This window comes from Caldimonas brevitalea (genome assembly GCF_001017435.1).
Taxonomy (GTDB): domain Bacteria; phylum Pseudomonadota; class Gammaproteobacteria; order Burkholderiales; family Burkholderiaceae_C; genus Caldimonas; species Caldimonas brevitalea.
Map to the genome: position 1 here is coordinate 226,812 of NZ_CP011371.1, position 223,553 is coordinate 450,364.

At 66.9% G+C, this 223,553-nt stretch carries 212 protein-coding genes, 1 tRNA gene, 4 pseudogenes and 1 riboswitch (2 of these 218 cut by a window edge); of the genes and pseudogenes, 111 read left to right on the top strand and 106 right to left on the bottom strand.

The genetic code is table 11. The annotated features are described in order from the left end of the window. The 9 genes from AAW51_RS00990 to AAW51_RS01030 form a co-directional block, all read left to right on the top strand. Positions 1-427: the 3' portion of an acyl-homoserine-lactone synthase gene (locus AAW51_RS00990; protein ID WP_047193133.1), read on the top strand. The gene continues 251 nt to the left of window position 1, outside the view; only the last 427 of its 678 coding nucleotides appear in the window; its start codon lies off the left edge, out of view; it ends in the stop codon at positions 425-427. Between the two features lie 24 nt (positions 428-451). Continuing rightward, complete coding sequence (locus AAW51_RS00995) at positions 452-1,747, top strand: 3-dehydroquinate synthase II (protein ID WP_238947720.1); 1,296 nt, start codon at positions 452-454, stop codon at positions 1,745-1,747. Positions 1,748-1,813: 66 nt separating this feature from the next. Beyond that, positions 1,814-2,908 (top strand): SDR family oxidoreductase, encoded by a 1,095-nt coding sequence (locus AAW51_RS01000; protein ID WP_169787959.1) that lies wholly within the window; start codon positions 1,814-1,816, stop codon positions 2,906-2,908. Positions 2,909-2,918: 10 nt separating this feature from the next. Then, positions 2,919-4,346: a hypothetical protein gene (locus AAW51_RS01005; RefSeq protein ID WP_047193134.1), complete on the top strand. Its 1,428-nt coding sequence runs from the start codon at positions 2,919-2,921 to the stop codon at positions 4,344-4,346. After that, on the top strand, positions 4,343-6,142 hold the full coding sequence (locus tag AAW51_RS01010) for a class I adenylate-forming enzyme family protein (RefSeq protein WP_047193135.1): 1,800 nt from the start codon (positions 4,343-4,345) through the stop codon (positions 6,140-6,142). The genes AAW51_RS01005 and AAW51_RS01010 overlap by 4 nt, the downstream gene beginning before the upstream one ends. A gap of 185 nt (positions 6,143-6,327) precedes the next feature. Continuing rightward, entirely contained in the window at positions 6,328-7,062 is a 735-nt protein-coding gene (locus AAW51_RS01015) for an ABC transporter ATP-binding protein (RefSeq protein WP_083437983.1), read from the top strand. Next, the gene (locus AAW51_RS01020; RefSeq protein ID WP_047193136.1) at positions 7,062-7,853 is read left to right on the top strand and encodes an FtsX-like permease family protein; all 792 of its coding nucleotides are present in this window, start codon (positions 7,062-7,064) and stop codon (positions 7,851-7,853) included. The genes AAW51_RS01015 and AAW51_RS01020 overlap by 1 nt, the downstream gene beginning before the upstream one ends. 16 nt (positions 7,854-7,869) lie before the next feature. Further along, complete coding sequence (locus AAW51_RS01025) at positions 7,870-8,682, top strand: class I fructose-bisphosphate aldolase (protein ID WP_047193137.1); 813 nt, start codon at positions 7,870-7,872, stop codon at positions 8,680-8,682. A gap of 55 nt (positions 8,683-8,737) precedes the next feature. Beyond that, positions 8,738-10,279, top strand: coding sequence for an AMP-binding protein (locus tag AAW51_RS01030; RefSeq protein ID WP_047193138.1), 1,542 nt, complete (start codon positions 8,738-8,740; stop codon positions 10,277-10,279). A gap of 87 nt (positions 10,280-10,366) precedes the next feature. On the opposite strand, the gene AAW51_RS30580 is transcribed toward AAW51_RS01030, so the two are convergent. Continuing rightward, positions 10,367-11,104, bottom strand: coding sequence for an autoinducer binding domain-containing protein (locus AAW51_RS30580; protein WP_053013227.1), 738 nt, complete (start codon positions 11,102-11,104; stop codon positions 10,367-10,369). Positions 11,105-11,372: 268 nt separating this feature from the next. Here AAW51_RS30580 and AAW51_RS01040 point away from each other — a divergent pair, with 268 nt between their 5' ends. From AAW51_RS01040 to AAW51_RS01050, 3 genes are all read left to right on the top strand, one after another. Then, entirely contained in the window at positions 11,373-12,080 is a 708-nt protein-coding gene (locus tag AAW51_RS01040) for a TenA family transcriptional regulator (RefSeq protein ID WP_047193139.1), read from the top strand. Between the two features lie 276 nt (positions 12,081-12,356). Next, positions 12,357-13,151, top strand: coding sequence for an aldolase (locus AAW51_RS01045; protein WP_047197243.1), 795 nt, complete (start codon positions 12,357-12,359; stop codon positions 13,149-13,151). A 175-nt stretch (positions 13,152-13,326) separates the two neighbouring features. After that, positions 13,327-14,439, top strand: a complete 1,113-nt coding sequence (locus AAW51_RS01050; protein ID WP_053013228.1) for an alpha/beta hydrolase — start codon at positions 13,327-13,329, stop codon at positions 14,437-14,439. Between the two features lie 61 nt (positions 14,440-14,500). On the opposite strand, the gene AAW51_RS01055 is transcribed toward AAW51_RS01050, so the two are convergent. The 7 genes from AAW51_RS01055 to argS form a co-directional block, all read right to left on the bottom strand. Beyond that, complete coding sequence (locus AAW51_RS01055) at positions 14,501-15,736, bottom strand: THUMP domain-containing class I SAM-dependent RNA methyltransferase (protein WP_047193140.1); 1,236 nt, start codon at positions 15,734-15,736, stop codon at positions 14,501-14,503. After that, positions 15,733-17,247 carry an RNA polymerase factor sigma-54 gene (locus tag AAW51_RS01060; protein WP_047193141.1) on the bottom strand — a complete coding sequence of 505 codons (1,515 nt, stop codon included), beginning with the start codon at positions 17,245-17,247 and terminating at the stop codon, positions 15,733-15,735. Before AAW51_RS01060 ends, AAW51_RS01055 begins: the two co-directional genes overlap by 4 nt. Further along, positions 17,247-18,020, bottom strand: coding sequence for an LPS export ABC transporter ATP-binding protein (gene lptB / locus AAW51_RS01065; RefSeq protein ID WP_047193142.1), 774 nt, complete (start codon positions 18,018-18,020; stop codon positions 17,247-17,249). Before lptB ends, AAW51_RS01060 begins: the two co-directional genes overlap by 1 nt. Positions 18,021-18,030: 10 nt before the next feature. Continuing rightward, positions 18,031-18,666, bottom strand: a complete 636-nt coding sequence (lptA, locus tag AAW51_RS01070) for a lipopolysaccharide transport periplasmic protein LptA (protein WP_083438639.1) — start codon at positions 18,664-18,666, stop codon at positions 18,031-18,033. Between the two features lie 155 nt (positions 18,667-18,821). Then, entirely contained in the window at positions 18,822-19,496 is a 675-nt protein-coding gene (locus AAW51_RS01075; RefSeq protein ID WP_053013229.1) for a thiol:disulfide interchange protein DsbA/DsbL, read from the bottom strand. A 77-nt stretch (positions 19,497-19,573) separates the two neighbouring features. Further along, positions 19,574-20,218, bottom strand: coding sequence for an SPOR domain-containing protein (locus AAW51_RS01080; protein ID WP_047193143.1), 645 nt, complete (start codon positions 20,216-20,218; stop codon positions 19,574-19,576). A gap of 79 nt (positions 20,219-20,297) precedes the next feature. Continuing rightward, positions 20,298-21,980 carry an arginine--tRNA ligase gene (gene argS, locus AAW51_RS01085; RefSeq protein WP_047193144.1) on the bottom strand — a complete coding sequence of 561 codons (1,683 nt, stop codon included), beginning with the start codon at positions 21,978-21,980 and terminating at the stop codon, positions 20,298-20,300. Between the two features lie 132 nt (positions 21,981-22,112). On the opposite strand from argS, the gene AAW51_RS01090 reads away from it, so the two are divergent. Continuing rightward, complete coding sequence (locus AAW51_RS01090) at positions 22,113-23,456, top strand: serine/threonine-protein kinase (protein WP_047193145.1); 1,344 nt, start codon at positions 22,113-22,115, stop codon at positions 23,454-23,456. A gap of 127 nt (positions 23,457-23,583) precedes the next feature. Then, the gene (locus tag AAW51_RS01095; RefSeq protein WP_047193146.1) at positions 23,584-25,434 is read left to right on the top strand and encodes a putative bifunctional diguanylate cyclase/phosphodiesterase; all 1,851 of its coding nucleotides are present in this window, start codon (positions 23,584-23,586) and stop codon (positions 25,432-25,434) included. Between the two features lie 21 nt (positions 25,435-25,455). Here the strand turns inward: AAW51_RS01095 and AAW51_RS01100 are convergent, their stop codons facing one another. From AAW51_RS01100 to AAW51_RS01110, 3 genes are read right to left on the bottom strand one after another with little or no spacing between them, the layout of a single operon-like run. Further along, positions 25,456-26,034 carry a DUF3617 domain-containing protein gene (locus AAW51_RS01100; RefSeq protein ID WP_047193147.1) on the bottom strand — a complete coding sequence of 193 codons (579 nt, stop codon included), beginning with the start codon at positions 26,032-26,034 and terminating at the stop codon, positions 25,456-25,458. 31 nt (positions 26,035-26,065) lie between these two features. Next, positions 26,066-26,521, bottom strand: coding sequence for a DUF2214 family protein (locus AAW51_RS01105; protein ID WP_047193148.1), 456 nt, complete (start codon positions 26,519-26,521; stop codon positions 26,066-26,068). Between the two features lie 46 nt (positions 26,522-26,567). After that, complete coding sequence (locus tag AAW51_RS01110) at positions 26,568-27,491, bottom strand: LysR family transcriptional regulator (RefSeq protein ID WP_047193149.1); 924 nt, start codon at positions 27,489-27,491, stop codon at positions 26,568-26,570. Positions 27,492-27,726: 235 nt separating this feature from the next. Between AAW51_RS01110 and AAW51_RS01115 the strand changes: the two genes are divergently transcribed. The 6 genes from AAW51_RS01115 to AAW51_RS01140 all read left to right on the top strand — a co-directional run bounded on the left by AAW51_RS01115 (position 27,727) and on the right by AAW51_RS01140 (position 32,428). Continuing rightward, positions 27,727-28,443 carry a haloacid dehalogenase type II gene (locus AAW51_RS01115; protein WP_047193150.1) on the top strand — a complete coding sequence of 239 codons (717 nt, stop codon included), beginning with the start codon at positions 27,727-27,729 and terminating at the stop codon, positions 28,441-28,443. Beyond that, the gene (locus tag AAW51_RS01120) at positions 28,440-29,195 is read left to right on the top strand and encodes a sulfite exporter TauE/SafE family protein (RefSeq protein ID WP_047193151.1); all 756 of its coding nucleotides are present in this window, start codon (positions 28,440-28,442) and stop codon (positions 29,193-29,195) included. The genes AAW51_RS01115 and AAW51_RS01120 overlap by 4 nt, the downstream gene beginning before the upstream one ends. Before the next feature lie 46 nt (positions 29,196-29,241). Then, positions 29,242-30,822, top strand: a complete 1,581-nt coding sequence (aceB, locus tag AAW51_RS01125; protein WP_047193152.1) for a malate synthase A — start codon at positions 29,242-29,244, stop codon at positions 30,820-30,822. Positions 30,823-30,993: 171 nt separating this feature from the next. Further along, positions 30,994-31,284 (top strand): CopG family ribbon-helix-helix protein, encoded by a 291-nt coding sequence (locus tag AAW51_RS01130; RefSeq protein WP_047193153.1) that lies wholly within the window; start codon positions 30,994-30,996, stop codon positions 31,282-31,284. Next, positions 31,272-31,562, top strand: a complete 291-nt coding sequence (locus AAW51_RS01135) for a type II toxin-antitoxin system RelE/ParE family toxin (protein WP_047193154.1) — start codon at positions 31,272-31,274, stop codon at positions 31,560-31,562. The genes AAW51_RS01130 and AAW51_RS01135 overlap by 13 nt, the downstream gene beginning before the upstream one ends. A gap of 107 nt (positions 31,563-31,669) precedes the next feature. Beyond that, a complete protein-coding gene (locus tag AAW51_RS01140) occupies positions 31,670-32,428 on the top strand; it encodes a class II glutamine amidotransferase (protein ID WP_047193155.1) in 759 nt (252 codons plus the stop codon). 12 nt (positions 32,429-32,440) lie between these two features. Here the strand turns inward: AAW51_RS01140 and AAW51_RS01145 are convergent, their stop codons facing one another. Both AAW51_RS01145 and AAW51_RS01150 read right to left on the bottom strand, forming a co-directional pair. After that, a complete protein-coding gene (locus AAW51_RS01145; protein ID WP_053013230.1) occupies positions 32,441-34,369 on the bottom strand; it encodes a sensor histidine kinase in 1,929 nt (642 codons plus the stop codon). After that, positions 34,335-34,988 carry a response regulator gene (locus AAW51_RS01150; protein WP_047193156.1) on the bottom strand — a complete coding sequence of 218 codons (654 nt, stop codon included), beginning with the start codon at positions 34,986-34,988 and terminating at the stop codon, positions 34,335-34,337. Before AAW51_RS01150 ends, AAW51_RS01145 begins: the two co-directional genes overlap by 35 nt. Before the next feature lie 260 nt (positions 34,989-35,248). Here AAW51_RS01150 and AAW51_RS01155 point away from each other — a divergent pair, with 260 nt between their 5' ends. Beyond that, complete coding sequence (locus tag AAW51_RS01155; protein WP_047193157.1) at positions 35,249-35,749, top strand: (2Fe-2S)-binding protein; 501 nt, start codon at positions 35,249-35,251, stop codon at positions 35,747-35,749. Then, the gene (locus AAW51_RS01160; RefSeq protein WP_047193158.1) at positions 35,749-38,058 is read left to right on the top strand and encodes a xanthine dehydrogenase family protein molybdopterin-binding subunit; all 2,310 of its coding nucleotides are present in this window, start codon (positions 35,749-35,751) and stop codon (positions 38,056-38,058) included. The genes AAW51_RS01155 and AAW51_RS01160 overlap by 1 nt, the downstream gene beginning before the upstream one ends. 7 nt (positions 38,059-38,065) lie before the next feature. On the opposite strand, the gene pyrF is transcribed toward AAW51_RS01160, so the two are convergent. After that, positions 38,066-38,905: an orotidine-5'-phosphate decarboxylase gene (gene pyrF / locus AAW51_RS01165; RefSeq protein ID WP_047197248.1), complete on the bottom strand. Its 840-nt coding sequence runs from the start codon at positions 38,903-38,905 to the stop codon at positions 38,066-38,068. Positions 38,906-38,997: 92 nt separating this feature from the next. On the opposite strand from pyrF, the gene AAW51_RS01170 reads away from it, so the two are divergent. After that, positions 38,998-39,696, top strand: a complete 699-nt coding sequence (locus tag AAW51_RS01170) for a FadR/GntR family transcriptional regulator (RefSeq protein ID WP_047193159.1) — start codon at positions 38,998-39,000, stop codon at positions 39,694-39,696. A 42-nt stretch (positions 39,697-39,738) separates the two neighbouring features. On the opposite strand, the gene purB is transcribed toward AAW51_RS01170, so the two are convergent. After that, positions 39,739-41,112 (bottom strand): adenylosuccinate lyase, encoded by a 1,374-nt coding sequence (gene purB / locus AAW51_RS01175; protein WP_047193160.1) that lies wholly within the window; start codon positions 41,110-41,112, stop codon positions 39,739-39,741. 88 nt (positions 41,113-41,200) lie between these two features. On the opposite strand from purB, the gene AAW51_RS01180 reads away from it, so the two are divergent. Then, positions 41,201-41,965 (top strand): class I SAM-dependent methyltransferase, encoded by a 765-nt coding sequence (locus AAW51_RS01180; RefSeq protein ID WP_047193161.1) that lies wholly within the window; start codon positions 41,201-41,203, stop codon positions 41,963-41,965. Positions 41,966-41,996: 31 nt separating this feature from the next. Here AAW51_RS01180 and AAW51_RS01185 read toward each other — a convergent pair whose 3' ends face one another. Further along, positions 41,997-43,037: a M48 family metallopeptidase gene (locus AAW51_RS01185; protein WP_053013231.1), complete on the bottom strand. Its 1,041-nt coding sequence runs from the start codon at positions 43,035-43,037 to the stop codon at positions 41,997-41,999. A gap of 2 nt (positions 43,038-43,039) precedes the next feature. Next, positions 43,040-44,353 (bottom strand): YjgN family protein, encoded by a 1,314-nt coding sequence (locus AAW51_RS01190; protein ID WP_083437984.1) that lies wholly within the window; start codon positions 44,351-44,353, stop codon positions 43,040-43,042. A gap of 243 nt (positions 44,354-44,596) precedes the next feature. Here AAW51_RS01190 and AAW51_RS01195 point away from each other — a divergent pair, with 243 nt between their 5' ends. Continuing rightward, positions 44,597-45,220 carry a glutathione S-transferase N-terminal domain-containing protein gene (locus AAW51_RS01195; RefSeq protein ID WP_047193163.1) on the top strand — a complete coding sequence of 208 codons (624 nt, stop codon included), beginning with the start codon at positions 44,597-44,599 and terminating at the stop codon, positions 45,218-45,220. Positions 45,221-45,280: 60 nt separating this feature from the next. Here the strand turns inward: AAW51_RS01195 and AAW51_RS01200 are convergent, their stop codons facing one another. The 3 genes from AAW51_RS01200 to AAW51_RS01210 form a co-directional block, all read right to left on the bottom strand. Next, positions 45,281-47,164: a sensor histidine kinase gene (locus tag AAW51_RS01200; RefSeq protein WP_047193164.1), complete on the bottom strand. Its 1,884-nt coding sequence runs from the start codon at positions 47,162-47,164 to the stop codon at positions 45,281-45,283. Further along, complete coding sequence (locus AAW51_RS01205; protein ID WP_047193165.1) at positions 47,164-47,799, bottom strand: response regulator transcription factor; 636 nt, start codon at positions 47,797-47,799, stop codon at positions 47,164-47,166. The genes AAW51_RS01200 and AAW51_RS01205 overlap by 1 nt, the downstream gene beginning before the upstream one ends. A 139-nt stretch (positions 47,800-47,938) precedes the next feature. After that, positions 47,939-49,540: an FMN-binding glutamate synthase family protein gene (locus tag AAW51_RS01210; protein ID WP_169787960.1), complete on the bottom strand. Its 1,602-nt coding sequence runs from the start codon at positions 49,538-49,540 to the stop codon at positions 47,939-47,941. Between the two features lie 117 nt (positions 49,541-49,657). On the opposite strand from AAW51_RS01210, the gene AAW51_RS01215 reads away from it, so the two are divergent. The 3 genes from AAW51_RS01215 (at position 49,658) to metW (ending at position 52,532) form a co-directional block, all read left to right on the top strand. After that, on the top strand, positions 49,658-50,407 hold the full coding sequence (locus tag AAW51_RS01215; protein WP_047193166.1) for a UPF0149 family protein: 750 nt from the start codon (positions 49,658-49,660) through the stop codon (positions 50,405-50,407). Positions 50,408-50,494: 87 nt separating this feature from the next. Next, positions 50,495-50,569: riboswitch (SAM riboswitch) on the top strand. A 42-nt stretch (positions 50,570-50,611) separates the two neighbouring features. Further along, positions 50,612-51,745 carry a homoserine O-succinyltransferase MetX gene (gene metX / locus AAW51_RS01220; protein ID WP_047193167.1) on the top strand — a complete coding sequence of 378 codons (1,134 nt, stop codon included), beginning with the start codon at positions 50,612-50,614 and terminating at the stop codon, positions 51,743-51,745. 202 nt (positions 51,746-51,947) lie between these two features. After that, positions 51,948-52,532: a methionine biosynthesis protein MetW gene (metW, locus tag AAW51_RS01225; RefSeq protein ID WP_047193168.1), complete on the top strand. Its 585-nt coding sequence runs from the start codon at positions 51,948-51,950 to the stop codon at positions 52,530-52,532. A 46-nt stretch (positions 52,533-52,578) separates the two neighbouring features. Here metW and AAW51_RS01230 read toward each other — a convergent pair whose 3' ends face one another. From AAW51_RS01230 to rtcR, 3 genes are all read right to left on the bottom strand, one after another. Beyond that, the gene (locus tag AAW51_RS01230; RefSeq protein WP_157359543.1) at positions 52,579-53,226 is read right to left on the bottom strand and encodes a hypothetical protein; all 648 of its coding nucleotides are present in this window, start codon (positions 53,224-53,226) and stop codon (positions 52,579-52,581) included. A 317-nt stretch (positions 53,227-53,543) separates the two neighbouring features. After that, positions 53,544-54,704, bottom strand: coding sequence for an AAA family ATPase (locus tag AAW51_RS01235; RefSeq protein ID WP_047193170.1), 1,161 nt, complete (start codon positions 54,702-54,704; stop codon positions 53,544-53,546). 102 nt (positions 54,705-54,806) lie between these two features. Continuing rightward, complete coding sequence (gene rtcR, locus AAW51_RS01240) at positions 54,807-56,423, bottom strand: RNA repair transcriptional activator RtcR (protein WP_047193171.1); 1,617 nt, start codon at positions 56,421-56,423, stop codon at positions 54,807-54,809. A gap of 286 nt (positions 56,424-56,709) precedes the next feature. Here rtcR and AAW51_RS01245 point away from each other — a divergent pair, with 286 nt between their 5' ends. The 5 genes from AAW51_RS01245 to AAW51_RS01265 all read left to right on the top strand — a co-directional run bounded on the left by AAW51_RS01245 (position 56,710) and on the right by AAW51_RS01265 (position 62,759). Beyond that, positions 56,710-57,930: an RtcB family protein gene (locus AAW51_RS01245; RefSeq protein ID WP_047193172.1), complete on the top strand. Its 1,221-nt coding sequence runs from the start codon at positions 56,710-56,712 to the stop codon at positions 57,928-57,930. An 82-nt stretch (positions 57,931-58,012) separates the two neighbouring features. Then, the gene (gene rtcA / locus AAW51_RS01250) at positions 58,013-59,071 is read left to right on the top strand and encodes an RNA 3'-terminal phosphate cyclase (RefSeq protein ID WP_047197251.1); all 1,059 of its coding nucleotides are present in this window, start codon (positions 58,013-58,015) and stop codon (positions 59,069-59,071) included. 370 nt (positions 59,072-59,441) lie between these two features. Continuing rightward, positions 59,442-60,251 (top strand): 2-oxo-tetronate isomerase, encoded by an 810-nt coding sequence (gene otnI, locus AAW51_RS01255; protein ID WP_047193173.1) that lies wholly within the window; start codon positions 59,442-59,444, stop codon positions 60,249-60,251. Positions 60,252-60,310: 59 nt separating this feature from the next. Beyond that, the gene (locus tag AAW51_RS01260) at positions 60,311-61,207 is read left to right on the top strand and encodes an alpha/beta hydrolase (RefSeq protein ID WP_047193174.1); all 897 of its coding nucleotides are present in this window, start codon (positions 60,311-60,313) and stop codon (positions 61,205-61,207) included. A gap of 91 nt (positions 61,208-61,298) precedes the next feature. Beyond that, positions 61,299-62,759: a M20 family metallopeptidase gene (locus AAW51_RS01265; protein WP_047193175.1), complete on the top strand. Its 1,461-nt coding sequence runs from the start codon at positions 61,299-61,301 to the stop codon at positions 62,757-62,759. Between the two features lie 67 nt (positions 62,760-62,826). Here AAW51_RS01265 and pdxY read toward each other — a convergent pair whose 3' ends face one another. The 4 genes from pdxY to AAW51_RS01285 form a co-directional block, all read right to left on the bottom strand. Further along, positions 62,827-63,720: a pyridoxal kinase PdxY gene (pdxY, locus tag AAW51_RS01270; RefSeq protein ID WP_047193176.1), complete on the bottom strand. Its 894-nt coding sequence runs from the start codon at positions 63,718-63,720 to the stop codon at positions 62,827-62,829. Positions 63,721-63,833: 113 nt separating this feature from the next. Continuing rightward, the gene (locus tag AAW51_RS01275; protein WP_047193177.1) at positions 63,834-64,487 is read right to left on the bottom strand and encodes an amino acid ABC transporter permease; all 654 of its coding nucleotides are present in this window, start codon (positions 64,485-64,487) and stop codon (positions 63,834-63,836) included. 68 nt (positions 64,488-64,555) lie between these two features. Beyond that, entirely contained in the window at positions 64,556-65,362 is an 807-nt protein-coding gene (locus tag AAW51_RS01280) for a transporter substrate-binding domain-containing protein (protein ID WP_169787961.1), read from the bottom strand. A 57-nt stretch (positions 65,363-65,419) separates the two neighbouring features. Next, entirely contained in the window at positions 65,420-66,172 is a 753-nt protein-coding gene (locus AAW51_RS01285) for a 16S rRNA (uracil(1498)-N(3))-methyltransferase (RefSeq protein WP_047193179.1), read from the bottom strand. 95 nt (positions 66,173-66,267) lie between these two features. Here AAW51_RS01285 and AAW51_RS01290 point away from each other — a divergent pair, with 95 nt between their 5' ends. Then, a complete protein-coding gene (locus tag AAW51_RS01290) occupies positions 66,268-67,416 on the top strand; it encodes a DNA alkylation repair protein (RefSeq protein ID WP_047193180.1) in 1,149 nt (382 codons plus the stop codon). An 80-nt stretch (positions 67,417-67,496) separates the two neighbouring features. On the opposite strand, the gene AAW51_RS01295 is transcribed toward AAW51_RS01290, so the two are convergent. Beyond that, on the bottom strand, positions 67,497-67,814 hold the full coding sequence (locus AAW51_RS01295) for a DUF4148 domain-containing protein (RefSeq protein WP_047193181.1): 318 nt from the start codon (positions 67,812-67,814) through the stop codon (positions 67,497-67,499). A gap of 193 nt (positions 67,815-68,007) precedes the next feature. Between AAW51_RS01295 and AAW51_RS01300 the strand changes: the two genes are divergently transcribed. Next, entirely contained in the window at positions 68,008-69,012 is a 1,005-nt protein-coding gene (locus AAW51_RS01300; protein ID WP_047193182.1) for a LysR family transcriptional regulator, read from the top strand. A gap of 72 nt (positions 69,013-69,084) precedes the next feature. On the opposite strand, the gene AAW51_RS01305 is transcribed toward AAW51_RS01300, so the two are convergent. Next, positions 69,085-70,131, bottom strand: coding sequence for an aminoglycoside phosphotransferase family protein (locus AAW51_RS01305; protein WP_047193183.1), 1,047 nt, complete (start codon positions 70,129-70,131; stop codon positions 69,085-69,087). 241 nt (positions 70,132-70,372) lie between these two features. Between AAW51_RS01305 and AAW51_RS01310 the strand changes: the two genes are divergently transcribed. From AAW51_RS01310 to rsmA, 3 genes are read left to right on the top strand one after another with little or no spacing between them, the layout of a single operon-like run. Further along, positions 70,373-72,637: an LPS-assembly protein LptD gene (locus AAW51_RS01310; protein WP_053013232.1), complete on the top strand. Its 2,265-nt coding sequence runs from the start codon at positions 70,373-70,375 to the stop codon at positions 72,635-72,637. A 28-nt stretch (positions 72,638-72,665) separates the two neighbouring features. Beyond that, positions 72,666-74,000: a peptidylprolyl isomerase gene (locus tag AAW51_RS01315; RefSeq protein ID WP_047193185.1), complete on the top strand. Its 1,335-nt coding sequence runs from the start codon at positions 72,666-72,668 to the stop codon at positions 73,998-74,000. Positions 74,001-74,054: 54 nt separating this feature from the next. Then, a complete protein-coding gene (gene rsmA, locus AAW51_RS01320; protein WP_047193186.1) occupies positions 74,055-74,825 on the top strand; it encodes a 16S rRNA (adenine(1518)-N(6)/adenine(1519)-N(6))-dimethyltransferase RsmA in 771 nt (256 codons plus the stop codon). A gap of 3 nt (positions 74,826-74,828) precedes the next feature. Here the strand turns inward: rsmA and AAW51_RS01325 are convergent, their stop codons facing one another. From AAW51_RS01325 to AAW51_RS01345, 6 genes are all read right to left on the bottom strand, one after another. Beyond that, positions 74,829-75,338 carry a type II toxin-antitoxin system YhaV family toxin gene (locus tag AAW51_RS01325; protein WP_047193187.1) on the bottom strand — a complete coding sequence of 170 codons (510 nt, stop codon included), beginning with the start codon at positions 75,336-75,338 and terminating at the stop codon, positions 74,829-74,831. After that, entirely contained in the window at positions 75,335-75,661 is a 327-nt protein-coding gene (locus tag AAW51_RS01330; RefSeq protein ID WP_047193188.1) for a type II toxin-antitoxin system PrlF family antitoxin, read from the bottom strand. The genes AAW51_RS01325 and AAW51_RS01330 overlap by 4 nt, the downstream gene beginning before the upstream one ends. 206 nt (positions 75,662-75,867) lie before the next feature. Next, positions 75,868-76,005, bottom strand: a complete 138-nt coding sequence (locus AAW51_RS29615; RefSeq protein ID WP_157359544.1) for a hypothetical protein — start codon at positions 76,003-76,005, stop codon at positions 75,868-75,870. 41 nt (positions 76,006-76,046) lie between these two features. Continuing rightward, positions 76,047-76,442 (bottom strand): barstar family protein, encoded by a 396-nt coding sequence (locus AAW51_RS01335; RefSeq protein WP_238947868.1) that lies wholly within the window; start codon positions 76,440-76,442, stop codon positions 76,047-76,049. Between the two features lie 26 nt (positions 76,443-76,468). Then, a complete protein-coding gene (locus tag AAW51_RS01340) occupies positions 76,469-76,795 on the bottom strand; it encodes a guanyl-specific ribonuclease (protein ID WP_238947722.1) in 327 nt (108 codons plus the stop codon). 326 nt (positions 76,796-77,121) lie between these two features. Then, positions 77,122-79,416 carry an NADP-dependent malic enzyme gene (locus tag AAW51_RS01345; RefSeq protein WP_047193190.1) on the bottom strand — a complete coding sequence of 765 codons (2,295 nt, stop codon included), beginning with the start codon at positions 79,414-79,416 and terminating at the stop codon, positions 77,122-77,124. 335 nt (positions 79,417-79,751) lie between these two features. On the opposite strand from AAW51_RS01345, the gene AAW51_RS01350 reads away from it, so the two are divergent. From AAW51_RS01350 to AAW51_RS01360, 3 genes are all read left to right on the top strand, one after another. Then, positions 79,752-81,845: a two-component system sensor histidine kinase NtrB gene (locus tag AAW51_RS01350; RefSeq protein ID WP_047193191.1), complete on the top strand. Its 2,094-nt coding sequence runs from the start codon at positions 79,752-79,754 to the stop codon at positions 81,843-81,845. Between the two features lie 44 nt (positions 81,846-81,889). Next, the gene (locus AAW51_RS01355; protein ID WP_047193192.1) at positions 81,890-82,543 is read left to right on the top strand and encodes a response regulator transcription factor; all 654 of its coding nucleotides are present in this window, start codon (positions 81,890-81,892) and stop codon (positions 82,541-82,543) included. Between the two features lie 132 nt (positions 82,544-82,675). Then, the gene (locus tag AAW51_RS01360; protein WP_047193193.1) at positions 82,676-84,481 is read left to right on the top strand and encodes a methyl-accepting chemotaxis protein; all 1,806 of its coding nucleotides are present in this window, start codon (positions 82,676-82,678) and stop codon (positions 84,479-84,481) included. A 21-nt stretch (positions 84,482-84,502) separates the two neighbouring features. On the opposite strand, the gene AAW51_RS01365 is transcribed toward AAW51_RS01360, so the two are convergent. After that, on the bottom strand, positions 84,503-85,015 hold the full coding sequence (locus AAW51_RS01365) for a 3'-5' exonuclease (RefSeq protein ID WP_047193194.1): 513 nt from the start codon (positions 85,013-85,015) through the stop codon (positions 84,503-84,505). A gap of 76 nt (positions 85,016-85,091) precedes the next feature. Between AAW51_RS01365 and thiL the strand changes: the two genes are divergently transcribed. Genes thiL through AAW51_RS01380 form a run of 3 tightly spaced genes read left to right on the top strand, consistent with a single transcriptional unit; the run spans position 85,092 to position 87,171 of the window. Continuing rightward, a complete protein-coding gene (gene thiL / locus AAW51_RS01370; protein ID WP_047197253.1) occupies positions 85,092-86,048 on the top strand; it encodes a thiamine-phosphate kinase in 957 nt (318 codons plus the stop codon). Between the two features lie 3 nt (positions 86,049-86,051). Next, a complete protein-coding gene (locus AAW51_RS01375; protein WP_047193195.1) occupies positions 86,052-86,615 on the top strand; it encodes a phosphatidylglycerophosphatase A family protein in 564 nt (187 codons plus the stop codon). 31 nt (positions 86,616-86,646) lie between these two features. Then, entirely contained in the window at positions 86,647-87,171 is a 525-nt protein-coding gene (locus AAW51_RS01380; RefSeq protein ID WP_083437985.1) for a CinA family protein, read from the top strand. A 28-nt stretch (positions 87,172-87,199) separates the two neighbouring features. On the opposite strand, the gene holA is transcribed toward AAW51_RS01380, so the two are convergent. The 7 genes from holA to AAW51_RS01415 form a co-directional block, all read right to left on the bottom strand. Next, positions 87,200-88,291, bottom strand: coding sequence for a DNA polymerase III subunit delta (gene holA, locus AAW51_RS01385; RefSeq protein WP_047193196.1), 1,092 nt, complete (start codon positions 88,289-88,291; stop codon positions 87,200-87,202). Between the two features lie 16 nt (positions 88,292-88,307). After that, complete coding sequence (locus AAW51_RS01390) at positions 88,308-88,808, bottom strand: LPS-assembly lipoprotein LptE (protein ID WP_053013233.1); 501 nt, start codon at positions 88,806-88,808, stop codon at positions 88,308-88,310. 3 nt (positions 88,809-88,811) lie between these two features. Next, positions 88,812-91,484, bottom strand: coding sequence for a leucine--tRNA ligase (leuS, locus tag AAW51_RS01395; RefSeq protein WP_047193197.1), 2,673 nt, complete (start codon positions 91,482-91,484; stop codon positions 88,812-88,814). A 95-nt stretch (positions 91,485-91,579) separates the two neighbouring features. Continuing rightward, the gene (locus tag AAW51_RS01400) at positions 91,580-92,008 is read right to left on the bottom strand and encodes an ExbD/TolR family protein (protein WP_047197256.1); all 429 of its coding nucleotides are present in this window, start codon (positions 92,006-92,008) and stop codon (positions 91,580-91,582) included. After that, the gene (locus AAW51_RS01405) at positions 92,008-92,667 is read right to left on the bottom strand and encodes a MotA/TolQ/ExbB proton channel family protein (RefSeq protein WP_047193198.1); all 660 of its coding nucleotides are present in this window, start codon (positions 92,665-92,667) and stop codon (positions 92,008-92,010) included. Before AAW51_RS01405 ends, AAW51_RS01400 begins: the two co-directional genes overlap by 1 nt. 25 nt (positions 92,668-92,692) lie before the next feature. After that, positions 92,693-93,496, bottom strand: a complete 804-nt coding sequence (dapB, locus tag AAW51_RS01410; RefSeq protein WP_047193199.1) for a 4-hydroxy-tetrahydrodipicolinate reductase — start codon at positions 93,494-93,496, stop codon at positions 92,693-92,695. A 56-nt stretch (positions 93,497-93,552) separates the two neighbouring features. Next, on the bottom strand, positions 93,553-94,092 hold the full coding sequence (locus tag AAW51_RS01415) for an outer membrane protein assembly factor BamE (RefSeq protein ID WP_047193200.1): 540 nt from the start codon (positions 94,090-94,092) through the stop codon (positions 93,553-93,555). Positions 94,093-94,201: 109 nt separating this feature from the next. Here AAW51_RS01415 and fur point away from each other — a divergent pair, with 109 nt between their 5' ends. Beyond that, positions 94,202-94,654, top strand: a complete 453-nt coding sequence (gene fur, locus AAW51_RS01420; protein ID WP_047193201.1) for a ferric iron uptake transcriptional regulator — start codon at positions 94,202-94,204, stop codon at positions 94,652-94,654. Positions 94,655-94,684: 30 nt separating this feature from the next. On the opposite strand, the gene hprK is transcribed toward fur, so the two are convergent. From hprK to AAW51_RS01450, 7 genes are all read right to left on the bottom strand, one after another. After that, positions 94,685-95,635 carry an HPr(Ser) kinase/phosphatase gene (gene hprK, locus AAW51_RS01425; protein ID WP_047193202.1) on the bottom strand — a complete coding sequence of 317 codons (951 nt, stop codon included), beginning with the start codon at positions 95,633-95,635 and terminating at the stop codon, positions 94,685-94,687. 34 nt (positions 95,636-95,669) lie between these two features. Beyond that, positions 95,670-96,140, bottom strand: a complete 471-nt coding sequence (locus AAW51_RS01430) for a PTS sugar transporter subunit IIA (RefSeq protein WP_047193203.1) — start codon at positions 96,138-96,140, stop codon at positions 95,670-95,672. 257 nt (positions 96,141-96,397) lie between these two features. Then, complete coding sequence (gene hpf, locus AAW51_RS01435; RefSeq protein WP_047193204.1) at positions 96,398-96,751, bottom strand: ribosome hibernation-promoting factor, HPF/YfiA family; 354 nt, start codon at positions 96,749-96,751, stop codon at positions 96,398-96,400. A gap of 309 nt (positions 96,752-97,060) precedes the next feature. Continuing rightward, complete coding sequence (locus AAW51_RS27715) at positions 97,061-97,687, bottom strand: PqiC family protein (protein WP_053013234.1); 627 nt, start codon at positions 97,685-97,687, stop codon at positions 97,061-97,063. Further along, entirely contained in the window at positions 97,684-98,649 is a 966-nt protein-coding gene (locus AAW51_RS27720; RefSeq protein WP_083437987.1) for an MlaD family protein, read from the bottom strand. Before AAW51_RS27720 ends, AAW51_RS27715 begins: the two co-directional genes overlap by 4 nt. Further along, positions 98,646-99,431 (bottom strand): ABC transporter ATP-binding protein, encoded by a 786-nt coding sequence (locus AAW51_RS01445; RefSeq protein WP_047193205.1) that lies wholly within the window; start codon positions 99,429-99,431, stop codon positions 98,646-98,648. The genes AAW51_RS27720 and AAW51_RS01445 overlap by 4 nt, the downstream gene beginning before the upstream one ends. Before the next feature lies 1 nt (position 99,432). Next, positions 99,433-100,197, bottom strand: a complete 765-nt coding sequence (locus AAW51_RS01450) for an MlaE family ABC transporter permease (protein WP_053013236.1) — start codon at positions 100,195-100,197, stop codon at positions 99,433-99,435. A gap of 212 nt (positions 100,198-100,409) precedes the next feature. Here AAW51_RS01450 and serA point away from each other — a divergent pair, with 212 nt between their 5' ends. From serA to AAW51_RS01485, 7 genes are all read left to right on the top strand, one after another. After that, positions 100,410-101,642: a phosphoglycerate dehydrogenase gene (gene serA, locus AAW51_RS01455; protein WP_047193206.1), complete on the top strand. Its 1,233-nt coding sequence runs from the start codon at positions 100,410-100,412 to the stop codon at positions 101,640-101,642. A 22-nt stretch (positions 101,643-101,664) separates the two neighbouring features. After that, the gene (locus AAW51_RS01460; protein WP_238947723.1) at positions 101,665-102,453 is read left to right on the top strand and encodes a phosphatase PAP2 family protein; all 789 of its coding nucleotides are present in this window, start codon (positions 101,665-101,667) and stop codon (positions 102,451-102,453) included. Between the two features lie 167 nt (positions 102,454-102,620). Further along, a complete protein-coding gene (locus AAW51_RS01465; protein ID WP_047193207.1) occupies positions 102,621-102,839 on the top strand; it encodes a hypothetical protein in 219 nt (72 codons plus the stop codon). A gap of 196 nt (positions 102,840-103,035) precedes the next feature. Continuing rightward, on the top strand, positions 103,036-103,551 hold the full coding sequence (locus AAW51_RS01470; protein WP_238947724.1) for a signal peptide prediction: 516 nt from the start codon (positions 103,036-103,038) through the stop codon (positions 103,549-103,551). A gap of 385 nt (positions 103,552-103,936) precedes the next feature. Then, the gene (locus tag AAW51_RS01475) at positions 103,937-105,916 is read left to right on the top strand and encodes a TonB-dependent receptor plug domain-containing protein (RefSeq protein WP_047193208.1); all 1,980 of its coding nucleotides are present in this window, start codon (positions 103,937-103,939) and stop codon (positions 105,914-105,916) included. 14 nt (positions 105,917-105,930) lie between these two features. Further along, complete coding sequence (locus AAW51_RS01480) at positions 105,931-106,455, top strand: YfiR family protein (RefSeq protein ID WP_047193209.1); 525 nt, start codon at positions 105,931-105,933, stop codon at positions 106,453-106,455. A 12-nt stretch (positions 106,456-106,467) separates the two neighbouring features. Further along, the gene (locus AAW51_RS01485) at positions 106,468-108,288 is read left to right on the top strand and encodes a putative bifunctional diguanylate cyclase/phosphodiesterase (RefSeq protein WP_053013237.1); all 1,821 of its coding nucleotides are present in this window, start codon (positions 106,468-106,470) and stop codon (positions 108,286-108,288) included. Positions 108,289-108,346: 58 nt separating this feature from the next. On the opposite strand, the gene AAW51_RS01490 is transcribed toward AAW51_RS01485, so the two are convergent. The 3 genes from AAW51_RS01490 to AAW51_RS01500 form a co-directional block, all read right to left on the bottom strand. After that, entirely contained in the window at positions 108,347-109,078 is a 732-nt protein-coding gene (locus AAW51_RS01490) for an RNA polymerase sigma factor FliA (RefSeq protein WP_047197261.1), read from the bottom strand. A gap of 95 nt (positions 109,079-109,173) precedes the next feature. Continuing rightward, on the bottom strand, positions 109,174-109,389 hold the full coding sequence (locus AAW51_RS01495; protein WP_047193210.1) for a hypothetical protein: 216 nt from the start codon (positions 109,387-109,389) through the stop codon (positions 109,174-109,176). A gap of 541 nt (positions 109,390-109,930) precedes the next feature. Beyond that, positions 109,931-111,736 carry an aminopeptidase P family protein gene (locus AAW51_RS01500; RefSeq protein WP_047193211.1) on the bottom strand — a complete coding sequence of 602 codons (1,806 nt, stop codon included), beginning with the start codon at positions 111,734-111,736 and terminating at the stop codon, positions 109,931-109,933. 391 nt (positions 111,737-112,127) lie between these two features. Here AAW51_RS01500 and corA point away from each other — a divergent pair, with 391 nt between their 5' ends. Then, on the top strand, positions 112,128-113,090 hold the full coding sequence (corA, locus tag AAW51_RS01505; protein WP_047193212.1) for a magnesium/cobalt transporter CorA: 963 nt from the start codon (positions 112,128-112,130) through the stop codon (positions 113,088-113,090). 87 nt (positions 113,091-113,177) lie between these two features. Here the strand turns inward: corA and AAW51_RS01510 are convergent, their stop codons facing one another. The 5 genes from AAW51_RS01510 to AAW51_RS01530 form a co-directional block, all read right to left on the bottom strand. Continuing rightward, entirely contained in the window at positions 113,178-114,164 is a 987-nt protein-coding gene (locus AAW51_RS01510) for an NAD(P)/FAD-dependent oxidoreductase (protein WP_047193213.1), read from the bottom strand. After that, positions 114,161-114,613: a nuclear transport factor 2 family protein gene (locus tag AAW51_RS01515; protein ID WP_047193214.1), complete on the bottom strand. Its 453-nt coding sequence runs from the start codon at positions 114,611-114,613 to the stop codon at positions 114,161-114,163. Before AAW51_RS01515 ends, AAW51_RS01510 begins: the two co-directional genes overlap by 4 nt. 70 nt (positions 114,614-114,683) lie before the next feature. After that, on the bottom strand, positions 114,684-115,901 hold the full coding sequence (locus AAW51_RS01520) for an SAM-dependent methyltransferase (protein WP_047193215.1): 1,218 nt from the start codon (positions 115,899-115,901) through the stop codon (positions 114,684-114,686). Next, on the bottom strand, positions 115,898-116,665 hold the full coding sequence (locus AAW51_RS01525; protein ID WP_047193216.1) for a DUF1365 domain-containing protein: 768 nt from the start codon (positions 116,663-116,665) through the stop codon (positions 115,898-115,900). Before AAW51_RS01525 ends, AAW51_RS01520 begins: the two co-directional genes overlap by 4 nt. Beyond that, positions 116,665-118,011: an NAD(P)/FAD-dependent oxidoreductase gene (locus AAW51_RS01530; protein ID WP_047197262.1), complete on the bottom strand. Its 1,347-nt coding sequence runs from the start codon at positions 118,009-118,011 to the stop codon at positions 116,665-116,667. The genes AAW51_RS01525 and AAW51_RS01530 overlap by 1 nt, the downstream gene beginning before the upstream one ends. A gap of 894 nt (positions 118,012-118,905) precedes the next feature. Here AAW51_RS01530 and AAW51_RS01535 point away from each other — a divergent pair. Continuing rightward, on the top strand, positions 118,906-119,772 hold the full coding sequence (locus AAW51_RS01535; RefSeq protein ID WP_047193217.1) for a ferritin family protein: 867 nt from the start codon (positions 118,906-118,908) through the stop codon (positions 119,770-119,772). 134 nt (positions 119,773-119,906) lie between these two features. Here the strand turns inward: AAW51_RS01535 and AAW51_RS01540 are convergent, their stop codons facing one another. Next, positions 119,907-120,551, bottom strand: a complete 645-nt coding sequence (locus tag AAW51_RS01540; protein WP_047193218.1) for a glutathione S-transferase family protein — start codon at positions 120,549-120,551, stop codon at positions 119,907-119,909. A gap of 132 nt (positions 120,552-120,683) precedes the next feature. Between AAW51_RS01540 and AAW51_RS01545 the strand changes: the two genes are divergently transcribed. After that, the gene (locus tag AAW51_RS01545; RefSeq protein ID WP_047193219.1) at positions 120,684-121,088 is read left to right on the top strand and encodes a VOC family protein; all 405 of its coding nucleotides are present in this window, start codon (positions 120,684-120,686) and stop codon (positions 121,086-121,088) included. Then, positions 121,088-121,312, top strand: a complete 225-nt coding sequence (locus AAW51_RS01550) for a hypothetical protein (protein ID WP_047193220.1) — start codon at positions 121,088-121,090, stop codon at positions 121,310-121,312. The genes AAW51_RS01545 and AAW51_RS01550 overlap by 1 nt, the downstream gene beginning before the upstream one ends. A 17-nt stretch (positions 121,313-121,329) precedes the next feature. Here AAW51_RS01550 and AAW51_RS01555 read toward each other — a convergent pair whose 3' ends face one another. Together AAW51_RS01555 and glnE are read right to left on the bottom strand one after the other, a co-directional pair. Continuing rightward, complete coding sequence (locus tag AAW51_RS01555; protein ID WP_053013238.1) at positions 121,330-121,950, bottom strand: rhomboid family protein; 621 nt, start codon at positions 121,948-121,950, stop codon at positions 121,330-121,332. A 28-nt stretch (positions 121,951-121,978) separates the two neighbouring features. Then, entirely contained in the window at positions 121,979-124,729 is a 2,751-nt protein-coding gene (gene glnE / locus AAW51_RS01560) for a bifunctional [glutamate--ammonia ligase]-adenylyl-L-tyrosine phosphorylase/[glutamate--ammonia-ligase] adenylyltransferase (protein WP_047193221.1), read from the bottom strand. A gap of 85 nt (positions 124,730-124,814) precedes the next feature. Between glnE and AAW51_RS01565 the strand changes: the two genes are divergently transcribed. Together AAW51_RS01565 and AAW51_RS01570 are read left to right on the top strand one after the other, a co-directional pair. Continuing rightward, the gene (locus AAW51_RS01565) at positions 124,815-129,017 is read left to right on the top strand and encodes a YhdP family protein (RefSeq protein ID WP_047193222.1); all 4,203 of its coding nucleotides are present in this window, start codon (positions 124,815-124,817) and stop codon (positions 129,015-129,017) included. Positions 129,018-129,113: 96 nt separating this feature from the next. Then, positions 129,114-129,941, top strand: a complete 828-nt coding sequence (locus AAW51_RS01570) for a carbon-nitrogen hydrolase family protein (protein ID WP_047193223.1) — start codon at positions 129,114-129,116, stop codon at positions 129,939-129,941. 3 nt (positions 129,942-129,944) lie between these two features. Here AAW51_RS01570 and AAW51_RS01575 read toward each other — a convergent pair whose 3' ends face one another. The 5 genes from AAW51_RS01575 to AAW51_RS01590 form a co-directional block, all read right to left on the bottom strand. Then, the gene (locus tag AAW51_RS01575) at positions 129,945-130,340 is read right to left on the bottom strand and encodes an ElaB/YgaM/YqjD family protein (protein WP_047193224.1); all 396 of its coding nucleotides are present in this window, start codon (positions 130,338-130,340) and stop codon (positions 129,945-129,947) included. A gap of 189 nt (positions 130,341-130,529) precedes the next feature. Further along, entirely contained in the window at positions 130,530-130,976 is a 447-nt protein-coding gene (locus AAW51_RS01580) for a response regulator (RefSeq protein WP_238947725.1), read from the bottom strand. Between the two features lie 160 nt (positions 130,977-131,136). Beyond that, positions 131,137-131,775 (bottom strand): response regulator, encoded by a 639-nt coding sequence (locus AAW51_RS01585; protein WP_047193226.1) that lies wholly within the window; start codon positions 131,773-131,775, stop codon positions 131,137-131,139. A 228-nt stretch (positions 131,776-132,003) separates the two neighbouring features. After that, positions 132,004-132,156 (bottom strand): entericidin A/B family lipoprotein, encoded by a 153-nt coding sequence (locus AAW51_RS27725; protein WP_053013240.1) that lies wholly within the window; start codon positions 132,154-132,156, stop codon positions 132,004-132,006. Positions 132,157-132,328: 172 nt separating this feature from the next. After that, entirely contained in the window at positions 132,329-132,496 is a 168-nt protein-coding gene (locus tag AAW51_RS01590) for a DUF1328 domain-containing protein (protein ID WP_047197264.1), read from the bottom strand. Positions 132,497-132,711: 215 nt separating this feature from the next. Here AAW51_RS01590 and AAW51_RS01595 point away from each other — a divergent pair, with 215 nt between their 5' ends. Continuing rightward, positions 132,712-134,211: a sensor histidine kinase gene (locus AAW51_RS01595; RefSeq protein ID WP_053013242.1), complete on the top strand. Its 1,500-nt coding sequence runs from the start codon at positions 132,712-132,714 to the stop codon at positions 134,209-134,211. Positions 134,212-134,291: 80 nt separating this feature from the next. Here AAW51_RS01595 and AAW51_RS01600 read toward each other — a convergent pair whose 3' ends face one another. Together AAW51_RS01600 and AAW51_RS01605 are read right to left on the bottom strand one after the other, a co-directional pair. After that, positions 134,292-135,470, bottom strand: a complete 1,179-nt coding sequence (locus tag AAW51_RS01600; protein WP_047197266.1) for an FAD-dependent monooxygenase — start codon at positions 135,468-135,470, stop codon at positions 134,292-134,294. 112 nt (positions 135,471-135,582) lie between these two features. Continuing rightward, positions 135,583-136,974 carry an aminopeptidase P N-terminal domain-containing protein gene (locus AAW51_RS01605; RefSeq protein WP_047193227.1) on the bottom strand — a complete coding sequence of 464 codons (1,392 nt, stop codon included), beginning with the start codon at positions 136,972-136,974 and terminating at the stop codon, positions 135,583-135,585. A gap of 130 nt (positions 136,975-137,104) precedes the next feature. On the opposite strand from AAW51_RS01605, the gene AAW51_RS01610 reads away from it, so the two are divergent. Next, positions 137,105-138,076, top strand: coding sequence for a potassium channel beta subunit family protein (locus tag AAW51_RS01610; RefSeq protein ID WP_047193228.1), 972 nt, complete (start codon positions 137,105-137,107; stop codon positions 138,074-138,076). 18 nt (positions 138,077-138,094) lie between these two features. On the opposite strand, the gene AAW51_RS01615 is transcribed toward AAW51_RS01610, so the two are convergent. Both AAW51_RS01615 and AAW51_RS01620 read right to left on the bottom strand, forming a co-directional pair. After that, a complete protein-coding gene (locus tag AAW51_RS01615; RefSeq protein WP_047193229.1) occupies positions 138,095-138,793 on the bottom strand; it encodes a PH domain-containing protein in 699 nt (232 codons plus the stop codon). Further along, a complete protein-coding gene (locus tag AAW51_RS01620; protein WP_047197267.1) occupies positions 138,790-139,479 on the bottom strand; it encodes a nucleotidyltransferase family protein in 690 nt (229 codons plus the stop codon). Before AAW51_RS01620 ends, AAW51_RS01615 begins: the two co-directional genes overlap by 4 nt. A 439-nt stretch (positions 139,480-139,918) precedes the next feature. Here AAW51_RS01620 and tkt point away from each other — a divergent pair, with 439 nt between their 5' ends. The 3 genes from tkt (at position 139,919) to AAW51_RS01635 (ending at position 145,042) form a co-directional block, all read left to right on the top strand. Continuing rightward, positions 139,919-141,931: a transketolase gene (gene tkt / locus AAW51_RS01625; protein WP_047193230.1), complete on the top strand. Its 2,013-nt coding sequence runs from the start codon at positions 139,919-139,921 to the stop codon at positions 141,929-141,931. Between the two features lie 84 nt (positions 141,932-142,015). After that, positions 142,016-143,026 (top strand): type I glyceraldehyde-3-phosphate dehydrogenase, encoded by a 1,011-nt coding sequence (gene gap / locus AAW51_RS01630; protein WP_047193231.1) that lies wholly within the window; start codon positions 142,016-142,018, stop codon positions 143,024-143,026. 348 nt (positions 143,027-143,374) lie between these two features. Further along, entirely contained in the window at positions 143,375-145,042 is a 1,668-nt protein-coding gene (locus AAW51_RS01635) for a S8 family serine peptidase (RefSeq protein WP_053013243.1), read from the top strand. A 251-nt stretch (positions 145,043-145,293) separates the two neighbouring features. Here the strand turns inward: AAW51_RS01635 and AAW51_RS01640 are convergent, their stop codons facing one another. Genes AAW51_RS01640 through AAW51_RS01650 form a run of 3 tightly spaced genes read right to left on the bottom strand, consistent with a single transcriptional unit; the run spans position 145,294 to position 147,405 of the window. Continuing rightward, positions 145,294-146,049, bottom strand: coding sequence for an SPOR domain-containing protein (locus AAW51_RS01640; protein WP_047193232.1), 756 nt, complete (start codon positions 146,047-146,049; stop codon positions 145,294-145,296). Beyond that, positions 146,043-146,828: a biotin--[acetyl-CoA-carboxylase] ligase gene (locus AAW51_RS01645; protein WP_047193233.1), complete on the bottom strand. Its 786-nt coding sequence runs from the start codon at positions 146,826-146,828 to the stop codon at positions 146,043-146,045. The genes AAW51_RS01640 and AAW51_RS01645 overlap by 7 nt, the downstream gene beginning before the upstream one ends. A gap of 58 nt (positions 146,829-146,886) precedes the next feature. Further along, positions 146,887-147,405 carry an SET domain-containing protein gene (locus AAW51_RS01650; protein WP_047193234.1) on the bottom strand — a complete coding sequence of 173 codons (519 nt, stop codon included), beginning with the start codon at positions 147,403-147,405 and terminating at the stop codon, positions 146,887-146,889. 106 nt (positions 147,406-147,511) lie between these two features. Here AAW51_RS01650 and AAW51_RS01655 point away from each other — a divergent pair, with 106 nt between their 5' ends. The 27 genes from AAW51_RS01655 (at position 147,512) to AAW51_RS01765 (ending at position 173,025) form a co-directional block, all read left to right on the top strand. Continuing rightward, positions 147,512-148,069 carry a TlpA disulfide reductase family protein gene (locus AAW51_RS01655; protein WP_169787962.1) on the top strand — a complete coding sequence of 186 codons (558 nt, stop codon included), beginning with the start codon at positions 147,512-147,514 and terminating at the stop codon, positions 148,067-148,069. A 15-nt stretch (positions 148,070-148,084) separates the two neighbouring features. Beyond that, positions 148,085-150,673, top strand: a complete 2,589-nt coding sequence (locus tag AAW51_RS01660; RefSeq protein WP_047193235.1) for a DNA topoisomerase III — start codon at positions 148,085-148,087, stop codon at positions 150,671-150,673. A 64-nt stretch (positions 150,674-150,737) separates the two neighbouring features. Next, positions 150,738-151,580 (top strand): helix-turn-helix transcriptional regulator, encoded by an 843-nt coding sequence (locus AAW51_RS01665; protein ID WP_047193236.1) that lies wholly within the window; start codon positions 150,738-150,740, stop codon positions 151,578-151,580. Between the two features lie 52 nt (positions 151,581-151,632). After that, positions 151,633-152,202: a YbhB/YbcL family Raf kinase inhibitor-like protein gene (locus AAW51_RS01670; RefSeq protein WP_047193237.1), complete on the top strand. Its 570-nt coding sequence runs from the start codon at positions 151,633-151,635 to the stop codon at positions 152,200-152,202. Positions 152,203-152,275: 73 nt separating this feature from the next. Continuing rightward, positions 152,276-153,244 (top strand): AEC family transporter, encoded by a 969-nt coding sequence (locus AAW51_RS01675; protein ID WP_047193238.1) that lies wholly within the window; start codon positions 152,276-152,278, stop codon positions 153,242-153,244. A gap of 54 nt (positions 153,245-153,298) precedes the next feature. Beyond that, on the top strand, positions 153,299-154,579 hold the full coding sequence (locus tag AAW51_RS01680) for a glutamate-5-semialdehyde dehydrogenase (protein WP_047193239.1): 1,281 nt from the start codon (positions 153,299-153,301) through the stop codon (positions 154,577-154,579). 4 nt (positions 154,580-154,583) lie between these two features. Then, complete coding sequence (queC, locus tag AAW51_RS01685; RefSeq protein ID WP_238947726.1) at positions 154,584-155,306, top strand: 7-cyano-7-deazaguanine synthase QueC; 723 nt, start codon at positions 154,584-154,586, stop codon at positions 155,304-155,306. Positions 155,307-155,378: 72 nt separating this feature from the next. Further along, a complete protein-coding gene (locus tag AAW51_RS01690; RefSeq protein WP_047193240.1) occupies positions 155,379-155,972 on the top strand; it encodes a LemA family protein in 594 nt (197 codons plus the stop codon). 11 nt (positions 155,973-155,983) lie between these two features. Then, the gene (locus AAW51_RS28775; protein ID WP_238947727.1) at positions 155,984-157,951 is read left to right on the top strand and encodes a M48 family metallopeptidase; all 1,968 of its coding nucleotides are present in this window, start codon (positions 155,984-155,986) and stop codon (positions 157,949-157,951) included. Between the two features lie 79 nt (positions 157,952-158,030). Continuing rightward, on the top strand, positions 158,031-158,363 hold the full coding sequence (locus tag AAW51_RS01700) for a c-type cytochrome (RefSeq protein ID WP_047193241.1): 333 nt from the start codon (positions 158,031-158,033) through the stop codon (positions 158,361-158,363). 16 nt (positions 158,364-158,379) lie between these two features. Continuing rightward, entirely contained in the window at positions 158,380-159,648 is a 1,269-nt protein-coding gene (locus tag AAW51_RS01705; RefSeq protein WP_047193242.1) for an NAD(P)/FAD-dependent oxidoreductase, read from the top strand. 49 nt (positions 159,649-159,697) lie between these two features. After that, entirely contained in the window at positions 159,698-161,062 is a 1,365-nt protein-coding gene (rsmB, locus tag AAW51_RS01710; protein WP_238947728.1) for a 16S rRNA (cytosine(967)-C(5))-methyltransferase RsmB, read from the top strand. A 51-nt stretch (positions 161,063-161,113) separates the two neighbouring features. Further along, positions 161,114-161,713: a DUF4390 domain-containing protein gene (locus AAW51_RS01715; protein WP_047193243.1), complete on the top strand. Its 600-nt coding sequence runs from the start codon at positions 161,114-161,116 to the stop codon at positions 161,711-161,713. A gap of 37 nt (positions 161,714-161,750) precedes the next feature. Then, entirely contained in the window at positions 161,751-164,039 is a 2,289-nt protein-coding gene (locus tag AAW51_RS01720; protein WP_047193244.1) for a sensor histidine kinase, read from the top strand. 6 nt (positions 164,040-164,045) lie between these two features. Beyond that, a complete protein-coding gene (locus AAW51_RS01725; RefSeq protein ID WP_047193245.1) occupies positions 164,046-164,750 on the top strand; it encodes a response regulator in 705 nt (234 codons plus the stop codon). 40 nt (positions 164,751-164,790) lie between these two features. Next, positions 164,791-164,866: transfer RNA gene (locus tag AAW51_RS01730), tRNA-Phe, on the top strand. 540 nt (positions 164,867-165,406) lie between these two features. Next, complete coding sequence (locus tag AAW51_RS29620; protein ID WP_157359548.1) at positions 165,407-166,015, top strand: hypothetical protein; 609 nt, start codon at positions 165,407-165,409, stop codon at positions 166,013-166,015. Between the two features lie 164 nt (positions 166,016-166,179). Further along, positions 166,180-166,389: a hypothetical protein gene (locus AAW51_RS01740; protein WP_238947729.1), complete on the top strand. Its 210-nt coding sequence runs from the start codon at positions 166,180-166,182 to the stop codon at positions 166,387-166,389. A 170-nt stretch (positions 166,390-166,559) separates the two neighbouring features. Beyond that, positions 166,560-166,841, top strand: coding sequence for a hypothetical protein (locus tag AAW51_RS28780; RefSeq protein ID WP_083437991.1), 282 nt, complete (start codon positions 166,560-166,562; stop codon positions 166,839-166,841). A 242-nt stretch (positions 166,842-167,083) separates the two neighbouring features. Then, positions 167,084-167,494 carry a DUF4304 domain-containing protein gene (locus tag AAW51_RS31260; RefSeq protein WP_083437992.1) on the top strand — a complete coding sequence of 137 codons (411 nt, stop codon included), beginning with the start codon at positions 167,084-167,086 and terminating at the stop codon, positions 167,492-167,494. 348 nt (positions 167,495-167,842) lie between these two features. Beyond that, on the top strand, positions 167,843-168,226 hold the full coding sequence (locus tag AAW51_RS30340) for a T6SS immunity protein Tdi1 domain-containing protein (RefSeq protein WP_169787963.1): 384 nt from the start codon (positions 167,843-167,845) through the stop codon (positions 168,224-168,226). A 187-nt stretch (positions 168,227-168,413) separates the two neighbouring features. After that, positions 168,414-169,217 (top strand): tetratricopeptide repeat protein, encoded by an 804-nt coding sequence (locus tag AAW51_RS01745; RefSeq protein ID WP_053013246.1) that lies wholly within the window; start codon positions 168,414-168,416, stop codon positions 169,215-169,217. A 216-nt stretch (positions 169,218-169,433) separates the two neighbouring features. Further along, positions 169,434-170,921, top strand: coding sequence for a hypothetical protein (locus AAW51_RS01750; protein ID WP_157359550.1), 1,488 nt, complete (start codon positions 169,434-169,436; stop codon positions 170,919-170,921). Positions 170,922-171,027: 106 nt separating this feature from the next. After that, complete coding sequence (locus AAW51_RS01755) at positions 171,028-171,294, top strand: hypothetical protein (RefSeq protein WP_047193248.1); 267 nt, start codon at positions 171,028-171,030, stop codon at positions 171,292-171,294. Positions 171,295-171,481: 187 nt separating this feature from the next. Continuing rightward, complete coding sequence (locus AAW51_RS29625; RefSeq protein WP_157359551.1) at positions 171,482-171,949, top strand: hypothetical protein; 468 nt, start codon at positions 171,482-171,484, stop codon at positions 171,947-171,949. A 126-nt stretch (positions 171,950-172,075) separates the two neighbouring features. Then, positions 172,076-172,537, top strand: a complete 462-nt coding sequence (locus AAW51_RS01760; protein ID WP_047193249.1) for a hypothetical protein — start codon at positions 172,076-172,078, stop codon at positions 172,535-172,537. A 203-nt stretch (positions 172,538-172,740) separates the two neighbouring features. Then, positions 172,741-173,025 carry a hypothetical protein gene (locus AAW51_RS01765; protein ID WP_047193250.1) on the top strand — a complete coding sequence of 95 codons (285 nt, stop codon included), beginning with the start codon at positions 172,741-172,743 and terminating at the stop codon, positions 173,023-173,025. Positions 173,026-173,104: 79 nt separating this feature from the next. On the opposite strand, the gene AAW51_RS01770 is transcribed toward AAW51_RS01765, so the two are convergent. Next, positions 173,105-174,231, bottom strand: a protein-coding gene (locus AAW51_RS01770; RefSeq protein ID WP_238947730.1) for an IS3 family transposase whose coding sequence is annotated in 2 segments (ribosomal slippage) — positions 173,105-173,970 and positions 173,970-174,231 — 1,128 coding nt in all. Because the reading frame shifts where the segments join, the coding sequence is not laid out codon by codon here. 141 nt (positions 174,232-174,372) lie between these two features. Between AAW51_RS01770 and tnpA (AAW51_RS01780) the strand changes: the two genes are divergently transcribed. Together tnpA (AAW51_RS01780) and tnpB (AAW51_RS01785) are read left to right on the top strand one after the other, a co-directional pair. Then, positions 174,373-174,711 (top strand): IS66-like element accessory protein TnpA, encoded by a 339-nt coding sequence (gene tnpA, locus AAW51_RS01780; RefSeq protein WP_047193252.1) that lies wholly within the window; start codon positions 174,373-174,375, stop codon positions 174,709-174,711. Positions 174,712-174,716: 5 nt separating this feature from the next. After that, entirely contained in the window at positions 174,717-175,085 is a 369-nt protein-coding gene (gene tnpB, locus AAW51_RS01785; RefSeq protein WP_238947869.1) for an IS66 family insertion sequence element accessory protein TnpB, read from the top strand. Here tnpB (AAW51_RS01785) and AAW51_RS01790 read toward each other — a convergent pair. After that, a protein-coding gene (locus tag AAW51_RS01790) for an IS3 family transposase (RefSeq protein ID WP_417903583.1) occupies positions 175,082-176,217 on the bottom strand; the annotation gives its coding sequence in 2 pieces (ribosomal slippage) (positions 175,082-175,968 and positions 175,968-176,217; 1,137 coding nt in all). The genes tnpB (AAW51_RS01785) and AAW51_RS01790 overlap by 4 nt on opposite strands. 136 nt (positions 176,218-176,353) lie before the next feature. Here AAW51_RS01790 and tnpC (AAW51_RS01800) point away from each other — a divergent pair. After that, on the top strand, positions 176,354-177,913 hold the full coding sequence (gene tnpC, locus AAW51_RS01800) for an IS66 family transposase (RefSeq protein WP_047197276.1): 1,560 nt from the start codon (positions 176,354-176,356) through the stop codon (positions 177,911-177,913). On the opposite strand, the gene AAW51_RS29630 is transcribed toward tnpC (AAW51_RS01800), so the two are convergent. Beyond that, a complete protein-coding gene (locus AAW51_RS29630; RefSeq protein WP_157359553.1) occupies positions 177,885-178,346 on the bottom strand; it encodes a hypothetical protein in 462 nt (153 codons plus the stop codon). The two genes, tnpC (AAW51_RS01800) and AAW51_RS29630, sit on opposite strands and share 29 nt — an antisense overlap. Before the next feature lie 116 nt (positions 178,347-178,462). Here AAW51_RS29630 and AAW51_RS29635 point away from each other — a divergent pair, with 116 nt between their 5' ends. Both AAW51_RS29635 and AAW51_RS01805 read left to right on the top strand, forming a co-directional pair. Then, positions 178,463-178,633 carry a hypothetical protein gene (locus AAW51_RS29635; RefSeq protein WP_157359554.1) on the top strand — a complete coding sequence of 57 codons (171 nt, stop codon included), beginning with the start codon at positions 178,463-178,465 and terminating at the stop codon, positions 178,631-178,633. Positions 178,634-178,934: 301 nt separating this feature from the next. Then, positions 178,935-179,279, top strand: a complete 345-nt coding sequence (locus tag AAW51_RS01805; protein WP_053013247.1) for a hypothetical protein — start codon at positions 178,935-178,937, stop codon at positions 179,277-179,279. 1,118 nt (positions 179,280-180,397) lie between these two features. Here the strand turns inward: AAW51_RS01805 and AAW51_RS01815 are convergent. Both AAW51_RS01815 and AAW51_RS01820 read right to left on the bottom strand, forming a co-directional pair. Beyond that, positions 180,398-182,158, bottom strand: a complete 1,761-nt coding sequence (locus AAW51_RS01815) for an SH3 domain-containing protein (protein WP_157359555.1) — start codon at positions 182,156-182,158, stop codon at positions 180,398-180,400. Between the two features lie 588 nt (positions 182,159-182,746). Next, the gene (locus AAW51_RS01820) at positions 182,747-184,057 is read right to left on the bottom strand and encodes a M20/M25/M40 family metallo-hydrolase (RefSeq protein WP_047193259.1); all 1,311 of its coding nucleotides are present in this window, start codon (positions 184,055-184,057) and stop codon (positions 182,747-182,749) included. 185 nt (positions 184,058-184,242) lie between these two features. On the opposite strand from AAW51_RS01820, the gene AAW51_RS27735 reads away from it, so the two are divergent. Continuing rightward, the gene (locus tag AAW51_RS27735) at positions 184,243-184,905 is read left to right on the top strand and encodes an H-NS histone family protein (protein WP_053013248.1); all 663 of its coding nucleotides are present in this window, start codon (positions 184,243-184,245) and stop codon (positions 184,903-184,905) included. Between the two features lie 20 nt (positions 184,906-184,925). On the opposite strand, the gene AAW51_RS31265 is transcribed toward AAW51_RS27735, so the two are convergent. The 4 genes from AAW51_RS31265 to AAW51_RS31270 all read right to left on the bottom strand — a co-directional run bounded on the left by AAW51_RS31265 (position 184,926) and on the right by AAW51_RS31270 (position 187,094). After that, positions 184,926-185,096 (bottom strand): SymE family type I addiction module toxin, encoded by a 171-nt coding sequence (locus tag AAW51_RS31265; RefSeq protein ID WP_417903607.1) that lies wholly within the window; start codon positions 185,094-185,096, stop codon positions 184,926-184,928. Between the two features lie 352 nt (positions 185,097-185,448). Then, on the bottom strand, positions 185,449-186,729 hold the full coding sequence (locus AAW51_RS01830; RefSeq protein ID WP_047193260.1) for a serine hydroxymethyltransferase: 1,281 nt from the start codon (positions 186,727-186,729) through the stop codon (positions 185,449-185,451). Between the two features lie 68 nt (positions 186,730-186,797). Next, positions 186,798-186,923 (bottom strand): hypothetical protein, encoded by a 126-nt coding sequence (locus tag AAW51_RS31075; protein WP_256365052.1) that lies wholly within the window; start codon positions 186,921-186,923, stop codon positions 186,798-186,800. A 3-nt stretch (positions 186,924-186,926) separates the two neighbouring features. Next, the gene (locus AAW51_RS31270) at positions 186,927-187,094 is read right to left on the bottom strand and encodes a class II aldolase/adducin family protein (protein ID WP_083437995.1); all 168 of its coding nucleotides are present in this window, start codon (positions 187,092-187,094) and stop codon (positions 186,927-186,929) included. 250 nt (positions 187,095-187,344) lie between these two features. On the opposite strand from AAW51_RS31270, the gene AAW51_RS31275 reads away from it, so the two are divergent. Beyond that, positions 187,345-187,476 carry an H-NS family nucleoid-associated regulatory protein gene (locus tag AAW51_RS31275; protein ID WP_417903608.1) on the top strand — a complete coding sequence of 44 codons (132 nt, stop codon included), beginning with the start codon at positions 187,345-187,347 and terminating at the stop codon, positions 187,474-187,476. Positions 187,477-187,701: 225 nt separating this feature from the next. Here AAW51_RS31275 and AAW51_RS01840 read toward each other — a convergent pair whose 3' ends face one another. The 10 genes from AAW51_RS01840 to AAW51_RS01880 form a co-directional block, all read right to left on the bottom strand. Next, a complete protein-coding gene (locus AAW51_RS01840) occupies positions 187,702-188,721 on the bottom strand; it encodes a hypothetical protein (protein ID WP_157359557.1) in 1,020 nt (339 codons plus the stop codon). A gap of 5 nt (positions 188,722-188,726) precedes the next feature. Further along, positions 188,727-190,169: a hypothetical protein gene (locus tag AAW51_RS29640; protein ID WP_157359558.1), complete on the bottom strand. Its 1,443-nt coding sequence runs from the start codon at positions 190,167-190,169 to the stop codon at positions 188,727-188,729. A gap of 11 nt (positions 190,170-190,180) precedes the next feature. Beyond that, positions 190,181-190,708 (bottom strand): hypothetical protein, encoded by a 528-nt coding sequence (locus tag AAW51_RS01850; RefSeq protein WP_157359559.1) that lies wholly within the window; start codon positions 190,706-190,708, stop codon positions 190,181-190,183. Between the two features lie 243 nt (positions 190,709-190,951). Then, entirely contained in the window at positions 190,952-191,332 is a 381-nt protein-coding gene (locus AAW51_RS31280) for a CoA-transferase (RefSeq protein ID WP_417903609.1), read from the bottom strand. A 104-nt stretch (positions 191,333-191,436) separates the two neighbouring features. Then, positions 191,437-191,607, bottom strand: coding sequence for a SymE family type I addiction module toxin (locus AAW51_RS31285; protein ID WP_417903610.1), 171 nt, complete (start codon positions 191,605-191,607; stop codon positions 191,437-191,439). A 279-nt stretch (positions 191,608-191,886) separates the two neighbouring features. Further along, positions 191,887-192,486, bottom strand: a complete 600-nt coding sequence (locus tag AAW51_RS27740) for a HutD/Ves family protein (RefSeq protein ID WP_169787964.1) — start codon at positions 192,484-192,486, stop codon at positions 191,887-191,889. A 208-nt stretch (positions 192,487-192,694) separates the two neighbouring features. After that, entirely contained in the window at positions 192,695-194,755 is a 2,061-nt protein-coding gene (locus AAW51_RS01865; protein ID WP_047193264.1) for a sensor histidine kinase, read from the bottom strand. Positions 194,756-194,759: 4 nt separating this feature from the next. Then, positions 194,760-195,860, bottom strand: a complete 1,101-nt coding sequence (locus AAW51_RS01870; protein WP_047193265.1) for a TRAP transporter substrate-binding protein — start codon at positions 195,858-195,860, stop codon at positions 194,760-194,762. Positions 195,861-195,924: 64 nt separating this feature from the next. Then, positions 195,925-197,289 carry a sensor histidine kinase gene (locus tag AAW51_RS01875; RefSeq protein ID WP_169787965.1) on the bottom strand — a complete coding sequence of 455 codons (1,365 nt, stop codon included), beginning with the start codon at positions 197,287-197,289 and terminating at the stop codon, positions 195,925-195,927. A 72-nt stretch (positions 197,290-197,361) separates the two neighbouring features. Further along, positions 197,362-198,027, bottom strand: coding sequence for a response regulator (locus AAW51_RS01880; protein ID WP_047197279.1), 666 nt, complete (start codon positions 198,025-198,027; stop codon positions 197,362-197,364). Positions 198,028-198,557: 530 nt separating this feature from the next. Between AAW51_RS01880 and AAW51_RS01885 the strand changes: the two genes are divergently transcribed. The 6 genes from AAW51_RS01885 (at position 198,558) to AAW51_RS01900 (ending at position 204,017) form a co-directional block, all read left to right on the top strand. Further along, a complete protein-coding gene (locus AAW51_RS01885) occupies positions 198,558-198,965 on the top strand; it encodes a hypothetical protein (protein WP_047193267.1) in 408 nt (135 codons plus the stop codon). 184 nt (positions 198,966-199,149) lie between these two features. Beyond that, positions 199,150-200,259 (top strand): M14 family metallopeptidase, encoded by a 1,110-nt coding sequence (locus AAW51_RS01890; RefSeq protein ID WP_047193268.1) that lies wholly within the window; start codon positions 199,150-199,152, stop codon positions 200,257-200,259. Positions 200,260-200,632: 373 nt separating this feature from the next. After that, the gene (locus AAW51_RS28825; RefSeq protein ID WP_083437999.1) at positions 200,633-201,091 is read left to right on the top strand and encodes a response regulator transcription factor; all 459 of its coding nucleotides are present in this window, start codon (positions 200,633-200,635) and stop codon (positions 201,089-201,091) included. 146 nt (positions 201,092-201,237) lie between these two features. Beyond that, complete coding sequence (locus AAW51_RS30345; RefSeq protein ID WP_169787966.1) at positions 201,238-201,735, top strand: hypothetical protein; 498 nt, start codon at positions 201,238-201,240, stop codon at positions 201,733-201,735. 44 nt (positions 201,736-201,779) lie between these two features. Then, positions 201,780-202,001: a peptidyl-tRNA hydrolase gene (locus AAW51_RS01895; RefSeq protein ID WP_053013251.1), complete on the top strand. Its 222-nt coding sequence runs from the start codon at positions 201,780-201,782 to the stop codon at positions 201,999-202,001. A gap of 1,293 nt (positions 202,002-203,294) precedes the next feature. Then, positions 203,295-204,017, top strand: a complete 723-nt coding sequence (locus AAW51_RS01900; RefSeq protein ID WP_157359560.1) for an NADPH-dependent F420 reductase — start codon at positions 203,295-203,297, stop codon at positions 204,015-204,017. A gap of 21 nt (positions 204,018-204,038) precedes the next feature. On the opposite strand, the pseudogene AAW51_RS01905 reads toward AAW51_RS01900, so the two are convergent. From AAW51_RS01905 to tnpA (AAW51_RS01920), 4 genes and pseudogenes are all read right to left on the bottom strand, one after another. Next, a pseudogene (locus AAW51_RS01905) lies at positions 204,039-204,242 on the bottom strand (transposase domain-containing protein); the annotation flags it as partial. 74 nt (positions 204,243-204,316) lie between these two features. Next, positions 204,317-205,828, bottom strand: a complete 1,512-nt coding sequence (gene tnpC, locus AAW51_RS01910) for an IS66 family transposase (protein WP_047193269.1) — start codon at positions 205,826-205,828, stop codon at positions 204,317-204,319. A gap of 61 nt (positions 205,829-205,889) precedes the next feature. Then, positions 205,890-206,219, bottom strand: coding sequence for an IS66 family insertion sequence element accessory protein TnpB (tnpB, locus tag AAW51_RS01915; RefSeq protein ID WP_047193270.1), 330 nt, complete (start codon positions 206,217-206,219; stop codon positions 205,890-205,892). Continuing rightward, the gene (gene tnpA, locus AAW51_RS01920; RefSeq protein WP_053013252.1) at positions 206,216-206,596 is read right to left on the bottom strand and encodes an IS66-like element accessory protein TnpA; all 381 of its coding nucleotides are present in this window, start codon (positions 206,594-206,596) and stop codon (positions 206,216-206,218) included. The genes tnpB (AAW51_RS01915) and tnpA (AAW51_RS01920) overlap by 4 nt, the downstream gene beginning before the upstream one ends. 64 nt (positions 206,597-206,660) lie before the next feature. Here tnpA (AAW51_RS01920) and AAW51_RS31290 point away from each other — a divergent pair, with 64 nt between their 5' ends. Then, the gene (locus tag AAW51_RS31290; RefSeq protein ID WP_417903611.1) at positions 206,661-207,038 is read left to right on the top strand and encodes a DUF3592 domain-containing protein; all 378 of its coding nucleotides are present in this window, start codon (positions 206,661-206,663) and stop codon (positions 207,036-207,038) included. A 221-nt stretch (positions 207,039-207,259) separates the two neighbouring features. Here AAW51_RS31290 and AAW51_RS01925 read toward each other — a convergent pair whose 3' ends face one another. The 5 genes from AAW51_RS01925 to AAW51_RS01945 form a co-directional block, all read right to left on the bottom strand. Continuing rightward, positions 207,260-207,769 (bottom strand): hypothetical protein, encoded by a 510-nt coding sequence (locus AAW51_RS01925; RefSeq protein ID WP_157359561.1) that lies wholly within the window; start codon positions 207,767-207,769, stop codon positions 207,260-207,262. 428 nt (positions 207,770-208,197) lie between these two features. After that, positions 208,198-209,742 (bottom strand): IS66 family transposase, encoded by a 1,545-nt coding sequence (gene tnpC, locus AAW51_RS01930; RefSeq protein ID WP_053013982.1) that lies wholly within the window; start codon positions 209,740-209,742, stop codon positions 208,198-208,200. A 56-nt stretch (positions 209,743-209,798) separates the two neighbouring features. Then, positions 209,799-210,146: an IS66 family insertion sequence element accessory protein TnpB gene (gene tnpB, locus AAW51_RS01935; RefSeq protein WP_047193272.1), complete on the bottom strand. Its 348-nt coding sequence runs from the start codon at positions 210,144-210,146 to the stop codon at positions 209,799-209,801. Further along, a complete protein-coding gene (locus AAW51_RS27745) occupies positions 210,146-210,439 on the bottom strand; it encodes a hypothetical protein (RefSeq protein WP_053013253.1) in 294 nt (97 codons plus the stop codon). Before AAW51_RS27745 ends, tnpB (AAW51_RS01935) begins: the two co-directional genes overlap by 1 nt. A 363-nt stretch (positions 210,440-210,802) precedes the next feature. Then, the gene (locus tag AAW51_RS01945) at positions 210,803-211,954 is read right to left on the bottom strand and encodes a serine/threonine-protein kinase (RefSeq protein ID WP_053013254.1); all 1,152 of its coding nucleotides are present in this window, start codon (positions 211,952-211,954) and stop codon (positions 210,803-210,805) included. A gap of 226 nt (positions 211,955-212,180) precedes the next feature. On the opposite strand from AAW51_RS01945, the gene AAW51_RS01950 reads away from it, so the two are divergent. The 3 genes from AAW51_RS01950 (at position 212,181) to AAW51_RS01960 (ending at position 214,548) form a co-directional block, all read left to right on the top strand. Further along, positions 212,181-213,158, top strand: coding sequence for a GlxA family transcriptional regulator (locus AAW51_RS01950; protein WP_047197287.1), 978 nt, complete (start codon positions 212,181-212,183; stop codon positions 213,156-213,158). Between the two features lie 731 nt (positions 213,159-213,889). After that, positions 213,890-214,189: a hypothetical protein gene (locus tag AAW51_RS30585; RefSeq protein WP_157359563.1), complete on the top strand. Its 300-nt coding sequence runs from the start codon at positions 213,890-213,892 to the stop codon at positions 214,187-214,189. Positions 214,190-214,332: 143 nt separating this feature from the next. Next, positions 214,333-214,548, top strand: a complete 216-nt coding sequence (locus AAW51_RS01960; RefSeq protein WP_047193273.1) for a hypothetical protein — start codon at positions 214,333-214,335, stop codon at positions 214,546-214,548. On the opposite strand, the gene istB is transcribed toward AAW51_RS01960, so the two are convergent. Together istB and istA are read right to left on the bottom strand one after the other, a co-directional pair. Then, positions 214,545-215,327 carry an IS21-like element helper ATPase IstB gene (gene istB / locus AAW51_RS01965; RefSeq protein WP_417903612.1) on the bottom strand — a complete coding sequence of 261 codons (783 nt, stop codon included), beginning with the start codon at positions 215,325-215,327 and terminating at the stop codon, positions 214,545-214,547. The two genes, AAW51_RS01960 and istB, sit on opposite strands and share 4 nt — an antisense overlap. Before the next feature lie 74 nt (positions 215,328-215,401). Then, positions 215,402-216,751 carry an IS21 family transposase gene (istA, locus tag AAW51_RS01970; protein WP_157359564.1) on the bottom strand — a complete coding sequence of 450 codons (1,350 nt, stop codon included), beginning with the start codon at positions 216,749-216,751 and terminating at the stop codon, positions 215,402-215,404. Positions 216,752-216,826: 75 nt separating this feature from the next. On the opposite strand from istA, the pseudogene tnpC (AAW51_RS01975) reads away from it, so the two are divergent. After that, a pseudogene (gene tnpC, locus AAW51_RS01975) lies at positions 216,827-217,965 on the top strand (IS66 family transposase); the annotation flags it as partial. A 631-nt stretch (positions 217,966-218,596) separates the two neighbouring features. Here tnpC (AAW51_RS01975) and AAW51_RS01980 read toward each other — a convergent pair. Both AAW51_RS01980 and AAW51_RS31295 read right to left on the bottom strand, forming a co-directional pair. Then, a pseudogene (locus AAW51_RS01980) lies at positions 218,597-218,822 on the bottom strand (transposase); the annotation flags it as partial. Positions 218,823-218,828: 6 nt separating this feature from the next. Further along, entirely contained in the window at positions 218,829-219,128 is a 300-nt protein-coding gene (locus tag AAW51_RS31295; RefSeq protein WP_417903593.1) for a hypothetical protein, read from the bottom strand. Positions 219,129-219,522: 394 nt separating this feature from the next. Between AAW51_RS31295 and AAW51_RS28835 the strand changes: the two genes are divergently transcribed. Genes AAW51_RS28835 through AAW51_RS28840 form a run of 3 tightly spaced genes read left to right on the top strand, consistent with a single transcriptional unit; the run spans position 219,523 to position 222,488 of the window. After that, positions 219,523-220,494: a C-terminal binding protein gene (locus AAW51_RS28835; protein ID WP_083438005.1), complete on the top strand. Its 972-nt coding sequence runs from the start codon at positions 219,523-219,525 to the stop codon at positions 220,492-220,494. Between the two features lie 17 nt (positions 220,495-220,511). Continuing rightward, on the top strand, positions 220,512-221,483 hold the full coding sequence (locus tag AAW51_RS01985) for a KamA family radical SAM protein (protein ID WP_047193275.1): 972 nt from the start codon (positions 220,512-220,514) through the stop codon (positions 221,481-221,483). A gap of 21 nt (positions 221,484-221,504) precedes the next feature. Continuing rightward, positions 221,505-222,488 (top strand): DMT family transporter, encoded by a 984-nt coding sequence (locus tag AAW51_RS28840; protein WP_083438006.1) that lies wholly within the window; start codon positions 221,505-221,507, stop codon positions 222,486-222,488. Between the two features lie 361 nt (positions 222,489-222,849). On the opposite strand, the pseudogene AAW51_RS01990 reads toward AAW51_RS28840, so the two are convergent. Next, positions 222,850-223,553 (bottom strand): annotated as a pseudogene (locus AAW51_RS01990) (PDDEXK nuclease domain-containing protein) (its annotated part continues 62 nt past the right edge of the window); the annotation flags it as partial.

Consider the following 223,553-nt stretch of genomic DNA (forward strand, 5'->3'; position numbering starts at 1 on the left):
CGACGTGTTCCCGACGCTGCTGGGCGGTCGTCCTGCCCCAGCCGATCCCTTCACCTGGGAAATTTCGCGTTTTGCGACGGAGTTCCCGGCGCCGTCCGCCGACGCGGCGTGCAAGCAACGGCAACAAACGCTGCGTTACGAGGCCATCCGTGCCGCCATGCGCCGGCTGATCGACTTCGCCGACGCGCATGGCATCGAACGTTACGTGATGGTCACCACGCCGGTCGTCCAGCGCATGCTCGACCAGCTGCAGGTGCCCGCGACCTGCTATGCCGCGCCGGTGCGCTTCGGGGTCGACGAGGCGGTCGCGCTGTCGGTGCAGGTGGGCGAGGCCACCCGCCGTGTGCTGGGCTGGTCGCCCTATCACAACGTGCCGGCGCTTGGCTCCGCCTGCGCAGCAGCCACGGACGTGGTTCCCTGCCTCTGACCCAGCCGGCCCTCCGCAAACGCCATGGAACAGCTCCTCACCCCACACGTGGCCGCCCCTGACGATGGGGGCGTCGTGGGCCAGGCCGGGGTCGTGATGGGCGACACGGCCGCGGCTCGGGGCGCAGCGCGGTCTCCCTTCACCACGGCGGTGCCGGGCACCCGCGCCGCGGTCATCTGGTATGACTCGCGGGCACTGACCCACGTCTGTGACGAGACGCGCCGCGCGATCGTGCAGCGCCTCGGGCAGGGCGGCTACAACGGCATCGTGTTGTATCCCGAAGGCCTGAGGGAGCTGGGTGAGGCAGTGTCCCCACGCCTGCAACGCGTGATCCAGGTCGACTCGCTGGCGCTGTGGGCGCAGCTGTCGGAGCAGATCGCGCCGCACGCGACCCAGGGCCGTATCGAGGCGGGTGTCGTCTCGAGCGGCGACCCGCGCGTGCTGGTGGCCGCAAAGGCGGCCGGCTTTCGCACCTGCTGGCGCGCGCATGTCGACAACGCACCGAGCCTGAAGGCGTCGTGCCGTGACGGCTTGCACTACGACCACCTGTTGGTGTCGTTCAAGGACGCCACCAACATTCCGCTCGAACACGTCATCGCCGAGTTGCACGGGACCCGCACGGTGCTGCTCAAAGAGGTACACGAAAACGTCGACGATGCGGTGATCGCATTGGGCGTGCTCGAACTCGGCAGCGACGGTGTGGCCGTCGGCTTCACGACGATGGCGCAGTTCGATGCGTTCGCTCGAAAGCTCGAGCGCCTGGCCTCACCGCGGACCGAGTTGCAGGTCGGCGTGACCGATCGCATCACGCACCTGGGCCTGGGCTATCGGGCCTGCATCGACACCACCCACTTGTTCAACGCCGACGAGGGCATCCTGGTGGGCTCCACCTCGAGCGGCGGCATCCTGTGCTGTCCCGAGGTGTTCCACCTGCCCTACATGGAGCTGCGGCCCTTCCGCATCAACGCGGCCTCGGTGCACAGCTACGTGTTCCAGTCTCACAACCGCACCAGCTACATCAGCGAGCTGCGTGCGGGCAGCCAGCTGACGACGGTCAACGCTCGCGGTGAGACGCGACAGGTCTACGTCGGCCGCGTCAAGACCGAAATCCGGCCCTTGCTGCTGATCGAGGCGACCTTCCCGCAACAGCGCAAGGTCAACATCATCATGCAGGACGACTGGCACGTCCGCGTGTTCTCGGACGAGGCCAAACCCCGCAACGTGACCGAGCTGAAGCCGGGCGACCCGGTGCTGGGCTTCGGCACCGAACCCGGTCGCCACGTCGGCGTGAAGGTCGACGAACACATCATCGAAGTCTGACCCCGTGGGCCGCTGCGGGGGAGGACCGGCCTCTGCAGCGAACTGCATTTATTGAGGAGTGAAAAAGTGCATCAAGTTTTGATCAGCGGCGTCACCGGCTTCGTGGGCAGTGCCCTGGCAGCCAGTTTCCTCGCCCGTGGCATGCGGGTCGCGGCGCTGTCGCGCAACGACCCCGACGGCATGCGGACCGTCAACGCGGTCATCGCGGCGGCGCAGGGACAAGGCCTCGACATCAGCGGCGCCCTCGAAAGCCATCTGCAAGTGCTCAACGTCGACTTTACCCAGCTCGACAGCACGCTAGAGCCGAGTGCGTTGGCCGACGTCACCGAGGTGTGGCACGTCGCGGCCGAGATGAGCTATTCGCCGCACAAGCTGGGCCGTTCGTTCGACACCAACGTCGGCAACACCACACGGTTGTACGAGCTGGTGAAGCAACACGCGCCTGCCTGCCGCCGCTTCTACTACGTCTCGACCGCCTACGTGGCGGGCATGGCGGGCGGCCCGGTGCGTGAGGAGCTGCACGCACGCCCGAGCATGGTCAACACCTACCAGGTGACGAAGTGGAGTGCCGAACAGGCGCTGCACCTTGCCTACCTGCGTGAAGGGCTGCCCGTCACGGTGTTCCGGCCCACCGTGGTGGTGGGGCATCGCCACACCGGCTGGGCTCATCGCAATGGCTTCGGCTTCTACATGTTCCTCGACGCGATGACCGCCATCGCCAAGGCCGGTCACACCGAACTGGCCGTCGACCTGCTGCCGCAAACCCGGGTCGACCTCGTGTCGATCGACCAGCTGGTCGCCGATGCCGGCACCCTGACGCTGCGACAAGACGCGGGCCGCGAGCTGGAGGTGTTCCACTGCGGCGGCGGCTTGCGGGTGCCGATGGGCGAGCTGGTGCCGCTGTGGGGTGATGTGGCGGGCCTGCGGGCATCGATCGGCAAACCGACCACGGCGCTGGAACAGCAGTTCGACCGCGCCGTGGCGCCGAACCAGCCGTTCGCGCGGACCGAGTGGCATTTCGAGCGGGCCAAGCTCGACGCGGCCACGCAGCGCTCGGTGCCGGTCACACCGCTGACGGCAGACGAGTTGCGCAGCATGTGTCGCTGGTATGCCGACGCCGCAGCGGTGGTCGAGCAGGACACCGTGGCCGCGGCCGGCTGAGGGGCCAGGCGTGGCGTCCCTGACCTCCGCCGGGGTCGCGCGTGCCGCCCCGCCACAGCGCCAGCCGCTCGACGCGCTGGCGGAGGTTTTCGTGCACCTGGGCCGCCTCGCCAACGTCAACACGAACCAGATCCTGATCGTGTCGGGCCGGCTCGACCCGGCGCTGCTCGAGCAGGCGGTGCGACGGGCCGTGGGGCAGATCCCGCTGCTGCGCTCGCTGCCGCTGGCGCGCCGGCCCGAGCTGCAAGAGCCCGTTGTGGGCCTGGCGCAGCGTTTCGTCACGTGGCGCCAGCACGCCGGCGACTGCCATCTCGCCGACCCTTACCTGCGCCGCCTGTTGATGGACTTCAGCGACGAGCACCGACTCGACTGGCGCGCCCGCACGCCGCTGCAGCTGCTGCTGGTGACCGGCCGGGATGGCCGCAGTTCCTGCGTCTACCTGAACACCCACCATGGGGTCGCCGACGCGCGCAGCGACTTCCTGCTGCTGCGCCTCATCATCGACCACTATGCGCAGCTCTCGGGGGTGCCCGGCGCCGTTGCGTCGCGGCAGGTGCTGTCGTTCACGCCGCTGGCCCAGTTTCGCCCGCAGTGGGGCCGGCTCACGACCAAGGTGGGCCGCTGGTGGCGTGCCGGGCTCAGCATCGCGGCCGACCTGGTGCAGCGCGACATCGGCTTGCAACGGCCCTTGCGCGGGCCGCGTTGGGAGGGCCGCTCGGCCGACCCGGCGATCGGGCGGCTCGATTTCTACCACGGCATGGTGCCGCCGCTGACCGCCACGCGCCTGGCGGCAGCGGCCCGGGCGGTCGGCGTGACCGTGAACACCTTGTGGTGCGCGGCGCTCGCCCGTGCCCTCGAACGCTCGGCGGCGGGCCGGCGCGGGATGCTGCGCATCACATGCGCCGTGAGCCTGCGGCGCCTGCTCGACGCGCGTTACGACCGCAGCTTTCGCAACTACCTCGTGCCGAGCAACGTGCGCATCCCGACCGGGCAGTCCAGCGGCGAGTTGCTGCGGTGCGTACACCAGGCCGTCGAGGCGGCGCGTACCGACACGCGCGTCAGCACCGAGATCGGCCGGCTCGAAGCCCTGCAGCTGGTGCTGCGGCGTCCCGCCCTGAACGGGCTCGCCCGCACCCTGCTCAACCTGTGCCAGGGCACCAACGCCTGCTACTCCAACCCGGGCCGCATCGAGGAAGACTTCTCGAACTTCGGATCCACAGCGCATCGTACGCTGCAGTACATCGGCTTCGGCTGCCTGGTGCCGCCCTACGACTTCATCCTCTACACGCCGACCGTCAACGGGCGCATGCAGATCGACGTCGTGTATCGCTGCGCCGCCTTCCCGGACATCCGGCAAGACCTGGTGACACCGCTGCTGGCCGCCCTCGACCGGCTGCTCGACGACATTGAGTCTGTTGACCAAGGGGTGACCCCATGACTGCTTTGCTGTTGGTGCCTGTCGCTGTCGTGCTGGCCTACCTCGTGTTTGCCGTCGTGCGCCTGGGCCTGCCGCGACGGCTCGCACTGCTCGCCTTCTGGAACGGCCGGGTCGAGCACACGCTCGAGGAAGCCGAGCGACGCCACGGACAACGCACCTTGTTCCAACTGGCCCAGCCGCTTGCCTGGGTCGGCGACCTCACCTGGAGTGCCCGTCGTACCCGTGAAGTCGTCGAGCGCCTGTCTGCCAGCTGGCACCACCTGGGGGTGCGCAAAGGCGACCGGGTGGCGGTCTACAAGCGCAACGACTTCGACCACTTCCTGTTTTCGCTTGCCGCCGTTCGGATCGGCGCCATTGCGGTGCCGATGAACGTCAACGTGGCGGGCGAGACCGCCGCGCGTTTCATGGAACGCATGGGCGTGCGCCTGCTGATCACCGACACCCAAGGCTACCTGCGGGTGCATGCCGATGGTGTCTCGCCGCCACACACCGTGCGGTGGGTGGTGCTGAGCGACGCGCGGGCGCTCGACGGCAACCCGGCCGGCCCGCTGCGCGTGCACCGCCTGGCCGACCTGCTGAAAAGAGACCTGCCGGCCATGCCGGTATGCCCGCGCGGCGCCGGTGACCCCCTCTACATCGTGCACACCTCGGGCACGACCGACCTGCCCAAGGGGGTGATCGTGACGTCCGAGGGCATGGCGCAGTCGCTGCGCTCCTTCGTGCTGTTCAACCCGGTGTCACGCGCCGACCTGGCGTGCCTGGCCCTGCCGCTCAACCACCAGGTGTCGCACCTCTATCTGCACGGCATCCTGTTGATGGGCCTGCGTTGTATCGTCAACAGCGAGCTGGCGGCGCCGCGTCTGATCCGGCAGATCGAGGAGCAGCGCCCGACCCTGTTCTTCGCCTTTCCCATCACCTACACCCGGCTGATCGCAGCCGGAGCGCTCGAGCGGGGGCTCGACAGCGTGCGCATCTGGGGCACCACGGCCGATGCCAGCCACGAGGTGCAGCAGCGGGCCTTCGTGACCCGCGGGTCCTTCTTCAGACGCCTGGGCATTCCTGTCGCCGGAGCGTTGTTCCTCGACGGACTCGGCTCGAGCGAGGTCGGCATTGCAGCGCTGCTGCGCATCACGACACCGTGGACCCGCCGCTTCGGCCGACGCATCGGCCGCCGGGCGCCACTCGGTCCCCGCATCCGCGTTGCCGATGTCGAAGGGCGGCCGGTGCCGCGTGGAGAAGTCGGCCGCTTGATGATCAAGGGCAAGAGCCTGTTCGGCGGTTACTGGAACGCCCACGACGCGCTCTATGCCACCACCCGCGACGGCTGGTGGTTCACCGGCGACCTGGTGCTCGAAGGTGACGACGGCGAGCTGGTGCATCTCGACCACGAGGTCGACGTGATGCACACCGCCACCGGCCCGGTCTATACGTTGCCGATCGAAGAAGTGGTGCTGAAGCACCCGGGGGTGCTGGACACCTGCGTGTTCGGCGTGCGCCAGGACCCCGAGGGACCTGAGCTGCCCGCGGCGGTGGTCGCGCTGCGCACCGACGCTGCCCCGGTCGCAGCGTCGGTGCTGCGGCGCACCCTCAACGCGACGCTGGGTGCCGACCAGCAGCTGCGGCATGTGTGGGTGATCGACTGGGAGGAGTTTCCCATCGGCGCCACGGGCAAGACCCTCAAGCGCAAGCTGCGTGAGCGCTACAACGCACAACTACAAGGCTGGGTTGCCACCTTGGCCGATACGCCATGCGAACCCTTACTGTCCCAGGTCGGCGGCAGCCTGCAGCCGGCCTGACGCGCCGGCCGCCGGCACGGCACGCGGCAGGTGTAGCGCGGCGAGGGCGCTGCGGCCGCACCCGTGCGAACGCCTGTTCGAGCCGCTTCAACGCGGCGCGACAGACACACGAAGGGCCGGCGAGCCCGAGCGCGAGGGTCCAGCCACGCAATGCCAGAAGTGAACCGAAAAGAAGGGGGACCACCATGAACCTGATTGAATTCGTCTCGGTCCGTAAGTCGTATTGGCTCGGCGAGACCGAAGTGACGGCGCTCGACGGTGTCGACTTCACCGTGCAGCGCGGCGACTTCGTGGCCATCACCGGGCCGAGCGGCAGCGGCAAGACGACCATGCTCAACCTCCTCGGATGCCTCGACACACCGAGTGCCGGCGAGGTGCGGGTGCTGGGTCAGGCGGTCAGTTCGCTGGACGAGCGAGAACTCGACCAGCTGCGCAGCCGCAGCGTGGGGCTGGTCCTGCAGCCCTTCGACCTGGTGCCGGTGCTCACCGCCTTCGAGAACGTCGCCTTGCCGCTGCACCTGCACCGTCTGTCGCGCACGCAGATGCAGCAGCGCACCCAGGAAGCCTTGCGCTCGGTCGGCCTGGAACGGCATGCGGGCTTTCGGCCCGACCAGCTGTCGGGCGGCCAACGCCAGCGGGTCGCGTTTGCGCGGGCGCTGGTAACCCGGCCCGATCTGATCCTCGCCGACGAGCCGACGGCCAGGTTGGACAGCACCAACGCGCTGGCGCTGGTCGAACTGATGAAGCAGCTCAACGCCCAAAGCGGCGTGACCTTCGTGTTCTCGACCCACGACGACCGCCTGCTGCGACACGTGACGCGCATCGTGGACCTGCGCGACGGCAAGCTGTCGGTGACGCGCGGCGCGCGGCCCGACGACGGCGTTGCCTCGGGGCGGTACCGCCTGCTGGAGGTGGTGTGATGTGGCCGGTCGCTCTCCGCAACCTCTGTCGCGACCGGCGCCGCACGCTGGCCACCACGATGGCCTTGGCCGTGTGGCTGCTCGCGATGCTGCTGCTCCTGGGCTACATGCGCTTCTTCGAGGGTGCGCTGGCGGACGCGGTGACCGACCGAGACGCCCATGCGCATTGCATAAAGTTGTTCCAGGCCGGGTTTGCCTTCACCGGCGTGCTGGTGTTCGTGATCGCCTCGACCATCGTCCGGCACGCGGTGGCGATGAATGTCTTCGACCGGGTGCGCGAGATCGGCATGTTGCGCGCCATGGGCTTCAGTCGCCACGCCATTGCCGGCCTGTTCGTCAAAGAGAGCCTGCTGACGACGTTGATGGCCGCACTCCTCGCCATGGCATCGGGCTACCTCGTGACCTGCGCAATCGGCTATGCCGGCCTGCGCATCCAGCTGCCATGGCGTGCCGAGCCGGTGACGGTGGCTCTCGATCTGCCGCTGCCGTGGGCGCTGGGCAGCGTCACGCTGGTGATGCTGGGCATCGCCGCGGTCGCGTGTGCCACGGCGCGGCGCCGTGTCGGGGCCGCGGTGCGCGCCGCGCGCGGCGCTGCGCCGTTGACGCGCTTGCTGTCGGCGGTCGCGTGGATGCTGATGGGCACCGCGGTGACGGCGGTGCAGGCCGACGAGACCAGCGTCGCGCACCACAACGCCACGCTGCATGCTGCGCAAGGCGAATGCCTCGCGGCGCACCCCCTGCGTGCCACCGGCAGCCCCTCCGAGCGCTCGTGCTCGGTTCTGTTGATCTGAAACCGGGGACCGACACATGACCGAAATGGCACGCAAGAGGCGCTGGGAGCGCTTCGTGGACCGCGCGTCGGGCAAGGCGCTGATCGTTCCGATGGACCATGGCCTCACGTTCGGGCCCATTCCCGGGCTCAACCGCACCGACGACGTGTTGCGCTGGCTGACGCCCGAGGTGGTGACCGGCGTGGTGCTGCACAAGGGTTACGCCGAGCGCCTCGGTGGTGTGCCGGGCTGCGGCCTGATGATCCACCTCAACGGCGCGCTGGGCTGGGGCGATACGCCGGATGTGAAGCACCGGGTCACCAGCGTCGAGGCGGCGTTACGCCTGGGCGCCGACGCCGTCTCGGTGCAAACCGATTTCTTGCCGGCGACCGCTTCGCACAACCTGCGCCTGGTCGGCGAGGTGGTCGACGAAGCGCACGCCTATGGTGTGCCGGTGCTGGCCATGGTCTACGACAAGTCGCCGGTCGTCGAAGGGGCTTTGGGCCGGCTGCGCCATGTCATGCGGGCGATGGTCGAGCTGGGCATCGATGTGCTCAAGGTGACCGCGCCAGCCGACCTGTCGAACATTCCCGAGCTGATCGACGGCATCCAGCCGCACACTCCAGTGCTGTTCGCCGGCGGTGCGCTGGTCGAAGAGCAAGCGCTGATGGAGTTGGGCAGTGCGGTGGTGCGCTACGGCGCCGGCGGCATGTGCGTCGGGCGCAACGTATTCCAGCGCGCCAACCCGCGCGCCACGATGGAACGTTTGCTGCAACTGTTGCGCGCCGGCATGCCCGCGCTCGACTTCAAGCGGCTCGCGTCGATCGGCCCGGCGGAAATGGTCCGCTGAGCGGGCACCTGGCCGCGCCGTCTGCCGTGAACGAAAACAAGAGAGGCTAACCGTGATGCATCTCGACCCGAGTCCCGGCTGTGTCGACCTGCTGGTCGACCGCCATGTGCGTGCCGGCCTGGCCGGCCGGGTGGCGCTGATCGAGGGCGGTGCCAGCGGCCGGCGCACCGTGCGCTACGGCGAACTGCAGCGGCTGAGCGTGGCGGCCGCGCGGGAACTCGACATCCGCCTGGCCGGCAGCCGCCGCCAGCAGCGTGTGGCCCTGGTGGGGTCGGCCACACTGGAAACGGTGGTGTACTGGTTGGGCGCCATGCGGGCGGGCCATCTGCCCTTCTTGGTTCATCCCGATCTCCCGGCGTCGCAATACGACATGTTGTGGCGCGATTTCGACCCGCGGCTGGTGCTTGCCGACCGCACCTCTCGGGTCGCGGCCGCCGAGCCGATGACCCCGGTGGAGCAGTTGGCGGACGGCGCGCAACCGACCTCCCCCCACTTGCCGGTGAGCGACCTCGCGGCCAGCTTCGACCTGCGCCCGGCTTTGGTGTTGGCAACGTCGGGCTCGACCGGGCGGCTCAAGCTGTGTGTCCATGCCCACCGCTCGTTCTGGGAGTTCGAGCGCACGGTGACACGCCGGATGTGGGGCATCACCCGAGAAGATCGGGTGCTGGCGAGCATCGGCCCGTTTTTCTCGTTCGGCCTGCAAGGTCTGCATGCGCCGCTCAGTGTTGGCGCCACCGCGGTGATGGTGCCCCAGTGGCAGCAGCACACCGAATTTCTCGACGCCATCGAAGCCGAGGCCGTCAGCGTGTTCCTGGCGGTGCCGACGCTTTATCACCTGCTCACGGTACGCGCGCGGCGCCCCTATCGTTTCGACGCGCTGCGGCTCGCCATGTCGGCCGGCGAACGTTTGCCGCCGGTGGTGCGTCAGCGCTGGGAAGGCTGGTCGGGTACCCGCATGCTCGACTCGATCGGCGCCACCGAAACCTTCGCGCCCTATTTGTCCGAGACCGTTTTCGGGCCGCCCGGCCTGCAGCCAGTGGACGGCTTCCGCTACACCGAGATGCCGCATGCGGCAAGTGAAGACGTACCTTCCGGCACCTTTGCGCTCGGACTGCGCGAAGGATGCTTGATGCTGGGCTACCTCGACGCCGACGTGCCGGGCTCGATCGCGTCGCCGCCCACGCTGTTCGAGACGGGGGACCTGTTCGTGCGCGACGCGGCCGGCCTACGCTTCGTTTCGCGCGACAGCGAGCGCATCAAGGTGGCCGGCCATTGGGTCAGCCCGCAGGAGCTCGAAGCCTTCCTGTTGACCGACAAGCGTGTGCTGAAAGCGGCCGCGGTGCCCATCACCACGCCCGAAGGTCTGACACGGCTGCGAGCCTATCTGGTCACGGCGGGGGGCTGCGAGGACACGACGGTGGCTCACGACCTGATGAAGCGCATGCAACAGGAGCTGCACCCCAAGGCCTTGCGCCCCGATCGGATCGAATTCGTGGCCGACATCGCGACCACGCCGAGCGGCAAGCTCAAGCGGCAGGAACTGGTGCACCTGATGCGGCAGGCCCCGTCCTCATCCGGCGTGCTGCTGGCGGGCTAGGGCCCGGCCAGGCACCGACGCGAGCCCTCCCACCGTAAGAACAGGCCCTGAACCATGGCAAGAACCAACGGACCGCCGACAGTCTGGTCAGACATGGATCAGGCCCAGCGACAACGCGCGGGCCACGGCCTGGCGTCGGTTGGAGGCGCTCAACTTCTGGATCACGTTGCGCAGATGGAAGTTCACGGTGGCTTCCGAGCAGCTGAGGATCTGCGAGGTCTCCCAGGAGGTCTTGCCTGCCGCCGCCCAGCGCAGGCATTCGCGCTCGCGCTCGGTCAGGTTCACCACCGGCGCCTCGCTGCCCCCCGACTCTTGCGTGCGGCACAAGGCCTCGTAGGCATAAGCGGCCAGCAGGTGCACCGAGGGGGTCACAGCGGACAACCAAGCTTCGGTCTTGGAGTCGACATGCGCATCGCAGGCGACCGACATCATCATCTTCTGGCCGCTGTTGATGCCACGCAGTGCGGAGGCCACGCCGGTGGCGACGCCGTAGGCGGACGACTCCTCGAACAGGTGCCGCGTCTGGGTTTCCTGAAAACGCTCCCGGTGCCATACCAGTGGCACCGGGGAGCTGGCGCAGTGCCGTATGACAGGGTCGTGGTGCCACCACTGCGCGCGGTGGTATCGCTCGATCCAGGCCTCGGGGTAGGTGGTGGTGATGAGGTGCTCGGGGTCGGAACCGACCGCTGGTGCGTGCACCAGGATCAAGAACGAATCGAATCCCATCGCGCCGATGTAGCGTTGGCAAAGCTCCTTCACCTGGTCGGTGCTGCCCGCGGTCAACAGGTCGGGCAGTACCCGGAGGACCTGTTCCTGAGATTGCATTGCAAGCCTCCTGTGAGTGCAGATGCGCTCGTGTCTGTCGCTGGAGTCATGAGGAGACCGACAGGTCCCTGTCAATTGATGAAGATATCCGACCCTACTCCCGGCTTGCTACTGTCGGTCTTACGGGGATATGCGTCAAACGGCGGTAAAGGTTGCATGAAACGGCGTGGCACTGCAACACGCCGTAAAGGGGGGGTCTACCAGGCACGACGTTTTCATTTCTGCCGCCCGCAAGGGCCCGATCTTTGATCCTCACCCGGAGTCATCCATGAACCTGCAAATCGAAACCCTCGAAGCGACCAAGCTCGCATTGATCGAGCGGACACGCAAACATTCCTTTCTTGCACGCTGCCGAGCCGGCACCGTGACGCTGGACGAACTGAAGCTGATGCTGGTCCAGCAGGGCCTCTACAGCACCTACTTCACGCGCTACCTCTGCGCGATGATGGCCAATCTGCCCAGCAACCAGGAGGTGCTGGCGCTGGCGGAAAACCTGTTCGAGGAGCTCGGGCTGGCGCCTGACAGCCCGCGTCCGCACTATTTGATCTATCGCGACATGCTCGAGCACTTCGGCCTCACGCTCGAGAGAGCGCGTCCCTTGCCGGGCACACGCCAGCTGATCGACGCGATGTTCGCCAACTGCCGCGACCCCAACCCGGCCCGCGGCCTGGGGGCCCTGTGCCTTGGCGCCGAGGCCCTGGTGCCAGCGGTTTATTCGGACATCCTTGCGGGCTTCTCGGCGTGCGGTGCCCAACCGGAAGAACTGGAGTTCTTCCGCATCCATGTCGAGTGCGACGACGGCCATGCCGAGACCATCCGCGACATCATGGTGCAGCTCGCCGCCGGCGACAATGACCAGATCGACCAGATGCTCGAAGCTGGACGTCATCTGGTCGACGCCCGGCTCGCCTTCTTCAGCTCGATCGAGACCGCCCACCACCTGGCTTGGGTGGCGGCAGAGCCTGAGGCGGCATGAAGGTGAGTCAATGAGCGTCGCACGGCCGCCCGAAGACGCTCGCACCGGAGTGCGCAGCACGGAGGTTGGTCAATCAGCGTCGCACGGCCGCCCGAAGACGCTCGCACCGGAGTGCGCAGCACGGAGGTTGGTCAATCAGCGTCGCACGGCCGCCCGAAGACGCTCGCACCGGAGTGCGCAGCACGGAGGTTGGTCCATGACTGTGCAGCAATCACCAAGGGCGGCTTGCCCGCCTTGCAACCGGACCGCCCTGATGGCGGGCCCGAGGGAATGCCGATGGCAGACACACTGACGATGCAAAAAGACGAACTGATCGAACGGGCCAAAGCGCAGATGCAGCAGCATCTGACAGCGCCGACGTGGTCGCTGCGGGAGAAAGTGGCGCTCACCTGTCGCATCCTGTTCGCGCAAGGCCACGACTCCGGGTTGGCCGGGCAGATCACCGCCCGCGCCGAGGTGCCCGGTCACTACTACACACAGCGACTCGGGCTGGGCTTCGACGAGATCACCGCGTCCAATCTGCTGCTGGTCGACGAAGACCTGCAGGTGCTCGAAGGCGACGGCATGGCCAACCCGGCCAACCGCTTCCACAGCTGGATCTACCGTGCACGGCCGGACGTGCGGTGTATCGTCCACACCCACCCGCTGCACATCAGTGCGTTGTCGATGCTCGAGAGGCCCCTGCAGGTGTCGCACATGGACACCTGCGTGCTGTTCGACGACATCGCCTTCCTCGCGCGTTGGCCGGGGGTGCCGGTGGGCAACAGCGAAGGCGAGATCATCTCGGGCGTGCTGGGCGACAAACGTGCGGCCTTGCTGGCCCACCATGGCCTGGTGGTGGCCTGCACCTCGGTCGAAGAAGCCTGTTTGCTCGCAATTCAATGTGAACGTGCTGCTCGCCTGCAGTTGCTGGCCGAGGCCGCCGGCACGGTGCAGCCCCTCGACCCGGAGCTGGCGCGCGAGGCGCACGACTGGGTGCTCCAGGAGAAACGCTCGCAGGCCGGCTTTGCCTACCATGCACGCCGCATCCTGCGCGAAACACCGGGTGGTGTCGAACATCCGCTGTCCTAGGATATGCGCCGGTGACGCAGCGGCACACGTGTGTGCGCGATGACATCGCGCACACACGTCTCGCCCGGGTACCAGCCTTGCTCAAGGTTGCAAGCGCGCCTTGCATGGGTCACGTCGGGCACGATCGAGACAAGTGGGTGCGCAACGTGAACCCCTTGATCGAGGAGAGACAGGCATGCGGGTGCACCGCGTTGTAGAGAGGCTCGAGGCGCTGGTGGCGCACACGGCCATGCGCTTGCCGGCGTCGCTGCTGTCGCGCCTGGCCGGCGAACCGGTGGTGGTGGACGGGCAGGCGCTCAACCCCCAGGTGCAGCTGATGTTGAAGCTGCGCACGCTGGGGGGCAAGAAGCCGTGGAGCGAGTTGTCGGTGGACAAGGCCCGGCGGCAATTCGAAGGCGAGGGCAACATGCTGGCACCGCGGCCTTCGCAGCCGGTGTCGTCATCCGATCTGCAGCTCGACACGGCGACCGGGCCGATGCGGGTGCGGCGGTACCGCCCGGCGACCTTGTCCGGGTCGGCACCCGCCCCGACGCTGGTGTACTACCACGGCGGCGGTTTTGTGCTGGGCTCGCTCGACTCTTATGACGGTGTGTGCCGATGCCTGGCCGCGGCAGCGCCGGTGCAGGTGCTCTCGGTGGACTACCGGCTGGCGCCTGAACATCGTTTTCCGGCGGCCGTCGACGATTCGGTGGCCGCGCTGCGCGCCATTGCCGAGCAGGCGGCGGCACTGGGCGTCGATCCGCAGCGCCTGGCCGTCGGCGGCGACAGTGCCGGGGCCAACCTTGCCACGGTGGTGGCGCTTGACACGCGGGGCGATGCGGTGCGGCCGAGCTTCCAGCTGCTGTGCTACCCCGTGGTGGACAACCAGATGCATTCGCCGTCGATCCTGCGCTACGCCCAGGGGTTCTTCCTGGAGCGACCGTCGATGGACTGGTGCATCGACCACTACGCGCCGCGCGCCCAGCGCGGGGACAACCGCATGTCCCCGCTGCACGACGACTTGCGCGGCTCACCGCCGGCGTTCATCCAGATCGCTGGCTTCGATCCTTTGCGCGACGAGGGCGAGGCCTATGCCGCCAAGCTGCAGCAATCCGGGACGCCGGCGACGCTGCGCTGCTACCCGGGGCTGATCCATGGTTTTCTGAACCTCGCCGGTGGGGTGGACGAGGCGCGTGAGGCTTTCGAGGAGGCGGTGGAGGCGCTGCGGGTGGGGCTGAGCGCCGCGGCGTTCGCGGCCTCCACACCTGCGCCGTCGGATGTAAGGGCGGTTGCCTCGTCTCGCCGCTGAGGCATGCGCCTTGCGCTTCGTGCGTTGGGGGCGACGGGGCCCTCCCCGCATGGCGGCAAGTTCAGGCCTGCGTGGCCGGGCTGCCCTCGCGCATGCTCCCGCTGACCAGGTCGAAGCGGAACAAACGGCATTCGATCGGCCCGTTCCACATCGGCACCCGCCGGCTTTCCTTCAGGCGCATCTTCGACGGCAGCTTCATGTCGGGGCTCAACACCCAGGCGGTCCAGCCACCGAAGTGGCGTTTCCAGTGCGACGCGAGGCGGGGGAAAAAATCGTCCGGCGCGCCGGTCTGTTCGCGTCCGCGGTCGACGCTGCCGCGTGCCTCGATGCGCTCGCCATAGGGCGGGTTGACCATCATCGTGCGTGCCAGCCCGTCCGGCAGCCGCGGCGCCGGGCGCTCGAGCGCATCGCCGCCGTGGAATTCGATCGCATGCGCGACCCCGGCGCGCTCGGCATTGCGGCGCGCGAAATCGACCATGCGGAAGGCCACGTCGCTTGCGTGGACCGGTACCGTCGGGGCGTGGACCCGGGCCTGCGCCTGCTGCTTGAGCGACTGCCACTGGGCGCGTGCGTCGGGCCCGGCGAACGGCGCGAGCGACTCGAATGCGAAGCGGCGCTTCAGGCCGGGGGCGATGCCACAGGCGATCTGCGCGGCTTCGATGGCGATCGTGCCCGAGCCGCAGCAGGGGTCGAGCAGCGCGCCGCCGGCGTCGGGGCCGCCTTGCCAGCCGGCGGCCGCCAGCATCGCGGCTCCCAGCGTCTCCTTCAGGGGCGCCTCGCCCTTGTCCTCGCGCCAGCCGCGCTTGAAGAGCGGCTCGCCGGAGGTGTCGGCATACAGGGTGGCATGGGTCTCGGTCAGGTGCAGCATGACGCGCAGCTGCGGCCGCTGCGTGTCGACATTGGGTCGGTCGCCGCTTTCCTCGCGCAGCACGTCGCACAGCGCGTCCTTGATGCGCAGCGCCGCGAAGTTCAGGCTGCGCAATGGCGAGCGCTGCGCGGTGACGTCGATCTTGAAGGTCTGGCGCGGCGTGATCCAGGCCTGCCACGGCACTTGCCGCGCCAGCGCGTAGAGGTCGTCCTCGAGGCGGTAGGGGCCGTGGGCCACCCGCACCAGCACGCGCTGCGCGAGGCGGCTTTCGAGGTTGAGGCGCATCACCGCGGCGGCGTCGCCTTGCATCGCGATGCCGCCGCGCTCCAGCGTGCCCGAGGTCTCGGGCCCGAGCACCGCCATCACCTCATCGGCCAGCAGGGCCTCGACACCGCCGGCACACGGCAGGAACAACTCGAAGGGTTTCACAGGCTCTTGCGCAGATTGGCGGGCGCGATCTTCAGCGCTTCGCGGTATTTGGCGACGGTGCGCCGTGCCACCTGGATGCCCTGCTCTTCGAGCATCAGGCTGAGCTGGCTGTCCGACAGCGGCTTCTTGGGATCTTCGGCCGCCACCAGCTGCTTGATCAGCGCCCGCACCGCGGTGCTGGACGCATTGCCGCCGGCTTCGGTGTTCAGCGAGGAGCCGAAGAAATACTTCAACTCGAAGGTGCCGAAGGGCGTGGACATGTACTTGGCGGTGGTCACGCGCGAGATGGTCGATTCGTGCAGGCCCAGCTCGTCGGCGATTTCACGCAGCACCAGCGGCTTCATCGCGATCTCGCCGTGGGTGAAGAAATTCTTCTGCCGCTCGACGATGGCCTGCGAGACGCGCTGGATGGTCTCGAAGCGCTGCTGGATGTTTTTCATGAACCAGCGCGCTTCCTGCAGCCGCGCACTCAAGGCCTGACCGCTGTCGCCGGAGCGCTGCTGCTTGATCGCCTGCGCGTAGAGGTCGTTGATGCGCAGCTTGGGCATCACGTCGGGGTTCAGCACCACCTTCCAGTTGCGGCCCGACTTCTGCACGATGACATCGGGCACGACGATGTTGGCTTCGGCCCGAACGAAAGGCCGGCCGGGCTTGGGCTCGAGCGAGACGATCAGGGTCTGCGCCTGCTTGATCAGCTCTTCGTCGGCCCCGGTCGCGGCCATCAGCTTCTTGATGTCGCGCTTGGCCAGCGCATCGAGGCAGCTCTTGCAGATCATCAGCGCGATGATCTGGGCCTCGCTGCGCGGCAAGGCGCGCAGCTGCAGCGACAGGCATTCGCACAGGTTGCGCGCGCCGACGCCGGTCGGCTCCATGTTGTGCAGCCAGCGCAACGCGCACTGCAGCCGTTCGAGCAGTTCCTCGCGCTCTTCCTCGTCCTCGGCGAGGCGCTCGGCGATCTCCTCGAGCGGGTCGGCGAGGTAGCCGTCTTCGTCGAGCGACTCGATCAGCACCATCACCGCGGCCATGTCCGACGGCTCCAGGCGCATGCCGCGCAGCTGCTGGCGCAAATGGTCCTGCAGGCTGATACCGGGCGCGGCCCGGTCGATCGGGTCGAGGTCGTCGTCGTCGATCGCGCCGTTGCGGTTGCTGGGCGTTTCGCGGATGCCGTCGAAGTCGTCGCGTTCGGTGCCGTTCTCCCAGTCTTCGCGCTCGGTGGCGCCGAACTCGACGCTGTCGACGCTGGCCGCGGCGTCGGGCGCCTCGGCGCTGTCGTTGTGTTCAGCGTCGGCGGTCTGGGTCTGCTCGCGCGTCACGGGGCGCTCGGCCGCGGCCGCTGCAGCCGCCTCGGCCGAGTAGTCGTCATCGGGCTCGAGAAACGGGTTCTGCTCCAGCATCTGCTCGACCTCCTGGTGGAGTTCGAGCGTCGACAGCTGCAGCAAGCGGATCGATTGCTGCAGCTGGGGCGTCAGCGCCAGGTGCTGGGACAGGCGGACTTGCAGCGAGGGCTTCATCACATCCGGAAGTGTTCGCCGAGGTAAACCTTGCGCACGTCGGCGTTTTCGACGATCTCGCTCGGCGTGCCCTGGGCGAGCACTTCTCCCTCACTGATGATGTAGGCGTGGTCGCATATGCCCAGCGTCTCACGCACGTTGTGGTCGGTGATCAACACGCCGATGCCACGTGCTTTCAGGAAATTGATGATGCGCTGGATCTCGATGACCGCGATCGGGTCGACGCCGGCAAACGGTTCGTCGAGCAGGATGAAGCGGGGCCGGGTGGCCAGCGCACGCGCGATTTCGACGCGTCGGCGCTCGCCGCCCGACAGGGCGGGCGCCGGTGTGTGGCGCAACTTCTCGATGCTGAGGTCGTGCAGCAGCGAGCCCAGGTACTGGTCGATCTGCTGCGAGGTGAGCGGCTTGCCTTTTTTGTCGTGCTGCAGCTCCAGCACGGCCCGGATGTTCTCTTCGACCGTGAGCTTGCGGAAGATCGAGGCTTCCTGCGGCAGGTAGCTCAGGCCGAGGCGGGAGCGTTCGTGGATGGGCCGACGTTCGACGTTGCGGTCGTCCAGCTTGATCTCGCCGCCGTCGGCGCGTACCAGCCCGACGATCATGTAGAAGCTGGTGGTCTTGCCGGCGCCGTTAGGCCCCAGCAGGCCCACGACCTCGCCGCTTTCGACGGCCAGGTGGACGTTCTTGACCACCTGGCGGGCGCCGTAGGACTTTTGCAGCCCGCTTGCCTCGAGGCGGCTGCGGCGGGCTTCTCGTACCGGTGTGCCGCTGGTCATGGATGCACCCTCATGGGCCGTCCCTCGATGCCCCTGGGGCGGGTGCGGGAGCGGTCGCCGGTTGTGGTTTCGGCGACAAGACACCGCGTACCCGGCCGCCCGGCGTGCCCGTCGCGGTGCCGTCGACCGTGAACACCTCGGCGGCGTTGTTGTAGGTGATGACCTGGCCGGCCACTTCGTCGGCCACCGTGTCGCCGCGGTAGCGGCGGATCACGGCGCCGCCGGTCAGGCGCAGCAGATCGCTCTTGCCGTCGTATTCGATCCGCTCGGCTTCACCTTCGATGAATTCGTCGAGTGCGTCGCGCTTTTGGCGGAAATACGCGGGTTTGCCGCTGCCCAGGCCCAGCGCCGACTGGTAGCCGTCGGGCGTCTGGCGCACCTCGACGCGGGCGGCGCGCATCACCATGCTGCCTTTGGTGATTTGCACATTGCCGGTCAGCACGTTGGTCTGCTTGACGTCGTCATAACGCAGGTTGTCGGCGCTGAAGTTGAGCGGCTTGTTGCGATCGGCCTTTTCCGCCTGCGCGCCCGTGACACCGGCGGCCAGCGCGGCACACAGCAGCCACAGCGCGGGCCGTCGCGGCGCGCGCGCTACCGGTGCGAGGGAGGGAAACAGCGCCTTGCGGCGCGCAGAAATGGGGCTCATGAAGGCATGAAACTTGCAGTACCGGCTCATTCTAGCCCGTGTTTGCCGATTTCCCGGCTGGCGATGAGGAGGTTTTGCACACTGGGGCCGATTGCCGGCCCCCAGCCTGGCTGAGCGGGGTGTCCGGTTGCGGCCGGACACCCGCGGCGGCAAATTTATTTGCCGGTGCGCGACACCTGGATCAGGTGGTCGGCGATGTCGAGCGAACGCTCGAGAGAGCGCGCCAGGGCGCCCGAGGTCCAGTAGCGGCCGTTGATGCCCAGCGCCGGAACGCCGTCGATGCGGTAACCCTCGGCCAGTTGCTTGGCCTGGCGGGTCTTGGTCTGCACGCCGAAGGAATTGTAGGCGTCGAGGAACGCAGCCCGGTCCACGCCGTTACGGGCCATGAAGTCGGCGATCGCTTCGGTCTGGTCGAGCGGGTTCTTGTCGGCATGCACGGCCTGGAATACGCGCTTGTGCAGCGCGTCGACCTTGCCCAGCGCTTCCAGCGCGTAGTAGATCTTCTGGTGGACGACAAACTCGTCCCGGAACGCGACCGGCACGCGCCGGAAGCTGACGTCGGCCGGCAGCTTCTTGACCCAGGCTTCGAGCAGGGGCTCGAAGCGGTAGCAATGCGGGCAGCCGTACCAGAAGAACTCGACCACCTCGATGCCCTTGGTCGCCGCCGTCGGCTGCGCCTGCTTCAGCACCACGTAGTCGGTGCCGGGCTTGGGCGTCTGGGCCTGCGCCGCTGCGGTGCCGAGGGTTGCGGCGGTGCCCGCCAGCAGGGGGGCCACGCTGGACCCGCCGACCCATGCGGCCAGGCCGCCCGTGAACTCACGACGCTTCATCCAGTTTCCTTTCTTGTGTTCGGATGGGTGTCCCATGGAGTCGGGACACCGGACAAAGTTCTTTCCGACCGCCGGTTTTATCGCTGCACCCGCACCAGGGCCGATTCAATGCCGTTGCCGGCCAGCTTTTCCTTGGCTGCGTCGGCCTCGGGCTGGGCCTCGTAAGGGCCCAGCCGCACGCGGTAGACGGTGCGGCCGGTCTGCTCGCGCTCGGTGATCCGGGCCGTGTAGCCCAGCATCGCCAACCGCGCGCGCTGCTGCTCGGCTTCTTCGACCCGAGCATAGGCACCCGCCTGCACGAAGTACACCGCACTTGCATCGCTGGCCTGGCCCGGCAGCTTGCCGGACAGGATGGCGGCCGGGTCACGCGTCGAGGCGGCCGGCGCCGAGGCCCCGGGGCGTGCGGGGTCGGCGGCGCGGGAGTTCTGCCGCAACCCCGGCGGCAGCGCGGCCGACGCGGAGGGCAGCGCGGGCTCGGCCGAGGCCGGGGGCGTGGTGGGCTGCGGCCGAGCAGGCGTTTTGCCCTGCAACGGCGTGTTGGGGTCCCAGTTGCGGTTGCGTTCGGCCTCGGCCGCGTCTTGTTCGGCCGTGCGCGAGGGCACCTTGTTGACGAAGGGCACCGGCACCTTGGTGACGTAGAGCGCCACGCCCAGGGCGAGCGCCAGCCCGACCAGCAGACCGACGATCAGGCCGAGGAAGAAGCCGCCACGTTGCTGTTTCATGAGTTCTGGCTTTCTTTTCTTACTTACTTTCGAGGGGTGCTGCGCGAGGCGCTCGCGGTGTTGTCGCCCGCGATTGTGCTCACATCTTTTCCGGCGCGCTGACGCCCAGCACCGTCAGGCCGTTGCGCAACACCTGCATCGTGGCGGTCAGCAGGGCGAGTCGCGCGCGCGTCAGTTCGGGGTCGTCGACGAGGAAGCGTTGCGCACTGTAGTAGGTGTGAAAGGCCGAGGCGACGTCGCGCAGGTAGAAGGCCACGTCGTGCGGCGCCAGGTCGTGCGCCGCCCGGGCCAGCATCTCCGGGTATTCGGCCAGCTTCAGCATCAGCGCGGTTTCGCTGGGGGCGACCAGGTGCGCGAGGTCGGCGCTGCGCAGCGAGGCCAGGTCGCCGCCACGCTCGACGAACTGCTGGCGTACCGAGCAGATGCGGGCGTGCGCGTATTGCACGTAATAGACCGGGTTCTCGTCGTTCTGCTTCAGGGCCAGGTCGACGTCGAACACGAACTCGGTGTCGGCCTTGCGGCTGATCAGGAAGAAGCGCACCGCGTCGCGGCTGGTCCAGTCGATCAAATCGCGCAGCGTGACGTAGGAGCCGGCGCGCTTGGAGATCTTGACCTCCTCGCCGCCCTTCATCACGGTGACCATCTTGTGCAGCACGTAATCGGGGTAGCCCACCGGAATGCCGACGCCGGCCGCCTGCAGCCCGGCGCGCACCCGCGCGATGGTGCCATGGTGGTCGCTGCCCTGGACGTTGATCACCTGCGTGTAGCCGCGCTCCCACTTCGAGATGTGGTAGGCCACGTCGGGCACGAAATAGGTGTAGGTGCCGTCGGACTTGCGCATCACGCGGTCCTTGTCGTCACCGTAGTCGGTGGTGCGCAGCCACAACGCGCCGTCCTGTTCGAAGGTCTTGCCGGCGTCGATCAGCTTTTGCACGGTCTGTTCGACGCGGCCGCTGGTGTAGAGGCTGGACTCGAGGAAGTAATGGTCGAACTTGACGCCAAAAGCCTGCAGGTCGAGGTCTTGTTCGTGGCGCAGGTAGGCGACCGCGAACTGGCGGATGCCGTCGAGGTCTTCCGGGTCGCCCGACGCGGTGAACTCGCGGTCGTCGGCCTTGACGGTCTTGCCGGCGGCGAAGTCGGCCGCGATGTCGGCGATGTATTCGCCGTTGTAGGCCGCTTCGGGCCACTGCGGATCGCCCGGCTTCAAGCCCTTCAGGCGCAGCTGCGTGGAATTCGCCAGCGTGCCGATCTGCACGCCGGCATCGTTGTAATAGAACTCGCGCGTGACCTCATAGCCCTGCGTCTCGAACAAATGGCACAAGGCGTCGCCGAGGGCCGCCTGGCGGCCGTGCCCGACGTGCAAGGGCCCGGTCGGATTGGCCGAGACGAACTCCACCATCACGCGGCGGCCCTTCGGCGCGGCGCGGCCGAAGCGGTCGCCGGCCTGCAGCACCTCAGCCACGACCTGCTGCTTGGCGGCGGCCTTCAGGCGCAGGTTGATGAAGCCCGGGCCGGCGATCTCCATCGCCTCGACCCAGCGCCGGAACGCGTCGTGCCGTTGTAGCGCCGCGACCAGGGTTTGCGCCAATTCCCGCGGGTTCTTCTTCAGCGGTTTGGCGAGCTGCATCGCCGAGGTGCAGGCCAGGTCGCCGTGGGCTGCCTGCTTGGGCAGCTCGAAAGCGGCGACTGGCGTTTGTTCGGGCGCCAGGGCGGCCAGTTCGGCGGCCAGGGCCTCGAGAAGTTCGTGTTTGGCGCGGATCATCCCGCGATTCTACTTTTCGGCTCCATGGCGCCGCCTGCCAACCACGGCCCGGCACTGTCACCGGGGGCAGCCCGCTTGCGGCGGGGGCGCGGCAATGAAATGATGGTTGCCGGAACCCCGTCTCGCGTTTGCATGCCCGAAGTCTCTGCCGCCTCTCCTGAGTCCCTGCCGACCCGCATCGGCGAATACCGTGTCTTGCGCAAGCTCGGCGAGGGAGCAACCAGCGAGGTCTTTTTGTGCCGCGATGAGTTCCACGACCGTGACGTCGCGGTCAAACGGGTGCGCGAGAGCGCGGTGCGCGACCCGGTGGACGGACGCTACTACTCACGCTTCTTCGCCGCCGAGGCGGCCTTGGTGGGGCGGCTGCAACACCCGCACGTGGTGCAGATCTTCGACGCCGTGGACGGGCCTGCGGAGCAGTACCTGGTCATGGAGCATGTGCCCGGCTCCACCTTGCGCCGCTATTGCCGCGCCGACCAGCTGCTGCCGCTCGAGTTGATCGTCGAAATCGGCTTCAAGTGTGCGATGGCGCTCGGCTATGTGTTCCGCCAGGGCCTGATCCACCGCGACATCAAGCCGGCCAACCTGCTGGCGGTCGAGTCGGGCGGGCACTTGACCGATGTGAAGGTGAGCGACTTCGGCAGCGCGCTCAACCTGGGCGCCGACATCACGCAGGTGCACCGCGTGGGCTCGCTGACCTACATGTCGCCCGAACAACTCGACGGCGCCGCGCTCAATGCGCAATCGGACATGTACGCCCTCGGCGCCGTGCTCTACCACCTTGTCACCGGGCACCCGCCGGTCGAGGGCGAGTCGCAGGCGGCGATGATCCAGGGCATCCTGTACGGCAGCGTGGTGCCGCCCAGCCAGCGGCGCCAGGGCGTCGAGCCGGCGGTCGACGAGGTCATCCTGCGCACCTTGCAGAAGCAGCCGGCCGACCGCTACGACAGCTGGGACAGCTTCGCCAATGCGCTGGCGGCGCTGATCACCAACCGCCAGGTGCCGCGCGGCAACCTGCAGGCGGTGCTCGACTCCGAGCGCTTCAACCTGCTGCGCGGGCTCGATTTCTTCAGCCGTTTCGACGACGTCGAGCTGTGGGAGGTGGTGCACCAGGCGCGCTGGCAGCGGTTTCCCATCGGGCACAAACTGATGCGCCGCGGCGAGAAGGGCCGCGACTTCCACATCATTGCGCAGGGCGAGGTGGCCGTGCGGCGCGACGGGCAGACGTTCGAGACGCTCGACGCCGGCGCGCTGGTGGGCGAAATGGCGTACCTGGCCCCCAGCCGCGAACTGCGCACCCGCACCGCCGATGTCGAGGCCACCGATCCGCTGACCACCGTCTCGTTCACACCCGAGACCCTGGGCCAACTGAGCCTGGCCTGCCGCCAGCGTTTCAGCGAGGCCTTTATTTCGGTGCTGGTGCGCCGGCTGCACGCGGCGCACGAGGCCTTGTCCCATCCCCAACGTATCCTGTGATGCCTGCCTTGCGCGCTGAACTGGCCGGTTGGGATTCATTCTTGCTTGCTAAAGGTGCTCGACACCGCCCGGCCGCGCCGCCGCCGCCGCTGTTCAGCCGACGACAACACCTTTGCTTACGCAATTGATGAGCCAGCCCCTGTTCCCCACCCTGCCCACCGCGCCCTCCGCCGCCGAGCCGGGTGCACTGGCGCGCGGCGCCGGGCAGGAGTTTTTCTGGTCGGTGTTCGATGCAGCCCCGGTGGCGATGGCGACCACCCGCGAGCGGCGCTTGCTGCAGGCCAACCGGCGTTTCCTCGAGATGTTCGGTTGGAGCCGCGACGAGTTGATCGCCTTGCCCGAATGGCCGATGGTCGGCCGCCCCAAGGACGACGACGAGACCTGCACAGTGGGCCAGAGCCTGGCCGAGCGGCGCCCGGTCGAGCTCGAACGGGAACTGCGCCGCCGCGACGGCTCGGCCTTCTGGGCGCGGGTGCGTGCGGTGCCGGTCGAAGGCGCCGGCTCGCAGCGGGGCGTGGTGGTCTGGGTGGTGGAAGACCTGAGCGAGCAGTGGCGCGGCCTGCAGCGGCTGCAGCAGCGCCAGCGCGAACTCGAAGCCCGCGTGCAGGAGCGCAGCGAAGCGCTCGGGCTCGCGAATGCGCAACTGCGCCAGGAGATCGAAGACCGCCAGGTGGCCGAGGAGCAGTTGCGGCATCTGGCCGAACACGATCGGCTGACGGGCCTGCCGAACCGGCGCGTGTTCGAGGTGCGGCTGCAGCAGGCGCTGCGCGATGCCGAAGCGCAAGACGGCACGGTCGCACTGCTGTACATGGACCTCGACCGCTTCAAGACCATCAACGACTCGCTCGGCCATGTGATCGGCGACCGTCTGCTGCGCCGCATCGCCGAGCGGGCCCGGCGCAGCCTGCGCAGCGGCGACACGATGACCCGCCTGGGAGGCGATGAATTCGTGATGCTGCTGCCGTCACTGAGGGGTGCCGGAGACGCAGCCCTGGTGGCCTCGCAGCTGATCGAGGAGGTGTCGCGCCCCTATCTGCTCGAAGGGCTGGAGTTGCGTGTCACCCCGGCGGTGGGCATCAGCCTGTTCCCCGACCACGGCCGCGACGGGGAAGCGTTGATCGCCCAGGCCAGCGCGGCGATGTACCAGGCCAAGTCCAAGGGGCTGCGCAACTACCTGTTCTATGCCGGCGAGAGCGACGCACCGTCGTCGCAGCGATTGCTGCTCGAGAACGACCTGCACCGCGCCATCGAGCGGGGCGAGTTCGTGCTCGATTACCAGCCGCGCTATGAGCTGGGCAGCGGCCGCCTGTGTGCCTGCGAAGCCTTGCTACGCTGGCAGCATCCTGCGCGCGGGCGTGTCAGTCCGGCCGAATTCATCCCGCTGGCAGAAGAAACCGGGCTGGTGGTGGCGATCGGGGAGTGGGTGCTGCGCGAGTGCTGCCGCCAGATCGCACGGTGGGCCGCCCGGGGCCTGCGGCTGTGCCCGGTGTCGGTGAACTTGTCGGCCCGCCAGTTCCACCGCGTCGAGCTGCTGGGCACCCTCAGAAGCGCCCTCGACGAAACCGGCATCGACCCCCGCTTGCTCGAGGTCGAGATCACCGAGACGACGCTGATGCACAACACCGACGAGACGCTGGCCATCCTGGAGCAGCTCCACCGCCTCGGCATCAAGGTGTCGGTCGACGATTTCGGCACCGGTTATTCGAGCCTGGCGTATCTGAAGCGGTTTCCGGTCGACCTGCTGAAGATCGACCGTTCGTTCGTGAACGACGTTGTCCATGATGCCGACGACGCTGTCATCGTCAGCGCCATCATCGGCCTGGCCCGCAGCCTGCAGTTGCGCGTGGTGGCCGAAGGCGTCGAGACCTCCGAGCAGGTCGAGTTTCTCAAGCGCCGAGGCTGCGACGAAGTGCAGGGCTTTTGGTTCAGCCGGCCCCTGCCGCCGGCGGAGCTGGAGCCCCTGTTCGGCGCGCCATGACAGGCCCGTGCGGGTGGGCGGTCAGGGGCTGAGCGGCTTGAGGCCTTTGCAGTCGCTGCCCAGCCAGCGCCCGCTTTGCTCCATCTTCATCGACACCGGCTCGCCGTTGATCGTGCCCTGCATCGCCATCGACGTCTTGTAGCCTTCGGCGGTCAAGTCCCAGCCGCGGCCGTCGCCCTTGATGGCGCCTTGGTCGCCGGTGCAGGTGAAACTGAAGCGGGCCTCGGTGCCCGACACCGGGTCGACCTTGTGGTCGCACTTCATGCTCGGGTCGGGCGGCTGCGACAGCGGGTCGCGCTCGGCCATCTGCGGCGACAGGCAGTAGCGCATCGTGCCGGGCTTCTGGCTCAAGCCGAGCCCGCGTTCGCGCATGGTCTGCTCGACCTGTTTGCGCTGCGCCGGTGTCATCGTCGCCAGTGCCGCTTCCATTTCCTTGTTCGACGGCATCTGCTGGCCACTGACCTGCCCGCTCTGGTGGGTCTGGCGTACTTCCCACAGCCCGGGCTTGCGCTTGACCAGCGTGCTCTGCGCCTGGGCCGAGGGCAGCGCCAGGGCGGCGACGAGGGCACACAACAAGGCGGTCGGGGTCGCGTGTTTCATGGCGTCTCCTGTGTCGGTCGTGCAGTACAAATCATCGCGTCCAGACGCCGCGGGCCAGCATCGTCGCCGCGAGCGGGACCAGGATCAGCAGATGCGCTTCGATCATCACCCAGCGCCGGGCGCTCCGCACTTCGGCTTCCGGCGGCAGCGCGCCGGTGGCGGCGAGCGTCTTGCGCCAGCGCGCGAACATCAGGGTGGGCCGGATCGACAGCACCCCGATCACGACAAACAGCGTCAGCTTCAGGTGCAGCAGCGGCTGGCTCCAGTACCAGCCGATGCCCTTGTAGCCCCATACCGTGCGCGCCACGCCGGTGAGCAACACCGCCATCGCGGCCACCAGGTACAGCAGGTCGACCCGCACCAGCCGGCGCACCACCGCGGCGTTCATCCATTCACTGCGGCACAACGCCGCTTCGCTGGTCAGGAACACCACCAGTCCGAGGATGGCCGTGAAGTGCGCGTAGGCCAGCAAGGATTCAAGCACCATGTTGTTGTCGCCTTTCGTGTTGTGGGTTGTGGGGCAGCTCTGCAGTTCACCCCGGCAGCGTGGCGACGCTGCGCCAATAGTCGGCGTCTCCGTAGGTGTGCTTCAGGAAATCGATCCACAGCCGCACCCGCAACGGCAGATGCTTGCGCTGCGGGAACACGGCATAGATGCCGTTGGGCGGCGCGGCGTAGTCGTCCAGCACCGTGACCAATCGCCCGGCGGCAAGTTCCGCCTCGACCTCCCAGGTGGAGCGCCAGGCAATGCCCAGGCCCGCCAGACACCAGTCGTGCAGCACCTGGCCGTCCGAGCAATCGAGCTTCCCGGGCGGGCGCTGATGCGCCAGCTGGCCATCGATCGAAAACGCCCAGCCGCGGGTCTGGCTGGCGTCGGAGCTGAGCGTCAGGCATTCATGCTGGGCCAGGTCGGTGGGGTGTTGCGGCACACCGCGGCGCTTCAGATAAGCAGGCGCGGCAACACACAGCCGCCGGTTGTCGGCCAACCGCAGGCTGACCAGGCTGGAATCGCTCAGGTCGCCCACCCGCACGGCACAGTCGAAACCTTCGTTGACGATGTCGACCACCCGGTCGCTCAGGTTGAGCGACAGCGACACATCGGGGTGAAGCGACAAGAAGCGTGGCACCAGCGGCGCCACATGGCGGCGGCCGAAACCGGCAGGCGCGGTCACGCGCAAGTGACCGCTCGCTTTGACGCCGCCCGCCGAAACGCTGGCCTCGGCATTCGCCAGGTCGGTCAGCAGACGCTGGCAGTCTTCGAGAAAGGCGCTGCCTTCGTGGGTCAGCGTGATGCGGCGGGTGGTGCGCACCAGCAGCTTGACGCCCAGCCGCTCCTCCAGGGCATCGATGCGCCGGCCGATCACCGCGGGCGCGACGCCTTCGGCGTTCGCGGCGGCCGTCAGGCTGCCTTTGGTGGCGACGGCGACAAAGGATTCGATTTGCTTGAGTCGGTCCATGCACGTTCAGCTTGCCCAGCACGCCGCGAGACTACGCGTCAAAAAGTAAAAAATCAACACCGATCTTGCGGTTTGAGGGCGAACGGGAGTGGCAATCGGGCCAAAAGAGACGGTCGACGAGGGGTTGGGAGGGGGTCACAGGCGGCCGGCTTGTGAGATTCCGCGCGTTTTGGTCAAAGAAAAAGCGCGCCGGTCGTCGGCAATCTGCGCTCAAGTTCGCAATAAAGTGGCGGCCATGAAAGCGCCCCCGCTCCAGGCCGTGTTGTTCGACGCTTATGGCACGCTGTTCGACGTGTACAGCGTCGGCCTGCTGGCGGAGCAGTTGTTTTCCGGCCGCGGCGAAGCGCTGGCGACGCTGTGGCGCGACAAGCAGATCGAGTACACCCGGCTGGTGTCGCTGGGCGACCGCGACGGGCGTCTCTACCGGCCGTTCTGGGACCTGACCCGCGACGCGTTGCGCTATGCCTGCAAGCGCCTGGCGCTGGCGCTGCCGCCCGAGCAGGAAGAGCGGCTGATGAACCAGTACCGCCATCTGAGCGCCTACCCCGAGAACCGCGAGGTGCTGCAGGCCCTGCGCGCCCTGCGGGTGCCGACCGGCATCCTCAGCAACGGCGATCCGTCGATGCTCGAGGTGGCGGTGCGCAGCGCCGGGCTGCAGGAACTGCTGGATCACGTGATCAGCGTCGAGCCCCTGCGGTGTTTCAAGCCCGACCCGCGCGTCTACATGCTCGGCTTGCGCACCCTGCAGCAACAGCGGCCCGACCTGACGGCGCGGCAGGTGTTGTTCGTGTCGAGCAACGGCTGGGATGCGGTCGGCGCGACCTGGTTTGGTTTCACCACCTTCTGGCTCAACCGTGCCGGCCACCCGGCCGAAGAGCTCGGGGTGCGTCCGCACCACGAGGGCCGCAAGCTGCAGGACGTGCGGGCCCTGCTGGAAGGGGCCCGCGCATGACGCCGGGCGACGCGCTGCTGATCGGCGCCGGCGCCTTCGCGGCGGGCGCGGTCAATTCGGTGGCCGGCGGCGGCACCTTCTTCTCGTTCCCGGCCTTGCTGGCGGTGGGCGTGCCGCCGGTGGCCGCCAACGCCAGCAATTCGGTCTCGTTGTGGCCCGGCAGCCTGTCCGGCGCGTGGGCCTACAAGCGCGAACTGGCGCCGCTCAAGCGCTACCTGTGGCCGATGGCACTGGCCTCGCTGGCGGGCGGCGTGGTCGGCGGCTTGTTGCTGTTGCGCACACAGGACGGGCAGTTCGCCCGCATGATCCCGTGGCTGCTGGCCTTCGCGACGGTGCTGTTCGCCTTCAGCCCGCAGCTGTCGGCCTGGCTGGCGCGCCGGCGCACGCACGCTGCGCCCGCGCGCAGCGGCTGGCTGTCGCAATTGCTGGTGTCGGTGTACGGCGGGTTTTTCGGCGCCGGCATGGGCATCTTGATGATGGCCAGCCTGGCGATCGCCGGCCATGACGACGTGCAGGAGATCAACGCGATCAAGAACCTGCTGTCGGCGGTGATCTACAGCGTCACGGTGGTGACCTTCATCGTCGCCGGTGCCGTCAGCTGGCCGCACACGCTGCTGATGATCGCCACCGCCACGGTCGGCGGCTACTGGGGCGCGACGATGGCGCGCAAGGTGCCGGCCGTCTGGCTGCGCCGTGTCGTGATCGGCGTCGCGACCGCGCTGACCCTGCATTACTTCTTCAAGTTCTATTGAACTTCGCATACGTTTTCTTTCCGAGTTGACGACCTAGGAGATCGACATGACCCTTCCCCTGCCCCAAGGCCTGCAGATCACCGGCACCATCGAGCCGGGTTTCGAACGCATCCTGACGCTGCCCGCCCTCGAACTGGTCGCCAAGCTCCACCGCCGCTTCGAGGCGCGCCGTCAGGAACTGCTGAAGGCACGGGTGGAACGCGCCAAGCGCCTCGACGCCGGCGAGCGCCCCGATTTCCTGCCCGAGACCAAGGCCATCCGTGAAGGCGACTGGACCATCGCCCCGATCCCGCCCGCACTGCACTGCCGCCGGGTGGAGATCACCGGCCCGGTCGAACGCAAGATGATCATCAATGCGTTCAACTCGGGTGCCGACAGCTACATGACCGACTTCGAGGACTCGAACACCCCGAACTGGTCCAACCAGATCCACGGCCAGATCAACCTCTACGAGGCGATCCGCCGCACCATCAAGCTCGAGCAGGGCGGCAAGACCTACCAGCTCAACGACAAGATCGCCACGCTGCAGGTGCGCCCGCGCGGCTGGCACCTGGACGAGAAGCATGTGACGGTGGACGGCCAGCGCGTCTCCGGCGGCATCTTCGACTTCGCGCTGTTCCTGTTCCACAACGCGAAGGAGCAGATTGCCCGCGGCGCCGGCCCCTTCTTCTATCTGCCCAAGATGGAGAGCCACCTCGAAGCGCGTTTGTGGAACGACATCTTCGTCGCGGCACAAGAAGAGGTCGGCCTGCCCCGCGGCACCATCAAGGCCACGGTGCTGATCGAGACCATCCTCGCCGCGTTCGAGATGGACGAGATCCTGTATGAGCTGCGCGAGCACAGCGCCGGCCTGAATGCCGGCCGCTGGGACTACATCTTCAGCTGCATCAAGAAGTTCAAGGTCGACAAGAACTTCTGCCTGGCCGACCGCGCCAAGGTCACGATGACCAGCCCCTTCATGCGCGCCTATGCGCTGTTGCTGCTGAAGACCTGCCACAAGCGCAATGCACCCGCCATGGGCGGCATGAGCGCGCTGATCCCGATCAAGAACGACCCCGAGAAGAACGCGATCGCGATGCAGGGCATCATCAACGACAAGAAGCGCGACGCCACCGACGGCTACGACGGCGGCTGGGTGGCCCACCCGGGCCTGGTCGAGCCGGCGATGAAGGAATTCCTGGCGGTGCTGGGCGACAAGCCCAACCAGATCGACAAGCAGCGCCCCGACGTCAACGTGACCGCCGCCGACCTGCTGAACTTCCAGCCCGAGACGCCGATCACCGAAGCCGGCCTGCGCATGAACATCAACGTCGGCATCCACTACCTGGGTGCCTGGCTGGCGGGCAACGGCTGCGTGCCGATCCACAACCTGATGGAAGATGCCGCCACCGCCGAGATCAGCCGCTCGCAGGTGTGGCAGTGGATCCGCTCGCCCAAGGGTGTGCTGGAGGACGGCCGCAAGGTGACCGCCGAGATGGTCAAGTCGTTCGTGACCGAGGAACTGGCCAAGGTCAAGGCCAGCGGCGCCGCCGGCAAGTTCGACCGGGCGGCCGAGATTTTCACGGTGATGAGCACGCAGGAAGCGTTCGCGGAGTTCCTGACGCTGCCGCTCTACGAGGAAGTCTGAGCCCTCGCAGGGCTTCCCGGCGGTGCTGCGTCGCCGCCGGGTCGTTGAAACGGCGCCCTTGCGGCGCCGTTTTGCTTGCGGGCCCAGCGCGATCTCGCGATACAACACCTTCCGGTCCGGCCAGCACCGCTACAATTCGGTAATACCTCGTGATACCAACCGGAGCAGTCTATGACCACGGCCGGCGTTCGCCCAGTTGCCGTCAAGATCGATGACGACCTCAAGGAGCGCATCCAACGCCTCGCTCAGGCACGTGCGCGCACGCCCCACTGGATCATGAAGGAGGCGATTTCCCAGTACGTCGAACGCGAGGAGAAACACGAGGCGTTCCGGCAAGCCGGGCTCAAGGCGTGGGAGGAGTATCGGGCAACCGGCCAATACGCGCGCCCCGAGGAAGTCGAGGCATGGCTCGAAAGCTGGGGCACCGAGGATGAACAGCCGGCACCGGAATGCCGGAAATAAGATACGCACCCGCCGCCTTGCGTGACCTGGAGCGGCTGCGCACCTTCCTTCAATCGAAAGCGCCCGACGCTGCGCAACGAGCCGGTCGCGCCGTTGCCCAGGCCCTGAAGGTCCTCGGCCAGCAGCCCCACATTGGACGGCCGGTCGAGGAGATGCCGATCGAGTACCGCGAATGGCTCATTGACTTCGGCGACAGCGGATATGTCGCGCTGTACCGCATCGACGGTGACCTGGTCACCATCCTGGCCGTCCGCCACCAGCGCGAAGTCGGCTACTGACAACCGATCGGGCTTTCCTGCGCGCGCCGCCAGTTCCCGGGTTTCCTTGCCGGCACACCGCCGCTTCGTCGTACGATCGGCATCTCCCGCACTCCCGCCGCCCCATCATGTGCCAGCTCCTCGGCATGAACTGCAATACGCCGACCGACATCGTGTTCAGCTTCACCGGCTTCGCGACACGATCGCAGGAGCATGCGGACGGCTTTGGCATCGCCTTTTTCGAGGGTGCCGGCGTGCGGCTGTTTGTCGACCACCAGCGCGCCCTCGGCTCGCCGGTGGCCGATCTGATCCGGCGCTACCCGATCCAGAGCACCAACGTCATCGCGCACATCCGCAAGGCGACCCAGGGCCACATCGCGCTGGAAAACTGCCACCCCTTTGTGCGCGAGCTGTGGGGGCGCTACTGGGTGTTCGCCCACAACGGCGACCTGAAAGGTTTCCAGCCGCGCTTGCACGCCGCGTTCCGGCCGGTGGGCACCACCGACAGCGAACAGGCCTTCTGCTGGCTGCTGCAGGAGATGGCGAAAAACCATGCGATGGTGCCGACACCCGAGCAGCTGACCGAGACGCTGCAGGAACTGGTGCCGACGGTCGCGGCGCACGGCACCTTCAACTTCATGCTCAGCAACGGCCATGCGTTGTGGGCCCACTGCTCGACGCGGCTGCATTACCTGGTGCGCCGGCACCCCTTTCCGGTGGCGCGCCTGCAGGACGAGGACATGACCGTCAATTTCGCCGACGTCACCACCCCCCAGGACCGGGTGGCCGTCATCGTCACCGAGCCGCTGACTGAGAACGAGGCCTGGACCGCCTTCGCACCCGGCGAGCTGAAGGTGTTCGTCGACGGTGAGCCGCTGGCGGGCTGACCGGCGCGACGTTCACTTGCCCGTTACGGGCTCGGCCTCGCGTTCGATCGGCAGCACCAGCGTCACCTGGGTGTGCCCGGCCTGCGAGGTGAACAGCACGTCGCCGCCCAGCCCCTGTGCCCGCTTGCGCAGGTTGCGCAGGCCGCGGCCGCCTTCGCTGTTGGCCGTCATCGCCGCGACGTCGAAACCGAGGCCGTCGTCAGTGATGTCGACCTCGACCTGCTGGCCCGCCTTGCGCAGTGCGATGCGCACCTTGCGCGCACGCGCATGCTTGAGGATGTTGGTCAGCGCCTCCTGGACGATGCGCAGCACCTGCAACGCGGCAGTCGGGTCGAGCCAGGGCAGCGGCGGCAGGTCGTCCACCTGCCATTCCAGCTGCAGCCCGGCCGCCTCCAGACGCTTGCCGAGCCGGTAGCGCAGCGTCGCCAGCAGGGTCACCAGATCGTGGCCGATCGGCTCCAGCGAGTCGATCACCAGGCGCAGGTCGTCGACACACTCGCGCAGCACCTGCGCCACCGACGGCAGGTCGAGCTTGCCCTGCTCGACCAGCACCAGCGACGACATCAGTGCCGAGCCCATGCCGTCGTGCATGTCGCGCATCAAGCGCTGACGCTCCAGCAGCAAGGCCTGTTCGCGTTCGACGGCGCGCAGCCGACGGTGGTTGTCCTCGAGTTCTGAGGTGCGCTGGGCCAGCCGGTGTTCCAGCGAGGCGTTGATCTGCTCCACCTCCTCGATCGCGCCGCTGTAGCGCCGCAGCACGGCATACAGGAAGGCGCCGAACACCAGCAGCGTCGCGTAGGGCATCAGGTAGGCGCTCTCCGGTGTGATGCGCAGGCTCACCAGCAGCAGGTCGTGGATGCCCAGCGCGATGCCCACCCACAGCGTCGCGGTCAGCAAGCGCAGCTCGCGGCTTTGGTGGCGCACGGCAATCCACGTGATGAAGGCCGTCACGAAGATCGACACCAGCGCGTTGAGTGCCTGTTGCAGCACCAGCGGGTCCCCCGGCAGCGGCGGGATGGTCAGCAGCGTCGACAGCAGGGTGAAGCCGACCAGCAACCATTCGACCTTGCGGTAGCGGCGGTTGTGGAAGCGCAGCGCGAACAGATAGGTCAGCACCATCACCCACGACATCGACGCGTTGGTGAGCCACCAGAACCAGTCGTGCACCGGGCCCGAACGCGGCAGGTCGACGTGGTAGTGCAGGTTGCGCACCCACCAGGCGGTCGACGCGAGCGCGAACAGCAGATAGGCCGACTCGCGCCGCCGGCGCCACCAGACGCCGAACGAGAACAGCCCGAGCACGAGGATGGTGAGGCTGGTCACCTGTGGCCCGGTCACGTGCGCCAGGGTGCGGCGGTCGGCCATCGCCCGCACCTCGTCGGCCGGGCCCACCCACAGCGTGGCGAGCGAATGATTCATCTTGTCGCGCAGCGGCACGCCGACGACGACGTCGATCACCACGTCGACCCCCGGGCTGGTGAACACCACGTCGGCCGGGATCTGCACGTACAGCGGCCGGTTCCATTGCGAGCCCCAGTGGTAGCGGTTGGCTAGCAGCAAACGGTCGTTGACGTGCACCTCGACCGGGCCGCCCTGCACCCGTGCCGCATAGACGGCCAGGGCCGGCGAGGCACCGCGGGGCGGTAGCACGTAGCGTACGTGATACCAGTGCATGTGCCACTGCCGCGGCCCCTGGTACATCGAGACCAGCTGGCGCGGCGTGACGACCGGCAGCGCCACCGGCGTCCAGCCCGGCTCGGACAGGTCCGGGCGCACCACGCCGGGCTCGGGCAGCTGGGGGCCGAGCGGCACCACATGGTGCACCGCGGCTTCGAAATGCTGGATCTGGACGCCGCTCGGGGAAGTGCCCTGCGCCAGGACGACGGCGGTCAGGCCGATGAGCAGGCTAATCGCGCAGCAGGCCCAGCTTGCGAGCTTCATACACCGCTTCGGACTTCGAATTCACCTGCAGCTTGCGGTAGCTGCGCTTCACATACGTCATCACCGTGTGTTTGGAGACGCTCATCATCTGCGCGATCTCGTCATAGGTGAAACCCTTGGTCGCCAGCGTCAGCACCGCGAGTTCGCGCTCCGACAGCACCGGCGCGTCCTGCGCCGGTGCCGCCTGGACTCCCGGCGGGGCAAGGCGGTTCAGCAGCTGGCGTGCGATGACGGGGCTGATCGGGCTGCCGCCGGCGTGCAGCGCCCGGATCTGCTCGGCGATGTCCTCCGGCAGCGTGTCCTTCAGCAGGTAGCCGGTGGCGCCCGCCTCGAGCGAGCTGACCACATGGTGTTCGTCGCCGAACACGGTGACCACCATCACGTCACATTCGGGCAGGTGGGCGGCGCAATAGCGGATCAGCTCGATGCCGCCGATGTCGGGCAGGCCCAGGTCGACCAGCAGCACGTCGGGGCGGACGCTTTTCAGCAAGGCGAGGCCGGTCGTGCCGTCGGCCGCGGCCCCGGCCAGTTTCAGGTCGGGGGCGGACTCGATGGCGTGCACGAACGCTTGCCGGAATTTGGCGTCATCTTCGACGACCGCCACACTGAGTTGCCACATGTTCGGCAGTGTAGGCGCAGCTGGAGCCCGCGCCGGGTGGCCCCGGTCCCTTGTTGAAGGGACAGCCCCCGGGGCCGGCGGGTCACAACTGCAAGCAAGTGTGGACGCCGGGATGTGGCATCGTGCACGCTCTCGAGAAGGGCGGCCGGGCGCGCGCCGCCGCGGGTGTGGCGAATTGTGCCGCCCGGGCAGCGCGGTGGCCGCGAACGGCGCACGGCCCCGCCCGCTCGGTGACAATCGCCGCTGCAGGAGAAACGCGGATGGAACTCGACATCAACGGACAGCGACAGGCCTTGCCGGACGAGCAGCTCGATCGGTCGATGCCGCTGTTGTGGGTGTTGCGCGACATGCTGCACCTCACCGGGACCAAGTTCGGGTGCGGTGTGGCCGCTTGTGGCGCCTGCACCGTGCGGGTGGACGGCGAGGCGGTGCGCGCGTGCGTGACGCCGGTCGCCTTTGCAGAAGGCAAGCGGCTGCAGACCATCGAGGGCCTGGCCTCGGGCGGCAAGCCGCATCCGCTGCAACGAGCCTGGATCGAACAGCAGGTGCCGCAATGCGGCTATTGCCAATCGGGCATGTTGATGGCGGCGGCCGCCCTGCTCGAGCGCAACCCCGACCCGAGCGACGCCGAGATCGACGCCGCCATCACCAATTTGTGCCGCTGCGGCACCTACCCGCGGGTGCGGCAGGCCATCAAGGTCGCTGCCCAGGAGCTGCGCTCGACCTCGCGTGGCTGGGGCGACGCGGCGAGGCAGAGCTGATGCGGCGCCGGACCTTCGTGCTGAGCGCGGCTGCCGGCGCCGGCGCCCTGCTGGTCGGCTGGGGTCTGCTGCCGCCGCGCAGCCGCCAAGGCGACCGCCACAGCCTGCCGGTGCGTGACGGCCAGGTGGGCCTGAACGGCTGGATCAAGATCGCCCCCGACGGCCACGTCATCCTCGCGATGCACCGCAGCGAAATGGGCCAGGGCGTGCACACCGCCTTGCCGATGCTGGTGGCCGAGGAGCTGGACATCCCGCTCGCCAAGGTGCGGCTGGAGCAGGCCGGGCCGCAGTCGCTCTACGGCAACGTGGCCATGTTCGTCGCCAGCCTGCCCATCCATCCGGCCGACGACGAGCCCGGGCGGCGCGGCGGGCTGGTCGTTTCGGCCCAATGGCTGATGTCGAAGTTCGTTCGCGAGCTGGGCGTCAGCGCGACCGGCGGGTCCACCACCGTGGCCGATGCCTGGGACGTGCTGCGGCTCGCGGCCGCCACCGCACGCGCCCAGCTGCTGGGCGCCGCGTCGCTGTTGTGGCGGTTGCCGGTCGACGAGTTGCGCATCGTCGACGGCATCGTCAGCCATGCCTCGGGCTCGAGCGGGCACTTCGGCGAGCTGGCCAAACCGGCGGCGGCCTTGTCGGTGTCGGAGGTGCGCTTGAAGCCGCCGCAGACCTGGAAGCTGATCGGCCGCAAGGCGCCGCGCACCGACTTGCCGGCCAAGGTGGACGGTAGCGCCGTGTTCGGCATCGACGTGCGCTTGCCCGAGATGCGCTATGCGGTGATGCAGATGAACCCGATGTTGGGCGGCGGCTACGGCCGCGCCGACATCGACGCGGCGTTGCGCATGCCGGGGGTCGAGCGGGTGGTGCGACTCGGCACGCTGGCGGGCTCGACGCCGGGGCTGGCCGTGGTGGGCCGCACCTATTGGCACGCGCAACAGGCGGCGCGCGCGATGGCCGTCGATTGGCGCCCGCCGCCGCACGACCCGGTGCGCGGCCTGCTCGACAGCGCCCGCATCGAGCGCGAGCTCGAAACCCGCGCGCGTGAGGGCTTGCGAGACGCAGCCGGCTTCACCTTCCATGCACGCGGCGACCTGGCCTCGGCGGCGGCCACTGCGGCCCGCCAGGTCGAACGTGTGTACCGCGCCCCTTACCTGGCACACGCGACGATGGAGCCCCTCAATTGCACCGCGCAAGTGGCCAACGGCCAGGTGCAGCTGTGGGTGTCCACCCAGGTGCCCACGATGGCGCGCTCGGTGGCCGCACGGGTGGCGGGTGTGCCGGACGACAAGGTGACGGTGCACGTGCGGCTGCTGGGCGGCGGGTTCGGACGCCGGCTCGACGTCGATTTCGTCGCGCAGGCGGTGCGTGTCGCGATGGAGATGGGCGGCCGCCCGGTGCAGCTGATCTGGCCGCGCGAAGAAGACATCACCCACGACTTCTACCGCCCCGCGGCGGCGGCCGCCCTGCGGGCCGGGCTCGACGCGCGGGGCCGGTTGCTGAGCTTCCACTTCGTCAGCGCCGGGGACGCCATCACGCCGCGCTGGGTCGAGCGGGGCCTGCCCGCCCTGACCGGCCCGGTCGACCTGCCGGACAAGACCACCAGCGAAGGCTTGTTCGACCTGCCGTACGACGTGCCGCACCAGCGTATGGCGCACATCGCCACGCACAGCGGCGTGCCGGTGGGCTATTGGCGTTCGGTCGGCCATTCGCACAACGCCTTCTTCAGCGAGAGCTTCATCGACGAGCTGGCGCACGAGGCGCGCCAGGACCCGGTCGCATTTCGCCTTGCGTTGCTCGACGACAAGCCGCGCCATCAGGCGGTGCTCAAGCTGGCCGCCGACAAGGCCGACTGGGGCAGCCCGCTGCCGCCCGGGCGTGCGCGCGGGGTGGCCTTGCACGAAAGCTTCGGCTCCATCGTCGCGCAGGTGCTCGAGGTCTCGATCGAGCAGGGCCGGCCCCGCGTGCACCGCGCCGTGTGCGCGATGGACTGTGGCACGGTGGTGAACCCCAACATCGTCGCGCAGCAGATGGAAGGCTCGGTCGTGTTCGGTCTCAGCGCCGCCTTGTACGGTCGCATCGACATCGAGCGCGGCGCGGTGCGCCAGCGCAACTTCCCCGACTACCGCTTGTTGACGCTGGCCGAAACACCGCTGATCGAAACGCATCTGGTGCGCAGCACGCGAGACCCGGGCGGGGTGGGCGAGCCCGGGGTGCCACCGGTTGCCCCGGCGCTGGCGGGCGCCTTGTTCGTGCTGACCGGTCAGCGCCTGCGCAGCCTGCCGCTCCGGCTGGCGCCGGCGGCGCAGGCCTGAGGGCGGCTCAGGCGCGGGCCGCGTTCAACTCGTCGCGCGCGGTCTGCGCGGCGCGGCGGGCGGCCTGGGCGAAATCATCGCCGTCGCTCGCATACAGGATGGCGCGCGACGAGTTGACCACCACCAGCCCCGTGATGCGACCGCCTTGTGCGCGGTAGCCTGCCTTGACCGTCGCCTTCGCATCGCCGCCCTGCGCGCCCACGCCGGGGATCAGCAGCGGCACCGTCGGGGCCAGATCACGCACGCGGGCGATTTCGTCGGGGAAGGTGGCGCCGACCACCAGCCCCAGCTGGCCGTTGGTGTTCCAGTGCGTCTGGGCCAGCCGCGCCAGGTGTTCGTACACCCGCGGCTGCCCGTCGACGTCGGCCAGGCGCTGGTTCTGCAGGTCCGAGCCGCCGGCGTTGGAGGTGCGGCACAGCAGGATGGCGCCCTTGTCGGGGTAGCGCAGATACGGCTCGACCGAGTCGAACCCCATGAACGGCGACAGCGTGACGGCATCGGCGCCGTAACGCACGAAGGCTTCTTTCGCATACTGCTCGGCGGTGGAGCCGATGTCGCCGCGCTTGGCATCGAGGATCACCGGCACCTCGGGCGCGACGGCACGGATGTACGCCATCAGTCGCTCCAGCTGCGGCTCGGCGCTGTGGGCAGCGAAATAGGCGATCTGCGGCTTGTAGGCAATGACCAGGTCGCGTGTCGCATCGACGATGGCCGCGCAGAAATCGTAGATGCGGGAGGGGTCCCCTTTCCACTCCCCGGGGAAGCGGGAGGGCTCCGGGTCGAGCCCGACGCACAGCAGGGAGTGGTGGGCGCGTTCGGCACGCAGCAGCTGGTCGACGAAGTTCATGGCCGGCATTCTATTGACGCTGCTTCTCCCTCGCGGCGTGCGCCCCATGCGCAGTCATCCTATGATTGCCTGGCTTTCATGCTCCCGCTGCCATGCCGACCTCTACGCCTGCCGCCCGCCGCTCTCTCGTCGACCGAGCCGTCGAGCAGATGCGCCATTGCCTGGAGCGCGGCGAATGGCGCGTCGGCGAGCGCATCCCGATCGAGCCGGAGCTGGCCGAGCAATTCGGCGTTAGCCGCAACACCGTGCGCGAGGCGGTGCGGGTGCTGGCCTACAACGGCGTGCTCGAGGTGCGCCAGGGCGACGGCACCTATGTCCGCTCCGCCGTCGATGCCGGTGACATGCCACAGGACCTCAGCCGCGCCACCTTGCGCGAGCACCTGGAGGTGCGGGCGATGCTGGAGGTCGAGTCAGCACGGCTGGCCGCCGAGCGCCGCACGCCGGAAGACTTGGAGGTGATGCGGGCGGCCTTGTCGCTGCGGGGCGAGCATCCGCACAAGCGGCGCCGCAGTGTGTTCGTCGAGCACGACCTGGCCTTTCACCGGGCCGTCGTCGAAGCCGCCCACAACCCTGCGCTGGCCAAGCTGTACGCCTTCTTCGAGCGAGCCGTGCGCTCGACGGTGCGGGCGACGCTGGAGGTGCAGGGCCTGCCCGAGCCCGATTACGCAGCCCATGTGAGGGTGTTCGAGGCGATTGCCGAGCGTGACGCCGAGGCGGCGGTGCAAGCGGCTCGGGCGCTGTTGCAGCCCATCCTCGACGCGCTCGACCCGGCGGCGCCCCGGCTGCCTTGAGCGCGGAGCGGCCCTGGATGACCAGAGGTCGGCGCCCGGCCGTCAGCGACCGATGCGCCGCGCCAGTTCCGCCGCCAGCCCGGTATAGCTGCCCGGCGTCATCGCGCGCAGCCGCTGCTTGTCTTCTTCGGGCACCTCCAGCGTTTCGATGAACTGCTGGATCGCTTCGCGCGTGATGGCCTTGCCGCGGGTCAGCTCTTTCAGTCGCTCATACGGGTTGGGCAGCCCGTGGCGGCGCATCACCGTCTGGATCGGCTCGGCCAGCACTTCCCAGGCCGCGTCGAGGTCGGCGGCCAACGCGTCGCGGTTGACTTCGAGCTTGTCGAGGCCGCGCAACAGCGAGTCATAGCCCAGCAGGGCGTAGCCGAGGCCGACGCCCATGTTGCGCAGCACGGTCGAGTCGGTCAGGTCGCGCTGCCAGCGCGAGATCGGCAGCTTCTGGCTGAGGTGGGTCAGCACCGCGCTGGCGAGCCCGAAATTGCCTTCCGCGTTCTCGAAGTCGATCGGGTTGACCTTGTGCGGCATCGTCGACGACCCGATCTCGCCGGCCTTGGTGCGCTGCTTGAAATAGCCCAGGCTGATGTAGCCCCAGACGTCGCGCGACCAGTCCACCAGGATGGTGTTCACGCGGGTCACCGCGTCGAACAACTCGGCCATGTAGTCGTGCGGTTCGATCTGGATCGTGTAGGGGTTGAAGGTCAGGCCCAGCTGTTGTTCGACCACCCGGCGCGAGAACGCCTCCCAGTCGAAGGCCGGATAAGCCGCCAGGTGGGCGTTGTAGTTGCCCACCGCACCGTTCATCTTGGCGAGCAGCCGGACGCTGTGAATGCGCTCGCGGCCGGCCGCGAGCCGCGCCACCACGTTGGCGATCTCCTTGCCGACCGTCGTCGGGCTGGCGGTCTGCCCGTGGGTGCGGCTCAGCATCGGCAGCTCGGCCAGCGTGTGGGCCATCTCGGACAGCTTGGAGATGATCTTGTCGAGGCTGGGCAACAGCACCGTTTCGCGCGCGCTCTTGAGCATCAGCGCGTGGGAGGTGTTGTTGATGTCTTCGCTGGTGCAGGCGAAGTGCACGAACTCGCCGGCCTGCTGCAGCTCGGGTTGGCCTTCGAAAGTCGATTTGATCCAGTATTCGACCGCCTTCACGTCGTGATTGGTGGTCTTCTCGATGTCCTTGATCGCCTGCGCATCGGTCGCGCTGAAGTTTTGCACCAGGCCGCGCAGATGGGCGCGGGCGGCGTCGCCGAGCGGCTTGAACTCGGCAAACCCGGCGTCCGACAGCGCGATGAACCACTCGACTTCCACTTGCACACGGCGGTGCATCAGGCCGAACTCGCTGAGCAAGGGGCGCAGCGCGGCAACCTTGGCGGCGTAACGCCCGTCGAGGGGGGACAGGGCGGTCAGGGGGGAGAAGTCCATGGTGGTGTCTCGAAGAGCGCGACGCTCGTGCGCGGGCAGGGGCGGAAGAGGCATGATTTTAAGGTCTCCACTGCCGAAGGCGCCGACCATGGACCCCACCGCACCCAATGCACGCACCTTCGACGTCGGGTCGCAGGACTATGCCCGCTACCGGCCGCGCTACCCGTCGGCCCTGTTCGCGCACCTGGCCTCACTGGCACCGTCGCGGGCGCTCGCCTGGGATTGCGGCACCGGCAATGGCCAGGCCGCGGTGGCCCTGGCCGCGCATTTCGACGCGGTGGTCGCCACCGACGTCAGCGCCGAACAGCTGCAGGCCGCCGAGTCGCACCCGCGCGTGCGCTACCAGCAGGTGCCGGCGGAACAGGCGCAGTTCACGCGGCACAGCGTCGACTTGCTGACCGTGGCGCAGGCGGTGCACTGGTTCGACCTGCCGCGCTTCTACGCGGCCGCGCGGCAGGCGCTGGCGCCGCGGGGGGTGATCGCGGTGTTCGGCTACGGCTTCTTCGAAGGGGATGCGGCGATCGCCCCGGTGCTGCGGGCCACCCTGCTCGACCCGATCGCGCCGTATTGGTCGGCCGGCAACCTGGTGCTGCAACGGGGGTATCGCGACCTGCCGTTTCCCTTCGAGCCGCTGGTGTCGCCGTCGTTCGAGATCGTCGCGCACTGGACGCTCGACGACATGCTGGGCTATGTGGGCACCTGGTCGGCGTTGAAGCGCCACCACGAGGCGGGACACCCTGACCCGCGCGAGGCCGCACGGGCCCGGCTGGCTCCCCTGTGGGGTGAGGGCGCGCGGGAGGTGAGGATGCCCCTCGCGCTGCGGGTCGGACGGGTCGGGCCGGACGCGGGCTGAGGGGCTGATCGCGGGCCGGCGCCCGCCGGGTTCAGGGTCGCGCTTCGGCCTGGGCCGCTTCGCGGAAGGCCGCCACCCGTTCCTCGTCGGGTGGGTGGCTGGCGAAGGCGATGCCGATCACCGAGCTTTCGCGGTCGCCCGCGCGGGGGGCGATCTTGTCGAAAAACCGCACCATCGCGAGCGGCGAAATGCCCGCGGCCTGCAAGATGCGGATCGAGATCCGGTCGGCTTCGCGCTCGGCGTCGCGCGAATAACCGGCTTGCCCGAGCAGCACCGGCGCGGTCGCGAGCCAGCCGCTGAAATCGCCGAAGGCCAGGCTCGACAAGGTGCTCAACAGCGTCACCTGCACCAGCGAGCGCATGCCGTGGCGGCGCTCGACATGGCCCAGCTCGTGCGCGAGCACGCCCACGACGGCCTCGACGTCGCCGTCGACCAACTCCACCAGCTCGTCGGTCAGCACCACCACGCCGCCCGGCAGCGCAAAGGCATTGGGGCCGATCTCGCTTTTGTGGAACATCAGCCGATAGTGCGGCGCGTTGCCGTCTGGATACGCCTGCGCCACGGCCTTGCCGAAGGCCTGTTGCAGCCGTTGCCGCTGGGCGGCGGGCAACCGGCTGGGTTTGAGCAGCTGGTCACCGAACGAGGCATAGGCGGCGTCGCCCATCGCCTGGTCGACCGAGTCGGGCAGCAGCGCGACCACACCCTGCGATGCCCACGGCAAGCCCCATTGGTAGATCGCGACCACGAGCACCACCAGCAGCGCCAGACAAGCGGCCACCCAGCGCCAGCTGTGCTGCGCGCGCGACATCAGGGTCTCGCGCAGGCCGCTTGCCCGTGCCCAGGTGTCCCAGGCCGACGCGTCGCTGCAGTGCAAGGTGCCGCCATCGGGCAGGTGGGCGATGCGGGTGGCGCCGCGGGAACGCTCGGGCCAGCGCACCTGCGATGCAGCCACCGAACGCACCAGCCCGTCGCCGCGCAGGTAGAGGGTGTCGTGGCTGAGGTGCGCGGCGACACGCCGGGGCCGGGCCGAGCGGCCGTCGTAATAGTCGAGCTGGAGCGCGGGGGCCGACATGCTCACAACCCCAGATCGAAGCCGAACACGTCGTCGGCCATCTCGGCCGCGGCATCACCGCCGCGGGGCTTCAGGGCCAGATAGAGTTCGTCGAGGTCGATGCGGGACACCAGCGTCACGGCGGCCACGCGCATGCGGCGGTTGGCCACGGCGGCCCACGGCCAGTAGAGGCCCGCGGTGCACAGGATCAGCAAGTAGTTCTTGAGTTGCAGCAGGATGTAGGCACGTGCGCTCAAGTCACTGCGAAAACGCAGGTAGCGGTTGCCGGTCTTGGTCCACACCAGGTTTTGCTGCCGCGCCTGGAAATACGGCAGCACCACGATGTAGAGGTACAAGCCGCCGAAGGCGAAGATCATGCCGGCGAAGGCCCACAACGTCACGCTCCACTTTGCGCTGCCCGCTGCGCCCGCCGCCCCGCCCAGCCACACCAGGGCGGCGAAGGTCAGCGGCAACACCGCCAGCAGGCCGGCCGCGCGCAGGTAGACGCCATAGACCGGCCCCACGCCGACGCGCAACTCGGATTGCAGCTGCGCCAGGCGATAGTGGTCATGCTGGTACTTCTTCAGCCGCCAGAAGAAGTAAGGCAGCGACACGCCCAGCACGAGGTAGGCGAGCACCATGGCGATCGACGCCACGTCGGAGGTGGGCTGCGCCGGTTGCCCCGGGGCGCTCAGGTACACCCCCAGGCCCAGCGGCACCAGCCCCAGCAGCAGCGGCGGTGTGAGGGCGGTGTAGGCGGAACGCGGCGAGCCTGCAAAGGCGAAACGCAGCCCGCGCCAGCTCGTGTTGGCGAGTCGGAATTGCAAGGCGCCGCGCAGCAGCAAGGGCGTCAGTGCAGCCACCAGCAGCGCGGCCACCAGCGCGGCGATGCCGGAGACCTCGAGTGCGTGCGAGTAGGCCGCGAACAGCACGCCGGTCAGCAGCATCCCGCGCAGCATCTTCTTCGGCTCGCCGTGGAAGTCCAGGCCCTGGCCCGCCACTTCGGTGTGGCCATAGAAGTAGCGCAGCCGGCGCACCTTCGCCCAGGGGTGGTAGACGCCCAGCGTCACCAGCGTGAGCAGCAGGTTGACCACCCAGATGCGAAAGTATTCGCTGCCGGAGCCGGTGAATTCGAGCGGGATGTGATGGGCCTGGTGGGGTGGCAGCAGCCGCGAGAACACGCTGTTGCTGGGCGGCACCGGGCCGATCGAGCTGACCATGCCCGACAGCCCGTCGCTGTCGACGACACCACCACTCCATCCGGGTGGTTCGTGATGCGGGGTGCGGCGCCCGGGACCCGCCGGGTTCGACGCGTGAGCCGATGATGTGCTGTTCATTGTGCTGCGGCCATGTTGATCGTTCCCTCGGAAGGCCTGCTTTTTGCAGGCACTCTATCACTCCGATGGCGGCCGGCGGCGGCGCTGTCGCGCCTTTGCCACCCCCCATCACGGGGGACTGACAAACCCGCCGCCCCGGCGTCCCGACCCGCGCCAGCGCACGCCGTCTCGCGCGTCCCTCGCCTCCCATTCGAGGGTGACAGGCCACTAGAATCAGCGGCGCAACACCACGGCAGTCACACCATGAAACTGATCGGATCGCTGACCAGCCCCTACGTGCGCAAGGTGCGCATCGTGATGGCGGAAAAGAAGCTCGACTACAGACTCGAACTGGAGGATGTGTGGTCGCCCGATTCCGCCATTGCAGACGCCAATCCGCTCGGCAAGGTGCCGTGCCTGGTGATGGAAGGCGGCGAAGCGGTGTTCGATTCACGCGTCATCGTCGAATATGTCGACACGCTGTCGCCGGTCGGCAAGCTGATCCCGGCGACGGGCCGCGAACGGGTCGAGGTGCGCACCTGGGAAGCGCTCGCCGACGGCCTGCTCGACGCCAGCATCCTGGCCCGCCTCGAGCAGACCTGGGCCGGCCGGACCGATGCGCAGCGTTGCACGGCCTGGGTCGACCGCCAGATGGACAAGGTGCAAACCAGCTTGCGGGCCATGAGCCAGGGCCTCGGCGACCGCAACTGGTGTGCCGGCCTCCACTTCACGCTGGCCGACATCGCCGTCGGCTGCGCGCTCGGCTACCTCGAGTTCCGCTTTCCGCAGATCGAGTGGCGGCGCGACTACCCCAACCTGGGCAAGCTGTACGACAAGCTGTCGCTGCGGGCCAGCTTCAGCGACACCGCACCGCCGGCCGCTGTCTGAACCGGCGGCGGTGGCACCGGCAGGGCGCCACCCTCGACCGACCCCTGCCCGCGCTCCCGGTCACGCGAGCGGCAACCGGACCTGCACCCCCCATCCCTCGGCCGTCGGCCCGATCTCGATCTCGGCGCCGAGGCTCGCAGCACGCGTGCGCATGTTGCTGAGCCCGCGCTTGCCGCTGGGCAGTGGCGCCGGTCTCGGGATGTTGCGGTCGGGACGCTGCTCGCGGCCGTTGTCGAGCACCGATAGCTCCAGCCAGTCGGTCTCGCGCCGCAGCGTCAGCCGCACCACACTCGCCTCGGCGTGCTTGATGATGTTGGTGAAGGCCTCGCGCACGATGCGCAGCACCTGCAGTGTCGCGCCGGCCGCCAGCTCAGCACTCATCGCGCTGTCGTCGACGCTCCAGACCAGGCGGATGCCCGCCGCACGCAACGACGGCTCGACACGAAAGCGCAGCTCGGCCAAAGCCTCTCCGAGCGTGCGTTGGTCGGCTTCGAGCGAGTCGAGCGACAAGCGCAGCTCGGTCAGGCAGTCGCCGAGCGCAAGCTGCAGCTCCTGCAGGGTGTTTCCCTCGGTCGGCGGCTGCTGGCCCAGCTGTTGAGCCAAGGCGATGGCGCCCACCAGGCGACCGCCGAGGCCGTCGTGCATTTCGCGCAGGATGCGGTCGCGCTCGGCGGTGGTGGCCTGCTGGCGCTCGATCTCGCGCCGGGTTTCGAACAGTTGTTCCAGTTCGTGCTGCTTGTGGTCGACCGCGTCCTGCAGGTTGCGGTTCATCTCGCGCAGTCGCACCAGGGTGCGGGCGTAGTCTTCCACCAGGCGCCAGCCCATCACGAACAGCAGCAGCACGATGGCGTAGCGGGCGCCCGTGTAGGCCTCGTAGTCGTGGTGCAGGCGAAACGCGATCCAGTCGCGCGCACCGAAGGCGACGCCGGTGAGCGCGCCCAGGCACAGCAGCGCGCCGGTGCGGGAGCGTTCCTTGAAGCTGTAGTGCGCCAGGTAGATCGCCATCGCGGTGGTCACCAGCAAGGTCAGCAGCAAATGCAGCGTGCGCAGCACCGGCAGGTTCAGCACCGCATTGGCGAGCGACAACACCAGCGTGATGCCGATGTAGGCCGCCAGCCCCTGCCGCCCGATGGTGTGATCCCGCCCCACCATCGCCAGCAAGAACATCGCGATGGCACCCACAAACACGGCGTACGACATCTCGAACGCCCATTGCAGCGCCTGTATCCAGATGCCGGCGTCATGGCTGGACAGGGCGGCGATGCGCCAGGCCCATACCAGATTGGCCACGGCGAACCAGCCGTACATGGATTGCTGGGTGCGCCATGCCAGCAGCATGCCCAGCGCGCCCATCGTGGCGCAGGCACTCGCCAGCAGCCAGGCGCCGCGCACCTGGACGTCCATCGCGCGTTCGTACTCCGGCTCGAGTTCGGCTATCGCACCCACCCACACGGTCGACAGGCCGGCCTCGCGGCGCGGTGCGCCGATCACCTCGATCTCGACCCGGTTGCCGCTGGGCTGCACCAGCGCCTGCGGCAGGCGCACCAGCTGCGGTTGCTGGTTGTAGTTGGGCAAGGGGCGGGTGTACGCGCCCACCTCGGCCACCGACTGCCCGTTCAGGTGCACCCGGAAGATGTTGCCGACGCGCCGCAGGTAGAGGGCGGGTCGCTCGACCTGCAAGGCCGCGTCGGGCAGGTCGAGCCGATAGCGCACGGCGCCGTCGCGGCGCGGCGCGGTGTGCTCCCAGGCGTCGGGCAGTCTCACCTCGCGCTCGCGGGCGCCGGAGGGACCGGCCTCGGTGATCCACGCGCGGCGCACCTGCACCGGCTCGGCCTGCACGCCGGCCGACTGCAGCATCAGCATCAGCATCAGCATCAGTCCGAGCGCCCAGGCCCAGACCCCGGCCCGGTGCTGGCACGCAGGCGTGCGGCGCAACCCGGTCATCAGCCGACCCGTTGCGCCGACGACCCGCGGCGCGCCTGCTGCAGCTTGGCGTAGACCGCCCTCACGTGCGTCGCCACCACATGCGGGCTCAACATCAGGCGCTCGCCGACCTCTTCGGTCACGTAGCCCTGCGCCACCAGCTTCAGCACCGCCTGTTCCACGGTGGACAACAAGTCGCCGCTGCTGCTACTGCTGCCGGAGGCATCGGACGGGGCCGCAAAACGCTTGAGCAGATGGCGCGCGATGGCGGGCGACACCGGCGATTCGCCGCGCGCCGCACCCTGGACGGCGCGCACCAGTTCGAGGTCGTCGCAGCCCTTCAGGAAATAGCCGTCGGCCCCCGCCTCGATGGCCTGGATCACGCGGCTTTCGTCGCCGAACACCGAGAACACGAGGATGTGCGGATGCCAGGACGACGACCGCTCGTCGAGCTCGAGGATCAGCTCGGTCGCATCACCGTCGGGCAGGCCCAGGTCGGACAGCAGCACTTGGGGGCGACACACGGGCAGCTGCGCGCGTGCGACCGCCAGGCGGTCGGCATGGCCGACACATTCGATGCCTTCGGCGCGGCCCAACGCATCGAGTACATGGCGGGCAAGCAGGGGATCGTCCTCGACGAGGTAGACGGTGAGCACGAGAAGGGGCGCGACTGCAGTTGTTCTTGATCTGAACGGCATCCTACCCGGGGGTTCCCTGCCCGGGCATCCCACGCTTGGGGGCGCTCGACTCCGGGGTGCGAGGCGCGCACACGAGGTCGTGTCGGCCCGTGTTGCGTTAGAAGCGGTCGGGTCGTGCCGCCGTCCAATCCTGCTGATAGGAAGGATCGGGAGCCGTGCCGGTCAGCGCCGCGCCGGGGGAGCAGGCGTGCAGCAGCTCGGACAGGGGCTGCACCGAGTGGGCGGTGGTGCGGCGTAGCAGGTGCCGCGGCTCGAGCTGGTCGGCGCGGGCCAGGCCGGCGGCCTGCAGCAAGTCGGCCAGTGCCGAGAGTGTCTGCTCGTGGTAGTGGCGCACGCGCTCGGCCTTGTCCGACACCACCAGACCCCGCTGCCGCCACGGGTCTTGCGTGGCGATGCCGGTCGGACAGCGGTTGGTGTGGCAGCGGGCGGCCTGGACACAGCCCAGCGCCAACATGAAGCTGCGCGCCGCCAGACAGAAATCGGCTCCGAGTGCCAGTGCGCGGGCGATGTCGAAAGCGTCGACCACGCGGCCCGAATAGCCCAGCTTGAGACGCTCGCGCAGCCCGAGTCCGTTGAGCGTGTTGTGCACCAGGCGCAAGCCGTCCTGGCCCGGCAGGCCCATGCGTCCCAGCGTCTCGTAGGGCGCAGCACCGCTGCCGCCCTCGGCGGCCTCGATGACGATGAAATCGGGCACCAGCGAGGTCTGGGCCATCGCCTTGGCGATCGCGAACCACTCGCGCGGGCGGCCGACGCACAGCTTGAGACCGACCGGCTTGCCACCGGACAAGGCCCGCAGATCGTCGACGAAGTGCAGCAGTTCGAGTGGGGTCGAGAAGGCGCTGTGGGCGGCCGGTGAGCGCGCCTCCCGGCGCGGCGGCACACCGCGCAAGGCGGCGACCTCGGGCGTCACCTTGCCGGCGGGCAGCACGCCGCCGGCCCCGGCGCTGGCGGCATGGTTGAGCTGCACCTCGATCATCTTCACCTGCGCTTCGCGAGCGACGCGCGCATAACACTCGGCATCGAAGCCGCCGTCGGGCGAGCGGCAGCCGAAGTAGCCGGGCCCGATTTCCCAGATCAGGTCGCCACCATTCTCGCGGTGGTAGCGCGTCAGGCCGCCTTCGCCACTCACCTGGGCGAACCCGCCCCGGCGGGCGCCGGCGTTGAGCGCCAGCACGGCGGCAGCGCTGAGCGAGCCGAAGTCCATGCCCGAGATGTTGAAGAGGCTGGCCGAGTAGGGCTGCCGGCAGCTGGCGCCGATCGTCACGCGCAGGTCGTGCGGTGACAACAACGGGGAGGGCGTGAGCGTGTGCAGCAGCCACTCGGCGCCGGGCCGGTCCACGGCATGGGGGCTGGCGAACGACACGGTCTCGGCTTCGCCGCGCGCGCGCCGCTCGACCAGGGCCTGCTGTGCACGCGAGTACGGCTCGGCGGCCCCACCGTCGCCGAGTCGGGACCGGACCCAGCGGGCGAGCGGGTGTAGATGGCCGATGACGGGATAGTTGCGCCACAACGGATGGGCCCGCTGGCGGTGATCGTAGACGCCCAATGCGACCCCGAGGCCGAACACGACCGCCGCCCCACCGCCAACGCCGAAGCCGATCCAGACGAAGGCCGTCAGCAAGAAGCCGATGCTGCACCCGACCCAGGCCAGGTAGCGCAGCGGGAAGTGGCGGTCCATGGCGACCAGCAAGGGCGGCATCGAGGTCCTGAAGGTGTGCTGCAACCGGCGGCGGGCGATGCCCCCTCGCCGGTCGACGGCAAGCGTTTCACGTCTGCTGCGCTGCGACAATCGGGACTTGCCCGCTGGATCCCTCATATGACAACAGACGCCTCTGCTCTCACCGACCAAGACCTTGACCGCCTGGACAGCCTCCTGACCGAGCTGAGCGAGCGCAGCGAAACCGTGCCCGACCTCGAGCAACTCGACGGTTTCCTCGCCGCCCTCGCCTGCGGCCCGCGGCAGTTGCCGCTCGACGAGGCGCTGCCGGCCCTGACCGGCGGCAGCCTGCCCTTCCAGCATCCGGAACAGGCCCAGGACCTGATGAGCCTGATCGAGCGCCGGTGGCGCGACGTGCTGGGTGCGGTGGACGCACCGGTGCAGCGGCTCGACGACGACCGAGCGCTGCAGCCCCTGCTGACCGACTGGGAGGCCGTCATCGAGCACACCCCCGAAGCCGAGCGTGCCGCCTTGGGGGAAGTGCCGACGCTGGGCGCTGTCTGGGCCAGCGGCTTCCTGCAGGCGGTCGATGCCTACGAAGACGATTGGCTGCTGCCGGTCGACGATCCCGGCAACGAGTTCGTCGATGGCTGTTTGCAAACCTTCGAGGTGTTGGCGAGCGACGAGGCCGAGCTGGCCCCCGAGCAGCGCGAGATGAGCCGCGATGAACGCCTGGCCGATGCGATGTGGGCGGTGTATGACCTGCGCGATTTCTGGCGCGAGCGGGCCTCGCGCAAACCGGTGCAGCAAGTCCGCAAGCAGGCCGAACCCGGCCGCAACGACCTGTGCCCCTGCGGCAGCGGCAAGAAGTTCAAGAAGTGCCACGGCGACCCGGCCAGGGCCATCTGAGCCGGCGCCGCGCTGCCTGAAAGGCCGGGCCCTGCGCGCAGGACGCCCCGCGACGTGCCGCCACACGCGGGGCAAGCAGGCGATATACTGCCTGCCAGCGCCGATTTGTTCCGGCTTGCGGGCGCTCTACAAATACAGCTAAAGGGGGGCGGTCGAAACCCGGTCTCACCTGCAGCGTGACGCCGGGTTTTTTGTTGTCGGGCTATGGCTACCCTCGGTCACGTCACCCCATCGTCGAAGTTCTTCGACACGCCGCTGCCGCTGCGCAGCGGCGCCCAGCTGCGCGACTACACGCTGGTCTACGAAACCTATGGCGAACTGGCCGCCGACAAGCGCAACGCGGTGCTGGTGTGCCACGCGCTCAATGCCTCGCACCATGTGGCCGGCACTTATGAGGGCCAGCCCAAGAGCGAAGGCTGGTGGGACAACCTGGTGGGCCCGGGCAAGCCCCTGGACACCGACCGCTTTTTCGTGATCGGCGTGAACAATCCGGGCTCTTGCTTCGGCTCCACCGGCCCCACGCATGTCAACCCTGCCACCGGCAAGCCGTATGGCGCGGACTTCCCGGTGGTGACGGTCGAAGACTGGGTGCAGGCCCAGGCCCGTTTGCTCGACGCCCTGGGGATCGAGCAACTCGCCGCCGTCCTCGGCGGCAGCTTGGGCGGCATGCAGGCGCTCAGCTGGACCCTGCAGTTTCCCGACCGGCTGCGCCATTGCGTCGCGATCGCCACCGCACCCAATCTGTCGGCGCAGAACATCGCCTTCAACGAGGTCGCACGTCGCGCGATCGTGACCGACCCCGATTTCCACGGCGGCCACTATGCCGCCCACGGCGTGCTGCCCAAGCGCGGCTTGCGGGTCGCCCGCATGATCGGCCACATCACCTACCTGAGCGACGACGTGATGGAGCAAAAGTTCGGCCGCGAGCTGCGGGCCGCCGAACTCGGCTACAGCACGCAGGAGATCGAGTTTCAGATCGAAAGCTATTTGCGCTACCAAGGCGACAAGTTCAGCGAGTACTTCGACGCCAACACCTATTTGCTGATCACGCGCGCGCTCGATTACTTCGACCCTGCCCGGGAACATGGTGGCGACCTGGCGCGCGCCCTAGCCCGGGCCACCGCGAAGTTCCTGGTGGTCAGCTTCACGACCGACTGGCGCTTCTCGCCCGCCCGCTCACGCGAGATCGTCAAGGCGCTGCTCGACAACCGCCGCGACGTCAGCTACGCCGAGATCGAAGCACCGCACGGGCACGACGCTTTCCTGCTCGACGACCCGCGGTACCACGGTGTGTTGCGCGCTTACTTCGACCGCATCGCCAAGGAGGTGGGCCGATGAGGCGGGTGATGTCTGTTGCCGGTTTTTCAGGGGCCGCCGCGCCGGGCCGCCCCAAGCAAGGCCAAACCCTCTCGGAGGGTCGCTGGGCGTACTCGGCCAGCGGGGAGCGGTCATCCCCCCGGGCCGCCGCGCCGGGCCGCCCCAAGCAAGGCCCGACCCTCGCGGAGGGTCGCGGGGCGTACTCGACCAGCGGGGAGCCGTCATGAGTGAGCGCCGCGACATGGAACTCATTGCGAGCCTGGTGCCGCCCGGGTCGCGCGTGCTCGACCTCGGCTGCGGGCGCGGCGAGTTGCTGGCGCATCTGCGCGAGCACCGCCAGTGCACCGGCTACGGCATCGAAATCGACGACGCCAATGTGCTCGCCTGCGTGCAACGGGGTGTCAACGTGATCCAGCTCAACCTCGAAGAGGGCCTGGCGATCTTCGAGGACCAGAGTTTCGACGTCGTGCTGCAACTCGACACGCTGCAACACCTGCGCAACACCGAATCGATGTTGCGCGAGACCGCGCGGGTCGGGCGCATCGGCATCGTCAGCTTTCCCAACTTCGCCCACTGGCCCAACCGCATGCGGGTGCTGTCGGGCCGCATGCCGGTCACCAAAGCCTTGCCCTACGAGTGGTACAACACGCCCAACATCCGCGTCGGGACCTATGCCGATTTCGAGGTGCTGGCACGCAAGAACGGGCTGCAGGTGCTCGATTCCTTCGGCATCCGGCAAGGCCGGCCGGTCCGCTTCCGGCCGAATCTGCTGGCCAGCGTCGCCGTGTTCAAGTTCTCGCGCGGCTGACGACAGCGGCAGCAGCACACACAGGTCATCGACGGCCGGCCCCCGCTCAGAATCGCGCGCGCCAATAAGCGCCGACGCTGCTGCGCTTCAGGCGCAGCGACAAGCTCGTGTTGGCGTCGAATTTCAAGCGCAGGCCCCCGCGCGAGATGCCGAAGCGCGACGCCGGCGACGGCGACCATTCCAGACCCAGGTCCGGTGACTGCGGGGGCCCATATCCCAAGCCCCCCGGCGCGCCGGCGAGGTCTTGTCGGGAAGCGATTGCGGCCATCGCGCGAAAGCCGGCATGCACATCGCCTTCGGGCGGCGGTCTTAACTGCGGCGTCGGCGTGTCCAGCGTCAGGTGAAAGCGGTGCAGCCGACGTTGCATCCAAGCGGTCTGCAAGGCATTGCGCAGGCGGCCGTCGCTCGGCGTGGCTTGCGGGGTGGGGGGTGGAGCGGACGAGGCGGGGTCTAAGCCGTCGGGTGGGGCGGCCTGCACCGCTGCGGTGGCCTCCGCCTCGGACGCAGCGGCCGGCACCGACAGTTCGGCGGCCGCCAGGGTCACTTCGGTTGCGGCATCCGCTTCGGCGGCGACGTCTGGCAGCGTTGCTTGCGGGACCTCGAGGCTCGAGGGCGGCGCCGGTTCGGCCGCGGCTGGGCCGGCGCACGCCAGCAGACCCAGCGTGACGGCCAGACCCAGGCAGCAGGCGCTCACCGCCGCCAACCCAGGGCGAACAGCGGCGACGGACGCCGGGCGGCGATGGCGCCCGCGACCATCGCGAGCGCGAGCATGAGCACACGGCGGGCGAGACATGACAGACCTCCGCGCAAGAAGACAACCGGGCCGCTCCAACGTCCACATGATGGGGCTGCGGCGCTGTAAGCGTGCAGTGGCGAGCGCCGCCGGTCTGTCGGATAGGTGGCGACGACGTGTAGGAATCGACGAAGTCGGGGCTTTGCTGAGGGCCGTCGAGTGCGCGGGACGCGTGCGGGTCGGTATGGCCGGAGTGTTACCGACGTGAAGGACTCACTTCACAATTTGCCTTCGATCGACTGCTTCTCTCGCCAGATCTCTTGAACGAAGGGATCGGTGATCCCGTAGAGGCCGTGTCCTTTGCGCATGACGAGGTTGGCCGCCAGCAGATCGTTGACCACCGGCTGGATCTCTTCGATGCGCACCTCGCGGCCCACCGCCTTGGCGTACGCCGCCGCGGCTTCGGCGGAGAACAGGCCGCGCGCGTCCCCCTCGGTGCTCGCGATCCGCTCGAAGACGGCCGTCGCCAGCCCGCCCAGCTGCTCGACCTTGGCCAATTCGACGTCGGCTGCGGTCGATCTCAGCGTGGCGGCGATGACGGGCAGGTGGGCGTCAGGATCACTGCCGGGCGGCAGATGGCGCGCCAGCTGTCGAAGCGCCTTCAGCATCTCTTCGGGGCGGTGCCCCAGTGTCCGGAAGGCGTCGATCGCGACCGGTTTGGACGGCAGGTTCATCTCGCCGGCTTCGCCGAGCCGCTTGAGCAGGTGCTCGACGTAGTCGCTGTCGAGCACCGGATAAGCGACCGAAGTGGCCCCCGCGAAAGCCTGGTGGCGCCGCGCCGTGAGTTCGTTGACGAGGGCACGGTGCGATCCGGTGCCGATGAACAGGAAGTGGCCCGGCGTGTCGGGGCGCGGGTTGATGGCGTCGCGGGCGGCCTTGAGTGCGAGCAGCATCTGGTTGCCGTCGTCCGACGTGATGGCGTGCTGCACTTCGTCGACGATCAGCACGACGTCGCATTTCGCCTGATCCACCGCCTCCAGCAGTGCCTGCGCGAGTGTGGGACCGCCCTGAGCGCCGATGCTCTCCAACTTGAAGCCGAACTTGAAGCCCAAGGCACCGAAGTCGGCACCGCGCACCCGCTTGAGCTTCTCGACCAGGGCAGAGGCCGGCGTTTGCAGCTCGGTGTAGGCCTTGCGGATCGCGCGCTGCACCAGAACGGCCGGGCTGGTTTGGGTGTCGCTCCATAAATCGACATAAATCACCAGCGCGCCGTGCCCCTCCAGCGCCGGGATCAGGTCGTTGAGCAGGAAGGTCGTCTTGCCGGTGCGGCGCACACCCGAGAGAAACAGCCCCGAGCGCAGGCCCTCATCCAGCACGCCAGGGCGAAGCAGCTGCTGAGCCATTTGCTGTGCGAGCTGCGGCCGGCGGTAAACGGACATGGCTTAGCCTCTTTTATTGAAACTGCCTAATTATACTTCTCGAATAATTCATCTTAAGAACCTTGGTCAGCCCGGGCTGACAGCCGTCCGTCGCGCCGCGCGTCAGCCTGGCGGCGCGGCTGCCACCTGGTCCCAGGACAAGCCGAAGCGCGCCAGGTATTTGCGCAGCCGGTCGGCGTCGTTGACCACTTGCCGGCGTTGGCGCGAGGCCGCGAACAGGCGGCGGCCGGCGTCTGAAAGGCTGTGCGCCTGGCGGCACACCTGCACCACGGCGGCCAGTTGCAGCCGGTCGAACAGGTCCAGTGTGTCCAGGGTCTCGGTGTCGAGCAAGGTGTGAAGCTCGGCCTGCGGGTCCGGCGCTGCCGGTGCTTCGCTACGGTCCCAGAGCCAGCGCAACCGCGCCACTTCCGCGTCCACCTGTGCGACACCGATGCGCCCGCCCTCGGACAGTGTGGCCAGGCGGGTCACAGAAGCCGCCAGATCGCGGAAGTTGCCGCGCCAAGGCGCCTCCTGCGACTGGGCGAAACGCAGATAGCGGGCTTTGGCCTCGGCGTTGAAGCGCACCTGCCGCCCGAGTTCGCGTGCCGCCTCGCCCAGCAGGAATTCGAGGTTGGGCTCGATGTCCTCGGGACGCTCGGCCAGTCCGGGCAACTCGTAGCTCCACAGGTTGATGCGGGCGTAGAGGTCGTCGCGAAAACGCCCGGCGGCGACGGCGCTGCGCAAGTCGCGGTTGGTGCCAGCGATCAACTGGAAGTCGCTGGCGACCTCGCGGTCCGCCCCGAGTGGATAAAAGCGCTTTTCTTCGACGGCTTTCAGCAGCATCGCCTGCTCGTCGAGCCCCAACTCGCCGATTTCGTCGAGAAACAGCACGCCGCCATCGGCGCTGCGCAGCAGGCCGGCGCGGTCGCCCAATGCGCCGGTGAAGGCGCCGCGCTTGTGCCCGAACAGCGTGGAGGCCGCCGCATCCCCCTGCAACGTGGCGCAGTTCACCTCGACGAAGGGCCCCTGCACTTGATGGCGTGCCTTCTTCAGCTCGTACATCCGACGCGCCAGCAGCGACTTGCCGGCACCGGTGGGGCCGGTGAACAAAATCGGCGCGCGCGAGCGCACGGCCACCCGTTCGACTTCGGCGATCAGCGCATTGAAGCGGGGGTTGCGGGTCGGGATGCCCGACTTGAGGAAACTCAGCGCGTCTTGCTGCTCGCGTGCGAAGCGTTGCGCAATCGCGTCGTAGCGCGACAGATCGAGGTCGATCAGCGTGTAGCTGCCCGGGTCGCCCTCGACCTGCCGCTTCGGCGGCGCGGTCTGCAGCAGCACGCCGGGGATGAAACGCGCCTCGACCATCAGGAACAAGCAGATCTGCGCGACGTGTGTGCCGGTCGTGATGTGGGCCCAGTAGTCCTCGCGCTCGGGGTCGAAGGGATAGGCCCGCGACCAGTCGTAGAGCGCGCTGTACACCTCGCCGAAGTCCCATGGGTCGGCCAGGTCCAGCGCATGTGCGCGCACCTGCGTTTCGGGCGAGACCACCAGCAGGTCGGCCATCAGGCGCTGCACCAGTTCCTCGTGGCGCGGTGTGTAGAGCAGTTCGAGCCGGTCGATCACCAGGTCTTCGTGCTGCACGAGCGACACCGTCGGGCGCCATTTCTCCCACCGCCCCGAGCCCATGCCGCCGTCGAGCTGCGTGCCCAGGAAACCCACCACGACCTTTTTTCGCACGATCTTGAAAGATAAAGAAGTAGCTGAAATTCTAGTTGGAGCGGTCGAGGCACTACCGGCAGCGTACCCCCGGGGCCCGCTGCAATGAAAAATTAGCTCGGGAAATCAACGAGTTGCGAAGCTCGTCAGCGCAGGCGGCAGTGCTGGCACACCTCGTGCAATTTCTACACTCGCTGGATCCGACACCCGGCGGGCGGGTTCAAATCCTGCCGGCTCTCAGAGGCAGGGGCGATGCAGAAGACTGAACGGCGGGCGCCACGCGTACCGCCGCTGACCAGGAGCAAGACAGATGAAAGAACAGAACTACAACGTCGAAGAAGTGCCGGGCGGTGTGCCGGTGAAGATGTGGACCCAGGGGGTGCCCGTCGAGGACGAAGCCAAGCGTCAGCTCGCCAATGCGGCGCGTTTGCCGGTGGTGTTCAAGCACATCGCGGCCATGCCCGACGTCCACCTCGGCATCGGCGCGACGGTCGGCTCGGTGATCCCGACCATCAAGGCGATCATCCCGGCCGCCGTCGGCGTCGACATCGGCTGCGGCATGATCGCCGCGAAGACCACCTTGTCGGCGGCCGACCTGCCCGACAACCTCGAGCCGTTGCGCTCGGCGATCGAGCGGGCGGTGCCGCACGGACGTGCCCCGGGGTCGCGCGACCCGGGCGCCTGGCACAAGGTGCCGGGCGCGGTCGACACCGCGTGGGCCCAGCTGGAGCCCGAGTTCACCGAGCTGTGCCGCGACTACCCCAAGCTGGAGAAGACCAACCACCGGAACCACCTCGGTACGCTGGGCACCGGCAACCACTTCATCGAGGTCTGCTTGGACGAGCAAGGTTTCGTCTGGTTCATGCTGCACTCCGGCTCGCGGGGCGTGGGCAATGCGATCGGCACCATGTTCATCGAGCTGGCCAAGCAGGACGCGATGCGCCAGCAGGCCAACCTGCCCGACCGCGACCTGGCCTATTTCGAAGAAGGCTCGCGCTATTTCGGCGACTACGTGCGCGCCGTCAGCTGGGCGCAGAAGTTCGCGCAGCTGAACCGCGAGGTGATGATGCGCCGGGTCATCGAGGCGGCCAAAACCGTGATCCGCAAGAACTTCCAAAGCCATGTCGAAGCGGTGAACTGCCACCACAACTACGTGCAGCAGGAGCGCCACTTCGGCGAAGACGTCTATGTCACCCGCAAGGGTGCGGTGAGCGCCAAGAAGGGCGAGCTGGGCATCATCCCGGGCAGCATGGGCGCACGCAGCTACATCGTGCGCGGCAAGGGCAACCCGGAGAGCTTCGAAAGCTGTTCGCACGGGGCCGGCCGCACGATGAGCCGGGCCGAGGCCAAGCGCCGCTTCACGCTGGCCGACCATCGCGCGGCGACCGAGGGTGTGGAGTGCCGCAAGGACCGCGATGTGATCGACGAGATCCCGATGGCCTACAAGGACATCGACGCGGTGATGGAGGCGCAGCGCGACCTGGTCGACGTGGTGCACACCCTGAAGCAGGTGGTCTGCGTGAAAGGCTGAAACAGCGCCAGTGGAGGGGTCGGCCCGCAACGCGGGTCGACGACACAAAAACGAAAGAACAACAATGCAAGCGCATCACACGATGAACACTCGGGCCCCGTTGGCCCTGGACGGCTCGCAGGGCGAGGGCGGCGGGCAAATCCTGCGGACCTCGCTCGCGCTGTCGATGCTGACGGGCCGTCCCTTCGAAATCCACAGCATCCGCGCCAAGCGCAGCAAGCCGGGGCTGATGCGGCAGCACCTCGTTTGTGTGCAGGCCGCGGCGCAGATCAGCGGCGCGCAGGTCGAAGGCGCCGAGCTGGGGTCGCAAGACCTCAAGTTCACGCCGGGTCGCGTGCGCGCCGGCGACTACCGCTTTGCGATCTCCAGTGCCGGCAGTTGCACGCTGGTGCTGCAAACGGTGTTGCCGCCCTTGCTGTTCGCGCAGCAACCCAGCCGCATCGAGCTGTGCGGCGGCACGCACAACCCGATGGCGCCGCCCTACCATTTCCTCGAGCGGTCGTACCTGCCCTTGCTGCGCCGCCTGGGCGCGGACGTGACACTGGAGTTGCGACGTCACGGCTTTTATCCGGCTGGCGGCGGTGAGGTGTACGCGACGGTCCACCCGGTGGTGGGTGCGTTGCGGCCCTACCGGCTGGCCGAGCGCGGCGAGTTGCGTGGGGCCTACGCCGAAAGCCTGGTGGCCGGAGTGCCGCGGGCCGTGGCGCAACGCCAGCTGGAAGTATTGGGCCGCTCGCTCGGATGGAGCGGACCGCAGTTGCGCACCCCCGGCATGCGGCAGAACGAAGGGCCGGGCAATGTGCTGATGGCCACGCTCGAGTACGAACACGTGACCGAAGTGTTCACGCAGTTCGGCGAACGGGGGGTGCCGGCCGAGCAGGTGGCTCAACGGTTGGTGACCGAGGTGCGGGCCTTCCAGGCCAGCGCAGCGGCGGTCGGTCCCCACCTCGCCGACCAGCTGGCGCTGTTGATTGCGCTGGCCGGCGGCGGGGCCTTCACGACCAGCGAAATCACCCAGCACACCCGTACAAATTTACTCGTGGTGCAGCAGTTCTTGCCGGTGCGGTTCGAGACGAAAGCGCTGGAAGGCGGGTGGTGGGTCGAGGTGAACGGTCGTGCGGCGACGGTCGAATCCGAATGAGCCGGGCGCGGGCCGATGCCCGTCACCGACCGCGGAATGCCATCTTTACCGGCATGCCATGGCATGTTTGCCGTGAAATCAAGGGAAACCGGCCTGTGAAGTCTCGTAGGCTGTAACTTCTGCCGAGAATGAGGTAAAAAAATGCCCCCGGACTGCAGAACAGCCGGGGGCCGATAGACAAAAAGCGCCCCGAACCCGGACCGCCCAAGCTAGGTGAGGGAGGGTCGGAGAGGGAGGAGCGAGCCGGTGTACGTCCGGGGCGCTATAAAACACTGAAAAGGTAGAGGCAAGGCCCGTGCCAGCTCTTGGAAGCCGGCAGCCCCGGCTCGGTTAGGCTGTCGGGCGACGCGTTTCCCCACCCGGTGTCGACATGCCACGCTTTGCCGCCAACCTTTCGTTCTTGTACGCCGAACACGCCTTTCTGGACCGCTTCGCCGCAGCCGCGCGCGACGGCTTCCGCGGTGTCGAATTTCTCTTTCCCTACGACTGGCCGACCCTCGATGTGACAAGACGTGTGGAAAGCGAGGGACTCAGTGTGGTGTTGTTCAACGCGCCTTGCGGCGACTGGGCCGGTGGCGAGCGCGGCCTCGCCTGTCTGCCCGGGCGCGAGGCGGAGTTCCGGGACGGCGTCGAGCGCGCACTCGCTTACGCCACCGCCCTGCGCTGCCCGCGCGTCCACGTGATGGCCGGGCTGGCGCCGGCCGGCGTCGAACGCCAGCGGCTGCAGGCCGTGTACGTCGAGAACCTGCAATGGGCGGCGGCCCGGGCCGCGGCGGCCGGCCTCGCACTGACGGTCGAGCCGATCAACCCGCGTGACATGCCCGGCTATTTCCTGAACCGGCAAGACGACGCGCACGAGGTGGTGGCGCTGGTCGGCGCGCCCAACCTCGGCGTGCAGATGGACCTCTACCACTGCCAGATCGTGGAGGGCGACGTGTCGACCCGGCTGCAACGCCACCTCCCCACCGGCCGCGTGACCCATCTGCAGATCGCCGGCGTGCCCGAGCGGCACGAGCCCGACAGCGGCGAGCTGCACTATCCGCACCTGTTCGAGCTGGTCGATCGCCTCGACTACGCCGGGTGGATCGGCTGCGAGTACCGCCCGCGGCGGGGGGCCGTGCCGAACGGCACCACCCAGGGTTTGGGCTGGCTGCGCCGCTTGCAAGGCCAGGGCACCTGAGGGCAAGCCCGCCTGTACGCACGGGCAGGCCTCTGCGTACACTGCCCCGCACCATGAGCATGACCTTTTCCGCCCCCCCGACGGCCAGCGGCAGCGCCGATACGGCTGCCGCGCCGGAGGTGTCCCTCTCCGAGTTGGCCGCCGCCGACGGCACCCGGCTGGTGTTGCGCACCTGGCCCGCTCCGGCGGGCCGCCAGCGCGGCACCGTGGTCATCGTGCACGGACTGGGCGAACACAGCGGCCGCTACGAGCATGTGGCGCAGCGCCTGCGCAGCTGGGGCTTCGCGGTGGTGGCCTACGACCATCGCGGCCATGGCCGTTCCCCGGGGCCACGCGGCGCGCTGCAGACGGCCGACGACCTGCTGCACGACCTGGCCGCCGTCATCGACGCAGCACGCGCGCGGCACGCCGGCCCGCTGGTCCTGCTGGGGCACAGCATGGGCGGGCTGATCGCGGCGCGTTTCGTCGCCGGTGCGGTGCGGCCGGTCGACCTGCTGGTGCTGTCGTCGCCGGCGTTGAACGTCGGCTTGTCGGCGTTCAACCGCGGCCTGCTCCGTGTCTCGTTGGCCCTCACCCCCAACCTGGCGGTCAGCAATGGGCTGGACGCCCGCTATGTTTCGCGCGACCCGGCCGTCGTGTCCCGCTATCTGGCCGACCCGCTGAACCACGGCAAGGTGACCGCCCGGCTGGTGCGCTTCATCGTCGACGGCGGGCAGTATGTGCGCGAGCGGGCGCGGCAGTGGCAGGTGCCGACGCTGCTGATGTGGGCCGGGCAGGATCGGCTGGTGCTGCCGGCGGGCAGTGCCGACTTCGCCGAATTGGCGCCGCGTGACCTGGTGCAGTGCCAGTGTTTCCCGCAGATGTACCACGAGCTGTTCAACGAGCCCGACCAGGACGAGGTGTTCAACGTCTTGCACCAGTGGCTGGATCAACGGCTGCCGGCCGCTGCGGACTAGGGCCGCGGTCTCGCGGCCGCGATTCCCTGCCACGGGTGCAGCCGGGGCTGTCGTCCTACACTGCCGAGACCGGACCGACGAGAGGAATTCCATGAACGCCCCCGACCGCTTCAGCTTCCCCGCACCGCACGACGTCGCCTCCTTGCGGGCCTTCGTCGACGAGACCTGGGACCGGGAGATCGTCCCGGCCTTGACCGACTACATCCGCATTCCCGCCAAGTCGCCCGCGTTCGACCCCGACTGGGAGCGCCACGGCCACATCGACACCGTCGTGCGCAACGCCGCCGCCTGGGCCGAGAGCCGCCAGGTCGCGGGGTTGAAGCTGGAGGTGGTGCGCTTGCCCGGGCGCACCCCGGTGATCTTCTTCGAGGTGCCCGCCACGCGCGCGGGCAGCACCAGCACCACGCTGATGTACGGCCACCTCGACAAACAGCCCGAGTTCAGCGGTTGGCGCAGCGACCTTGGGCCGTGGACGCCGAAATACGAAGACGGCAAGCTCTACGGCCGCGGCGGCGCCGACGACGGCTATGCCCTGTATGCGGCGATCACCGCGGTGCTCGCGCTCGACCGCCACCGGATCGAACGCACGCGTGTGGTGGGGCTGATCGAGACCTGCGAGGAAAGCGGCTCCTACGATCTGCCAGCCTATCTCGACGCGCTGCGCGACCGCCTCGGCGAGGTCTCGCTGGTGGTGTGCCTCGATTCCGGCGCCGGCAATTACGACCAGCTCTGGCTGACCACTTCGTTGCGCGGCATGGTCAGCGGCGTGCTGAAGGTGGAGGTGTTGACCGAGGGTGTGCACTCGGGCGACGCGAGCGGCCTGGTGCCGTCGAGCTTCCGGGTGCTGCGCCAGGTGCTCGACCGCCTCGAAGACAGCAAGACCGGCCGTTTGCTGCCGGCCAGCCTGCATTGCGAGATTCCGGCCGACCGCGTCGAGCAGGCGCGCGCCGCGGCGAAGATCCTGGGCGACGAGGTGTGGAAGCGCTACCCGTGGGCCTGCGGTGCCGACGGCCAGTTCGTGCTGCCGACCACCACCGACCCGGCCGAAGGCCTGCTGCGCCGGACTTGGCACCCGACCCTGAGCGTGACCGGCGCCGAAGGGTTCCCGGGGCTGCAGGACGCCGGCAACGTGCTGCGGCCTTACACCGCCTTCAAGCTGTCGCTGCGGCTGCCGCCGCTGGTCGACGCGGCCCATGCCGCGCAGGAACTGAAGCGCTTGCTGCAGCTCGACGCGCCCTACCAGGCCAAGGTGACCTTCGAAGGCGAGCACGGCGCGACCGGCTGGAACGCCCCGGCGCTGGCACCGTGGCTACAACGCTCGCTCGAAGCCGCTTCGCAGGCCTTTTACGGCGCGCCGCTGGCGTACATCGGGCAGGGCGGCACCATCCCGTTGATCAACATGCTGCAAGAGGGTTTTCCGTCGGCGCAGATGCTGGTGTGCGGCGTGTTGGGCCCGAAGAGCAACGCCCACGGCCCCAACGAGTTCCTGCATGTGCCGTACGGCAAGCGGCTGACCGCGGCGGTGGCAGCGGTGATGGCCGGCCAGCCCTGAGACCTCCCTGGCCGCGGGGTTCGTCCCCGGGTTCGATCGGAGAAGAACGGCCGCTACAGACCGGCCACTACAGCAGCGACCCGGGGCCGCCCCACGGTGTCGTCACATCCAGCGGCTGCGCCTCGAAGCGCTGTGTCGGCTCGACCAGCTGGCACTGCTGGGCGATCAACGGCAGGTCGCGCGAGCCGGGCACCGTGTGCAAGACCAGCGTGTACAGCGCCGACACCGCATGCGACAGGGCGTCGGGCAGTTCGTCGCCGTTCAGCAAGCGGCCCAGCAGCAGCGCGGAAAACACGTCGCCCATGCCGTTGGGCAGGGGTGTCAGCGGCACGAAGGGCGTGCTGACCGACCAGGCCCCGTCGTGCGTGACGGCCAGCGTTTCGAGACGGTCGGGCGGCACGTCGGGCGTGCGCAGCGAGGTGATCACGACCGCCTTGGGCGCCATCGACCGCGCCGCGGTGACCGCGTCTTCGCGTGACACCACCGGGCGACCCAATAGCTGCTCGAACTCGAACTGGTTGGGCGTGATCAGGTCGGCCTGCGCGACGGCGCGCAGGCGGTGGAACTCGGGGATGCCCGGCCGCACGAACAAGCCGCGGCCGGTGTCGCCCATCACGGGGTCGCAGCAATAGAGCATTTCGCCCCGCGCAGCCCGGATCTCGGCCACCGCCTGCAAGATCGCTTCCCCGATGGCGGCGTCGCCCAGGTAGCCCGACAGCACCGCCTCGCACTGCTGCAGCACCTCGCGGGCGCGCAGGCCGTCGAGCACGTCCAGCACGTGGTCGGCGCTGAACACCTGGCCCTTGAACTCACCGTAGCCGGTGTGGTTGGAGAACTGCACCGTGTGGATCACCACCGGGTCGAGCCCGAGCCGCTGCAACGGGAACACGGCGGCGGCATTGCCCACATGGCCGTAGGCCACGTGCGACTGGATGGTCAGGACGTGTCGGGGGGCGGACATTCAGTACCTCCGTGCTACGCGCTGCGATGCGATGCGGGCCCCTTCGGGCGGCCGCGCCATGCGCAGCGCCCCATTGTGGGGCCTCGTGCGGCGGCCCGACCTTCGCGGCGGCGTCAGTGGGGGAACGCCAAACGCTTCTCGAGCAGCCGTTGCACCCGTTCGAAGGCCAGGCTGAGCACCCAGTACACCGCGGCGGCCGCGAGGTAGAGCGGGAACGGCTGGAAGGTGGTCGAGATCAGCTCCTTGGTCGCGAGCATCAGCTCGGTCACCGCGATCACCGACACCAGCGAGGTGTCCTTGATCAGGCTGATCAGGCTGTTGCCGAGGCTGGGCACCGCGATGCGCAAGGCCTGCGGTGCGACGATGTGCCGCAGCGTCTGCAGATGGGTGAGACCCAGGCTGGTGCCCGCCTGCCACTGATCGCGGCTGACGCCGAGCACCGCGCCGCGCAGGCTTTCCGACAGGTAGGCCGCGACGTTGAGCGTGAGGGCGAGTACGCCCGCGGTGAGCGGCGAGAACTCGATGCCGATGCTGGGCAGCCCGTAGTAGACGATGAACACCTGCACCAGCAAGGGCGTGCCCCGCATCGCACTCACATACACCGCGGCCACGCGCTGCAGCAGCGGCACTTCGAGCACGCGCACGCCGGCCACCACGGCGGCCAGCGCCAGGCCCAGCACCATCGCGGACACCGCGAACAGCAGGGTGTAGCCGGTGGCCCGCAGCATCACCGGGGCGGCCAACTCGAACAGCGAAACCAGATCCATCCGGCGCCTCCTTCAGCCCCCGGCGCCGCCGGACCTGCCGGCCACGGCCGCCTGCCGCACGCCGGCGTTCACGGTGCCACGGGCGGCTTGCTGACGTCGCGGCCGAACCACTTGGCCGAGATCTTGGCGAAGCTGCCGTCGGCCTTCAGGTCGGCCAGCGCCTTGTCGATCGCCTGCTTGAAGGCGGGGTTGCCTTTGCGGAACGGGATCGCGTTGCTCTCGACCGTGCCCAGCGGCGCGCCGGCCTTGACCGGCAGCCGGGTCTTCTGCGCCAGGTAGGGGATCAGGAGGCTGTCGTTGAGGGCCACGTCGATACGTCCGCTGGCCAGGTCTTGCAGGTACTCGGGCGCGCTCGGGTAGACCTTCACTTCCGCCCCTTCGATGCCGCGCGCCAGCTCGGCGTAGTTGCTGCCCTGGCCGACGCCGATCTTCTTGCCTTTCAGGTCGGCGGCGCTGCGCAGCGGGCGCGTTTCATTGGCCCGCACGATCAGCTGCGGGCTCGAGACCACATACGGCTCGCTGAAGTCGAACGTCTTGCGGCGCGCCTCGGTGGCGGCGACCTGGTTCACGATCACGTCGTACTTGCCCGCCTGCAGCCCGGCCAGGATGCCGCTCCATTCGGTGGTGGTGAACTCCGGCTTCACCCCCAGCTTGCCGGCCAGGGCTTCGGCGATCTCCACGTCGAAGCCGGTCAGCTTGCCTTGCTCGTCGCGGAAGTTGAAGGGCGGGTAGGTGCCTTCCAACGCAATGCGCAGGCTGCCCCGCTGCTTCACGTCGTCCAACAGGTCGGCCGCGCCGGCCGATGCCGTGGCCAGCAGGCCCAACACACCCAGTCCAGCCGCCGCCAGATACGCCTTGAGTCTTTTCATATGCATCCTGAGAATAAGTGCGGAGATTGATATAAGGAATTATGCATACAAAGGCGGCGGCTGTCAGCGCACCGGCGCCGTCGCGACGGCCCCCACCTGTACCAACGCCGCCAACGGCGCGGTTTCAGCGCGCAGCACACGCGGACCGAGGCTCACCGGCGAGAAACCGGCATCGCGTGCCGCCTGCTCCTCCGCTGGCGCCAGGCCCCCTTCCGGGCCGCTGAGGAACACCAGGGCGGGTGGCGTGCCCGCCTTCAGCGCGCCGCCGAGCGGGATCGCGTCCTGGAGGCTCAGCACGACCTTGGAGGCCGGTGTCGCGGCGACCTCGGCGATCCACTCGCGCAGCGTTCGCACCGGCGCGACCGCCGGCACCCGGGTGCGGCCGCTTTGCTCGCTGGCCGCTATCGCGACGCCTTGCCAATGCGCCACCTTCTTGTCGGCACGCTCGCCGGCCAACCGCAGCACCGAACGCTCGCAGACCAACGGCTGCACCGCGGCGACACCCAGTTCGGTGGCCTTCTCGACCAGCCAGTCCATGCGCTCGTTGGCCGGCATGCCGACGGCCAGCGTCACCGCCAGCGGCAGCTCTCGGTCGACCTCGACGTGCGCGCCGAGCTGCACCTCCACGTCGCTGCGGCCCATGCGGGTCACGGTGGCGCTCCATTCGCCGCCCTCGCCGTTGAACAGCGTCAGCGCGTCGCCGGGCTGCAAGCGCAACACCTGGGCATGGCGGGCGGGGCCGGGGGGCAGCGCCAGGGCGGCGCCGGGGGACAGGGGGAGCGGGGCGTAGAGGCGGGGAGCGGTACGGCTGGACATGTGGCAAGTGTGCCGCAGCTGTTGCTGCTGACAGCTTTCGGCGCTGTGTTGCGCTAGGGTGGCGGTCTTGCCCGTTCCAGCCCCCAGCACCGTCGATGCCGCCCTCCCGCCCCAACGAAATCGAGCCCGCGCCCTTGTTGAAGGACGGATTCAACGCCGCCACCGTGGCGGGCATCGCGCGCGACGTCGCGGCCGTCCATCCTGGCTTCGACACGTCGACCTTCGTGCAGACCTGCCTCGAGGGCTTCGAGGCCTGCAGCCTGATGCAGCGGGTGGGCCGGGTCGCTGCGGGGCTGCAGCGCTGCCTGCCGGCCGACTATCGGCGCGCGCTGCCCCTGGTGCTCGGCGCGATGGAGGTGGGGGCCGGGTCGACACTGCCGGCGCGCGACGGCGGCATGGCGGCATTCCGGTTCGCGCCCCATCTGCAGTACGTGGCCGAGGCGGGGCTGGAGCATCCCGAGCTGTCGCTCGACGCACTGGCGCAGATGACGCGGCATTTCACCGGCGAGTTCGCCATCCGGGCCTTTCTCGACCGCTGGCCGACGTTGACGCTCGAACGGTTGCGCCGCTGGTGCGACGATGCCGATCCGCGGGTGCGTCGTCTCGTGAGCGAAGGCACGCGCCCGTTGTTGCCGTGGGCGCGCCGGGTGGCCCTGCTGTCGGCCGACCCCGGCCTGGCCCTGCCGCTGCTCGACCGCCTGGTGGATGACGCCGACGAGGTGGTGCGCCGCTCGGTGGCCAACCATCTGAACGATGTCAGCCGGCTGCGGCCCGATCTGGCCCTGCAGGCGGCGCAACGCTGGCGCACCGCAGCGCCCCGCGACATCGAGCGCACCTTGCGACGCGCGCTGCGCACCCTCGTCAAGCAAGGTGATGCCGGCGCGCTGCGCCTGCTCGGTTTCGCCGCAGACCACGCCGTCGCGCTGCAGGGCCTGCAGCTACACCCCACCGCGCTGCAGATCGGCCAGACGCTCGACATCGCGTTTTCGCTCGAGAGCCTGCAGCCCCTGCCCGGTAGCGCTTGTGTCGACTATGCGGTGCACTACGTCGGCGCCAATGGCAAGCCCAGGCGCAAGGTTTTCAAAGGGGCCGAGTGTGTGCTGCAACCCGGGTTCGTTGCGGCCTTCGTGCTCAGGCGCGACTTCTCGCCGCGCTCGACCCGCCGTCTCTACCCGGGCACCCACCGCGTCGACATCCTGGTCAACGGTCGCGTGCTCGGCAGCGCGTCCTTCGAGCTGCGCTGAAACGCCCTGCCCCTGCGGGCGCGGATCGACGGGCATGAAAAAACCCGCCGTGGCGGGTTGATTTTTGATGCTGCGGGCGTTCAGCCGCCGATGTTGATCGGGGCGGAGAAGCGGTTCTGGCGCAGCGCGCTGATGGTTTCGCGCTTGACGTCTTCGCGGCTCCGCGCGGTGGCCGTGGCGGGCTGGTTCGGGAACGTCGAGGCTTCACCGCTGAACACCGCCAGCTGTTGGCCTTCGGCCCGGGCTTGCTGCAGCTCGGCCTTGACCTGCTCGCGCGTCTTGACCGACGGCACTTCAGCGTAGAACCGCTCTTCAGCAGGGGTGGCTTCCTGAGCAAAGGCGCCGGCGGCGACAAAGGCGGTCATCACGGCGACGATCAGGTTCTTCTTGGCGTTCATGGTGCTTCTCCGTTCACAAGGGTTGGACAGGTCCGGGTCTGGCGGTCATACCGTCTGGCCCCTCGCTGAGCTGCGAACCGTGTGGGTTTGTGCTCACCGATGACGCGACTTTAGGAGTTAACCCTTGTTGTATAAACGGTCTTTGGCTCAATAAATAATTTCGGTATCAGCAACAAAACGGGGAGGAAGACGGATGGACCGCTTGCATTCCATGCGCGTGTTCGCGAAGGTCATCGACGAAGGCAGCTTCGCGTCGGCGGCCCGCTCGCTCGATTTGTCGGCCGCGGTCGTCACGCGGCTGGTGGCCGATCTGGAAGCGCACCTGGGCGCGCGCCTGATCCAGCGCACCACTCGGCGCTTGGCGTTGACCGACATCGGCGAGACCTACCTCGAGCGGGTGCGCCAGATCCTGTCGGAGGTGGAAGAGGCCGAGGCGTTGGCGAGCGCGGCGGTGGCCGACCCCAAAGGGCATTTGCGGGTGCTGGTGCCGGGCGCTTTCGCGGTGCACCAGCTGGCCAAGCACCTGCCCAAGTTTCGCCAGCAATGCCCGAAGGTGACGGTCGACCTGACCGCCGGCAGCGCGATCGAAGCGGCCGACGAGGCCTATGACGTGTCCATCCTCATCGTCGGGCCGCGACCGCTGTCGGGCGATTTCGTCGCCCGCAAGCTCGCCCGTACCGAGGTGGTGGCGTGCGCGGCGCCCTCGTATCTCGACCAGTACGGCCGGCCGCTGCGTCCCGAGGACCTGGGCGGCCATGAATGCCTGGTGGCGAATCTGCCCAACGCGCCGCGCACCTGGCGCTTCGAAGGCTGCCCGCTGGGCCGGCCGTCGGCCGACGGCATCGAGGTGGAGCCGCGCGCCGCCTTGACCACCCATCACATCGACACCCTCTATGCGGCCGCGCTGGCCGGGCTGGGCATCGTCGGCCTGCCGTCTTTCATGGTCGAGGACGCGCTGCTCGAGAGCGCGCTGGAGCGCGTGCTGCCGGAATGGCGGATCATGAGCTACACGATCTATGCGGCGATGCCCAGCCGCAAGTACGTGCCGGCCCGCACCCGAGCCTTCATGGACTTTCTGGTCGGCACCTTCGGCGCCGAAGATCGCGACCCGTGGCTGGCCGCGGCCGGCTGCGAAACGCCCTACCTGCACGGCGACAACACGGCGGCGGAAGCGGCCGGTGAGCGGGCGCTGGCCTGAGCGTGTGAACCAAGGCCGGCCCGGCTGCGCGGCGAGCGGTCACCCGTCCCGCCCGCGGCTGGAGCAGGGCGCTCAGAAGGTGTAGCCGGCCTGCCGCTGTTCGCCGGCCAACTTCTCGAGCAGCTGAGCCAACGGCGTCAGGCCGTTGTAGCGTGCGGCCACACGGTGGGCGTAGCGCCACACCATCGGCAGGTCCTTGAGGTAGCCGTCTTTGCCGTCGCGGTGGTAGAGGCGGCAGAAGATGCCGAGCACCTTCAGGTGGCGCTGCAGCCCCATCCACTCGAAATCACGCCAGAACTCGCCGAAATCGGCGTTCACCGGCAGGCCGGCCTGGCGGGCTTTCTGCCAGTAGCGCACGGCCCAGTCGATCTGCTGCTCTTCTTCCCACTCGATGTAGGCGTCACGCAGCAAGGACGCGAGGTCGTAGGTGATCGGGCCCCACACCGCATCCTGGAAGTCGATCACGCCGGGGTTCTCGGGCGAGCCCGGCGTGCCGCAGACCATCAGGTTGCGCGAGTGGTAGTCGCGGTGCACCAGCACCGCGGGTTGCGCCAGGTTGTTGCGCAGAATCAGCTCGAAGCTGCGCTGCAGCACGTGTTGCTCGTCGTCACTGAGGGTCACGCCGCAGTGACGGCCGATGTACCAGTCTGGAAACAGCTGCAACTCACGCGTCAACAAGGCCTGGTCGTAGGGCGGCACCTGAGCCGCCGCGTCGATGGCCTGCATGCGCACCAATGCCGTCGTGGCGTCCTCGTACAGCGCGGGTGCGGTGTCGGCGTCGAGGCGGGCGAGATAGGTGGTCGAGCCGAGGTCGGACAGCAGCATGAAGCCGTCGGCCTCGTTCCAGTCGAGGATCTCGGGCGCGTTGAGGCCGCCGTCGCGCAGCAGGCGCGCCACTTTCACGAACGGCCGGCAGTCCTCGTAGCTGGGCGGTGCGTCCATCACGATGCGCGAGCCCTCGGCACTGTCGACGCGGAAGTAGCGGCGGAAGCTTGCGTCGGCACTCGCGCTGCGAACTGAGGCCGGGTCGATGCCGCGGTGCCCCAGGCTGGCAAGCCAGCGTTCGAAGGCGAGTCGGCGCTGCTCGTCGGTCCAGGAGATCGGGTGAGTAGAGGTCATGTCGATGAAGCAAACGGGTCGGTCGCGTCAGGCGTACTGCCAGGGGCGCCAAGCGGTCGGCGATCTCGAATCGCTTGCTGCAAAGGCGTGCCGCGTCGGGCTGTTTGGAAGGCTCATGGAATAATCGATTCTACAAACCGCCCGCGCGGGGCTGCGTGCAGGAATCCCGCATAGTGCCAACTGGCGCTAACGGGCTCCGTCCCACCCCGACTCGTCCTGTCGCTACTGTCGCCTGCCCGTTTTGGTCCGCCTGCTGCCCGTCACGCCTGTCCTTCGCCTGCTGCCCGTCGCCGCCGCATGCCTGCTCGCCGCCTGGGCCCTTCGGGTCTCGGCCCAACAACCCCCCGTAGCGCCCGTCGACGAAGAGCAGCTGCCGGTCACCGTCGAAGCTCGCGAACTGAAGGGCCGGCCCGACCAGGAGATGGTCGCCGAGGGAGACGTCGAACTCAAGCGCGGGGCGACCAGCATCCGCGCCGACCGTATCGTCTACGACACGCCCAAGGGCCTGGCCAAGGCCTACGGCAATGTGCGGATCAGCCGCGACGGCAATGTCTTCAGCGGCCCCGAGCTGCAGTTGCAACTCGAGCGTTACGAAGGTTTCTTCACCAATCCGACCTACTTCTTCGCCGTGACGCAAGCGGGCGGGCAGGCGGAGCGCCTCGACTTCCTGGGCCAGCGGCGCGTGGCGGCGATCCGCGCCACCTATTCCAGCTGTACGCCGGACGACGAGGGCGACTACGCCTGGCTGCTCAAGGGGCGGCATGTCACCCTCGACTTCGAGAACGACGTCGGGACGGCCGAAGGCGGCGTACTCACCTTCTATGGCGTGCCCATCTTGGCCTCGCCCTACCTGTCGTTTCCGCTGTCGAGCAAACGCAAGTCGGGCTGGCTGCCGCCGACGCCCGCCTTCGACAGCAAAAGCGGCTTCGAACTGGGCGTGCCCTACTACTGGAACATCGCGCCCAACCTCGACGCGACGCTGACGCCGTCCATCATCACCAAGCGCGGCGGCGCCTTGGGCACGCAGTTCCGCTACCTGCAGCCCGACTACCAGGGCGAGCTGAACCTGCACCTGTTGCCGAACGACCGCGTCTGGGGCGGCTCGCGCCACTCCGTCTATCTGCGCCACGACGGCCGGCTGCCCATGGAGGGCACCTATGCGGTCGGCATCAACCGCGTGTCGGACGACGACTACTGGAAAGACCTGGAGCGCAACATCCCCGGCCTGACGCCGCGGCTGCTGCCCGGCGAGGCGCGCGCGAACTGGTGGTTGGGTGATTGGCAGGTGTACTCCCGCGTGCAACGCTGGCAGGTGCTCCAGGACCCCACGGCCCCGATCATCTCGCCTTACAACCGTGAACCGCAGGTGGGGCTGCGCAGGGCACACGACCTGGGCTTTGGCCTGCGAGCGTCGCTCGAGACCGAGATCAACCGCTTCACCCTGCACCAAAGCGCCGACGAAAATATCGGCCGTCCCGACGCGACCCGGGTGCATGCCCTGGGCAGCCTGAGCTGGTCGGTGGTCGACCGGCCGGGCTGGTTCCTGACGCCCAAGCTCTCGATCAATGCCGCCAGCTACGACATCGACGCCAGCAGCAGCGGACCGAGGCGGCGGGTGTCGCGCACCATCCCGACGGTGAGCATCGACAACGGCTGGGTGTTCGAGCGCAACAGCACTTGGTTCGGTCGCGCATATGTGCAGACGCTGGAGCCCCGCTTGCTGTACGTGCGCACGCCCTATCGCAACCAGGACGACGTGCCGGTGTTCGATTCGGCCGCCAAGGACTTCAACCTCACCACGCTGTTCACGCCCAACCCGTTTTCCGGCGTGGACCGGGTGTCGGACGGTCACCACCTGACCTTTGGCGGCTACTCGCGCTTCCTCGACGCCGCCACCGGCGCCGAGGCACTGCGGCTGGGCATCGCCCAGCGCAACCTGTTCGACCGCCAGCGCATCACGCCTGAAGGTGTGCCCTTCAACGAGCGTTTCAGCGACGTGCTGCTGCTGGCGTCGACGGACAGCCTGATCCCCAACTGGTCGCTGAGCGCCACCACGCAGTACAACCCCGACACCCGCCGTACGGTGCGATCGACGTTGGGGGTGCGCTATACCCCCGGGAACTTCCGCACCGTCGGCGCGAGTTACAGTCACACCCGCCGCGCGAGCGAGCAAGTCGATGTCGGCTGGCAGTGGCCGGTCTATCGGGGCCGTCCGTCCGACACTGGCGGGCCGGCCTGCGTGGGCTCGCTCTACACCATCGGCCGGGCCAATTACAGCGTGATGGAGCGGCGGCTCACCGAGTCGTTGTTCGGCTTCGAATACGACGCGGGTTGCTGGATCGGGCGTTTTGCCGTCGAACGGCGTTCGATCAGCCGCGACGACGCGACGACGCGGCTGATGTTCCAGATCGAGTTCGTCGGGCTGTCGCGGCTGGGCTTCGGTGCCAACCCGATGCAGGCCTCGAAAGACACTATCCCTGGCTACCAACCGCTGCGCCCCGAATGAGGCGCGCGGCCCTGATTCCCTACACCGTATGACCCCATTCACCTTCTTCCGGCGTCGCGCGCAGCGATGGACGGCGCTCGCGCTCAGCCTGGCGCTGTGGCTGCCCGCCGCTGGCGCGGCGCAAAGCGCAGCGGCCGTGCGCGGCGGCGACTACATCGTGGCGGTCGTCAACCAGGAACTCGTCACCAACAACGACGTGCAGCAGCGGCTGGCCCGTATCGAGCAGGACGCGGCACGCAACGGCACCCGTTTGCCGCCGCGCGAGCAGCTGCGCCAACAGGTGGTCGAGGCGTTGATCGACGACCGCGCCCAGCTGTCGCATGCACGGCTGATCGGCGTCCGCGTGGACGAGGCCGAGATCGACCGGGCGGTGGCCAACGTCGCGGCCCAGAACCAGCTGACGCTGCCCCAGCTGCGTGAACGCCTGCGCGAGCAGGGCATCGATTTCGCGCGCTTCCGCAACAACGTGCGCGACGAGCTGATGCTGACGCGGCTGCGCGAACGCGAAGTGCAGGGCCGCATCCGTATCAGCGATGCCGACATCCAGAAATTCCTGAACGAGCTGCGCGGCGAGGCGGCGGGCGCCACCGAGTTGAACCTGGCGCAGGTGCTGGTGGCCGTGCCCGAGGGCGCGACGCCCCAGCAAGAGGCCGAGCGACGCGCGCGGGCCGAGGACGTGCTCGCGCGTGCCAAGGCCGGCGTTCCGTTTGCCGACCTGGTGCGCGAGGCGTCCGACGGCCCCAACAAGGACCAGGGTGGCCAACTCGGGCTGCGTGCCGCCGATCGGCTGCCCGACCTGTTCGTGCAGGCCGTGGGCGACCTGAAGGCTGGCCAGGTGGTGCCGCAGCTGGTGCGCTCGGGTGCCGGTTTCCATGTGCTCAAGGTGGTCGAACGCAAGGACAAGCAAGGCCTGACCATCACCCAGACCCGCTCGCGTCACATCTTGCTGCGCGTGTCGCCCCAGCTGACCCAGCAGACCGCGCTGCGGCGGCTGGCCGACTACAAGCAGCGTGTCGAAGGCGGGCAGGCCGGCTTCGCGCAGCTGGCGCGCGAGTTCTCCGAAGACGGCAGCGCCAGCCAGGGCGGCGACCTGGGCTGGGCCAATCCGGGCCAGTTCGTCCCCGAGTTCGAGCAGGTGCTCAACAACCTGGCCGTGGGCAAGCTGTCGGAGCCCTTCCTGTCGCGCTTCGGCGCCCACCTGGTGCAGGTGACCGACCGCCGCGAGGCACAGCTCGACCCACGCCAACAGCGCGAACTGGCCACCAACGCGCTGCGCGAGCAGCGCTTCGAGACGGCTTACACCGAATGGGCGCGCGAAATCCGCAACCAAGCGTATGTGGAAATGAGGGAGCCGCCGCAGTGAGCGGCGCTCGGGCGGCGGCCGCCCCGACACGCCATCGCGTGTGCGGGTGACACGATGAAGCACATCCCCCGCAAGCGTTTCGGCCAGCATTTCCTGACCGACACGAGCGTGCTCGACGACATCGTCCGCGCCATCGCCCCGCAGCCCGGCGAGGCCCTGGTCGAGATCGGCCCCGGCCTCGGCGCCTTGACCTTCCCGCTGCTCGAGCGCTGCGAGCGGCTGACCGTGATCGAACTCGACCGCGACCTGGCCGCACGGCTGCGCAAGCGGGCCGAACTGACGGTGGTGGAGGCCGACGTCCTGCAAGTCGACTTCACCGCGCTGGCGGCGCAGACCGGCCGGCCGCTGCGCGTGGTGGGCAACCTGCCCTACAACATCTCGTCGCCGATCGCGTTCCACCTGCTGGCGCAGGTCGACGCGATCGAAGATCAGCACTTCATGCTGCAGAAGGAAGTGGTCGACCGGATGGCGGCGGCGCCCGGCCACAAGGACTACGGCCGGCTGAGCGTGATGCTGCAGTGGCGCTACGAGATCGAATCTTTGTTCGAAGTGCCGCCCGAAGCCTTCGACCCGCCGCCGCGGGTCGACTCGGCTGTGGTGCGCATGACGCCGTTGCGCCAGCCACCCCAACTCGACGCTGCGCGTCTCGAAGCCCTGGTGGCGGTGGCCTTCTCACAGCGCCGCAAGCTGCTGCGCCATACCCTCGGGCGCTGGCTCACGGAGCAGGGCTACGAGGGCAGCTTCGACCTGCAGCGCCGCGCCGAAGAGGTGCCGGTGGGGGAATTCGTGGCACTGGCGCAGGCCTTGCCGGCGGCGCAGCGATAGTCCTCAGCTGCCCTTCTTGACCGCAGTTGTCAGCTGCTGAAAGCGCGCGGCCTCGTCGCGCGCTTTCAGCAGCTGGCCCCAGTCGTCCGGAGGGTGCCCGCTGTCCAGCATCTTTCGGAAGATCTTGTACGCGTCGTCGTTGCTCTCGTACGCGCGTTTCGTGTCTTCGTCGTTCACCCACCCGAAAACGATCAGCTTGCTGGGCCCGTGGTACCGGAAGAACAAGCGGTACTGCTGGAAGAACTTGGCCCGGAACCAGTGCTTGTAGTCGTCTCCGAGCGTGTTCCCTTGTCGATATTCCAAGCGGGTCGGATCCTGCGGTATGACATCGAAGGCCAGCTTGGCGATGGCGGCCAACCGCTTGGTTGCGTTCTTCTTCTGGTAGCCCTCGGGGTCCTTCTGCTTGAGCGCTTCGACTTGCAACTGCAGCGCTTCTACCTGCGCGAGAAACAGGGGGTGCGCGAAGAGGGTCCAGCCGTGAATGACCGAGGGGGCGGCTGCGCCCTCGGTCATTCGTCGTCCTCCGATAGCGGGGCGTCAAGATCGACCTGGACCTCGCCCACGAGCGACCGAAGCCGCTCCACGAAAGCGGCATCGACGGCGGTCAGGCGCTCCGGGTGCTCCTCCATGTCGCAGGCGAGGAAGCCAAGAAAACGAGCTAGCACCGGGTCGGTTTCAACGTCCTCAGCCCGCCCCAGGACCACCTCACCGTTGGGCCGGATCGTGTAGCGGATCCTGTCCCGCTTGCCCACGCGAAGGGCCCGGCGCACCGCCTCGGGAATCGTCGTCTGGTAGCGGTCGGTCAACGTCGATTCGGCTTCATTGGCGTTCGGCATGAGGTTCTCCAAGGGCTCTGCAATGGTAATGCAATTGCATTACCGGGTGAATGGAGAGGAATGTGGTCGCGAGAAGGTCAGAGCGTGCGTGGTCGACCAACAGGCGGTGGGCCCCGGAACCACCTTCGGTACCGCGCCACAGCAACACCGTGCAGGCAACAAAAAAGCGGCCCGTAGGCCGCTTTTCAAGGACGCCAGTCGCCGTCTCAGGCGGCGGCCAGCCAGCAGGCCGTGTCGAAGGCGCTGCTCATCATCGGCATGTTCATGCCGAAAGAAGGATTGCTGCCGTTCTTGGCAGGCTTGCTGGTCGCCGGCTTGGCGGCGATGTCGCTGTTTTGGGCCACTTCGTTGGCCCGCTCCCATGACCCGATTTCCTGGGAGCGGGCTACAGAAAAGAATAAAAACACCTGAATGGTATTTTTCGGTCTGCCCAGTAGTCGGCCGCATCGCGGAACACGTCGAGCAGTTGCTCGCGGGCCTCACGGTCGAAGCGGGGGTTGTCGGGGATTTGCTCGAGCACGACGATGAAGCCGGGTTGTGGGCCGGCCTTGTGCACCAAGTCCGTCATGCAGTCGTACAAGGCGTCGAAGTTCTTGCCGAAATGCGCCGGGAACAAGAAGGCTTGCGCGATACCCTCCAGCACCTCCTGCTTCGACTGGGCATTGCCCAGGTTGGCATAGAGGAAGTGCTGACCGGTCTCTTGGGCGGTCAGCATCAGGTCTTCCACGCGGAATGCGCGGATAGACTGCACGATGTTCGGACGGACGGTCTGCAAGAGCATGGTCACGATCCCCTCTTCAGTACGAATCATTCGACGATCCGGCGAAAGCTCGCGTAGTGGTCGTCGGTGTAGTAGCAGGCTTCAGGGGCCGTCGGTGGCTGCCCGCCGCACACGATGCGCCGTGCGCCACGGTGGGACACGCGAGGTGTCTTGACCGTGTACTCACGGTAAAAACCTCTCGGCTTCCGAGGCAACGACTGCTCGCGGTTGAAGAACACGGTTCCGTCTTTCTCGTAGGGGAAGGGGCCCCCCTCACGGATCAGACGGTGCGTGTCTTGGGCTTGCCGGGGCAGTTCGGCCAGCGCCACGATCGCGGCATCGGCCTGCTTTCCCGCACCGTGGCCTCGCGACAAAACGAGGCTGGGAGTCAGGGCCAGCGCTATGACTGCAGAGGTGGTGACTCCTAACTTTCGGAGCGACTGCCCCCGTAGTTGCCACCGAAGTGACCGAGCAGCGGGTCCCACGGGTTTTCCCTGAAAACTGAAGCCGCCATGGTAGCGGTTTGGCGGAAAAACCACAAGGAGGTGCCTCAAATTTCAGCACCATTGCAGGGCTTTGTCTCCATGGATGTGGGTGCTGACTCTCGTAACGAAGCTCGCGGTGTAGGGCATCCGCGGACGTGGGCATGGTTCCCCCACAACAGGGGATCCCCCTACACACCCGGCAATGTCAGCAGTTGTCAGCGCGCCGCGTTTGCGTCGGCCACTGTCATTGCTGTCATGTTGACCAGACGCCTCACCGTGGCCGATGGCGTCAAGATGTGCACCGGCTTGGCGGCCCCGAGCAAGACCGGGCCGATCGCAATGCCACCGCCGGCCGTCTGCTTGAGCAGGTTGTAGCTGATGTTGGCCGCATCGATGTTGGGCAGCACCAGCAGATTGGCTTCGCCCTGCAGCGTGCTGTTGGGCATCAATTCGCGGCGGTCTTCGGCGTCGATCGCGATGTCGCCGTGCATCTCGCCGTCGACTTCCAGCCAGGGTGCCTGCACCCGCAGCAGCTCCAGCGCTTGCCGCATCTTCACCGCCGACGGCTGGTTGCTCGAGCCGAAGTTCGAGTGCGACAGCAGCGCGGCCTTGGGGTGCAGGCCGAAGCGCATCATCTCTTCAGCCGCGAGGATGGTGATCTCGGCGAGCTGCTCGGCGCTGGGGTCGTAGTTGACGTGCGTGTCGACCAGCATCAGCTGCCGGTTGGGCAGCATCAGCATGTTCATGCAGGCGTAGACGTTGACCCCGGGGCGCCGCCCGATGACCTGGTCGATGTAGTGCAAGTGCATCGCCGTCGTGCCCCAGGTGCCGCAGATCATGCCGTCCACCTCGCCCTTGTGCAGCAGCATCGCGCCGATCAGGGTCAGGCGCCGGCGCATTTCGATCTTGGCCAGCTGCGCGTTGACACCTTTGCGCTCGGTCATCCGGTGGTAGGTCTGCCAGTAGTCGCGGTACCGGTGGTCGAACTCGGTGTTGACCACGTCGTAGTCGCGCCCTTCCTGCAGCCGCAGGCCGAAGCGTTCGATGCGCTGGCGGATCACCTCGGGCCGGCCGATCAGCGTCGGCCGCGCCAGGTTCTCGTCGACCACCACCTGCACCGCCCGCAGCACCCGTTCCTCCTCGCCCTCGCAATAGACGACCCGCTTGTGGGCCGCCTTCTTGGCGACGGTGAAGATCGGCTTCATCGTCGTGCCCGACGCGTAGACGAAGCTCTGCAGCTTCTCGCGGTAGGCGTCCAGGTCGGCGATCGGCCGCAACGCGACACCACCGTCGGCGGCCGCCTTGGCCACGGCCGGGGCGATGCGCATCATCAGCCGCGGATCGAAGGGCTTGGGAATCAGGTACTCGGGCCCGAAGCTGAGCGTGGCGCCCGCGTAGGCGGCGGCCACCACTTCGCTCTGCTCGGCCTGGGCCAGGTCGGCGATCGCGTGCACCGCCGCGATTTCCATCTCATCGGTGATCGTGGTAGCCCCCGAATCGAGCGCACCGCGGAAGATGTAGGGGAAACACAGGACGTTGTTGACCTGGTTGGGATAGTCGGTGCGGCCGGTCGCCATGATGGCGTCGTCGCGCACCGCCTTCACCTCTTCCGGCAGGATTTCCGGCGTCGGGTTGGCGAGCGCGAAGATCAGCGGCTTGACCGCCATGCGCTGCACCATCGGCGCCTTCAGCACGCCGCCGGCCGACAGGCCCAGAAAGATGTCGGCGCCTTCGATCACCTCGGCCAGGCTGCGCTTGTCGGTCTTCTGGGCGAACTGCGCCTTGTCGGGGTCCATCAGTTCGGTGCGGCCCTCATAGACCACGCCGGCCAGGTCGGTGACCCAGATGTTCTCGCGCGGCAGCCCCAGCTTGACCAGCAGGTTGAGGCAGGCGAGCGCGGCCGCGCCGGCGCCCGACGCCACCAGCTTGACCTGGCGGATGTCCTTGCCCACCACCTTCAGGCCGTTGAGGGTGGCCGCGCCGACCACGATCGCCGTCCCGTGCTGGTCGTCGTGGAAGACCGGGATCTTCATGCGCTCGCGCAGCTTGCGCTCGACATAGAAGCAGTCGGGCGCCTTGATGTCTTCGAGGTTGATGCCGCCGAAGGTGGGTTCGAGCGCCGCAATGCAGTCGACCAGCTTGTCGAGGTCGCGTTCGTTGAGCTCGATGTCGAACACATCGATGCCGGCGAACTTCTTGAACAGCACCCCCTTGCCTTCCATCACCGGCTTGGCCGCCAGCGGGCCGATGTCGCCCAGCCCCAGCACCGCGGTGCCGTTGGTCACCACCGCCACCAGGTTGCCGCGCGAGGTGTAGCGGAAGGCGTTGGTCGGATCGCTGACGATCTCCTCACACGCCGCGGCCACGCCCGGGGAGTAGGCCAAGGCCAGGTCGCGCTGGTTGATCAACTGCTTGGTGGCGGCGATGGCCACCTTGCCCGGGGTCGGGAACTCGTGGTACTCGAGTGCGGCGCGGCGCAGCTCGGCACGTTTTTCTTCAGGAGTGGGCATCAGCGTCCTTCGTCATTTGATGCAAGGTGTGCCGGCCGGGCCGGCGGCACCGTCCGTCTGCAACCTTCTCGGTCCGCGCCGCGGTGTGCGCGACGGCGCGGGGTGAGCGATGACAGCCGATCGACAGCGAACGGTGTCCGGTACGCGGGCGCACGGGCCAACGATTGTAGGAGCGCCGCAGCCGCGTGCCGCAGGTCATGCGCGAACGGCATGCTGCCCGAGTGTGGCAAAGCGCGACACGGCCAACATGCGCAATAGTGCGTATCGAAAGCATCTTCCTGCTTCGGGATCATCGGGGCCTGCTGCTCCGCCGTCGTGGCGGGGGGGACAATGCCATGATGCCTGCCGAACCCGCCCTGCCTCGCACCTCGCAGCGTTTGCGCCGGGTGCTGCCGTGGGTGCTGCTGGTGGGTTTGCTGGCGGTGGCGCAGACGGCGCTGGTGCGGCTCACGCTCGACTACGAGTCGGCCCGCGAGCAGGAGCTGGTCGAACAGACCGCCACCGTCGCCGCGTCCGACATCAAGCAAAGCCTGGGGCGCGACCTGCAGAGCCTGCAGGCGCTGCTGTGGAACGAACCGCCGCGAGAGCAGTGGCTGCGCGACGCCGCCGAACTGCTGCGCGCGCGACGCGAGATGGTCCGCATCGAGCGCCGCGACCTCGAGATGGCGATCGAGAGTGACGTCGACACGCCCTATCGCCCCCCCTTGTTCACGCAGCTGCGGCGCGAGGCGATCGACATCGACGCCGAGGTCGCCTGCGCCACGGCCACACGTTTGTCGGGGCCGGCGTATTCGCGCAGCTACTTCCTGCCCCTGCCCGGCGGGCTGGGCGTCGAGTTGCTCGACGTCTGCCTGCCCGTGCTGGAGCGCGGGCGGCTGGCGGGCTACATGGTCGCGTCCTACGCCCTACAGGGCCTGCTGACGGAGGCCGTCAACCAGGAGATCGGGCAGCGGCACGAGCTGGCCTTCGTCGAAGGCGACGGCACCCGGCTGGCGCGCGCCGGCAGCATCGCGCGCGGCCGCGGCGTGTTCGTCTCGCAACGGCTGATCGACCTGCCCGGCATGGCGTTGCAGCTGCGCCTGGACAGCGGGGCCGGCGAGCCCGACCTGATCCCCAACCTGGCCACTGCGCTGGTGCTGGGCCTGTCGCTGGCGCTCAGCGCGGTGGTGCTGCTGCTGGTGCGCGACGTGCGCAAGCGCGCGGCGGCGGAGCACGGGCTGGCCGAGGCGCTCGCATTTCGCAAGGCGATGGAAGACTCGCTGGTCACGGGTTTGCGCGCACGCGACCTCGAAGGCCGCATCACCTACGTCAACCCGGCGTTTTGCGAGATGGTCGGCTTTGCCGCCGCCGAGCTGATCGGCAAGATGACGGTGCACAACCCGCCGCCCTATTGGCCGCCCGAGCTGGTCGACGAATACAGCCGACGCCAGCAGGTGCGCCTGGCCGGCAGCCTGCCGCCGCGCGAGGGCTACGAGACGGTGTTCATGCGGCGCAACGGCGAGCGCTTCCCGGTGATGGTGTACGAGGCGCCGCTGGTGGACGGCCAGGGCCGCCACACCGGCTGGATGAGCGCGGTGCTAGACCTCAGCGCCCAGCGCCGGGCCGAGGAGCTGTCGCGCCAGCAGCACGAGAAGCTGCAGGCGACCGCCCGACTGGCCACCGTCGGCGAGATGGCGTCCTTGCTGAGCCACGAGCTGAACCAGCCGCTGGCGGCCATCTCCAGCTATGCCACCGGCTCGATCAACCTGATGCACGCCGGCGAGGTCGACGCGGCCACCCAGCGGGCCATCCGTGGCGCCATCGAACGTATCGCCGAGCAGGCGGAGCGGGCCGGCCGGGTGATCAAGAGCGTGCACGACTTCGTGCGGCGCCGCGAGCATTTGCGCGAGGCAATCCGGGTCGACCAGCTGATCGACGCGGTGATGCCGCTGGTCAAGCTGCAGGCGCGCAAGAGCGCGACCCGCATCGAAATCGACCTCCCGATGCCACCGCTGCCGATGCCGCGGGTGGTCTGCGACCGCACCATGGTCGAGCAGGTGCTGCTCAACCTCACCCGCAACGGCATCCAGGCGATGGAGGCGGTGGCGCCGGAACACCGCGTGCTGCGGCTGCAGGTGCGCCAGACGCAAACGCGGTGGGTCGAGTTCGCGGTGGTCGACCAGGGGCCTGGCATCGCCGACGAGGTGGCCGAACGGCTGTTCACGCCGTTCTTCACGACCAAAAGCGAGGGCATGGGCCTGGGGCTCAGCCTGTGCCGCACGGTGGTCGAGCAACACGGCGGGCTGCTGGTGTTCAGCAACCGCACGCCCGAGCATGGCGGCGGCACTGAATTTCGGTTTACGCTTGCGTCAGAGCCGGGCAGTGCCGCCAGCCGGCGCGCCGTGCCGGGGCCGCCGGCACGCCAGGCACAGGATGCCGACCTGCATTGATGCGGCGCCGGCCCCCTCAGCCCCCTCTCCAGCACCCCTCCACGATGTCCCAGCCCATTCCCACCGTCTACCTTGTCGATGATGAAGACGTGCTGCGCGACGCCCTCGCCTGGCTGCTGCGTTCGCGCCGATTGTTGTCCGAGGGATACGCCTCGGCGGAGGCGTTCGAGGCCATGCTCGAGCAGCGCAGCCTGCACGGCACCTATTTGCCGCGCGACCCCTGCTGTTTGCTGCTGGACGTGCGCATGCCCGGCATGAGCGGGCTGGCCTTGTTCGACCGGCTGATCGAGCGCGGGCTGATCGAGGTGATGCCGGTGATCTTCCTGACCGGGCATGCCGACGTGCCCACCGCGGTGGCCGCCGTCAAGCGAGGCGCCTTCGATTTCGTCGAGAAACCGTTTTCCGACAACGCGCTGGTCGACCGCGTCGAACAGGCGCTCGCCCGCAGCGCCGAGGTGCTGGCGCGCTGCCAGGTGGCGCAGGCCGTGCAGCGCAAGCTGGGCGAGCTGACCGAGCGGGAACGCGACGTGATGCGGCTGGTGATCGAAGGGCGTCCGAACAAGCTGATCGCCGACGACCTCGACATCAGCGTGCGCACCGTCGAGGTGCACCGGGCGCGGGTGTTCGAGAAGATGGACGTGAAATCCGCGGTCGAACTCGCCAACCTGCTGCGCGGCGCGGGCCTGGCCGACCGCTGAGCGTCACACCGCTTCAGCAGCCGGCATTTCGCCAAGGATTGCACATCGCTCGGGGCTTGCCCGGGCTCAAGGTTGAGCTTCGACGGCCGAAGCTAAGGGCACTCGCCCTACCGCAACGTCCCGCGAAACCCCATGCTCACCTCCTTGCGTGCCCGCATCCTCGCCATCGCCGTCGCCATCGTGGTGCTGGCGCTGGCCCTGAACGGGGCCACCACCTACGTGCTGACCCACTCTCACAACGAAGAATCCAAGGCCCAGCTGCTGCACTCCACGTCGCAAGGGCAGGTGCTGGCCATTCGCGAGTGGGTGGCGCTGAAGTCGAAAGCTTTGGTGGCGACCGCCCCTGCGCTGTCGGCCGCAGATCCGATGCCGTTTCTGATGCAGCTGCAGCAATCGGCCGGTTTCGACGTCGCCTACGTCGGGTTTGCCGACAAACGGGCGGTGTTCACCGACGGCAGCGGCCTGCCTGCCGACTACGACCCGACCGCCCGGCCCTGGTATCAGCAGGCCGTCAAGGCCGGCAAGGTGGTGGTCACCGAGCCGTATCTCGACGCCGGCACCGGCAAGCTGGTGGTGACCTTCGCCGCGCCGGTGATGGCCGGGCAGCAGGTGCAGGCCGTCATCGCGGGCGATGTCGCGCTCGACAGTGTGATCGCCAACGTCACGGCCGTGCATCCGACGCCGGCCAGCTATGCCTTTTTGCTCAACTCGGCCGGGCAGCTCATCGCCCATCCGGACGCGAAGCGCACGCTGGGCCAGGTCAGCGAGATCGCGCCGGCGTTGACGCCCGAAACCTTGCAGGCACTGGCCGAGGCCCGGCAGCCGCTGCACACCGTGGTGCAGGGGGTGCACAAGCTGCTCTACGCCGAACCGGTGGCCGGCACCGACTGGCGCCTGGTGGTGGCGCTCGACGAGCACGAGGCGAACGCCGGGCTGCGCAGCGTGATGGCCATCACCGCGTTTGCCCTGGTGAGCGTCGGTTGCGGGGCCGCGGCGGTGATGTGGATCGTCACCGGCAGCGCCTTCGCGCGGCTGCGGCAGGTGCGCAACGCGATGCGGGACATCGGCTCGGGCAGCGGCGACCTGACCAAGCGCCTGCCAGCCGACGGCCGCGACGAGGTGGCGCAGATCGCCGCGTCGTTCAACGTGTTCGCCGACAAGATGAATGAGGTGCTGCTGCGCATCCGGGCCAGCAGCGAGTCGGTGCGCCTGGCCAGCGGCGAGATCGCCTCCGGCAACCAGGACCTGTCGTCGCGCACCGAGCAGGCCGCCGCGAGCCTGCAGCAAACCGCGTCGTCGGTGCAGCAGCTGAATTCGGCGGTGCACGGCTCGGCGCAGGCCGCCCGGCAGGCCAACGAGCTGGCGGTGTCGGCTGCGGGCGTGGCGTCCGAGGGCGGCACGCTGGTGTCGCAGGTGGTGGCGACGATGGAGGACATCAAGCAGTCGTCCAGCCGCATTGCCGACATCATCGGCGTGATCGACGGCATCGCGTTCCAGACCAACATCCTGGCGCTCAATGCCGCGGTCGAAGCCGCCCGCGCAGGCGAGCAGGGGCGCGGCTTCGCGGTGGTGGCCAGTGAGGTGCGCAGCCTGGCGCAGCGCGCCGCCCAGGCGGCCAAGGAGATCAAGACGCTGATCGTCACCTCGGTCGAGCGGGTCGAATCGGGCGCCGGCCTGGTCGGCAACGCCGGCACCACGATGACGCAGATCGTCGACAGCGTGCACCGGGTGGCCCAGATCATCGGCGAGATCTCGGCGGCCAGCCAGGAGCAAAGCGGTGGCATCGGCCAGGTCGACACGGCGGTGGCCCGCCTCGACCACATGACGCAGCAGAACGCCGCGCTGGTCGAGCAGTCGAGCGCGGCGGCCGCCAGCCTGCGCGAGCAGGCGAACCAGCTGGCCGAGGTGGTCGGCATGTTCCGGCTGACCACGACCTGAGCCGCGTCCGCGGCCGGCTGATCAGATCGTCGGCGTCCGCTGCAGCTCCTGGATCGTCAGCTGCAGCAAACGTGCGTCGGCGCTGGCGCGGTGGCGCTGCATCGCGGTGCGCCGGGCGACTTCGGCCTTGACGCTGGGCCAGCGGCTCACCGCCTCCTCGCTCAGCAGCGAGCGGATGTTCTCCAGCCTGAAGCGGGGCTGCCGCCCCACCGCGTCGTACAGCACGTGCAGCCAGGTGTAGTCGTGTCCCCAGCCGTCGCTGTAAACGCGACTGTTCGCCAGGTGCTGGTCGAGCATCTCGGTCACCACCTCGGGGCTGCGCCCATAGCGTTCGACGGTGGCGCGGCTGATGCCGTGCACGGCTTCGGCGCTGGCATCCCAGCGTGTCCAGTGGGGCAGCGGCCGGATCAGCGAGCAGAACGCCCGCCCGTCCGGCAGCACGAAGCCGACCTCGATCGGATAGCTGCCGGCGCCAAAGCCGCTGGCCTCGAAGTCGAGCACGGCGGGCAGTGACGGGGGCTTGGGCTCGGGCATACGCACTTTCCAGCAAGTTCTCTACCAAGCCCCTGGCGGGCCGCGGCCGGCGGTCGGCGACAATGCCCGCATGAGCCTGGGCGAATTCGAACTCATCGAGCGATATTTCTCGCGGCCGGTGTCGCGCGCCGCACTCGGGGTCGGCGACGATTGTGCGCTGCTGGCGCCGCGCCCGGGCATGCAACTGGCCGTCTCCAGCGACCTGCTGGTGGAAGGCCGGCACTTTCTGTCGACCGTCGCACCCGATCGCCTCGGCCACAAGGCGCTGGCGGTGAACCTGTCCGACCTGGCCGCCTGCGGCGCCGAGCCCCTGGCCTTCACGCTCAGCCTGTCGCTGCCGCGCGCCGATCCCGAATGGCTGGAAGGTTTTGCCGCCGGACTGTTCGCGCTGGCCGACGCCCACGGCTGCGAACTGGTCGGCGGCGACACGACGCGCGGCCCACTGGTCCTCAACCTGACGGTCTTCGGCGAGGTGCCGGCCGGCCAGGCCTTGCTGCGCAGCGGCGCCCGCGCCGGCGACGACCTCTATGTGAGCGGCACCCTCGGTGATGCCCGCTTGGCGCTCGAAGTGTTCCGCGGCACCCTGACCGTGCCGAGCGGCGATTTCGAGCGGGTGCGCACCGCGATGGAGCGGCCGACGCCACGGGTGGCGCTGGGCCAGGCGCTGCGCGGCATCGCGACGGGCGCGGTGGACTTGTCCGACGGCCTGGTCGGCGACCTCGGTCACGTGCTGCGCCGCTCGGGTGTCGGCGCCACGCTGTGGGCAGACGCCTTGCCGCGCAGCGCCGCGCTGCGCGCCTTGCCGCTGCGCTGGCAGCACCTGTGCACGCTGGCCGGCGGCGACGACTACGAATTGCTGTTCTCGGCGCCCGCCGCCCAGCGCGCCGCGGTACAGGACGCCGCCGCCCGCTGCGGTGTCGGCGTGACCCGCATCGGCCAGATCGACGCTGAGCCGGGCCTGCGCTGTGTCGATGCCGAGGGCCAGGCGCTGGATTTGCAGGTCCGGGCTTTCGATCACTTCCACAGCAGCTGAACCATGACCTTGTTACGCCCATCGTCGTTCGGGCCCGAGGTGGGCGGCGCTTCCGCCGCCCCCACGGTGCGTTTTCTCTGGTCGCATCCGGCCCACGCGATCGCGCTGGGCTTCGGCAGCGGGCTCAGCCCGGTGGCCCCGGGCACGGTCGGCACGCTGTGGGCCTGGCTCAGCTTCGTGGTGCTCGACCTGTGGCTGAGCGAGGCGCAATGGGCGGTGGTGCTGCCGGTCGCCCTGCTCGTCGGGTGGTGGGCGTGCAAGGTGACGGCGCAGCATTTGCGGGCCGCCGACCCCGGCCACATCGTCTGGGACGAGGTGGTGGCTTTCTGGCTGGTGCTGTGGCTGGTGACGCCGGGCGCCGCCAGCACCGAGGTCCGCACGGTCTGGGTCCAGCTGGCCGCCTTTTTGTGCTTCCGCTTTTTCGACGCCGCCAAGCCCGGCCCGGTGCGCTGGGCCGACCGCCGTTTCAAGGGCGAGGGCTGGAGCGGCAGCTTCGGCATTTTGTTCGACGATCTGGTCGCGGCCTTCTGCACCCTGCTCGTGTTTGCCCTGTGGCGGGCTTTGTGAGCTGGCGGGCCTCGACACGGGAGAGACCTTGATGATGGGCCCTTCGGCATCTGATGCGGCGGCGGCGTCCGTCGACACCGACACGCTCGCGACCCAACTCGGCCTGGTCCTGGCCGCCCGCGGCCTGCGGCTGGTCACGGCCGAGTCGTGCACCGGCGGCCTGATCGCCGGCGCCTGCACGTCGGTGGCCGGCTCCAGCGACTGGTTCGAGCGGGGCTACGTCACCTATTCCAACGAGGCCAAGACCGAGCTGCTGGGCGTGCCGGCCGAGATGATTGCGCGCCACGGCGCGGTCAGCCGCGAGGTGGCGATGGGCATGGCGATGGGCGCCTTGCAGCATGCGCGCGCGCAGGTGGCGGTGTCGGTGACCGGCATCGCCGGCCCGGGCGGTGGCAGCGAGGCCAAGCCGGTCGGCACGGTGTGGTTCGGCTTCGGCCGCGGGGATGCGCCGGTTAGCGCCGAATGTGTGCGTTTCAAGGGCGATCGGCGTGAGGTGCGCAGCGGTGCGGTGCGCCACGCCTTGGCGCGTTTGTTGGCCATCGTCAGCAGCGACTGAGCGCGGGCGGATCGGCCCGGCCCGGCGGTCAGGCGCGCAGGGCCAGCCAGCGCCCTTCGGCCTCGCGCGGGCTTTGTGGGGTGCCGACCGCTTCGACCGTCATCAACGCCAAGCGGCGCAAGGCGGCCCAGGGGTCGGACGGCCACTGCGGATGGCGCAGGCCTTTGACGAGGCCGTCGCAGATCTGGGCGGCATCGAGCAAAGCGTCGACACTCGTGTCCGACAGACGCGGCAGCACCCGCTCGAACAGCTTCTCCTTGACGCCCCAGATGCGCTGTTCGCGCAGCGCCATCGGCAGCGGACGCCCGGCGAGCATCGCGTCTTTCACGCGCTTGAGCGCCCGAATGTCTTCGGCCAGGGTCCAGTGCACCAGCACCGCAGCCTCGCCCTCGGCTTCCAGGCCGTCGAGCATGCGCAACACACGGCTCACCTGGCCGGCCAGCACCGCCTCTGACAACTTGAACACGTCGTAGCGTGCGACGTTCAGCACCGCCACCTCGACCTGTTCGAAGCTCAGCTCGCCCGCCGGGTAGAGCAGGCCCAGCTTCTGGATCTCCTGGTGGGCGGCGAGCAGGTTGCCTTCCACCCGGTCTGCGAAGAAGGCCAGCGTGCGCTGCCCCGCTTCGCCGCCCTGCACGCGCTGCCCTTGCGCCGCCAGGCGCTGGGCGATCCAGGCCGGCAGCTGCTTGCGCTCGATCGGGTCGATGCGCACGGTGACGCCGGCGCCGTCGAGCGCGGCGAACCAGCCGCTCGACTGGGTGGCCTTGTCCAGGCGCGGCAGCATCACGATGGTGACCAGGTCCTCGCCCAGATGTTGGCAGTAGCGCTGCAGCGCGTCGGATCCCTCTTTGCCGGGCTTGCCGCCCGGGATGCGGATCTCGATCAGACGCTTGTCGGCGAACAGACTCAGGGCCTGCGCTGCCCCCAGCAACTCGCCCCAATCGAAATGAGCGCCCACCACGTGGTGGACGGTGCGCTCATGGTGCCCGGCGGTGCGCGCGGCCGCACGGATGGCATCGCAGGCTTCCTGCACCAGCAGCGGCTCGTCGCCGTAAAGCGTGTAGAGCGGGCGCAGCTCACGTTGAAGGTGGGCGGCGAGCTGATCCAGGCGCAACTGCATCACAACACCTTCCGGGTCACAACTTCGCTGCCGCCAGCCGCCGCATCAGCTGCTGGGTGATGTCCTGGCGCATTTCGCGCAGCACTTCGGCCTCTTCGCTCTCTTTGGCCAGCGCCGCGCTCTCGTTGTAGCTCAGCACCAGGTTCGGCTGGATCAGCGTCTCGGGGATCAGCTCGCGCCCGTCCGGGGTCCGCAGCCTGAAGCGCAGTCGTGCACGCACGGCGATCTCGCGCACCTGGCCGGTCGAGGTCTTGCCCGTCACGTAGCGATCGCTGCTGTCTTCGAATACCTCGAGTACCACCTCGGCATCCTTGGACGCCTCCACCACACGCATGTCGGGCGCGGCGACCAGTTGGCGGCGCACTTCGATGCCGAGTTCGGAGCGCGGCGAGAAGCCGAGCTGGATGCTGCGGAAGGCGAAGCTCGGTGCGCCGCGCAGCTGGAAGCCGCAGGCCGACAGCAACAGCGGGGCCGCCACGGCACTCAGCCACAGGCGGCGCGACAGTCGGGCCGCCACGCGTCAGACCACCACGTTGACGAGACGGCCCGGCACGATCACGACCTTCTTGACCGGCTTGCCCTCGGCGAACTTGACGAAATCGGGCGACGCGAGGGCCGCCGCCTCGATGGCCGCCTTGTCGGCCGACGCCGGCACCGTGACGGCGCCACGCAGCTTGCCGTTGACCTGCAGCATCAACTCGATCTCGTCTTGCACCAGCGCGGCCTCGTCCACATGCGGCCAGGGGGCGTCGAGCAAATCGCCGTACTGCGCCGTGTAGCCGAGTTGCTGCCACAGGGCATGCGTCAGGTGCGGGCAGGCCGGGTAGAGCACGCGCAACAAGATGCCCACGGCCTCGTGCACCGCCCAGCTGGCGTAATGCCGGTCGGGATGCTGCTGCGCGTCGAAACCTTCCAGCGTGTTCAGCAGCTTCATGCAGGCCGACACGACGGTGTTGTACTGCATGCGCTCGTAGTCGTAGCTGGCCTGCTGCAGCAGCTTGTGCACCTCGCGGCGCAGCTTCTTGACGTCGGCCGGCGCAGCGGCATAGATCAGCTCGGCGGCCAGGCCTTCCGGCAGCACCTCGCCGATCTGCTCGCGGTGGGTCTGCGCGTAGTTCCAGACGCGGCGCAGGAAGCGGTGCGCGCCTTCGACGCCGGCGTCGTTCCACTCCAGCGTCTGCTCCGGCGGCGAAGCGAACATCACGAACAATCGGGCGGTGTCCGCGCCGTAGGTGTCGATGAGGTCCTGCGGGTCGACGCCGTTGTTCTTGGACTTGCTCATGGTGCCGACGCCGCCGTAGTCGATGGGCGAGCCGTCCTGCTTGAGCTTGGCGCCGACGATCTTGCCGTGTTCGTCGTACTGGTTCTCGACTTCCTGCGGCCAGAAATATTCGACGCCACCCTTGTCGGTGCGGCGCGAATAGATGTGGTTCAAGACCATGCCCTGCGTCAGCAACTTGGTGAACGGCTCGTCGACCGTGACCAGGCCGAGGTCGCGCATGACCTTGGTCCAGAAGCGCGCGTACAGCAGGTGCAGGATGGCGTGTTCGATGCCGCCGATGTACTGGTCGACCGGCATCCAGTACTGCGCGCCGCCGGCCACCATCTGCTGCTCGTTGGTCGGGTCGCAATAGCGCATGAAGTACCACGACGAATCGACGAAGGTGTCCATCGTGTCGGTTTCACGCTGCGCCGGCTTGCCGCACTTGGGGCAGGCCACGTTGAGGAAGTCGGCGCGCTTGTTGAGCGGGTTGCCGCTGCCGTCGGGCACGCAGTCCAGCGGCAGCACCACCGGCAGGTCCTGCTCGGGTACCGGCACCGGGCCGCATTCGTGGCAGTGGATGATGGGGATGGGCGTGCCCCAGTAGCGCTGGCGGCTGATGCCCCAGTCGCGCAAACGCCAGGTGGTCTTCTTCTCGCCCAGGCCAAGTGCCGCGAGGGCGGCGGCGATCGCGTCGACCGCTTCCTTGTAGCGCAGGCCGTCATAGCGGCCGGAGTTGATCGTGATGCCGCGCTGCTTGTCGGCGTACCACTCGGCCCAGGCGTCGGTCGAGTAGTTTTCGCCTTCGACCGCCACCACCTGGCGTATCGGCAGGCCGTATTTCTTCGCGAAGGCGAAGTCGCGCTCGTCGTGCGCGGGCACGCCCATCACCGCGCCGTCACCGTAGCTCATCAGCACGTAGTTGCCGACCCACACCTCAACCTGGTCCCCGGTCAGCGGATGGGTGACGAACAGGCCGGTCGGCTGGCCTTCCTTTTCCTTCAGCGCCAGCTCGGCTTCGGTGGTGCCGCCCTTCTTGCAGTCTTCGATGAAGGCGGCCAGCGCCGCGTTGCCGGCCGCGGCGTGCTGGGCCAGCGGGTGCTCGGGCGCGACCGCGCAGAAGGTCACGCCCATGATGGTGTCGGCACGGGTCGTGAAGACGTAGAGCTTGCCGTCCTGGATCAGCTGGCCGCCGGCGTCACGGATGTCGTGCCGGAAGGCGAAGCGCACGCCTTCGCTCTTGCCGATCCAGTTCTCCTGCATCAGCCGCACGCGCTCGGGCCAGCCCGGCAGGTGGTGCTGCACCTGGTCGAGCAACTCGTCCGCGTAGTCGGTGATCTTGAGGTAGTAGCCGGGGATCTCGCGCTTTTCGACCGGTGCCCCGGTGCGCCAGCCGCGGCCGTCGATCACCTGCTCGTTGGCCAGCACGGTCTGGTCGACCGGGTCCCAGTTGACCACCTGGGTCTTGCGGTAGGCGATGCCCTTCTCGAGCATCTTCAGGAACAGCCACTGGTTCCACTTGTAGTAGCTCGGGTCGCAGGTGGCGACCTCGCGCGACCAGTCGATCGCCAAGCCCATCGCCTGCATCTGCTTCTTCATGTAGGCGATGTTGTCGTAGGTCCATTGCGCCGGCGGCACGCGGTTCTTCAGCGCGGCGTTCTCGGCCGGCAGGCCGAAGGCGTCCCACCCCATCGGCATCAGCACGTTGTAGCCGTTCATCCGCAAATGGCGCGCCAACATGTCGTTGATGGTGTAGTTGCGCACGTGGCCCATGTGCAGCTTGCCCGAGGGATAGGGCAGCATCGAGCAGGCGTAGAACTTCTTCTTGCTGCGGTCCTCGACGACACGGTAGGCGTCGCGCGCGCGCCAATCGGCTTGTGCGGCCGGCTCGACCTCGCGGGGGTTGTAGGCGTTGGGATGTTCGGTGTTCATCGGGTGGTGGCCCCGGCGGGGCCGGTCCTGCTCGGATCGAAAAAGTGGTCGTCGATTATAGGAAGCGAGGCGGCCGAGGTCGCCCTCGGCCCTGCTCAGCGGCTGGCGGCCGGCTCGGGCTCGGCGACGAAGGCGATGCGCACCAGCCCGGCTTTTTGCAGCGTGCCGATCAGCTCGACCACCTGCCCGTAGGGCACGCGGCGGTCGGCCTGCAGCTGCACCTCGGTGGCGGGGTCGCGCCGGGCGGCTTCGGCGGCGCGGCTGGCCAGCGCTTCGGGCGCCAGCGGCGCGCCGTCGAGATAGAGCTTGCCGGCCGCGTCCAGCGCGACGGCGAGCGAACGCGGGGCGTCGCCTGGCGCGGCGGCGTCGCTCTTGGGCAGTTCGAGCTTGAGGCTGCCGGTCATCAACGGTGCGGCGATCATGAAGATCACCAGCAACACCAGCATCACGTCGATCAGCGGTGTCATGTTGATGTCGCTGATCGGCGCCGGGCCGCTGCTGCGCTCGAGGCGGCCGAAGGCCATCAGCCGGCCTCCCCCGCGCCGGGGCACATCATTTCGCGCAGGTCGTGGGCAAAACCTTCCAGCTCGGCTTCGCAGGCGCCCACCAGCTTGCCGAACACGTTGTAGGCCAGCACGGCGGGGATCGCCACCGCCAGCCCTGCGGCGGTCATCACCAGCGCCTCGCCGACCGGGCCCGACACCTTGTCGATCGCGATCTGGCCTTCGCCGGCGATGCCGATCAGCGCGTGGTAGATGCCCCAGACCGTGCCGAACAGGCCGATGAAGGGCGCGGTGCTGCCGATCGAGGCCAGCAACACCTGGCCGAACTGCAGCTGGTGGAGCACTGCGTGCAAGGCGTCGCGCAGACGCCGGGTCAGCTGCGAATCGAGCCGGCCGCCGGCTTCGAGCGTGCCGGGCGGGGGCGCGTGCAGCGCGGCGGCCAGCAGCGGGCGCAGCACCGCTTCGCGGTCGAGGGCGGCCAGGCGGCGCTCGGCCTCGCCGACGTCGGGCGAGGCCCAGAACGCCGGCACGCCGCGGGCGATGTCGCGGCGCACCCGGCGCAGCAGCCAGGTTTTCCAGAAGATCAACACCCAGCCGGCGATCGACATCGCCAGCAGCAGCAGCGCGACGCCGCGGGCCACCGCGTCGCCGGTCAGCCAGAAGTTGTCGAAGGAGTCCATCGTCCGGCGGCGTGTCGACGCGGCGTCAGGCCATGCCGAGCACGTGTTCCATCCCGAACAGGCCTTTTGCCTGGCCGGCCAGGAAGCGCACGGCGCGCAGGCTGCCCTGGGCGTAGGTGGCGCGGCTCGACGACTTGTGCGTGACCTCGATGCGCTCGCCGATGCCGGCAAACAGCACCGTGTGGTCGCCGATGATGTCGCCGCCGCGCACGGTGGCGAAGCCGATCGTCGAGGGGTCGCGTTCGCCGGTCACGCCTTCGCGGCCGTAGACGGCGCACTGCTTCAGGTCGCGTCCCAGCGCCTCGGCCACCACCTCGCCCATCTTCAGGGCCGTGCCGCTCGGCGCGTCGACCTTGTGGCGGTGGTGTGCCTCGATGATTTCGATGTCGTAGCCCTGGCTCAGCGCGCGGGCCGCCACGTCGAGCAGCTTGAGCACCACGTTCACGCCGACGCTCATGTTGGGCGCCATCACGATCGCCACGTCGCGCGCGATCTCGGCGATTTCGGCCTTTTGCGCGTCGCTGAAGCCGGTAGTGCCGACCACCGCCTTGACGCCCAGCTCCCGGCACAACCGCAGGTGGGCCAGCGTGCCTTCCGGCCGGGTGAAGTCGATCAGGTAGTTGGCGTCGCGCAGACCAGTGCGCAGGTCGCTGGCGATCGCCACGCCGCTGTTGCGCCCGAGGAAGGCGCCGGCGTCCTGACCGACGGCCGGGCTGGTGGGCTGGTCGAGGGCGCCGGCGAGTTCGCAGTCTTCGGCGCCGAGCACGGTTTCGATCAGCAATCGACCCATGCGGCCGGAACAGCCGGCGATGGCAATGCGGTGGTTCATGAGCAGGCGCTCCAGTGGAAAGACGGTCGGGGTGCGGCGGCGGCGGCGCCGCCGCGTCAGGGTTCGAGCGGCGGGTAGGTGCGGGCCGGCGGCGGTGCCGGTTCGGCCTCGCCGGGCTGCGGCTTCGGCGTCGGCGTCGGCAAGGCCTGCAGCTGCTGTTCGGTCAACTCGAGCTGCGGCGTCTTGCCGCGCTTCTTGAAGGTGTCGATCGACGCGACGAACTGGGCCTCGGTGGGCAGCGCGTCGTCGGCTTCGAGCCGGCTCAGTTGCTCACCCTGGAAATGGGCCGTCACGACACGCCGCTGCGGTTCTGCACCACTGCGGCGGATGGTGAAGATGTAGTCCCAACGGTCGGTGTGGAAGGCGTCGGTGAGCAGCGGCGACCCGAGGATGTCGCGCACCTGCGCACGGCTCATTCCGGGCTTGACGGCCGCGGCCATCTCGCGGGTCACGACGTTGCCTTGCACGACCTCGATGCGATAGGGCGTGACGAAGCCCAGAACGTTGTCGCTCGACTGCAGCGACCCACAGCCGCAAAGCGCGGCCGCTGCGGCCAGCGGGCCGACCAAGCGGCCCCAACGAATGATGGAATACATAGGGATATGGGTGCCGGCGCACGCTGAGCGCACGCAACCTCGATATGATTGACCGATTCTACCGGCAGGGCTTGCGCCGCCAGTCTTGCCCCGGCGCCAGGAGCCGCCCATGACCAATGTCGATGAACTGAAAAGCAGCGGCCTGAAGGCCACCTTGCCCCGCCTGAAGATCCTGGAAGTGTTCCAGGCCGGCAAACAGCGGCACATGACCGCCGAAGATGTGTACAAAGCGCTGCTGGCGGAGGGTTCGGACATCGGCCTCGCAACGGTCTACCGCGTATTGATGCAGTTCGAGCAGGCCGGTTTGCTGTCGCGCAACCACTTCGAGGCCGGCAAGGCGGTGTTCGAGCTCAACGAGGGCAAGCACCACGATCACTTGATCTGTGTGGTGTGCGGCCGCGTCGAAGAGTTCTACGACGCCGAGATCGAAAAACGCCAGCAGCAGATCGCCAAGGAGCGCGGCTACGAGCTGCAGGACCACTCGCTGTCGCTTTACGTGGTGTGCGGCCGCGAAGGCTGCCGGAGCCAGGGCCAGACCCACCCCCACCCGATCGACCGCTGAGCGGCGCGTCGCACGCCAGATGGCGCGGCGCTACTCGCCGCGCAGCATCGCCTGTTGGTGGCGTTCGATGAATTCCTTGTAGGTGTCGATGCCGCGCAGCTGCAGGATGCTGTTGCGCACCGCGGCCTCGACCAGCACGGCCAGGTTGCGGCCGGCGTCGACGGCGATCACGACCTTGCGCACCGGCACACCGAGGATGTCTTCGTACAGTGGCTCGTAGGGCAGGCGCTCGAAGTCGCGTTCCATCGTCTCCTTGCGCACCAGGTGGACGATCAGCTTCAGCCGCATCTTGCGACGCACCGCGGTCTCGCCGAAGATCGCCTTGATGTCCAGCAGGCCGATGCCGCGCACCTCGAGCAGGTTCAACAGCAGCTCGGGACAGCGCCCCTCGATCGCACTCTGCGACACCCGGTAGAGGTCGACCGCATCGTCGGCCACCAGGCCGTTGCCGCGCGAGATCAGCTCGAGACCGAGTTCGCTCTTGCCCAGACCCGACTCGCCGGTGAGCAGCACGCCCAGGCCCAGGATGTCCATGAACACGCCGTGGCGCGTGGTGCGCTCGGCAAAGTGCAGCGACAAATAGCTGCGCAGCACGTCGATCACGAAGCCGGCCGATTCCTCGGTCACGAACAGCGGAATTTCCGCCCGCTCGCACATCGCCACGAGTTGGTCGGGCGGGGTCTGCCCGTCGGCCACCACCAGCACGGGCGGCTCCAGCGTCACGATCCGCGAGATGCGCCGCGCCTGATCCTCCGGGCTCGCGATCGACAGGTATTCGACCTCGCGGCGCCCGACGATCTGGACCCGATAGGGATGGATGTAGTTGAGGTAGCCGACGAGGTCAGCGGCCGACTGCGCGTCGCGCACCGCCACTTCGTCGAAGCGCCGCTCTGGGTGGGCGTGGCCGGCGATCCAGTGCCATTTGAGGTCCGCGCGCTGGCCTTCGAACAAGGCCTCCGCGCTGATAACAGTGGGTTTCAAGCGTCGCCGAGAGGTGAGAACGAGGATCGACCGCTTACGCGACCGACTTCAGGGGCTCCCAGTTCGAGATCAACTCGTGCACCTTGGCCGCGTCGGCTTCCGACTTCAGCCGCTCGCGCAGCTCACGGTCGGACAGCAGTTCAGCGATTTCGGAGAGGATCTCGAGGTGGCGCTGGGTCGCGGCTTCGGGCACCAGCAGGAAGATCAGCAGCAGCACCGGCTGGTCGTCCGGGGCGTCGAAAGGAATCGGCTGCTGCACGCGCAGCACCGCGGCTTGCGGGTTCTTCAGGCCTTTGATGCGGCCGTGCGGGATGGCCACGCCGTGTCCCAGCCCGGTGGAGCCCAGCCGTTCCCGGGCGAACAGGTTGTCCGTCACCGTGGCGCGCGCGATGGCGTGCTGGTTTTCAAACAACAAACCGGCCTGTTCGAAGGCCCGCTTCTTGCTAGTGGCGTCCACGTTCACCAGCACATTGCTGGCGGGGAGGATGGCGGCGAGACGGTTCATCTGGGTCACGGCGCAAGGGGTGAAGCACCGGCAAGAGGGGCCGCCGGGGCTCGGGCCTGCGCGAAGGCAGTGACAAAACGTTGCATAAAACGTTGCATTATAGGGAGCGAGGATACCCTGCCGGGCCTCGGCCTCCTGGCGATGAGTTTGTCGATTGTGCTCCCCTTGTTGCGACGCAGCAAGCGGTGTGCGAAGTAGGAGTTACAAATCGAAAGCGGCCCGGAGGCCGCCCCTGAAACAGGGTATTGGAATTTGGCTTACTGCGGGCTTTCACCCGCTGAGCCGTCCATCCGCTTGATGGACTCGTGGTGGTGATCTTGCACGCGCCCCTTGTGCTTGACGACTTGGCGATCGAGGATGTCCATCAGCTGGTCGATCGCCGCGTACAGATCTTCGTGAGAGGTTTCACAGAAGATGTCCTTGCCCTTGACGTGAAGGTTGACCTCGGCCTTCTGGCGACGTTCCTTCTCCTTCAGCTTTTCAACGCTCAGTAACACGTTGATATCCACCACCTGATCGAAGTGCCGTGTGACCCGGTCCAGCTTCGTGAGCACGTACTCTCTCAAGGCCGGGGTGACTTCCAGGTGGTGGCCGCTGATCGTCAGATTCATAAGTCCTCCTTTCCGAGGGGGTTGCGGGGATGCTCTTATGAGGGGAACACAGAGAGGGGAAGCAAGAAAGAGGGGGAGAGAAGAGGGGGCATCAGACGAGGCTTGTTGAACCCAGTGTGCCGCCGTCCTGCCCATGTGACAAGCGTGTGGCGGGAATACCCGAAATGCCCTTGTCGGGCGTCAACAGACGCATCGTTTTGGGCCATCATGCACAGTTGCAGCAATAGCTGCACAGCGGACGCATCTCGATCGAGACACATGCCCGGCACCGCACCGGGCCGGTGCTGTCCGCTGCTGCCCGGCGTGCCCTCAGCGGCGGTTCGGGTTCAGCTTGCGCAGCCCGGTGGCGGTGTCGACCGCCAAGGTCTGCAGCACTTCGATCAGCGCTTGCGCCTGTCCCTGGGGCGTATCGGTCTGGCTGTGCACCTCGAGGCGACGTTCGACCAGGGGCTGCGTGCGGGGCTGCAGCGAGGGGGATGCGAGCGTGATGCGCGCATCGGCGGTCAGCAAACGCTGGGCGCGCTGATAGTCGAGCGGCGCCAGGTCGACGTTCAGGCTGAGGTCGGCCACCCGGTCGGTGCAACTGCCTTCACAGATCGTCCAACCGGGCAGCGCCTGGCGCAGCGCGGCGATGAACTCGCGCGTCACCCCCACTTCGAAACGCTCGGCCCAATAGGTCTGCGGCCACTCGGCCAGCGTGCTGCTGTCGGCGCGGTAGCGCACCCGCCGCGTCAGCAAATATTCCGGGACGGCGACGCGCCGCACGGCGAGCGCCAGGGCTTGTCCCGGGGCGGTGGCCGGGGGCGTCCGCAGCGTGGCGGGCGGCAGGGTCAGCAGCGTCGAGGGGGGCTTGTCGTTGGCGCAGCCGCCGGCCAGGGCGGCGAGCAGCAGCAGGCCGACGAGCGGACGGCAGGCGGGGCGGCGTACAGGTGTCATGGGCGGTCGGCGCCGAAGATGACGGCGTTGGGTTTTTCTTCGAGCAATTCGCTCCATTCGCGCAAACCGCGGGCGGCCTGCGACAGGTCGCGCACCGCGGAGTCCAGGTCGGCGCGCAGGGGGGCGCCGGGCGCCGTCAGCTCGGCGACGCGGTCCATCGCCAGCCGGGCCGACTCTGCTGCTTCGCGGGCGCCGCTCAACGTCGTCTGCAGCTCGGGCCGCGCCGCGAGCACGGTCTCGCGGGTCGCGTCCGACAGCTTGGCGACCGATGCGAGCGTGGCGGTGGCTTGCCCTTGCACCTGTTGCAGCGCGGTCGAGGCGACGTTCAGCGTCTTGCGTGCTTCTCCCGCGGTGCTGGCGATTTCCTTGCTGGACAGCTCCAGCGTGCTGCGCGTGCTGTCGAGCGTTGTCTGCAGCGATACCAGTGTGCGCCGCAAGTCCTGGACCGTTTCGCGCAGCGGCAGCTCGGCCACTTGATCCACCAGCGCGCCGAAGCGGTCGGCGACCGCCGGGATCTCCGGTTCGCGGTTCGACCCCATCTGGGTCGCCGGCGTGCCGGGCAGGAAATCGAGGTCGATCAATTTCTGGCCGGTCACGAAACTCTGGGCGACCATGCGCGCGCGCAGGCCACGGCGCACGAGGTCGGGCAGGTTGATGGCGGTGTCGGTGTCGGCATGGCCGAAACGGACGGCGTCTTCGCGCAGTGTGACCCGCACGGGGATGCGAGCATCGAGCGAGTTGTCGTCGACCTCGATCCCGATCGACTCCACCTGGCCCACGGGCACGCCGCGGAAGGTGACCGGCGCCCCGACATACAACCCTTTGACGCTGCCTTCGAAATAGATCACCGCACGCAACTGCTGCTGAAACAGGCTGCTGCCGCTGAGCCAGACGATGGTGAGGACGATCAGCACCAAGGCGCCGATGACGAAGCTGCCGACGAGCAATGCGTGACGTTTCATGTGGAAGCGGGGGCTGGAAGAGGCGCACCGGCGGGCGCCGCAGGTTCTTCTCGGCGCAGGAAAGCCCGCACCGTGGGATGCTGCGCATCATCGCGCAATTGCCGCGGGCTGCCGTGTGCGATGGGCTGCTTGCTGTCGGCATCGAGAAAGATGCCGTCATCGGCGATGGCCAGCAGGCTGGGCAGTTCGTGGCTGACGATGACGACCGCCGCGCCGGTGCGTTCGCGCACGTCGAGGATCAAGTCGTCGAGCCGCTTGGAACTGATCGGGTCGAGGCCGGCCGACGGCTCGTCGAGAAACAGCAGCGGCACCTCCACCGCGATCGCCCGCGCCAGGCCGGCGCGTTTTTTCATGCCGCCACTGATGTCGGACGGGTAGTAGCTTTCGAATTGGCGCAGCCCCACCCATTCCAGCACCTCCCGGGCGCGCGCTTCGCGTTGCTCGCGGTTCAGGCGTGTGTGTTGTTCCAGCGGCAGGCAGACATTCTCGAGCAGGGTCATCGACGACCACAGCGCGGCGCTCTGGAACAGCATGCCGAAGCCGGCCCTGAGTTTCATCCGCTGTGCCTCGTCGCTGGCCCAGTAGTCGACGCCCTCGTAGTCGATATGGCCGGCGGCGGGCGCCAGCAAGCCGATCAGGTGCCGCAGCAGCGTGCTCTTGCCGCAGCCGCTGCCGCCCATGATGGCGAACACGGTGCCGCGTTCGATGCTGAACGAGATGTTGCGCTGGATCAGCCGGTCGCCGAAGCGCATTTCGAGGTCTCGCACGGTGAGCAGCGTCATCTCAAATCCCCAGCGCGTTGGCGCAGACGGCAAACACCGCGTCGAGCGCGATCACGCCAACGATGCTGAACACGACCGCTTGCGTGGTGGCGTTGCCGACACCGGCCGCATTGCGTTGCGCATAGAGGCCGAAGTAGCAGCCGGTTACGGCGACCAGCCCGCCGAACACGAAGGATTTGGCGAAGCCCAGGCCGAGGTGTTCCCAGCTGAGGGCTTCGAAGGTGCGCTCGAAATAGGCCGCCGGCGCCAGGTCGAGCATGCCCGCGCCCACCAGCAAGCCGCCCACCAGGCCCGTCAAGCACGCGTACACATACAGCAGCGGCATCGCCATCAGCAGCGCCACCACGCGCGGCAGCACCAGGTAGTCCACGGCATGCAGCCCGAGCACCTCGAGGGCGTCCACCTCTTCGTTGGTCTGCATGGTTGCCAGCTCGGCAGCAAATGCCGCGCCTGTGCGACCGGCCATCACGACGGCCGTGATCACCGCGGCCATCTCGCGTGCCACGGCAATGCCGACCAGGTCCGCGACGAAGATGCCGGCACCGAACTTCATCAGCTGCACCGCGCCGACGAAGGCGAGGATGGAGCCGACCAGGAGATTGACGACCGTCACGATGGGCAGGGCGCGTGCGCTGCTGTCGGCCGCCGCCCGGGTCAAGTCGCGGGTGCGGAAACGCCAGCGGCCGCGCAGCAACGACGCGGCGGACAGCATCACGTGGCCGAGGAAGGCGACGGCGCGTAAGGGCAGTAGCGTAGCCAGGCGCATGGTGCGCCATTGTGAGGGGTTTCGTTGACGGCTGCCCTCAGCGCGCCGGCGAGGCCGCTGCACAATCCCAAGGCACGCGCGCGGCAGGGCTTCCTGTGCGTGGGCTGGCAGGCCGGTGGGAGGGTCGGCACACTGCCGGGAAGCGCCGCCCCGGAACGGGAGGGCCGCCGCCGCTGAACCCTCACATGAACCATTAAATAGGAACACACGCGATGTCTGCACGCCTGTCGGTCCAAAAGGACAAACTGAAGTTCGTGTTGCTGGAAGGGATCCATCCGTCCGCCGTCGAAGCGCTGGCACGCGATGGCTACACGCAGGTCCACGCCCATGCGAAGGCGCTGGTCGGCGACGCCCTCGCGGAGGCGATCGGCGACGCGCACTTCGTCGGCATCCGCTCCCGCACCCAGCTCACCGCCGAGGTGCTCGACCGGGCCCCGAAGCTCACGGCCATCGGCGCCTTCTGCATCGGCACCAACCAGATCGACCTGCCGGCCGCCGCCAAGCGCGGCATTCCGGTGTTCAACGCGCCCTTTTCCAACACCCGCAGCGTGGCCGAACTGGTGTTGGCCGAGATGATCATGCTGATGCGCGGCATCCCCGAGAAGAACGCCATCCTGCACCGCGGCGGCTGGGTCAAGAGCGCGGCCAACTCCTACGAGGCGCGCGGCAAGACGCTGGGCATCGTCGGCTACGGCCACATCGGCACGCAGATCGGGGTGCTGGCCGAACACCTGGGCATGCGGGTGGTGTTCTTCGACGTCGAAGCCAAGCTGCCCTTGGGCAACGCCCGCCAGGTCGCTTCGCTGCAGGAACTGCTGTCGACGGCGGACGTCGTGAGCCTGCACGTGCCCGAAACGCCCGCCACCCAGAACATGATCGGCGCGGCGCAGCTGGCGCAGATGAAGCCGGGCAGCTACCTCATCAACGCGTCGCGCGGCACGGTGGTCGACATCGATGCGCTGGTCGCCGCGCTCGATGCCAAACACCTGCTCGGGGCGGCGATCGATGTGTTCCCGGTCGAACCCCAGGGCAACGATGCCGGCTTCGATTCGCCGCTGACGCGCTTCGAGAACGTCATCCTGACGCCCCATATCGGCGGCTCGACCCTGGAAGCCCAGGAAAGCATCGGGCGCGAGGTGGCGGCCAAGCTGATCCGCTACAGCAACAACGGCTCGACGGTCTCTGCCGTCAATTTCCCGGAGGTGTCGTTGCCGGAGCACACCGGCAAGTGCCGGTTGCTGCACATCCACCACAACGTGCCCGGCGTGCTGGCGCGCATCAACGAGCGATTCTCGGAGGTGGGCATCAACATCGCCGCGCAGTACCTGCAGACCAACGAGCATGTCGGCTACGTCGTGGTCGACGTCGACGCCTCGGCCAGCGAGATCGCGCTGGGCAACCTGTGCTCGATCGAAGGCACGATCCGTTGCCGCATTCTCTATTGACCCGACGCGCGGAACCGACGCCGTGAAGCCGCCGGTCCGGCCCCGGCGCCCGCACCGCCCGCAGGGCTGGCGCGCGACCGCGTCCGAATGGCGCCGGCAGGTCGGACTGGGCCTGCGCCAGCGCCGGCGGCTGGCGCTCGGCCTGGCCCTTGCGGCGGTGGCCGCGGTGGCGGCGTCTGTCTTCCTGGTGCTCGCGGAGGCCGTGGTCGAGGGTGAGCCGCTGGCGATCGACCGCGCCTTGCTGCTGGCCTTGCGCAATCCGGCCGACCCCACCGACCCGCTGGGGCCGTGGTGGGTTGAATTGATGATGCGCGACATCACCGCGCTCGGCAGCACGGCAGTGCTGGCCTTGCTGGCGCTGTCGACGCTCGGCTACTTGCTGCTGCTCCGCAAATGGGGCACGGCGCTGATCGTGCTGTGTTCGGTGGCCGGGGGCGCCGGCGCCAGTCATGTTCTGAAACTGCTGGTGCAGCGGCCCCGCCCCGACCTGGTGCCGCACGGCGTGCCGGTGCTCACTTTGAGCTTTCCTAGCGGCCATGCCACGTCGTCCGCCGTGGTGTTCCTGACCCTCGGCGCCTTGCTGGCAAGCCTGCAGAGCAGCCGCAAGGCAGCTGTCTACATCCTTGCATCGGCGGCCAGCATCACAGCGCTGGTGGGGCTCAGCCGGGTCTACCTCGGGGTGCACTGGCCCAGCGACGTGCTGGCCGGCTGGGCGCTCGGGGCGGGTTGGGCGGCGGCCTGTTTGATGGTGTCGCTGTGGCTGCGCGAGCGCAGCGGGCAGGCCTTGCCGGCGCAGACCGATCCCGCGTGAGGTGCTGGCACGGGGGGTGCTGGGCGTTCGATGGGGCCGTCGCCGGCGGCGCCGCGGAGAGCACAATCGGCCGGGTTTAGGGGCCCCTGGTGGCGCAAAGTCGGCGGGCACTGGAAAATCACGGTTTGATCCCCAATTACCCAGGTCACCTTGGAGGCACCCCATCCATGACCAAGACCGTCACCACCCGCATCAACGACGACGGCCTGCGCTACCGTTCGAAAACCGTCGGTTCTCCGTTCGCAAGCAAGGCCAACACCCGTTCGTGCTTCAAATGCGGCAAACACCGCACCCCGGATCAACTGCAGTCGAAGAAGTTGCTCGGCAAGACCGAGATGGTCTGCAAGCCCTCCTGCAAGGAGCTGGCTGAAGCGCTCGGAGAGTGAGCGCGGGCCGCGCGAGCACCCGCCCGGCCGCCCGAAGGGGGCTCACACGCAGTGCGGAGCACGGAGGTACCCATGACTCCCGCCCGGCCGCCCGAAGGGGGCTCACACGCAGTGCGCAGCACGGAGGTACCCATGGACTCCCGCCCGGCCGCCCGAAGGAGGCTCGCACCGCAGTGCGCAGCACAAAGGTAATCCAATGACACCGAGCCGCATGCTGCTCACCTGCTGGCGCTACGTGTGGGCAGCGCCGGCGAGCGCCGTGGGCCTGTTGCTGGCCCTGCCCTGCTGGGCTTGCGGCGGCGGGGCCGCCCTCGTCGACGGGGTGCTCGAAGTCGGCGGCGGTCGACTCTCGCGCTGGCAGCGCTGGCTGCCGCAACCGCTGCGTTTCTCGGCCATCACCTTCGGCCACGTCATTCTCGGCGTCGACCGCCTGGCCCTGAGCGCCTGCCGCCGCCACGAGCATGTGCATGTGCGCCAGTATGAACAGCTGGGCCTGCTGTTCTTCCCCCTCTATTTGGGCTCCAGCCTCTGGCAGCTGGTGCGCGGAGGCCACCCCTATTTCGACAACCGCTTCGAGCGGGAAGCGTACGGAACGCTGACCACGCCGCGCTCCGCCGCCGCATACGGGGTGGGCGCGGGCCACGGAGCAGCGGGCGCTGTGCGATCCCGCAGCCCGGGCGACGCGCCAGACGCGGATCGCGGCGCCGCGTAGGCGCGCAAGCGCCGCCGCGCGACCGCTGGGGTCGCTCTCTGGCGAAGCGTCTGGGTCGCGTCGGCCAGGCCTTCCGCGCGGGTGATCACTCACTCCTATTGCGCTGTCAGCACTGCCTGCCGGCGGCATGCCCCGCCCGGGCCCCGCCGGGCGACCTCCTCCAGGCGCTGCGTTGCGGCGCCGACGCCGCCCACCTTCAGCGCCATGCCGCGGCCGTGCACGATTCCTCGGAAAGCCGTTCCAGCTGCCGCGGGTGCGGCCTGGGAGGCCGCGGCGGGCGGTCGCCTGGCTAAAGTCCCTGCGCCCTATGCCGATAGCGCATCAGGGGGTGCGGACCCCCAGCCAACTTCCCTGCCCCATGTCCTCACGATCCACGTCGTACCCCGTGCGGACTCGTTTTCGCACCGGGCCGAATCCGGCGCCGCTGGCCCATGCGGCGCTGCTTGCCTGCGCGCTCGCGGCCGCGGCGCCGGGCGCCGCGGCCAGCGACGACCTGTCGCTGCTGGAGCAGCTCGTCACGCTCGAAGTGCAGTCGGTCTCAAAGTATCCACAGAGCACGCTGGACGCGCCGGCTCGCGTGACGGTGATCCGCCGCGAGGAGATCGCGGCCAAGGGCTACACCACCCTCGCGGACGTGCTGCAGGCCGTGCCCGGCGTCTATACCACCAGCGACCGTGGCGCCACTGCCATCGGCGTGCGCGGGCTGAACCGGCCGGGCGACTACAACGTGCGCACGTTGATGCTCATCGACGGCTATCGCGCCAACGACGTGGTGTTCGACCAAGTGATGGTGGAATACGACCAGCCCGTGCTGGCGCAGTGGATCAAACGGCTCGAATTCATCGCCGGTCCGTCGTCGTCGATCTACGGCGGCAACGCCCTGTTTGGCACCGCCAACCTCGTGATGCTGGACGGCGCCGATGCACCGGGGCTGAAAGTCGAGGCCACCTCGGCCTCGTTCGGCACGCGCCGCATCGTGGGTCAGTACGGCACGGTGCTGTCGGGTGGCCAGGACGTGTTCGTCGGCATCGCCGCCTACGGCAGCGACGGCGAGACCCTCTACCTGCCCAGTTATGGCAGCCCCGACAACCCGTCGGGCCGGGTGGCCGGGCTGGAAGACGCGCGCTACGCGGCGCTCTACAGCAAGTACAAGGACGGACCCTGGCGGGTCACGCTCGCAGGCAGCCGGCGCACCAAGGGGCAGGCGACTGCCCCCTATGAGACGGAGTTCGGGGTCGACGGAACCGAATACATCGACACCACCGTGTTCGTCGACGGCCTCTGGGACCCGGGTGCGTCCGGCAGCTGGCATCCCCAGGCCCGGGTGTCCTTGAGCCACTACCGCTACGACGGCCACTACGCCTATGCAGAGGCGGTAAAGAACGTCGACCGGCTCGAGGGTGACTGGCTCAACGCCGAATACCGCGCGACCTGGCGCGGTCGGCCCAACCACACGGTGGTGCTGGGCGTGGAGGGCCGCAAGGTGCTGCATGCGCGGCTGCGCAACTACGACGTCGACCCGCCTGCCAGCTATCTGGACCACACCAGCCGGGGCGGCAGTGCCGGCGTGTTCGTGCAGGATCAATACCGCCTGGCCGAGCGCTGGACGCTGACCAGCGGGCTGCGCCTCGACACCGTCAACGGCGGTGGCGCCGAGTGGTCGCCGCGCGCCGCGCTGGTCTACCGGCCCGCCGAGGGCCAGGCGCTCAAGCTGATGGGTGGCCGCGCCTTCCGCAGCGGCAATCTGAACGAACGCTACTACGAAGACGGCGGCGTCACGCAGATTCCCAACCCGGGCCTCGACCGCGAGCATGTCAACACCGTCGAGCTGTCCTGGGAGCAGGCCCTCGACGACCGTACCCGCCTGGCGGCCAGCCTCTACCGCTACCAGGTCGACGGGATGATCGAGATGGAGCAGCTGCCCGAGGGCGTGTCCCAGTACCGCAACCAGCGCTCGGCGCACGCCGAAGGGCTGGAAGTGGAGCTGGAACACGCACGCGCGGGTGGCCTGCAGGTGCGCGGCAGCGCCGGCCTCCACGATGCGAGATCGCACGGGGCGCGCCTCAGCAACTCACCTCGCTGGCTGGTGAAGGGCAGCCTGGTGGCGCCGCTGGGCCCCCATTTCGAAGGCGCACTGGAAATGCGCGCGATGGGGTTGCGGCTCACGCGCGAAGGCAAGGTGCCCGGCTATGTCGTGGGCAATGCCACGCTGCGCTACAAGCTCTCGACGCGCCACCACGCACTGCTGCGCGTGACCAACCTGGGCGACGTCCGCTACGACGACCCCTCGACCCCGGCCCTGCTGGACGACCGCGTGCGCCAGCCGCGCCGGCAGATCGAGCTGACCTGGCAGTCGCGCTTCTGAGCGGAGCCCCTGGCATGACCGGTCCGCGCCTCCTCCTTTGCCTGTACCTGCTGCTGCTCGGCCCGAGCAGCGGCGGTGCGGTCATGGCGCAAGCGATCAGCGAGCCGGAACTGAAGGCGCAAATCGTCTACCGGGTGCTGTTGTTCGTGCAATGGCCCAGCGAGCGACTGACGCAGGGCCAGGCACTGGAGCTGTGCGTGTTCGAGGACGACGTGTTCGCCCAGGCCCTGACGCGGCTCGCGGGCCAGCACGTCAATGGCCGTGCCTTGCACGCCAGGCGAGCCGGGCCGGAGCAGGCGGCGAGCTGTCACATCGCCTATCTCGGGTCGCGCTCGCCATCGGCCGTGCCACCAGCCGGACGACCGGGGCTGCTGCTCGTCGGCGACCGGCTCGGGCTGATCGAGCAGGGGGCGATGCTCAACCTGCAGTCCGACAGCGGCCGGGTCGCCTTCGACGTCGGCCTGGGCGCGGCGCGTCGCGCCGGCATCGAGTTCAGTGCCAAGCTGTTGCGCTTGGCACGTTTCGTCAAAGACGACTGATACAGATTCCCCATGCGCACAGAGTCTTCCCGGCTGGTCAAGCACCGCGACGTGCTGATTGCCTGCATTGCGATGTTGGTGTCGGTGCTCCTGCTCACCGTGGTGCAATATCTCGAGCTGGACGCGCGCTTCCGGGCCGAGATGTCGACGCAGGCGAAGATCGTGGGCCAGAACAGCGGCGCCGCGCTGGTGTTCGACACCGTACCCGATGCGCAGGAGGTCTTGCTGACGCTGGATGCGGCGCCCGACGTGGTGTCGGCCGAACTGCTGCGGCAAAACGGCAGCGTGCTGTCGTCTTACCGGCGCAAGTCGGCCGAGCCGGGATGGCTGGGCCGCCTTGCGGGGCGAGCCACCGTCGCGCACGACGTCACGGTCAGCGGCGCCAGGGTCGGGCGGCTGGTGGTCGAGGGCGACCGCACCTCCATCCTGCACGACCTGATCAAGTTCGGCGCCGCTGCGGCGTGCACCATCGGCATTGCGCTGTTGCTGTCTTCCTTCGTCTCGCGCGGCTTGCGCCAGCGGGTGCAGGCCGCGCAGGAACGCACCCGTTACCTTGCCCTGCACGACGCCTTGACCGGCCTGCCCAACCGCGCGTCTTTCCAGGAGCGCCTGGACGAGGCGGCTCAGCGGGCCGTCGCCGGCGCGGCGCAGCAGGCGGTGATGTTCATCGACGTCGACAACTTCAAGCAGATCAACGACCTCAACGGCCACGGCGGCGGCGATCGAGTGTTGCGCGAGGTGGCCGAGCGGCTGCAAAAGCTGGTGCGCCCGGGGGACGTCGTCGCGCGCATCGGGGGTGACGAATTCGCCGTGTTGCTGGAGGCGCCGGTGCAGCCGGCAGAAGCCGCGGCCCGCGTCGCGACCGACATCGTCGAGCGGGTGCCGCGACCGATCGACTTCGACGGCGAGAACCTGCGTGTCAGCGTGTCGGTCGGCATCGCCCTGCTGCCGCGCGACGCACGCAACGCGGACGATGCAATGCAGTGCGCCGACGCCGCGATGTACCAGGCCAAGCGCGAGGGCAAGGACGCGTTCCGGTTCTTCTCTTCCGCGCTCGGCGAGGAGATCCGCCGCCGCTCTTCACTCGAGGCCGACCTGCGGGTGGCGATCGGCGAAGGGCAGCTGGTGCTGCACTACCAGCCGATCTTCGATGCCACCGGCCGCGCCGTCGGCATGGAAGGTCTGATGCGCTGGCGCCATCCGCAACGTGGCTGGGTGATGCCCGGCGACTTCATTCCGCTGGCCGAGAGCACCGGCCTGATCGTCGAGCTCGGGCTGGCCGGGCTGCGGCGGGTGCGGGCCGACCTCGACGAATGGCGGCGTCAGGGATGGGCACCGCCGCGCATCGCCTTGAACCTGGCGTCGACCCAGTTCAAACGCGAAACACACCGGCAGCGGTTTCTGGCCATGCTGAAGGAGCTGGGCCTGACGCCCGAAGAGATCGAGTTCGAGCTGACCGAAAGCACGGTGTTCGAGGACATCACCAGCCCTGACTCGGTGCTCGAATCTTTGCGCAGCCGGGGCTTCCGGCTGGCCATTGACGACTTCGGCACCGGCTACAGCTCGCTGAGCTATCTGCGTCGCCTGAAGTGCGGCAAGCTGAAGATCGACAAGGCCTTCGTGCGCGACATCTGCACCTCGCAGGAAGCGGCCCTGCTGATCCGCTCCATCATCGACGTCGCGCATGCGCTCGAGATGCAGGTGGTGGCCGAAGGTGTCGAGACCGAGGACGAGCGGGCCAAGCTGTTGTCGCTGGATTGCGACCTGCTGCAAGGCTATCTGATGGCCAAGCCGATGGCGCCGGAGGGCGTCAGGCAGTTGCTGCTGGGCTGACACCCGAGGGAGGGCGGCGCGCACGACGACGTGCCCCCGCGCCGTCGCCGGCGCCGGCTCACCAGTCGCGCAGCTTCACGCGCAGGCGCTGGAAGGCCTGGGCATGCAAGTGGCAGACGCGGGAGTCCGTCACGCCCAGCACGGCGCCGATGTCCTTCAGGCTCATGTCGTGTTCGTAGTACAGGCTCAGGGCCTGACGCTCGCGCTCGGGCAGCGTGTCGATGGCACGCACCAGCGCGGCATGCTTGCGGTAGTCGCTGACATGGCGCAGCGGGTCGGCCTCCGGGTCGGCGAACTGCTTCTCGAGCGGGCTGTTCTCGCCCTCGTCGTCGAACGAGGAGATTTCGTCGAGCGAGACGAACTGGGAGGTGCGCGCCTGCGCCATGATGTCCTGGTAGTCGTCCAGTCCGATGCCCATCTCGCGCGCCACTTCCGACGACAGCGGGGTGCGCCCGAGCTGCTGTTCCAGCTTGTGCGCCACGACACCGGCGGCGCGGTGCTGCCGCCGGGCGTCGCGGCTGATCCAGTCCCCTGCGCGCAACTCGTCCAGCATCGCACCGCGAATGCGCTGGGTGGCGAAGGCCTCGAACTGCGGCCCTTCGGGGTTCTCGCTGCGCGACAGCGCTTCGGTCAAGCCGATCATGCCGGCCTGGATCAGGTCGTCCAGCTCGACGTTGGCCGGCAGGCGCGAGATCAGTCGTTGGGCGATGCGCCGCACCATGGGGGCGTGCTGTCGGATGCTCGCGTCCAGGGCGGCACGGTCTTGGATTTTTTGGGCGGTGGCGGGCATCGGTGCGTTTTCCATGGCAAAGCCTGGGCTCTGCGCTGCTGGCGCAGTCCTCATTCGTCTCGTGGGTGGCAGGCCTGCAGCGTGCAGGCGCCGGATCAAGCGGCCGTTTCGGGCAGCGCGCTCGCTGCGGTTTCGCGGACCGGAGCCTCCGGCGAGGCGGCCTGTCGGCCCCCTTCCTGGGACTGATCCAGCGGCCGGTACACACGGCTTTGCAGACGTGCCAGACGGTCGGAAAGCTGCACCGCTGCCAACACAGCCTGCGGGTCGGTCATGAGCGCGAAGGGGTTGGTCGCGTGATCGAGAGGCTGCATGGTGGGTACTCCTGAATCCGTCTGCGGCATGTCGTGAACTTTAGTCATGGAAGCGTGGAAGCCACAGAGGCCGGGGGCTAATCGCAATGTCGGTAATTGTCTGACACGCTGACGGGCAAGGCATTGCTTGCGTCACGTTTTGCCCGACAAGGGCGGGCAAGGCGACGGCTTGCGAACGTTGCGAAGCGCCTGGACTCGGGTTGTCCCGTAGTTGTTCTTCAGATCAAAGGTAAATGCTTGCGGGGGCTAGCTTTTTGTTCCGATGCGAACGATCGGGTCGCGACCTTGCCCCATGCCGCGCTGCAGCCGCAGCGCGACAAAGTTCACGACTGACGGTGCGTCCGCGCAGCCCATCCCCTTGTAGGACAGCCGGTGCTGCTGCCGACACACGCCGACCGCGGCCCGTCTGCCACGAGGCCGCGGATGCTACACGATGCGGAGCAAGCGGGGACCCCGGCCTACGGTTGGCGGGCGTGTGTGAAGGGGCGGCGGCGCGTCGGCGACACGGGCCGCGGCACGGCGGCTCGATTGGCCGCGGGGCTCAGAGCGGCTGCGTCCGCGCGGTCAGCCAGGCGAGCGCGCGCCCTTGCAGGTGAGGCGCGACGCGTTGCCTCACCTCCGAGTGGTAGGCGTTGAGCCAGTCGGTCTCGCGGCGGTCCAGCAGGCCGGGCTCGATGCAACGTGTGTCGATGGGGCACAAGGTCAGCGTTTCGAAGCGCAGGTAGTCCCCGAACTCGGTCGAGCCCGCCGGCTGGTTGAGGGCCAGGTTCTCGATCCGGATGCCCCAGCGCCCGGGTCGGTAGAGGCCCGGCTCGATGGACGTCACCATGCCGGGCTCCATCGCCGTGTGCGGCTCCGGGGCGGCATGATAGGAGAGCACCTGCGGGCCTTCGTGGACGTTGAGGAAGTAGCCGACACCGTGGCCCGTGCCATGGCCGTAGTCCAGGCCTTCGGCCCACAAGGGCGCGCGTGCGATGGCGTCGAGCAGCGGCGAGCGGATGCCGCGCGGAAAGCGTGCCTGCGACATCGCGATCATGGCCTTGAGCACCAGCGTGAAGTCACGCCGTTGCTCGGCCGACACGGTGCCGACCGGCACCACCCGCGTGATGTCGGTGGTCCCGCCCAGATACTGCCCGCCAGAGTCGATCAGCAGCAGCCCGTCGCCTTCGATCACCGCATGCGACCGCGGAGTGGCGCGGTAGTGCGGCATCGCGCCGTTGGCGTTGAAGCCTGCAATCGTCGCGAAGCTCGGGCTGACGAAACCCGGGCGGCGCGCGCGCGCCGCCGTGATCCGGGTGTCAATGTCCAGCTCGGTGAGGCGCTCGCGGCCCAAGGTGTCTTCGAACCAGGCAAAAAACTCGGCCAGGGCGGCCCCGTCGTGCGCCATCGTCTCGCGCAGGCAGGCGCTTTCCGCCTCGGTCTTGCGTGACTTGGCGTAGGTGGTCGGGTTGACCGCTTCGACCCGCCGCACCGACTCGGGCACTGCCTGCAGCAGCCCGAGGGTGACGCGGCGCGGGTCGATCAACAAGCTGCCGTCGAGTTGCGCGAGCCGGGCAGGGGCTTCCGCATAGGGAGCGGTGTGCACCCCATCGCGCGCCAGCGTGTCGCGCAAGGGCGCATCGACCTTGGCTTCGTCGAGGAACAAGACGGCCTGCTCGTGGCCGATCAGCGCGTGGGCGACGAACACCGGGTTGTAGGGCACGTCGGCGCCTCGCAGGTTGAAGAGGTAGGCGATGTCGTCCAGCGTCGAGATGAAGTGCCAATCCGCGCCCTGCCGGCGCATCGCCTCGCGCAGGGCCGCCAGTTTCTCCACGCGGGACAGCGGCGCGTGCGGCGGCACATGCGCATAGACCGGCGGCGTCGGCAGGCCCGGGCGCTCGCGCCAGACCTGATCGACCAGGTCGAGGTCGGTGCGCAAGGAGACCTGCCTAGCGTTCAGGGCGGTGCGCAGTGCGCGGGCCGCGGCCAAGCCGAGCACCTGGGCGTCGACCGCCACCGTGTGCCCGGCCGGTATGTGCTCGGCGAGCCAGTCGACGTGGAGCTGGCTGCTGCCGGTCGGGATCTTCATCAGCTCGATGCCGGTGCCCGCCAGTTCCGCTTCCGCCTGGACCCAGTAGCGGCTGTCCACCCACAGCCCGGCAACCTCGGCCGTGACGATCAGCGTGGCCACCGACCCGGTGAAGCCGGACAACCACTCGCGCGCCTTCCAGCGCTCCGGCAAGTACTCGGACAGATGCGGATCGGCTGTCGGCACCACACAGGCGGCCACGCCTGCCTGCGCCATGGCCTCGCGCAGCAGCGCGAGACGCTGCCGGATCACGGAAGTCGTTGCAACGGCGGTATCCATCGTGGGTCCTCGAGTGTGAGCGGGTCGATCCATTCTAGGTTTGGCCGTCAGTACCCGTAGTACCCGCCGCAGTACCCGCGCATCGCGAGAAAGATGCACGCGGCAGGCGTTTTCGATGCGGCCGGCGCGGCGCGGCGGTTTGCGAGGGCGCAACGGCGGAGTGCATAATCTTGAGTCGCTTCGTGCAACGGAGCGCTACGGAGAATCGCCTTGGACAGTCACCCTCGGTGACCGTCTGCTCCCGCCAGGGGCGCCCGACCTTCGATGGGTCGCGGTGCTTGCCTACGCGTCGTGGGGTGAGACGGTCTTGTGTTTCCTGCTTCCCCCCTCACGCCCACCACACCGCGTCGGCCGATGCCCGGCTGCGGTTCCTGCCCTGGTTGGAGATGGCATGCTCAATGTGTTCACGCTGGTCAACGGCCGGCTCTATCAGGAAGAGATCGACCGCCCCGAAACGCTGACGCGGCTGCAGCCCGTCTGGGTCGACCTCGAAGCGCCCACGCCCGAGGAAAAGGGCTGGATCGCCGGATGTTTCGGTGTACAAATTCCCGACAACATCACCGGCGACGATCTCGAAGAGTCGGCGCGCTTTTATGAAGAAGACAACGGTGAGCTGCACATCCGCAGCGATTTCCTGATCGAGGACGACGACACCTCGCGCAACGTGCGCGCGGCGTTCATCCTGCACAACAACGTGCTGTTCTCGATCCACGACGAGGACCTGCCGGTGTTCCGGCTGCTGCGCCTGCGCGGGCGCCGCATGCCGGGCCTCATCGAAGGTGCCAAGGACGTGCTGCTCAAGCTGTACGACATGGACGCCGAGTATTCGGCCGACTCGCTCGAAGGCATCTACGACGCACTCGAAGCCGTCAGTGCCCAGGTGCTGAAGGCCGACGTGAGCGACACCGAGGCCGGCGAGGCGCTGGCCGCGATCGCCCGTTCGGAGGACTTGAACGGCCGCATCCGCCGCAACGTGATGGACACGCGCCGCGCCGTCAGTTTCCTGATGCGCAGCCGGCTGCTGAACGCCGAGCAGTTCGAGGAAGCGCGCCAGATCATGCGCGACATCGATTCGCTCGATTCGCACACCGCTTTCCTGTTCGACAAGATCAACTTCCTGATGGACGCCACGGTCGGCTTCATCAACATCAACCAGAACAAGATCATCCGCATCTTCTCGGTGGCCAGCGTCGCGCTGCTGCCGCCGACGCTGATCGCCAGCATCTACGGGATGAACTTCCAGCGCATGCCGGAGCTGAACTGGCAGTTCGGCTATCCGTTCTCGCTGGCGTTGATGGTCGGCTCGGTGGTCGCGCCGTTCTGGTACTTCCGGCACAAGGGGTGGCTGAAGTAGCGGGCGGCGCCCGGCGTCCGGTTCGCTGAGCGCCCTGCCCGGTGGCGCGGACGGGACGGGCGAACGTGTGCCGGGCCGCGGAAGGCGTCAGCCTTGCGCCAACACCGCCTCGGCCAGTGCGCTGCCGCTGAGCCAGGCGCGTTCCACACCTTCGGCGCCGTCCAGTGCATGCCACGCGTCGCCGCACACGCCCAGGTGCAGCTCGTCGTTCCACCCATACGGCTCGGCTCGTGGCGCACCGGTCCAGGCGTGGCGCCACAAATGCGTGGCCGAGTAGACCGGCCGCGCCAGCTTGGCGCTGAGCGCCGTGGCAAAGGCGTCGAGCAGGCGACGCGCAACATCGGCTGGGCGCGCATCCAGGTTGTTGGCGCTCCAGTAGGGCGAGGCTTGCAACACCCAGCGCGCGCCGACGCCGCTGACGGGCGCCCGTGCCGGCCGGTCGTCGTCGCGCCAGGCTGCACTGAGCACACCGCCGGCCGCGGCGAGTGCGGCAGGGTCGAGCCGCGCGGTCCGCAGCGGCAAGGGGCCCGGCCAGGCCACCATGGCCGTCCAGCACGGCTCGCTCTTCACTTCTCGTGCGGCCGCGGCCAGCGCCGGGTCGGCCGCCAGCAGCGTGACGGCGCGCTCGGCGGGCAGGGTCACCACCACGGCGTCGAAACACGGGTCGAGGCCCAGCGGCAGCGGGTTGTGCGTGCGCAAACGCCAATGCGCCTGCTCGCGCTCGACGGCAGCGACATCGACCGGCAGGGCGAGCGTGCAGCCTTGGGCCAGGCGCTCCGGCAGCGACTGCATCGGGCCGGTCGTGACCCAGCGTTCAGGCGTTTGCGGGTCCGCCCCCACCCAGCCTTGCTCTGCCCAGGCGCGTACCTGAGCACAGAAGGTTGCGCCGACGGCCCCGAAGCCGTTGGCGCCATGGTCGAACACGCCGGCCGGGCTCGCGTGGCTGGCGCAGCGGCCGCCGGGCACGGGCTGCTGTTCGAACACGGTGACCGCCTGTCCGGCGTCTTGCAAGCGGCGCGCGCACGCGAGGCCGGCGAGGCCGGCGCCGATCACGGCAATACGTTGGCGTGTCATGTCATCACCCGCTTCTTGAGCCAGCGCATCAAGCCGCCCACCAGGGGCAGCTTTTCGTACAACTCTTCGGCTGTGTCCCAGTAGTCGCGGTGCATGCAGATGCGCCCCTCGTCGTCGAACTGCAGGTGCGAGGCGCCGTGGACGGTTTGTGGCGTGGCCGGGTCGCGCTTGAAGCGGAACAGGAAGTCCCATGTCATGAAGCAGTTGCGGCCCTCGCAGACCACCTGTGCCAGCTTGAAGCGCGGCTCCAGCAGCACCTCGTACATGCGCCGGTAGACCTGCGCGATGCGCTCCAGCCCTTGCACCTCGTGGAAGGGGTCCTTGAAGCGGCAGTCGGCGGTGTAGACCTGGGCCAGCCCTTGCAGCTGCCCGGGATTCAAGGTTTCGAAGAAGTGAATCAGCCGGGCGACGTGCTGCGCCTGCCCGGGGTCGTGTGCGGAAGTGTGCATGCCGGAAGCTTACCGCCGGCGCCACGGCCTGCGGCGCCAAAGCCGTGCCGCGGCCAGGCGGCAGGCCGCCTCAGCTGGCTCGCTGCAGCGTGAACTGCATGACGCTGGTGTTGCGGTGGACGAAGGCGGCTTCGCAGTAGGCGAGGTAGAAGTTCCAGATGCGCATGAAACGGGTGTCGAACCCCAACCTCCGCACCTCCGGCTCCGCCGCGTGGAAGCGGTCGCGCCAGCATTGCAGCGTGCGCGCATAGTCGAGGCCGAAGTCGAGTTCGTTGACGACGACAAAACCGGCCTTGCGAGCTTCGCGTCGGAACGCCTGGGGACAGGGCAGCAGGCCACCCGGGAAGATGTACTGCTGAATGAAGTCGGTGGAACGGCGATACCGGTCGAACAAATCGTCGCGGATGGTGATGGTCTGCAAGCAGGCCCGTCCACCGGGTTTCAGCAGTCGCCGCAGCGTGGCGAAGAATTCGCCCCAGTACTCGAGACCGACCGCTTCGAACATCTCGACCGAGCAGATCGCGTCGAAGGGCCCGTCGTCGATCTCGCGCCAGTCCTGCAAGCGCAGCTGGGCAGGGGCATCGGCGCCGAGGCGCTCGCGGGCATAGCGCAGCTGCTCGGCCGACAGCGTCACGCCCACCACCTGTGCGCCGAACTCGCGGCCGGCCAGCTCGGCCAGGGCGCCCCAGCCACAGCCGATGTCGAGCAGGCGCTGGCCGGGCGTCAGCCGGCACTCGCGCAAGGCGCGTCGCATCTTGGCCCACTGCGCCTGTTGGAGCGGTTGATCGGCGCCCGCCTCGAACCAGGCACCCGAATACGACATGGTGTCGTCGAGCCACAGGCGGTAGAACGCGTTGCCCAGGTCATAGTGGGCCTGCACGTTCTTGCGCGCACGCGACTTGGAATTGCGGTTGAGCAGGTGGCGCAAACGGTAGGCGGCCCGCCCCCACCGGCTGCCGTAAATGGCCGTCTCCACGGCATTGCGGTTGGCCACCAGCAACTGCATCAGGCCGCTCAGGTCGGCGGTGCTCCATTCGCCGTCCAGGTAACTCTCGGCGAAGCCGATATCGCCCGACTTGAGCGTGCGGCCGCAGGCGCGCCATGCGTGCACCGTGATGCTGGCGCGCGGCCCGCTGCCATTGCCGAAGCGCGCGGTGGCGCCGTCCGGCAGGTGCAACTCCAGGGTGCCGGTGGCCAGACGGTCGAGCACCCGGAACACGGCGCGGGCCGACGCGGGCGGCCGCGGGCGGGGCTGGCCGGACAGGACCGACAGTGTGCTTCGGGTCATCTCGACGGAGAGGCTTGCGGAGGTGGTGGCTTGGCGAAGAAGGGCACGCGCCGCGCCCACAGTCGCAGCGCCTGCCAATGGATGTGCACGATGACACCGAGGGTCATCAACGGCGTGCCGAAGAACGCGCGGCGCACACTCGCGGGCGTCAATGGCACCAACGTGCCGCTCCAGCTGGTCAGCAGCAAGGGGCCGTCGGCGTCGTGATGGTCGACCCGCATCACGACACGGCCCGCGTCGCCCTCACCCGGTGACGTGCGCAGGAATCGAAAGCGGTAACGACCTTCGACGCGGCAGAAGGGCGACACATGGAACACCTTGTCGGCCTGCAGCGTCTGCCCCGGCCGCAGCTCAGGGCCGGTCAACACATAACAATGGCGCTCGCCAAAGGTGTTGTTCACTTCGGCGACCAGGGCGGCCAGCGAGCCGTCGCAGCGCTCCGCATACCAGAAGCTGACCGGCTTGAAGGCGTAGCCGAGCACCCGTGGATAGGTCTGCAGCCACACTTCGCCGTCGGCGTCGTGCACGCCGGCCTCGGCCAGCAAGGTGTCGAGCCAGCGCAACGCGTCGTCGCCGCCGTCGCCATGGTCACAGTCGTGGAAGGACAGGCAGGCAAAGCGATGGCGCGATGGCAGCGCGGCAGGCTGCCGTCGCATGGTGCGCATCGGCAGCATCAGGAAATAGCTCGAATAGGCGAAGGCGTGGTGCACCGGGCGCAAGCGGGTGTGGCGCACCTGGCCGAAGCCGATCAGGGGGCTGTGCATCACGCCGCCTGAAGCGCCCGGTCCGCTGGCGCCGGGTGTTGCCCCTCGTCCAGCAGTCGCTGCGCGACTTCGAGGCCCGAGCGCAGGCCGTCTTCGTGAAACCCGTAGCCGGTCCAGGCGCCGCAATACCAGGTGTGGCGCTGGCCTTGCAGGCGGGGCAGGTCTTGCTGGGCGTCGAAGGCCGCCAGGTCGAACACCGGGTGGGCGTAGTCGAACTCGGCCAGCACCCGCTCGAGCCGGGGTTCGCGCGCCGGGTTGAGGCTGACGATGACGGGGGTACGCACCGGCAAAGGCTGCAGGCGGTTCAGCAAATAGTGCAGACACACGGCCGCGCTTTCCTGCGAGCTGTCGGGCGCACGCTCGTAATTCCAAGCCGCCCACGCGCGGGGCCGCTGCGGCAGCACGCCCTCATCGGTGTGCAGGACGGCGCGGTTGGCCTGGTAGCGGATGGCGCCGAGCACGCGGCGCTCGTCGTCACTCGCGTCGGCGAGCAGGCCGAGCGCTTGGTCCGCATGGCAGGCGAACACCACCTCGTCGAAATGCTCGAGGCCGCGGTCGGTGAGCACCTCGACACGGCCTTGCAGGCTGGGCCGGCGGACCTGCAGCACCGGCGCCTGCAAACGTGCATCCGCCAGCGGCTCGACCAGTTTGCGCACGTAGTGCCGGGCGCCGCCGACCACGCTGTACCACTGCGGTCGGTCGACGAGCTGGATCAAGCCGTGGTTGTGACAGAACCGAACCATCGTCGCGACCGGAAAGCGCAGCATCTGGTCGGTCGGACACGACCAGATGCTGCCGAGCATCGGCAACAGGTACCAATCGCGGAACTCGGCGCTGTACCGCTCGTCGCGCAGGAAGTCGCTGAGCGGCTGCCGCAACTCGTGGTCGGCGCCGTGCCGGGCGAGCGCCGTGGCCCGGCGGTTGAAGCGGGCAATCTGCATCAGCATGCGGCAGAAGCCGGGACGCAGCAGGTTGCGCGGCTGTGCGAACACGCTGGCCAGGTCACGCCCGCCCCACTCGACGCCCGCGCCGGGCACCTGGACCGAAAACGACATTTCGGCCGGTGCCGTCTCGACCTGCAGTTGATCGAACAACCTGACCAGCCGCGGGTAGGTGCGGCGGTTGAAGACCAGGAAACCGGTGTCCACGCCGAAACAGACCGGGCCTTCGGGCGCGTCCAGCTGCACGTCCACCGTGTGGGCATGGCCGCCGAAATAGTCGTTCGCTTCGAACAGCGTGACAGCCAGGTGCGGCGCAAGGCGGTGCGCGGCGATCAAGCCGGAAATGCCTGAGCCGATGACGGCCACACGCGGCCTGGTCAAGGCGGTAGGGGGAGATACGTCCATGCCGGACAGCGCAGCGCGCGCCCCTTCGGGCCGCCGTGCGGCGATCACTGAGAAACCTCCGTGCTGCGCACTGCGGTATGAGCCCCTTCGGGCGGCCGTGCGGGGCTCATGCCCACCCGCTCCGGGACCCGGCGGCGTCCAGTTCTGCCGTCCTGCCCGGCACACCGGGCAGCGTCCCCGGGGCCGAGAAAGAAAGGCGCCGCGAAGCGTCCCAGGGCGAAGGAGGGAGGGAGGGAGGAGGAGGAAACGCGCCCTGAGCTTTCATCCGGCCGTGCCGGAAGGCTCCGCAGCGGAAATGCGACATGCTCCAGCACCAGGGGCAGCCGGCTCGGGCGCCCGGGGCGGAACATGTACGGATGCATCCGCAGCAGCCGTGGCCGTTGGAAACGCGTCCTGGACCGAAGTTCCATGCCCGTTGCGCCGACATACAAACGGTTGCGCTTTTCCTGCGTCGGCCTCGAGGTGAGGCTGTGGCAGGAGTGGAGGCGGTCATCGGTCTTGTCCCTTGGTGTTTTTGCAAAGTTTACACGGGCTGGTTTGGCCGCCTTTTCCAAGCCCAGGCAGGAGATCGGCATCGGTCGGGCGTGTCGATGCACCAAGGTGGTGCTGAATTGCCACGCATCCTCCAACAGCTTGTACGTTTCGTGCTGGCGACAAACCCCGCTTGTGAACAGGGAAATCCAGTGGCGGCGCAGCCTTTTACTGCGCAATTCCCTGACTTCCGCGACAATCGGCGTTCGCCGCAGCCGGAACGGGCACGATTTCCGCTGAGGTGCCAGGGATAGACCAGAGGCCGACCGGCGCCCCGCGCGGTGATCCTCCATCCGCCCACTGCCGCTCACGGTCGTCCGTGACCCCGTCCACCTCACTTGCCGCTGCACAACAGGAATGCCCATGCTGTATCCCGAGCTCTTCAAGCAACTGGAAGCCGTCCGCTGGAACATGGACCGGGACATTCCATGGGACCGTTTCGATGCCTCCATGCTCAGCGAGGAGCAGGCACAAACCATCAAGATGAACGCCATCACGGAGTGGGCGGCCTTGCCCGCGACCGAGATGTTCCTGCGCGACAACCGTGAAGACAGCGACTTCTCTGCGTTCATGAGCGTCTGGTTCTTCGAGGAGCAGAAACACTCGCTGGTGCTGATGGAATACCTGCGTCGCTTCCGCCCCGACCTCGTGCCGAGCGAGCAGGAACTGCACGAGGTGCGCTTCGAGTTCGACCCGGCTCCGGCGCTCGAGACCCTGATGCTGCATTTCTGCGGCGAGATCAGGCTCAACCACTGGTACCGGCGCGCCGCCGAATGGCACACGGAGCCGGTGATCAAGGCCATTTACGAAACCCTCGCGCGCGACGAAGCGCGGCATGGCGGAGCCTACTTGCGCTACATGAAGCGCGCCATCGCCCGTTTTGGTGATGAAGCCAAGGCGGCGTTCGCCAAGGTCGGCGTGCTGATGGCCAGTGCGCGACGCACGGCGCAGGCCTTGCATCCCACCAACCTGCACGTCAACGAAAAGCTGTTCCCCCGCGACACCATCCAGAGCCGTTTGCCCAATCCCGAGTGGCTGGAACACTGGCTGGACAAGCAGATCCAGTTCGATTCCGTCTGGGAAAACAAGGTGGTCGAGCGCATCCTGCACAACATGAGCTTGCTGATGGAGCACAGCTTCAAGAGCGTTCAGGAATTGAACCGCTACCGCAAGCAGGTGACGGCCCAACTGGGCGCTGCCGGTCTGGGCGGCAAGCCGCAATCGGCTTGAGGCGAGCGCGGTGCGTGGTTCGCACCGCGGCGAGCAATGCTGATGAGAAAAGCGCCGCATGCGGCGCTTTTTTTCTGTCCGGCGCGGGCGTCTGAAGGACACCCGGGGCCGGCGGAGTGCGGCCCGCGCTTTATTTACTTCGCCGCGCTGCGGGCCTGGTCGGCCTTGCGATCGGCCGTCACCTTCTGTGCGCTGGGCCGTTCGCCGACCAGCTTGACGTAGCCCTTCCAGTCGATGCCGTGCTCGACCAGCAGGTCGACACCGTAGACCGCCTTGGTGGCCATCGACAACAAGGGCAGGTGCACAAATGCGCTGCAATCGGCCTGGGTGAAGGTGTCGCCTGCCACGTAAGGGGCGAACTTGGCCAGTTGCTTGAAGCCGACCAGGTGCTTGTCGAGCAGCTTGCGCACGCGGGCCTGCTGGCCTTCGCTGACGCTGCCGCCGAAGAAGGCTTGCGGGTACAGGTCGCGGACGACCAGTTCGAGGTGCAGGTCGAGGAAGGTGGTCAGCTCCCGTACCTTGGCGGCGGCCCACGGGTCGGACGGCAGCAGCGCCGGGGTCGGCCAACGCGCCTCGATGTAGTCGAGGATGGCCTGGCTTTCGCAAAGTGGCCCGTGCTCGGTGCGGATGAACGGCACCTTGCCCAGTGGCGAGTCGCCCAGGATCTCGGGCAGCCCGGTCGCCACCCGGTATTCTTCGAAGGGCACGCCCTTTTCGAGCAGTGCGAGTTTGACCTTGTTGTAGTAGTTCGAGAGCGTGAATCCGCACAGTGTCAACATGCTGGTCTCCTGTCGTGGTCGAGTCGATCTCGGGCGAGTCTACGTGGCGCGCCCATCTCCTGCCTGTTGCCCCCGCGACAACAAGAGCGCCTCGCATAATGCCGTTCGCATCCACTCCTTGCCGGCGTCGACATGAAACCCAAGCTCAGCCTCGTCACCCTCGGCGTGCGGGACCTCGCCCGTGCGCGCGCCTTCTATGAAACCGGGCTGGGCTGGCCGGCCCTGTCGCACAGCAACGAGCAGGTCGCCTTCTTCGAGGTGGGCGAGCGGCTGTGCCTGTCGCTGTTCGGCTGGGACGCCTTGGCCGAGGACGCCGGCGTGCCGGCCACCGGCGAGGGGTTCCGGGGCTTCAGCCTGGCCCACAACGTCGCCTCGCCGGCAGAAGTCGATGCGGTGCTGGCGCAGGCGGTCGTCGCCGGCGCGCGGCTGGTCAAGGCGGGACAGCCGGTTTTCTGGGGCGGCTACAGCGGCTACTTCCGTGACCCCGAGGGGGTGCTGTGGGAAGTTGCGCACAACCCCTATATGGATCTCACCTGATGGTCCTCGAGATCCTGTTCATCGGCGGGTTGTTGGGTCTCGGCCTGGTGGCGCTCCTGACCGGGCATCCGGTGGGCGCGCTGGTCTGTGGTGGGCTGGCGCTGTTGATGATCTGGTGGACTCGCCGTCGCCGCCCGCATCGTCGTCGCCACCGCGACGATGGTGAGGCGGGTGGCGGTGATTGGGAACTGCCGAGCTTGAGCGGTCTGGACGCTGACGACTGACGGCCGCCCGCTCGCCCTCAGCCCGACGTCGCCGGGAACCGTCGCAGCCGCCGCCACCCGAGCGCGACCAGTGCCGCTCCGCTGCCCGCCACCGCACCGGTGGCATGAGAGATCACGGCGACCGGGAAGCCCCAGCCGGGGTGCTCCTGGAGCGGAGCCACCCAGAAGTTCTCGCTGTGCAACTTGAAGGTCAGGCCTGCCGCCAGCGCTGCGCCGAGCAAACGCTGCCGGCGCACCGGCATCGCCAGCATGAACACCGCGGCCACGGCGGCGCCGGCATGCAGCACGCCCGACAGGCCGCCGTAGCGCATCAAGCCTGGCGCGAGCACCAGGCTGAGATGGGTCAGGGGCCATGCCGACAGCCAGGCCACCGCGGCCGCAGGCGGCAAGGCCACCGCACGGCCGAGCAGGGCCAGCAGCAGCAGGCCGGCCGCATTCGCCAGCAGGTGCAGGACCGACAGGTGCACGGCCACCGGCGTGAACCAGCGGGCCGGTTGCCCGGCCGTCTCGCGTGTCCACGCCAGGGTGTCGGGGGGGAGCGCCAGGCCGACCAGTGCCAGCACCGCGAGCAACGACGCCACCGCCTGCCAGGCTCGGCCCTGAGGCTGCGGCACAGCGGCACGCGGCGGCGGGGTCACGGTCCGGCCTCGCATGCCGGCGAGGTCGTCAGCCCCCGAACACCGCGCGCCACAGCGTCTGCACCGCGGTGCGTTGCGCCGTCCAGGACTCGGGCGGGAACTGCGTGGCCTGCTCGTCCAGCCGCGCGCCGTGTTGGGCACGGCGCAGGTCGCGGTAGGCATCGGCGGCCGCCGTCCCGACGCCGGCGGGCAGCAGCCCCGCCGCTTCGGCACGTTGCAGCAGGGCGATGTTGCCGACGTTGTCGTGCAGCTCGGGATGCGTGGCGCCATGGGCCAGCACCAGGTACTGCACGCTGAACTCGACGTCGACCATCGCACCCGGGCTGTACTTGACATCGAAACGATCGCCCTTGACCGGGTGCGCGTCGCGCACCTTCTCGCGCATCGATGTGATCTCGGCTTTCAGGGCCTGATGGTCGCGGGGCGCCGCAATGACGCTGCGCCGCACGGCCTCGAAACGAGAGGCGATGCGCGCATCGCCGGCACAGAACCGGGCGCGGGTGATCGCCTGGTGTTCCCAGGTCCAGGCCGTGTTGCTGCCGCGCCCGCTCTGGTAGGCCTCGAAGGCCTTCAGCGACGTGACCAGCAGCCCCGAGTTGCCGTTCGGCCGCAAGGCGGTGTCGATCTCGAACAGCTCGCCGGCCGAAGTGCGCAGCGTCAGCCAGGTGATCAGCTTGCGGGCGAAGGCGGCATAGGCCTCGGGCGCGCGTTCGTCGTCGTCATCGAACAGGAACACGACGTCGAGGTCGCTGCCGTAGCCCAGCTCCTTGCCGCCCAGCTTGCCATAGGCGATGACGGCGAAGCAGGGCCGCTCGGTGTGGCGCTGTTTCAAGTGCGCCCAGGCCCAGCGCATCGTGCAGTCGACCGTCGCGTCGGCCAGCAGCGACAGGTCGTCGGCCACCTGTTCGACGCTGATGTGCCCTTCGACGTCGCGCACCAGCGTGCGGAACACCTCCGCGTGATGCGCGCGGCGCAGCGTGTCGAGCAACGCCTCCTCGTCGGCCTGCCCTGAGCGGGCCCAGGCGTCGTGGCGTTGTTCAAGGTCGCGCACGAAACCGTCGGGCTCGAAGCGGGTGTAGATCAAACGGGGATCGGCGAGTTCGTCGATCACCCCGGGGTGCCGCATCAGGTAGCGCATCGGCCAGCGTGCCAGCCCGAGCAGGCGCAGCAGCCGGTGGTGCACTTCCTGGCGTTCGAGCAGCAAGGCGACATAACTCTCGCGCCTCAGCAGTGGCTCGACCCAATCGACGAAACGCACCGCCGCATCGATCGAGCACACCTTCTGGTCGACGGCCTGGGCCGACCTCAGGATCAGCTTGCCCAAACGCGATTTCGTCTCGTCGCGCAGCGCCCTGACGCGCGGCTGGTCCAGCCAGGGGCGCACCCGCTCGGCCAGCGCGGCCGGCAACTTCTCGAGCAAGGCCTCGCTGTCGAGCGCCGGCGTGGGCTGCCCGCAGGCGCGGCAGCCGCCCGGCTTGGGCGCTTGCCCGTCATGCAACAAGGCGTCGAACTCGAGCGCGACGAATTCGCGCGTTTCGCCCAGGCGTTCGAACAGTTCGCACGTGTCTTCGGTGCACCGCAGCCCCAGGCTGCGGGCGATCCAGCCCAGGTCCCCGTCGACAGTCGGCAGCAAATGGGTCTGCTGGTCGTCGAGGTACTGGATGCGGTGTTCGAGGCGGCGCAAGAAGGTGTAGGCCTCGGCCAGCTTGGCGGCCGTCTCGGGCTTCATCACGCCGACTGCGCTCAGCCGCTCAAGTGCCTTCAAGGTGGAGCGGGTGCGGATTTCGGGGTACTGGCCCCCGCGCACGACCTGCAGCAACTGCACGATGAACTCGATCTCGCGGATGCCGCCGCGCGACAGCTTGACGTCGTTGGCCCGCTCGGGCCGGCCCGCGGCGCGCCGCTGCGCTTCGTCGCGCACCCTGCGGTGCAGCACGCGCAGCCCTTCGAACACGCCGTAGTCCAGGTAGCGTCGGAACACGAAGGGAATGACGACGTCGCGCAGCTGCAGCGCGCGGCCCGACGTGACGGAGGCGCGCGGCGCCACGATCCGGCTTTTCAGCCAGGCAAACCGCTCCCATTCACGCCCCTGCACCAGGAAGTACTCTTCCAGCATCGCCAGGCTCACCACCGGCGGGCCGGAGTTGCCGTTGGGGCGCAAGGCCAGGTCGACCCGGAACACGAAGCCGTCCTCGGTGGTTTCGCCGATCAGGCCGTAGAGCGAGCGCGCGACCTGCGAGAAGTACTCGTGCGCACTGATGCGCCCGGTGCCGTCGGCGCGCCCCGCGGTCGAGCCGTCGTCTTCATAGACATAGATGAGGTCGATGTCGGATGACACGTTCAGCTCGCGCCCGCCGAGCTTGCCCATGCCCACCACCCAGAAGTCGATACGCTCACCCGCCTCGTTGAGAGGCGCGCCGTGGCGCTCGTCCTGTTCGGCGAAGGCGGCGACCAGGGCCCGGTCCAGCGTCACTTCGGCCAGCTCGGTCATCGCGCGTGCCACGTCGGTCATCGGCGCATCGGCCTCGATGTCGAGCGTGGCCAGCCGCTCCAGCGTCAGCTGCCGCGCGATCCGTAAGGCAGCGGGCAGCGGCCTGCCTTGGGCCGACAAGGTATCGATCAGCGCGCCGATACGTTCGCGGTCCGGCATGCCGGGCGGCAGCAGGCCCAGTTGCTCGGCGTAGCGACGTCGAACGCGTTGTACGAAGCGTGAATGCTCGGCCGGCGCTTGAGGCGCTTGGCCGGCATCGACGGGGGCGACATCTTCAGGGAAACCCATAGCTTTGCTCCGGGTCTATGCTAGATTGGCCGCGCCTTTTTGTAGGGGCTGGCTCGAGTACCACCCCTGTCCTCGCGAAGTCTTCATGCCGTTTCTTCCCTCCCCGGCCTTGCTGGCGCCTACGTGGCGCCATCTGCGCACCCTCGTACGCGTGACCGCAAGCCTGGTGTTGTTGGCGTGGAGCCTGCTTCTTGTCGGCTGGCTCGTTTTGCACTGGGCGATTCTGCCGCGAATCGCGGAGTGGCGCCCGACGATAGAACGCATCGCCACTCGATCGCTGGGGGTCGCGGTTCAAATCGGTGACATCCGTGTCGAATCTCACGGCTGGGTGCCCACCGTGAGACTGCGCGACGTGGTGGTGCGGGGGCCGGATGGGCGCGAGGCCTTGCGCCTGGCACGCGTCGACGCGTCGTTGTCGCCGACCTCGCTGCTGCCGTGGCGGCCCCAGTTTGAGCAGCTGCTGCTCGAGGCGCCGAGCCTGGAGGTGCGGCGTGATGCCGCGGGGCGTGTGTTCGTGGCCGGGCTCGAGATGCGCGGCGGCGGTGCGGAAGACGGCAACACCGCCGCGGCCGACTGGTTCTTCAGTCAGCAGGAGTTTGCGATCCGTCACGGCCGGGTGCGCTGGGTCGATGAACAACGCCAGGCCCCGCCGCTGCAACTCGACGACGTGGACCTGGTGATCCGCAACGGTTCACGCCTGGGCTCGCGCCGGCACCATTGGCGCCTCGACGCGACGCCGCCGCCGGACTGGGGCCGCCGCTTCACGTTGCGCGGGCGCTTCACGCACGGCCTGCTGGCGCGCGCCGGCGACGTCGGGCGATGGAGCGGCAGTGCCTACGCCGAGTTGCCGCAGGCCGACGTGCAGCGGCTGCGTCGCCATGCCGACCTGCCGATCGACCTGCAGCAGGGGGCCGGGGCGGTGCGCGTGTGGGCCGATCTGCAGCGCGGCGAGTTGACGGCACTCACCGCTGACCTGGCGCTGCGGTCGGTCGACGTGCGCCTGGGCCCCGATCTGCAGCCCCTGGTGCTGGAACAGCTCACCGGGCGCGTGTCGGGCCAGCGACAGGATCATGGCTGGGCCTTCGCGGCGCAGCGGCTGGCCTTTCGCACCGGGGACCAACAAGTGTGGCCGGCGTCGAACGGCACCATGCGCTGGCAGCGCCCTTCGCGCGGTCGCGCCGGCGACGGCGAACTGCGGGCCGACCGGCTCGACCTGGCCATCCTGGCGCAACTGGCCGGCAGCCTGCCCGTCGGTGCGCCGCTGCGGGCCCGGCTCGCCGAGTTGCGCCCGCAAGGGCAGGTGACGGGCTTGCATCTGCGCTGGCAAGGCGACGCCCAGTCGCCGTCGGCGTACCAGGCGCAAGGCCGCGTCGCCCGGCTGCACCTGGCCGCCGAACCGCTCGGGCCCACAGCCGCGACCGGCGGTCACCCGGGCCGTCCGGGCGTGGCAGGGGCCGAGGTCGAGTTCAAGCTGAGCGACCGGGGCGGCCAGGCCCAACTGAGCTTGAACCAGGGGCAGCTCAGCTTTCCCGGTGTGTTCGAAGACCCTGTGATCGGCTTCGACCAGCTGTCGGCTTCGCTCGAATGGCGCATCGAGCGGCGGCAGGCGGCGGCAGGCGCTGCTGCTGCTGCTGCGGCACCACCACCGCCGCAACTCGAGCTGCGCCTGCGCGAGGCACAGTTTGCCAATGCCGACGCCGCGGGCCGACTGAAGGCGACCTGGCGCACCGGTGAGGGTGGGGGCGGCCAGCGTGCGCGCCGGCTGCCGGGGGTGCTCGACCTGCAAGGCAACCTGACCCGCGCCGATGCGACGCGCGTCTGGCGCTACCTGCCGCTAGGCCTCGGCGCTCCCGTGCGGGACTACGTGCGGCATGCGGTGGTGGCCGGCGGCGCGAGCGGCGTCGACTTCCTCGTCAAGGGCGACCTGGGCCGCTTTCCGTTCCACGATGCGCGGGAGGGCCAGTTCCGCATCGCGGCGCAGATCGACGACGCCACCTTTGCCTATGTCCCGCCCGAGGCGGGGCAGCCGGCGGCCTGGCCCGCCTTCACGCAGCTCAGCGGCCGTTTGATCTTCGATCGCACCGCAATGGAAATCCGCGAGGCGCGTGCGCGGGTGTTCGGCGTCGAGTTGACCCAAGTGCGCGGCGGTATTGCCAACCTGTATGCCGGCTCGGTGCTCGCACTCGACGGACAGGCGCGCGGCCCACTGCCCGATGCGCTGCGATTCATCAACGAAACGCCCATCGGCGACTGGACCGGCAAGGCGTTGGCAAGGGCCAGCGGCAGCGGCGAGCTGCAGCTGAAGCTGGGCCTGCAGATGCCGCTGCACGATCTCGACAAGACCGCGGTCAAGGGGACCGTGACGCTGCCGGGCAACGAGTTGCAGATCCACCCCGACACGCCGCCGCTGACCCAGGCGCGTGCGACGCTTCAGTTCACCGAGCAGGGCTTCACCATCCCGGCCGCCACCGCACGCTTGTTCGGCGGTGACGCCAGTTTCCACGGCGGCACCCAAAAGGACGGCACCTTGCGCTTTGCCGGTCAGGGCACGGCCACTGCCGAAGGCTTGCGCCGGGCGCAAGAGCCCAGCTGGTTGCCCTATCTGGGCGAGCACCTGAGCGGCCAGGCGGCCTATCAGCTCGGGCTCTCGGTGGTGCGCGGGCATCCCCAGCTCGAGATCACCAGCTCGCTGTCCGGCATGGGCATCGCGCTGCCAGCGCCGCTGCAGAAGCCGGCAGCGGCCAGCTGGCCGCTGCGCGTGCAGACCACCGCGCTCGCCCCCGCAGCACCTGCCGCCGCCGAAGGCCCGATGCGCGACCGGCTCACGGTCGACGTCGGCGACGTGCTGCATCTGCGCTACGACCGCGAAACCGCCGCCGACGGCGCTTCGACACGTGTCGTCGCCGGCGGCATTGGCGTCAACCACGCCGCACCTGAGCCCGACAGCGGTGTGGTCGCGCTGATCCAGCACCCGAACCTCGACCTCGACGCCTGGCGCGCTGCCGCTGCCGGGCTCACCGGTGCGGGCGCCGCGCCGGCGGGCGGCGGTGGGGCGGCCGGGTCGGGCGACGCGGCGGCGGGGTACGCGCCGACCTTGGTGTCCTTGCGCGCGCAAGAGCTCAACGTCGACCAGCGCCGCCTGACCCATGTGGTGGCCGGCCTGTCGCAGCAGGCCGATGGTGGCTGGCGGGCCAATGTGCATGCCGACCAGCTCGACGGTTATCTCGAATACCGGCTGCCGCGGGGGTCGCGTGGCGAGGCGGGCGGGCGGGTGGTGGCGCGGCTGTCGCGCCTGTCGCTGCCCGAGAGCGCGGCGCGCGACGTCGAGGACCTGCTGGAACAGCAGCCCGGCGACCTGCCCGCGCTCGACATCGTCGTCAACGATTTCGACTTGCACGGCATCCGTCTCGGCCGCGTGGAAGTGGAAGCCAGCAACCGGCTCACCGGCGAGATACGCGAATGGCGGCTGGAGCGCCTGGCGCTGGTGAACCCCGACGGCCGGCTCGACGCGACCGGCCATTGGCAGGGCGTGGCGGGCAGCACGGCACGCCGGCGAGCCGTGATCGACTTCCAGCTCGACATGGCCGACAGCGGCCGGCTCCTCGAACGCTTCGGGCTCGGGCAGGTGGTGCGCGGCGGCAAAGGTCGGCTCGACGGCGAGATCAGCTGGCTGGGTTCGCCGCTGGCACTCGACTATCCCAGCCTGAACGGACAGTTCAACGTCGAAGTCAACAAGGGCCAGTTCCTCAAGGCCGAACCGGGCATCGCCAAGCTGGCCGGCATCTTGAGCCTGCAGTCGCTGCCACGGCGATTGACACTCGACTTTCGCGATGTCTTCCAGGAAGGGTTCGCCTTCGATGCCTTCACCGGTGACGTCAAGATCGAGCAGGGCGTCGCCTCGAGCAACAACCTGCGGCTGCGCGGGGTCACCGCGGCCGTGTTGATGGAAGGGCGCGCGGATATCGCACGTGAAACGCAAGACCTGCGCGTGGTGGTGGTGCCCGAAATCAACGCAGGCACCGCGTCGCTGGCCTATGCCGCGATCAACCCGGCGGTCGGGCTCGGCACCTTTCTGGCTCAGTGGTTCCTCCGCAAACCGCTGATGCAGGCGGGCACGCGGGAATTCCGGGTCACCGGTCCGTGGGCCGAGCCCAAGGTCGAGCCGGTGCAACGGCGGCCGCTGCAGCCCTTGCCCGCGGGGGCGGCCGGCGCCGTCTCGTGGCAGCAGCCCGCCGCGGTCGTCGAAGCGGCGCGTGCCGATGCGCCTGCCCTGGCGGCTGGGCCTTGACAGAGCGGGCCGCTTGGCTCGGCAGTCGAGCGCGCCGCCGGCGACGCGGCCTTGCTGCTACGCTGCCGTTCAGCCCACCCCTTCCAGGACAACGCCATGAAGATCGCTGCCTTGCAAATGGTCTCCTCGTGTTCGCTACCGGACAACCTGGCGCGTGCGCGCGCCTTGATCGCGGCTGCGGCCGAGGCCGGCGCACGCCTGGTGGCCTTGCCCGAGAACTTCGCCTTCATGGGCCGCGACGACCGCGACAAGCTCGGCCTCGCCGAGCCGTTCGGTGACGGTCCGGCGCAGGCCATGCTGAGCGAGGCGGCCCGGCAGCATGGGTTGTGGGTGGTGGGTGGCTCCATCGCGGTCGCGACCGATGACCCCGAGCGGGTCGGCAACACGACGCTGGTCTATGACCCGCAAGGCGAGTGTGTGGCCCGCTACGACAAGATCCACCTGTTTTGTTTCGACGACGTCACCGCACAAGGTGCGCGCCGCTACGACGAGGCGCTGGTGTTGCGCGCCGGCGAGACGCCGACGGCCTTCGAGATGAGCGTGGACGGGCAGGCGTGGCGGGTGGGCTTGAGCATCTGCTACGACCTGCGCTTTCCGGAGCTGTACCGTCGGTTGATGACACCGCCTTGCGACCTGATCCTGGTGCCGTCTGCCTTCACCTACACCACCGGCCGTGTGCACTGGGAGTTGTTGCTGCGCGCTCGTGCGGTCGAAAACCAGTGCTACGTGATGGCGCCCGCGCAGGGCGGCGTGCATGAAAACGGCCGGCGCACCTGGGGCCACAGTCTGATCGCCGACGCATGGGGCGAGGTGATCGCCTCGCACGACGAGGGCGAGGCGGTGGTGGTGGCCGACCTCGACCGCGACCACCTGGCACAGGTGCGCCAGCGCTTGCCGGCCTTGTCACACCGCCGGCTGGTCTGAAACTCAGCGGCGCCGGGAGGCGAGGAAGCCGATCAAGGCACCCGCGATCAGGGCCACGGTGGCCACTTTCCACGGCTCTTCGTGCACATAGTCGTTGGTCGCGCTGGCGGTGTGCCGCACCCGCTGGCCGATGCCATGGCTGGCGTCGGCGACGGCCTCGCTGACCCGGTACAACGAGCTTTGCAGCCGTTCCTTCAACGCTTTGACATCGGGGGCGTCGCCCATTCTCGGATTCGACACCAGCTCCTCTACGTCGGCCTGCAGGCCGGCCCACTCGCGCTGCAGTGCGGAGGCACGCCGCTTCGTCGGCCACGCACTCGCACCCGGGTCCGCCATGCCACGCACACCGTCATGGTTGAGTTCGTCCGAAGATGGGTCTCCATAGGTATAGCTGGGCATGTCGGTCTCCTGTGCTGCTGCGATCGTCACGGCGAGGGTTCAGGCAGCGCGCGGCCGCGCCGCCGGCCCTCGCGGCTGTACAACAAAAGATGTTAGGCAGGTGGTGACAACCGGATGGTCGGACGAGCGCTGCTCGCCGTGTCAGTCGTGTCCGACACGCTGCACCATCGCGACGGTGCCGGGCGACCATCAGGCGCTTGGCGTGGGCGAGCGCAGCGCCTCCAGGGCCTGCGCCACCCGGTCGAACTCGTTCGACTTGTCGAAGAAGTGGTGTGCTCCGAGCGCCAGGCAGCGCTCGCGGATCGGGCGGGTGCTGGTGTTGGTGAGCACCAGCGTGAGCGGCCGCGGTTCCCGGCTCGACAGGGCCCGCAACACCGCGAAGCCGTTGCCTTCGCGCAGCTGGAGATCGACCACCACCGCGTCGAAGCGGTGCTGCTGCAGGGCGGCCAAGGCTTCCGCTTCGGTCTCGGCTTCGGCGCTGACTTCGAAACCTTCGCAGCTGGCGATCAGGTCGAGCAGACGTTCGCGGATCAGCCGCGAGTCTTCGATGACCATCACTTGCAGGCGGCGCCCGCCTTGCTGATCAGGCGCAAGGGCGGACGACGCTGTATCACGGGTGGAGACCGACGCACTCATCACGCAACGACTCGCTCTCTCTCTCTGCTCTGGAACCACTCCTAGCTTGGGTTGGAGAGTAGCGGCCGCCCCGGCCGATGTCTGTAGGCCGTTACCCGACGGTGCACCAAAGCGTTGCAGCCGCGCGACCCGCGCGGCGCATCGGCTGGCTTCGATCTCGCTATTGAATCAAGCCGTTCTTGACAGCGTAGTAGGTCAGTTCGGCGTTGCTGCCCAGTTGCAGCTTCTCGAGCAGGCGGCTGCGGTAGGTGCTCACCGTCTTCACACTGATGAACAATTCATCGGCGATCTGTGTGACCGACATGCCGCTTGCGAGCTTGCACAACACCTGGAATTCGCGCTCCGACAAGTCTTGGTGGGCCGGGCCGGCGCCTGGCTGGTCGAGCCGGCTGGCCACCAGGTCGGCGGCGGTGGGGCTGAGGTAGCGGCGGCCCTGCAGCACGACCCGGATCGCACGCAGGATCTCGTCGACGTCGGCGTCCTTCTTCAGGTACCCGTTGGCGCCGGCGCGCAGCAAGTTGATGGCGTACTGTTCTTCGGGGAACGCGCTGACGATCAGCACCGGGATGTCGCCGAGGTGGGTGCGGATGAGCCGGAGCGTGTCGACACCGGTGCGGTCGGGCAGCGAAATGTCGAGCAGCACGAGATCCCAGTTGCCCTCACGCAGCAATGCCAGCGCCTCGGCGCTCGTGGCCGCTTCGCCCGCGACATGAAGGTCGGGCTCGGCGTCGATCAACTGCTTGAGGCCGGCCCGGACGATCTGGTGATCGTCTGCCAGCAGGATGCGTTTGCGCTCCATTTGAACCGCGAAGAGTGACTGCGAGAAGTCTGGCACAGCGCGGCCAAGGGCGTCAAAGGCCGGCTCCCGGCGCGCTGCTTGTACAGAGTGCGGGGAGGGGACGTAAAAAAGGAAGGCGGTGCAGGGCACTCGCCTTCCAGAACCGCTAAGACGTCAGCGTCGGCAGGTAAAGAAGGAGACCTGAGCGGTGAGCGTCTCACGCACCCGGGGCGCGTGAGACGCAAGTCTTTACATTTTTTTCTTGGTGTCCTCGGCTGAGTCCTGCAGTTTTTCGCCACCGCGTTCGACGTCCTTGCCGACGCCCTCGACGGTATTGCAGGCGCTCATGGTGAAGGTTGCGGCCAGCACCGCGGACAGCAAAGTCAAAAGTCGGGTCTTCATCACGTCCTCCTGAGTTGTGAATCTCGGTACCACATAAGTCTGGAATCGCGGTCCTCTTGGGTCTTCCCTGGGTGGGAGAGCTGTTGCACGGCACCGCGCACACCGGCGACAGCTTGCAGGTAACGCGGCGATCGGCATGAACGAGTGCCTCGACGCTTCGCCGCAGCGGGCACTACCCGCCGCGTTTGAACAGGCCGATCAGGAACGAGATCACCGTCAGCGCGACAAACACGAAGAACAGGATCTTGGCGATACCGGCGGCGCCTGCGGCGATGCCGCCGAAACCGAACAAGGCCGCGACCAGTGCGATCACGAAGAACACGGCTGCGTAATAGAGCATGGACACCTCCTCTTGTGTCTCGGGCTCGATGCCCTGATGGAAGGACACACCTCGATGTGATGGCTTCATGGTAGAAAGGCCTGGGGTCTGCCTCTGTAGGCTCGTCCCACGCGACGATGTCGGAAGCGTCTTACGTTTGAAGTACTGCCGTGAATTCGGTCCCTACCCCCCCTCCCCCTAACCCACGACCTCCACGACCCTCGCGCTGGCACACGGTGCTCGCGCGTTTGCAGGCCGCCCGCGAAGAGGTCGAAGCCGCAGCCGCACGCTCGGGACAGGTGCCGGCCACGCTGTTGCGGCGACTCGCGGTGTTGAAGCTAGCGGTGCCGATCACGTTGATCCTCGGCAGCGCGATGTTGTGGGTGACCGAGCAAGGCTACCAACGGCTCGAGCGCATGTACGCCGACCTGAAGACCTCGCGGACCTTCACGCGCGAACTCAACAACCTGTCCTTCCTCGCGGCACGTGTCGACGCCACGCGCGCCGAATACCTGCTCGCCCGCGGCACCGACAACCTGGCCCGCCACCAAGGGGCGCTGCGCGAGATCGTCGTCACGCGTGAGCGGCTGGTCGGCAGCGCCGAGAGCAGCCTCGCGGTGGCCGAGATGGAGACGGTGTTGCGCTACATCGAAGCCGAGCGAGCCGAGTTGCAGCGCCTCGAAGCCTTGCAGCCCGGTGCGCCGCCTCAGCAGGTGGATGCCCAGCTGCGACCCAACCCGGTCGCCGATGGCACTTTGCGCGAAGCGCTGGGACGGCTGGTCGCGCATGAGCGTCAGCGACTCGACGTCGCCGAGGAGGCGGCCGCCACCGAGGTGCGCCGCCAGCGCTGGTGGTCGCTGCTGTCGATAGCCTTCGGCGTGTTGTTGCTGATCCTGCTGTTCCAGACCTACCGGACCGAACTCGACGAAGAGCAGCGCATGGCGCAGCGTCTGCACGAAGAGCGCGACCGGCTGGAACGCGCGGTGCGCGAGCGCACCCGTGAACTGTCCGAGCTGGCGACCCACTTGCAGCATCTGGCCGAACAGGAGAAGGCCCGCCTGGCGCGCGAACTGCACGACGAACTGGGTGCCATCCTCACCGCCAGCAAGATGGACGTCGGCATGCTGTTGCGCCGCCAGCTCGAGCCGAAAGAAGCCGCGGTGGAAAGCCTGCGGCGCCTGCAAGACACGCTGGAGCGCGGTGTCCAACTCAAGCGCCGCGTGATCGAAGGGCTGGTGCCCACCACCTTGCGCAATCTCGGGCTGACCGCCGCCCTCGAGGTGCTCGCCGAGGAGGTCGAGGCCATGTCCGGCCTGCGCATCGAACGCCAGCTGCCCGAAGACCTGGAGTGCGATGGCGACCGCAGCATCGCCGTCTACCGCATCGTCCAGGAAGCGCTGACCAACGTGCAGAAGCATGCGCGGGCGAGCCGCGTACAGCTGGCCATCGAGGTGCGCGAGGAGACGCTGCACCTGCAGCTCGCCGACGACGGCGTGGGCATCACGCCGGCCGGCATGCGCAAGCTGAAGAGCCACGGGTTGCGCGGCATCAAGCACCGGGTCGATGCCTTCCACGGTCGGTTCCACATCGGCGCCGGCCCGCAGGGGGGTACCGTGCTGCACGTCGAGCTGCCGCTCAAGGACGTGCCGGAAGACGAGATCGACACCAGCGGCGACGATGGCCGCGGTCGCCCTGCGATGACCGCCGGGGTCGGCACGGCCTCCCGAGCGGCCTGACGTCACCGGCCCGGGGCACGCGGGGTCGACGCAAAGCCGTGGCCCTCGCCGACACGACGGCCTGAGGGTCGCGGCGCGGCTCAGCGCCGCCCGAACATCATCTGCCGCGCCAACATCGACTTGGCGGGCCCGAGCCGCTGCAAGGCGGCCAGGCCCAGACCACGCGCGGTGCCGAGGCCCGGCCAGCGCCAGGTGAAACTGCGTGCGAGGAAGTCGGTCGTCGCGATGGTGCCCCAGCGGTCCGGCGCACGCTTCAGCTCGAGGCGGCGCAAGGCGCCGTCGACCGACTCGCTGCGACCGAGCTGCCGGACCAGTTCGAACGCATCGCGCAGCCCCAGGTTGAGGCCCTGGCCCGCCACCGGATGCAGCGTCTGTGCCGCATTGCCGATGCGCACCACCCGGCCCTGCACGAGGGTACGCTCGGCGTTGAGGCCGAGCCCGAAACGTTTGAGCGGCGTGATGCCGGTGACCCGCCCGGCCGCCGGATGGAACAGGTGATTGAGCACCGCGACGCGCTGTGTGTCGTCGAGCGAGGCCACCGGGTCCTCCTCGCTCGGCACGCACCAGATCAGCGCCGCGCGACCGGGGCCGAGCGGCAGCAAGGCGGCGGGCCCGTCCGGGGTGAAGCGTTCGAAGGCCATGCCGCCGGGCATGCCCTCGAGCGTGACCTGGCCCACCCACGCGGTCTGCCCATAGTCGTGCGCCAGCGCCTTGCGGGATTGCTCGGCGAACACGCCGCCTTCGGCGACGATGGCGAGGTCGAAGCGCTCGGCGATGTCGGCGTCGACTTCGACCGCACGGTCGAGCGGCTTCAACGACGCCACCTTGGTGCCGAAACGGCTCACGAGCCGCCCCGGTGCTGCGGCGCACGCCTCCAGCCAGGCCTGCTGCAGCGGCGCCACCAGCGCCCCGTAGCTCAGCACGGCGCCGAGCATCGGCACCCGTTCGGCGGCGGCGTCGATGCGCACCGTCGGCTCGCTCCAGCGCCCCGCCAGCGCGCCCGGCTGCTGCTGCGACACATGCACCGAGACGATCGGGTGCGCCACCTGCGACGGCCAGCGGCCCAGGCGCTGCAGCAGCTGCACGCTGCCGAGCGACAAGGCCAGCGTGCGCGGGTCGGCCGAGACGTCCTGCTCGACGCTGCGCGTGTCGAACACCGTCAGGCGGGCGCTCGGCAGCTCGCGCTGCGCCAGCAGCGCCAGGGCCAGCCCGGCCGGGCCGGCGCCGACGACGGCGATGTTCAGATCAGCAGCGGACATGCGTTCCTCCGGGTCCTCGTCTTGGCGGTCGTGCATTATCGAAGCGGGCCGGCGCGGCGCGTCGCGCCCTGGCGCTGGTGGTGCGAGCGCCGCAACGCGCTCTCATCGGGGCTCATGCGTCTCGCATCAAGGCCTCGATCTCGTCGGCGGCCACCGGCACGTCGCGCGTCAGCAGCTCGCGGCCCTGCGGCGTCACCACCACGTCGTCTTCGATGCGGATGCCCAGGTGCCAATAGCGCTCGGGCACCCCTTCGGCCGGCCGCACGTAGAGACCCGGCTCGACCGTGACCACCATGCCCGGCTGCAGGATGCGCGACGGCTTCTTGACCACCCGGCCGCCCATGCCGTCCGGCTGTTCGACCGGCGCTTCGTCGTCCTGCAGGTAGTTGCCGACGTCGTGCACGTCCATGCCGATCCAGTGCCCGGTGCCGTGCATGTAGAACTGCCGGTAGCTCGCCTTGTCGATCACGTCATCGACGCTGCCGTGCTGGTCGGCGTTCAGCAGGCCCACCTCGAGCAGGCCCTGCGAGAGCACCCGCAATGCTGATTGGTGCGCATCGCGCTGGCGCGCGCCCGGCCGGGTGGCGTCGATCGCGGCCGCCTGGGCCGCCAGCACGATGTCGTACAGCTCGCGTTGCGCCGGGCTGAAGCGCCCGTCGACCGGGAAGGTGCGGGTGATGTCGCTGGCGTAGCCGTCCAGTTCGCAGCCGGCGTCGATCAAACACAGCTCGCCGGGTTTGAGCGGCGTGTCGCCGGCGGCATAGTGCAGCACGCAGGCGTTGGCGCCGGCCGCCACGATGCTCGGATAGGCCGGCGCCTGCGAGCCGTGGCGGCGAAACTCGTGCAGCAACTCGGCTTCGAGATGGTATTCGCGCCAGATCTTGCCGCCGCCCTCGCGCATCCAGCGCGCGCTTTGCTGCATGGCGCGCGCATGCGCGCGCGCCGAGATGGTGCCGGCGCGGCGCATCGTGGCCAGCTCGCCGCTGTCCTTGATCAACCGCATCTCGTCGAGCAGACGCGTCAGGTCGTGCAAGGCGGTGGGCGCCGCGACCCCCCGGCGCTCCCAGGCCCGCACCTGGGCCAGCCAGGTTTCCACCCGGTGCTCCAACCCGCTGTGCACCCCGAACGGGAACCACACCGACGCCTGATTGCCCAGCAGCCGCGGCAGTTGTTCGTCGAGCGCCTCCACCGGCCACGCGGCGTCGACCCCCAACGCGCCTGGCGCCGCCTCCGGACCCAGACGGTAGCCGTCCCAGATCTCGCGTTCGGCGTCCTTCGGGCGGCAGAACAGCGTGCTGTGGCCGGACGCGTCGATCACCAGCCAGCTGTCCGGCTCGGCGAAGCCGGTCAGGTAATAGAAGTAGCTGTCGTGCCGAAAGGGGTAGGTGGTGTCGCGGTTGCGCAGGCGCTCGGGGGCGGTGGGCAGCAGTGCGGCGCCGCCGCCGGCGTCGCGTAGGGCCGCGCTGACGCGCTCGCGGCGTTGGGCATAAGTTGAGCGATCCATAAGGGATGCAATCAGCCAGTAGTCTGCGCAGTCTATCGCCGCGGCAGCGCGGCGGTTGCGCTTTCGAAGGCCGCCGTGCGGGGGCCTCTTTTCCTTCCTGCTTCCTTCCTTCCAAGAAAGAGACGATGCGATGCAATACCGCCGCCTTGGCCGCGCAGGCCTGCAAGTCAGCGAGTTGTCCTACGGTTCCTGGGTCACCTACGGCAACCAGATCGACGTCAAGGCTGCACGCGAGTGCATGGCGGCCGCCTTCGATGCCGGCGTGAACTTCTTCGACAACGCGGAGGTGTATGCCGGCGGGCAAAGCGAGGTGGTGATGGGCGAGGCGCTCAAGGCCCTGGGCTGGCCGCGCATGAGCTACGTCGTGTCGACCAAGTTCTACTGGGGTTTGTCGGAAGGGCCGAACCAGAAGAACACGCTGAACCGCAAGTACTTGATGCAGGCGGTCGACGGCTCGCTGAAGCGATTGCAGCTGGACCACGTCGACCTCGTGTATTGCCACCGCCCCGACCCGGCCACGCCGCTCGAGGAAACGGTTTGGGCCATGAGCGACATGATCCGGCAGGGCAAGGCGCTCTATTGGGGCACCAGCGAGTGGAGCGCCGACGAGATCCGCGCGGCCTGGGAGATCGCGGAGCGCCACCACCTGCACAAGCCGGTGGTCGAACAGCCGCAATACCATCTGTTCCACCGCCGCCGCGTCGAGCAGGAATACGCGCGCCTTTACGACGACATCGGCCTGGGCCTGACCACCTGGAGCCCGCTCGCCTCGGGGCTGTTGACCGGCAAGTACCGCAACGGCATTCCGTCCGACAGCCGGGGCGCGATGGACGGTATGGGCTTCTTGCGCGACCAGCTGACCGATGCGGCTCGCAACGAGGCGGTGGTCCGGCTGCAAGCTCTGGCCGAGGAACTGGGCGCGAGCGTGGCGCAGCTGGCGATTGCATGGTGCGCCAAGAACCCGCGTGTCAGCAGCGTGATCACCGGCGCGTCGCGCCTGCGCCAGCTGCAGGACAACCTGAAGGCCGTCGACCTGCTGCCGAAACTCACGCCCGAGGTGCTGGCGCGCATCGACGATGCGAGCCGCGGTCTGGCGCGCTGAGTCGACGCGCCACCAGGTTCAATGGTGCGCGGCGGTGGCCTGTGGACGGGTGCGCCGCAGCGCCTTGAGACGCTCGCGCAACTCGCGCTCGGCGGCGTCCGGGCGCGGGCCGACCTGGCGGCGCTGCTCGTTGGCACGGCGCCGGCGCAGCTCCTCCACTTGTTGCATTTGCAAGCGGATGAAGTTCGCGACGTCTTCCACACGGTCGAGGCCGCCCAGGCTGCAGGTGCGCGGCAGCTTGACGACCTTGCCGTCGTCGAGCGTCAGGCGCAGGGAGCAGACGCTCAGAGGGCCGAGCACCGGCTTCTCGTGCACGTCGACACTGGCCAGCCGCGACACCGGCACGCGCCGCGCCGACTGGCGCCAGCCGCGCCGCCAGCTGACGAACTTGACGCTGGCGGCGGCACGTTCCCAGCGCCAGAGGTCCCAGCCGAGCGCGGCCAGCCAGGCCGGCACCGCGAGCAGCGCGGTGCGGATGTCGAACAGCATCGAGGCCCACAGTGCGCCGCCGGCGGTGCCCAGGGCCAGCCACAGCACGATGTTGTCGCGCTCGCCGGGGGTCCAGGCGCTGCGCTCGTAATAGACCGAATCGACGTGATCGCCCGACAGCGGTGCCGCCGACAGCTGGACCGCCCGGATGCCGCGGACCGTGAGCTGTTCGAGCAGGGCCGCGCCCGCCAGGCAGGCGGGCAACGCCAGCACCCACCCGAGGCTCATGACGGCTGCCCGGCGCCGGGGCGGGCGTCGGGCTCCGATGCGTTGAGGGCCGCGAGCTGGGCCGGCGTGCCGACGTTCTCCCAGCGCCCGGCATAGCGGGTCACGCCGATGCGGCGCGAGCGCATCGCGTCGTACAGCAGCGGGCCGAGCGGCGCCTTGGTGCCGGCCGGCACGTGGCGGACCAGGTCGGCATGCAACAGCGCCAGGTTGCTGTAGGTCCAGCGCTGGCCGTCGGGCCCCACGCCGTCGGCCAGACCCATGCCGTCGGCGTCGATGCCGAAGTCGCCCTTGGGATGGAAGCTCGGGTTGGGCACCAGCCACAGCTGCCCGAGCCGGTCGCTGGCGGCGAAGCCGCGTGCGAGGTCGGCGTCGAAGCGGAAGTCGGGGGCGTGGATGTCGCCCGACACGACCCAGAAGCGCTCGCCCAGCCAGGGCAGCGCCTTGGCGATGCCACCGGCCGTCTCGAGGGCGCCGCCGTGGTCGCGGCCCTCCATCGAGTAGTGCAGCCGCAGGCCCCAGCGCGAGCCGTCGCCCAGCGCCGCCGGAATCTGCTCTTCCAGCCAGGCGGTGTTGATCACGACCTCGCGCACGCCGTCGCGGGCCAGGGCTTCGAGATGCCACACGATCAATGGCTTGCCGTGCACCGGGAGCAGAGGCTTGGGGGTCTGGTCGGTGAGCGGGCGCATGCGTTCGCCGCGTCCCGCCGCCAGCACGATGGCCTTCAGGTTGCCGCTCACTGGGTCACCTCCGTGCTGCGCACTGTGGTGCGAGCCCCTTCGGGCGGCCGGGCGGGGGCCGATTGGACAACCTCCGTGCTGCGCACTGCGGTGCGAGCCCCTACGGACGGCCGGGCGGGGCTCATGGCGCGATGCCCCGCAGGGACGACCAGCAGCGCGAGCGCTCGCTCACGGAGGGCGGCGGCGCCCGGTGCACGAGGCGCGGCCGGGGGCATGACTTCGAAGGACGGCAGGTCATGATCAACAACAAGATTTCAATCCGATGCTCGGTTGGATGCCGATTATCGGCGCGCCTTTACAATCCCGGCTTCCTCTCAACCCCTACGAGCCCCCGTTTTTCCGTGTGGATGCAACGCGTTGCGGGGGCCGGATCTTGAACAGGTTCCGCATGGCCGACACGACCCTGATGGCCAACGCAATCCGTGCGTTGGCGATGGATGCAGTTCAAATTGCGAATTCCGGTCATCCGGGAGCGCCGATGGGCATGGCCGAGATCGCCGTTGCCTTGTGGGGCCGCCATCTGCGCCACAACCCCGCCAATCCGCAGTGGCACGACCGCGACCGTTTCGTGCTGTCGAACGGCCACGGCTCGATGCTGATCTATGCGCTGCTGCACCTCACCGGCTACGACCTGCCGACCGAGGAACTGAAAGGCTTCCGCACCCTGCACAGCAAGACGCCGGGCCACCCCGAGGTCGGCATCACCCCCGGCGTCGAAACCACCACCGGCCCGCTCGGCCAGGGCATCACCAACGCGGTGGGGTTCGCGCTCGCCGAGAAGCTGCTGGCGCAGGAGTTCAACCGGCCCGGGTACGACATCGTCAACCACCACACCTATGTGTTCCTGGGAGACGGCTGCCTGATGGAAGGCATCAGCCACGAAGCCTGCGCGCTGGCCGGCGCCTGGAAACTCAACAAGCTGATCGCGCTGTACGACGACAACGGCATCTCGATCGACGGCGAGGTGGCCCCCTGGTTCATCGACGACACGCCCAAGCGCTTCCAGGCCTACGGCTGGCACGTCATCGGCCCGATCGACGGGCATGACGTGGACGCTGTCGATGCGGCGATTGCCGAGGCCAAGCAGAGCAACGACAAACCCACCCTGATCGTCTGCAAGACCATCATCGGCAAGGGCGCGCCCACCCGCGCCGGCACGGCCAAGGCGCACGGCGAGGCGCTCGGCGCCGAAGAGATCCGCGGCACGCGCGAGGCGCTGGGCTGGTCGCACGAGCCCTTCGTGGTGCCGCCCGAGGTCTACCACGCCTGGGACGGCAAGACCCGTGGCGGCGCCAACGAACAGGCCTGGAACGCGACCTTCGACGGCTACCGCGCCGAGCACCCGGAGCTGGCCGCCGAATTCGAGCGCCGCATGAAGGGCGAGCTGCCGGCGCAGTTCGCGCAGATCGCCGTCGACGTCGCAGTCGGCGCCCACACGCGCGGCGAGACCGTGGCTAGCCGCAAGGCCAGCCAGCTCGCGCTCGAAGCCTTCACCGCCGCGCTGCCCGAACTGCTGGGCGGCTCGGCCGACCTGACCGGCTCCAACCTCACCAACACCAAGTCGACCCCGGCGCTGCGCTTCGACGAGCATGGCAAGGGCAACGGCGGGCGCCATATCAATTACGGCGTGCGCGAATTCGGCATGGCCGCGATCATGAACGGCATCGCGCTGCATGGCGGCTACATCCCCTACGGCGGCACCTTCCTGACCTTCAGCGACTACTCGCGCAACGCGATCCGCATGGCGGCGCTGATGAAGCGCCGGGTGATCCACGTGTTCACGCACGATTCGATCGGCCTCGGCGAAGACGGCCCGACGCACCAGTCGGTCGAGCATGCCGCCGCGCTGCGTTTGATTCCCAACCTCGATGTCTGGCGCCCCGGCGACACCGCCGAGACGGCGGTGGCCTGGGCCTGCGCGCTGCAGAACCGCACCCGTCCGAGCGCACTGCTGCTGTCGCGCCAGAACCTGGCCTACGCGCCCAAAGCCGGGCTCGAGGACATCTCGCGCGGTGCCTATGTGCTGGCCGAGCCGAGCGAGGTGGGCCTGAAGAAGGCGCAGGCGGTGCTGATCGCCACCGGCTCGGAGGTGCAGCTGGCGCTGCATGCTCAGGCCGAGCTGGCCAAGAGCGGCATCGGCGTGCGCGTGGTGTCGATGCCGTCGACCACCGTGTTCGACCGGCAAGACGAAGCGTACAAGCGTGAGGTGCTGCCCGAAGGCCTGCCGCGTGTCGCCGTCGAGGCCGGCGTGACCGACTTCTGGTGGAAGTACCGCGTCGACGCCGTGGTCGGCATCGACACCTATGGCGAATCGGCGCCGGCCGGCGTGCTGTTCAAGCACTTCGGCTTCACCGCGGAGAACGTGGCCAACACCGTGCGTGTTGTGCTGAACAAGGCTTGAGCGCCGGGGCGCGTCGTGCTGCGGCCGGCGGGCCGCGGCACGACGGGCCCGGTCGAGGTTTCCCATCATCAAAGGAGAATAGACATGACCATCAAGGTTGCCATCAACGGCTACGGCCGTATCGGCCGCAACGTTCTGCGCGCGCACTATGAAGGCGGCAAGAAGCACGACATCGAGATCGTCGCAATCAACGACCTGGGCGATCCCAAGACCAATGCGCACCTGACCAAGTACGACACCGCGCACGGCCCCTTCCCCGGCGACGTCAGCGTCGAGGGCGATTACATGATCGTCAACGGCGACAAGATCCGCGTGCTGGCCAACCGCAACCCGGCCGAGCTGCCCTGGGGCGAGCTGGGTGTCGACGTCGTGATGGAGTGCACCGGCTTCTTCACCACCAAGGAAAAGGCGGGCGCCCACCTGAAGGGCGGCGCCAAGAAGGTCATCATCTCCGCGCCCGGCGGCAAGGATGTCGACGCGACCATCGTGTTCGGCGTCAACCACAAGGTGCTGAAGGCCAGCGACACGGTCATCTCCAACGCCAGCTGCACCACCAACTGCCTGGCCCCGTTGGTCAAGCCGCTGCACGAAAAGATCGGCCTGGAAACCGGCCTGATGACCACGGTGCACGCCTACACCAACGACCAGGTGCTGACCGACGTCTACCACGAAGACCTGCGCCGCGCCCGTAGCGCCACGCAGAGCATGATCCCGACCAAGACCGGCGCGGCTGCCGCGGTCGGCCTGGTGCTGCCCGAGCTGAATGGCAAGCTCGACGGCTTCGCGATCCGCGTGCCGACCATCAACGTGTCGATCGTCGACCTGAGCTTCGTCGCCAAGCGCGACACCACCGTCGAAGAAGTGAACCAGATTGTGAAGGCCGCTTCCGAAGGTGAGCTGAAGGGCATCCTCGGCTACAACACCGCACCGCTGGTCAGCGTCGACTTCAACCACAACCCGGCTTCGAGCACCTTCGACGCGACGCTGACCAAGGTCAGCGGCCGGCTCGTGAAGGTGTCGAGCTGGTACGACAACGAGTGGGGCTTCAGCAACCGCATGCTGGACACCACGGTCGCCCTGATGGCGGCCAAGTAAAGCCGGTCGGGACGCCGGGCGCCGCGACCGGCGCAGCGTCCCTTCCGGCCGCGGGCGGCGGGGCCCCTGCCGTGGTGCGGCGAGCGGCCCGGCCCGCGCTGTCTGTCGCTTGGACACCACGTGTGTCACAGCGTGCATCCGCCTCTGCGCCGCCCCCGGTGCGCCGGACGCCAGGTGGGCGCGTACTCACCGCCTTTGCCGGCAAGCCGGCGCGCGGGCAGCCTTGCTGCAGCTGTGCAGCATCTCCTGAGACTGTTCACAGTGACCGCTGCGCCGCCGCTGCCGCATCACCACGGCACTTGGGGTAGGGCTTCTCTGACCCGCCCCGATCGCACAGATAATGGGGGCATGCGCTTCCTCAGTCCATTCCTGTCCGTGGCGGCCTTGTGCGCCCTGTCGCTGTCGCCCGCTTCCGCCGCGCCTGCGGCGCCCGACGCCGGCCTCGCCTACGGTGTGTTGGTCAAACTCAAATCTTCCGACGCCACCACGCTGGTGGGCCGCGAAGCGCCGCTGGCGCAACGGGAACGGCTCGCTGCCGCCTTTCGCGGCAAGTCTTTTTCGCTGGGTGAAGTGAGCCCCCTCGACGCCGAGGCGCACGTGGTGCGCTGGGCCCGGCCGTTGAGCCGCGTCGAGGCCGACCGGCTGGTACAGGAGCTGCGCCAGGACCCGAACGTCGAATGGGCGGCACCCAACGTGCGCGAACGCCGCCTGCAGGCGGCCCCCAACGACCCCTATTTCAACAGTCGCCAATGGTGGCTGAGCACCGCGCCTGACATCGGGTCGCGCGGCGTGCCCAACATCGCGCGCTCCTGGGGCGTGCCCGCCCCCGGCGCGGCGACCGTCGCAGTGCTCGACACCGGCCTCGTCCGCAACCACGAGGACCTGCTCGGCACCCGCTTCGACACCGGCTACGACCTGGTCAGCAACGGCGACGGCCTGGCCGGCGACGGCGACGGCCGCGACGCCGACTTCAACGATCCGGGGGATGGTGTTGTGGCCGACCAGTGCGCCGATGGCAGCGCCCCGGAAGACAGCTCCTGGCACGGCACCAAGATCGCCGGCATCATCGGCGCCAACAGCGACAACGGCGTTGGCGTGGCCGGTGCGAACTGGGGCGCCCGGGTGGTGTCGGTTCGCATCGCGGGCAAGTGCGGAGCGCTGGTCAGCGACATCATCGCCGGCATGCGCTGGGCCGCCGGCCTCAAGGTCGACAACCTGCCGCTCAACCCGCACCCGGCCCGCATCATCAACCTCAGCTTCGGCGGGTCCGAGACCGACTGCGAGCCTTACCGTCTGACCATCGACGATTTGCACCGGGCAGGCGCGGTGATCATTGCCGCCGGCGGCAATGAAGACGGCCGGGTGTCGCGTCCCGCGCGTTGTGCCGGCGTGCTGGCTGTCGGTGCGGTGAACCGCGACGGTTTCAAAGCGACCTACGCAAACCTCGGCCCGCAGATCGACATCACCACGGTGGGGGGTGACTCGAAGAACAGCGGGCGCCTTGGCCCCACCGTGGGCGACGACGGTCTGTACACCGCCTCGAAGGACGAACCCAGCGAGACCGATGGCGGCGACCCGAAATACGGCTTTGTCTTCGGCACCAGCTTCTCGACCCCGGTGGTGGCCGGCGTCGCGTCTCGCATGCTGGCGGTGAACCCGCAGTTGACCATCGACCAGCTGGTGCACGGCTTGCAAAGCACCAGCCGCCCGCACGTGACGTCAGGTGTGGCCGAACTGCAGCAATGCAGCGTCGACGCGCCGCAAGGCCGCTGCTATTGCACCACGGCGACCTGCGGTGCCGGCCTGCTCGATGCCGAGGCGGCGATGGCCTATGCAAAGGCGCCTGCTGCGTCCCCGCCCACCTTCTATACGCCCGGCTCGGGAGACGGTGACGGCGGCGGCGGTGGTGATGACGATGGCGGCGGCGGTGGTGCTCTCGACGCACGCTGGCTGTTGGGCCTGGCGGCCATCGCGTGGCTGGCGCGGTTCGGCCGCGGCCTGCGCCGGCGCACCTGAACGCTGTTCTTCCGTACCGGGTGAGCCGCCTGCCGCCCCGGCGGTGAAGGGGGCACAGGCGTTCATGGCGCTGTCCTTGGCGCGCCAAGCGGGCCAGTCCCCGTCGCAGCCCAGCAGCGGTGAGCAGCCCCAGCGGCGCCGCCCTCACCGGGCCCTGCGCTGTCGCTCACCCACCGCCCCATGCATGCCGGGGGGCGTCCACTCGTTTCGTCAGGTCCGGCCGGTGGGTCAACACCCGTCCGCCGGTGGCTTCACGCCGGCGGCGCTGCGTCGGCGCGGCACTCGGTGAAGGCGCGCGCAGGGGCAGTCCCTTTCAGCCGGTTGCGCAGCCGCGCCTGCAACGCGTCGCCCCCGTCTCGCAAGCGCACGAAATAGCTGGCAATCGACGGCGTGATGGTCACGACGCGTGCTGTCCGCAGGCCTTTGGCGGCCACCTCGCCCAGCCTGGCATCGGCTTCGCGCTTGTCGGTGTAGCGGCCCAGCGACAACCCGGGTTCGAAGCCGGGCGAGCTGCGCAACTCCTCCGACGCCAGGCCCAGCGCGCGCAGCTCCGACTGCCGTTGCTGCAGCGCTTCGCGCGACGGGAAGCGGCCGATGTAGACCAGGAACACCCCCGGCTTTTCGCGCCGTTGCGGACTCCATTCGCCCGCCGGCAATTCGGCGTCGAGCACAGTCTTGACGCGCGCCATCTCGGTTTCGGTGTACGGGCCGGCTTCGACACAGCGGCCGGCGGCGGGTAATGGGCCCGTGGGCGCGGCCGTGCCTGACACCTCGGGTGGGTGCGCTGCGACAGTCTGGAGGGACGCGTCGGCGGGCGCCGCCACCGCCCCTCGTCGCTCGGGCTTGGCAGCGGGCAGGCGGATCGCCTCGGGTCGCACCTGCTCGCGCAGCCGTTCGGGTTCCCGCTCGTCCGCCGGGGCACCTGCCACCGCGGCGAGATGGCCGCCGCGCCAGGCGTAGAAGCCGAGGTTGGCGATCAACAGCAGCAACACCAGCAGTCTCAGCATGGCCTGACGCTCACTTCGCCGCTTTCCAGGGTTTTGGTCTCGCCGGCGGGTGTTCGCACCCGCAAAGCGCCATGGCCGTCGACCCCGATCGCCGTGCCGACGGGCACGTCCGCATGGGTGGTGGTGATGGCGACGCCGTCGAGCAGGTCGCGTTGCGCGAACCCGGCCGCAAAGGCGGTGTAGCCTTCGCGCTCGAAACGCAGCAGCGCCGTCAGCAAGGGCAGCGCGACACGGGCCAGGGTGTCGGGCGCGGCGGCGTCCGGTTGGAGTTCGGCCAGCGCCGCCACCGGGTTGCGCGGGTCGGGCACCTCGACCGGCCGCACGTTCAGCCCGACGCCGATGACCGCATAGCGGCCCGGCCCGGGCCCCGAACTGGAGGTCTCGATCAGGATGCCGCCCAGCTTGCGCCCCGCGCCCGGGCCGTCCCGCAGCCACAAGTCGTTGGGCCACTTCAGCGCCAACTGCGGATGCAGCGCGTCGGCCAGCGCAACGCCGACCGCCAGCGACAGGCCCGACCAGCTCTGCGGCGTGAGCGACAGCCCCAGCGAGAACGTCAGCGACGCGCCCGGCGCCGACGCCCAGCGGCGTCCCTGCCGCCCGCGCCCGGCGGTCTGGTGCTCGGCGACCAGCAGACAGGCGGCGGTGTCGCCGGCGCGGGCGCGTTCGAGCAAATGGGTGTTGGTCGAGCCGATCTCGGCGACCGCCTCGATGCTGATGTCGGGGCGCAGCGGCGACAGCTGTTCCCAGATCGTCTCGCAAGGCCAATGCAGCGTGGTCATGATGCGGGGGCCAAGGCGGTGTGGCGGCAGGTCGGTGCAGGCCCTCGCATGCGGCGGCTCAGCGTTTGGGCGCCAGCATCGTGCCGCGGCACTTCTTGCTGCCGCAGTAGCAGGCGTATTCCTGCTTCAGCTTGGGCGTGTAGCGCGCGTCGATCACCAGGCCGTAATCGAAGAACAGTTCCTCGCCGGTGGCGATGTCGCGCAGCGCCTTGATGAACACGCGGCCGTCGACCTCCTCGGCTTCGCAGTTCGGCTCACAGGCGTGATTGATCCAGCGCGAGGAATTGCCGTTGTACTTCCCGTCGATCACATGTTTGTCGTCGATGTGGAAGTAGAACGTGTGGTTGGGATTGTCGGGGTCGTGTGGATGGCGCCGCAGTGCTTCGGGCCAGGTGATCACGTCGCCCTTGTACTCGATGATGGTCTCGCCCTCGGCGATCGGCGCGACGGCATAGACCCCCTTGCCATGGACGCCGGAGCGCCGCACCTGGATGCGGCGGCCGGCGGCGGGCGATGCGGGTGCGGCCGCGGCAGCATTGCGGCGGGCCGGGGCTCGGGGCGACCGGGCTTGCGTCATGGAGGACTTTGGGTACATTGAAACTGAGCGCGCGTATGCGTGCGCGTACGCGCGAAGAGCGGGCATTGTAGGCGCGACCTTCGGGCCGTCGTCAAATTCGTTGGAGATGAACATTCCGGCCAGACGCTTGATCACATCGTCGACGCCTTCATGGCGCGGCGCAGCACCGGCACGCCGGCGCTGGCTCGCTGCGTTGTCGGCGGCGTGGCTCGGCACGGCGGCGTGGCGCCCTGCCACCGCGCAGCCCGGCCCGGTGGTGGGGGCGCCGCTGGTGCTGCCGCAGCTGCCGCTGCTGGGCGGCGGCCGCTACGGCGAGGCGCAGGCCTCGGGGCGAGTGCTGGTGTTGTATTGGTGGGCCACCTGGTGTCCTTTCTGCGCGCTGCAAACGCCACGCATCGATGCGCTGTGGCGCGAGCATCGCGAGCGCGGCCTCGAGTTGCTGACCATCGCGGTCGACAAGCGCGAGTCCACCGTGCGTGAATACCTGGCGGCCAAAGGTTATCGATTTCCGGTCGTCCTCGACCATCCCGCGCTGGCATCTGCCTTGCCAAGGCCGAAGGGCTTGCCAGTCACGCTGTTGCGTGGGCGGGATGGGCGAATCGCTGTCGCCGAAGCTGGCGAGATGTTTCCCGAAGACATCGCCGGCTTCGCCAAGTTTCTCTGAGCAGTAGTGAGTACGATGAGCAAAGCATTGGTGATCGCCGAGAAGCCCTCCGTCGCGCAGGACATCGTCCGTGCGCTGACGCCGGTGGTCGGCAAGTTCGACAAGCACGATGAATATTTCGAGAACGACAGCTATGTCGTCACCTCGGCGGTCGGCCACCTGGTCGAGATCAAGGCACCTGAAGAATTCGACGTCAAGCGCGGCAAGTGGAGCTTTTCCAACCTGCCGGTGATCCCCCCGCACTTCGAGTTGAACCCGATCGACAAGAGCAAGGGGCGGCTCAATGCGATCGTCAAGCTGATCAAGCGCAAGGACGTCACCGAGATCATCAATGCCTGTGACGCGGGGCGCGAGGGCGAGCTGATCTTCCGGCTGATCGTGCAGTACGCGACGCCGGCCAAGGGTGGCTTGAGCAAGGGCATCCGGCGGCTGTGGCTGCAGTCGATGACACCGCAAGCCATCCGCGACGGCTTCGACAAGCTGCGCAGCGACGAACAGATGCAGCCGCTGGCGAGTGCGGCACGCTGCCGCTCCGAGGCCGACTGGCTGGTGGGCATCAACGGCACCCGCGCGATGACGGCCTTCAATTCACGCGACGGCGGGTTTTTCCTGACCACCGTGGGCCGGGTGCAGACGCCGACGCTGTCGATCGTGGTCGAGCGCGAAGAGAAGATCCGCAAGTTCGTCTCGCGCGACTACTGGGAGGTGCGCGCCACCTTCGCGGCGCAGGCCGGCCTCTACGACGCCAAGTGGTTCAACCCCAAGTGGAAGAAGAGCGAGGACGACCCCGAGCTGCGCGCCGACCGGCTGTGGACCGCGCGCGAAGCCGAGGCGATTGCCGACGCGGTGCGGCACCAGACCGGCAAGGTCACCGAAGAGTCCAAGCCCAGCTCGCAGTCGAGCCCGCTGCTCTACGACCTCACCTCGCTGCAGCGCGAGGCCAACTCGCGCTTCGGCTTCTCGGCCAAGACCACGCTGTCGCTGGCGCAGGCGCTGTATGAGAAGCACAAGGTGCTGACCTACCCGCGGACCGACTCGCGCGCGCTGCCCGAAGACTATGTCGCGGTGGCCAAGCAGACCATGGAGATGCTGGTCGACGACGAGGCCACCCGGCTCTACGCGCCGCACGCCAAGAAGGCGCTGACGGAGGGCTACGTGAAGCCCAACAAGCGAGTGTTCGACAACACCAAGGTGTCGGACCACTTTGCCATCATCCCGACGCTGCAGCCGCCCAAGAGCCTGACCGAAGCCGAGCAGAAGCTCTACGACATGGTGGTCAAGCGATTCCTGGCGGTGTTCTTCCCGGCGGCCGAGTACATGATCACCACCCGCATCACGGTCGTGCAGCACCAGGGTCAGGAGCACAGCTTCCAGACCAACGGCAAGGTGTTGGTGAAGCCGGGCTGGCTGGCCGTGTACGGCAAGGAGGCACAGGAGGACGATGCCACGCTGGTGCCGGTGCAGGCCGGCGAGACGGTGCGCAACGAAGAGGTCAACGCCAACGCCCTCAAGACCCGCCCGCCGGCGCGCTACAGCGAAGCGACGCTGCTGAGCGCGATGGAGGGGGCCGGCAAGCTGATCGACGACGACGAGCTGCGCGAGGCGATGCAGGAAAAAGGCCTCGGCACCCCGGCGACGCGCGCGGCCATCATCGAAGGCCTGATCCTCGAGAAGTACCTGGTGCGCGAAGGCCGCGAGCTGATCCCGACCGCCAAGGCGTTTCAGCTGATGACGCTGCTGCGGGGCCTGGGCGTCGAGGACCTGACCAAGCCCGAGCTGACCGGCAACTGGGAATACCAGCTGTCGCAGATGGAGCGGGGCCGGCTCAGCCGCGAAGCCTTCATGAACGAGATCGCCGCGATGACCGAGCGCATCGTGCAGAAGGCGAAGGAATACGACCGCGACACGATCCCCGGCGACTATGCGACGCTCAAGACGCCCTGCCCCAAGTGCAGCGGCGTCGTGAAAGAGAACTACCGCCGCTTCAGCTGCGCGGGCCCGAAGGGCGACGACGGCGGCTGCGGCTTCTCGATCAGCAAGATCCCCGGCGCGCGCAGCTTCGAGCTGCACGAGGTCGAGCAGTTCCTGCGCGACAAGCGCATCGGCCCGCTGGAAGGTTTCCGGTCCAAGGCCGGCTGGCCGTTCACCGCGGAACTCAAGCTGGTCTACGACGAGGAACTGGGCAACTACAAGCTCGAATTCGACTTCGGCGAAGATGCCCGCAAGGAGGCCGAAGCCGGCGAGGCGGTCGACTTCAGCGGCCAGGAGTCGCTCGGCGCCTGCCCGAAATGCCATGCCTCGGTGTTCGAGCATGGCACCAGCTATGTCTGCGAGAAGAGCGTCGGCCCGCATGCGACCTGCGACTTCAAGAGCGGCAAGATCATCCTGCAGCAGCCCGTCACGCGCGAGCAGATGGGCAAGCTGCTCAAGGAGGGCCGCACCGATTTGCTCGACAACTTCGTCTCGGCCCGCACCCGGCGCAAGTTCAAGGCCTTCCTGAAGTGGGACGCCAAGGAAGGCAAGGTGGTGTTCGAGTTCGAGCCCCGCGCGCCCAGGGCGCCGGCGAAGAAGGTGGCTGCCAAGAAGGCGGCCGCCAAACCTTGAGCGTGCGCGCGGGGGCGCCCTCGGCCCTCCCGCGCCACCTCGGCCACCCACCCCCTTGCACCCGATGAACGTCGAGCTCTCTTTGCCACCCGGCGCTACGGCCCTGGTGGCGAGCCGCGTGCACCACCGGGTCGCCACGGTGGCGATCCGCGAGCACATGCTGGGGTGGGTGCAAGCGGGCAGCAAGACGCTGCTGGGGCCGACCGGCGAACACCGCTACGTCGCCGGTGAGGTGTTCCTGGTCGCACAGGGCACACAGTGGGACGTGATCAACGACCCCGCGCCGCAGGGGCGTTACGTGGCGCAGATCCTGTTGTTCGGGCCGGCCCTGGTGCAGGCCTTCCACGCCCGCCACCCGGCTTTGCAGACCACACCGCAGGTGCGCGGCCGGGCGGCGCTGCCGGCCGACGGGGAGCTGTGCGGGGCGATCCAACGCAGCGTCGAGTCCTTGCAGTCGCCCACCACTTCCAGCGCCTTGCAGGAGCACCGGCTGATCGAAGTGCTGTTGCTGCTGGCCGAACGCGGCTTCAGTTTCGCGCCGGAGACGGTGTCCTGGCAGGACAAGGTGCGCCGGCTGATCGCCTACCGGCCGCATGCGGACTGGACGCTCGAGGCGGTGGCGCAGGAGTTCCACCTGAGCGTCAGCACCTTGAGCCGGCGTTTGGCGCAGCACGGCACCACCCTCGGCAGCCTGGTGCGCGAGGTGCGGCTCGAGACCGCGCTGGTGTTGCTGCAGACCACCGAGCTGCCGGTGGGCGAGATCGCACAGCGCTGCGGCTACGAGTCGCATAGCCGGTTCAGTGCCGTGTTCCGCCGCCGCTTCGGCTTCGCGCCGTCGCATCTGCGGCCGGCCGAGGGCGCGCAAGGGTTGACGCGACGCGAACAGGAAACGCCCGTTCCGGGCTAACGCGGCGGCGCGGCCCTCGGCAGCATCGAAGCCTCGATTTCAGGAGGCTCACATGTCCCACTTTTCCGCTTCAGTTCTTCGTCTCGCCGCCTTCGGCGCGCTGTGCACCACCGCGCTCACGGCGTGCGCCGGCAACTTCAAGCTGACCGGCCCTGAACTGGGCCCGGGCGATCGATTGCCGCCGGCGCAGGTCTACAGCGGATTCGGCTGCGAGGGCGGCAACCGTTCACCCGCCCTGCAGTGGAGCGGCGCGCCGAGCGGCACGCGCAGCTTTGCCGTCACGGTCTACGACCCCGACGCGCCGACCGGCTCGGGCTGGTGGCACTGGGTCGTCTACAACCTGCCGGCCGACACCCGCGGCCTGCCGGAAGGCGTCGAGGTCGCGGCGGGAGCGGCGCTGCCGCCGGGTGCCGTGCAAGGCCGCAACGACTACGGCAGTGTGGGTTTCGGCGGCGCCTGCCCGCCCCGTGGCGACCGGCCGCATCGCTACGTTTTCACGGTGCACGCGCTGAAGACCGAACGCCTCGACCTGCCGGCCGACGCCTCGCCGGCGATGGTGGGGTTCATGCTGCACACTCACCGGCTGGCACACGCCAGCTTCACCGCGCGCTACGGCCGCTAGCGCCGCCGCCGCGGGCTCGCCGCTACGCACTTTCCACGCCGGCGAGCGCGCCGGCGCTCGCGATACTCAACGCATGTCCAGCGTCGTGTTCTTCAAGCTCTTTGCCATCTTCTCGGTCGTCGCGCTCGGCTGGGGCGCCGGGCGGATGCGCTTTTTCGGCGGCGGCGAGGCGGCGCGGGCATTGTCCAACGTCGCGTTTTTCCTGTTCGCGCCGGCGCTGTTGTTCCGCACCACCGCCCGTATCGACGTCGCCACCCTGCCGTGGTCGACGCTGGCCGCCTTTTTCGTGCCGGCCACTGCCTGGATGGTGGCCGTGTACGCGTGGCAGCGGTATCGCGGCGGCCCGCTCGCACCGGCCGGCCCCGGCGTGCGCGCGATCACTGCGACCTTCGGCAACACCGCGCAACTCGGCATCCCGATGGCCGCTGCGCTGTTCGGCGAGCGCGGGCTGTCGATTCACCTGGCCATCGTCAGCGTGCATGCCCTGACGCTGCTGTCGGTCGTGACCGTGCTGGTCGAGCTGGACGTGGCCAAGGCGGCCGCGCGCGAACAGGGCAGCCGCGCGGACCTCCGCCGCATGCTGGGGCTGACGGTGCGCAACACCGTGATCCACCCGGTGGTGCTGCCGGTGCTGGCCGGCCTGGCCTGGAACCTGACCGGCTGGCCGATCGCCGAACCGGTCGACGGCGTGCTGCAGATGCTGGGCGAGGCGGTGGTGCCGGTGTGTCTGGTCGGCATCGGCATGTCGCTCGCGCATTACGGTCTTCAGGGCGCTGCGACCAGCGCCGCGACCTTGGCCGCCGCCAAGCTGCTCGCCCTGCCGCTGCTGGTGCTGCTGGTCGGGCGCTACGCCGCCGGGCTCGACGGCCTGCCGTTGACGGTGATCGTGATGGCGGCGGCCCTGCCCACCGGCAGCAATGCGCTGATGTTTGCGCAGCGCTACCGCACGCAGGAGGGCGAGACCACCGCCGCCATCGTCGTCTCGACGCTGGGCTTCGTGCTGGGCGCGCCGCTGTGGCTGACGCTGGCGGCGGCCTTGTAGGCGCCGCCGACCGCCCCGCTGCGCCCGGCCGCCGGGTTTGCGACAATCTCGCCCATGACCTCCACCGACATCCAGGCCTACATGGCCCATGTGGGCGCCGCCGCCCGGGCCGCCGCCACGCAGATGGCGGCCGCGTCGACGGCTGCGAAGAATGGCGCGCTGCTGCGGCTGGCCGCACTGATCGGCGAGCAGCGCGAGACGCTGCAGGCCGAGAACGCCAAAGACATCGCCGCTGCCGAGCGCAACGGGCTGGCGGCACCGATGGTCGACCGGCTGCGCTTGAACGACAAGGTCATCTCGCAGATGGCCGAGAACTGCGTGCAGGTCGCGGCGCTGCCCGACCCGGTGGGCGAGATCACCAATTTGCGGCGCCGGCCCACCGGCATCAGCGTCGGCCAGATGCGGGTGCCGATCGGCGTGTTCGGCATGATCTACGAGAGCCGCCCCAACGTCACCATCGAAGCGTCGTCGCTGGGCATCAAGAGCGGCAACGCCTGCGTGCTGCGCGGCGGCTCCGAGGCCATCCACTCCAACCTGGCGCTGTGGCGTTTGGTGCAGCAGGCGCTGCGTGAGGCCGGCCTGCCGGCCGAGGGCGTGCAGCTGATCGAGACCACCGACCGTGCCGCGGTCGGCCGGCTGATCTCGATGCCCGAGCATGTCGATTTGATCATCCCGCGCGGCGGCAAATCGCTGATCGAGCGCATCAGCCGCGAGGCCACGGTGCCGGTGATCAAACACCTCGACGGCAATTGCCACGTGTATGTCGATGCGAGCGCCGACCTCGACCTGGCGGTCAAGGTGACCGACAACGCCAAGACGCAGAAATACAGCCCCTGCAACGCCGCGGAATCGCTGCTGGTGCATGCGGCCATCGCGCCGGCGTTCTTGCCGCGCATCGGCGCCGTGTTCGCCGCCAAGGGCGTCGAGATGCGCTGCGATGCGGCGGCGCGGGCGCTGTTGCAGCCGCTGCCGGGTGCGACGGTGGCCGACGCGAGCGAGCAGGACTGGGCCGAGGAATACCTGGCGCCCGTCATCAGCGTCAAGGTGGTGGAGAGCCTGGATGAGGCGATCGCGCACATCAACCGCTACGGCTCGCACCACACCGACGCCATCCTGACCGAGCACCATCCCAACGCGATGCGCTTCTTGCGCGAGGTCGACTCGGCCAGCGTGATGGTGAATGCATCGACCCGCTTTGCCGATGGCTTCGAATACGGCCTGGGTGCCGAGATCGGCATTTCGACCGACAAGTTCCACGCGCGCGGCCCGGTCGGGCTGGAGGGGCTGACGTCGATGAAGTACGTCGTGCTCGGCCAGGGTGAAGTGCGGAGCTGACAACGTGCAAACAGCACTGGACGGTCGTACGGCACTGGTGCTGTTTTCCGGCGGGCAAGACTCGACCGCGTGTCTTGCGTGGGCGCTGCAGCGTTATGCACAGGTCGAGACGGTGGGGTTCGACTATGGCCAGCGGCACCGCATCGAGCTGGACTGCCGGCCACGGGTGCTAAACGAATTGCGGGCCCGGTTTCCCAAGTGGGCGGCACGTTTGGGCCCCGACCACCTGCTCGACCTGTCGCTGCTGGGCCAGATCAGCGACACCGCGCTGACCTCGCAACGCGCCATCGAAATGGCCGACAGCGGCCTCCCCAACACCTTCGTGCCCGGGCGCAACCTGCTGTTCCTGAGCTTCGCGGCGACGCTCGCCTACCGGCGCGGCGCCGCGGTGCTGGTCGGCGGCATGTGCGAGACCGACTACTCGGGCTACCCCGATTGCCGCGACAACACGCTCAAGGCCTTGCAGGTGGCGCTGAGCCTGGGCATGGACCGGCCGCTGGTGATCGAGACGCCGCTGATGTGGCTCGACAAGGCGCAGACCTGGGCCTTGTCGCACACGCTGGGGGGTGATGCCCTCAACGAGTTGATCGTCGAGCACACCCACACCTGCTACCTGGGGGAGCGAGGGCAGCGCCACCCATGGGGCCACGGTTGCGGCAGCTGCCCGGCCTGCGAACTGCGCCGGCGCGGCTACGAAGGTTATCTGGCGCGCGACGCCAACCCGTAGCCGGGCGCCGCTTGGAGCCGTGCTGCGGCTGTCGTAGAGTCGCGGGACTTTCCGCTGATGGATGAACAAGCGATGAGCACAACGCAGATTGTGGGATGGGTCGCGGTCGCAGTACTGCTGTTCTGGATGGTGGGCGCTTACAACCGCCTGGTGCGCTTGCGCAACGCCATTGCCAATGCCTTTGCCCAGATCGACGTGCAGCTGAAACGCCGCTACGACCTGATCCCCAACCTGGTCGAGACGGCCAAGCGCTACATCGCGCATGAACGCGAAACACTGGAAGCCGTCATCGCGGCGCGCAACCAGGCGCATGCGGCGGCCGACCATGTGCGCGCCCGCCCGGCCGACGCGGGCGCCGTCGGGGCGCTGGCGTTGGCCGAGCACACGCTGGGCGGCTCCTTGGGGCGCTTGATGGCGGTGGTCGAGAACTACCCCGAGTTGAAGGGCGACCAGACCCTGCGTGAACTGTCCGAAGAACTGACCAGCACCGAGAACCGCGTGGCCTTTGCCCGCCAGGCGTTCAACGATGCGGCGCTCGACTACAACAACGCGGCCGGCCAGTTCCCCACCACGCTCGTCTCGGCCTTGTTCGGCTTCAAGCCGGCCGGCATGCTGCAGTCCACCACCAGCGAGGCCGAACGGATGGCGCCGCGCGTGCAGTTCTGAGCCGGCCTGCGATGGCGATGCGGTTCCGCGAGCACCAGGCCCAGGCGCGCGCGGCGACACGGCGGTTGCTGCTGCTGTTCGTCGCGGTGCTGGCGCTGCTGCTGTTGGCCGTCAACGGCGTGCTCGCGCTGATCTACCGGCTCAGCTTCCCATGGACGAGCGACTTCCCCGCGTTGTTCTTCGAGACCAACAGCGGCTTGGTGCTGTTGTTCGTGCTGGGGGGATGCTGGTTCGAGATGCTGCGCTTGCGCGAAGGCGGGCCACACCTCGCGAAACTGGCCGGCGGCCGCTGCATCAGCCCGCCGGAAGGCCAGCCGCACGACCTGTACGAGAAGCGGCTGCGCAACGTGGTCGACGAAGTGGCCATCGCCTGCGGCGTGCGCCGTACACCGTCGGTGTATGTGCTGGCCCGCGAAGAGGCGATCAACGCCTTTGCGGCCGGCTGGGGCTTCGATGACGCGGTGATTGCCATCACCCGCGGCGCATTGGAGCGTTTGACCCGCGACGAGTTGCAAGGGGTGGTGGCGCACGAGTTCAGCCACCTGGTGCACGGCGATACCCGGCTCAACATGCGGCTGGTGGGGCTGGTGTGGGGCCTGCAGATGCTCTACAACTTCGGCCACTCGCTGGTCGAGCCCGACGAACGCGACCGGCGCGGCGCGGCGGTGTTGTTCGGGCTCGGGCTGATGGCGGTCGGCTCGCTCGGCTGGCTGGCCGGGCGTCTGCTGAAGGCGGCGGTGGCACGGCAGCGCGAGTACCTCGCCGACGCGTCGGCGGTGCAGTTCACCCGCAGCCCGGACGGCATCGGCAACGCCTTGCGCAAGATCGCCGACCAGTCGTGGCGGCGCCAGGACGGGCTGCGCAGCGTGCACGCGGAAAGCCTGTCGCACCTGTTTTTCGTCTCGCGCCTGCGCTGGGAGGCGTTTGCCACCCACCCGCCCCTCCACGAGCGCATCCGCCGCCTCTATGGCCACACGGTCGGGCCGCTGCCGGCCCGCCAGTTGGCACCCGAAGACGACGACGAACCCGACACGCTGCCGATGCGCGGCGAGCCGCTGGTGCCGCCGCGCGCGCCGATGCGGGCGGCCAGCCCCACGCCCCGGCCCCGGCCCCGGCCCGACACCGCGGCGGCAGCGCCGCCGGGCCCCACCGAGGCCCAGCAGCACGACCCGGTCCAGCGCGCCGCCGGCGGCACGCGGGAGGACGGCGAACGCGAGGCCCTGGCGCGCATCCGCCGCTGGCATGGCCCGGGCGAACGCAAGGCCGGTGTGCTCGCCTTGCTGCTGACACCCGGCAACGCCGCCGAAGCGCAAGCCTTCGAGCAGGAAACCGGGGGCGGCGCGCTGCCGGTGTCGGTGCGTGCCGACATCGAACGGCTCGGCGAAGCCGCCCGATTGCCGGTGTTCGAGCTGCTGCTGCGCCGCAGCGCGGCCACCCCGGTCGGTGAGCGGCGAGCCCTGCTGAAGTCCTCCCGCCGGGTGATGGGGGCCGACGGGCGGACGACACCCCTCGACCGATTGCGCTGGCTGGCAATGCGCCAGCTGCTGGCCGGCGGGCCGCCGTCGCGGCCTTGCGCAGATCAGCCGTTGGCGCAACTGTCGAAAGAACTGGCGGTGGTGCACGCCTTTCTCGCGAGAATCGTCGTCGCCGACAGCGCAGGGGCAGGCGCGCAGCCCGGGGCGGAAGGATCACCCTGGTACCGCGCGGTGTGGCGCGCCCTGCTCGGCGATCAACCGGTGCCGGCCTGGCGCTCCCCCGATGGCGACCGCTTCGTGACGGCGCTCGAGCAGCTTGCGCGACTGCCGGCGGTGCGCCGGCCGCTGCTGCTGCGCACGTGGGTCGAGGTGGCCCAGCAGCTCGTGCCGCAAGGTCGCCTCGACGCGGCCAGTGCGGATGCGCTGCGTGTGGTGGCCCTGCTGATCGACACGCCGTGCCCGAAGCCGTTGTCCGACCTGTTCGTCGAGGTTGGCGAACCCTGAGGTCGGCCTGCTTGCATGATGGGAGGTCGGCGGGGGCCGCGTTGATGAAGTCCAAGCACCAGCAAGAGGAGTCACCACGATGAGGAAGCAAGTGTTTACCACCGCGATCGGCGCTCTCGCGCTGCTCGCCGCCGGCGCGGCCAGCGCGCAGGGCAGCGGCGATCCGCAGGCGCAGCTGCAGGTGCGCAGCCTGGCCGCCACCTGCGCCAACTGCCATGGCACCGACGGCCGCACCGTGCCGGGCTCTTCGGTGCCGCCGCTGGCCGGCATGCCGGCCGACTACCTGAGCGAGCAGATGCGCGCCTTCAAGAGCGGCCAGCGGCCCGCCACCGTGATGCACCAGCTGGCCAAGGGCTACAACGACCAGCAGATCGCGCAGATCGCGGCCTATTTCGCCGCGCAGAAAAAGTGAAGCACCAGGAGCGCAGATGAAAAGACGAAGCTTTTTGCAGGGCTCGGGCGCCGTCGGCGTGCTGGGGCTCGTGGGTTGCGCCCAGACGGCGTCCGCGCCGGCCAAGGCGCGTGTGCTGGTGGTGGGTGGTGGCTATGGCGGCGCGGCGGCGGCCAAGTATTTGCGGCTGCTGTCGGACCACCGCCTCGACGTGGTGCTGGTGGAGCCGCAAGCGGCCTTCGTGTCGTGCCCGGTCTCCAACCTGGTGTTGGGCGGCAGCAAGACGCTGGCCGACATCACGGTGCCCTACGACAGCTTGCGGTCCCGCCACGGTGTCACCGTGGTCAAGGACATGGTCGCCAGCGTCGACGTCGACAAGAAGGTGGCCGTGCTCGCATCGGGCAGCCAGATCCGCTACGACAAGCTGGTGCTGTCGCCCGGCGTCGAGCTGATGTTCGACCAGGTGCAAGGCCTGAAGGCGGCGCAGGCCGAGGGCCGCGTGCTGCAGGCGTGGAAGGCGGGCCAGGAAACGGTGGCGCTGCGACGCCAGCTCGAGGCCATGCCCGACGGCGGTGTCTACGCCTTGACCATCCCCGAGGCGCCCTATCGCTGCCCGCCCGGGCCGTACGAGCGGGCCTGCCAGGTGGCGAGCTATTTCAAGGCGGCCAAGCCGAAGTCCAAGGTGCTGGTGCTCGACGCCAACCAGGACGTCACGTCCAAGGGCCCTTTGTTCAAGAAGATCTGGGCCGAGCAGTACGCGGGCATCATCGAATACCGGCCCCAGCACAAGGCGGTCGCAGTCGACGGCAACACCATCAAGTTCGACTTCAACGAGGACGTGCGGGCCGACGTGTTGAACGTGCTGCCACCGATGCGCGCCGGCCAGATCGCCGTGCAGACCGGGCTGGCCAACGCCAATGGGCGCTGGTGCCAGGTGAACTACCTGACCTTCGAGTCCACCGCTGCGCGCGACGTCCATGTGCTGGGCGACTCGATCCAGATCGCCCCCGGCATGCCGAAGTCGGCCCACATGGCCAACTCGCATGCCAAGGTGGCCGCGGCGGCCATCGTCGCCCAACTGAACGGCTGGGACGTGAACCCCGCGCCGATGCTGACCAACACCTGCTACAGCTTCATCGATGCACGCAACGTGATCCACGTGGCCAGCGTGCACGAATACGTGGCGGCCGAGAAAACCTTCAAGCCGGTGGCGGGGTCGGGCGGCGTCTCGAGCGGGCCGACCGAGCTGGAAGGTGTGTACGGCTGGAACTGGGCGCAGAACATCTGGTCCGACACACTGGGGTGAGGCCGGCGCCGGGGGCCGTGACGCTGGGGGCGGCGTAGACTGCCGCCCTGTGAATGCTTCCTCGACTTCTTCGCTGCCGCTGTCGCGCCTGCTGGGCCACACCGCCGACGCCGTGCGTGCGGTGCGCAGCGGCGCCTCGCTCAACGAGGCACTGGCCGCCTGCCCGGCCGATGCCCGCCCCGGGACCCAGGCCCTCAGCTTCCAGGTGATGCGCGGGCTGGGGCGCGCCACCGCCTTGCGTGCCCAACTCGCCAAGCGCGCGCCCCCGGCCTGGGTCGACGCGCTGCTGCTGTCGGCCCTGGCGCTGCTGTGCGAGCCCGACGCGGCCGGCTATGCCGAACACACGCTGGTCGACCAGGCGGTCGACGCCGTCAAGCAGCGCGAACGCGCCAGCGCCTCCTTCGTGAACGCCGTGCTGCGGCGCTTTCTGCGCGAGCGCGCGACGTTGCTGGCCGCGACCTCGCGCGATCCGGTGGCGCAGTGGAACCATCCGCGCTGGTGGCTCGAGCGGCTCAAGCGCGACTGGCCGCAGCACTGGCAAGCCCTGCTGGCCACCAACAACGAACGCCCACCGATGACCTTGCGCGTGAATGCGCGTCGGCAGTCGGCGGAAGCCTATCGGGAGCGGCTGCACGAGGCCGGGTTGGCCGCACGGGTGGTCGGCCCGCAGGCCGTGAAACTCGACGAGCCCTGCCCCGTGTCGCGCCTGCCGGGTTTCGCCGACGGCGACGTGTCGGTGCAAGATCTGGCGGCGCAATGGGCGGCGCCGCTGCTGTTGCTGCTGTTGCAGCCGCCGCAGGGCACGGCGGCCACCGATGCCGGGGCCACGGTCGCGGCCGGTGCCCGCGTGCTCGACGCCTGCGCCGCCCCGGGTGGCAAGACCGCGCACCTGCTGGAACTGGCCGACCTCGACCTGCTGGCCATCGACAGCGACGCCGGGCGGCTGGCGCGTGTCGACGAAACGCTCGCACGCCTTAAGCTGCGGGCCGAGCTGAAGGTGGCCGACGCGCGGCAACCCGAGACCTTCTGGGACGGCCGCCCCTTCGACGCGATCCTGATGGACGCGCCGTGCAGCGCGTCCGGCATCGTCCGCCGGCACCCCGACGTGCGGTGGCTGCGGCGCGACGCCGACATCGCCCAGCTGGCCCAGATCCAGCGCGACATGCTCGAGGCGCTGTGGCCCTTGCTGAAACCCGGCGGGCGGCTGCTGTACTGCACGTGCTCGGTGTTCCGGGACGAAGGACAGCGACAGATCGACGCTTTTTTGCAACGTAATACGCAGACGCGGGTGCTGCCCGCCCCGGGCCACGCATTACCCTTGCCCGACAATGGATGCGAGACCGCTGATCCGGGGCCGGCGGTCGCCTTGCACGACGGATTTTTCTACGCCTTGCTCGAAAAGGGCCCCGCCTGAGACGAGAGCTGCTGTCACGTGCGTCGCGATCAACGGGTTGCTGGCTGTCTTGTGTCCCCGGTCGCGGCCGCCACCGGCGGCACTGCCCTGGGCCGTCGCTGGTGGCTGGTCGGGCTGCTGGTGCTGCTGCTGTGGGCGTGCAGCTGGTGCTTGCCCGCGCAGGCGGCCGGCATCGAGCTGCGCGAAATCGAGATCGGGCGCAGCGAAGAGGCGGTGGTGCTCAGCTTCACCGCCCGTTTCGAGTTGCCCAAGACGGTCGAGGACGCGGTGCTCAAGGGCGTGCCGCTACATTTCGTGGCCGAGGCCAACACCTTTCGGTCGCGCTGGTATTGGCGCGACCAGCGCGTTTCGCGCGCCAGCCGCACCTGGCGGCTGGCCTACCAACCCTTGACGCGGCGTTATCGTGTCACCTTCGGCAGCCTGCATCAAAGCTACGAATCGCTCAGCGACGCCTTGACCGCCGTGCAACGCAGCTCGCGCTGGAAAATCGCCGAGGTGTCGCAGTTCGAGCCGGGCGAGCGGCATTACATCGAACTCGTCTACCGGCTCGACACCGGGCAGCTGCCGCGGCCCTTTCAAATCGGCATCGGCGGCCAGGCCGAGTGGGACCTGTCGGCCGAGAGCACGATGGTGATCGAAGACCCCACCTGACCGACATTCGGACCTTGTTGTTGCTGGACACCGCCACGTGAGCAAAGCCACCCGTTGGGCCTGGATCCTGTCCCTGGTCGCCATTTCCGGCGCGGGGCTGGTGCTGGTGTTCTTGCTCGCGCTGTCGACCAACAACCGCCGGCTGTACGAGCAGCACTTCGAGTGGCTGCTGTGGCTCAACGGCGCGATTGCCGCCGTGCTGGCGCTGGTCATCTCGATCGCCGGCGTGCGCTTGGCGGTGCGTTTGCGCCGGCGCAAGTTCGGCAGCCGGCTGCTGTTCAAGCTGGCCGGCATCTTCGCGATGGTGGGGGTGGTGCCGGGGCTGGTCATCTACACCGTGTCGTATCAGTTCGTCTCGCGCAGTATCGAGAGCTGGTTCGACGTCGAAGTGGAAACTGCACTCGATGCCGGCCTGAACCTGGGCCGCGTCACGCTCGACACGCTGGTCAACGACCTCAGCAACAAGACCCGATTGGCCGCCGACCGACTCGGGTCCGAAGGCCGCGACGCCGCCTGGGCGCTCGCGCTGGAACGCGTGCGCGACCAGTTGTCGGCGGAAGAGGCGGCGCTGTTGTCGGGCAACGGCCAGGCGCTGGCGAGTGTGGGCGTCGAACGCGAAGCCCTGGCACCGGACCGACCGTCGCAGGCGCTGTTGCGCCAGGCGCGCACGCAGCGCGTGGTGAGCCAGCTCGAAGGGCTGGAGGAAGACACCGGGGTGCCACGCATCCGCGTGCTCGCGTACGTACCGTCGACCAGTCTGGAATTGACCAGCGAGGAGCGTTACCTCCTCGTCACACAACTCGTGCCGGCCACGCTGGCCGCCAATGCGATGGCGGTGCAGACCGCGTATCGCGAATACCAGCAACGTTCGCTCGCGCGCGATGGCTTGCGCCGGATGTACATCGGCACGCTGACCCTGTCGTTGTTCCTGGCGGTGTTCGGCGCGGTGCTGTTGGCCGCCACGCTCGGCAACCAGCTGGCGCGGCCGCTGCTGCTGCTGGCCGAGGGCGTGCGCCAGGTGGCAGCCGGCGATCTGACGCCCAAGCAGGTGTTTGCCACGCGCGACGAACTGGGCGGCCTGACGCGCTCGTTTGCCGACATGACGCAGCAGCTGTCCGACGCCCGCTCGCTCGCGCAACGCAGCCTCGACGAACTGGAGGCGGCCAAAGGCAACCTCCAGACCATCCTCGACAACCTGACCGCCGGCGTCGTGGTGCTCGATGAACAGGGGCGCATCCAGTCGGTGAACCCCGGGGCCACGCGCATCTTGCGGCTGCCCGTCGGCGCGTATGTGGGCCGCCTGCTGGCCGAGGTGCCGACGATGCAAGACTTTGCCGCCGAGGTGGCGCGATTGTTCGACGTGCACACGGCCGGCAACGAGGCGGGTGAGCGCGATCACTGGCAACAGTCGTTCGACCTGCAGCCACCGGCCGATGCGTTGCCCGAGCGCGGCCAGATCACCTTGCTCGTGCGTGGCGCCTGGCTGCCGCAGCAGGCGCGCTTGCTGGTCATCGACGACATCACCGAGGTGGTGTCGGCGCAGCGCTCGATTGCCTGGGGCGAAGTGGCACGGCGCCTGGCGCACGAGATCAAGAACCCGTTGACGCCGATCCAGCTGTCGGCCGAGCGTCTGCAGTTGAAGCTCGAGAGCAAGCTGGGCCCGACCGAGCAGCAGATGTTGACCAAGTCGGTGACGACCATCGTGAACCAGGTCAGCGCGATGAAGCAGCTGGTCAACGAGTTCCGCGACTATGCGCGGCTGCCGAGCGCGACGCTGAAGGCGCTTGACCTCAACGCGCTGGTGTCGGAGGTGGTCGGCCTCTACGGCTCTGCCAGCGAGGCCGGCCAGCTGCACACCGAGTTGGGCGCCGACCTGCCGCTGATCTTGGGCGACGAGAGCCAGCTGCGTCAGGTGGTGCACAACCTGCTTCAGAATGCGCTGGACGCCATCGCCGACCGGCCGGACGGCCACGTGCGCGTGGTGACCGAGGCCGCGCGGGCCGACGACGGCGGCTTGCGAGCCGTGCGGCTGCTGGTCAGCGACAACGGCCACGGCTTTTCGGAGAAGGTGCTGAAGCGGGCCTTTGAGCCTTATGTGACGACCAAGACCAAGGGCACCGGACTGGGCTTGGCGGTCGTCAAGAAGATCGCCGACGAGCACGGCGCGAGGGTGCGCTTGAAGAACCTCGAAGGCACCGAGAATGGCGCCCAAGAGGAGGGCGGACCGAGGGGGGCGCAAGTTTCGATATCATTTTCAATGATCGCCCCACCCCACCCCGCGCCAAACGACACCGGGACACACTCTGTTGCCGAAGCGGGGAGCTGAGACTGCATGGCCACCATTCTTGTTGTTGACGACGAACTCGGCATCCGCGCGCTGCTCTCGGAGATCCTCTCCGACGAAGGGCACAGCGTTGAGCTGGCTGAGAACGCGGCGCAGGCACGCGCCTTCCGCGAGCACACGCGCCCCGATCTCGTGCTGCTCGACATCTGGATGCCAGATGTCGACGGCATCACGCTGCTCAAAGAGTGGGGGGCCACCGGGCAGCTGACGATGCCGGTGATCATGATGTCGGGGCACGGCACGATCGACACCGCGGTGGAGGCGACCAAGTTCGGGGCGATGGCTTTCCTCGAAAAGCCGATCACGCTGCAGAAGCTGCTGCGCTCGGTGGAGCAGGGCCTGGCGCGCCAGAGCCCGCGCCCGGCGCTGCCGGCGACGCAGCAGGTGATGCTGTCGAGCGGTGGCGCGCGTGAGTTGACGGTGGAGCACACGCTCGCCTCGCCGCAGACGGCCAACCACAACGCACCACTCGCCCTCGGCCCTCAGTCTGAGCAGGTGTTCGTGCTCGACCGCCCGCTGCGCGAGGCGCGCGACGCGTTCGAGAAGGCGTACTTCGAGTTCCACCTGGCCAAGGAGAACGGCAGCATGACACGTGTGGCCGAGAAGACCGGGCTGGAGCGCACCCACCTGTACCGCAAGCTGAAGCAGTTGGGCGTGGACTTGTCGCGCAACAAGCGCTCGGGCGGCAATTGATCGCCACGCAGAAGTTGCGCTATACTCGCAGTCTTTCTAAGGCCTGGTAGCTCAGTTGGTAGAGCAGAGGATTGAAAATCCTTGTGTCGGTGGTTCGATTCCGCCCTAGGCCACCAGAATACGACGCCCAACCGCTCTCGGTTGGGCGTTTTGCTTTGGGTGTTTCCCGCGCCAATGCGGGCTTCCGGGCCGTTCTGCCTGTGCCACGGGTCCGTGCCATTGGGCCCGTTTTGGCCTTAGTTGGATTCCTTCTCGCTCTCTCTTCTCTGAAAAAGAGACTACTTTTTCTAGCCGGCACAAGGAGAAGTCCTTTGGTGACAAGGACTTATGCGTGTGTCGAATAGAGCGGTTGCAAACGATCTTGGTGGAGCAGGGATGGTGAGAAAACTGGGGTGAGCTGCTGCTCACTGCCTCTGCCATGCTGCGACAGCGGTGCAGCGAATGCACGCCGCCGATCTCATGGCCTTAAGGGCAATGCCGCTTGCGCAAACTAGATCACATGTGAAAAGTATCGACTGGTCAGCTGGGTCGAGTAGTTGATGAGATGGACGTCTCAACAGTTACTTCCGCTTGTGGCACTTCGATCCCAGTTGCCGCTGCGGAGGTGGTCCGGCACCGGGAGGCCCCCTTTCGTTCGTTAACCCTCAAGCAACTGCATGCTCGTTCTTTCCCCGGTTGTTGAGGCACCCGCAGCGGCCGAACAGTTCTGGTGCCCTCTGCCTCCGCAGCCTTGGCCGGCGCGGATCGATCTGTCCGGTTCGTCCTCGGACGGTGAGGTGGCTCTTGTTCTCCTCCAACTCGCCCAATACAACAGGGTCGGGGAGAAGCACGTTTTGTCAGCTGCCGAGATATCGCGCGCTGAATCACTTGTATTGCCTGGCGGTTTAGCGGTTCGTGCCGGCAACAAGGAGGTGTTGCCGTCGTGTTGCTGCGGACTTGAAGGTTGGATCGAGTGGGACCTTCTGCTCGAAAATTCAGTTTCTCCTTGGATGGGGCACGACCCCTCTCCCTGGATCGAGAGGGTGGGGGAGTCATACGTTCTCTGGCCGGATGAAGGAATCTCTCAGTCACAGCGCGAAGAAGCATGCATCTTCTTTGGCCGAGATGTCCTCACGGACCAGTTGTCGAAGGTGCTCGCTTGTCTTCAGGCCTTCTCAGGGAGGATCGTCGAGGTTGCCGGCAAGCACGTGCCTGGTTTCGCGTCTGATCTAGAAATGGCCTTCCGTAACGCGTTCGCGTCTCCGGCAACACCCATCGAGGCCTAGCTCCCTATAGATACTTCCTGCTAACTCAATTCGTTGACAATCGTGGACGTCCCGCCAGGCACTTCCCAGCGTGGCACTTCGACGTCGTCTACCGCTGCCTGGCTCCTTATGGGTGGGAAAGCCGCATACATTCTTAGGCGCATATGTCCTGGAAGTACCGAGTTGTGCGAAACGCAGATGGCCTGCGGATCTTCGATGTCTACTACAGCGAAGCAGGAGAGCCGATAGCTACCCATGTAGCGCCGACCTACGTTTATGGCGAAACGGTTTCAGACTTGTACGAGCAGATGCTTCTGATGATGGAGGCGCTGGAACAGCCCGTGTTGGATGAGGCAGAAATCGGACGTATGAAGGACTTGAATGAGCATGAGTAACGATTGGTGTTGTGGTGGTCGTCGGCGGGCGACCCGATTGGACTCGTTGCGTATTTACGAGCACGAACGTCCCACCCGGCACTTCCCACTTGTGCCACGTCGACGTTCTTTGCCGCAGCACGAAGGTCGGGGATGCAGAGGTCTGAACCTTTGAGGGTGTCGAGTCAATAATGAAGCCGATGCTGCATGTGGACTTCAACGAAATGGTGGAGTCCGACCTTGTGTTGCTATCCGCTGGCGACGTCAAGCTCGACTCGCGTGGCGAAGCGATTTTGCTACGTCAGGGGTTGGAAGTGATGGTGTACGAGGATGACAGCGACGAAAGGGGGCGTCCTGACAGGTTGGTAGCAACCGGAGTTGTGGAGAGAAACCGGTCGACTGGTTGGGGCGCTCACGTTAGGTGGTGTTGTCGCATTGATGGCGGCGGTATACGTCATGAGTCAGAACTTTGATTCTGCTGCCTCCTTGTAAAGGGATAAGCCATGACTGCACAGCACTTCGCTGCGTTCTTTCGTCTAGAGGACGTGCCTACGGCACTTGGTTCATATTGAACTGCAGATGCTTCCCCTTCGCGCCTCGTTGACGAACATGAACGCATCAGTAACTTCCCATCGTGGCACTGCGATGCCGACCGTCAAAAATAATTGAGGCTGGTTCAGCACGGTGAAGCCGGTTCAATCAAGCGGTCGCCAAAATGTCATCCGTCGAATTACGAGCTCCGATCCTGGCGGCTGTGCAGTCGTTGTTGCGTCCGCTAGGATACCGGAAATCCGCAAGTCTCTTCGCGCGTCAATCGGAAGATGTTGTGCACCTTGTCGAAGTACAGGGGTCTCGACACAGCACGTCAACTGACGCAAAGTTCACGGTAAACGTCGCTGTGTTTGCTTCGGCGCTTGTCTATCCGGACGTGCGTGACGTAACGAAGCCGTCTATTGCGGGCGCACACTGGCGAAAACGGCTTGGTCGCTTGTCACGCGAGAATGAGGACGTATGGTGGAGGGTATCCACTATCGAACAGGCGGAAGCTGTGGCCCACGACATCGCGGTCCGTCTTGAGCAGTACGCGATCCTGCGCTCTTGGCCTTGCCTAACCTCGCCGCGTTAGCGACTCTTTGGAATTCTGGTTGTAATCCTGGCCTTACAGAGCATCAGCGCAACGGCTTTCTCGCTCGGCTCAACAAGCTTGAGCGTCAGTCGCAAAATGGCGGTTAGCACTCTTTCCAGTGCCTTCCCCCAAAATCAACTCGTTGATGAACATGACAGACACGCCAGGCACTTCCCGTCGTGGCACTTCGATGTCTTTCACGGCAGTGCGGCAGGTTCGAGACGGGGAAGCTCCACACTATCTATTCGGTACTGCATGCTAGCCACCTGGAAGCAACTCACAATAGTCCCTTCGGCGGAGGCGCTCGCCGCTCTTCGTGATCGATGGGGATGGCTGGTCCCCGAGACAATGGAAGCATTCATGTGCTCCGCCGCAGGGGACGTGTTCTTCGAGGCGCCGGATCGGTCGATTCATTGGCTAGACACCGGACAAGGTCAACTTGCTCAGGTGTCAGATACTCGGGATCTCTTTCTAGCCGCTCTTCGAGACGATGCGGGTGCTGAATGGTTTCTTGCACCGGTCGTCGATCAATTGTTGGCTGAAGGTAAGTTGCTGGCAGAAGGCCAGTGCTTCGCATTCAAAGTGCTGCCAATACTGGGTGGTACCTATGCAGCAGAAAACATGGTTCCTATGTCAGCCGCAGAGTGGTATGGGTTCTCCGGGCATGTGCATCACCAAATCAAAGATCTTCCTGAAGGAACTTCGATGTCCTTCAAGATAAGTGATGCCTGACACGTTCATCTAGTGGACGTGCCGGCGGCAGGTCGCTCGTGTCGAACTCCTTGCTCGTTGATGAACATGAACGTCCCGCCAGGCACTTCCCATCGTGGCACTTTGGTGCCGGTTGTCTCAACGTGGCCAGATTGGGACGGGGAAGTCCATTTCATTCGTTAGCCATTTGCTCACCTGAACCTCAGCCATGCTCAGAAACTTCGCCACGATTTGCGCGCTCATCCTCTCGGCACTTGGAATCTCCTCCGCGCAAGCGAATGACACGCCCAACGCGAAGGAGAAGCTCGCGGTGAAGCCGGGCGACCTCATTGTTCAACAAGACAGGAACGGCTGGAGCGCTATCAAGATTCTTGCCGTCGATCCCTGGCCTGACGGAACGGCAGCTGCTCATTGTTTGACATACAAAGCGGTTCCAAGCAAGCCAACCGTCGAGTCTCTCACTCGCGCAGCGGTTCTGGTTTGGCACGCTCCAATTGATGCAGCCAGCTTCAGCCACGGGTGGGAACGGATTGGAAATCAAGCGCCCTCCAAGGAGGAGTTGATTGGCTTTGTCGAGTACCTCAAGCTGACTGACTTTCCGCGCTATATCAGCTTCACTGGCCAAGACTCCAAGGAGATTGTTCGAAAAGCCAATGAGCACTACAAGCTTGCATACACACTCGGTGACCAAGGCAAGAGAACGGAGGCTATTGCCGAGTACAGCCAACCCATTGAGCTATTCCCGCTTTTCTACGAAGCCATCGACAACCGCGCATTTATTTACATGGAGCTCGGAAAGATCCGGGAAGCCCTCCGTGATTTTGAGCAATCTCTGCGCGTGAACCCAAATGGAATGGCAGCCTTCTTCTCAAAGGGAGAGTGTCTTATGAAGCTTGGTGACCTCAAAGCCGCCAAAGATATATTCCAGGAAGGTCAAACTCGCTTTCCCGAGCAACGAGCCACGTTCACAAAGTTTCTCGAACAAGTTCGTGCATTGCAGAAAAATGGCTAACCGCTTCGAGCGGACGTCATCCGGCAAGCGAGACCTGTAGCTTGAGCCGAACTAGAAATGCTTTTCTCTCGAATCAACTCATTGGCTAACATGACCATCCCGCCAGGCACTTCCCGTCGTGGCGCTTCGATGTTGTCTGTCCCGGTGCTGCTTTGAGCATGAACCGGTTCGCTATGCAGCTTGATTCAAGTTCATTCGTGCCGAATCAGTAGTGCCATGGCAACCACAATGCAGTCAAAGGCTGCCATGCTGACTCGGCACCTCTGCAATCCAATCCTGGCGGCAGTCGCCCTTGCGGTTGTTGCGCTCCCGGGGGCAGCATTGACGCCGGTCGCCGCGATCGACGAAGCGTTCAGACAGAAGAACTGGGCAGAGATCGAACGCCGCAGTCTGCGCTGGGCTCAGGAAATCAATCCGGACGTCTTGGAAGTGCAGGCGATGGCGGCAGCCGGAATGACGGACGAGGCCATCGCCGCCGCCCGCAAGTCGCAGCCCTGGCAACATCCCCGCCTGCTGTTGGCGGCCGCCGACGGAAGCGACCTGCCTACGCCGCGGAAGCTCGAGATCGTCAAGGCGGCCTTCGCGGCAGCGCAGGCCGACGCCATTCCTTCTCGATCCCGGGTAGAAGGTCTGGCCCAAGTGGCCATTGTCTTTGCGCGCCTCAGCGCAGATGACAGTGCTCATCAGGCGTTCGAAGCAGCCATGGCGAACGCGAAGCTGAATTCGAGGGACGGCGCTTACGGCATCCTTGCAGACGGTCTCGTGCCGGTCACGGGGACAACGGACGCGCCGATGTGGATGCTGGATGGGGTCGCGAGCCAGGTTGGCGACCTCCCCGCCAGTGACGAAGTAAGGGTTCATCGGGCGTTGGCCCTCGGATACTTTCGAGTCCACCAGACAAAGAAGGCAAATGCCCAGCTGGCCATCGCACTCTCTGGCGCGCAGAAATTGAGCGAACGGCGGGAGAAGCGTGTAGCCGTCCAATCGCTTGCGAGACTTGCTCTCGACAATGACGAGCTCGACTTCGCCCGCCGGCACGGCGATCTCGACGAACTCGGCGTCGAACTTGCCGTCTACTACGCGCGCAGGAACGAGCAAGTGAAGGCCTTGGCGGAAATCGCAAAGCTGGGGTCGGGTAACCTGTACGTGTCGCCTAAGCAGGCAGCGGCGCTGACGATCATCAACGATGCGATCGAACGACGCGCTACGCATACAGCAATGACCTACTGCGCCATGCTGTGCCAATCCCTCGGGACCTACGAAATCAAAGTCAGGACACGCATCGGCCAACTCCAGGCACAAGAAGGACAACGCGACAGCGCGAAAGCGAACTTCTTGCGTGCCAAGGAATTGTTGCCTCTAGATCCTCAGATCGCAGCAAGGGACGTACTGGCAACGCTCGACCTGGCACTCGCGGCCGAGGCATCGGGCTTGCATGCCCTCGCGAAGGAAGCCGTCGAGGCCGCGGTGGAGCAGACCATGTATGTCTCACTCGCCCGGCGGAAGGCCGAGCGGCCTCTGTCCGAAGCACGTTCTTCGTATGCGCTTGCCGAGTTGGGCGACCGAGCCAAGGCAACTGAGATGCTGCTACGTGCATGGTCCGGAACCAGAGACCTCGCAGACGACTATCTTGGCGGGAAGCGGGAGAAGGCGGAGACACTTCTGGCAATCGCGCGGGCTGCGCGCGTCTTAGCAGCTCGTTGACGACCATGAACCTCCCGCCAGGCACTTCCCATCGTGGCACTTCGATGCCGAGCGCCGCAATACTGTTTGGTCGGAGCGGCGAGGTCCCATTCATTCGTGAGGAGCGATGGACGAATTGATTGCCGCCCTTGGTTGGTTAATCGTAGACGTGCTCCTGGTTGGCACTGGTCGACTAGTTGTTAGGCTCTTCAGCGTTGGCAAGTGGCGCGGCGAGCGACTCGATGAGGCCGAAGGCCGTACACATTCCGCGGCCGGCTCTCTTACCTTTGTCTTGAACGGTAAACGCGTGGTGACGCACACGGGGCTCTTGTTTGTCGGCGTCTCCTTCTACATCATCCTGGCTGTGGTTCTCATGGCTGCGCTTGGTGGCTAGCGTGCAATGTTGGTCGACTGTGTTCAAAATGGGATTACCGAACGGAACCCGCTGAGGGAGTTCGTTGATTGACAAGAACGTCCCGCCAGGCACTTCCCGTCGTGGCGCGTCGGTGCCGTACTCCGCTGCACCGCGGGCACCTCGGGACTGGAGAGCCCATTTCATTAGGTAGACTGGAGAGCCGCGTATGAACGCCGACGACCCGCGCATTCGTTACGAGTTCGTTCATGGCCAGGCGGTCTACTTTCCGTCTACGAACGCCTGGGCCGAGATACTGAGCGAAAGGGCTCTTGCTGGCCTTCCTGTCTCACTTCCCGACGCCATCGCCGGGTGGCTACAACAGTATGGTCAGTTTGAGGTTGCGGCTCTTGGCTTGGTCCGAGCTCGCTGGTCCGCGCAGTGGCATTCGCTCTCGCTGCTTCGCCTTAATGGTCACTACTATCGGGTTCACTTCGAAAACGTCGTGTGTCACAACTGCAATCAGAGGTGTGGCCCGTCAGCGACACCGGACACGGTAGCGTACGCAGGAACGAATATCGATTCCAAAGACATCTGGGCCGAGTTTGACCGTTTGCCACTCCAAAGCTGCCCGCATTGCCATGAAGTTCTACGTCATCGCCAAACCGTTTGGCTTGCCTCGCCCGATGCAGCCTAACCCTTCACATTTTTGACCATCGTGAACGCCCCGCCAGGTACTTCCCGTCGTGGCACTTCGATGCAGGTCGCCGCTGTAGGCTAGCTCAGGGTCGAGAAGCGCACTTCATTTGTTTAACCGTCACTCATGGATGAACTGCTTGTTGCATTCTGTGCCCTAGTTCTGTGGCGAATCTTCGTTGCTTGGCTTGCGGCTCTCTTCGTTGCGGTACTCCTCGCCCAAGCTTTGCCATGGTTCGGTCCTGGCTGGATCTTTGCAACGGCGTTTCTCGGCTTCGCAGCCGGCATCGTCTGGCAGACGGTTAGCTCGTCCCCAGTCGAGGTACCAGACTCGCAGCCGCCGATGTCGCTCGTCGTGGCTTTCCTGGGTATCGGCGCTATCGGCACATTCTGGGGAAGCGTGCTCGAGTTCGCCACTGGTTCGGCCGGGGTCGCCGCCAGCGTTCTTCTCGTCTCGCCGTTTATCTTCGGACCGGTTGCGGCAGCCGTCACAAAGCGCGCAATCTCGGTACGTCGCTTGTTGTTTGCTTCATCCGCCTTGCTAGTTGGCTTTGGGGTTCCTTATGCAGTCAGAGTGCTCCCCACTTAAGCAGGTTGCTCGGTACTTCCCATCGTGGCACTTGGATGCTGATAGCCGCGAAGCGGCCAGTTCGGGACAGGGAAGTCACTTTCATTCGTTGGAGCTCAACATGCGCGCTTGCCGCCTGTACCGGCCGCCGCTTTGCAGTGGAAGCAGAGATTTGTGTCGACAAGGTCCGGGCGCCCCAGATGCCAATCAGGTAGGCTGGTGCCATGACAGATGAACCAATCCGCAAGACGCTAACAGAGTTTGTCGGCGCTTTTGAGGTCGTGTTTCGATACGACTGGGACTACACCAAGCTCATGCTCGGGGACGAGGCGGACGGCGCCACGTTCGTCGAGCCAGGTCTGGAAGACGAGACAGAGGATTGGGGGGCACGGGGCGCACTTCTGGAGAAGTACAGGGCGCTGGTCACGGCGATGAAAGCTGCCGGCCTGGAACCTGCGTTTCCATTCCCTCTGGAGAACCTACCCGGCTTCAAGGTCCGGGTTTGGTAGCCGGGGCGCCTTTCCACGATAGTAGGACTGGGGCAGGAACGTAAGCGTCCGGCCGTAAGCTTCCCCGTAAGCTCCCCTATCAAGCAGACAGTTGATTCCTGAAGTCCGCGGCGGTTGTGGTCGTCAAACGTGGCATGAACTGGCGTGGCGGAATGCCACCCAGCGAGTCATGCGGTCGGTACTCGTTGTACTGGGTCAGCCACTCCTCGGTGATCGCCTTCACGTGCTCAATCGAGCTGAACAGGTAGGCGTCGAGCACCTCGGTGCGGTAGGTCTTGTTGAACCGTTCGATGTACGCGTTCTGGTTCGGCTCGCCGGGCTCGATGTAGTTCAGCGCGATCCCCTTGCGCTGCGCCCATTGCACGAACTCGTGGCTGGTCATCTCCGGGCCGTTGTCCATGCGGATCGCCTTCGGCGCTCCATACCACTCGATCAGCCGATCCAGTGTCCTGATCAGCAATGTCGACGGAATGGACTGCGACACCTCGACGGCCAACGCCTCGCGGTTGGCCTCGTCGATCACGTTGAGCGTGCGGAATCGACGCCCGTCGTACAGCACGTCGTGCATGAAGTCCAGCGCCCAGCCCTCGTTGATAAAGGCGCCAGCGGCCAGCGGAATCCGTTCTCGCTTGGGAATGCGCTTCTTCGTGCGCCGCGGCAGGTTCAGCCCCAGCTCACAGTACACGCGCCAAACCCGCTTATGGTTCCAGGGCCGACCATCCAGGCGCAGCCGGTCAAAGCACTTCCAGAACCCCCAGCGCCCGTTCCTCTGCACCATGCCGTTGAGCGCATCGATCACCTCGGCATCCTTCTCCTGCGGCAAGACCGGCGTCTTGTAGTACGCCGCCCGCGACAAGCCTGCGGCCGTGCAGGCTCGCGCGATCGACAAGCGGTGCTCGGTCACCATGACCTGCACCACCTGTCGCTTCGCGGACGGCGTCAGAATTTTTTTGACAGCACGTCCTTGATGGCTGCGTTCTCCAGCGCCAGATCCGCGTACATGCGCTTCAGTCGCGCGTTCTCCGCTTCGAGCTCGCGCATGCGCGTGAGGTCCGACACCGTCGCGCCGGCGTACTTGCTCTTCCACGCGTAGTACGTCGCCGCGCTGATGCCGTGCTTGCGACACACCTCGGCAACCAGCATCCCGGCTTCCCCTTCCTTCAGGATCGCCACGATCTGGCTCTCGCTGAACTTGCTCTTTCTCATCGTCCTCGTCTTCCTATTCGAGGCCACATTCTCCAGATTCAAGTGTCTACGTCGAGGGGAAGCTTACGCGGCCAACCCGTCTTGAATGCACAGTTTCAAGCGGCAAGGATGGTGTCCACCAAGAATTTTTAGGTGGACACCATGGAAGAAGCCAAGCCGAAGAGACGACGCCGCCACGACCGGGAACTGAAGCAGCGAGTGCTGGTGGCGTGCAGCGAACCAGGAGCGTCGGTGGCGAGCATCGCGCTGGCGCATGGCCTGAACGCCAACCTGGTGCACAAGTGGCGCCGCCAGGCGGGGACAGTGGGGCCTGTCGAAGCCTTCGTTCCTGTCGCCGTCACCTCTGCTGGCCCGGTACACCGGGAGCCCGCGCAAGCGATCCACGTAGAGCTGCAACGAGGCCCATTCAGCGTGCGGGTGAACTGGCCGCTCAGCGCAGCTGAGACCTGTGCGGCCTGGCTACGCGAGCTGCTGCGTTGATCCGGGTGGACGCGGTGTGGCTCGCTGTCGAGCCGCTGGACATGCGGTGCGGGACAGAAGCCGCCCTGGCGCGGGTCGTGGCCGTCTTCGGCGCGGCCCGTCCGCACCACGCCTACCTGTTTGCCAACCGTCGGGCCAACCGCATGAAGGTGCTCGTGCACGACGGCATCGGCGTGTGGCTGGCCGCACGGCGGCTGAACAACGGCAAGTTCGTCTGGCCCAAGGACGCCCTCGGCACCCTAACGCTCACCCACGCGCAACTCGACGCCCTCGTGCTCGGGCTGCCCTGGCAGCGCATCGGCGAAGCCGGCGTGATTGACCTGCCCCCTTCTGCCGTGCCAGTCGTATGGAAGGAGTCCGGGGTTGAAGGTTAATTGATCTCGTGTGAAGCTGAAGGTTGGTGAGCAGCACTGCCTGAATGCTGGCGGTGCTGTTCGGCGAAGCGCGAGGGTGGGATGCGTCCGATGCTGCTGTGCGGTCGCACCTCGTTGTAGTCGCGTCGCCAGTGCGCGATGGTCTCCCGGGCCTGCTGCAGGGTCTGGAACCAATGCTCGTTCAGGCACTCGTCCCGGAACTTGCCGTTGAAGCTCTCGATGTAGCCGTTCTGCATGGGTCTGCCGGGCTGGATCAGCAGGTGCCGCACGCCGTGCTCGATGGTCCACGCGATGAAGGCGCGGCTCGTGAACTCCGGCCCGTTGTCGGTCCGCACAGCGGCGGGGTAGCCTCGGAAGCGAGCCGCACGGTCCAGCAGCCTCGTGACGTACTCACCCGAGATGCCGTAATCGACCGTGATGTCAACACACTCGTGGCTGAAGTCGTCGGCGACCGTCAGGCACTTCAGTCGTCGGCCATTGGCCAGGCTGTCACTGACGAAATCCATGCTCCATACCTCGTTGACCATCGTGGCGGCCTGCAGCGGCAGGCGCTCGGCCGGTGGCCTGCGAACCTTCTTGCGCTTGCGCACCGCCAGGTTGGCCGCCGCGTACAGCCGCCACACACGCTTGTGGTTGACGTTGGGGAACTCCGGGCGCAACAAGTCGTGGATGCGGCGGTAGCCGAACCGGCGCCGTTCGTGAGCGATCTCGACGATGCGCCCGGCCAGTGCCTGTGTCTGAGCGTCGGCCTGCGGCGGGTGCCGATAGCTGTCGCGGGATAGCCCCACGAGGCGACACGCACGGCGCTCCGACAGTTGGTGTTCCTGAACCATCTTGCGGACCGCCTCGCGCTTGGCTCGTGGGGCTAACGCTTTACCCCGAGGACGCTCTTGAGCGCGTGCATGTCCAGGTGCGCCTCGGCCAACAGCTTCTTGAGCTTGGCGTTCTCCGCCTCCAGCTCACGCAGCCGTTGCGCGTCCGGCACGTCCATGCCGCCGAACTTGGAGCGCCACTTGTAGAACGTCGCGTCGCTGAAACCGCCCTTGCGGCAGATCTCGGCCACCGGAATACCGGCCTCGGCCTGCTTGAGGAACCCGATGATCTGTTCCTCGCTGAACTTGCTCTTCCTCATGTCCGCCATTCTCCTGGTTGACGGACTTCACTTCCTTTACCCTGGCACGGCTGGTGGGGAGCAGGTCATGATCACCCTGCTGTAGCCATCGCAATTGCGGCATCTTCCGATGCTGCCCGCCGGCGTTTGCGGCACGATGGCCACCGTGACCGGCGACGACCTCGACACCCTCGATGTACAGCAGCTGCGCGAAGCCCTGCGGGCAACGCGTGCCGAGCTGGCCTTCAAGCAGGCCGTCATCGACAAGCTCACCCACGAGAACGCTGTGCTCAAGCGGCTGAAGTTCGCCGCCAAGAGCGAGGCGTACACACCCGAGCAGAAGAGCCTGCTGGACGAGACGTTGGACACCGACTTGGCGGCCGTCGCCGCCGAGATCGGGGCACTGCAGCCGGTCGCGAACCAGCGCGTCGAGGACAAGCGGCAACCCAAGCGCCAGCCACTACCGGCACACCTGCCGCGGCGGGAGATCCGCCACGAGCCGCAGAACACCATCTGTGGCTGCGGCCAGGCGATGCAGCGCATCGGCGAAGACATTGCCGAGAAGCTGGACTACCAGCCGGGCGTGTTCACGGTGCAGCGCCACATCCGCGGCAAATGGGTCTGCACCTGTTGCGAGAAGCTGGTGCAGGTGCCGGTGGCACCGCACGTAATCGACAAGGGGCTGCCCACCTGTGGCCTGCTCGCCCAGGTGCTGGTGGCCAAGTACCTCGACCACCTCCCGCTGTACCGCCAGGAAGCCATCTTCGAGCGCGCTGGGCATGCACTCGCCCGCTCGACACTCGCGCAGTGGGTGGGCGAGTGCGGCGTCCAATTGCAACCGCTGGTCGATGCGTTGGCCCAGGAACTGCTGCGCCAGCCGGTGCTGCACGCCGACGAGACGCCGGTGGCGATGCTCAAGCCGGGCCACGGCAAAACGCACCGGGCGTACTTGTGGAGCTACTGCACCACCCAGTTCAACCCGATGAAGGCGGTGGTGTTCGACTTCGCCGACAGCCGCGGCGGCCAGCATGTGCGGTCCTTCCTCGGACTGCCTGGCACACCCGAGAAGCCGGGCTGGCAGGGGCAGCTCGTCACCGACGACTTCAGCGGCTACAAGGCCTGCTTCGAGCTGGGCGTGACCGAGGTGGGCTGCATGGCGCACGCACGGCGCAAGTTCCATGAGCTGTGGGCCAACCACCAGAGCCAGGTCGCCGAGCAGGCGCTGAAGTTCTTCGGCGAACTCTACGACGTGGAGCGCGACGTGGCCGACGTCGACATTGCGACCCGACTCGAGGCCCGGCGCCGACGATCACGACCGGGGGCCAACGCGCTTCATCAGTGGCTGCGGCAGCAGCGGCAGAAGATACCCGATGGCTCGGCCACCGCGCGTGCGATCGACTACAGCCTCAACCGCTGCGTGGCGTTGACGCGCTTCCTGGATGACGGGGATCTGCCGATCGACAACAACTGGGTCGAGAACCAGATCCGGCCGATTGCGCTCGGGCGCTCGAACTGGCTGTTTGCCGGGAGCCTGCGAGCGGGCAAGCGCGCCGCCACGGTGATGAGCCTGCTGCACTCGGCGCGCATCAATGGGCATGAACCCTACGCGTACATGTGCGACGTGCTGGAGCGGTTGCCGCTGCAGCCGGCGAGCCGGATCGACGAGCTACTGCCGCATCGGTGGGGTCCTAAGCTGCGGACGAACCGCGGCGAGTAGGTGTCGCAGTCGCGAGATCGATAGTCCAGGTGCCATGCTCCTCGGCATCGAACGAAACCACAAGGTTGTCGCTGCCCTCGCAAACAAGTTCGCGCACGAACCAAGCTGTCGAGACCGCCGGGGAAACGTCGGGTGGCGGCCCATCTCGGAAGAACGAGAGCAGCGTCCCATCAAGGGAAAAACACAGAACTCCCTCACCGCCAGTGCAAAACCATCGCTCGTCTGGAGTGATGATTCCGACCGCTGGATCCCCATAGTGGTCGCCTGCCGGATGGACGCTGCCATCTCGCTTATCCACGACGAACACCGCCTCGTACGAGTGGCACAACCGGTAGTTTGGTGATTCGGCCAAGACACGCAGTTCAAGCGGTGACACGAACTCTCCTCTGACAATCTCGCAGATCGTATCCGAGGTGCCGAGCTCAGCAGTCAAGACGGAATCACCGGACGCGTACGCAGGAACTGCCGAATCTGTCTGACGGCTCCCAGCCTGAAGCAGCCGGCCGCAGCGCAGGCGGAAGCGGGCACTGCAGACCCCTATCATTCCGTATGACTTCACCTCTTCTTGAACACTCCAAGCGCTGGATCGAAGATTCCTGGCGAGAAGTTGGCTCCAGCTTCAATGCGGGCCAAGTCCCCGTCGTGCAGTTCGAGCGGATGGATGCCGATGACCTCGCGCATCCCTTCAAGAACCGCGAGCGTACGGTCAAGGCGCGTTGATCGTATGCTTAGGCGCTAACAAGAGCGGCAAGAGTGCGATCTCAGCTCTGACAGTGCTTCTCCGGGCTCCACTCGTAGACAATCGTCAACGTTTCCCCAGGCAGTTCCCATCGTTTTCCCGACACTGGAACTTTCCATCCCAGCTGTGGGTGCCCGCGCGGCGTGAGGCGAGTCGCGCGGGACCGAGAAGCTTCTTTTCACTCATCAGGTCCCATACATGCGAACTAGTGCTACAGCCGTCACTCTGAGCTTCTGTCTCTTGGCCCTCGGAAACACCCCTGCTCAATCTCAAGCTCCACAAGTGAAGGATGAAGGCATTGCATACACCACGGTTGAAGAGGCGCTTCAGGCACTCAAGGCGAAGCCAGGGGTCAGCCTCTCCACAACCAAGCCCGACAACTGGGTGATCGCGACCGAATCCGGAGCCTCTATCCAGTGGTCGTTCACGCCGCCAGGCCACTATGCCCACCCAGCGGTAGTCCGCCGCGAAGTCAAACAGAAAGACAACGACGTCTACGTCGAAACGCAGGCACTTTGCCATGCTGAGAAGGTCTCCTGCGACAGATTGATCGTGGAGTTCAAGCAGCTGAACGAGCGCATGCGCAAGACAGTGCAGAGCCGCCTAAAAGACAGCAGGTCAGAGTGACTCACGTGACACATATAGCGGGCAGCCCCATCGAACAGCACTTCACTTCGCGCGCGAACTCGCTGATGAAGATGACCGCTCGGCCGGCCGTCCCCTCGTGGCACGTCCCTGCCGATCGGCGCGCTGGTGGCAGCGCCTTTCCGCCCTCGGGTCGCTCCTTGCACCAGCGCCTCTCCTGGTTCGCGTTGACCCCATACTTCAGAGCGACGCCCGACAGCGATGTCCCTGGCTGCCGGCAAGCATCCACAACGGTCTGCTTGAGTTCCTCGGCATGCAGGCCTCTCTTACGAGCGACATCGAAGGGTTGTCCCGCTGCCTTTGTCGGGCGCAAGCCAGTCGGGGGTGTCCAGGAAAGATCCGTCGACCGGGGCGCTCACTGCCCACTGTGAACTTGCTACCGATGCGCTGCCCCACATGCTCGCTGCCCCTGGTCAGGTCCTTGCGCGCGCTCGCGCCGGCCAGCCACCAGAGCGTGATGTTTTGCCCGAAGTGCCGAGCAGAAGTGCACGGGGAAGTTGTGGAGGGAGTGGCGGTGGAAGTGGAGCCGATCTTCTATCTCCTGGTCCCTCTGCCGGAGCGCATCTCAGTCCAGCAAGTACAAGCGCTTCGCCTTGTCAGCAAGGAGCTTGCTGAGCAGACAGCAAGCCAAGCGCTTGCAACGATCCGAGCGAAAAGACAGCTAGACATCGGTCCGTTCTATCTCAAGGCTGAGATGGATAACGCACAAGCCTGTCTGAGGCGGAGCGGCCTCGCATCTATTCCGAGATTCTGAGTAGTCAGGTCGGGCGGCAGCGTGGACGTCCGGACGGATACGCTGAACTGGCTACGGGCTGTGCGCATTTTCACGGATTCGGCGCTGCCCTCGTCCGGTCAGTCGAGCGACCGCACGAAGGCTGCTGACGTTTCCGTGGCCCCAGCAGCATGTCAACGGCGGAACGCGAGAAGACGGCGCGTGCCGGTGCGGCGAGACCTAGGCCCAGGTACGACAAGGAGATCGACAGCCTTCGCACCTGCCTCGGCCGGCGCGCGGGGGCGCATTCGTCTTGCGCCGCAACGGTCTCGCAAGAGAGGGAGTCGGGATACGCGCGCCGCCCACGTGCTTGGACTGAATGTGTATCTCAGCACCCACAGCCGTAGCTGAACACATCGCTGCCCAGCACTTTCCATGCGCCATTAATGTTGACGAGCGCTAGGCGATACCAGCGATCGTCGGTCGTCGTGGTTCCGCCCAGATGGCCTGGACCACGTCCTTGGCCCTCCCACACGGCGATATCGGGAACGTGGTCGCCGTCCAGGTCGTAATGCAGGTGAACCCCTCGCACAAAGCCGGTGGCAGCCCGGTCCAACCTCACGTGTGTTTCGGTGCGAATGGCAGGGCCAGGCGGCAAGTCGATGCTTGCATAGAACGCGAACAAGGTTCCGGGGGGATTGCGATTCAACTTCGACGACTCGCTCGCCCCGGCACTGCCCTCCACGGGCGACTCAGCGTCAAAGTAGCGCCAGATGAGGGGATCCGCGGCCCCGTAGGAAAACCCGGGAACCCAGCCCCGACACATCGGTTCGTCGACGTCGCGCCACAGTGTCTCGCTCTTGCGCATCAGGCTGGCTTCGACTTGCAACCGGCCGTCTCGGAACAACTGCACGCGCTGGACCGGCCGCACCAGCAGTTGCGTGCGAGCCAACATGTCGTACAAGCCTGCGCCGTAGACCTCGTCTTCCTCGCGTTTGCGCTTCTGCCTGGAGGTGAACAGCTGGCGAAACACGATGCCGAAGCGGCCGCTGCCCTCCTCGGCGGTGGCCTTCGGCGGCGCCACGTCCGCCTCGCTGCGAAACAGCGAGGGTCGCGCGACGGGGAACTCCAGTGCTCGCACCAGCCGGATGACGGGCGCCGCCGCATTCTCGTTCGAGGTCGGATCCTGCATCGGCTCCCACAGGCCGATTTCGTTCTGCAGTTCGTGGCCGATGTTATTCATCCGCAACTCGCGCTGCCAAACCTCGTCGCTCACGTTCTTGCCTTCGGCCTGCAACCGACCCGCCTCACCACCGAGATCCAGGTTTTGCGACGCCTTGCGCTTGAGGTCAGCCCAGTCGGCATAAGGGGCAGGCTTGCGGCCCTTCAGGCCGAGAGCCAAGTGCTCTTTCATGCGTTCCAGCCCGTCGTCGCGCGGCCAAGGCCCTTCCGGCGGAATGCCGGGTTGCTGCTTCTGGAGGTAATCTGCGTACGCCTCCAGCGCGTTCCAGCCCGGCTCGAGCCAGAACACGCGTTCCGGGTCGTAGTCGGGTGACGACGATAGGTCTGCGCTTCGATCACCGCGGATGCGGGCCAGGTCAACCGGTGTGAACGTTAGATAGCGGCAGGCCGTGAAACCAATCGGCCCGTCAAACACCTGGACTTCGCAATAGCCACCTTCCGCCTCCTCGCGCACCAGCTTCACGGTGGTGTTGAGCGCCAACCGGGCAAGCACAGGGGCATCGAGACGCGGCGCCTCACGCAGTGTCACCCCATTTCCGCTCACCCACCGCTGTGCTGCATCCACCCCATCCTCGCCCGCCTTACGGCGCGCGATACGCTCGGTACCCAGGTATTTGCAGGCCACGTAGCCGTATTGGCCCTGGCCTTCGATCAAACAAAAGCCGCTGATTTCGGTTGGGCTCTTGAGGATCAACTCGGCGCCGCGCAGCAAGGTGCCGCTGACCTTGTGCTCAGGGCTCGGGCCCGTGCGTACTCGCACATCGTCGGCAGTCACCCACCGGGGCGGCTGAGCTGGTGGCACAGCTACGGCAGACGCACATTCCAGGGTTGTCAGGATCAGGGCGGCGATCGCCACCGCGGGAAGGTTGCGACTGGGCCAGAGTTGCAACGGCGCGTCGTCCTTCATGTCCATCCTTGCGCGGCAAGTCCAACCGCCTTTGCATTGCTTTCAGGTACTCGCGCGGCCAGCGGTCTCATCCTCGATCCCGTTTTCCCGGCGCGATCTTCATCTTGGCATCACGGATGCGCGCCGTCGAGAATGCCACGAGCGAGCGGTCTCACTGCCAACAGGATGCGGACCGGGATGTCGAATAGTTCACGTTTGATCCGAGGAATCGGGCCGGTCCGAACCGCTTCCGCTGCCTTCGAGGCAACTGGTCGTCAGCGGAGACCTGAAGGCGACGGCGTAACGGGTTCCGAAAGCACGTAGCAGAGCCACGACTGGCGATAGCTGAACGGTTGCGTGCCCACGCGCACGAGTTCGATACCGCTCACGATGAAGTGCTTGCCCTTCATCGCCGTGACAGTCGCGCGGTCGAGCTGCGGCAGCAGGTGCCGACCGGGAAGTCCACCGCCCTCCGTGAGCTTCGCGACCGTGACGCGCTCGCCGGTGGGAGCCGAAGCGCCAGCCGAGAGTCAAACGAGAGAAGGCTGGCGTAGGCCCAGTGTGCGTTGCGCGACGGCGTGGTCGATGCTTGGTCTCCGGCTCTCCATGTCAGCGTGACGCCGATTGCGTCAGCCGGTAGATCAGCAGGGCTGCGCGGACGGCTCCCCGCTCGATCGATGCGATCTCCAGGTCCTCGTCGTCGCTGTGCGCACCGCGTCCCTGCGCGCCGAGGCCGTCGATGCCCACCGTGTACGGCGCCACGAATTGCACGTCGCCCGCGCCACGCAGTGACGGATCGAAGATATCGATTCGGCCCAGCCCCGCGTCCAAACTGGCCTTCGAGTAGAGGTCCGCCAGCGTGCGCCCTGCCTCGGTAGGCGGCATCGGCGGGTAAATCTCGGTAAAGCTGATCGTCGCCGAGGTACCGGGCAGGTTGCCCGTCGAGACGATCGTCTGCATCTTCTGACGCGCGCGTTCCCCCTGCTCCGGGGAGAGGTAGCGTAGGTCGCCAAGAGCCTGCGCGTCGCGCGCGATCACGTTGGATTTGCCGAAGGCGCTCGCCGTTGCTGTATCGTTGTTGTAAGAGACATCGGTGCCCCCGAAGATCAGGCCTGGGTTGAACGTGAGGGCCGGCTCGATCACCTGCTCGCGGAACGCGTTGAGGATGCGCGCCGTTTCGTAGATCGCGCCGTAACCTGACTGTGCCGAGAACACGCCCATGGAATGCGCCGCCTTGCCCTTGACGTGCAGCGTCCAGCTGCCGTGGGAGCGACGCGCGATGCTGGCGGTGTCCACGCCGTCGCGCTTGATGCTGCCCTCGAACGACAGGGCGTAGTTGGCGCGCTTGCCCATGGCCACCATGTCGGCGCGCGCCATCTGCAGCGGCACGCCGGTGCGTTCCTCGTCACCCGTGAACATGATCTCGACGTTGGCGTGTTCCAGCGCGCCCACCTTCTTGAGTGCGCGCAGTGCTTCGATCATGATGACGTTGCCGCCCTTCATGTCGTTCACGCCCTGTCCGCGCACGCGGTCGCCCTGACGCTCCCACAGCGGGACGGAGCTGTCCTTCTCAAACACCGTGTCCAGATGGCCGAGCAGCAGCACGCGCTTGCCCTGACCGCCCTCCTGCGTTGCAACCAGATGCCCCGCACGCTTCATGCTCGGCGGCATGTCGATCCAGCGGGTCTTGAAGCCCAGCGCATCCAGTTCCGCTCGATAGATCTCGCCAACGGCGCGCACGCCTTCGGGGTTCAGGGTGCCGCTGTTGATGCGAACCGATCGCTCCAGCAACTCCAACGCCGCAGGCGTGCGCTGCTTGACGGCGGCGACGATGCGTTGCTCCGTCTCCGAAAGCTGTGCGTGCGCGACGTCAGTGAGCAAGAAGAAGACGGCAGCGGCAGCGGTGGCAAATTTCAACATCGAACGATATCTCCGGGTCGCGTCTTGGTTGTCAGTCTTCCACGCCGGCACGATCAGCGTGCGCGGGAAACGATTCCGTCCCCCACGAGCTGCTACGTGTTCATGCCGTGGTCCTTGGCTCGCTTTCGAGTGCTACCTGAGGGGGTTAGTATGCTGGCCACCAATTTGTGGAGCACCTGTCTACTATGCCGAAGACCTACGCCCAACTGCGCAACGAGATGGAAGCCCTGCAGCGCCGCATGGAGGCGGCAAGGAAGAAGGAAGGCGCTGGAGCGCTGAAGGAGGTGAGGCAGCTGGTCGCGCTGTATGGCTTCACAGCAGAGGACTTGTTTGGCAATGAATCGAAGCGCGGTGCCCCCCGGAAGACGTCGAGCAAGGCGCAGAAGCAAGACGCCCCCAAATACCAAGACGTGAACGGCAACAGCTGGTCCGGCCGCGGTCCCCGTCCGGCATGGCTCCGAGCAGCATTGGAAAACGGGGAGTTGCTTGAGTCGTTCCTCACGCAGCCACCGGGCCAGTCCAAAGCGACCGGCGACGACGCTGCTCCGGCTCCTGCCAAGAAGCGTCGCGCCGGAGTGAAGGCGGCTGCCGCGAAGAAGGTCACGGCCAAGAAGCCCGGACGCCAGGTCAAGGCCGCGGGGAAGAAGGCAAGGGCCGGTGGTGCAACCGGTGATGCCGCCGCTTCCAACGCCTCGGCCCAGCAGGGCCGCAAACGTTCGGCGGCATCATCGGCAGCGGCCAAGCCGGCAGCGAAGAAGCAACGCTCAGCCAAGGCAGCGTCTGCTCGTCAAGTGGCTGCCCCGACCGCCGCTCTTGAAGACGTGGGCGCCCAGGCAGCCGAAGCTTAGGACTGCCACCGGTTGTCGATTCAGTCCACAGTCAACACCAGGCAACCGCCCATGATCCTGATACGCACCCGGGCCCGTGGGCCGAAGCCCGCTGCTTCGAGCCACTTGCCCTGCATACGAATCCACGGGACCTTGGTCTCAACGACCTGACGGTGCGGTCCCGGACTCGCTCGTTCATGGGTTCTGAACATCGACGAGACGGTGATGTACCGTTCGTGCTTCGGCAGCTCAGTTGTGGGCAATGCTTCGCCCGGCCTATGATTGTCATCAGCCACGATTAACTTCCACCAAAGTTGGTTGTGGTTAGCTGGCCTGGGGTGTTAGCGCACCTTCAGGCCGGCGCCTGTGCGACGTTGCCGCGCGGACACGATAAAGGGACTTGGCCGCGCAGGGAAGGAGAAGATGCGAGGACTTCTTCGCCCTGGCAAAAGAAGCGAAACCCCCTACGTTTGCCAAGCAGCTAAAGCGAAGGAAACCGGTCCGGATCTGGCCGTCGAGCGGACGTAGAGGCGGATTCCCAAGCTTTTGCGCCGACCGTCCCGGTCAGGCCAGGCTATCGCCTGCTGGCAACGAGATGCCGGGCACGGGGAAGCGCTTCGCCAATCCGATGACTTCCTCTCGGATGCCGGGAAGCACGTTGTCGTCCTTGGCGCTCAGCGTGCGATGGATCAAGTCGGCGACCTGGGCCATCTCGGCTTCTTTCATACCGCGGGTGGTTAGCGCGGGCGTCCCCATGCGAACGCCGCTCGGGTCCATGGCACTGCGCGGCTCGTCCGGAATCATGTTCTTGTTCAGCGTGATGCCGACCTCGTCGAGGCGCTTTTCCGCAACGCCGCCCGACAGCGCCCAGCTCGATACGCTGTCGACCAACATCAGGTGGTTGTCCGTCCCGTTGGTGATCAGGCGGGCTCCCCGTTCCATCAGTGTCGCCGCCAGCGTTTTCGCGTTGGCGATGATCTGCGCCGCGTAGTCGACGAACTCCGGCCGAGCTGCTTCTTGGAAGGCGACGGCCTTGGCCGCGACCATCTGCATGATCGGCCCGCCCTGGAACGAGGGGAACACGCTCTTGTCGATGAGCTTGCCGGTGCTGGCCTCACGCGAGAGGATCATGCCGCCGCGGGGGCCTCGCAAGCTCTTGTGGGTGGTGGTCAACACGACGTCGAAGCCAGCATCGAAGGGATTGGCCAGCTGCTTGCCAACGATGAGCCCCGCGATGTGGGCCACATCTGCCACCGCCCAGGCTCCAACCTCGGTGGCGATCTCGCGCATCACCTTGTAGTCAAGCTCGCGCGGGTAGGCGGAAAAGCCGGCCAGCAGGATCTTCGGCTTCTCGCGGCGCGCCACCTCGCGCATCTCGTCATAGTCAATGCGACCGGTCTCAACGTCCGACATCCGGTAGCGCACGAAGTTGTAGATCTTCGCCACGTGAGTGACTGGGTGCCCGTGCGTCAGGTGCCCCCCGTGCGCCAGCTCCATGCCGAGGATGGTGCTGCCGGGTTCGGCCAGGGCCAGGTAGGTCGCGATGTTCGCCGGCGCGCCCGCGTGGGGCTGAACGTTGGCATGCTCGCACCTGAACAGGGCCTTGGCGCGGTCGATCGCGATCTGCTCGATCTGGTCTGTGAACTCCTGGCCGCCGTAGTAGCGGCGCCCAGGGTATCCCTCGCTGTACCGGTTGTTCAGCACAGACCCCATGGCCTCCATGATGGCCGGACTGACGTAGTTCTCGCTGGCGATCAGTTCGAGCCCTGTGATCTGCCTGTGCTCCTCGCCTTTCATCAGCTTGGCAATGGTGGGATCGGCCGCGCTCAGGTGGTTGTAGTACATCGTCCGCGTCCTCTGTCTTTGTGGCTAAGGGATTCGGAAGGGATGGGAAGGGTGAGACGGCGCAGAACCTACCAGGATGCAGCTTCCGGAAACGCCCGTATCGCCGCATGGACCGCATGCTTCCAGTGGTTGCGAAACGCCACGTCGGAATAGATGTAGCGGCGCTTCTTCTCGACTTCGTCGTCCCGCGTCACTCGCTACGGCCTGGCCTGCGATTCCGCCAGCAGCTGGATTCTGCATGCCCGCTCCAGCATGAGGGCTAGCACCACTGACTGCCGCGGGGTGTCTGCTACGACCACCAGGCCCTGGTTGCACAGCAGCACGGCCGTATGCTCGCCGAGGGCATGCGCAACTACCTGCCCCACTTCGCGCTAGAGGATCGTGAGGCATGAGAGTGGCCCAAAGGCGGCGTGAAGTCTGCTCGCCACCAAATTTTGGGGACACCTTCAATGCCGAAGACCTACGCCCAGCTGCGCAACGAGATGGAAGCCCTGCAGCGCCGCATGGAGGCGGCAAGGCGCAAGGAAGGCGCGCACAGGTGCGCTGAAGGAGATAAGGCAGCTGGTCGCGTTATACGGCTTCAGCGCAGAGGACGTGTTCGGGGGCGAGCAGAAGGTGGTCGCGCCGAAGAAGCAAGGGCGAAAAGGATCGGCGTCGGTAGCCGCAAAGTACCAGGACGGCAAAGGGAGCAGCTGGTCCGGGCGCGGTCCTCGGCCACGCTGGCTGCGAGAGGCACTAGTCCGCTGAATCATTGAAATGGGCGGTGAGGGATGTCCGAGACGGGATGCGATGCAAGGCGCAAAGCACAGCGATGCCGAGTGGCATCGCGAGCATTTGCAACGCCGCAGCGCGCCCGGCTCGCGCAGACAGCACCGATCCGATTTCAGTGCTTCAGTGGACTAGGGGCTACATCGCCAGTTGAGCGCCGCGGCCCCCCTTCTGGGTCGCGCACATGATTCAGGAAATGCGGGGCTACTGCGGCAGGTTGTCCTGGTCGGTGCCGGCCATGCGCTCCAGGTACTCGTTGGCCAGCTTCAGGTAGGCCTCCTTGTAGGGCTGGTCGGGCACCTTCGCCATCTCGGTGTAGTCCCGCTTGAACGCCGCTTGCTCCTCCCCGGTGGGCCTGGCGCCGCCCCTCATCTTTTCCACCAACGTGCTCAGGCGCGCATAAGCCTGCGCCATCATGGGGTCCTGCAGCTTGCGGTCCACCTGCTCGCAGCTCTGCAGGTCAGGGATCCAGTGTCGGTGCCGGTTCACCTCGGCGCCGTGTTCGTTGCCCTCGGCCAGATACAGCTGATGCGCTGCCTCGTAGTTGGCGTTGACCTCCTCCCGGCATTCCTCGGTGGTGGTCGCGCCGAAGGGCCATGTCCTGGCGGCCCCCGACTGCTCCATGTACCACTTGTGGCACCCCAGCACGAAGTGGGGTGTGTCGCCCTTGCATGCCGACACGCGCCGCGGCCGGTTTTGGCTTGCCCATTCGTGGCCGGCGGTTTCCTGCTCCTTGCGCGCTTCCAGGATGCGAACGAAACAGCCGCGGATGAACTCCTCGGAGCCCTGGCACTCGGAGCGCATCGCGGGCGAGTGCACCTGCGCCCAGGCCTGCCCCGCCAGAAACTGCGCGCTGACGTGCTGGCGTGGCTCCGGCACCCGCCGTACAGCCCCACCCGTTTCGCGCAGCAGCGGGGGCTCAGCCTGGGTACTGACCGCGTTCCCTGCGCCGATCGCCAGCAGCACCAGCGGCCACACCAGAATGAGGCCATAGCACAGTGCCGACAGACGCGCGGCCGGTTGGCGCACACCGCGCACCAGGTTGAGCAGCAGCTTGAGAAAGGCGACCACCGAGCCGAGCATCACCACCAAGCCGCCCTGTTCCACAGCCGACTCCAGCAGCACGTGGGTGCTGCCGCTCATGGCCGCGCCGAACTGCAGGGTCTGTACCGCCAGTGACAGACCGATGATGCCCAGAAACGCGTAGTGGAAAAGCCGCTGCATCTTGTTCACCTCAGCGCCAGCACCAGGCGCCAGTGATCCAGCCGGCGGTGCAAGGGATGCCCCGGCTCCAGGCCGGCGTAAAGCGCCTGCAGCGCATCGACTTCGTGGCGCAGCAGGTCGACGACACCGCCGTCGGCTACCAACACCCGCTGCCAGCACGCCGGATCAAGCCCGATCGTGCCCAACGCTGGGTCGCACAGCGCCAGCGCCCACGCCGCGCGCGTCACCGCGTCCTGGGCGTAATCCTGGGCCACCAGCTGGAGTCCTGCCGGCTCGGGCAGCCAGTCACGCGAGCCGGCTGCGCGCAGCGTCTCGCCGCGGTGCTCCACCAGCAGCAGCGCGGGGTGGAGGCCGAGGGCGGCGTCGGCAGGCTCGGGCGCGGCGAGCGCAGCCAAGGAATGCTTGACCAGCCGGGGCTGGAAAGCCGGGTCGACCTCCGGCAAATGCTTCTTGATATGTTCGAGTGACCACGGGCGCTGCGGATTGGGCAGCTCGAACCAGGTGGCAAAGCGGTACTCCTGCTGAGCCGCCGCCTCCGGCAGCAGGAACATCGGCACGCCCACATTGGCGGTACGCGGTAGGCCCTTGACCGCCAGCTCGCGTGTCTCATGGTCGAGGCGGACCACCACCTTGGAGGCGGCACCCCCCTCGACCGCCAGCGACACGGACACGGCAAGCTCGTGGCCCGCCAGGTCGCTCCCGATGAAGTCCATCCATTGCTCCGCGTCCTTCACGCGCACCAGGAGCGCGTCCGCCGGCTTGTGGTCCGGGCCGCGCCGCGGCACCGCGTCCAGGCGCAAGCGTTCGAGCGCACGGACCACGTCCTTCACCTCGCCGACCCTGAAAGGCTGTGGGGGCACGGGCGCGAAGCCGGACGCGCGGCGCGTGCGCGCCTGCTCGGCGCAGGCCAAGACCGAGCCGGTGTCGCTGCAGGCGGTGTACCAACCCCCACCGCGCAAGGCATCGGCCACCATGCGGGACAGCAAGTCGATGCTGGCGATCTCAAAGCCGCGCACCGCCAGCGTCTGCGGCTCCATCCAGCCAGCGCCGCGAAGCCCGCGCGCCAGCTGCCGCGCCACGAAGCCGTCGCCGTCCAGCGTGCTCTGCGCGTCCGCGGCCCTCAAGCGCGGTTCGCCCATGGTGTCGAATCTGGCGCGGACCGTGAGCGTACGTTGCAGCGGCCATCGCTCGCTCCGCGTGCATGTCACCTCTTGGGGCCGGGAGCGTTCGCACCCATAGCCTGCCTGCTGCAAGCGGCCCGTGAGCGACGGCTCCGACATGCCGCGAAACGCCCAGCGGTCGATGTCGGCATAGCCTCTGGCATGGCCGTGCGTGTAGTGCTCCACGGCGGGGTCCAGGCTGCCCTCGGCCACCTCGCTCCGGGCCCCATAAAGCAGCGTGATCAGCGCCGTGGCCAACGCTGCCGCCCCGAGCAGGGACAACAACACGCGCAATTCACTCACCGCGCTGCCCCCCCGTCGTAGGTGATGCGCCAGGTGTTCGAGGCGCGGGTCTGCCAGGTCAGCGCTAGCGGGCCGCCGTCGGTTCGCGCGTAGCGTGCCAGGGCCACGTAGCGGCCGCCACGGTCGTCGGCCAGCTCCGTCTCCACGCGCCGGAAGCCATGGCGCTGGAACAATGCGTCGAAGTGGAAGAACACGGCCTGCTGAAACTGGGCGAAGGTGGCATCGGCCAGCTCACTGCCGTGCGCCGGGCTTGGAGCGAGTCGCAGACCATCGCTGATCAGTTCAAGCGTGCTGCGGTGGGGGCCGGCCTCACCGCCGGCACGGTAGGAAGCGCCGGCACTCGAGCAGCTGGACACGGACAGGTGGGGGCGGTAGGGAAGCTTCCATCCGATGCCACCGAAGGTGGACAGGCACTTCTTAAGGGCGTCGACCTCGGCGTCGACCCGGGCGTGGGTTGCAGAGGGGCAGGCCAGCGCCAAACCGAACCAGCACCACCAGACGCGCCAGCGCGCTTCCCTTCTCATCCCGCCCTCCCGTGTACAACTTCACCCACGATCATCTTCTCAACCGCACCGAGGCAGGTCCAACCCCGCAGCGAGGCGGCGGGCGCTGCAGATTGTGCCGGCGACCCGTGCCCCGGCAACGGCCGTTCAAACTTCATCCCACGCCAGCGCGACTTACATCACACTCCCGCGCCAAGATGATCTCAAATCCGGGCTCCATCACCGCCATCTCGGTCACGATGAGGTCCACCCGACGCTCGGAAGTCAACGGCAAGGTGCACTGCTCGACGATCTTCGGCTTGCCCTTGACGGTGTGCTCATGGCCACGATCACGCGTCGTGCGCCCGTGACAAGATCCATCGCACCGCCCATGCCAGGCACGATGCTGCCCGGGACCATCCGGTTGGCCAGTCTTCCGGTCTTGTCGACCTGCAACCCGCCGAGGACGGTGACGTCCAGATGTCCTCCACGGATCAGGCCGAACGACATGGCGCTGTCGAATGTTGCGGAGCCCGGCAATGCGCTGATCGAATTGCCTCCCGCGTCGGTGAGATCTTCGGCCTCGAGGCCCTCCTCGGCAACAGCTTGCATGCCGACGATGCCGTTCTCCGATTGGAGGTAGATATTCGCCTCGCGCGGCACCATCGCGGCCACGAGCGTCGGCAGGCCGATGCCCAGGTTGACGAGATAGCCGGGGCGCAGTTCGAGCAGGGAGGAGGAAGCCCCGCATCCAGCGGCCCGTTGTCTTCCTAATCCAGTGTCAGCACCAAGCAACCGACCATGATCCTGATGCGCACGCGGGCCCGAGGGCCGAAGCCCGCCGATTCCAGCCACTTGCCCTGCATGCGAATCCACGGGACCTTGGTTTCAACGACTTGAGTGTGTGGTCCCGGACTCGCGCGTTCATGGGTTCTGAACATCGAGGAGACGGTGATGAACCGCTCGTGCTTGGGGATCGGTGTTGTGGGCGATGCTCCGCCCGGCCTATGATTGACATCAGCCACGATTAACTCTCATCCAGTTGGTTGTGGTTAGCTGGCCTGGGGTGTTCCTAGCACCTTCAGGCCGGCGCCTTTGCGACGGTTGCCGCTGCGACAGGATAAAGAGACGTGCCGGCGTAGGGAAGGAAAAGATGAGGTCGAGCCGCGGACGCAATTCGGCCTGCCCTTTCGGGCGTCTGCTGCAAGTCGTTTGTTCTTCTACTTCTGCGGAAGACTTCGCTGTAGTAGTCGAACGGCCAGAGCAAGCGGAGGCTTGGCAACAGGTTCGATTCGTATTCCGTCCGTGCCCTTACGCCAAAGCGCTGCCTGCTGGGCTCGCAAGACCAGCGGCGGGGAGTCGTTGCTCACGAGGCGAACGCTGCCCGTCATACACAGGACGAAAACGCCGTCGGCCGGAGGTATATCAGTTCCCTTGTCGACCCAGGTCGCAGAGGTCCAGAACCGGTCGCGACGAAGCAGGATGCTCAGGTTCTCCGTCGGCCCATCGATCAGCTCTGCGCTGACCGCGGCTTCGCCCTTGAAGAAGACGGGCTTGTGCGGGTCGTTGAAGTGCACCATGGTCATGTCTTCCAAGAACGTGAGACGAAGGCCTGCACCACGGAGCAGCACGATCGATCGGTCAATTCCCGGGAATGCGGAGAACGGCGAGTTCTTGGTTGTTTCAGCCCACGCGAGATGCCAATCGAGCGACTCATATCCTGCACCTCGCGGCTCTACTGCGATCTGGCGCATCAGCCCTGCACCATTCTTCCACGGCATCTTTGGAATCTCGTTGAGATCGAACAGTTCGAATGGCATGGTCATGTACTCCTTTCGTCGGGTCACGAGAAAATCGGGTATCGATGCACCGCTTTCCGCCGTTCTGCGCCTTCACTTGAGACCCAATGCTGGAGAGCAGCAGGAGGGCGCCGGCGGCGACACCGAGTGAAGCTCACTCGGTCGAACAACCAGCCGAGCACCGCTTTGGCAACTCGACTGACAGTCCAACACTGTTGATTCGTGCTGATCATCCACTTGCACCGATAGGGCCGCCGAGGGTGACTTGCAGTTCCGACACCGTGGTGAAGACCGCCTTGAAGCTCACGCGCGGCGAGGGGCTGTCGTCAAAGAAAAGCCCGCCGCCCGTCAACTCGGCGACCTTACGGGTCAGTCCCAGCGCGAGCGCTGCGGGCTCAGATGGGTCCAAACGTTGAAAGACCTCTCGCAGGCTGTGAAATTCGGGGCAGTTCGTTGCGTCAGCGCCGGCCACGCCGAGGTCGACCCGCAGCACCGCCTGTCCGTCACCTCTCGACTCATGATCTGCTCGTACTTCGATGGTCCGGCACGAGCTGCGCTCGATCGCAACCTTCAAAAGGTTGAACAGCGCATGACGGAGCCGCCTCGCATCTCCCCACAAGGCCTGAGGAAGCTCAGGGCTGAAGTGCACCGAGAAACGCCGCCCGTCTGCTGCATCGAGAGCTCGCGAGGCCACGTCCTCGATCAATGCGCGCGGCACGAATGACTCGAAGTCGAACTGCGTGACGTCGGATGTCAGTCGGGACATGTCGAGCACGTTGCTGACGGTCGCCAGAACCTGGCGCGATGCATCGCCGGCCCAGCTCGCATAACGGCGCGTGGCATCGTCCATCGACGCTCGAAGCACAAGCTGCATCATCCCGAGTGCCGTGTTGGCTGGCTCGCAGATCTGTCGACATAAGGTGGCGATGGACTGCATGTGGGCTTCCTCAGCGGCCCGTACGGCCTCGCGGCAGCGAGCCAGCTCGCGTTCCGATCTTGTGGTGTCCCGGTAGACGCTCACGACACCACCAGAAGGCGTTTCGGTCTCCGTGATATGCACGTGCAAATCGGGCCGGATCTGGTACTCGGATTCGACACGTCGACCCCGACGGTCCGCCAGGCGACGCTGCACCGCTACTTCGACTTCTGTGTCGGTCGAGCGAGGTTGCATGGCGCGCATTGCTGTTCGCGCCAGCAAGTCGTAGTGAACCCCCGGCCTCAGCACTGGCGCCAGGTATGGGAAAAACTCGACGTATCGTCGATTCCACGCGACGACGCGGTCCTTGGAGTCGCATAGCAATAGGCCGTCGCGAATCGATGCAAGAGCCTGGTCAAGCCAGTCCTTGTTGTCTTGGATGGCTTGACGGGCCAGTTCAAGACGCCGGATGTACCAATGGGTCACGGCGGCGGTGGTCAGAATGACGATGCCCAGGACCGCGCTCACACTCAATACCAGGGCGCGGTCTTCATGCCATCTTGCGTCGACCGGGCTGACGGGAATGCTGACGGCGAGCACGAGCCCCGCGTGCAGGAGATCGCGCGCCGCCACGAGCGAAGGGGCACCGTCGATCCGGCCGCGGGCGATGCGTGCGTTGCCGTCCCGGTGTTCCGGCTGAAGGGGCTGGGCGACACGTTGTGCAGCGGGAAAACCGCTGGGCGGCTCACTGACGATCAGCTGGCCGTCGTCACGTTCCAAGGTGATCGTCAGCGGTTCAGCCGTCCCCGTGGGCGACAGTGCGTTAGCCAGTTGCCGCAGAGGGACGACGGCAACCGCGGCAAGCGTCCCCAACGGGCGAGCGAAGTAAAGCACCATCTCCCTGCTGGTGAAGCTCTCGATCGGTTGGCTGACGCTCAAGGAGGGCGTCTCCTGGTCGAGCGTGGTCTCGACGAAGCCATTCGGGAACTCAAGGCCCGTCCGCATCGTTGTAGGAAGAGCAGCGGCCACTACGGTACCGTCGCGGGACACGAGTGCAATGTCGCGGACGAACAGGGTGCGCCTGACAGCATTAACGAGCACGGATTGCGAACGCTTTGCGTCGGGCACTCCGTTCTCGACGCCGCCCGGCTGCGCCAGATCCTCCAATCCGGCCAACAGCACGTCCATGGCGAGGAACGTCCGATTCACGATGGTCTCGGCGCTGCCGGCGGTGAGGGTTGCGCGGGTCTTGTAATGCTCGATAGCGTCCGAGCGGCCACGCTCCATCAGCGATGCGGAGATGATCCAAACGATGACCAGAAAGGCGAGCGCAACGCCCCAGAGGGAGAAGAAGATCCAGCGGCGTGATCGCATCGTGCTACTGAGCCTTGTCTTCCGGCGAGAGGATAGGCTTGAGTGTCTGGGTCCAAAGGCTCACGCACTCATCGCCGCATCGCTTGAACCACTGAGGTAGCACGACCGAGTGAAATAGATGCTGGAGGCGTTTGATGTCGCGGGCACTAGGCTTGACTTCAACCATCGTGCCCTTTCGTCCGTTCGAGCATCCGTTGCCGCCGGTGTTGCACGTCACGCCTTCGAGCGTTTCGCGCTCTGACTCGGCCCAGATGTCCGCCTCCAGCCGGGGAAGCTCTGCGCTGAGTAGCGCACGCACGTCTTGGGGCAACGCGCGCCATGCCGCCCCCGATGCGGCGAACACCGACGAGCCCCAAGCCAACGGCATGCTGAAGATGTGCGTCGTCACTTCATGCAGCCCGATGGTGTTGCCCGACATCGACCCAGTGATGGCGCAATCAGCATTCCCAGATTTGACTGACGGCATCAGTTCGGCGAAACCCGTTTTGACCGGGGTCGCGCCCAACGCATCAACCAGGTCGGATTGCGAAGGCGTCGATGTGCGAATGCGCCGCCCCGCAAGGTCGTCGAGCCCGCTGAACCGGTCCTTGCAGAACAACATCTGTGCTGGATAGATATAGATGGCCAGCACTTCGATGCCATAGCGCTCGCGGAGTGACTGCACGATGTGAGGGCGCAATGCAGTTGCAGCACGACGCAGCGTTCCGATATCCGGAGCCAGCGCGGCCAAGTCTGCCGCGCCGAGTTCGGGGTTGGTCGAGGCGACGATCCCGATCAACAAGGTGCCAAACGGCAGGACGCCGGCTTCCATGAGGCGCAAAGTCTCGGTGCCGCGGATACCCGCTTGGTCAAACGGGACGATGTCGGCCGTGACGCGGCCTTTGGTCCGAGCGGGAAGCACTTCGGTCCAAAACGGCTTCTCGTGCCGTGTGTACTGGTGCACGTTCGCCAACCCGCCGAGGACACGCAGCTTCAGAGGAGGAGCACCGCTCTGCTGTGTCGCTCGCAGGGTTGGCGGATCAGCTGCGCAGGCAAGCTGAAGCGAGAGGCTGGCGGCGAAGACCAGTGCTGTGCGGACCCCAAGGGCCGTCCTTTGTCGTTGCATGGCTGTCCATCTCCCTGATGTCTTTACCTTGCACTTGAGGCGGCGTCCTCTCGGTTCTTCAGCTCTAGAGCAGGGCGGTGATGACCGTGCCTGCATCGCTCGTTGCAACGCTGAAAACGCCGCCCTGTCGTTCCACGCGTTCGCGCATGCCGATCATCCCGAACCCGGATCCTTCACCATCGCACGCCTTTAGGCCCGCTCCGTCGTCTGCAATGACAAGGCGCAAGCGGTGTGGTGGGTCTTCATGGTCAAGTGCGATGGCGACACGCTTCGCGTTGGCATGCTTGATGACGTTCGAGATCGCTTCCTGGGCGACTCGGAACGCCGTGATCGAGAGCCCGCTCGGCAGCTCATGTCCAGGAACGCTGGAGCGATACTCGAAGCTGCAGTTCGGGTGTGTGTTGTCGATGCGGCGCACCATCTCTTCCACCGCTCCGCTCAGGCCGAGCGTCTCCAGGAGTTCCGGACGGAGCTGCGTGACGATATTCCTCGTGTTGGAGTACAGGTCGATCGCGGCTTCGACAATGTGCCGGGCCATCGATTCAATCTCGGATTGCCCGGAGGCTGCGGCCCGCAACGAAATGGTTTCGGCTCGCAGACGGAGGGAAACGAGTTCCGCATTGATCGTGTCATGGAGTTCCAGTGCAATGCGCTGCCGCTCCTCCTCCACCATCCGATCCCCGTAGGCGAGCAGCCGCTGGTTCTCTCTTGCGCTGCGCGCGGCTGCACTCACTGCAGCCTGCAGGTCGCGCGTTTGCACCGCGATTTCCTGCTGTTGCCGCTGTTGGTGGCTGGCCAGGTGGTGCGTGATCTGCTCGATGGCCTCCTGCAACGCACCCAGGTCCCCTCTGAACACAGGTGCCGGGGCGCTTGTCGGGACAGAACGCGCAAGTGCTTGTATGGAAGTCGATGCTTCCTCAATCGGCTTGCCCAAGTGCCGGCTCAGGTACAGTGCCAGAGCGCCGCAGACGCTGGTTGCAGCCAGGAGAGCGCCGATCCACATCGTCAGGCGCACACGCTTGGTGCCCGCCAGTTGCGGCGATGCGACGAAGACGCGGACATATCCCTTGTGCTGTGCCGCCGTGAGCGGATCAGCTTGATCCGAGTCAACAACCTGCATCGGTACCTCCACGCTCGCATAGAGCTCGTCCTGCGGCACGTCACCGAAGGCGAGAAGTGGATTCCGTCTGGCGTCCAGCAGGATGATCTGCTTGATGCTCGGGTCAGCCGCCACCACGGCCTGCATGGAACGGCGGGCGGCAGCCTTGTTGCCCTGGATCAGGTCGTACTGGGCGCTTTCAGCGAGGACTGAGGCCGCCAGTTTGGCCCTGGCTTGCAACTCCGCCTGCCCGTCGCCCCGGATGGCCATGTAGGCGATGGCAGCGCTCGCGACAAGCATGGCCACCAGTGGCGTGGACGCGAGCACCATCAGGCGTGCTGTGATCGAGAGGCCTGGCACCGCACCGACGGCTGACGACGGTTGCATCGCGGTCGAGGTCGGTCAGGAACTCATGCGGGACAGCTGCTCGGTGTCGATGACGCCGGCCTGTACCGCGAGCAGAGCCAGTCTGGCAGGGTGCTCCTCCTTCAGCTTCTGTTTCACCACCTGACGAACATTGGAGATGGTCTTGGGTGACAACCGCATGCGTTCGGCGATGTCGGTCGTCTCCATGCCCAAAGCCATGTATCGAAAAACCTCGAGCTCGCGAGGTTCGAGCAAGCTCTGCGGAGACGTGTCTCGTCGAAGACTGAGCAGCGCCATCCTCCGTGCGACGTCTGGCAGAAAGTAGGTGCCTTCGGCGTGGACCTTGGCGATCGCCTCGGCCACATCGGTCAGCGGAGAGGACTTCGGGAGAAAGGCGCTCGCCCCCACGAGGTAGCTCTCGCGCAGGATCGGGTCAGAGTCGAACTGGGTGTAGAAGACGACCCTGGCCTGCTCGTGGATGCCCAACAGCTGGCGCGCGACGTCCAAACCGGTGGAGGCGGCCCCTCGGCCAAAGCGGACGTCGAGCACGAGCACGTCCGGGGAGAGCCGCTCATACATCTCCAGCACCTCGGCCGGCTGGGTCGTGCGACCGACAACTTCTATGTTGTGCTCCCGGACCCCGGTCGAAAGAGCATCGGCCACCAGAGGGTGATCGTCGGCTATGAGCACACGTATCGTCATGTCAGACCCCACAGGTGCGCGTGTTGAGTGCACATCCGTTGCCCTCCTTGCGTCGGCCGTCTTACCTGCAGGAATCTACACGCTCCCTCGCGTCATTCGAGTGCATACACACGGAGTTACTCCCAACGCGCTTGAGCCATCTATACACCGTGGATAGGCTGGTGGTGGTGAGAAATGAGATTGCCGTTGAAAAGCAATCCGTGGGGCGTCCCTGCCATCAAGGTGCCAAACCGGCGCCGGCAACCCAAGTAACGATTGCGTTCGCCGGCAGCTGGCTGGCAGGGAGGGGCACCGTTTGTCCACCAGTAACCGAACGGGCCAAAGGGCATCAGACGATGCGACGACTCCAACCTCAAGAAACAAGGTCGACGGACATGCCCGGCGCCGTATCGTCGGAAGGCAACGCTGCCGACAGTGCCGGTAGCGGCCCGGGAAATGAGACAGGTCCGTGTCCTCCCGCATTCCAACTTCCCATCAAGCTTCCGTTCGGGTGGGTCGCAGAGCCAGCAGGCCGCCGGCACGTTGTCATCGTGGCCCTCTCTCTTGACGGTCGCACCCTCGGGCACGTCACCGTCGACGAAAGGAAGCGCACGTTCTTCCTGGGCACCTCCCGCTCCACCACCGCGACCGAGGCAAGCTGCTCAGGCCGCGACTGGCGCCGGCGCCTGTACCTTGCCGCGGTGAAGTGCTTGACGGATTGCCTTTGCGAGATGGCCCAGACCAGGGCCCTCGAAGAGATCGCGGCCCGCTCGGACGAGCGGCTCAAGTCCGCGCTCCGTGAGCTTTTCGCGCAATCTGCGGTGCGGCTGCAGCGAGGCGAGTTCGACGACCTAGTCCAGCAGATCCAGAGCCGCGCAGGCCCTGAGAACATTGACGTGTTGCAGATCCGGCAGCTTCTCATCACCGCCGGAGCCCAGCGATGGGTAGCTTCCGCGTGACGGAGGGCCTGCTCGACTCAGTCCTGGCAAAGACATCAGGGGGCGCCGGGACGGCCTGTTTTGAAATGCACGTTGCCGTTGGCCGGTTCCGGGGAGCCTGCGCCTCTCGACGAAGAGACGACGTGGTTCCGTTCTCCGCACCAGTGGCGGATGTCGATCCGAAACTCAACTCGAGGAAAGGTTCATGATGAGCAGTCCAGCTGAAAGTCAGATCAGCACCGCTGCGTTCTCGCAGTCCTATGTCGAGGCACGCAATAAATTCCTCGTTGCCGCGCAGGCTGCGGGACTGGAGGTGCGAAGCTATGTCCATCCTCTGCAGGGGCGCGACGGCGAGACGCTGGCCATGGACGTGGCGCGCTTCGGTCCAGACGACGCGAGCAGCATGCTGCTGCTGTCCAGTGGAACCCACGGCGTCGAGGGGTTCTGCGGTTCTGGCGTGCAAGTGGCGTTGCTGTCAGACCCCGCTTTCCACCGGGCGGCAGATGCTGCAGGTGTCGCGGTTCTCTACATCCACGCGCTCAACCCCTACGGCTTTTCATGGTGGCGCCGCACGACGCACGAGAACGTGGATCTGAACCGCAACTTTCACGATTTCTCGCAGCCGCTGCCCACCAACCCTGGCTATGACGAGATCGCCCATGCGCTCGTGCTGCCACATTGGCCGCCCAAGCCGGAAGACGAGGCAGTCCTGCAGGCCTACGTGGCGCGCCACGGCTACAAAGGTTTGCAGCAGGCGGTGACCGGCGGGCAGTACAAGCACCCGCAGGGCCTCTACTACGGTGGCACGAGTCCGACCTGGAGCAATCAGACCTTGCGCTATGTGCTGCAGCACCATGGACAGCGCTGCAATCGCTTGGGCTGGATCGACCTCCACAGTGGCCTCGGCCCCAACGGGGTCGGGGAGCGCATTTTTTTCGGCCCAGAGGATGGCAGCGCGGTGGCTCGGGCACGTGCCTGGTGGGGGCCTCAGGTAACTGCCATCCACGAGGGGGGCGCGAGCGCAGCCCGCCTCGAAGGCCTCATGTACAAGTGCGCCTGCGAGGAATGTCCCCAAGCCGAGTACACAGGCATCGTGCTCGAGTTCGGCACAGTGTCATGGGACGAAACCACGCAAGCCATGCGGGGTGAGCAGTGGCTGGAGAACCACCCGGAGATCGGCGCTCCTTACGCGCAAGCGATCAAGCAGCGGCTGCGTGATGCGTTCTACACCGACACCGTCGCGTGGAAGCAGGCGGTCCTGGCCCAGGCCGCCGAGGCCTCGGTCCAGGCCCTCCAGGGACTCGCTCAACGCTGACGCCTGCGTGACCCATCCGCTTGTCGCCGGTTCGCCGACGTCGAACCTGCGCGTTGCAGATGCCCTGTGCAGCAAGATGGCTCAACACATATTTACAGCCAACTGATGTTCCTCGATCAAACGGCGGTGCGTAGCATGCAGAACATGCCACCGACCGGCATTGCCGTTGCCGTTACGCGGTTCTGCTAGTACCTGTGAGAGGTACCTCGCTTGGCTCGGTCAGGTAGGCGGCATTCGCGGAACCCTCCATGCCCTTGACAGAGACTTGGAGGTCGGTCCCCGGTAACGGCGGGTCTGTGCGAGCCACCGTGGTGGCGCCTGCCGACATTGACTTGGCACGGGCGTGCCCACATGAACAACAAGGGAGTGGTGGATGGTGCAACTAGAGGAAGACGAAGTCTCGTCAGATGAACTGGTCGTGCTGGTCGTGGATGATGACGTCGATGCAGCCGCGGCGCTTTGCTGCCTGCTTGAGTTGCTCGGATGCAAAACGGCCGTGGCCTTCGATGGTCCCTCGGCCGTGCTGGTCGGAGCTGCAACGCGGCCTCACGCCGCTTTCATCGACCTGGACCTGCCGGGCTTCGACGGCTGCGAAGTACTGAGACGCTTGAAGTCCAGTGGTTTGACGGGGCCGAGTCTGTCGGTTTGCCTCACGGGGCATGGTGGTTCCCCCGATCGGGCGCGTTGTTTCGACGCGGGGTTTGACGAATTTTGGTCCAAGCCACTGGAGGTCACAGAAGTAGAGCGTGCGCTTGCGGCCTCGCGGAAGGCGCTGCGCGGCGATCTGCTTCAGCGAGATGGCTGGCTACACGGGCACGCCTGGCTTCATTGAGCAAGGGGGCAGACGCAGCATTCGCGCTGTCACTTCCAATCGCAAGGCACCAGATCTGCCGGGTCGGGCCGTAAATGGATAGACAACTGTCTGATCTGTCTCATTTCGATAGCACCCTCGATACGATGATTCAACTGTAGAAATTGATGCAAAGGAAATCACGCTGGCTGCGAAACGCACTGATTGCCTCCACAGCGTGGGCAGCGTTTGTTGTTATTCTTACTGTGGCCGCTTTCACGCAGGCCTTGCCGTTTCGCGCCGAGTTGTCGCGTCCGTGCCCGCTCCCTATCAATCAACTATTCCCAGCGGTCGAATCCAAGGCTCAAGCATTCCAGCCTTCGCTTCATTTGCCGGTCGTGGTCTGGGTTGACGAGAGAACTGACGCACCGATTTCAATGTTTCTACCCGGCGAACAAGCCAAGGCATGTGTGTTCCTTGAGCAGCGTGCGCGGCTTCTACTTGAGCGGGCTCGCTTCAAGGCCATAGAGCCGCAACTTCGGGTTCAGTACGGCGCGCTCGCGGGTTTGATCCTCGTTCCATCAACGACGTTCTTTATTGTGGCGTTCCTCTTGCGCCGGAGAGAAAGCAAATCGATGGTCTCTACCCGGACTTCTCCCCCAAAGTCAGCTCATCGATGCACATGAACGTCGCTCCAGGCACTGATGTTGGCCCAAGCCCAAACGCTCTTATGAAGATGTACATCCTTGTCCGAGACGACATTCCACTTGGTTTTGCCATGGTGGCCGTAGCGCATGCATCGCTTGCCGGATATCTGAAGTTTCAGGACACGCCCGAAGTCAAGGAATGGCTGAAAGGTCCGTTCTATAAGGCAGTGTGCAAGGTTAATCCCAAAGAGTTCGAAAACGCCAAGCTTGTTTCCGATCACGTGATTTTGACGGAGACACGGTGACCACGACCGCCGATGCCCCTCACTGCTCGGGTATCGGTCGAATTGCTGCAGGGTTCATCTGTCTGCGCTGCCAGTGGACGTGGCGCGTTGCCTCGTGATCTGCAAACATCATGGGGCTCACGCAGAGCAGTGAGGTGAGTTTAGGCAGCGTAAGTTGACATGCAACTACGTCCCTCCGTAGTGCTCTCGATACGCCCTGGCGGGAGCGAATTGAAGCGAAGGAGGAGCACCACCAACACCGGATGGAGGTGCGCAGCTTCACCTGAGCGCGCAGAACTTCAGGGTCGCTGAAGAAGCCGATGAAGACACGCAAGATGAGCCGATCGAGCGCTACGAACTCGTCTTCTGGCCCGCGCCGATCGCACCTGATGCCATCCTCAAGACAACCCGCCCCTCGGCGGGCTACTGGCACCGCGTTGCGCAAGGGAAGGACTGATCGAAACACGCTGTACGAAGTGCAGTTAGTACCTCGCTTCGAGCTCTTCAATGCTCAAGTCGGTCTGCGCGAGGTCTTGGTCTATCCTGGCTCAGTCGACTCAGGATGTAGTCGATGGCGCCGGCGATGCCGTTGCCGTCCGTCCTACGACTCCTTGTGTTCCTCCAGAAAGAGGAAGCGCCCCTTCAATGTGAGCGTACGGCGCAAGGCGCGTTGACCGCACGCTCACGCCTACCCTGCGCCTGCAGGTTCCCGAGCTTCTTCGGCAGCCGCTCACGCTGCAGCCGGCGGTACGTCTGCTGGCATGAATTCCGCCGACCACTCGTTTCGGGCTACATCTGGGCAACCTTGCCGTACGTGGTGGGCGTCGGACGAAGGCGTCTTGACAGCACGATCACGACCGGTTGCCGCGCTATTGACACTAAGGCTGAATGTCTTGGCAGTGACTCCGGACACGACTCGGTTACCGCGATGGATCATCGCGCTTTGCGCCGTCACCAGCCTGACGGTCTCGGTGATCCAGACCCCTGTCGCGCTTCAAGACATCGTAAGCGTCTGGGCACACCGTCTTGACGACGGCGGGAGACCTCGATCCGTCGGCGCGTGTCAAGGTAATTGTCGCCTCAGTCATGCAGCCAACGGTTGAATGTCTTGGCGACACGAAGCCGTTGAAACAGCGCAGTCGCGCTCAGCGTTCAGCGTGACCTTGGTGATGTGCGACCAATAGTCCCGCGTGTGGCCGGTGGGGCAGCGCCCCCAAGCAACGACCAGAGTCAGGTTTTCGCCCGGCTACGGGCGCTGCCGAGGGCCGTCGTGGTAGGGTGGCCTGTGATCTCTGGCAGCGTCAGCAACGACTCATGCAGCGTGGTCAACGCAGCGAAAGGGAAGCCACAATGGATATTGGCATCATTGGTTCGGGGAACATCGGCAGCACGCTCGCTCGAAACTTGAGAGCCCTCGGGCATCGGGTATCGATCGCTAACTCGCGAGGCCCTGCTTCCCTCGCATCGCTCGCTGCAGAAACGGGCGCGAGGGCAGCAACTGTGGAGCAGGCTGCTGGGGCAAAAGATCTCGCCATCATCACCATTCCTCAAAGCGCGGTGCTAAACCTGCCTCGGGAGGTCATCCGTTCGACGCCAGCAATCGTCGTCGACACGGGGAACTACTATCCCTCTCGGGACGGACGGATCGCTGAAATCGACGAGGGCTTAACCGATAGCGAATGGGTGGCACGCGTTCTGGGCAGGCCGGTGGTTAAAGCATTCAACAACATCGTTGCCGGAAGTCTGGCTACGCGCGGAGTCCCAGTTGGTGACCCGCGTCGCGTTTGCCTCTCCGTCGCCGGAGATGTGCCTCAAGCCAAAGAGACCGTCCAGGACCTGATTCGGGCGCTCGGGTTCGACGTTATCGACGCCGGTACGTTGGCCGACTCGTGGCGGCAGCAACCAGGCGCACCTGCGTACTGTCGGGATCTCGATATGGAAGGACTGAAGGCCGCGCTGGCACAAGCCGATGCACGTCAAATCGCGGCCTACCGCCTAAAGGCAGACCAAGAGGCGGCTCCGTACTTCGTCCGTTGATTCGCCCTCGGAGGTGCGGCGTCAGGCAGCTGGCTTCCAGCGGTGAGGCAGCAGTTCTTCGATGCGATGGTTCGGATGTACGAGCAGCCCCTCGAGCACGTCCTTGAGGTAAAGCCACGGGTCATGCCCATGCAGTCTGGCTGACTGCACCAGACTCATCACCATGGCCGCGCGCGGGCCGGCCAGTTCGCTGCCCGCGAAGAGCCACGCCTTGCGACCCATTGCCGTTGCTGCCGCATCGGTGGACTCTCGCCGTAGGCGTCCGGCCATCTCATCTCGGCCGGACGGCTCCCCATCCATCAGCTGTGGACGCTTGGCCCCCACCGATGGGGCAGCAGTTCGGCGATGCGTACTGCGGGTTGGGTGGGCAGGCGCTCCATCACGTCGCGCAGGTAGTGCCACGGATCGATGTCGTTGAGCTTGGCCGACTGGATCAAGCTCATGACGGCAGCAGCTCGCTTGCCCGCGCGCAAGCTGCCGGCGAACAGCCAATTCGCACGACCAAGTGCAATGGGTCGTATTCGGTTTTCTGCCCAGTTGTTATCAGCCGGCAAGGCGCCGTCGTCGAGGTAACGCACCAGCGCCAACCAGCGCCCCAGGCTGTAGTCGATCGCCTTGGCGGTGGCTGAGCCGTCCGGCACCTTCTGCCGATGCAGTACCAACCAGGTGTGCAATGCCTCGGCCACCGGCCGGGCCGACTGCTGCCGGATGCGTTGCCGTGCGACGGAGTCGAGGCTCTGGACTTCCCGCTCGACGTCATAGAGCTTGCCGAAGTACCCGAGCGCCTCTTCGGCAATCTGGCTGCGGTTGTTGGCCCAGAGGTCGTAGAACTTGCGCCGTGCATGCGCCAGGCAGCCGGCTTCGGTCACGCCTTGCGCCAGCAGCGCCTTGTAGCCGCTGTAATCGTCGCAGACCAACGCACCGCGCCAGCTCCCGAGGAACGCCATCGCGTGCTTGCCAGCCCGGCTGTCGGCGAAGTCGTAGACGACGATGCGGCTGTCTTCGAACTGGCCGGTGCAATAACTCCACAGGTAGGCCCGGTGGGTCCTGCCGGCACCGGGATCGAGCATCGCCACGGGCGTCTCGTCGGCATGCAGCACGCGGTGCGTCAGCATCTCGGCCTTCAGTGCGTCGACCAGCGGCTGCAACTGCACGCCGCAGGCGCCGACCCATTGCGCCATCGTTGAGCGCGGCAGATCCACGCCCGAGCGGGCATAGATGCCCTCCTGTCGGTACAGCGGCATGTGGTCGGCGTACTTGGCCACCAGCACCTGCGCCAGCAGCCCGGCCGTGGGGACGCCCTTGTCGATGATGTGCGGCGCCACCGGCGCTTGCACCAGCCGCTCACAGCGGGCGCAAGCCCACTTGCCGCGCACATGCCGCTCGACGGTGAACACGCCGGGCTGGTAGTCCAGCTTCTCCGACACATCCTCGCCGATGCGCTTCATCTGGCAGCCGCACCCGCACAGCGTGTTCTCGGGTTCGTGCCGGAACTCCCGCCGTGGCAGGTGTGGCGGCAAGGGCTTGCGCTTGGGGCTCTGCTTGTCGGGTGCCGGCGGCTGGGGGCTGAGCTGCTGTAGCTCGGCTTGCACCGCCTGCATGTCCGCATCCAGCGTGTCTTCGAGCAAACTGCGTTGCTCGGCATTGAAGTGCTCGCGCCCGGCGGCGAACTTCAGCCGCTTGAGCGTCGCGTTCTCGTGCGTGAGCTTGTCGATGGTGGCCTGCTTGTGGCGGACCTCCCCCATCAGCCGCGCGGCCAGTTTGCGCAACTGCTCAGCGGTGAGGTCGGCAAGCGAGGCTTCTGGGTTCACGAGGCCAGATCATGGCAGAGCCGCGACGTGCGTGTATCCGAAGATCCGGCAATTGCCGGACTCACAGCACGGTGATGACACCGGCTTCGCCCACGCGTTGCCAAGGCAAGCCCAGCACCAGCGCGTCGAACTGCGCGCGGCTGAGTGCCTGGTTCTGCGCCAGCCCATGGCGGGCGAAGCCGCCTTGCTGCAGACGGCGCGCGGCCAGCCAGATGCCAATGCCGTCGTGCACCAGCACCTTCAGGCGGTCGCCGCGCCGGTTGCTGAAGACGTAAGCATGGTGAGGCTGAGCCGCGCCGAAGACGGCGACCACCCGTGCCAGCGCCGTATCAGTGCCCATGCGCATGTCCATCGGCTGCACCGACAGCCAGATGGCATCGACGCGGATCACCTCAGCAGCTCGCGAAGCCAGGCCGCGCACTCGCCCGCTGCTGTGCTCGGCCAGCTCACCTTCACGAAGGTCTGGCCCCGCTGAAACTCAACGCGGATCTCGTGGACCGTGCTCGGTTGCTCGACCTTCAGCGGCACGAAGGTCGCCGCCTTGTCTGCGGCAGGGGGCGCCGCCAATGCGCTCGCCAGCCGTGGTCCTCGCTCCGTCTCCTCGACCCAGCGCCGCACCAAGTTGGCGTTGAGCCCGTGCGACAAGGCGACCGCTGCGATCGAGACGCCCGTATGCTGGCACGCCGCTACCACCTCCGCCTTGAACTCCGCACTATGCCGGCGCCGCCGCCTGCGTCCTTCGCCCTTGTCTTCCAGCTCAGTGTTCACGTGTCCACCAAAAAAGTTAAGTGGACTGGAGACTCCTATGCCAGCGCCCGCCGTTCAAGATGGAATGCCGGAACGCATACAAGACATCGCCGACGACGCAGCCCTATCAGCACGAAGCGAACGAGCCACCGGTACTGTCGTCACGCATGCGCCGAACACTGGGAAGTACGCTTACCGCTCAAAGGCAACGGTGGCCTTCACCGTCGGCGGGAAGCAATACATCAACGTTGTAGAGGGAGCCGGTGCGCTTCCCGATCGACTACCGCTCGGTACGGCAGTTGACGTTCTATACCTTCCGAACGACCCCAGTGTGTCCCGCGCAGCCACCAGCGACGCCGAGACCAGTCGGATAACGGCACCCGAGCTTGCCGGGCTGTGGCTGCTGTCTGTGCTCTTGGTACTCGCGACATTCTTCGTTTACCGGCCCAGGGCAGTGCGTTGAGCCGCTGCTGGGGATGCCGCGACAGCAGCGCATCGGCATCTCCTTGTGTCGTTCCTGTACTGACATCGTGGGGTCGAGAAGCTGCGGATCACCAGCGGCAGCAAGTTACTGACTCTTCCCGCAAGCACCCTTAAATACGCGACCGGAATCCGGTACCCGGTTACCGCGAAGGGAAGTGCCTGGCGTGCCGTTCATGTCGATCAGCGAGTTCGATAAAGCGCCTAACCTCCGTCATCACCCGCCGCGGAAGGCCCTCGCGTGAGTGAATCTTGTAGGGCTTTGAGTGCGCGCAAATCCTTGGTCTGACGGTAGGCCAGAAAGAACATCGAGACGACCGCGACCGCACAAACCATTGCCGCGACAAACGTTGCCCAAGGCCCGGCAGCGTCAGCGGCAGCGAATCTTTTGCTGTTCAAGATGAAGCCAAACAGGACCACGGCAACCATCACCCCGACAAGCGCGGAGCGCCGCGTCTCGCGATCGTCTGGCCCAACAATCCGCTGACTACCGTGTTCGACCCAGCCGACCAGCGTGCGCCAGTTACCGGGGGTGCGTAAAAGTGCTGTGACCGTCGCTCCCGCCTCCAGTTCTGGCCACCCATCCACCTCGACGTTAAAGTAGCGCTTCCCGGCAGATTCAAAGCCAAACAACGTGTACTTGGGACCGCTTCGGCCGCGGGTTAGCCTCTGCACGTCGAAGACTCTGTCGAAGGTGACGACGACGGACTGCACGGTTCTCTCGCTGAAGGGGTTAGGGTTCAGTCGATGGGCCATCGCAGCGACCGGCCGCGAATAGGGGTTGGGGTTCCTCCACGGTGGCATTGTCAGGTAGCGCGCCCCGCAAGAACTGAATTACAGAGTCATCGAGAGTTGCTCCCCACATTGGCACGGCCTCAAAGGCCGAGTTTCAGTACGCCCCCCCCAGCAAGGCGACCTGAGCCTGACCCTCACGTTCATCTAACAGAGCAATTGCAGACGATCTTGGAGGAGCAGAGAGGGTGAGATTACCGGTGTGAGCAACGGCTCACCGCCTCGACCTCTCCGCAAGGACGATACAGCGAGCGAAGCCCGGTGATCTCATTGCCTCGAGGGCAAGGGCGGCGGGGAATACCAGATCACATGCGAAAAGATTGTAAGCGTCGCCGGCTCACGCCTTGACGTCAGGCCGCTTGCAGTTCCTCGACGGCGCCGCGGTCCAGCAGGCTCGCGACGTTCCACGGCAGCAGCTCCGCCACACGGTCTACGCGGTGCTCGCCGATGTGTTCCAGCACATGCGCGAGGTACGCCTGCGGATCCAGCCCGTTCAGTTTGGCCGTTCCGATGAGACTATAAAGCGTTGCGGCGCGCTCACCGCCCGCGTCCGATCCGGCGAATAACCAGTTTTTCCTGCCTAGGGCCACGGCGCGGATTTCGCGCTCGGCCGCGTTGTTATCGATCTCCACCCGCCCGTCCTGCGCGTAGCGCACCAGCGCAGGCCAGCGACCCAGCGAGTAGCGAATCGCCCGGGCGAGTTCTGACTTCGATGAGGTGCCGGCCAGCACTCCGTCTAGCCATCCCCGCAGCGCCTGCAGCTTCGGCACGGCATGCTCCTGCCGCACGCGCCACCTTTCCTCGGGCGGGCGGCCACGAATGTGCCGCTCGACCTCATACAGCTCGCCGATGCGCCGCAATGCCTCGTGGGCCTGCGGCGAATTCGTCGCCTGGTGTAGGTCGAAGAACTTGCGCCGCGCATGCGCCCAGCAGGCTGCCTCGACCACGCGGCCTTGCTCGTACAGCGCCTCGAAGCCCGCATAGCCGTCGGCCTGCAGGACGCCGTTGAAGCGCTTCAGGTGTCCCTGTGGCCGCTCGCCCTTGCGGTCGGGCGAATACTGGAACCACACCGCCGGCGGCGCCTGGCTGCCCATCGGTCGCTCGTCCCGCACGTAGGCCCACAGCCGCCCGGTCTTCGTGCGTCCCTTGCCCGGCGCGAGCACGGCCACCGGGGTGTCGTCGGCGTGCAGCTTCTCGGCGCTGAGTACGTACTGCTGCAGCGCGTCCATCAACGGCTCCAGCAGGCGCGAGGAGCTGCCGACCCAGTCGGCCAACGTCGAGCGCTCCAGCTCCACGCCCTCGCGGGCGTAGATCTCGCTCTGCCGGTACAGGGGGAGGTGGTCAGCGAACTTGCTGACCAGCACGTGTGCCAGCAGGTTCACGCCGGCCAGGCCGCGAGCGATCGGGCGACTCGGTGCCGGCATCTGGACCAGGGTCTGGCACCGCGGGCAGGAGTACTTCGGCCGCACATGCCGCACGACCTTGAAGCGCTGCGGCACCAGCTCCAGCACCTCGGCCACGTCCTCGCCGACGTAGCGCAGCTCTACGCCGCACTCGCTGCAGCTGCAGGCCGGCTCGTGGCGGACCGTCTCGCGCGGCAGGTGCGGCGGCAGTGACTTGCGTGCAGGGGGATGGTGTGCGGGTGCCGACGGCGCCCTGTTCTGCGCCTCGCCGTCCGGCAGCGCGCTGCAGCGGGTCTCGAGATCTTCGACCAGCAGCTCCAGCTGCTCGATGTGCTCCAGCCGCTCCGAGCTGGCGCCGAACTTGTCGCGCCTGAGCCGGGCGATCTCCAGCTTGAGCTTCTCCACCAGCAAGCGCTCCAGCAGCAGCTCGCGCTCGCGTTGTGCGAGGCGATCCTTGAGCGCTTCGTAGTCTTCGACGGAGATCGCGGCCACCACCGTACTGTGCCAACGGCGAACTGCCCCCGCAACCCGATTGACTGTCGGTTACGTCACACCACCATCTCGGGCTGCCACGTCCGTGCGGGCATCCGCCAGTCGATGCCCTCCAGCAGCATCGACAGCTGTGCTGGCGTGAGCGACACAGCACCCGAGGTGGCCTGCGGCCAGACGAAGCGGCCGCGCTCCAGGCGTTTGCTCAACAGCAGCAGGCCCTGGCCGTCGAACCACAGCACCTTGATCATGTCGCCGCGCTTGCCGCGGAAGACGAACACGTGGCCGGAGTACGGGTTGTCGGTCAACGCGGTCTGCACCAGGGCGGCCAAGCCGTCGAAGCCCTTGCGCATGTCGGTGTGGCCGGAGGCGATCCACACGCGCGTATTGGGCGGCAGGTCGAGCATCAGCGGCGGGCCTCGCTCACTGCACGCAATACCTCGCGCAGCGTGTCGGCGTCGACCTGGGGCGGCACAATGATCCGGGCGTCGTGGATCACGATCTCGATGGGAGCAGGCGCGGCTACCTGCTTCGCAGGAGGCGCGCGGTCGCAGAGGTTCACCGGCAGCAGCGCCGGAGGCAAGGCAACACGGCCCTGCGGCCGCTCCTTGCACCAGCGCCGCGCCAGGTTCGCGTTGACCCCGTACCTCAGCGCGACGCCCGAGAGAGAAGCGCCCGGTTCGCGGCAAGCGTCGACCACCGTCTGCTTGAAGTCCTCAGCATGCGAGCGTCGCTTACGAGGCGAGCGGGCCGCACTCTTGCCACTCTTGTTAGCGTCCACTATGTCCATAGCGGGAACTATCCAAGGTCCGCGAAACAGGATCAATGCGCCCAGACCGGACGGCTACCGTACGTGTCAATCAGCAGATGGTGATCGCAAGGTCGGGCCCGGCAGCGATTTTCACGCTCGCTGGGGCCCCCTCATTCGTCGACGCCCAGGGCGTGGCAACCTACGCTTTCGCCGCAAAGCGGTCCTCTGGCTTTGATCTAATCTGGCCGTTAGCGAGTAGTGGCATCCACAAGCACCCGGCGAAGTCGCACCACGGGGCTGCCCGGTGCGCCTTTACGCGCGCCCCCGAGCGTGCACCGGCACTCGCTGCAGATGGCGCAACAGGTCGTCGCCGAACTGCTCGGCCGACGCATACCGCTTGGCTGGATCTTTTCGCAGCGCCATCGAGACTACGGCGTCTACGTCGCCGCGCAGCCGGCGGCGTTCCTCGATCGGCACCGAGGCCACTCGACTCGGTGCTCGAGGCCTGGTTTCGCAGATCGCTTTGGCGAGCTCGTAGTCGCTGCCGGGAGATGCACTCGGGTAGGGCGTGGTGCAGGTCAACAAACGGTACAGCACAACGCCGAGCGAATAGATGTCGCTGGCCGGCGTGATCTTGCCGCCACGCACTTGCTCTGGGCTGGCGTAGGCCAGCGTCAATAACCGCTCGGCGGTGTGCGTAACGGGGTTTGAGCTGCTGTCTGCTAGGGCGATGCGCTTAGCGGCGCCGAAGTCAAGGAGCTTTACGGTGCCGTCGTGAGTCACCAGAATGTTGCTTGGTTTCAGATCGCGGTGGATGACTCCCTTTACATGGGCATAGTGGACCACCTGGCAGACAGTGCGGAATAACTTCAGCCGCTGCCCAACCGTCAACCGCTGTCGCTCGACATAGATGTCGATCGGCTCTCCGGCGACCAGCTCCATCACAAAGTACGGGTGGCCGTCATGGGTAACGCCGCCGCCGAAGACCTTGGCGAGATTGGGATGGTCCAGGCTTGCCAGAATCTGCCGTTCCGCGCGAAATCGTGAAACTGCGTGATGGCGGTAGAAGCTGTCGCGCATCATCTTGACGGCGACCTGTTGCTCGTACTGCCCGTCAACCCGTTCGGCCCGGTAGACCTCACCCATGCCGCCGCAACCGATCAACGCGACGATGCGGTAAGGCCCGAGCTGACGGCCAATGCGCGACTGACCGCATGCCTCCTCCAGGATCCGCTCGAGCGCACAAATAGGCTGATCGAGCGGACTGCTGCGGGCAGAAGCTGCGTCCAGCAGCGATCGCAATTCTTCAGCAACCTTCCTGTCGTCCGCCGCCACCCTGGCGATCACGGCTGGGCGCTGCTCGGTCGACATCTCCAGCGCCTCGGCCAGCAGTTGCGAGACGACGCGCCACTGGGCCGCCTCTAGGGTGGCGTGAACGGTCCTCAGGGGCTCGTGCACGTGCATCGGTGATCTCCTTGATCAGACTTATCCTTCGCACCATGGCGAGATGGGTTTGCGTCTCAGCAGCGGCGTCCCCAGCGACACACCGGCAATGTCATCGCACTGTCTGCGCGTAAAGGAAGACGTGGAGGGACGGTCAGCTCTTTGTCTCGCATTGAGCTTGCATTGAAGCTGTACGGGTTTCAGAATGCCAGCGTCCGTCCCGACATCTTTCGGGACTTACCGGTCAATGGTCGACTTCACCATCCTCGTCTTGCCTATGGCCATGGGGGCCAGCGTTACCTTGACGCTTGACATCCTGTCGACAGCTGCCGGACTGTCCGCTCGTATAGGCACCGCGCAGCCGACTTGGCGGTTCTACTCGCCCGGGGTGGAGCGGCCGACGCAGCTCACCGGGGGCGTGCAGATCGATGCCGATCCCTTACCCAGGACCGTTCGAGCCGGTGGCTCAACCTGGGTGGTGCCGGGGCTGCCTTTGGAGAGCGCTTGCGAGGTAGCTGACCGCTTTGCACAGCAGGATGCGCTGCGTGCGGTTCACGCGCTCGAGGTGCAGGCGCGGGAAGGCGCGACGGTGGCTGCGTCCTGCTCGTCCGTGTTCCTGCTCCAGGCGGCCGGCTTGCTGAAGGATAAGAAGGTCACCACCGCGTGGTGGCTTGCACCATATTTGCAGCAACTCGAGCCGCGTTGCCAGGTTGATGCGGGTCGACTGGTGGTCGCCGATGGGAATATCGTGACAGGAGGCGCGGCTCTTTCGCAAGGCGACCTGATGCTGCAACTTCTGCGCATGCGCTTCGGCACAGCGCTCGCTGACGCAGTGTCCCGTGTCCTAGTGCTGGACCGGCGGCAGGCGCAAGGGCCCTACATCGTGCCCGCCATGCTCGCGAATGGAAACGAACTGATCGCAAAGCTCACAGCCCGTATCGACTTAGCGCTGCCGCGTCCGCCGAGCGTCGCGGACCTTGCAATCGAATTCGGGATGTCGGAAAGAACCTTGGCACGCCATGTCCGTGCGGCCACGGGTAGCAGCACTTTGGCACTCATCCAAAGTGTTCGAGTGAACAAGGCCAGAATGCTGCTGGAAACCAGCAGGCTGACAGTCGAGCAGGTGGCCGAACGAGTGGGATACGCTGACGCCACAGCGCTGCACCGGCTGATGCTCAAGGTGGCAGGAGCCACTCCCCGGCAGTTTCGGCCGACAGCGCGCTGAGCGGGAATGGAGCCTGGATCCGCAAGCGAGGAACTGCAGGCGGCTTGATGGCAATGCTCGAGACGCTGGCCCTCACCTACGTCGGATTGCAACATGGCAGCAAGCGATTTTGATCTCCAACTCGTCGAACTTCAGAAGAAGTCCGTCGGCCGCTTGATTAGCGCCGATATCTTTGATGCTGCGCATTCGCGGAGCTAAAAGCGTACCTTTGCGAGAAGGCGGAGCTGATCAAGGATGAGCACGTCGTCTCTAATCAGGTTGTCGCGTGCCTCTTGGAGGCTGCCGCGGCGATCGAGGGCCGGATCGACTGGGTCCCGGGGGCCAAGAGAAATGCGCACCTGATTGCAGAGTTCCACATGCTCCTAGGACTCATCGCCATAGGCGAAGGCTGCAACGATCGGCGACCCGACGTTCGCCTTGTAGTGTCGAGAGAGGCCGAGGCGTTTCATCTCGTGCTGGGCGGAATGCGCATGGCCGGCGTTACTCTGCCGGACTTGGGCGTATTCGTGCAACCGGGCGGCGTTACGCTCGACTACCCTATGGGTTCCGAGTGGGGGGAGATGCAGATCGAAGCATTCGTCAAGCTGCTAAGGCTGCTGACTGCTTCTGGAGGCAGTATCTCCGTGCCGTGGTGGGGTGCTGCTGGTGACCGAGCATTCAAGGCAGCAGTTCAAGGCCCTCAGGGTTCGTCGAGCTAACATTACCTGAGCTTCCCTGACGCCGTTGATCCCATGGACCTTTCGCCAATAATCGCCTGGCTGGTGCCACTTGCTGGGATACTTGCTTCTGCCGCGTATGGCGTGCGATGTGCAGCGACTGAAAGACCGTCGTTCTGGGGGGCGGCCCTTGCCACGGCGATTTTGCTCGGAGTCGTCCTCACATTCTTGCAGGTCGTACTCCACCAGGTATGCATTGATGCCCACTTTTGCGAATATCGAGGCGACGGCAACATGAGCTACTGGTTCCAGTCATTCTTTGCCATTCCTGTCTTCTGGCTGGTTGCCGGCACCGCCTGGCAACTGAGGCGTTGAAGGGCTCACCCTCAATTTCATGATTCGCTGGAGGGCATCGACTGGCGGATGCCTGCACGGACGTGGCAGCCGCAGATGGCGGTGTGAGGTAACCGACGGGCAATGCGGTTGCGATGGGGCCCGGCCGTTGGCACAGTACGGCAGTGGCCCCGATCTCCGTCGAAGACTACGAAGCGCTCAAGGACCGCCTCGCGCAACGCGAGTGCGAGCTGCTGCTGGAGCGTCTGCTGGTGGAGAAGCTCAAGCTGGAGATCGCCCGGCTCAAGCGCAACAAGTTCGGCGTCAGCTCGGAGCGCCTGGAACACATCGAGCAGCTGGTGTCAAGGGCATTTCAACTTTCCCCAGCCGCGGCAACCTAAATTTCCCCACCCGGTTGTGAACCCTCGTTGTCTTGGGTCCTGATCAGTCCGGCCTTCAGCTTGTCCTTGAGTCGGTAGGAGTTGCCTCGGATGTTCAGCGTGACGGCGTGGTGCAGGAGCCGGTCAAGGATGGCCGTGGCGATGATCCGGTCACCGAAGACGTCACCCCACGCCGAGAAGCTCTGGTTGCTGGTCAGGATCATGGGCCCCCGCTCGTAACGGCGGCTGATCAGCTGGAAGAACAGGTTTGCACCCAGCCGGTCAATGGGCAGGTAGCCGATCTCATCGATGATCAGCAACCGAGGCGTGGCGTAGACCTTGAGCTTCTCCTCAAGGCGGCCTTCGGCATGCGCCTTGGTCAGCACGGAGATCAAGTTGGCCGCCGTCGTGAACAGCACCCTGTAGCCGTTGGCGATGGCCTTGAGCCCAAGTGAGACCGCCAGATGCGTCTTGCCCACGCCCGGTGGGCCGAGCACGATGACGTTGTCGCCGTGCTCGATGAAGTGGCAACTTGCCAGGGTATGGACCTGCTTGCGGTCGATCGAGGGCTGGTAGTCGAACTCGAAGGTCTCGAGCGGTTTGACGAAGGGCAGTCGGGCCATCGCCGTGCGCATGGCGATGTTCTTGCTCGTCTTGGCCGCAACCTCCTCGCCGAGCACCTGCTCGAGGAACTCGGCATACGGCAGTTCCTGGGCCGCAGCGTGCTGCAGCAGTGCCTCCAGCCGCTCGCCGCTTTTGAGCAGTCGCAGCTTGCGCAGGTGCTCACCAAGCCGCTCCAGCTGCGCGGGGGTTGTCATCGCTGACGGCGGCATCATCGCCTCAGCGATCTTGGGGGTACGGGTGGTCGTGCTCATCACGCAGCCTCCCGAACGGCGTGCAGCAACTGGTCGTAGACCCCGAGGTCTCGGACCTCGACGTCGCGCTCGCTCTGGGATGGCGCAGTGGGCCGCTCGCCTATCGAGCCGAATCGCTGACGCTGGTTACGGGGTACCGCTCCAGGCCCGTGTTCGGGCAGGACGCTCAGCTGCGCACGCCCGCTCAGCACCGCGTGCTCGGCCACGACCTTGCCCTTGTGCCGGATGATCCAGCTGCCGCCCTCGCGGGCGACCTGCACCGTCTTGCCAATCAGTCGGAACGGCACCGAGTAGCGGTTCGCGTCGATCGCCACGAGCCAGTCCTCGGCGACCACCCGCTCCCGCACCATGGCTTGCAGGAAGCTGCGATGGCCGGCCGCCGGCATCAGCGCCTTGGCCTCCTCGGCGAAGCGCTCCATCGGCCGCTGATGCGTCGTGCCGTGCACGCGCACATCCGCGACCTCGGCCTGCCAGGCAGCCAGCTGGGCATTGAAGTCCTCCAGGTCCCGGAACTGGCGGCCCGGCACGAAGTTGCCCTTGATGTACTTCACGCCGGACTCGACCTTGCCCTTGGTCTTGGCCCGGTACGGCCGGCACAGCCGGATCGTGAAGCCCCAGTGCCCGGCAAATGATTGGAACGTCGCGTTCAGCTTCGCCCGTCGCACACCGGCGTCGTCCTCGGTCGTGCCGATCGTCACCGTGCGCATCCGGTCGTACAGCAGCGACTGACAGACGCCACCGAAGTGATCGAAGGCCCGCTCGTGCGCCGACAGCAGGCTGTCCATCCGCTCGCTGAGGTAGCCCTCGGCGTAGGCCCGGCGGCTGTAGCCCAGCGTCATCACGAACACGTGCACCCGGGTCGCCTCGCCGCCCAGCCACACCTTGACCTGGCCCCAGTCCACTTGCGCCTGTTCACCTGGTGCCGTCTCGAAGCGCATCTGCGTGATCGCCGCCACCGACGCACTCGAGCGCAGCGGACGCACCGCCACCTTGACCACCTCGTAGCAGCCCGTGAAGCCCCGCTGCGCACGCAGCTCCTGGAACAGCACCCGCGCCGAGAATCCCACCTGCGGCGCCCGCCGGTTCAGCCACTCAATGTGCTCGTCCAGCAGTGTCGGGCGCCTCACCTCCCGGCTGTACGGCTTCCACTCATCACGTGCCAGGCAGCCTCTGACCGTCTTGCGGTCCAGCCCCAGCTCCCGCGCGATCGCCGAGATGCTCTGACCGGCGGCGCGGCGCTCGCGAATCGCTTCCCACTGCTCTTGCCCAACCACCGCCACCTCCATGCTCCGTCTCCAGACGGGCACGGTACCGGCCTCTGCAGCCATCCTTTGAACTTCCTCTTCCATCTCTCGCTCCTTCGCGATTTCGATGGGTGGGGAAAATTTAGATGCCATGACTGGGGATTATTGGAGTGCCACTGACAGCTGGAACTGCTGGTCGAAGACCTCGAGACTCGCTGCAGCGCGCTGCCGGACGGCGAGGCAGCGAACACGGCCGCGCCGGCACATCATCCACCTGCACGCAGGCCGCTGCCGCCACACCTGCCCCGGGAGACCGTACGTCACGAGCCGGCGTGCAACTGCAGTGAGTGCGGCGGCGAGCTGCGCTATGTCGCCGAGGTGCTGGAGCTGGTGCCGCAGCGCTTCAAGGTCGCGCGCCATGTCAGACCGAAGTACTCCTGCGCACGGTGCCAGGCCCTGACTCAAATGCCGGCACCAAGTCGCCCGATCGCTCGCGGCATGGCCGGCCCGAACCTGCTGGCACACGTGCTGGTCAGCAAGTTCGCTGATCACCTGCCCCTGTACCGGCAGAGCGAGATCTACGCTCGCGAGGGGGTGGAGCTGGAGCGCTCGACGCTGGCCGACTGGGTCGGCAGTGCTTCACGCCTGCTGGAGCCCTTGTTGGGCACGCTGCAGCAGTACGTACTCGGCGCCGAGAAGCTGCACGCCGACGACACACCAGTCGCTGTGCTCGCCCCTGGCAAGGGCCGCACAAAGACCGGGCGGCTATGGGCGTACGTGCGAGACGAGCGGCCGATGGGTAGCCTCCAGCCGCCGGCGGTATGGTTCCAGTATTCGCCCGACCGCAAGGGTGAACGGCCGCAGGAACACCTGAAGCAGTTCACCGGCATCCTGCAAGCCGACCGCTATGCCGGCTTCGAGGCGCTGTACGAGCAAGGCCGCGTGGTCGAGGCAGCCTGCTGGGCACATGCGCGGCGCAAGTTCTTCGAGCTGCACCAGGCCACGAAGTCGCCGCAGGCCCTCGAGGCGTTACGTCGCATCGGCGAGTTGTATGAGATCGAGCGGCACATTCGCGGCCGGCCGCCCGAGGAGCGGTGGCGCGTGCGACAAGAGCACGCCGTGCCGAAGCTGCAGGCGCTGCGGGGCTGGATGGACGATGTGCTGGCCGCCACCTGGTCAAGTCTGAACTTGCCCGGGCGATTCGCTACTCGGTGGGCCGCTGGCCTGCGCTCGTCCGCTACGCGGAGGACGGGCGGGTGGAGATCGATAACAACGCGGCCGAGCGCGAGATCCGAGCCGTAGCCCTTGGCAGGAAAAACTAAACCGGCGGTTTACCGCCTTCTCGACGGCCTTGACGGCCTTGACGATTCTTGATTCCAACACCGTCGAGCTGAAGAACTCGATCAGGTCGAATAGCAAGGTGACGCTGCACAGCTTTCCATTCAACACCTCGACCACACCGTCCGCAGCACGGCCATGGAGGCTCACCTTGCCGGACAAGCAGTGCCGAGTTGTTCGTTGCAGCGTGGCCTCGGGGGATTTGCACAGCCTTGCGACCTCCGGCGCAAGCTCCCCTTGGTCCGTCACCTCGATGCGCGCCAGGTCGACACGCACAGCGCCCGTGGTCCAGTCGATGAGGAAGGCTCGTGTCATTTTCTGTACGCAACGATGCGGCCCGTGTCGGCCAGATTGGCCTTGTCTTGGTTCTCGATGAAGTACTGGGTCGCCCCCCTGCGCCGAGGTGAGGGTTGGCGCTGGCAGTACGGACGGCCATGCACGTGTCTTCCGTGAACGCGTCGGCATGAATTCGTATGCGCATATCTCTCGCTTTCGGGCTGTCCCAGTGGGCAACTTGCACCGAATCGTTGTACTCCCGCGCGGTGCGTACCGCCAGCACGGCATCCGACTGGTGATGGCCGGCTGCAGGGTAGGTCGCCAGCGGGCTCACCACTTTTTTGTGTTGATTTCCTTGAGGATCTCGATGTCCAGATCCCTCTCGGCAAGCAGCTTCTTGAGCCGGCTGATTTCCAGCTCCAGCGCCTTGAGCCGCTTGACGTCAGCTGCCTCAAGCTGGCCGAAGTGCTTGCGCCAGGCATAGATGGTGGGCTCGCTGACCTTGTGCTTCTTGGCAGCCTCGGCCACCGATATCCGATCCGCCTCGCGCGATCGTGGCCATTTGCTCTTACGTGAATTGACTCTTTCTCATGGCTCCTCGTCGGGCGGCAGCCTTCTTCGTAGAAATCAGTGTCTCGGAGAAACCGGGCAGCTCATCCCACCCACTGCCGCGCAAGACGTGCACGCGCCGCATGTCTTGCGCGGTACTGGCGGAGCGATGGTACGTCGGACCGTCGCACTCGACGCCGGCCAGGTAGGTGCCGCGTGCATCGGGATGTACGACCGCCAGGTCGACACAGAAGGACAAACGGCCAATCTGAGTGTGGAACCGTCTGGCCGCCGGTAGGTAGCAGCTGAAACCGCGCACTTGCCCTCGGCGGCGAGGAAATCTCGAGCCAATTTAAATTTAGCATTTAAGCGCACGACGAATAACCGTTAGATCTTCCAGTTGCCCACCCAACTGCCTGTCTCATACATATATCGAACGCATGCGCGAGAGCGACGACAGGCAACACTTCGTCACGCCTCCGACGATCTTGACGTTCGATTATTTCTACGGATCTCCGCACCTTGACTGCTCGGGCCCAATCGCGCTACACCCTAGATAACCGGAAGGTGAACTGACACTGGCAGCGACGAAAAACGCAAGCAAGCGGGCGGACCTTCACAGCGAGCCGGTTTCCTTGCTTCGAAGCCGCTATCGCCGCAGCGCGCTGCTTGGCCCAAAACAGGACACACTTCCCCAAATTCGTAACAGGCAAATGGCAAACATATATATCGTTGACTCAATATATGAGCATCACTTTCAAAGCCCAGAAGTGGAAAGCTTAATCTTGCCGGGCCACGACATTGCCTTGAAACATATTTCTACGTCCGCTGATTTGGAGCAACTCCCCTTGGAGTCGATAGATGTGCTGCTCCTATGGGCATGCGTACCGTCCATCACCATCAATCAATCAATTCTTAATCGCCTGGAGCAGTGTCGGGCCATTATCAAAGTGGCCGTCGGGTTTGAAAATATCGATTTGCAGCAGGCTAGAAGGCGGAACATCGACGTTTTTAATGTCCCTGACTACGGAACTGAGGAAGTGGCTGATCATGCGTTAGCTCTGCTTCTTTCCATGGCGCGAAAGATTAACTACATGGACAGGGCAACGAAAATGAATGGGTGGAGCTGGGCAGAGATCAAGCCTACCTACCGCCTTAGAGGAAGAACACTCGGGATAATCGGATTCGGAAGAATAGGAGGTGCAGTGGCTCGAAGAGTCCAACCCTTTGGCATGAAAGCCTGTTTCTACGATCCGTACGTACCAAGTGGCATTGAAAAGACTTTCGGAGTTGTACGCTGCGAGAATCTCAACGATCTGATAGAGGAGTCAGACTGTATCTCAATACATTGCGCCCTCAATGACTCTTCACATCATCTTCTCGGGCGTGAGCAATTCGCGCGAATGAAACACGGGACGCTTGTTATTAATACCGCGCGAGGTGGGATTGTCGACTCTTCCGCCCTTCTTCAAGCCCTGAATAGCGGCATTGTCGCGATGGCCGGCTTGGACGTTCTCGAAGGGGAACCCGCCCTCGATGCTCGCTTCAGAGACTCCGGCCGAGTGATATTGACAGCCCACTCAGCATTCTACTCAGAGGAATCGTTCCGCGAAATGCGTGAAACTTCAGCAACCATGGCCAAAGCCGTGCTCTCCGGCACAAAACCCCGGAACATTGTCAACTGAACTTATGCGAGAAACTCATGAACGAAACAACCGTTGAAACTCGATTTTCTGAGAAAATCACCCCTTATCTCAAAAATCTCACGAGCAGCAGTAGCGCGATACGGGAAATGTACGTGCTCGATCCGTTGCGTGAAAGAACGACTGCCGACCTTTCCGTCGATCTCCTCAACGAGAAGAAATCCACTCCAATATTTGGCACGGTAAGAAAATACGAAGGACAACTCCTCGTTCTCCTCTCCTACACTTGTGCAGCCAACTGTCGCTACTGCGAAAGACAAGATCGGGTTGGCGTCGGCCTCGACGCTGAGGGCCACCTAAAATCGGAGCGAATCGACAGGATTATTGATTACATAAAGAACGACAACACACTATATGAAATCATTGCGAGTGGAGGGGACCCGCTCACCAACCCCAAAGGACTGGAATATCTTTTTACGCAATTGCAAGCAGTCGAACACGTTAAAGTTCTTCGGATCCACACTCGCTTCCCACTTCAAAACCCTGGCAAGGTAAAACTAGACTTGATGGAACGCTTGGCCAAGCTGAAAGAAACTGTTTACCTTAGCCTACACATCGATCACCCTGACGAGCTACAACCAGAAACAGTCGACCTTATCCGTGCATTTAGGTCGATGGGCTATGTATTGCTCTCGCAGAGTGTCTTCCTGAAAGGGGTAAACGATAACAAGAACACCTTGAAAGAGATGTTTTTGCGACTCTTTGAACTCGGGGTCCGGCCGTACTACATATATCACGGGCAGGAAGTGACGGCTACAACTCGCTTTGTGATGGCGCTCGAAGACGAGATTGAAATCATGACCCAACTGCGAAACGAGTTGTCGGGTCTCGCATTTCCGCAGCACGTCATCGACATTCCCGGCGCATCCGGCAAGGTCATTGTCCCAAGCAACCATTGGGAGAAAGATACTTCCGTAGTGACCGATTTTGAGGGAAAGCGGGTCAGAACAGACAATTGGTCGACAGTCTAAACGGATAGTGATATTCCTATCATGTCACAATCCACCTCGGTTGGTAATGCCAGCGAAAATAGATGGGCCAGCTATTTCTGCCTAGCTTTGGCGATGACGCTGACCGGTGTATACGTCAGCGTTTGTAAACCTCTCGGCGCCGCACTGCCTGTTTTTCTTCTGGCATGGCTGAGGTTCTGCATGGCTGCAGTCGCGGTGCTGCCCTGGCTGCGTACAGCGACTGACACTCCGCCGCTATCGCCGAAGTCGAGATGGTTGCTTTTCCTGCAGTCATTCTTCGGCAACTTCCTGTTTACGATCTGCATGGTTTACGGGCTGCGGCTTACCAGCGCTGTTTCTGCTGGTGTCATTCTTGCGTGTATTCCGGCAGCGGTCGCTCTCTTCAGCCGTGTATTCCTGCGTGAGCATGTTTCGCTCAGGATTTGGGTAAGCATAGGCTTGGCGGCCGGAGGCATCGCTCTGCTTTCAATGGCACAGGTGTCCGGCGGGAATAAGGCAGGCGATCCGGCTTCTCGCGAAGAGGTATGGCTTGGCAACTTTCTAGTGCTCATGACAGTGTTCTGTGAGGCCGCTTATGTTGTCATTGGAAAAAAGCTCACTGAGGACATCTCTCCAAAGCGCGTAGCGGCACTCATCAACTTGTGGGGGCTCACACTCTTTACCTTGCCCGGACTCTATGAGGCTATAGGCTTCGACTTTTCGCTGATTACGCCGCGGATATGGAGCCTATTGGTGTTCTATGCGATGTCCGCTAGCGTCATTTGTGTTTGGCTATGGATGACTGGACTAAGGCATGTTCCCGCTGCACAAAGCGGTGTGTTTACCGTATTGTTTCCTGTGGGCACTGTGCTATCCGGCATTCTTTTTCTCGATGAGCGACTGTCAGGCTTGCATTTGGCTGCGTTCGCATTGGCAACTACCGGGCTTTTGCTTGCCACTACGCGCTCTGTCCGATTTTTTCGCGCGGATGATCAGCGAGGCCGCGCAAAGTCGGGAGTTATGTAGACAGCCCTGAGAGGGTGTAGACGAAATCAACCGGGGCGGCCGAGCCTGCTGAGGAGCAGGCGTGCTTCGACCAGCCACGGCCAGGTGACGGAGACAACCCTCCGGGGATTGGCGACGGATCTGCAGCAGCCCGTCAACGCGAAGGCTCGCGAAGAGGCCGCCGCCGCGTAACAGGGCGCGGCCGGTCGCAGTCGGCGGAGGTCGAGGAGGAGACGCAAGAGGCAGATCCGCACGACGGTGTCGCTTCCGAAGTGGCGGAAACTCCAGATGACACCGGCCCGAACGTTACAGATTTCTTCCCAGCGACGGCATGAGCTGTCCTAGTCGAGACACGATCTAACAGATCAACGGCACGGCCAACTCACGTATCGGCGTCGCCCCCGATTCGGTTGCGCGCGCTCTGGATCGCTTCGTGGAGCTTTGCCTCCAGGTCTGCCCGCGGTGGCAGCACCGTCAAGTACTCCGCGACGTGGATCCCGCTCGCACCCAACTCGAGCAGCTCAATTTGGTCCTGCTTCTAGCCTGCGCACAGGATGATGCCAATGGGCGGCTCCTCATGACGCTCCTGCTCATGACGAGCCAGCCATCGCAGGCAAAGCTCCATCTGGCTTTTGTACTCGTGCTTGAACGCCCCGAGTTTGAGCTCGACGGCGACGAGGCGGTTCAGCTTGTGGTTGTAGAAGAGAAGATCCAAGTAGAAGTCGTCGTCGTCAATCTGCAACCGCTTCTGACGTGCGACAAAGGTGAAGCCGGCGCCCATCTCAAGGAGAAACTGCTCCATCTCGCGCAGAATCGCGTCCTCGAGGTCCTTCTCAAGGTAGCGATCACTGAGACCGAGGAAGTCGAGGACGTAGGGGTCCTTCAGCAACAGATCCGGCGCGACTTGCTGATGCTGCCGCAGATCGCTCAGCTCTTGACGGATCGTTTCCTCAGGTTTCCTGGAAAGAGCTGTGCGTTCATAGACCATCGCATTGATGCGCTCGGTCAGCTGCCTCGAGGACCATCGTTCGAGCTGGCACAGGACTGCTGTAGAACTCGCGCTTCAGTGGATCGTCGATGTACATC

What these genes read in the sequence shown, in the direction of transcription:
- AAW51_RS00995 (WP_238947720.1), top strand. Translation starts at nt 452, where the DNA reads ATGGAACAGCTCCTCACCCCACACGTGGCCGCCCCTGACGATGGGGGC.
- AAW51_RS01010 (WP_047193135.1), top strand. Translation starts at nt 4,343, where the DNA reads ATGACTGCTTTGCTGTTGGTGCCTGTCGCTGTCGTGCTGGCCTACCTC.
- AAW51_RS01015 (WP_083437983.1), top strand. Translation starts at nt 6,328, where the DNA reads ATGAACCTGATTGAATTCGTCTCGGTCCGTAAGTCGTATTGGCTCGGC.
- AAW51_RS01020 (WP_047193136.1), top strand. Translation starts at nt 7,062, where the DNA reads ATGTGGCCGGTCGCTCTCCGCAACCTCTGTCGCGACCGGCGCCGCACG.
- AAW51_RS01025 (WP_047193137.1), top strand. Translation starts at nt 7,870, where the DNA reads ATGACCGAAATGGCACGCAAGAGGCGCTGGGAGCGCTTCGTGGACCGC.
- AAW51_RS01030 (WP_047193138.1), top strand. Translation starts at nt 8,738, where the DNA reads ATGCATCTCGACCCGAGTCCCGGCTGTGTCGACCTGCTGGTCGACCGC.
- AAW51_RS30580 (WP_053013227.1), bottom strand. Translation starts at nt 11,104, where the DNA reads ATGCAATCTCAGGAACAGGTCCTCCGGGTACTGCCCGACCTGTTGACC.
- AAW51_RS01040 (WP_047193139.1), top strand. Translation starts at nt 11,373, where the DNA reads ATGAACCTGCAAATCGAAACCCTCGAAGCGACCAAGCTCGCATTGATC.
- AAW51_RS01045 (WP_047197243.1), top strand. Translation starts at nt 12,357, where the DNA reads ATGGCAGACACACTGACGATGCAAAAAGACGAACTGATCGAACGGGCC.
- AAW51_RS01050 (WP_053013228.1), top strand. Translation starts at nt 13,327, where the DNA reads ATGCGGGTGCACCGCGTTGTAGAGAGGCTCGAGGCGCTGGTGGCGCAC.
- AAW51_RS01060 (WP_047193141.1), bottom strand. Translation starts at nt 17,247, where the DNA reads ATGAAGCCCTCGCTGCAAGTCCGCCTGTCCCAGCACCTGGCGCTGACG.
- lptB (WP_047193142.1), bottom strand. Translation starts at nt 18,020, where the DNA reads ATGACCAGCGGCACACCGGTACGAGAAGCCCGCCGCAGCCGCCTCGAG.
- lptA (WP_083438639.1), bottom strand. Translation starts at nt 18,666, where the DNA reads ATGAGCCCCATTTCTGCGCGCCGCAAGGCGCTGTTTCCCTCCCTCGCA.
- AAW51_RS01075 (WP_053013229.1), bottom strand. Translation starts at nt 19,496, where the DNA reads ATGAAGCGTCGTGAGTTCACGGGCGGCCTGGCCGCATGGGTCGGCGGG.
- AAW51_RS01080 (WP_047193143.1), bottom strand. Translation starts at nt 20,218, where the DNA reads ATGAAACAGCAACGTGGCGGCTTCTTCCTCGGCCTGATCGTCGGTCTG.
- argS (WP_047193144.1), bottom strand. Translation starts at nt 21,980, where the DNA reads ATGATCCGCGCCAAACACGAACTTCTCGAGGCCCTGGCCGCCGAACTG.
- AAW51_RS01090 (WP_047193145.1), top strand. Translation starts at nt 22,113, where the DNA reads ATGCCCGAAGTCTCTGCCGCCTCTCCTGAGTCCCTGCCGACCCGCATC.
- AAW51_RS01095 (WP_047193146.1), top strand. Translation starts at nt 23,584, where the DNA reads ATGAGCCAGCCCCTGTTCCCCACCCTGCCCACCGCGCCCTCCGCCGCC.
- AAW51_RS01100 (WP_047193147.1), bottom strand. Translation starts at nt 26,034, where the DNA reads ATGAAACACGCGACCCCGACCGCCTTGTTGTGTGCCCTCGTCGCCGCC.
- AAW51_RS01105 (WP_047193148.1), bottom strand. Translation starts at nt 26,521, where the DNA reads ATGGTGCTTGAATCCTTGCTGGCCTACGCGCACTTCACGGCCATCCTC.
- AAW51_RS01110 (WP_047193149.1), bottom strand. Translation starts at nt 27,491, where the DNA reads ATGGACCGACTCAAGCAAATCGAATCCTTTGTCGCCGTCGCCACCAAA.
- AAW51_RS01115 (WP_047193150.1), top strand. Translation starts at nt 27,727, where the DNA reads ATGAAAGCGCCCCCGCTCCAGGCCGTGTTGTTCGACGCTTATGGCACG.
- AAW51_RS01120 (WP_047193151.1), top strand. Translation starts at nt 28,440, where the DNA reads ATGACGCCGGGCGACGCGCTGCTGATCGGCGCCGGCGCCTTCGCGGCG.
- aceB (WP_047193152.1), top strand. Translation starts at nt 29,242, where the DNA reads ATGACCCTTCCCCTGCCCCAAGGCCTGCAGATCACCGGCACCATCGAG.
- AAW51_RS01130 (WP_047193153.1), top strand. Translation starts at nt 30,994, where the DNA reads ATGACCACGGCCGGCGTTCGCCCAGTTGCCGTCAAGATCGATGACGAC.
- AAW51_RS01135 (WP_047193154.1), top strand. Translation starts at nt 31,272, where the DNA reads ATGCCGGAAATAAGATACGCACCCGCCGCCTTGCGTGACCTGGAGCGG.
- AAW51_RS01140 (WP_047193155.1), top strand. Translation starts at nt 31,670, where the DNA reads ATGTGCCAGCTCCTCGGCATGAACTGCAATACGCCGACCGACATCGTG.
- AAW51_RS01145 (WP_053013230.1), bottom strand. Translation starts at nt 34,369, where the DNA reads ATGAAGCTCGCAAGCTGGGCCTGCTGCGCGATTAGCCTGCTCATCGGC.
- AAW51_RS01150 (WP_047193156.1), bottom strand. Translation starts at nt 34,988, where the DNA reads ATGTGGCAACTCAGTGTGGCGGTCGTCGAAGATGACGCCAAATTCCGG.
- AAW51_RS01155 (WP_047193157.1), top strand. Translation starts at nt 35,249, where the DNA reads ATGGAACTCGACATCAACGGACAGCGACAGGCCTTGCCGGACGAGCAG.
- AAW51_RS01160 (WP_047193158.1), top strand. Translation starts at nt 35,749, where the DNA reads ATGCGGCGCCGGACCTTCGTGCTGAGCGCGGCTGCCGGCGCCGGCGCC.
- pyrF (WP_047197248.1), bottom strand. Translation starts at nt 38,905, where the DNA reads ATGAACTTCGTCGACCAGCTGCTGCGTGCCGAACGCGCCCACCACTCC.
- AAW51_RS01170 (WP_047193159.1), top strand. Translation starts at nt 38,998, where the DNA reads ATGCCGACCTCTACGCCTGCCGCCCGCCGCTCTCTCGTCGACCGAGCC.
- purB (WP_047193160.1), bottom strand. Translation starts at nt 41,112, where the DNA reads ATGGACTTCTCCCCCCTGACCGCCCTGTCCCCCCTCGACGGGCGTTAC.
- AAW51_RS01180 (WP_047193161.1), top strand. Translation starts at nt 41,201, where the DNA reads ATGGACCCCACCGCACCCAATGCACGCACCTTCGACGTCGGGTCGCAG.
- AAW51_RS01185 (WP_053013231.1), bottom strand. Translation starts at nt 43,037, where the DNA reads ATGTCGGCCCCCGCGCTCCAGCTCGACTATTACGACGGCCGCTCGGCC.
- AAW51_RS01190 (WP_083437984.1), bottom strand. Translation starts at nt 44,353, where the DNA reads ATGAACAGCACATCATCGGCTCACGCGTCGAACCCGGCGGGTCCCGGG.
- AAW51_RS01195 (WP_047193163.1), top strand. Translation starts at nt 44,597, where the DNA reads ATGAAACTGATCGGATCGCTGACCAGCCCCTACGTGCGCAAGGTGCGC.
- AAW51_RS01200 (WP_047193164.1), bottom strand. Translation starts at nt 47,164, where the DNA reads ATGACCGGGTTGCGCCGCACGCCTGCGTGCCAGCACCGGGCCGGGGTC.
- AAW51_RS01210 (WP_169787960.1), bottom strand. Translation starts at nt 49,540, where the DNA reads ATGCCGCCCTTGCTGGTCGCCATGGACCGCCACTTCCCGCTGCGCTAC.
- AAW51_RS01215 (WP_047193166.1), top strand. Translation starts at nt 49,658, where the DNA reads ATGACAACAGACGCCTCTGCTCTCACCGACCAAGACCTTGACCGCCTG.
- metX (WP_047193167.1), top strand. Translation starts at nt 50,612, where the DNA reads ATGGCTACCCTCGGTCACGTCACCCCATCGTCGAAGTTCTTCGACACG.
- metW (WP_047193168.1), top strand. Translation starts at nt 51,948, where the DNA reads ATGAGTGAGCGCCGCGACATGGAACTCATTGCGAGCCTGGTGCCGCCC.
- AAW51_RS01235 (WP_047193170.1), bottom strand. Translation starts at nt 54,704, where the DNA reads ATGTCCGTTTACCGCCGGCCGCAGCTCGCACAGCAAATGGCTCAGCAG.
- AAW51_RS01245 (WP_047193172.1), top strand. Translation starts at nt 56,710, where the DNA reads ATGAAAGAACAGAACTACAACGTCGAAGAAGTGCCGGGCGGTGTGCCG.
- rtcA (WP_047197251.1), top strand. Translation starts at nt 58,013, where the DNA reads ATGAACACTCGGGCCCCGTTGGCCCTGGACGGCTCGCAGGGCGAGGGC.
- otnI (WP_047193173.1), top strand. Translation starts at nt 59,442, where the DNA reads ATGCCACGCTTTGCCGCCAACCTTTCGTTCTTGTACGCCGAACACGCC.
- AAW51_RS01260 (WP_047193174.1), top strand. Translation starts at nt 60,311, where the DNA reads ATGACCTTTTCCGCCCCCCCGACGGCCAGCGGCAGCGCCGATACGGCT.
- AAW51_RS01265 (WP_047193175.1), top strand. Translation starts at nt 61,299, where the DNA reads ATGAACGCCCCCGACCGCTTCAGCTTCCCCGCACCGCACGACGTCGCC.
- pdxY (WP_047193176.1), bottom strand. Translation starts at nt 63,720, where the DNA reads ATGTCCGCCCCCCGACACGTCCTGACCATCCAGTCGCACGTGGCCTAC.
- AAW51_RS01275 (WP_047193177.1), bottom strand. Translation starts at nt 64,487, where the DNA reads ATGGATCTGGTTTCGCTGTTCGAGTTGGCCGCCCCGGTGATGCTGCGG.
- AAW51_RS01280 (WP_169787961.1), bottom strand. Translation starts at nt 65,362, where the DNA reads ATGCATATGAAAAGACTCAAGGCGTATCTGGCGGCGGCTGGACTGGGT.
- AAW51_RS01285 (WP_047193179.1), bottom strand. Translation starts at nt 66,172, where the DNA reads ATGTCCAGCCGTACCGCTCCCCGCCTCTACGCCCCGCTCCCCCTGTCC.
- AAW51_RS01290 (WP_047193180.1), top strand. Translation starts at nt 66,268, where the DNA reads ATGCCGCCCTCCCGCCCCAACGAAATCGAGCCCGCGCCCTTGTTGAAG.
- AAW51_RS01295 (WP_047193181.1), bottom strand. Translation starts at nt 67,814, where the DNA reads ATGAACGCCAAGAAGAACCTGATCGTCGCCGTGATGACCGCCTTTGTC.
- AAW51_RS01300 (WP_047193182.1), top strand. Translation starts at nt 68,008, where the DNA reads ATGGACCGCTTGCATTCCATGCGCGTGTTCGCGAAGGTCATCGACGAA.
- AAW51_RS01305 (WP_047193183.1), bottom strand. Translation starts at nt 70,131, where the DNA reads ATGACCTCTACTCACCCGATCTCCTGGACCGACGAGCAGCGCCGACTC.
- AAW51_RS01315 (WP_047193185.1), top strand. Translation starts at nt 72,666, where the DNA reads ATGACCCCATTCACCTTCTTCCGGCGTCGCGCGCAGCGATGGACGGCG.
- rsmA (WP_047193186.1), top strand. Translation starts at nt 74,055, where the DNA reads ATGAAGCACATCCCCCGCAAGCGTTTCGGCCAGCATTTCCTGACCGAC.
- AAW51_RS01325 (WP_047193187.1), bottom strand. Translation starts at nt 75,338, where the DNA reads ATGACCGAGGGCGCAGCCGCCCCCTCGGTCATTCACGGCTGGACCCTC.
- AAW51_RS01330 (WP_047193188.1), bottom strand. Translation starts at nt 75,661, where the DNA reads ATGCCGAACGCCAATGAAGCCGAATCGACGTTGACCGACCGCTACCAG.
- AAW51_RS01335 (WP_238947868.1), bottom strand. Translation starts at nt 76,442, where the DNA reads ATGCTCTTGCAGACCGTCCGTCCGAACATCGTGCAGTCTATCCGCGCA.
- AAW51_RS01345 (WP_047193190.1), bottom strand. Translation starts at nt 79,416, where the DNA reads ATGCCCACTCCTGAAGAAAAACGTGCCGAGCTGCGCCGCGCCGCACTC.
- AAW51_RS01350 (WP_047193191.1), top strand. Translation starts at nt 79,752, where the DNA reads ATGATGCCTGCCGAACCCGCCCTGCCTCGCACCTCGCAGCGTTTGCGC.
- AAW51_RS01355 (WP_047193192.1), top strand. Translation starts at nt 81,890, where the DNA reads ATGTCCCAGCCCATTCCCACCGTCTACCTTGTCGATGATGAAGACGTG.
- AAW51_RS01360 (WP_047193193.1), top strand. Translation starts at nt 82,676, where the DNA reads ATGCTCACCTCCTTGCGTGCCCGCATCCTCGCCATCGCCGTCGCCATC.
- AAW51_RS01365 (WP_047193194.1), bottom strand. Translation starts at nt 85,015, where the DNA reads ATGCCCGAGCCCAAGCCCCCGTCACTGCCCGCCGTGCTCGACTTCGAG.
- AAW51_RS01375 (WP_047193195.1), top strand. Translation starts at nt 86,052, where the DNA reads ATGACCTTGTTACGCCCATCGTCGTTCGGGCCCGAGGTGGGCGGCGCT.
- AAW51_RS01380 (WP_083437985.1), top strand. Translation starts at nt 86,647, where the DNA reads ATGATGGGCCCTTCGGCATCTGATGCGGCGGCGGCGTCCGTCGACACC.
- holA (WP_047193196.1), bottom strand. Translation starts at nt 88,291, where the DNA reads ATGCAGTTGCGCCTGGATCAGCTCGCCGCCCACCTTCAACGTGAGCTG.
- leuS (WP_047193197.1), bottom strand. Translation starts at nt 91,484, where the DNA reads ATGAACACCGAACATCCCAACGCCTACAACCCCCGCGAGGTCGAGCCG.
- AAW51_RS01400 (WP_047197256.1), bottom strand. Translation starts at nt 92,008, where the DNA reads ATGGCCTTCGGCCGCCTCGAGCGCAGCAGCGGCCCGGCGCCGATCAGC.
- AAW51_RS01405 (WP_047193198.1), bottom strand. Translation starts at nt 92,667, where the DNA reads ATGGACTCCTTCGACAACTTCTGGCTGACCGGCGACGCGGTGGCCCGC.
- dapB (WP_047193199.1), bottom strand. Translation starts at nt 93,496, where the DNA reads ATGAACCACCGCATTGCCATCGCCGGCTGTTCCGGCCGCATGGGTCGA.
- AAW51_RS01415 (WP_047193200.1), bottom strand. Translation starts at nt 94,092, where the DNA reads ATGTATTCCATCATTCGTTGGGGCCGCTTGGTCGGCCCGCTGGCCGCA.
- fur (WP_047193201.1), top strand. Translation starts at nt 94,202, where the DNA reads ATGACCAATGTCGATGAACTGAAAAGCAGCGGCCTGAAGGCCACCTTG.
- AAW51_RS01430 (WP_047193203.1), bottom strand. Translation starts at nt 96,140, where the DNA reads ATGAACCGTCTCGCCGCCATCCTCCCCGCCAGCAATGTGCTGGTGAAC.
- hpf (WP_047193204.1), bottom strand. Translation starts at nt 96,751, where the DNA reads ATGAATCTGACGATCAGCGGCCACCACCTGGAAGTCACCCCGGCCTTG.
- AAW51_RS27715 (WP_053013234.1), bottom strand. Translation starts at nt 97,687, where the DNA reads ATGACACCTGTACGCCGCCCCGCCTGCCGTCCGCTCGTCGGCCTGCTG.
- AAW51_RS27720 (WP_083437987.1), bottom strand. Translation starts at nt 98,649, where the DNA reads ATGAAACGTCACGCATTGCTCGTCGGCAGCTTCGTCATCGGCGCCTTG.
- AAW51_RS01445 (WP_047193205.1), bottom strand. Translation starts at nt 99,431, where the DNA reads ATGACGCTGCTCACCGTGCGAGACCTCGAAATGCGCTTCGGCGACCGG.
- AAW51_RS01450 (WP_053013236.1), bottom strand. Translation starts at nt 100,197, where the DNA reads ATGCGCCTGGCTACGCTACTGCCCTTACGCGCCGTCGCCTTCCTCGGC.
- serA (WP_047193206.1), top strand. Translation starts at nt 100,410, where the DNA reads ATGTCTGCACGCCTGTCGGTCCAAAAGGACAAACTGAAGTTCGTGTTG.
- AAW51_RS01465 (WP_047193207.1), top strand. Translation starts at nt 102,621, where the DNA reads ATGACCAAGACCGTCACCACCCGCATCAACGACGACGGCCTGCGCTAC.
- AAW51_RS01470 (WP_238947724.1), top strand. Translation starts at nt 103,036, where the DNA reads ATGACACCGAGCCGCATGCTGCTCACCTGCTGGCGCTACGTGTGGGCA.
- AAW51_RS01480 (WP_047193209.1), top strand. Translation starts at nt 105,931, where the DNA reads ATGACCGGTCCGCGCCTCCTCCTTTGCCTGTACCTGCTGCTGCTCGGC.
- AAW51_RS01485 (WP_053013237.1), top strand. Translation starts at nt 106,468, where the DNA reads ATGCGCACAGAGTCTTCCCGGCTGGTCAAGCACCGCGACGTGCTGATT.
- AAW51_RS01490 (WP_047197261.1), bottom strand. Translation starts at nt 109,078, where the DNA reads ATGCCCGCCACCGCCCAAAAAATCCAAGACCGTGCCGCCCTGGACGCG.
- AAW51_RS01495 (WP_047193210.1), bottom strand. Translation starts at nt 109,389, where the DNA reads ATGCAGCCTCTCGATCACGCGACCAACCCCTTCGCGCTCATGACCGAC.
- AAW51_RS01500 (WP_047193211.1), bottom strand. Translation starts at nt 111,736, where the DNA reads ATGGATACCGCCGTTGCAACGACTTCCGTGATCCGGCAGCGTCTCGCG.
- corA (WP_047193212.1), top strand. Translation starts at nt 112,128, where the DNA reads ATGCTCAATGTGTTCACGCTGGTCAACGGCCGGCTCTATCAGGAAGAG.
- AAW51_RS01510 (WP_047193213.1), bottom strand. Translation starts at nt 114,164, where the DNA reads ATGACACGCCAACGTATTGCCGTGATCGGCGCCGGCCTCGCCGGCCTC.
- AAW51_RS01515 (WP_047193214.1), bottom strand. Translation starts at nt 114,613, where the DNA reads ATGCACACTTCCGCACACGACCCCGGGCAGGCGCAGCACGTCGCCCGG.
- AAW51_RS01520 (WP_047193215.1), bottom strand. Translation starts at nt 115,901, where the DNA reads ATGACCCGAAGCACACTGTCGGTCCTGTCCGGCCAGCCCCGCCCGCGG.
- AAW51_RS01525 (WP_047193216.1), bottom strand. Translation starts at nt 116,665, where the DNA reads ATGCACAGCCCCCTGATCGGCTTCGGCCAGGTGCGCCACACCCGCTTG.
- AAW51_RS01530 (WP_047197262.1), bottom strand. Translation starts at nt 118,011, where the DNA reads ATGGACGTATCTCCCCCTACCGCCTTGACCAGGCCGCGTGTGGCCGTC.
- AAW51_RS01535 (WP_047193217.1), top strand. Translation starts at nt 118,906, where the DNA reads ATGCTGTATCCCGAGCTCTTCAAGCAACTGGAAGCCGTCCGCTGGAAC.
- AAW51_RS01540 (WP_047193218.1), bottom strand. Translation starts at nt 120,551, where the DNA reads ATGTTGACACTGTGCGGATTCACGCTCTCGAACTACTACAACAAGGTC.
- AAW51_RS01545 (WP_047193219.1), top strand. Translation starts at nt 120,684, where the DNA reads ATGAAACCCAAGCTCAGCCTCGTCACCCTCGGCGTGCGGGACCTCGCC.
- AAW51_RS01550 (WP_047193220.1), top strand. Translation starts at nt 121,088, where the DNA reads ATGGTCCTCGAGATCCTGTTCATCGGCGGGTTGTTGGGTCTCGGCCTG.
- glnE (WP_047193221.1), bottom strand. Translation starts at nt 124,729, where the DNA reads ATGGGTTTCCCTGAAGATGTCGCCCCCGTCGATGCCGGCCAAGCGCCT.
- AAW51_RS01565 (WP_047193222.1), top strand. Translation starts at nt 124,815, where the DNA reads ATGCCGTTTCTTCCCTCCCCGGCCTTGCTGGCGCCTACGTGGCGCCAT.
- AAW51_RS01570 (WP_047193223.1), top strand. Translation starts at nt 129,114, where the DNA reads ATGAAGATCGCTGCCTTGCAAATGGTCTCCTCGTGTTCGCTACCGGAC.
- AAW51_RS01575 (WP_047193224.1), bottom strand. Translation starts at nt 130,340, where the DNA reads ATGCCCAGCTATACCTATGGAGACCCATCTTCGGACGAACTCAACCAT.
- AAW51_RS01580 (WP_238947725.1), bottom strand. Translation starts at nt 130,976, where the DNA reads ATGAGTGCGTCGGTCTCCACCCGTGATACAGCGTCGTCCGCCCTTGCG.
- AAW51_RS01585 (WP_047193226.1), bottom strand. Translation starts at nt 131,775, where the DNA reads ATGGAGCGCAAACGCATCCTGCTGGCAGACGATCACCAGATCGTCCGG.
- AAW51_RS27725 (WP_053013240.1), bottom strand. Translation starts at nt 132,156, where the DNA reads ATGAAGACCCGACTTTTGACTTTGCTGTCCGCGGTGCTGGCCGCAACC.
- AAW51_RS01590 (WP_047197264.1), bottom strand. Translation starts at nt 132,496, where the DNA reads ATGCTCTATTACGCAGCCGTGTTCTTCGTGATCGCACTGGTCGCGGCC.
- AAW51_RS01600 (WP_047197266.1), bottom strand. Translation starts at nt 135,470, where the DNA reads ATGTCCGCTGCTGATCTGAACATCGCCGTCGTCGGCGCCGGCCCGGCC.
- AAW51_RS01605 (WP_047193227.1), bottom strand. Translation starts at nt 136,974, where the DNA reads ATGGATCGCTCAACTTATGCCCAACGCCGCGAGCGCGTCAGCGCGGCC.
- AAW51_RS01610 (WP_047193228.1), top strand. Translation starts at nt 137,105, where the DNA reads ATGCAATACCGCCGCCTTGGCCGCGCAGGCCTGCAAGTCAGCGAGTTG.
- AAW51_RS01615 (WP_047193229.1), bottom strand. Translation starts at nt 138,793, where the DNA reads ATGAGCCTCGGGTGGGTGCTGGCGTTGCCCGCCTGCCTGGCGGGCGCG.
- AAW51_RS01620 (WP_047197267.1), bottom strand. Translation starts at nt 139,479, where the DNA reads ATGCGCCCGCTCACCGACCAGACCCCCAAGCCTCTGCTCCCGGTGCAC.
- tkt (WP_047193230.1), top strand. Translation starts at nt 139,919, where the DNA reads ATGGCCGACACGACCCTGATGGCCAACGCAATCCGTGCGTTGGCGATG.
- gap (WP_047193231.1), top strand. Translation starts at nt 142,016, where the DNA reads ATGACCATCAAGGTTGCCATCAACGGCTACGGCCGTATCGGCCGCAAC.
- AAW51_RS01635 (WP_053013243.1), top strand. Translation starts at nt 143,375, where the DNA reads ATGCGCTTCCTCAGTCCATTCCTGTCCGTGGCGGCCTTGTGCGCCCTG.
- AAW51_RS01640 (WP_047193232.1), bottom strand. Translation starts at nt 146,049, where the DNA reads ATGCTGAGACTGCTGGTGTTGCTGCTGTTGATCGCCAACCTCGGCTTC.
- AAW51_RS01645 (WP_047193233.1), bottom strand. Translation starts at nt 146,828, where the DNA reads ATGACCACGCTGCATTGGCCTTGCGAGACGATCTGGGAACAGCTGTCG.
- AAW51_RS01650 (WP_047193234.1), bottom strand. Translation starts at nt 147,405, where the DNA reads ATGACGCAAGCCCGGTCGCCCCGAGCCCCGGCCCGCCGCAATGCTGCC.
- AAW51_RS01655 (WP_169787962.1), top strand. Translation starts at nt 147,512, where the DNA reads ATGAACATTCCGGCCAGACGCTTGATCACATCGTCGACGCCTTCATGG.
- AAW51_RS01660 (WP_047193235.1), top strand. Translation starts at nt 148,085, where the DNA reads ATGAGCAAAGCATTGGTGATCGCCGAGAAGCCCTCCGTCGCGCAGGAC.
- AAW51_RS01665 (WP_047193236.1), top strand. Translation starts at nt 150,738, where the DNA reads ATGAACGTCGAGCTCTCTTTGCCACCCGGCGCTACGGCCCTGGTGGCG.
- AAW51_RS01670 (WP_047193237.1), top strand. Translation starts at nt 151,633, where the DNA reads ATGTCCCACTTTTCCGCTTCAGTTCTTCGTCTCGCCGCCTTCGGCGCG.
- AAW51_RS01675 (WP_047193238.1), top strand. Translation starts at nt 152,276, where the DNA reads ATGTCCAGCGTCGTGTTCTTCAAGCTCTTTGCCATCTTCTCGGTCGTC.
- AAW51_RS01680 (WP_047193239.1), top strand. Translation starts at nt 153,299, where the DNA reads ATGACCTCCACCGACATCCAGGCCTACATGGCCCATGTGGGCGCCGCC.
- AAW51_RS01690 (WP_047193240.1), top strand. Translation starts at nt 155,379, where the DNA reads ATGAGCACAACGCAGATTGTGGGATGGGTCGCGGTCGCAGTACTGCTG.
- AAW51_RS28775 (WP_238947727.1), top strand. Translation starts at nt 155,984, where the DNA reads ATGGCGATGCGGTTCCGCGAGCACCAGGCCCAGGCGCGCGCGGCGACA.
- AAW51_RS01700 (WP_047193241.1), top strand. Translation starts at nt 158,031, where the DNA reads ATGAGGAAGCAAGTGTTTACCACCGCGATCGGCGCTCTCGCGCTGCTC.
- AAW51_RS01705 (WP_047193242.1), top strand. Translation starts at nt 158,380, where the DNA reads ATGAAAAGACGAAGCTTTTTGCAGGGCTCGGGCGCCGTCGGCGTGCTG.
- AAW51_RS01725 (WP_047193245.1), top strand. Translation starts at nt 164,046, where the DNA reads ATGGCCACCATTCTTGTTGTTGACGACGAACTCGGCATCCGCGCGCTG.
- AAW51_RS29620 (WP_157359548.1), top strand. Translation starts at nt 165,407, where the DNA reads ATGCTCGTTCTTTCCCCGGTTGTTGAGGCACCCGCAGCGGCCGAACAG.
- AAW51_RS28780 (WP_083437991.1), top strand. Translation starts at nt 166,560, where the DNA reads ATGAAGCCGATGCTGCATGTGGACTTCAACGAAATGGTGGAGTCCGAC.
- AAW51_RS31260 (WP_083437992.1), top strand. Translation starts at nt 167,084, where the DNA reads ATGTCATCCGTCGAATTACGAGCTCCGATCCTGGCGGCTGTGCAGTCG.
- AAW51_RS30340 (WP_169787963.1), top strand. Translation starts at nt 167,843, where the DNA reads ATGGAAGCATTCATGTGCTCCGCCGCAGGGGACGTGTTCTTCGAGGCG.
- AAW51_RS01745 (WP_053013246.1), top strand. Translation starts at nt 168,414, where the DNA reads ATGCTCAGAAACTTCGCCACGATTTGCGCGCTCATCCTCTCGGCACTT.
- AAW51_RS01750 (WP_157359550.1), top strand. Translation starts at nt 169,434, where the DNA reads ATGGCAACCACAATGCAGTCAAAGGCTGCCATGCTGACTCGGCACCTC.
- AAW51_RS01755 (WP_047193248.1), top strand. Translation starts at nt 171,028, where the DNA reads ATGGACGAATTGATTGCCGCCCTTGGTTGGTTAATCGTAGACGTGCTC.
- AAW51_RS29625 (WP_157359551.1), top strand. Translation starts at nt 171,482, where the DNA reads ATGAACGCCGACGACCCGCGCATTCGTTACGAGTTCGTTCATGGCCAG.
- AAW51_RS01760 (WP_047193249.1), top strand. Translation starts at nt 172,076, where the DNA reads ATGGATGAACTGCTTGTTGCATTCTGTGCCCTAGTTCTGTGGCGAATC.
- AAW51_RS01765 (WP_047193250.1), top strand. Translation starts at nt 172,741, where the DNA reads ATGACAGATGAACCAATCCGCAAGACGCTAACAGAGTTTGTCGGCGCT.
- tnpA (WP_047193252.1), top strand. Translation starts at nt 174,373, where the DNA reads ATGGAAGAAGCCAAGCCGAAGAGACGACGCCGCCACGACCGGGAACTG.
- tnpC (WP_047197276.1), top strand. Translation starts at nt 176,354, where the DNA reads ATGGCCACCGTGACCGGCGACGACCTCGACACCCTCGATGTACAGCAG.
- AAW51_RS29635 (WP_157359554.1), top strand. Translation starts at nt 178,463, where the DNA reads ATGACTTCACCTCTTCTTGAACACTCCAAGCGCTGGATCGAAGATTCC.
- AAW51_RS01815 (WP_157359555.1), bottom strand. Translation starts at nt 182,158, where the DNA reads ATGAAGGACGACGCGCCGTTGCAACTCTGGCCCAGTCGCAACCTTCCC.
- AAW51_RS01820 (WP_047193259.1), bottom strand. Translation starts at nt 184,057, where the DNA reads ATGTTGAAATTTGCCACCGCTGCCGCTGCCGTCTTCTTCTTGCTCACT.
- AAW51_RS27735 (WP_053013248.1), top strand. Translation starts at nt 184,243, where the DNA reads ATGCCGAAGACCTACGCCCAACTGCGCAACGAGATGGAAGCCCTGCAG.
- AAW51_RS31265 (WP_417903607.1), bottom strand. Translation starts at nt 185,096, where the DNA reads ATGTTCAGAACCCATGAACGAGCGAGTCCGGGACCGCACCGTCAGGTC.
- AAW51_RS01830 (WP_047193260.1), bottom strand. Translation starts at nt 186,729, where the DNA reads ATGTACTACAACCACCTGAGCGCGGCCGATCCCACCATTGCCAAGCTG.
- AAW51_RS01840 (WP_157359557.1), bottom strand. Translation starts at nt 188,721, where the DNA reads ATGCAGCGGCTTTTCCACTACGCGTTTCTGGGCATCATCGGTCTGTCA.
- AAW51_RS01850 (WP_157359559.1), bottom strand. Translation starts at nt 190,708, where the DNA reads ATGAGAAGGGAAGCGCGCTGGCGCGTCTGGTGGTGCTGGTTCGGTTTG.
- AAW51_RS31280 (WP_417903609.1), bottom strand. Translation starts at nt 191,332, where the DNA reads ATGGTGCCGCGCGAGGCGAATATCTACCTCCAATCGGAGAACGGCATC.
- AAW51_RS31285 (WP_417903610.1), bottom strand. Translation starts at nt 191,607, where the DNA reads ATGTTCAGAACCCATGAACGCGCGAGTCCGGGACCACACACTCAAGTC.
- AAW51_RS27740 (WP_169787964.1), bottom strand. Translation starts at nt 192,486, where the DNA reads ATGCCATTCGAACTGTTCGATCTCAACGAGATTCCAAAGATGCCGTGG.
- AAW51_RS01865 (WP_047193264.1), bottom strand. Translation starts at nt 194,755, where the DNA reads ATGCGATCACGCCGCTGGATCTTCTTCTCCCTCTGGGGCGTTGCGCTC.
- AAW51_RS01870 (WP_047193265.1), bottom strand. Translation starts at nt 195,860, where the DNA reads ATGCAACGACAAAGGACGGCCCTTGGGGTCCGCACAGCACTGGTCTTC.
- AAW51_RS01875 (WP_169787965.1), bottom strand. Translation starts at nt 197,289, where the DNA reads ATGGTGCTCGCGTCCACGCCACTGGTGGCCATGCTTGTCGCGAGCGCT.
- AAW51_RS01880 (WP_047197279.1), bottom strand. Translation starts at nt 198,027, where the DNA reads ATGACGATACGTGTGCTCATAGCCGACGATCACCCTCTGGTGGCCGAT.
- AAW51_RS01890 (WP_047193268.1), top strand. Translation starts at nt 199,150, where the DNA reads ATGATGAGCAGTCCAGCTGAAAGTCAGATCAGCACCGCTGCGTTCTCG.
- AAW51_RS28825 (WP_083437999.1), top strand. Translation starts at nt 200,633, where the DNA reads ATGGTGCAACTAGAGGAAGACGAAGTCTCGTCAGATGAACTGGTCGTG.
- AAW51_RS30345 (WP_169787966.1), top strand. Translation starts at nt 201,238, where the DNA reads ATGCAAAGGAAATCACGCTGGCTGCGAAACGCACTGATTGCCTCCACA.
- AAW51_RS01895 (WP_053013251.1), top strand. Translation starts at nt 201,780, where the DNA reads ATGAAGATGTACATCCTTGTCCGAGACGACATTCCACTTGGTTTTGCC.
- AAW51_RS01900 (WP_157359560.1), top strand. Translation starts at nt 203,295, where the DNA reads ATGCAGCGTGGTCAACGCAGCGAAAGGGAAGCCACAATGGATATTGGC.
- AAW51_RS31290 (WP_417903611.1), top strand. Translation starts at nt 206,661, where the DNA reads ATGCCGGAACGCATACAAGACATCGCCGACGACGCAGCCCTATCAGCA.
- tnpB (WP_047193272.1), bottom strand. Translation starts at nt 210,146, where the DNA reads ATGCTCGACCTGCCGCCCAATACGCGCGTGTGGATCGCCTCCGGCCAC.
- AAW51_RS01945 (WP_053013254.1), bottom strand. Translation starts at nt 211,954, where the DNA reads ATGCACGTGCACGAGCCCCTGAGGACCGTTCACGCCACCCTAGAGGCG.
- AAW51_RS01950 (WP_047197287.1), top strand. Translation starts at nt 212,181, where the DNA reads ATGGTCGACTTCACCATCCTCGTCTTGCCTATGGCCATGGGGGCCAGC.
- AAW51_RS30585 (WP_157359563.1), top strand. Translation starts at nt 213,890, where the DNA reads ATGGACCTTTCGCCAATAATCGCCTGGCTGGTGCCACTTGCTGGGATA.
- istA (WP_157359564.1), bottom strand. Translation starts at nt 216,751, where the DNA reads ATGGAAGAGGAAGTTCAAAGGATGGCTGCAGAGGCCGGTACCGTGCCC.
- AAW51_RS28835 (WP_083438005.1), top strand. Translation starts at nt 219,523, where the DNA reads ATGGCAAACATATATATCGTTGACTCAATATATGAGCATCACTTTCAA.
- AAW51_RS01985 (WP_047193275.1), top strand. Translation starts at nt 220,512, where the DNA reads ATGAACGAAACAACCGTTGAAACTCGATTTTCTGAGAAAATCACCCCT.
- AAW51_RS28840 (WP_083438006.1), top strand. Translation starts at nt 221,505, where the DNA reads ATGTCACAATCCACCTCGGTTGGTAATGCCAGCGAAAATAGATGGGCC.